The sequence below is a fragment of the Vibrio gallaecicus genome (assembly GCF_024347495.1).
Taxonomy (GTDB): Bacteria; Pseudomonadota; Gammaproteobacteria; order Enterobacterales; family Vibrionaceae; genus Vibrio; species Vibrio gallaecicus.
The window spans coordinates 2,710,559-2,941,244 of sequence record NZ_AP025490.1 but is presented as its reverse complement, the minus strand read 5'-3'; the positions used below and the strand labels follow the sequence as shown (position 1 = coordinate 2,941,244).

General features: G+C 42.1%; 202 protein-coding genes, 20 tRNA genes, 7 rRNA genes, 1 other RNA gene, 1 pseudogene and 1 riboswitch (2 of these 232 cut by a window edge). Of the genes and pseudogenes, 138 read left to right on the top strand and 93 right to left on the bottom strand.

Features of this window, described 5'->3' with window-relative positions:
- The 4 genes in view from rpsK to rplQ are tightly spaced (at most 31 nt apart) and all read left to right on the top strand, a layout consistent with a single transcriptional unit that may run on beyond the window.
- A protein-coding gene (gene rpsK / locus OCU78_RS12825; protein WP_004738778.1) for a 30S ribosomal protein S11 crosses the window boundary here: on the top strand, window positions 1–89 show its final stretch. The gene continues 301 nt to the left of window position 1, outside the view; the window shows 89 of its 390 coding nt (coding positions 302–390); its start codon lies off the left edge, out of view; it ends in the stop codon at window positions 87–89.
- Window positions 90–120: 31 nt separating this feature from the next.
- Window positions 121–741: a 30S ribosomal protein S4 gene (gene rpsD, locus OCU78_RS12820; RefSeq protein WP_137375141.1), complete on the top strand. Its 621-nt coding sequence runs from the start codon at window positions 121–123 to the stop codon at window positions 739–741.
- A 22-nt stretch (window positions 742–763) separates the two neighbouring features.
- Window positions 764–1,756, top strand: coding sequence for a DNA-directed RNA polymerase subunit alpha (locus OCU78_RS12815; RefSeq protein ID WP_004729813.1), 993 nt, complete (start codon window positions 764–766; stop codon window positions 1,754–1,756).
- A 24-nt stretch (window positions 1,757–1,780) separates the two neighbouring features.
- The gene (rplQ, locus tag OCU78_RS12810) at window positions 1,781–2,161 is read left to right on the top strand and encodes a 50S ribosomal protein L17 (protein ID WP_004729812.1); all 381 of its coding nucleotides are present in this window, start codon (window positions 1,781–1,783) and stop codon (window positions 2,159–2,161) included.
- Between the two features lie 227 nt (window positions 2,162–2,388).
- Here the strand turns inward: rplQ and OCU78_RS12805 are convergent, their stop codons facing one another.
- Both OCU78_RS12805 and OCU78_RS12800 read right to left on the bottom strand, forming a co-directional pair.
- Window positions 2,389–2,883 carry a DUF2780 domain-containing protein gene (locus OCU78_RS12805; RefSeq protein ID WP_137375142.1) on the bottom strand — a complete coding sequence of 165 codons (495 nt, stop codon included), beginning with the start codon at window positions 2,881–2,883 and terminating at the stop codon, window positions 2,389–2,391.
- Between the two features lie 115 nt (window positions 2,884–2,998).
- Window positions 2,999–3,619: an FKBP-type peptidyl-prolyl cis-trans isomerase gene (locus OCU78_RS12800; protein ID WP_137375143.1), complete on the bottom strand. Its 621-nt coding sequence runs from the start codon at window positions 3,617–3,619 to the stop codon at window positions 2,999–3,001.
- 211 nt (window positions 3,620–3,830) lie between these two features.
- Here OCU78_RS12800 and OCU78_RS12795 point away from each other — a divergent pair, with 211 nt between their 5' ends.
- Complete coding sequence (locus tag OCU78_RS12795; RefSeq protein ID WP_137375144.1) at window positions 3,831–4,388, top strand: LysM-like peptidoglycan-binding domain-containing protein; 558 nt, start codon at window positions 3,831–3,833, stop codon at window positions 4,386–4,388.
- 44 nt (window positions 4,389–4,432) lie between these two features.
- On the opposite strand, the gene OCU78_RS12790 is transcribed toward OCU78_RS12795, so the two are convergent.
- The 11 genes from OCU78_RS12790 to OCU78_RS12740 form a co-directional block, all read right to left on the bottom strand.
- Window positions 4,433–5,272, bottom strand: a complete 840-nt coding sequence (locus tag OCU78_RS12790) for a DMT family transporter (RefSeq protein WP_137375145.1) — start codon at window positions 5,270–5,272, stop codon at window positions 4,433–4,435.
- A gap of 13 nt (window positions 5,273–5,285) precedes the next feature.
- Window positions 5,286–5,741, bottom strand: a complete 456-nt coding sequence (locus OCU78_RS12785; protein ID WP_137375146.1) for a GNAT family N-acetyltransferase — start codon at window positions 5,739–5,741, stop codon at window positions 5,286–5,288.
- A 130-nt stretch (window positions 5,742–5,871) separates the two neighbouring features.
- Complete coding sequence (locus OCU78_RS12780) at window positions 5,872–6,441, bottom strand: Crp/Fnr family transcriptional regulator (protein ID WP_137375147.1); 570 nt, start codon at window positions 6,439–6,441, stop codon at window positions 5,872–5,874.
- Between the two features lie 112 nt (window positions 6,442–6,553).
- Window positions 6,554–8,308: a lysophospholipid acyltransferase family protein gene (locus OCU78_RS12775; RefSeq protein ID WP_137375148.1), complete on the bottom strand. Its 1,755-nt coding sequence runs from the start codon at window positions 8,306–8,308 to the stop codon at window positions 6,554–6,556.
- A gap of 2 nt (window positions 8,309–8,310) precedes the next feature.
- The gene (locus OCU78_RS12770) at window positions 8,311–8,763 is read right to left on the bottom strand and encodes a hypothetical protein (protein WP_137375149.1); all 453 of its coding nucleotides are present in this window, start codon (window positions 8,761–8,763) and stop codon (window positions 8,311–8,313) included.
- A gap of 10 nt (window positions 8,764–8,773) precedes the next feature.
- On the bottom strand, window positions 8,774–9,211 hold the full coding sequence (locus OCU78_RS12765; RefSeq protein WP_137375150.1) for a YHS domain-containing (seleno)protein: 438 nt from the start codon (window positions 9,209–9,211) through the stop codon (window positions 8,774–8,776).
- 14 nt (window positions 9,212–9,225) lie between these two features.
- Window positions 9,226–10,059 carry an NRDE family protein gene (locus OCU78_RS12760; protein ID WP_137375151.1) on the bottom strand — a complete coding sequence of 278 codons (834 nt, stop codon included), beginning with the start codon at window positions 10,057–10,059 and terminating at the stop codon, window positions 9,226–9,228.
- A gap of 1 nt (window position 10,060) precedes the next feature.
- Window positions 10,061–10,603, bottom strand: a complete 543-nt coding sequence (locus OCU78_RS12755) for a hypothetical protein (protein WP_373367633.1) — start codon at window positions 10,601–10,603, stop codon at window positions 10,061–10,063.
- A 99-nt stretch (window positions 10,604–10,702) separates the two neighbouring features.
- A complete protein-coding gene (locus OCU78_RS12750) occupies window positions 10,703–11,836 on the bottom strand; it encodes an ATP-grasp domain-containing protein (protein ID WP_137375152.1) in 1,134 nt (377 codons plus the stop codon).
- Window positions 11,833–12,420: a DedA family protein gene (locus tag OCU78_RS12745; protein ID WP_137375153.1), complete on the bottom strand. Its 588-nt coding sequence runs from the start codon at window positions 12,418–12,420 to the stop codon at window positions 11,833–11,835. The genes OCU78_RS12750 and OCU78_RS12745 overlap by 4 nt, the downstream gene beginning before the upstream one ends.
- Before the next feature lie 325 nt (window positions 12,421–12,745).
- Window positions 12,746–14,722 (bottom strand): bifunctional 2',3'-cyclic-nucleotide 2'-phosphodiesterase/3'-nucleotidase, encoded by a 1,977-nt coding sequence (locus OCU78_RS12740; protein ID WP_137375154.1) that lies wholly within the window; start codon window positions 14,720–14,722, stop codon window positions 12,746–12,748.
- Window positions 14,723–15,138: 416 nt separating this feature from the next.
- On the opposite strand from OCU78_RS12740, the gene cysD reads away from it, so the two are divergent.
- From cysD to cysC, 4 genes are all read left to right on the top strand, one after another.
- Window positions 15,139–16,083 carry a sulfate adenylyltransferase subunit CysD gene (cysD, locus tag OCU78_RS12735; RefSeq protein ID WP_261856030.1) on the top strand — a complete coding sequence of 315 codons (945 nt, stop codon included), beginning with the start codon at window positions 15,139–15,141 and terminating at the stop codon, window positions 16,081–16,083.
- Between the two features lie 18 nt (window positions 16,084–16,101).
- Entirely contained in the window at window positions 16,102–17,529 is a 1,428-nt protein-coding gene (cysN, locus tag OCU78_RS12730) for a sulfate adenylyltransferase subunit CysN (protein ID WP_137375156.1), read from the top strand.
- A 62-nt stretch (window positions 17,530–17,591) separates the two neighbouring features.
- Complete coding sequence (locus tag OCU78_RS12725) at window positions 17,592–19,316, top strand: SLC13 family permease (RefSeq protein WP_137375157.1); 1,725 nt, start codon at window positions 17,592–17,594, stop codon at window positions 19,314–19,316.
- 24 nt (window positions 19,317–19,340) lie between these two features.
- A complete protein-coding gene (gene cysC / locus OCU78_RS12720) occupies window positions 19,341–19,961 on the top strand; it encodes an adenylyl-sulfate kinase (RefSeq protein WP_137375158.1) in 621 nt (206 codons plus the stop codon).
- Between the two features lie 173 nt (window positions 19,962–20,134).
- On the opposite strand, the gene OCU78_RS12715 is transcribed toward cysC, so the two are convergent.
- The 7 genes from OCU78_RS12715 to OCU78_RS12685 all read right to left on the bottom strand — a co-directional run bounded on the left by OCU78_RS12715 (window position 20,135) and on the right by OCU78_RS12685 (window position 25,869).
- Window positions 20,135–21,055: a TIGR03899 family protein gene (locus OCU78_RS12715; protein WP_137375159.1), complete on the bottom strand. Its 921-nt coding sequence runs from the start codon at window positions 21,053–21,055 to the stop codon at window positions 20,135–20,137.
- A 359-nt stretch (window positions 21,056–21,414) separates the two neighbouring features.
- Entirely contained in the window at window positions 21,415–21,963 is a 549-nt protein-coding gene (locus tag OCU78_RS12710; RefSeq protein ID WP_137375160.1) for a DUF3299 domain-containing protein, read from the bottom strand.
- 14 nt (window positions 21,964–21,977) lie between these two features.
- A complete protein-coding gene (locus tag OCU78_RS12705; protein WP_137375161.1) occupies window positions 21,978–23,237 on the bottom strand; it encodes an ABC transporter permease in 1,260 nt (419 codons plus the stop codon).
- Window positions 23,234–23,941 carry an ABC transporter ATP-binding protein gene (locus tag OCU78_RS12700; RefSeq protein WP_137375162.1) on the bottom strand — a complete coding sequence of 236 codons (708 nt, stop codon included), beginning with the start codon at window positions 23,939–23,941 and terminating at the stop codon, window positions 23,234–23,236. Before OCU78_RS12700 ends, OCU78_RS12705 begins: the two co-directional genes overlap by 4 nt.
- 105 nt (window positions 23,942–24,046) lie before the next feature.
- A complete protein-coding gene (gene zrgA, locus OCU78_RS12695; RefSeq protein ID WP_137375163.1) occupies window positions 24,047–24,898 on the bottom strand; it encodes a zinc uptake protein ZrgA in 852 nt (283 codons plus the stop codon).
- Between the two features lie 38 nt (window positions 24,899–24,936).
- Entirely contained in the window at window positions 24,937–25,227 is a 291-nt protein-coding gene (locus OCU78_RS12690; protein ID WP_137375164.1) for a DUF2607 family protein, read from the bottom strand.
- A 90-nt stretch (window positions 25,228–25,317) separates the two neighbouring features.
- On the bottom strand, window positions 25,318–25,869 hold the full coding sequence (locus OCU78_RS12685; RefSeq protein ID WP_137375165.1) for a YtfJ family protein: 552 nt from the start codon (window positions 25,867–25,869) through the stop codon (window positions 25,318–25,320).
- A 245-nt stretch (window positions 25,870–26,114) separates the two neighbouring features.
- Here OCU78_RS12685 and OCU78_RS12680 point away from each other — a divergent pair, with 245 nt between their 5' ends.
- The gene (locus OCU78_RS12680; protein ID WP_137375166.1) at window positions 26,115–26,315 is read left to right on the top strand and encodes a DUF1107 family protein; all 201 of its coding nucleotides are present in this window, start codon (window positions 26,115–26,117) and stop codon (window positions 26,313–26,315) included.
- Window positions 26,316–26,446: 131 nt separating this feature from the next.
- Here the strand turns inward: OCU78_RS12680 and msrA are convergent, their stop codons facing one another.
- Window positions 26,447–27,082, bottom strand: coding sequence for a peptide-methionine (S)-S-oxide reductase MsrA (gene msrA, locus OCU78_RS12675; RefSeq protein WP_137375225.1), 636 nt, complete (start codon window positions 27,080–27,082; stop codon window positions 26,447–26,449).
- Between the two features lie 326 nt (window positions 27,083–27,408).
- Between msrA and tamA the strand changes: the two genes are divergently transcribed.
- From tamA to OCU78_RS12655, 4 genes are all read left to right on the top strand, one after another.
- Complete coding sequence (gene tamA / locus OCU78_RS12670) at window positions 27,409–29,136, top strand: autotransporter assembly complex protein TamA (protein WP_137375167.1); 1,728 nt, start codon at window positions 27,409–27,411, stop codon at window positions 29,134–29,136.
- Complete coding sequence (gene tamB / locus OCU78_RS12665; protein WP_137375168.1) at window positions 29,133–32,906, top strand: autotransporter assembly complex protein TamB; 3,774 nt, start codon at window positions 29,133–29,135, stop codon at window positions 32,904–32,906. Before tamA ends, tamB begins: the two co-directional genes overlap by 4 nt.
- 54 nt (window positions 32,907–32,960) lie before the next feature.
- A complete protein-coding gene (locus OCU78_RS12660; protein WP_137375169.1) occupies window positions 32,961–33,311 on the top strand; it encodes a gamma-glutamylcyclotransferase family protein in 351 nt (116 codons plus the stop codon).
- A 65-nt stretch (window positions 33,312–33,376) separates the two neighbouring features.
- Window positions 33,377–33,736 carry a DUF2799 domain-containing protein gene (locus OCU78_RS12655; RefSeq protein WP_137375170.1) on the top strand — a complete coding sequence of 120 codons (360 nt, stop codon included), beginning with the start codon at window positions 33,377–33,379 and terminating at the stop codon, window positions 33,734–33,736.
- A 55-nt stretch (window positions 33,737–33,791) separates the two neighbouring features.
- Here the strand turns inward: OCU78_RS12655 and ppa are convergent, their stop codons facing one another.
- Window positions 33,792–34,319, bottom strand: coding sequence for an inorganic diphosphatase (gene ppa / locus OCU78_RS12650; protein ID WP_137375171.1), 528 nt, complete (start codon window positions 34,317–34,319; stop codon window positions 33,792–33,794).
- A gap of 176 nt (window positions 34,320–34,495) precedes the next feature.
- The gene (gene fbp, locus OCU78_RS12645; protein ID WP_137375172.1) at window positions 34,496–35,506 is read right to left on the bottom strand and encodes a class 1 fructose-bisphosphatase; all 1,011 of its coding nucleotides are present in this window, start codon (window positions 35,504–35,506) and stop codon (window positions 34,496–34,498) included.
- Window positions 35,507–35,789: 283 nt separating this feature from the next.
- Here fbp and mpl point away from each other — a divergent pair, with 283 nt between their 5' ends.
- From mpl to thiQ, 5 genes are all read left to right on the top strand, one after another.
- Window positions 35,790–37,202 (top strand): UDP-N-acetylmuramate:L-alanyl-gamma-D-glutamyl-meso-diaminopimelate ligase, encoded by a 1,413-nt coding sequence (gene mpl / locus OCU78_RS12640; protein ID WP_137375173.1) that lies wholly within the window; start codon window positions 35,790–35,792, stop codon window positions 37,200–37,202.
- A gap of 39 nt (window positions 37,203–37,241) precedes the next feature.
- Window positions 37,242–37,865 (top strand): flavin prenyltransferase UbiX, encoded by a 624-nt coding sequence (locus OCU78_RS12635; protein ID WP_137375174.1) that lies wholly within the window; start codon window positions 37,242–37,244, stop codon window positions 37,863–37,865.
- A gap of 43 nt (window positions 37,866–37,908) precedes the next feature.
- Window positions 37,909–38,028, top strand: a riboswitch (TPP riboswitch).
- A gap of 51 nt (window positions 38,029–38,079) precedes the next feature.
- On the top strand, window positions 38,080–39,090 hold the full coding sequence (thiB, locus tag OCU78_RS12630; protein ID WP_137375175.1) for a thiamine ABC transporter substrate binding subunit: 1,011 nt from the start codon (window positions 38,080–38,082) through the stop codon (window positions 39,088–39,090).
- A 44-nt stretch (window positions 39,091–39,134) separates the two neighbouring features.
- The gene (thiP, locus tag OCU78_RS12625; protein WP_137375176.1) at window positions 39,135–40,748 is read left to right on the top strand and encodes a thiamine/thiamine pyrophosphate ABC transporter permease ThiP; all 1,614 of its coding nucleotides are present in this window, start codon (window positions 39,135–39,137) and stop codon (window positions 40,746–40,748) included.
- Entirely contained in the window at window positions 40,748–41,452 is a 705-nt protein-coding gene (gene thiQ, locus OCU78_RS12620; protein ID WP_137375177.1) for a thiamine ABC transporter ATP-binding protein, read from the top strand. The genes thiP and thiQ overlap by 1 nt, the downstream gene beginning before the upstream one ends.
- A 144-nt stretch (window positions 41,453–41,596) precedes the next feature.
- On the opposite strand, the gene yjgA is transcribed toward thiQ, so the two are convergent.
- Window positions 41,597–42,121 carry a ribosome biogenesis factor YjgA gene (yjgA, locus tag OCU78_RS12615; RefSeq protein WP_137375178.1) on the bottom strand — a complete coding sequence of 175 codons (525 nt, stop codon included), beginning with the start codon at window positions 42,119–42,121 and terminating at the stop codon, window positions 41,597–41,599.
- Window positions 42,122–42,238: 117 nt separating this feature from the next.
- On the opposite strand from yjgA, the gene pmbA reads away from it, so the two are divergent.
- On the top strand, window positions 42,239–43,582 hold the full coding sequence (pmbA, locus tag OCU78_RS12610) for a metalloprotease PmbA (protein ID WP_137375179.1): 1,344 nt from the start codon (window positions 42,239–42,241) through the stop codon (window positions 43,580–43,582).
- Between the two features lie 165 nt (window positions 43,583–43,747).
- Here the strand turns inward: pmbA and mgtE are convergent, their stop codons facing one another.
- The 12 genes from mgtE to OCU78_RS12550 form a co-directional block, all read right to left on the bottom strand.
- Window positions 43,748–45,103 carry a magnesium transporter gene (gene mgtE / locus OCU78_RS12605; RefSeq protein ID WP_137375180.1) on the bottom strand — a complete coding sequence of 452 codons (1,356 nt, stop codon included), beginning with the start codon at window positions 45,101–45,103 and terminating at the stop codon, window positions 43,748–43,750.
- 158 nt (window positions 45,104–45,261) lie between these two features.
- Window positions 45,262–45,537, bottom strand: a complete 276-nt coding sequence (locus OCU78_RS12600; protein WP_137375181.1) for an HPr family phosphocarrier protein — start codon at window positions 45,535–45,537, stop codon at window positions 45,262–45,264.
- A gap of 9 nt (window positions 45,538–45,546) precedes the next feature.
- The gene (gene rapZ, locus OCU78_RS12595) at window positions 45,547–46,410 is read right to left on the bottom strand and encodes an RNase adapter RapZ (RefSeq protein WP_137375182.1); all 864 of its coding nucleotides are present in this window, start codon (window positions 46,408–46,410) and stop codon (window positions 45,547–45,549) included.
- Between the two features lie 4 nt (window positions 46,411–46,414).
- Window positions 46,415–46,873, bottom strand: coding sequence for a PTS IIA-like nitrogen regulatory protein PtsN (gene ptsN / locus OCU78_RS12590; protein ID WP_137375183.1), 459 nt, complete (start codon window positions 46,871–46,873; stop codon window positions 46,415–46,417).
- A 1-nt stretch (window position 46,874) separates the two neighbouring features.
- Window positions 46,875–47,162 carry a ribosome hibernation promoting factor gene (hpf, locus tag OCU78_RS12585; protein WP_137375184.1) on the bottom strand — a complete coding sequence of 96 codons (288 nt, stop codon included), beginning with the start codon at window positions 47,160–47,162 and terminating at the stop codon, window positions 46,875–46,877.
- A gap of 48 nt (window positions 47,163–47,210) precedes the next feature.
- Entirely contained in the window at window positions 47,211–48,683 is a 1,473-nt protein-coding gene (locus OCU78_RS12580) for an RNA polymerase factor sigma-54 (protein WP_137375185.1), read from the bottom strand.
- 55 nt (window positions 48,684–48,738) lie between these two features.
- Window positions 48,739–49,464 carry an LPS export ABC transporter ATP-binding protein gene (gene lptB, locus OCU78_RS12575; RefSeq protein ID WP_137375186.1) on the bottom strand — a complete coding sequence of 242 codons (726 nt, stop codon included), beginning with the start codon at window positions 49,462–49,464 and terminating at the stop codon, window positions 48,739–48,741.
- A gap of 21 nt (window positions 49,465–49,485) precedes the next feature.
- Complete coding sequence (lptA, locus tag OCU78_RS12570; RefSeq protein ID WP_137375187.1) at window positions 49,486–49,980, bottom strand: lipopolysaccharide transport periplasmic protein LptA; 495 nt, start codon at window positions 49,978–49,980, stop codon at window positions 49,486–49,488.
- Window positions 49,961–50,524 carry an LPS export ABC transporter periplasmic protein LptC gene (gene lptC, locus OCU78_RS12565; RefSeq protein WP_137375188.1) on the bottom strand — a complete coding sequence of 188 codons (564 nt, stop codon included), beginning with the start codon at window positions 50,522–50,524 and terminating at the stop codon, window positions 49,961–49,963. Before lptC ends, lptA begins: the two co-directional genes overlap by 20 nt.
- Window positions 50,521–51,078, bottom strand: coding sequence for a 3-deoxy-manno-octulosonate-8-phosphatase KdsC (kdsC, locus tag OCU78_RS12560; protein WP_137375189.1), 558 nt, complete (start codon window positions 51,076–51,078; stop codon window positions 50,521–50,523). Before kdsC ends, lptC begins: the two co-directional genes overlap by 4 nt.
- A complete protein-coding gene (gene kdsD / locus OCU78_RS12555; protein WP_137375190.1) occupies window positions 51,078–52,049 on the bottom strand; it encodes an arabinose-5-phosphate isomerase KdsD in 972 nt (323 codons plus the stop codon). Before kdsD ends, kdsC begins: the two co-directional genes overlap by 1 nt.
- 45 nt (window positions 52,050–52,094) lie before the next feature.
- Window positions 52,095–53,060 carry a calcium/sodium antiporter gene (locus tag OCU78_RS12550; protein ID WP_137375191.1) on the bottom strand — a complete coding sequence of 322 codons (966 nt, stop codon included), beginning with the start codon at window positions 53,058–53,060 and terminating at the stop codon, window positions 52,095–52,097.
- A gap of 264 nt (window positions 53,061–53,324) precedes the next feature.
- Here OCU78_RS12550 and mlaF point away from each other — a divergent pair, with 264 nt between their 5' ends.
- The 8 genes from mlaF (at window position 53,325) to OCU78_RS12510 (ending at window position 58,790) form a co-directional block, all read left to right on the top strand.
- Window positions 53,325–54,119, top strand: coding sequence for a phospholipid ABC transporter ATP-binding protein MlaF (mlaF, locus tag OCU78_RS12545; protein ID WP_137375192.1), 795 nt, complete (start codon window positions 53,325–53,327; stop codon window positions 54,117–54,119).
- Between the two features lies 1 nt (window position 54,120).
- Window positions 54,121–54,900, top strand: a complete 780-nt coding sequence (gene mlaE, locus OCU78_RS12540) for a lipid asymmetry maintenance ABC transporter permease subunit MlaE (RefSeq protein ID WP_137375193.1) — start codon at window positions 54,121–54,123, stop codon at window positions 54,898–54,900.
- 2 nt (window positions 54,901–54,902) lie between these two features.
- Window positions 54,903–55,391, top strand: a complete 489-nt coding sequence (mlaD, locus tag OCU78_RS12535) for an outer membrane lipid asymmetry maintenance protein MlaD (protein ID WP_137375194.1) — start codon at window positions 54,903–54,905, stop codon at window positions 55,389–55,391.
- A 4-nt stretch (window positions 55,392–55,395) separates the two neighbouring features.
- Complete coding sequence (locus OCU78_RS12530; protein WP_137375195.1) at window positions 55,396–56,052, top strand: MlaC/ttg2D family ABC transporter substrate-binding protein; 657 nt, start codon at window positions 55,396–55,398, stop codon at window positions 56,050–56,052.
- Window positions 56,052–56,360: an STAS domain-containing protein gene (locus OCU78_RS12525; RefSeq protein ID WP_137375196.1), complete on the top strand. Its 309-nt coding sequence runs from the start codon at window positions 56,052–56,054 to the stop codon at window positions 56,358–56,360. The genes OCU78_RS12530 and OCU78_RS12525 overlap by 1 nt, the downstream gene beginning before the upstream one ends.
- Window positions 56,361–56,373: 13 nt before the next feature.
- Entirely contained in the window at window positions 56,374–56,628 is a 255-nt protein-coding gene (gene ibaG, locus OCU78_RS12520; RefSeq protein ID WP_137375197.1) for a BolA family iron metabolism protein IbaG, read from the top strand.
- A gap of 8 nt (window positions 56,629–56,636) precedes the next feature.
- Complete coding sequence (gene murA / locus OCU78_RS12515) at window positions 56,637–57,902, top strand: UDP-N-acetylglucosamine 1-carboxyvinyltransferase (RefSeq protein ID WP_137375198.1); 1,266 nt, start codon at window positions 56,637–56,639, stop codon at window positions 57,900–57,902.
- A gap of 162 nt (window positions 57,903–58,064) precedes the next feature.
- Window positions 58,065–58,790, top strand: coding sequence for a 1-acylglycerol-3-phosphate O-acyltransferase (locus OCU78_RS12510; protein WP_137375199.1), 726 nt, complete (start codon window positions 58,065–58,067; stop codon window positions 58,788–58,790).
- A gap of 113 nt (window positions 58,791–58,903) precedes the next feature.
- On the opposite strand, the gene OCU78_RS12505 is transcribed toward OCU78_RS12510, so the two are convergent.
- The 5 genes from OCU78_RS12505 to arcA all read right to left on the bottom strand — a co-directional run bounded on the left by OCU78_RS12505 (window position 58,904) and on the right by arcA (window position 63,518).
- Window positions 58,904–59,293 (bottom strand): RidA family protein, encoded by a 390-nt coding sequence (locus OCU78_RS12505; RefSeq protein ID WP_137375200.1) that lies wholly within the window; start codon window positions 59,291–59,293, stop codon window positions 58,904–58,906.
- Between the two features lie 135 nt (window positions 59,294–59,428).
- A complete protein-coding gene (gene pyrI, locus OCU78_RS12500) occupies window positions 59,429–59,890 on the bottom strand; it encodes an aspartate carbamoyltransferase regulatory subunit (protein ID WP_137375201.1) in 462 nt (153 codons plus the stop codon).
- 14 nt (window positions 59,891–59,904) lie between these two features.
- Window positions 59,905–60,834 carry an aspartate carbamoyltransferase gene (gene pyrB, locus OCU78_RS12495; protein ID WP_137375202.1) on the bottom strand — a complete coding sequence of 310 codons (930 nt, stop codon included), beginning with the start codon at window positions 60,832–60,834 and terminating at the stop codon, window positions 59,905–59,907.
- A 279-nt stretch (window positions 60,835–61,113) separates the two neighbouring features.
- Complete coding sequence (locus tag OCU78_RS12490) at window positions 61,114–62,115, bottom strand: ornithine carbamoyltransferase (RefSeq protein WP_137375203.1); 1,002 nt, start codon at window positions 62,113–62,115, stop codon at window positions 61,114–61,116.
- 182 nt (window positions 62,116–62,297) lie between these two features.
- Window positions 62,298–63,518, bottom strand: a complete 1,221-nt coding sequence (gene arcA, locus OCU78_RS12485; protein ID WP_137375204.1) for an arginine deiminase — start codon at window positions 63,516–63,518, stop codon at window positions 62,298–62,300.
- A 575-nt stretch (window positions 63,519–64,093) separates the two neighbouring features.
- Between arcA and rraB the strand changes: the two genes are divergently transcribed.
- Window positions 64,094–64,510 (top strand): ribonuclease E inhibitor RraB, encoded by a 417-nt coding sequence (gene rraB / locus OCU78_RS12480; protein WP_137375205.1) that lies wholly within the window; start codon window positions 64,094–64,096, stop codon window positions 64,508–64,510.
- Between the two features lie 135 nt (window positions 64,511–64,645).
- Window positions 64,646–65,437, top strand: coding sequence for a glycosyl hydrolase 2 galactose-binding domain-containing protein (locus OCU78_RS12475; protein WP_137375206.1), 792 nt, complete (start codon window positions 64,646–64,648; stop codon window positions 65,435–65,437).
- Here OCU78_RS12475 and OCU78_RS12470 read toward each other — a convergent pair.
- A complete protein-coding gene (locus OCU78_RS12470) occupies window positions 65,429–66,337 on the bottom strand; it encodes a bifunctional helix-turn-helix transcriptional regulator/GNAT family N-acetyltransferase (RefSeq protein ID WP_137375207.1) in 909 nt (302 codons plus the stop codon). The two genes, OCU78_RS12475 and OCU78_RS12470, sit on opposite strands and share 9 nt — an antisense overlap.
- A 238-nt stretch (window positions 66,338–66,575) precedes the next feature.
- Between OCU78_RS12470 and OCU78_RS12465 the strand changes: the two genes are divergently transcribed.
- Window positions 66,576–67,748, top strand: coding sequence for a YjgN family protein (locus OCU78_RS12465; RefSeq protein ID WP_137375208.1), 1,173 nt, complete (start codon window positions 66,576–66,578; stop codon window positions 67,746–67,748).
- Window positions 67,749–68,750, top strand: a complete 1,002-nt coding sequence (locus OCU78_RS12460; protein WP_137375209.1) for a M48 family metallopeptidase — start codon at window positions 67,749–67,751, stop codon at window positions 68,748–68,750.
- A gap of 145 nt (window positions 68,751–68,895) precedes the next feature.
- Here the strand turns inward: OCU78_RS12460 and OCU78_RS12455 are convergent, their stop codons facing one another.
- The 3 genes from OCU78_RS12455 to pepA form a co-directional block, all read right to left on the bottom strand.
- Complete coding sequence (locus OCU78_RS12455; protein WP_137375210.1) at window positions 68,896–71,769, bottom strand: valine--tRNA ligase; 2,874 nt, start codon at window positions 71,767–71,769, stop codon at window positions 68,896–68,898.
- Between the two features lie 103 nt (window positions 71,770–71,872).
- Window positions 71,873–72,322: a DNA polymerase III subunit chi gene (locus OCU78_RS12450; RefSeq protein WP_137375211.1), complete on the bottom strand. Its 450-nt coding sequence runs from the start codon at window positions 72,320–72,322 to the stop codon at window positions 71,873–71,875.
- A 182-nt stretch (window positions 72,323–72,504) separates the two neighbouring features.
- Complete coding sequence (pepA, locus tag OCU78_RS12445) at window positions 72,505–74,025, bottom strand: leucyl aminopeptidase (RefSeq protein WP_137375212.1); 1,521 nt, start codon at window positions 74,023–74,025, stop codon at window positions 72,505–72,507.
- 191 nt (window positions 74,026–74,216) lie between these two features.
- On the opposite strand from pepA, the gene lptF reads away from it, so the two are divergent.
- Both lptF and lptG read left to right on the top strand, forming a co-directional pair.
- Window positions 74,217–75,317, top strand: coding sequence for an LPS export ABC transporter permease LptF (lptF, locus tag OCU78_RS12440; RefSeq protein ID WP_137375213.1), 1,101 nt, complete (start codon window positions 74,217–74,219; stop codon window positions 75,315–75,317).
- A gap of 3 nt (window positions 75,318–75,320) precedes the next feature.
- Window positions 75,321–76,391: an LPS export ABC transporter permease LptG gene (gene lptG / locus OCU78_RS12435; protein ID WP_137375214.1), complete on the top strand. Its 1,071-nt coding sequence runs from the start codon at window positions 75,321–75,323 to the stop codon at window positions 76,389–76,391.
- 98 nt (window positions 76,392–76,489) lie between these two features.
- Here the strand turns inward: lptG and OCU78_RS12430 are convergent, their stop codons facing one another.
- Window positions 76,490–76,966 carry an RDD family protein gene (locus OCU78_RS12430; RefSeq protein ID WP_137375215.1) on the bottom strand — a complete coding sequence of 159 codons (477 nt, stop codon included), beginning with the start codon at window positions 76,964–76,966 and terminating at the stop codon, window positions 76,490–76,492.
- A gap of 193 nt (window positions 76,967–77,159) precedes the next feature.
- On the opposite strand from OCU78_RS12430, the gene OCU78_RS12425 reads away from it, so the two are divergent.
- The 4 genes from OCU78_RS12425 to OCU78_RS12410 all read left to right on the top strand — a co-directional run bounded on the left by OCU78_RS12425 (window position 77,160) and on the right by OCU78_RS12410 (window position 81,314).
- Window positions 77,160–77,244 (top strand) — tRNA-Leu (locus tag OCU78_RS12425).
- Between the two features lie 192 nt (window positions 77,245–77,436).
- Window positions 77,437–77,844 carry a VOC family protein gene (locus tag OCU78_RS12420; RefSeq protein ID WP_137375216.1) on the top strand — a complete coding sequence of 136 codons (408 nt, stop codon included), beginning with the start codon at window positions 77,437–77,439 and terminating at the stop codon, window positions 77,842–77,844.
- An 83-nt stretch (window positions 77,845–77,927) separates the two neighbouring features.
- The gene (locus OCU78_RS12415; RefSeq protein WP_137375217.1) at window positions 77,928–79,181 is read left to right on the top strand and encodes an HD-GYP domain-containing protein; all 1,254 of its coding nucleotides are present in this window, start codon (window positions 77,928–77,930) and stop codon (window positions 79,179–79,181) included.
- A 578-nt stretch (window positions 79,182–79,759) separates the two neighbouring features.
- Window positions 79,760–81,314 (top strand): 16S ribosomal RNA (locus OCU78_RS12410).
- A 193-nt stretch (window positions 81,315–81,507) separates the two neighbouring features.
- Here the strand turns inward: OCU78_RS12410 and OCU78_RS12405 are convergent.
- Entirely contained in the window at window positions 81,508–81,642 is a 135-nt protein-coding gene (locus OCU78_RS12405; protein WP_261856019.1) for a hypothetical protein, read from the bottom strand.
- Window positions 81,643–81,667: 25 nt separating this feature from the next.
- Here OCU78_RS12405 and OCU78_RS12400 point away from each other — a divergent pair.
- The 5 genes from OCU78_RS12400 (at window position 81,668) to OCU78_RS12380 (ending at window position 86,995) form a co-directional block, all read left to right on the top strand.
- A 23S ribosomal RNA gene (locus OCU78_RS12400) occupies window positions 81,668–84,561 on the top strand.
- Between the two features lie 126 nt (window positions 84,562–84,687).
- Window positions 84,688–84,803, top strand: a 5S ribosomal RNA gene (gene rrf / locus OCU78_RS12395).
- A 397-nt stretch (window positions 84,804–85,200) separates the two neighbouring features.
- Window positions 85,201–86,755: ribosomal RNA gene (locus OCU78_RS12390) — 16S ribosomal RNA — on the top strand.
- Between the two features lie 67 nt (window positions 86,756–86,822).
- Window positions 86,823–86,899 (top strand) — tRNA-Ile (locus tag OCU78_RS12385).
- 20 nt (window positions 86,900–86,919) lie between these two features.
- A tRNA-Ala gene (locus tag OCU78_RS12380) sits at window positions 86,920–86,995 on the top strand.
- A gap of 140 nt (window positions 86,996–87,135) precedes the next feature.
- On the opposite strand, the gene OCU78_RS12375 is transcribed toward OCU78_RS12380, so the two are convergent.
- On the bottom strand, window positions 87,136–87,270 hold the full coding sequence (locus tag OCU78_RS12375; RefSeq protein WP_261856019.1) for a hypothetical protein: 135 nt from the start codon (window positions 87,268–87,270) through the stop codon (window positions 87,136–87,138).
- A 24-nt stretch (window positions 87,271–87,294) separates the two neighbouring features.
- Between OCU78_RS12375 and OCU78_RS12370 the strand changes: the two genes are divergently transcribed.
- The 5 genes from OCU78_RS12370 to OCU78_RS12350 all read left to right on the top strand — a co-directional run bounded on the left by OCU78_RS12370 (window position 87,295) and on the right by OCU78_RS12350 (window position 90,812).
- Window positions 87,295–90,188, top strand: a 23S ribosomal RNA gene (locus OCU78_RS12370).
- Window positions 90,189–90,315: 127 nt separating this feature from the next.
- A 5S ribosomal RNA gene (gene rrf, locus OCU78_RS12365) occupies window positions 90,316–90,431 on the top strand.
- 39 nt (window positions 90,432–90,470) lie between these two features.
- A tRNA-Thr gene (locus tag OCU78_RS12360) sits at window positions 90,471–90,547 on the top strand.
- A 42-nt stretch (window positions 90,548–90,589) separates the two neighbouring features.
- Window positions 90,590–90,705 (top strand): 5S ribosomal RNA (rrf, locus tag OCU78_RS12355).
- Together the 16S, 23S and 5S rRNA genes with 4 tRNA genes alongside form the textbook arrangement of a ribosomal RNA operon.
- Before the next feature lie 30 nt (window positions 90,706–90,735).
- Window positions 90,736–90,812 (top strand) — tRNA-Asp (locus OCU78_RS12350).
- Window positions 90,813–91,944: 1,132 nt separating this feature from the next.
- On the opposite strand, the gene OCU78_RS12345 is transcribed toward OCU78_RS12350, so the two are convergent.
- The 6 genes and pseudogenes from OCU78_RS12345 to OCU78_RS12320 all read right to left on the bottom strand — a co-directional run bounded on the left by OCU78_RS12345 (window position 91,945) and on the right by OCU78_RS12320 (window position 94,123).
- Window positions 91,945–92,020 (bottom strand) — tRNA-Asn (locus OCU78_RS12345).
- A gap of 29 nt (window positions 92,021–92,049) precedes the next feature.
- Window positions 92,050–92,125, bottom strand: a tRNA-Thr gene (locus tag OCU78_RS12340).
- Window positions 92,126–92,161: 36 nt separating this feature from the next.
- Window positions 92,162–92,237 (bottom strand) — tRNA-Asn (locus OCU78_RS12335).
- Between the two features lie 24 nt (window positions 92,238–92,261).
- A tRNA-Thr gene (locus OCU78_RS12330) sits at window positions 92,262–92,337 on the bottom strand.
- A 56-nt stretch (window positions 92,338–92,393) separates the two neighbouring features.
- Window positions 92,394–92,469 (bottom strand) — tRNA-Phe (locus OCU78_RS12325).
- A 356-nt stretch (window positions 92,470–92,825) separates the two neighbouring features.
- Window positions 92,826–94,123, bottom strand: a pseudogene (locus OCU78_RS12320) (multifunctional CCA addition/repair protein).
- Window positions 94,124–94,159: 36 nt separating this feature from the next.
- Here OCU78_RS12320 and OCU78_RS12315 point away from each other — a divergent pair.
- Together OCU78_RS12315 and OCU78_RS12310 are read left to right on the top strand one after the other, a co-directional pair.
- Window positions 94,160–95,812, top strand: coding sequence for an ExeA family protein (locus tag OCU78_RS12315; protein WP_137375565.1), 1,653 nt, complete (start codon window positions 94,160–94,162; stop codon window positions 95,810–95,812).
- The gene (locus OCU78_RS12310; RefSeq protein ID WP_137375564.1) at window positions 95,812–96,708 is read left to right on the top strand and encodes a general secretion pathway protein GspB; all 897 of its coding nucleotides are present in this window, start codon (window positions 95,812–95,814) and stop codon (window positions 96,706–96,708) included. Before OCU78_RS12315 ends, OCU78_RS12310 begins: the two co-directional genes overlap by 1 nt.
- Window positions 96,709–96,881: 173 nt before the next feature.
- On the opposite strand, the gene OCU78_RS12305 is transcribed toward OCU78_RS12310, so the two are convergent.
- The 3 genes from OCU78_RS12305 to OCU78_RS12295 all read right to left on the bottom strand — a co-directional run bounded on the left by OCU78_RS12305 (window position 96,882) and on the right by OCU78_RS12295 (window position 99,758).
- A complete protein-coding gene (locus OCU78_RS12305) occupies window positions 96,882–97,493 on the bottom strand; it encodes a TIGR04211 family SH3 domain-containing protein (RefSeq protein WP_137375563.1) in 612 nt (203 codons plus the stop codon).
- Window positions 97,494–97,683: 190 nt separating this feature from the next.
- On the bottom strand, window positions 97,684–98,949 hold the full coding sequence (locus OCU78_RS12300; RefSeq protein WP_137375562.1) for an inorganic phosphate transporter: 1,266 nt from the start codon (window positions 98,947–98,949) through the stop codon (window positions 97,684–97,686).
- Between the two features lie 128 nt (window positions 98,950–99,077).
- Window positions 99,078–99,758: a TIGR00153 family protein gene (locus OCU78_RS12295; RefSeq protein ID WP_167494084.1), complete on the bottom strand. Its 681-nt coding sequence runs from the start codon at window positions 99,756–99,758 to the stop codon at window positions 99,078–99,080.
- Window positions 99,759–99,963: 205 nt separating this feature from the next.
- On the opposite strand from OCU78_RS12295, the gene OCU78_RS12290 reads away from it, so the two are divergent.
- Window positions 99,964–101,481 (top strand): CYTH and CHAD domain-containing protein, encoded by a 1,518-nt coding sequence (locus OCU78_RS12290; RefSeq protein ID WP_137375560.1) that lies wholly within the window; start codon window positions 99,964–99,966, stop codon window positions 101,479–101,481.
- Between the two features lie 47 nt (window positions 101,482–101,528).
- Here OCU78_RS12290 and OCU78_RS12285 read toward each other — a convergent pair whose 3' ends face one another.
- Window positions 101,529–102,278 (bottom strand): potassium channel family protein, encoded by a 750-nt coding sequence (locus tag OCU78_RS12285; RefSeq protein WP_137375559.1) that lies wholly within the window; start codon window positions 102,276–102,278, stop codon window positions 101,529–101,531.
- A 103-nt stretch (window positions 102,279–102,381) separates the two neighbouring features.
- Here OCU78_RS12285 and OCU78_RS12280 point away from each other — a divergent pair, with 103 nt between their 5' ends.
- From OCU78_RS12280 to hldE, 3 genes are all read left to right on the top strand, one after another.
- Entirely contained in the window at window positions 102,382–103,638 is a 1,257-nt protein-coding gene (locus OCU78_RS12280; protein ID WP_137375558.1) for a methyl-accepting chemotaxis protein, read from the top strand.
- 232 nt (window positions 103,639–103,870) lie between these two features.
- A complete protein-coding gene (gene glnE, locus OCU78_RS12275) occupies window positions 103,871–106,732 on the top strand; it encodes a bifunctional [glutamate--ammonia ligase]-adenylyl-L-tyrosine phosphorylase/[glutamate--ammonia-ligase] adenylyltransferase (protein WP_137375557.1) in 2,862 nt (953 codons plus the stop codon).
- A gap of 86 nt (window positions 106,733–106,818) precedes the next feature.
- Window positions 106,819–108,249 (top strand): bifunctional D-glycero-beta-D-manno-heptose-7-phosphate kinase/D-glycero-beta-D-manno-heptose 1-phosphate adenylyltransferase HldE, encoded by a 1,431-nt coding sequence (gene hldE / locus OCU78_RS12270; protein ID WP_137375556.1) that lies wholly within the window; start codon window positions 106,819–106,821, stop codon window positions 108,247–108,249.
- 156 nt (window positions 108,250–108,405) lie between these two features.
- On the opposite strand, the gene tolC is transcribed toward hldE, so the two are convergent.
- Window positions 108,406–109,713 (bottom strand): outer membrane channel protein TolC, encoded by a 1,308-nt coding sequence (gene tolC, locus OCU78_RS12265; RefSeq protein ID WP_137375555.1) that lies wholly within the window; start codon window positions 109,711–109,713, stop codon window positions 108,406–108,408.
- Between the two features lie 227 nt (window positions 109,714–109,940).
- On the opposite strand from tolC, the gene nudF reads away from it, so the two are divergent.
- From nudF to parC, 6 genes are all read left to right on the top strand, one after another.
- Window positions 109,941–110,570, top strand: a complete 630-nt coding sequence (nudF, locus tag OCU78_RS12260; protein ID WP_137375554.1) for an ADP-ribose diphosphatase — start codon at window positions 109,941–109,943, stop codon at window positions 110,568–110,570.
- A gap of 4 nt (window positions 110,571–110,574) precedes the next feature.
- Window positions 110,575–111,018 carry a DUF1249 family protein gene (locus tag OCU78_RS12255; RefSeq protein WP_137375553.1) on the top strand — a complete coding sequence of 148 codons (444 nt, stop codon included), beginning with the start codon at window positions 110,575–110,577 and terminating at the stop codon, window positions 111,016–111,018.
- 56 nt (window positions 111,019–111,074) lie between these two features.
- Window positions 111,075–111,899 carry a 3',5'-cyclic-AMP phosphodiesterase gene (cpdA, locus tag OCU78_RS12250; RefSeq protein ID WP_137375552.1) on the top strand — a complete coding sequence of 275 codons (825 nt, stop codon included), beginning with the start codon at window positions 111,075–111,077 and terminating at the stop codon, window positions 111,897–111,899.
- A gap of 2 nt (window positions 111,900–111,901) precedes the next feature.
- Entirely contained in the window at window positions 111,902–112,504 is a 603-nt protein-coding gene (gene yqiA / locus OCU78_RS12245; RefSeq protein WP_137375551.1) for an esterase YqiA, read from the top strand.
- 245 nt (window positions 112,505–112,749) lie between these two features.
- Window positions 112,750–114,630: a DNA topoisomerase IV subunit B gene (gene parE / locus OCU78_RS12240; RefSeq protein WP_137375550.1), complete on the top strand. Its 1,881-nt coding sequence runs from the start codon at window positions 112,750–112,752 to the stop codon at window positions 114,628–114,630.
- A gap of 3 nt (window positions 114,631–114,633) precedes the next feature.
- Window positions 114,634–116,880, top strand: a complete 2,247-nt coding sequence (gene parC / locus OCU78_RS12235) for a DNA topoisomerase IV subunit A (protein ID WP_137375549.1) — start codon at window positions 114,634–114,636, stop codon at window positions 116,878–116,880.
- Window positions 116,881–117,011: 131 nt separating this feature from the next.
- Here the strand turns inward: parC and OCU78_RS12230 are convergent, their stop codons facing one another.
- From OCU78_RS12230 to metK, 4 genes are all read right to left on the bottom strand, one after another.
- Window positions 117,012–117,737 (bottom strand): endonuclease, encoded by a 726-nt coding sequence (locus tag OCU78_RS12230; protein WP_137375548.1) that lies wholly within the window; start codon window positions 117,735–117,737, stop codon window positions 117,012–117,014.
- Between the two features lie 190 nt (window positions 117,738–117,927).
- Window positions 117,928–118,428 carry a SprT family zinc-dependent metalloprotease gene (locus tag OCU78_RS12225; protein ID WP_137375547.1) on the bottom strand — a complete coding sequence of 167 codons (501 nt, stop codon included), beginning with the start codon at window positions 118,426–118,428 and terminating at the stop codon, window positions 117,928–117,930.
- Window positions 118,429–118,505: 77 nt separating this feature from the next.
- A complete protein-coding gene (locus OCU78_RS12220; RefSeq protein ID WP_137375546.1) occupies window positions 118,506–119,306 on the bottom strand; it encodes a DUF2189 domain-containing protein in 801 nt (266 codons plus the stop codon).
- A gap of 475 nt (window positions 119,307–119,781) precedes the next feature.
- Window positions 119,782–120,936, bottom strand: coding sequence for a methionine adenosyltransferase (metK, locus tag OCU78_RS12215; protein ID WP_137375545.1), 1,155 nt, complete (start codon window positions 120,934–120,936; stop codon window positions 119,782–119,784).
- Between the two features lie 378 nt (window positions 120,937–121,314).
- Between metK and tkt the strand changes: the two genes are divergently transcribed.
- Window positions 121,315–123,309: a transketolase gene (gene tkt, locus OCU78_RS12210; protein WP_261856018.1), complete on the top strand. Its 1,995-nt coding sequence runs from the start codon at window positions 121,315–121,317 to the stop codon at window positions 123,307–123,309.
- Between the two features lie 74 nt (window positions 123,310–123,383).
- On the opposite strand, the gene OCU78_RS12205 is transcribed toward tkt, so the two are convergent.
- Window positions 123,384–123,620 (bottom strand): hypothetical protein, encoded by a 237-nt coding sequence (locus OCU78_RS12205; RefSeq protein WP_137373314.1) that lies wholly within the window; start codon window positions 123,618–123,620, stop codon window positions 123,384–123,386.
- Window positions 123,621–123,958: 338 nt separating this feature from the next.
- Here OCU78_RS12205 and OCU78_RS12200 point away from each other — a divergent pair, with 338 nt between their 5' ends.
- The 8 genes from OCU78_RS12200 (at window position 123,959) to mscS (ending at window position 134,038) form a co-directional block, all read left to right on the top strand.
- Window positions 123,959–124,669, top strand: a complete 711-nt coding sequence (locus OCU78_RS12200; RefSeq protein WP_137373315.1) for a response regulator — start codon at window positions 123,959–123,961, stop codon at window positions 124,667–124,669.
- Complete coding sequence (locus OCU78_RS12195; protein WP_137373316.1) at window positions 124,666–126,099, top strand: ATP-binding protein; 1,434 nt, start codon at window positions 124,666–124,668, stop codon at window positions 126,097–126,099. The genes OCU78_RS12200 and OCU78_RS12195 overlap by 4 nt, the downstream gene beginning before the upstream one ends.
- Complete coding sequence (locus OCU78_RS12190) at window positions 126,096–127,337, top strand: ABC transporter substrate-binding protein (protein ID WP_137373317.1); 1,242 nt, start codon at window positions 126,096–126,098, stop codon at window positions 127,335–127,337. Before OCU78_RS12195 ends, OCU78_RS12190 begins: the two co-directional genes overlap by 4 nt.
- Before the next feature lie 187 nt (window positions 127,338–127,524).
- Window positions 127,525–129,048 carry a PTS transporter subunit EIIC gene (locus OCU78_RS12185; RefSeq protein WP_137373318.1) on the top strand — a complete coding sequence of 508 codons (1,524 nt, stop codon included), beginning with the start codon at window positions 127,525–127,527 and terminating at the stop codon, window positions 129,046–129,048.
- A gap of 155 nt (window positions 129,049–129,203) precedes the next feature.
- Window positions 129,204–130,253 carry an erythrose-4-phosphate dehydrogenase gene (gene epd / locus OCU78_RS12180; protein WP_137373319.1) on the top strand — a complete coding sequence of 350 codons (1,050 nt, stop codon included), beginning with the start codon at window positions 129,204–129,206 and terminating at the stop codon, window positions 130,251–130,253.
- Between the two features lie 150 nt (window positions 130,254–130,403).
- Window positions 130,404–131,567, top strand: coding sequence for a phosphoglycerate kinase (locus OCU78_RS12175; RefSeq protein WP_009847672.1), 1,164 nt, complete (start codon window positions 130,404–130,406; stop codon window positions 131,565–131,567).
- Window positions 131,568–131,721: 154 nt separating this feature from the next.
- Window positions 131,722–132,798 carry a class II fructose-bisphosphate aldolase gene (fbaA, locus tag OCU78_RS12170; protein ID WP_137373320.1) on the top strand — a complete coding sequence of 359 codons (1,077 nt, stop codon included), beginning with the start codon at window positions 131,722–131,724 and terminating at the stop codon, window positions 132,796–132,798.
- Between the two features lie 373 nt (window positions 132,799–133,171).
- A complete protein-coding gene (mscS, locus tag OCU78_RS12165; RefSeq protein WP_137373321.1) occupies window positions 133,172–134,038 on the top strand; it encodes a small-conductance mechanosensitive channel MscS in 867 nt (288 codons plus the stop codon).
- Window positions 134,039–134,133: 95 nt separating this feature from the next.
- On the opposite strand, the gene OCU78_RS12160 is transcribed toward mscS, so the two are convergent.
- Window positions 134,134–134,778, bottom strand: a complete 645-nt coding sequence (locus tag OCU78_RS12160) for a LysE/ArgO family amino acid transporter (protein WP_137373322.1) — start codon at window positions 134,776–134,778, stop codon at window positions 134,134–134,136.
- A 140-nt stretch (window positions 134,779–134,918) separates the two neighbouring features.
- Between OCU78_RS12160 and OCU78_RS12155 the strand changes: the two genes are divergently transcribed.
- Both OCU78_RS12155 and OCU78_RS12150 read left to right on the top strand, forming a co-directional pair.
- Entirely contained in the window at window positions 134,919–135,815 is an 897-nt protein-coding gene (locus OCU78_RS12155; protein ID WP_137373323.1) for a LysR family transcriptional regulator ArgP, read from the top strand.
- Window positions 135,816–135,925: 110 nt separating this feature from the next.
- Complete coding sequence (locus OCU78_RS12150; protein WP_137373324.1) at window positions 135,926–136,639, top strand: oxidative stress defense protein; 714 nt, start codon at window positions 135,926–135,928, stop codon at window positions 136,637–136,639.
- Between the two features lie 124 nt (window positions 136,640–136,763).
- On the opposite strand, the gene serA is transcribed toward OCU78_RS12150, so the two are convergent.
- From serA to zapA, 5 genes are all read right to left on the bottom strand, one after another.
- Complete coding sequence (gene serA / locus OCU78_RS12145; RefSeq protein WP_137373325.1) at window positions 136,764–137,993, bottom strand: phosphoglycerate dehydrogenase; 1,230 nt, start codon at window positions 137,991–137,993, stop codon at window positions 136,764–136,766.
- Window positions 137,994–138,256: 263 nt separating this feature from the next.
- The gene (rpiA, locus tag OCU78_RS12140) at window positions 138,257–138,913 is read right to left on the bottom strand and encodes a ribose-5-phosphate isomerase RpiA (RefSeq protein ID WP_137373326.1); all 657 of its coding nucleotides are present in this window, start codon (window positions 138,911–138,913) and stop codon (window positions 138,257–138,259) included.
- Between the two features lie 81 nt (window positions 138,914–138,994).
- On the bottom strand, window positions 138,995–139,594 hold the full coding sequence (locus OCU78_RS12135) for a 5-formyltetrahydrofolate cyclo-ligase (protein WP_137373327.1): 600 nt from the start codon (window positions 139,592–139,594) through the stop codon (window positions 138,995–138,997).
- A 5-nt stretch (window positions 139,595–139,599) separates the two neighbouring features.
- A non-coding RNA gene (ssrS, locus tag OCU78_RS12130) (6S RNA) lies at window positions 139,600–139,784 on the bottom strand.
- Window positions 139,785–139,794: 10 nt separating this feature from the next.
- Window positions 139,795–140,103 carry a cell division protein ZapA gene (zapA, locus tag OCU78_RS12125; protein ID WP_137373611.1) on the bottom strand — a complete coding sequence of 103 codons (309 nt, stop codon included), beginning with the start codon at window positions 140,101–140,103 and terminating at the stop codon, window positions 139,795–139,797.
- A 388-nt stretch (window positions 140,104–140,491) separates the two neighbouring features.
- On the opposite strand from zapA, the gene OCU78_RS12120 reads away from it, so the two are divergent.
- Genes OCU78_RS12120 through OCU78_RS12110 form a run of 3 tightly spaced genes read left to right on the top strand, consistent with a single transcriptional unit; the run spans window position 140,492 to window position 143,505 of the window.
- Window positions 140,492–141,067, top strand: coding sequence for a YecA/YgfB family protein (locus OCU78_RS12120; protein ID WP_137373328.1), 576 nt, complete (start codon window positions 140,492–140,494; stop codon window positions 141,065–141,067).
- Window positions 141,068–141,093: 26 nt separating this feature from the next.
- Window positions 141,094–142,272 carry a 2-octaprenyl-6-methoxyphenyl hydroxylase gene (gene ubiH / locus OCU78_RS12115; RefSeq protein ID WP_137373612.1) on the top strand — a complete coding sequence of 393 codons (1,179 nt, stop codon included), beginning with the start codon at window positions 141,094–141,096 and terminating at the stop codon, window positions 142,270–142,272.
- A 9-nt stretch (window positions 142,273–142,281) separates the two neighbouring features.
- Window positions 142,282–143,505, top strand: a complete 1,224-nt coding sequence (locus OCU78_RS12110; RefSeq protein WP_137373329.1) for an FAD-dependent 2-octaprenylphenol hydroxylase — start codon at window positions 142,282–142,284, stop codon at window positions 143,503–143,505.
- 124 nt (window positions 143,506–143,629) lie between these two features.
- Here the strand turns inward: OCU78_RS12110 and OCU78_RS12105 are convergent, their stop codons facing one another.
- From OCU78_RS12105 to ygfZ, 3 genes are all read right to left on the bottom strand, one after another.
- Window positions 143,630–143,836, bottom strand: coding sequence for a DUF1107 domain-containing protein (locus tag OCU78_RS12105; RefSeq protein ID WP_017108134.1), 207 nt, complete (start codon window positions 143,834–143,836; stop codon window positions 143,630–143,632).
- Between the two features lie 560 nt (window positions 143,837–144,396).
- Window positions 144,397–144,873, bottom strand: coding sequence for an aminoacyl-tRNA deacylase (locus OCU78_RS12100; RefSeq protein WP_137373330.1), 477 nt, complete (start codon window positions 144,871–144,873; stop codon window positions 144,397–144,399).
- 3 nt (window positions 144,874–144,876) lie between these two features.
- Complete coding sequence (gene ygfZ, locus OCU78_RS12095; RefSeq protein ID WP_137373331.1) at window positions 144,877–145,848, bottom strand: tRNA-modifying protein YgfZ; 972 nt, start codon at window positions 145,846–145,848, stop codon at window positions 144,877–144,879.
- A 211-nt stretch (window positions 145,849–146,059) separates the two neighbouring features.
- On the opposite strand from ygfZ, the gene OCU78_RS12090 reads away from it, so the two are divergent.
- Both OCU78_RS12090 and OCU78_RS22980 read left to right on the top strand, forming a co-directional pair.
- Window positions 146,060–146,320 (top strand): FAD assembly factor SdhE, encoded by a 261-nt coding sequence (locus tag OCU78_RS12090; RefSeq protein WP_137373332.1) that lies wholly within the window; start codon window positions 146,060–146,062, stop codon window positions 146,318–146,320.
- On the top strand, window positions 146,289–146,678 hold the full coding sequence (locus OCU78_RS22980) for a protein YgfX (RefSeq protein ID WP_290346872.1): 390 nt from the start codon (window positions 146,289–146,291) through the stop codon (window positions 146,676–146,678). The genes OCU78_RS12090 and OCU78_RS22980 overlap by 32 nt, the downstream gene beginning before the upstream one ends.
- A gap of 123 nt (window positions 146,679–146,801) precedes the next feature.
- On the opposite strand, the gene nadB is transcribed toward OCU78_RS22980, so the two are convergent.
- The gene (gene nadB, locus OCU78_RS12085; RefSeq protein ID WP_137373333.1) at window positions 146,802–148,418 is read right to left on the bottom strand and encodes an L-aspartate oxidase; all 1,617 of its coding nucleotides are present in this window, start codon (window positions 148,416–148,418) and stop codon (window positions 146,802–146,804) included.
- A 407-nt stretch (window positions 148,419–148,825) separates the two neighbouring features.
- On the opposite strand from nadB, the gene rpoE reads away from it, so the two are divergent.
- The 11 genes from rpoE to acpS all read left to right on the top strand — a co-directional run bounded on the left by rpoE (window position 148,826) and on the right by acpS (window position 158,085).
- Window positions 148,826–149,404: an RNA polymerase sigma factor RpoE gene (gene rpoE, locus OCU78_RS12080; RefSeq protein WP_137373334.1), complete on the top strand. Its 579-nt coding sequence runs from the start codon at window positions 148,826–148,828 to the stop codon at window positions 149,402–149,404.
- A 26-nt stretch (window positions 149,405–149,430) separates the two neighbouring features.
- Complete coding sequence (locus OCU78_RS12075; RefSeq protein ID WP_137373335.1) at window positions 149,431–150,060, top strand: sigma-E factor negative regulatory protein; 630 nt, start codon at window positions 149,431–149,433, stop codon at window positions 150,058–150,060.
- Window positions 150,057–151,019 carry a sigma-E factor regulatory protein RseB gene (gene rseB / locus OCU78_RS12070; protein WP_137373336.1) on the top strand — a complete coding sequence of 321 codons (963 nt, stop codon included), beginning with the start codon at window positions 150,057–150,059 and terminating at the stop codon, window positions 151,017–151,019. The genes OCU78_RS12075 and rseB overlap by 4 nt, the downstream gene beginning before the upstream one ends.
- Window positions 151,016–151,486, top strand: coding sequence for a SoxR reducing system RseC family protein (locus OCU78_RS12065; RefSeq protein WP_137373337.1), 471 nt, complete (start codon window positions 151,016–151,018; stop codon window positions 151,484–151,486). Before rseB ends, OCU78_RS12065 begins: the two co-directional genes overlap by 4 nt.
- A gap of 138 nt (window positions 151,487–151,624) precedes the next feature.
- The gene (gene lepA / locus OCU78_RS12060; protein ID WP_137373338.1) at window positions 151,625–153,418 is read left to right on the top strand and encodes a translation elongation factor 4; all 1,794 of its coding nucleotides are present in this window, start codon (window positions 151,625–151,627) and stop codon (window positions 153,416–153,418) included.
- Between the two features lie 96 nt (window positions 153,419–153,514).
- Window positions 153,515–154,411 carry a signal peptidase I gene (gene lepB / locus OCU78_RS12055; RefSeq protein WP_137373339.1) on the top strand — a complete coding sequence of 299 codons (897 nt, stop codon included), beginning with the start codon at window positions 153,515–153,517 and terminating at the stop codon, window positions 154,409–154,411.
- Window positions 154,412–154,437: 26 nt separating this feature from the next.
- On the top strand, window positions 154,438–155,115 hold the full coding sequence (gene rnc / locus OCU78_RS12050) for a ribonuclease III (protein ID WP_137373340.1): 678 nt from the start codon (window positions 154,438–154,440) through the stop codon (window positions 155,113–155,115).
- Window positions 155,108–156,079 (top strand): GTPase Era, encoded by a 972-nt coding sequence (era, locus tag OCU78_RS12045; RefSeq protein ID WP_137373341.1) that lies wholly within the window; start codon window positions 155,108–155,110, stop codon window positions 156,077–156,079. The genes rnc and era overlap by 8 nt, the downstream gene beginning before the upstream one ends.
- Before the next feature lie 100 nt (window positions 156,080–156,179).
- Complete coding sequence (recO, locus tag OCU78_RS12040) at window positions 156,180–156,908, top strand: DNA repair protein RecO (protein WP_137373342.1); 729 nt, start codon at window positions 156,180–156,182, stop codon at window positions 156,906–156,908.
- Window positions 156,905–157,642, top strand: a complete 738-nt coding sequence (gene pdxJ, locus OCU78_RS12035) for a pyridoxine 5'-phosphate synthase (RefSeq protein WP_137373343.1) — start codon at window positions 156,905–156,907, stop codon at window positions 157,640–157,642. The genes recO and pdxJ overlap by 4 nt, the downstream gene beginning before the upstream one ends.
- Before the next feature lie 62 nt (window positions 157,643–157,704).
- On the top strand, window positions 157,705–158,085 hold the full coding sequence (gene acpS, locus OCU78_RS12030; protein ID WP_137373344.1) for a holo-ACP synthase: 381 nt from the start codon (window positions 157,705–157,707) through the stop codon (window positions 158,083–158,085).
- A 160-nt stretch (window positions 158,086–158,245) separates the two neighbouring features.
- On the opposite strand, the gene barA is transcribed toward acpS, so the two are convergent.
- The gene (gene barA / locus OCU78_RS12025; protein WP_137373345.1) at window positions 158,246–161,080 is read right to left on the bottom strand and encodes a two-component sensor histidine kinase BarA; all 2,835 of its coding nucleotides are present in this window, start codon (window positions 161,078–161,080) and stop codon (window positions 158,246–158,248) included.
- Window positions 161,081–161,245: 165 nt separating this feature from the next.
- On the opposite strand from barA, the gene rlmD reads away from it, so the two are divergent.
- The 13 genes from rlmD to rpoS all read left to right on the top strand — a co-directional run bounded on the left by rlmD (window position 161,246) and on the right by rpoS (window position 175,348).
- A complete protein-coding gene (rlmD, locus tag OCU78_RS12020) occupies window positions 161,246–162,565 on the top strand; it encodes a 23S rRNA (uracil(1939)-C(5))-methyltransferase RlmD (protein ID WP_137373346.1) in 1,320 nt (439 codons plus the stop codon).
- A gap of 156 nt (window positions 162,566–162,721) precedes the next feature.
- Complete coding sequence (gene relA, locus OCU78_RS12015) at window positions 162,722–164,944, top strand: GTP diphosphokinase (protein ID WP_137373614.1); 2,223 nt, start codon at window positions 162,722–162,724, stop codon at window positions 164,942–164,944.
- A 245-nt stretch (window positions 164,945–165,189) separates the two neighbouring features.
- Window positions 165,190–165,990, top strand: a complete 801-nt coding sequence (gene mazG, locus OCU78_RS12010; RefSeq protein WP_137373347.1) for a nucleoside triphosphate pyrophosphohydrolase — start codon at window positions 165,190–165,192, stop codon at window positions 165,988–165,990.
- Window positions 165,991–166,137: 147 nt separating this feature from the next.
- The gene (locus OCU78_RS12005; RefSeq protein WP_137373348.1) at window positions 166,138–167,775 is read left to right on the top strand and encodes a CTP synthase; all 1,638 of its coding nucleotides are present in this window, start codon (window positions 166,138–166,140) and stop codon (window positions 167,773–167,775) included.
- Window positions 167,776–167,861: 86 nt separating this feature from the next.
- A complete protein-coding gene (eno, locus tag OCU78_RS12000) occupies window positions 167,862–169,160 on the top strand; it encodes a phosphopyruvate hydratase (protein WP_137373349.1) in 1,299 nt (432 codons plus the stop codon).
- A gap of 191 nt (window positions 169,161–169,351) precedes the next feature.
- The gene (gene ftsB / locus OCU78_RS11995) at window positions 169,352–169,633 is read left to right on the top strand and encodes a cell division protein FtsB (RefSeq protein WP_137373350.1); all 282 of its coding nucleotides are present in this window, start codon (window positions 169,352–169,354) and stop codon (window positions 169,631–169,633) included.
- Window positions 169,633–170,334, top strand: coding sequence for a 2-C-methyl-D-erythritol 4-phosphate cytidylyltransferase (gene ispD, locus OCU78_RS11990; protein WP_137373351.1), 702 nt, complete (start codon window positions 169,633–169,635; stop codon window positions 170,332–170,334). Before ftsB ends, ispD begins: the two co-directional genes overlap by 1 nt.
- A gap of 2 nt (window positions 170,335–170,336) precedes the next feature.
- On the top strand, window positions 170,337–170,816 hold the full coding sequence (ispF, locus tag OCU78_RS11985) for a 2-C-methyl-D-erythritol 2,4-cyclodiphosphate synthase (protein WP_137373615.1): 480 nt from the start codon (window positions 170,337–170,339) through the stop codon (window positions 170,814–170,816).
- A gap of 22 nt (window positions 170,817–170,838) precedes the next feature.
- A complete protein-coding gene (gene truD / locus OCU78_RS11980; protein WP_137373352.1) occupies window positions 170,839–171,885 on the top strand; it encodes a tRNA pseudouridine(13) synthase TruD in 1,047 nt (348 codons plus the stop codon).
- Between the two features lie 38 nt (window positions 171,886–171,923).
- Complete coding sequence (gene surE, locus OCU78_RS11975; RefSeq protein WP_137373353.1) at window positions 171,924–172,667, top strand: 5'/3'-nucleotidase SurE; 744 nt, start codon at window positions 171,924–171,926, stop codon at window positions 172,665–172,667.
- Window positions 172,668–173,294, top strand: coding sequence for a protein-L-isoaspartate(D-aspartate) O-methyltransferase (locus tag OCU78_RS11970; protein ID WP_137373354.1), 627 nt, complete (start codon window positions 172,668–172,670; stop codon window positions 173,292–173,294).
- A 36-nt stretch (window positions 173,295–173,330) separates the two neighbouring features.
- Window positions 173,331–174,269, top strand: a complete 939-nt coding sequence (locus tag OCU78_RS11965) for a peptidoglycan DD-metalloendopeptidase family protein (protein WP_137373355.1) — start codon at window positions 173,331–173,333, stop codon at window positions 174,267–174,269.
- 95 nt (window positions 174,270–174,364) lie between these two features.
- Window positions 174,365–175,348, top strand: a complete 984-nt coding sequence (rpoS, locus tag OCU78_RS11960) for an RNA polymerase sigma factor RpoS (RefSeq protein WP_137373356.1) — start codon at window positions 174,365–174,367, stop codon at window positions 175,346–175,348.
- A 92-nt stretch (window positions 175,349–175,440) separates the two neighbouring features.
- Here the strand turns inward: rpoS and mutS are convergent, their stop codons facing one another.
- Entirely contained in the window at window positions 175,441–178,002 is a 2,562-nt protein-coding gene (mutS, locus tag OCU78_RS11955; protein WP_137373357.1) for a DNA mismatch repair protein MutS, read from the bottom strand.
- Window positions 178,003–178,136: 134 nt separating this feature from the next.
- Between mutS and pncC the strand changes: the two genes are divergently transcribed.
- The 24 genes from pncC (at window position 178,137) to luxS (ending at window position 196,986) form a co-directional block, all read left to right on the top strand.
- Window positions 178,137–178,628 (top strand): nicotinamide-nucleotide amidase, encoded by a 492-nt coding sequence (pncC, locus tag OCU78_RS11950; protein WP_137373358.1) that lies wholly within the window; start codon window positions 178,137–178,139, stop codon window positions 178,626–178,628.
- A 179-nt stretch (window positions 178,629–178,807) separates the two neighbouring features.
- On the top strand, window positions 178,808–179,845 hold the full coding sequence (gene recA / locus OCU78_RS11945; protein WP_137373359.1) for a recombinase RecA: 1,038 nt from the start codon (window positions 178,808–178,810) through the stop codon (window positions 179,843–179,845).
- 177 nt (window positions 179,846–180,022) lie between these two features.
- Window positions 180,023–182,605 (top strand): alanine--tRNA ligase, encoded by a 2,583-nt coding sequence (gene alaS, locus OCU78_RS11940; protein ID WP_065102962.1) that lies wholly within the window; start codon window positions 180,023–180,025, stop codon window positions 182,603–182,605.
- 220 nt (window positions 182,606–182,825) lie between these two features.
- Window positions 182,826–184,007, top strand: a complete 1,182-nt coding sequence (locus tag OCU78_RS11935) for an aspartate kinase (RefSeq protein ID WP_137373360.1) — start codon at window positions 182,826–182,828, stop codon at window positions 184,005–184,007.
- 93 nt (window positions 184,008–184,100) lie between these two features.
- On the top strand, window positions 184,101–184,298 hold the full coding sequence (csrA, locus tag OCU78_RS11930; RefSeq protein WP_009847619.1) for a carbon storage regulator CsrA: 198 nt from the start codon (window positions 184,101–184,103) through the stop codon (window positions 184,296–184,298).
- A 308-nt stretch (window positions 184,299–184,606) separates the two neighbouring features.
- Window positions 184,607–184,699, top strand: a tRNA-Ser gene (locus OCU78_RS11925).
- A gap of 46 nt (window positions 184,700–184,745) precedes the next feature.
- Window positions 184,746–184,822: transfer RNA gene (locus tag OCU78_RS11920), tRNA-Arg, on the top strand.
- A 39-nt stretch (window positions 184,823–184,861) separates the two neighbouring features.
- Window positions 184,862–184,954, top strand: a tRNA-Ser gene (locus OCU78_RS11915).
- 89 nt (window positions 184,955–185,043) lie between these two features.
- Window positions 185,044–185,120, top strand: a tRNA-Arg gene (locus OCU78_RS11910).
- Window positions 185,121–185,217: 97 nt separating this feature from the next.
- A tRNA-Arg gene (locus OCU78_RS11905) sits at window positions 185,218–185,294 on the top strand.
- 79 nt (window positions 185,295–185,373) lie between these two features.
- A tRNA-Arg gene (locus OCU78_RS11900) sits at window positions 185,374–185,450 on the top strand.
- Between the two features lie 97 nt (window positions 185,451–185,547).
- Window positions 185,548–185,624, top strand: a tRNA-Arg gene (locus OCU78_RS11895).
- A gap of 77 nt (window positions 185,625–185,701) precedes the next feature.
- A tRNA-Arg gene (locus OCU78_RS11890) sits at window positions 185,702–185,778 on the top strand.
- Window positions 185,779–185,856: 78 nt separating this feature from the next.
- A tRNA-Arg gene (locus OCU78_RS11885) sits at window positions 185,857–185,933 on the top strand.
- 98 nt (window positions 185,934–186,031) lie between these two features.
- Window positions 186,032–186,108: transfer RNA gene (locus tag OCU78_RS11880), tRNA-Arg, on the top strand.
- 366 nt (window positions 186,109–186,474) lie between these two features.
- Window positions 186,475–186,732, top strand: a complete 258-nt coding sequence (locus tag OCU78_RS11875; protein ID WP_137373361.1) for an oxaloacetate decarboxylase subunit gamma — start codon at window positions 186,475–186,477, stop codon at window positions 186,730–186,732.
- Window positions 186,733–186,764: 32 nt separating this feature from the next.
- Window positions 186,765–188,549 (top strand): sodium-extruding oxaloacetate decarboxylase subunit alpha, encoded by a 1,785-nt coding sequence (gene oadA / locus OCU78_RS11870; RefSeq protein WP_137373362.1) that lies wholly within the window; start codon window positions 186,765–186,767, stop codon window positions 188,547–188,549.
- A gap of 9 nt (window positions 188,550–188,558) precedes the next feature.
- Complete coding sequence (locus OCU78_RS11865) at window positions 188,559–189,689, top strand: sodium ion-translocating decarboxylase subunit beta (protein ID WP_137373363.1); 1,131 nt, start codon at window positions 188,559–188,561, stop codon at window positions 189,687–189,689.
- A 140-nt stretch (window positions 189,690–189,829) separates the two neighbouring features.
- Entirely contained in the window at window positions 189,830–190,783 is a 954-nt protein-coding gene (locus OCU78_RS11860; RefSeq protein ID WP_137373364.1) for an NADP-dependent oxidoreductase, read from the top strand.
- Between the two features lie 6 nt (window positions 190,784–190,789).
- Window positions 190,790–191,251, top strand: coding sequence for a YqaA family protein (locus OCU78_RS11855; RefSeq protein WP_137373365.1), 462 nt, complete (start codon window positions 190,790–190,792; stop codon window positions 191,249–191,251).
- A 9-nt stretch (window positions 191,252–191,260) separates the two neighbouring features.
- Window positions 191,261–194,119, top strand: coding sequence for a M16 family metallopeptidase (locus tag OCU78_RS11850; RefSeq protein WP_137373366.1), 2,859 nt, complete (start codon window positions 191,261–191,263; stop codon window positions 194,117–194,119).
- A 102-nt stretch (window positions 194,120–194,221) separates the two neighbouring features.
- A complete protein-coding gene (gene gshA / locus OCU78_RS11845; protein ID WP_137373616.1) occupies window positions 194,222–195,790 on the top strand; it encodes a glutamate--cysteine ligase in 1,569 nt (522 codons plus the stop codon).
- 28 nt (window positions 195,791–195,818) lie between these two features.
- Window positions 195,819–196,445, top strand: a complete 627-nt coding sequence (locus OCU78_RS11840; RefSeq protein ID WP_137373367.1) for a transglycosylase SLT domain-containing protein — start codon at window positions 195,819–195,821, stop codon at window positions 196,443–196,445.
- Between the two features lie 22 nt (window positions 196,446–196,467).
- Window positions 196,468–196,986 (top strand): S-ribosylhomocysteine lyase, encoded by a 519-nt coding sequence (gene luxS / locus OCU78_RS11835; protein ID WP_137373368.1) that lies wholly within the window; start codon window positions 196,468–196,470, stop codon window positions 196,984–196,986.
- A 151-nt stretch (window positions 196,987–197,137) separates the two neighbouring features.
- On the opposite strand, the gene OCU78_RS11830 is transcribed toward luxS, so the two are convergent.
- Window positions 197,138–198,406 carry an HlyC/CorC family transporter gene (locus tag OCU78_RS11830; RefSeq protein ID WP_137373369.1) on the bottom strand — a complete coding sequence of 423 codons (1,269 nt, stop codon included), beginning with the start codon at window positions 198,404–198,406 and terminating at the stop codon, window positions 197,138–197,140.
- Between the two features lie 126 nt (window positions 198,407–198,532).
- On the bottom strand, window positions 198,533–199,327 hold the full coding sequence (locus tag OCU78_RS11825; protein ID WP_137373370.1) for a cytochrome C assembly family protein: 795 nt from the start codon (window positions 199,325–199,327) through the stop codon (window positions 198,533–198,535).
- A gap of 204 nt (window positions 199,328–199,531) precedes the next feature.
- Here OCU78_RS11825 and ffh point away from each other — a divergent pair, with 204 nt between their 5' ends.
- The 5 genes from ffh to rplS all read left to right on the top strand — a co-directional run bounded on the left by ffh (window position 199,532) and on the right by rplS (window position 203,143).
- Window positions 199,532–200,923, top strand: a complete 1,392-nt coding sequence (ffh, locus tag OCU78_RS11820) for a signal recognition particle protein (RefSeq protein WP_137373371.1) — start codon at window positions 199,532–199,534, stop codon at window positions 200,921–200,923.
- A 211-nt stretch (window positions 200,924–201,134) separates the two neighbouring features.
- Entirely contained in the window at window positions 201,135–201,383 is a 249-nt protein-coding gene (rpsP, locus tag OCU78_RS11815) for a 30S ribosomal protein S16 (protein WP_004410028.1), read from the top strand.
- A 24-nt stretch (window positions 201,384–201,407) separates the two neighbouring features.
- Window positions 201,408–201,962, top strand: coding sequence for a ribosome maturation factor RimM (gene rimM / locus OCU78_RS11810; RefSeq protein WP_137373372.1), 555 nt, complete (start codon window positions 201,408–201,410; stop codon window positions 201,960–201,962).
- 26 nt (window positions 201,963–201,988) lie between these two features.
- Window positions 201,989–202,747: a tRNA (guanosine(37)-N1)-methyltransferase TrmD gene (gene trmD, locus OCU78_RS11805; RefSeq protein WP_137373373.1), complete on the top strand. Its 759-nt coding sequence runs from the start codon at window positions 201,989–201,991 to the stop codon at window positions 202,745–202,747.
- A 42-nt stretch (window positions 202,748–202,789) separates the two neighbouring features.
- On the top strand, window positions 202,790–203,143 hold the full coding sequence (gene rplS, locus OCU78_RS11800; RefSeq protein WP_137373374.1) for a 50S ribosomal protein L19: 354 nt from the start codon (window positions 202,790–202,792) through the stop codon (window positions 203,141–203,143).
- A 163-nt stretch (window positions 203,144–203,306) separates the two neighbouring features.
- On the opposite strand, the gene OCU78_RS11795 is transcribed toward rplS, so the two are convergent.
- The 9 genes from OCU78_RS11795 to nadC form a co-directional block, all read right to left on the bottom strand.
- A complete protein-coding gene (locus tag OCU78_RS11795; RefSeq protein ID WP_137373375.1) occupies window positions 203,307–205,310 on the bottom strand; it encodes a bifunctional metallophosphatase/5'-nucleotidase in 2,004 nt (667 codons plus the stop codon).
- A 263-nt stretch (window positions 205,311–205,573) separates the two neighbouring features.
- The gene (gene yacG, locus OCU78_RS11790; protein ID WP_137373376.1) at window positions 205,574–205,771 is read right to left on the bottom strand and encodes a DNA gyrase inhibitor YacG; all 198 of its coding nucleotides are present in this window, start codon (window positions 205,769–205,771) and stop codon (window positions 205,574–205,576) included.
- Window positions 205,772–205,833: 62 nt separating this feature from the next.
- On the bottom strand, window positions 205,834–206,574 hold the full coding sequence (gene zapD, locus OCU78_RS11785; RefSeq protein ID WP_137373377.1) for a cell division protein ZapD: 741 nt from the start codon (window positions 206,572–206,574) through the stop codon (window positions 205,834–205,836).
- A gap of 26 nt (window positions 206,575–206,600) precedes the next feature.
- Window positions 206,601–207,215, bottom strand: coding sequence for a dephospho-CoA kinase (gene coaE / locus OCU78_RS11780; RefSeq protein WP_137373378.1), 615 nt, complete (start codon window positions 207,213–207,215; stop codon window positions 206,601–206,603).
- A gap of 2 nt (window positions 207,216–207,217) precedes the next feature.
- Entirely contained in the window at window positions 207,218–208,087 is an 870-nt protein-coding gene (locus OCU78_RS11775; RefSeq protein ID WP_137373379.1) for a prepilin peptidase, read from the bottom strand.
- A 68-nt stretch (window positions 208,088–208,155) separates the two neighbouring features.
- On the bottom strand, window positions 208,156–209,382 hold the full coding sequence (locus OCU78_RS11770; protein ID WP_137373380.1) for a type II secretion system F family protein: 1,227 nt from the start codon (window positions 209,380–209,382) through the stop codon (window positions 208,156–208,158).
- 97 nt (window positions 209,383–209,479) lie between these two features.
- The gene (gene pilB, locus OCU78_RS11765; RefSeq protein ID WP_137373381.1) at window positions 209,480–211,165 is read right to left on the bottom strand and encodes a type IV-A pilus assembly ATPase PilB; all 1,686 of its coding nucleotides are present in this window, start codon (window positions 211,163–211,165) and stop codon (window positions 209,480–209,482) included.
- Window position 211,166: 1 nt separating this feature from the next.
- Window positions 211,167–211,622: a pilin gene (locus OCU78_RS11760; protein ID WP_137373382.1), complete on the bottom strand. Its 456-nt coding sequence runs from the start codon at window positions 211,620–211,622 to the stop codon at window positions 211,167–211,169.
- Window positions 211,623–211,872: 250 nt separating this feature from the next.
- Window positions 211,873–212,763, bottom strand: a complete 891-nt coding sequence (nadC, locus tag OCU78_RS11755) for a carboxylating nicotinate-nucleotide diphosphorylase (protein ID WP_137373383.1) — start codon at window positions 212,761–212,763, stop codon at window positions 211,873–211,875.
- A 134-nt stretch (window positions 212,764–212,897) separates the two neighbouring features.
- Here nadC and ampD point away from each other — a divergent pair, with 134 nt between their 5' ends.
- From ampD to lpdA, 5 genes are all read left to right on the top strand, one after another.
- Window positions 212,898–213,455, top strand: a complete 558-nt coding sequence (gene ampD / locus OCU78_RS11750; protein WP_137373384.1) for a 1,6-anhydro-N-acetylmuramyl-L-alanine amidase AmpD — start codon at window positions 212,898–212,900, stop codon at window positions 213,453–213,455.
- 456 nt (window positions 213,456–213,911) lie between these two features.
- A complete protein-coding gene (gene pdhR / locus OCU78_RS11745; protein ID WP_137373617.1) occupies window positions 213,912–214,673 on the top strand; it encodes a pyruvate dehydrogenase complex transcriptional repressor PdhR in 762 nt (253 codons plus the stop codon).
- A gap of 62 nt (window positions 214,674–214,735) precedes the next feature.
- Window positions 214,736–217,399, top strand: coding sequence for a pyruvate dehydrogenase (acetyl-transferring), homodimeric type (gene aceE, locus OCU78_RS11740; RefSeq protein WP_137373386.1), 2,664 nt, complete (start codon window positions 214,736–214,738; stop codon window positions 217,397–217,399).
- A 26-nt stretch (window positions 217,400–217,425) separates the two neighbouring features.
- Entirely contained in the window at window positions 217,426–219,315 is a 1,890-nt protein-coding gene (gene aceF / locus OCU78_RS11735) for a pyruvate dehydrogenase complex dihydrolipoyllysine-residue acetyltransferase (RefSeq protein ID WP_137373387.1), read from the top strand.
- Window positions 219,316–219,556: 241 nt separating this feature from the next.
- Window positions 219,557–220,984, top strand: coding sequence for a dihydrolipoyl dehydrogenase (lpdA, locus tag OCU78_RS11730; protein ID WP_137373388.1), 1,428 nt, complete (start codon window positions 219,557–219,559; stop codon window positions 220,982–220,984).
- Between the two features lie 98 nt (window positions 220,985–221,082).
- Here the strand turns inward: lpdA and OCU78_RS11725 are convergent, their stop codons facing one another.
- Window positions 221,083–221,691, bottom strand: coding sequence for a LuxR/HapR/OpaR family quorum-sensing transcriptional regulator (locus tag OCU78_RS11725; RefSeq protein WP_137373389.1), 609 nt, complete (start codon window positions 221,689–221,691; stop codon window positions 221,083–221,085).
- A 339-nt stretch (window positions 221,692–222,030) separates the two neighbouring features.
- Here OCU78_RS11725 and hpt point away from each other — a divergent pair, with 339 nt between their 5' ends.
- Window positions 222,031–222,561 (top strand): hypoxanthine phosphoribosyltransferase, encoded by a 531-nt coding sequence (gene hpt, locus OCU78_RS11720; protein WP_137373390.1) that lies wholly within the window; start codon window positions 222,031–222,033, stop codon window positions 222,559–222,561.
- A 133-nt stretch (window positions 222,562–222,694) separates the two neighbouring features.
- On the opposite strand, the gene can is transcribed toward hpt, so the two are convergent.
- On the bottom strand, window positions 222,695–223,354 hold the full coding sequence (gene can, locus OCU78_RS11715) for a carbonate dehydratase (RefSeq protein ID WP_137373391.1): 660 nt from the start codon (window positions 223,352–223,354) through the stop codon (window positions 222,695–222,697).
- Window positions 223,355–223,598: 244 nt separating this feature from the next.
- Between can and OCU78_RS11710 the strand changes: the two genes are divergently transcribed.
- From OCU78_RS11710 to OCU78_RS11700, 3 genes are all read left to right on the top strand, one after another.
- Entirely contained in the window at window positions 223,599–225,269 is a 1,671-nt protein-coding gene (locus OCU78_RS11710) for a SulP family inorganic anion transporter (RefSeq protein ID WP_137373392.1), read from the top strand.
- A 298-nt stretch (window positions 225,270–225,567) separates the two neighbouring features.
- Window positions 225,568–226,485: an ABC transporter ATP-binding protein gene (locus OCU78_RS11705; protein WP_137373393.1), complete on the top strand. Its 918-nt coding sequence runs from the start codon at window positions 225,568–225,570 to the stop codon at window positions 226,483–226,485.
- Between the two features lies 1 nt (window position 226,486).
- Window positions 226,487–227,257, top strand: coding sequence for an ABC transporter permease (locus tag OCU78_RS11700; protein ID WP_137373394.1), 771 nt, complete (start codon window positions 226,487–226,489; stop codon window positions 227,255–227,257).
- Window positions 227,258–227,346: 89 nt separating this feature from the next.
- Here OCU78_RS11700 and panC read toward each other — a convergent pair whose 3' ends face one another.
- The 4 genes in view from panC to pcnB are tightly spaced (at most 22 nt apart) and all read right to left on the bottom strand, a layout consistent with a single transcriptional unit that may run on beyond the window.
- Window positions 227,347–228,237: a pantoate--beta-alanine ligase gene (panC, locus tag OCU78_RS11695; protein WP_137373395.1), complete on the bottom strand. Its 891-nt coding sequence runs from the start codon at window positions 228,235–228,237 to the stop codon at window positions 227,347–227,349.
- 8 nt (window positions 228,238–228,245) lie between these two features.
- Window positions 228,246–229,040 (bottom strand): 3-methyl-2-oxobutanoate hydroxymethyltransferase, encoded by a 795-nt coding sequence (panB, locus tag OCU78_RS11690; protein ID WP_137373396.1) that lies wholly within the window; start codon window positions 229,038–229,040, stop codon window positions 228,246–228,248.
- A gap of 22 nt (window positions 229,041–229,062) precedes the next feature.
- The gene (gene folK / locus OCU78_RS11685; RefSeq protein ID WP_137373397.1) at window positions 229,063–229,548 is read right to left on the bottom strand and encodes a 2-amino-4-hydroxy-6-hydroxymethyldihydropteridine diphosphokinase; all 486 of its coding nucleotides are present in this window, start codon (window positions 229,546–229,548) and stop codon (window positions 229,063–229,065) included.
- A protein-coding gene (gene pcnB, locus OCU78_RS11680; protein WP_137373398.1) for a polynucleotide adenylyltransferase PcnB crosses the window boundary here: on the bottom strand, window positions 229,545–230,686 show its 3' portion. Its footprint extends 217 nt past the window's final position; 1,142 of the gene's 1,359 nt are visible here — the last part of the coding sequence; its start codon lies beyond the right edge, outside the window — the gene reads right to left on this strand; it ends in the stop codon at window positions 229,545–229,547. The genes folK and pcnB overlap by 4 nt, the downstream gene beginning before the upstream one ends.

Genomic DNA, 230,686 nt, shown 5'->3' with positions numbered 1-230,686 from the left:
ACGCTGCTGGTTTCCGTATCACTAACATTGTTGATGCGACACCAATCCCTCATAACGGTTGTCGTCCACCTAAGAAACGTCGCGTTTAAGTTTCGTTTCTAGGAATATTGGAGAAAGATCATGGCAAGATATTTGGGCCCTAAGCTTAAGCTTAGCCGTCGCGAAGGTACTGACTTATTTCTTAAGTCTGGTGTCCGTGCGATCGAGACCAAGTGTAAAATTGATAACGCACCAGGTGTACACGGCGCTCGTCGCGGTCGTCTATCTGAGTATGGCGTTCAGCTTCGTGAGAAGCAAAAAGTTCGTCGTATCTACGGCGTTCTAGAAAAGCAATTCCGTAACTACTACAAAGAAGCTGCACGTCTTAAAGGCAACACAGGTGCAAACCTACTTCAGCTTCTTGAAGGTCGTCTTGATAACGTAGTTTACCGTATGGGTTTTGGTGCTACTCGCGCTGAATCTCGTCAACTAGTTAGCCACAAGTCTATCCTAGTTAACGGTAAAGTTGTAAACGTTCCTTCTTTCAAAGTAGCGGCAAATGACGTTGTATCTATTCGCGAGAAAGCTAAACAGCAATCTCGTATTAAAGCTGCTCTAGAAGTTGCTGAACAACGTGAAAAGCCAACTTGGATTGAAGTAGATGCTGGCAAAATGGAAGGTACATTCAAGCGTATGCCTGAACGTTCTGATCTATCAGCTGACATCAATGAACACTTGATCGTCGAACTTTACTCTAAGTAAGGTTAAAAAAAGAGAGGACACAATGCAGGGTTCTGTAACAGAATTTCTTAAGCCGCGTCTTGTTGACATTGAACAGATCAATACGACACACGCGAAAGTAACTCTTGAGCCATTAGAGCGCGGTTTCGGCCACACTCTAGGTAATGCTCTTCGCCGCATTCTTCTATCTTCTATGCCGGGTTGTGCCGTAACAGAAGTTGAAATTGAAGGTGTGCTACACGAATACAGTACTAAAGAAGGCGTTCAGGAAGATATCCTAGAAATCCTTTTAAACCTTAAAGGTTTGGCTGTACGCGTTGCTGAAGGCAAAGATGAAGTGTTTATTACACTGAATAAATCAGGCTCAGGCCCTGTTGTTGCAGGTGACATCACCCACGATGGTGATGTAGAGATCGCTAACCCTGAGCACGTTATTTGTCACCTAACGGATGACAACGCTGAGATCGCTATGCGTATCAAAGTTGAACGTGGTCGTGGTTACGTTCCAGCTTCAGCTCGTATCCATACTGAAGAAGATGAGCGTCCAATCGGTCGTCTACTCGTTGACGCTACTTACAGCCCGGTTGATAAAATCGCCTATGCTGTAGAAGCTGCACGTGTAGAACAGCGTACAGATTTGGATAAGCTTGTTATCGATATGGAAACGAACGGTACTCTTGAACCTGAGGAAGCAATCCGTCGTGCAGCTACAATTTTAGCTGAACAATTGGATGCGTTCGTAGATCTTCGTGATGTACGTGTACCTGAGGAGAAGGAAGAGAAGCCAGAATTCGATCCTATCCTACTGCGTCCTGTAGACGATCTTGAACTAACAGTTCGCTCTGCTAACTGTTTGAAAGCAGAAGCGATTCACTACATCGGTGATCTTGTACAGCGCACTGAGGTTGAGCTACTTAAAACGCCAAACCTTGGTAAGAAATCTCTTACAGAGATTAAAGATGTGCTTGCTTCACGTGGTCTTTCTCTAGGCATGCGTCTAGAAAACTGGCCACCAGCGTCAATCGCTGAAGATTAATCGAAAAGTTAGAAGGATTAGGTCATGCGCCATCGTAAAAGTGGTCGTCAACTCAACCGCAACAGCAGTCATCGCAAAGCGATGTTCAGCAACATGGCTAGCTCTCTTGTTCGTCACGAAGTTATTAAAACTACCGTGCCTAAAGCAAAAGAACTACGTCGCGTAATTGAGCCATTGATTACCCTAGCTAAGACAGACAGTGTTGCTAACCGTCGTCTTGCATTTGCACGCACTCGTGATAACGAAGTTGTTGCAAAACTATTTAATGAACTAGGTCCGCGTTTCGCGGCTCGCCAAGGTGGTTACACTCGCATTCTTAAATGTGGTTTCCGTACTGGTGATAAAGCTCCAATGGCTTACATTGAGCTTGTAGACCGCCCAGCTGCTGAAGAAGCTGCTGAGTAATCTATACTAGATTCTTAATACAAAAAGCCGAGCATTAGCTCGGCTTTTTTGCGTCTGTAATAACTGAGTTTATTATTCGAAAACAGTATTTAGGATACTAATTACCAAGCTTATCTTTTCGTTCTAACTAGCTTATCAATTAACTCTATGAATTCAGGTTAGCTACATATCGCTATAAAAAAGAGCACCTATAGTGCCCTTTGATTTCTTGTTCTTTCTTTAACGACTTATTGCCAGATCGAACCTAAAGAGCTTAATAGTGAGCTACTTGCACCTTGTGTTTGTAAAACTTGAAGGATGATTGGTGCGAAAGTAGTAACAAGAGATGGATCCATACCTAAGCTGCTAAACGCACTTTCAACTGCCCCTTTTGATTGAAGCAAAGATGTTAAACCTGAGCTTTCTAGTGTTGAGGCACCTGGAATCAATGAAGATAACTCTTGAGAATCAGATGTGCTTAGTGAATTTTGAGCTAATGCAAGAAGAGAACCTACACCACCTAGTGCTTGGTCTCCAGTAACTGAAGTTTCTTTTGCTAATGTGTCTGCGAGTGATGAACTTTCATTCTGCTGAGCCCACATGTCCACGGCAGCCATTAATGCGGTTTGGCTTAGTTGAGAATAATCAATACCAGATGTAATTGATGGGGTCGATGAATCAGAAGTGCTTGCACATGAGGTAACTGTTAAGCTGCATAGTGCAGTAATAAGTACTTTCTTCATTATTCGTCCTTAAGTAATAAAGTAATTAAACATCACCACTATAAACGAAAAACGGCGATGTTGTCACATCACCGTGCATTATTTTAACTTTATTACTTGTAGCAGTCTGTTTTAACTACAGAATTGCTAGAAGCTCAACTTCAAATACTAGAGCCGCAAATGGTGGGATTGCAGCACCTGCTCCGCGCTCACCGTATGCTAGGTCTTGTGGAATGTATAGTTTCCACTTAGAACCTACAGGCATTAGTTGTAGAGCTTCAACCCAACCTTGAATTACGCCAGTTACTGGGAATTCTGCTGGTTGACCGCGAGATACTGAACTATCAAAAACAGTACCGTCTGTTAGCTCGCCGTGGTAGTGAACACGTACTTGTTTGTCAGACGTTGGAACTTCACCAGTACCTTCAGTTAGTACTTCGTATTGAAGACCAGACTCAAGAACTGTTACTTCTGAACGTAGAGCGTTATCAGTAAGGAAAGCTTCACCGTCGGCTGCTGCAACTTTAGCTAGTTCTTGACGAGCTGCTTCACCACGAGTGTGAAGTTCTTGTAGTGCATTGTTGATCTCGTCAATCTCAATAGCTGGCATGTCGCCAGTAAGAGCAGTTGCGATACCAGCTGCGATAGCGTCAACGTTTAGGCCTTCAAGACCAGAACCTGCTAGTTGTTGACCCATTTGTAGGCCGATGCCGTAGCTTGCTTTTTGCTCTACAGTTTCAAATTTTACTTCAGACATGAATGTCACTCTTTTATCATTACTAAAAAGGTAAGAATACCAGTATTGAGAGCATGAAGAAACGGTTGGCTTGGTCAATTCCGGTTACGTTTGGCTACCGAATCACATTGACTGTAAATTTATGTACCTGGTTCTTGTTATGGTGGAAAGAACTATACTCAGTGCGAATTGCTTTTTATACTGTAGTTATTCATTTAAAAGGCGGAATAGTATGAATCGTCGTCAGAAAAAAAAGCAGAAAGTTGATCATTTAGCTTCCATTAAAGATAAGCTAAGTGCAGTTGACGTCTCTCAAGTGCGAAATCGAATTGCCGCTTTTTGGGCATTATTGCCGTCATTGCATCGAAAGCTACTCTTAGTTCTTGCTCCCATTGTTATTATTTTGTTCTTCATTCCGGTTCCAGAAGCTTCAAAAGATCCGCAAGAAGCTACCAGTCGAGTTGAATTAGAGATTAGTACTGTAGGTTTGAGTGAACAAGCTGGAGCTAAGCAGCAACCTCCTCAATCCAATGACTGGCGTGAATATTTAGTACAGCAAGGTGATACGCTTGCCCAAGTATTTAGAAATAATAAGTTGTCTCAAGCTGATCTCAACGCTCTCGTCAAAATTGAAGGTCAAGATAAGCCGCTTAGTCAAATCAGAAAAGGTCAGTTGGTTCGATTCAAACTACAGGAATCTGGTCAATTAGATATACTTCAGTTAGAGAAGGGGACATCGTCAGTGATGTTTTTCCGTTTATCTGATGGGGGTTTTGGTCGTAGTAAATAAAATTATTATTGACTGCCGCATTGAATTTAAAGAAGAGCTAATTGTTAGCTCTTTTTTCGTTTTTTAAATGGAATGAGTGGAAGCACAATCAAAAGAATGCCAATCAATGTTATCCAGTCTGGTATTTCATCAAACCAAAGCACCCCGAATAATGCAACAAAGATAAGTCCTGAATATTCCGCTAGGGCAATTTCGCTTGAATGCGCCTTTTTATAAGCTAATACCGCCAGCCCGTTGTAGCCTAAAATCAGTGCTGCACTCAAAGCTACATAGGCAATATTGGTATGACTGATTGGCTGCCAATACCCAGCGGTTAATAAAAACGAGGTAGGTAAGGATAATATGGTTGTCCACCATAAGGTGGTTATTACAGTTTGCTCTTTGGGTAACTTTCTAACCAGTATATTGAAAAGAGCAAGAGTGCATGCTGTCCCCAATGCAAATAGCGCCGCCCAATGAAATTGAGATGGTCGAAGAACAATTAAAACCCCAAAAAAACCGATTATCGTGGCTAAAACTTTCCCTGCAGCTGGCTTCTCATTAAGCAAAACAAAAGAAAGGGGCAGCATTAAGAGAGGAGCAGTATAGAAAACAGCATTGGCGGTCGCTAGTGGTAAATAAGTGATAGCCATTACCATACAGCCGCTCCCAATAAGAATGAGGTGGGCTCTAATTAAAGTAATGCTTTTTTGTTGAAGTTTCTTTTGTGTTCTAGTTTGTTTTAACCACAGAGGAGTGATTAAGACTAAGGAAAACAACTGGCGAATGAACATGTACTGGAAAGGTTGAACATCACCTTGTAGTGCTTTCACTGCCACATCTGATAATGAAGCAAAAAAATTCCCTGCAACCAAAAGTAGGATTCCAATTGTAATATTACTCATGGTTGCCTCTGCTCTACTGCTTTTCTAAACGCATATCAATGTGCGGAATATCATCTTCTAGATACATCTCAGAAATTTTTTTAAATCCATGCTGCTCGTAGTATTTTTCTAAGTGCTCTTGTGCACCGATATCAATGGTTTGACTAGGGAATAATTTTTCAGTTTGGAGTAGAGCTTGAGTTAGTAATTGATGACCTAAACCATAGCCACGTGCAGATAAGCGTGTGGCGACTCTACCAATACTGACATTATCGTATGTGACGCCTTGTGGAAGTAATCGCGCACATGCTACAAGTTTTGCGTCTTTATAACCAAGTAAGTGATGAACGCCGTTTACGGTATCTTTACCGTCAAGCTCTGGATATGGACATGTTTGCTCAACGACGAAAACATCAGTTCTTAATCGTAAGAGTTCGTACAACTGCTGAGTGGTGAGTTGTGAGAAAGGAATACACTGCCACGTAATCATATTTTCATCCTGAATTAAATTATGGCAGTGAATGTATCAATAGCGCTGTGGTTAATCATTAACAATTGTTAATTAATGCAGTTTTCATTTACTAGAGCGATCGGTATTTAGATCGCCTCTTTAAAGACGGTTATGAGTTATCCGCTATTCTCGTTTTAATTCTGCTTAGGCTGATTGCTGTGATCCCTAAATATGCCGCAACTTGGTTGTCATTAAGTCGCATCAAAAGGTCAGGATAATGTTCACAAAATAATTGGTAGCGTTGTTCTGGTGTATAAAGCAGCATGAAGCGCTCTTTGTTCTCTTTATACATTAATTGTGTCTCAAGCAACTTAAGGTAAAGAGGATTATTTTGCTCTCGCCATTCGACAAGCCATTTCATTGGGATTTCTAGCAAAGCAATAGGAGTGAGGGTTTCAAGTAAGTACGGAGAAGGCTGAGGTTTGATTAAGCTTTCGAAGCCTATCACCCAATCATGCTCCCAGTAGAACTCTTTACTATACTGTTTTCCTTCCTCGGTTAGGTAACAAGCATGGCACAACCCTTCAAGTATAAAGTAAATGGAGTCTGCCATTTCTCCTTGGTTCACTAAAATATGTCGTGTAGGAAGCTCTATAGATTTAGCGACAGAGATAAGAGACTCTATCTCTTGATCACTAAAGTTATAGTTTTTTAGTTGTTCAATAAACGCTGAATGCATGTGTATCACCTAAGCCAAATAACTGCAGAAATCATCGCACTTATTTAGGCTTAGGTATAGACACCGTCTAATGATCTTTATGTCTGACTTGTTGGGCTTTAAAGCTCTGAAGTTAGGTTAAGTGATTGTTGATGTAGGCTTCTGCTTTGCCTCTTCCCATATACTTGCCTAAGGTTTTAAGTGGTACTTTGGGGAGGTTCACGACAATTAAACCGTCTAAAGCATCGTTAAATGCGGGGTCGACGTTAAAACAAACCAGCTTTCCATTCATGCCTAAATACTGCCTCAGTAAGACAGGTAAGCCTTTTCCTTGTTCCATACGAGAAAGTACTTTCGATAATAAAGGCACGCTGGCAAGTGATGACAATAAGTGGTTTTGCCAAAAAACTTTCTTGTTAGTACTCAATGGAGAGAGTGGGCTGACTAAATTTGCCTTTTCTTCATCGTAATGATGTATAGATAAAGTAGTCGCAATGAGTAAGCGGGCTGTGTGGCTGTAATCATTACTGATGCTAACAGGACCAAATAAGTGCGTGTATTTCGGGTTACGAGCAACAAATGTCGCAATGCCTTTCCATAGCAATAGTAGTGAGTTGAGGTTCTTCTGATAGGCTTTACTGACAACCGATCTACCTAACTCAATGCTGTGATCTAAAGTATCGATAAACTCTTGATTGTAGTTGAATAAGCTACGCGAGTAGAGGTGGTTTAAACCTTGCTGTGAGATAAGCTCGTCTACTAAACCTAATCGATACGCGCCTACTAGTTCTGATTTTTCGGTATTCCAAACAAAGAGTTGATTGTAATACAGATCATATTCATCCAAATCACAGGCGAGACCGCTGCCTTCTCCCACTTCTCTAAAACTCTCTTCTCTTACTCTGCCAATCTCTTGCATTAGGTTAGGTATGACTTGGCTCGGTGTACAATACACTTCAAAGACGCCTTGCTCTAAAAGCTTCATTTCGCTTGGAATCGATGCGATCTCTTTACTGAGTAGTACAGGGTCGATGGCAGAAATTATTGAAGTATCAAATAATGGGTTTGAGGTGCTTTCTGAAAATTGGTCATCTTCTTGGCTCATTAAATAGGTATTTAAACGAAGGTAATTAACGATATCCATATCTTGTTCGAAAGATTTAATTTCAGAATAAGGAATCGAAGAACCAATAGAGATGGAAATTGTAGAAGCCCGCTTATTCAGTAACTCTCGACCGAGGAGCGCTGTTCTAAGCAAAGGGTGCACACGACCGGCTTGGTAAAATAGTTCGCTATTTTTTCCGTTGATGAAGATTGGCACTGTTGCTGCTTGATGGCGTTTAACAAACTTAGCAACAGACTTACTCCACTTGATATCGGTCAGAGTTCTATCTTCCTTTGAATAACTTGATACCTCACCAGCAGGAAAGACAATAAGCACACCACCATCAGCTAAGTGATGATTGGCATCTCGGATAGCTTTTGCATTGGTTTGCTTAGCTTGCTTGTTATTAAAGACATCAACACCGATAAATAGCTCATCGAGTTCAGGTAAGCGCTTCAATAATTCATTAGCAAGCACCTTAACATCTTGGCGTATTGATCCAACTAGATCGGCGAGGATTACTCCTTCAATTGCCCCTAAAGGATGGTTAGCCACAATAACGACAGGACCTTCTGTTGGGATATTAGTCGTTGATCCCGCTGCAATACTGTAGTCAATATTTAACGCAGACAAAGTATGATGCATGAATTCAAAGCTCGATAGCTCGGCTGGGCGCTGTTGATATATTTGATCAAGCTTAGATAGCCCTGTTGCCCACTCGACAACAGATTCACCTAAACCGAAAGGTGTATAACGAGGTAAACGAAAAGGACTATCAATCATAATTATTCTGCCTTATTAATGAAGTTATAAAGAAAACCATTTTGATTTTTTAGATCTTTTACTGTAAGAAATGCACCGCATAGCCAAACCAGACATGCCATTCCAAATAACAAGCCACCGTCGTATCCGATAATTTCACCTGTCGCATTAAATTCAGGCATTTGGATACCGAGAGGCGTAAATAGGTGGAAGAAAATAGCGCCACTCATGATGCCAACACTCATGAGTGCTCCCATGCCATGAAACCTGCTGAAAAGTAGAAAGGCGGCAATTAGCTCAGCAATTCCAATCACATACCCACCGATTGATCCAAACCAATCAAGCCCAGACCATTCACCTAGAGTTCCAAATATATGGTCAGTCTCATATGAGCCTGTGAACTTAAAAAATAGCGACTGAATAAAAACAAACGCAATAAATGCTGAAGGAATATGTTTAAGTGGAGCGAATGTCATAGTGAATTCCTTAATTGATTAGCTGTGGCCAATTTTTATCGGCTTGCTGAATGTGTGCGTCTCTTTTTGTTTCCCAAAGGTTTTTAATGTCCTGGTCATAATTGAGATACAACTTGTTGTTCACTATGCTCCACTGCAATGGATCTCCTGGTGCAAAGTCATTTTTAGCTGAAACTGCCCATGCACAATAGCCACCATATTGAGGAGCATATTTTTCAGGATTATTAACAAATAAAGTCAAATTGGTTTCAGTAGAAAAATACCAATCTGCGCCTTTGTACTCTGTTGTGAATTGCTTGCTTCCTTTCACTGGCTTGTTTTGTGAAAAATAGGCAACGGTGTCATAGCCATCAAGGGCTTTACTGCTGAAAATACCGGTATAAATTTCATCATCGGCGAAAGATAAAGGGCTGAGCAGTAATAAGAATGCTGTCAGTAGTTTTCTCATAATATTCTCCAGTTCTATGTGTTTAATGCTTCTGAAAGAGCAAATGTGGATCGGTTTTGGCTAATTTCGTTAGCCGTTATTTGATGACTAATTACTTGATGATTCGCTATTTGATACGTCTTGATTGTTTTGGATGCTCTCTGTTCCTGCGATGTTTCTTTTAATGAAGAACATGGTGAGCCAGGGCGGTAGAACATTGAGAAATCACCATTATTTGAATGCAAATGCGTAAAGCTAACAGTGTGTGCGTCTTCTCTATGCATACATGTCGACATGTGGCTGAAATCAGGGTGATGATGAGAATGAAAGGCAAGCAGCGTTTCTTGTGATTTACCAGTTTGAGTCAGCTTTCGGTAAATGGTCTGGCGGTAATGCACGACGTTAGATAAATCAAAGCCAGATGAAAATAAAGGCGAGTCAGTTTCATATATTGAGATTTGCTCACCATTCCATGTGTAAGCCATAACCTTTGGGTTCAATAGGCTTAGATTCGGAGAGAAAACTAATAGCGTAAATGGAGCAAATCGCTCAATTTCAAGTTGCTGAAATTGTTGCGAGACTTGTTCTGTAGTTGAACTGCTAGAAAGTTGCTTTAGCAAAAGACCACGGCTTAAGAGTGAACCAGCAGCAAGCCTCCCTTGATAGTTATTGAGTAAACATAAGGACAAACCGAATTGATTCATGCTAATCCAACTTCCGCCACCCACAGGATCTAAAGGCATCAAAACATCCACACCATCTAAGGTGTATTTTTTAGGTGGTAACGCTAATTCTCGTGATTTTTGTTCGTCACGGTTAAAAAAGACTTGGTAGCCTTTCTTTTCTAGTAGCCAAGATACTGAGCACATTTTATTGCTCCCTCAGGTAGCTAGCGGTTGTTGGGGCGTAACCAAAAGCGTGGCAAGTTTGTATTTCTAAAAAAGTCGCGATCACTTTGATCATTGCGTAGTGGTGATTCGCGTGCAGAGCAGCAAAAGTGATCTCTCGTTCTATGTTTGATGGAATAGAATGAAAAACTTGGTTATTCATAGAGACTTCAGTTTCAATAGTAATCGCAGTACTGAGTAATATTGGATCAACCTGTTTTAGCCAGTTAATGACATATTGGATCTCGGATAGAGCTATCGTGCGCTCATTTTCTACTGCATGCCCTCTTCGGCGAGTGTTGTAATCCACCGTCAGATCTTCTTGAATGATGAGCGCATGAAAAAGATCGAGAGTGTGGCGTGTATGCTCACCAATAGAGCTTGTGATATGTGGCTTAGCACTGCATAGATAATCGCTATCTGAAATTGAGCAAAGAAATTCGTACCCTTGATTTAGAATTTCGATCGCTCCTGTCACACTTGAAGGCATGGTTATCTGCGGCGTTGCCTGTCTTATTTGGTTCATTAAAAATCCTCGAAACTGGTTTGATTTTCTTTATGAGATAAAGGGTTCAATCAATCGTCTTTTACTTTATCTATGCATTATTAGTCTTTGGGAAATGGCTTAATCGGTGCTCGGGTATTGCTGTACAAGCTGTTTTTCATCTTGCCAAGCATTGAATAACTCTTTGAGAGGTGGAGTGCGGTGACCACGTTTTTTTTGCTGTGCACCAATCTCAAATAAAATTCGATATTGCTGGAGTAATGTGGAAAAAATTTCTTTCAGAGGTGTGTTTCGATCCCAGATATGCGCTGCTTCACTACTGGCTCCATTCACTTCTAGAATCGTAAAGTCTTCGCCTTGCATTAATGTTTGGATGTCTTTGAATTTGATATCTAAACGACCGTAATAGAAGCCACCAAAATCATTGAAAATCGCATCCAACTTTTGGGTGAGTGCTTCAGATATGAATTGGTTACCGTTTCTGAAAATAGAGCCACGGCTGTGACTTCCTGCAAAAGCGAGTTGAAATTCTTCTCCGTTTTGAGGAATCCAATCCAATTTATCAACGTGTCTTGGTAGATAAAGGTGGCTTAGTTGACCGGCTCTTGGGTGACTTTTAATCAGTTCTTTAAGGGTGTGTTCACCATCCCCAGTTACGGTTGGTGCATACTTCAAAGTGATCGAAATGATCTGCCCTTGCTTTTGCTCTGGATAGCGAACATAAAAGACACCCGCTTCAGCTTGGTAAGGGGCTTTTTGTTGAAGTAGAAAACGTGCTTGATTCGGAAATGAATCAATATATTGCTCAAGTTGATCATGGTTATTGATCAGTTTCACGCCAGCACCGCGACAGCCTAGATCCGGTTTTGCGACAATCGGAAAATCTAGGCTTGCTTGTAGAAGAGCTGAATAGGCATCCTTTGCTTGCTTTTGGGAGTTAAGATCCGTTTTAGTCAGTGTAATAAAGGGGGAGATCCATGGTTGGCTTTGCTTACCAGCTAAGCTCAAAATGTCGTGCTTGGATTCACCAACCATACCGCTGAGCTTGATACTAGGGTTAGCAATAAGTGGTAACCCTAAGTCTTGATGCTGTAGCCCTTGGAGTAAGCTTTGCACGAAGACAGGGGTATAGAAAAACCAACTCGGCAGGAACTCATAAGGCGACACACTGCGTTTGGTATCTTCTTCTAATGGTGGCATACCCGCATTGATCTTATGAGGTGGAATACACTGGATTGCATTTAGTAAGCTCATGACAGCCCTCTTGAGTAAGTTCTATTAAGCAGACGGTTGGCAGTAATCAATAGTAAGACTGCACAAGGGATTACAGCCCATTGGTACTGGGTGGCTTGCAGCCAAGCTGAAGAACCTAAGTAATAAATGATTGAGAAAACAAGACAGGTCCAAATTGCCGTAGCACTGAGTACTGCGGCAAGAAAGACAGGAATGGATACAGAGAAGAAACCACTAAGAGTAAAACCTACGGTTCTTAGCCCAGGAATGAAGCGAATGATGAATAAATTCATGAAGGCGTTTTTATGTAGCCTTTGATGCAAAGCTCGGAAGTGACGATTAGTGAGCGCTTTATAGCGAACGCCACGGAAGTAACGACCTGAATGTCCTAAGTAATACAAAGCAAGATCACCAGTCGCAATACCAATGAAAATCGCAAGTAAAGCAAGTTCAGGTTGCATTACCTTTTGCACCGCCAGACCAGCAGCCGTGACTATGGCTAAGTCTTCAAGTAAGTAAGACAAAGCAATAATTGCGAGCATGAGCCATCCAACTGACTGTTCGCCAGAATTTAGGAATACTTGAATACTCTCTGTGATGCCCATAAATATCGCCTTTGCTTTTTAATCTCTAACTGGTAAACGGATATTTGGTAATCAATTTGTTACCAATTAATTGTAGTTAAATAGTAGACAGGGACTCATACAAAAAACTTACAGGTTGAAATTGTTTTTTTACTAAGGTGTTTATTTCCTAAGGGTTTAAATTTGCGAACGTAGAGGCTAAAAGGTAAATGAGGAACTCATTAAGGCTGAAGGAGATGTATAGGTTAGGGGGTTAAATAGAGTGATGAAAAGACAGTTAGAAACAAAAAAGGCTGAGTAAAAATACTCAGCCTTTTATCGTTTAAGTGTATCGATTTAGTTTAGCTTATTTCGATAAATCGATTTGGTAAACGGCAAATCCAACATCGTCAGTCGCAACACGTTTCATCGGGTATTGACCTTTATCTTTGATGAACTGCGCGGCTTTCTCACTTGGAGACGTTTCGAAACGGATATCAAGTTTCTTATCGGCAGTAATAGGAGCAAAAGACCAGTTGTTGTCAGCCGTTGGGCTTACTTGACCTTGTTCTTTGCTTACGCGAGAAATGTAGTTCGCAAGAACGGTGCGGTTTTCATCTGGAGCATCAAATGCGATGAAGTCTTCACCCGTTCCCGGGAATTTGTTGCTGTAAGCGCGGTAGTTGTTAGTCGCGATAAGGAAGTCTTGCTTCATATCAATAGGCTTACCTTGGTAAGTAAGACCCACAATACGCTGTGAATCAGGGTTAACCACTTTACAGTTAGCATCGTATTTCGCAGGTTGAGTTACGTCGATTTGGTAATCCACACCATCAATAACGTCGAAGTTGTAAGTGCGGAAATTATCCCACTCAATCAATTGTTGCGGTGCTGTTGAATTCACATCGACTTGATTGAATTGACCTGAAGAACATTCAAGCCATTCTTTTACTTCATGACCTGTAACCTTCATCGCTACTAACGTATTCGGGTAAAGGTACAAATCTGCCGCGTTTCGGAAGGTGAGCTGACCGGACTCGACTTCAGTGAAATTAGCTGGGTCATTCTTACGACCGCCCGCTTTAAATGGTGCAGCGGCTGAAAGTACTGGAATGCCGTCTAAGTCTGGGTCACCTTGAATAAAGCGCTCAACGTAATCTTTCTGTGCAAGGTTAACAATCTGTACTGTCGGATCGTCTTGAACTAGAGATAGGAAGCTGTACATCACATCGTCTGCTTTACCAATTGGTTGGTTAACAAACTCACGAGTACCCGCGTGGTCTTTTTCTAGTGCAGTGACGATACCTTCATCAGCAGCAGCTAAAGATTTCTTCTCAATTTTATCGTAGATAGGGCGAGCTTCAGATTGACCTTTTACCACGCTCCACTTACCGTCTTTTTGTGCAAGTGTTAGATCCATAACACCGACGTGGCTACCCCAACGCCCTGGCATTACAGCAGCAACACCATTCATTGTTCCGGCTTCGTTATCAATACCTTGAATGTCATCAAATCCTTTACCTGGGAAAACCGCATGTGCGTGACCAAAGGCAATGGCATCAATGCCTTCTACTTCAGATAGATAAAACGTCGAGTTTTCTTCGCCTTGTTTGTACGGATCGGTTGAAACACCAGAGTGAGGAATCGCAACAATGACTTCAGCCCCTTCAGCTTTCATTTGAGGTACTAACTCGTTAGCGGTTTCAATGATATCGCGAGCAATGACTTTGCCTTCAAGATTCTTCTTATCCCACGTCATGATTTGCGGTGGAACAAAGCCGATATAACCGACTTTCACTTCGTGTTCCACACCTGCAGTATCAGCAAAGGTGTGTGTTTTGATGATGTAAGGCGTGAAGTAGTGTTCTTTGGTTTCAGCGTCGTAAACGTTCGCGCTGATGTATGGGAAATCAGCGTCGTTGATTGATTCTTCTAGGAACTCTAGACCATAGTTGAACTCGTGGTTCCCTAGGTTCGCAGCATCGTAACTGAGTTGGTTCATTGCTTTGTAAGCTGGATGAACTTCACCGGCTTCGATGCCTTTATCTGCCATGTAGTCACCCATTGGGCTACCTTGCAGCAAGTCACCGTTATCCACTAAGACGCTGTTGGTTACTTCTTTTTGAGCTTCTTTTACGAGAGTTGCAGTACGTGCTAAACCGATTTTTTTAGATGGTTTATCTTTGTAGTAATCGTAGTCCATAAGGTTGGTATGGATGTCTGTGGTTTCTACAACACGTAAATTAATCACTTCATCAGTATCAGGTGTCGTTGTGCAACCTGAAAGTGTCAGGCCTAAACCAGCAAGTACTGCCAGAGATAAAGGTTTCATAGCAACTTTCATAATGTAGCTCCAAAGTGGATATAAAGAAAATACGTTGCGTAATGTAACAAATTTCAATGAAACACAGATTACGGTGAAGGTTAAAACGTGACTTGTCTCTATTACTTGATGCCGTTCTGCAATTTGTTACCTCAATAAGTATACAAGTTCATCACATTTCATCGCTAAATGTTGGCTTTGTTAAATCTCTACAATTCATCAATTTACTCTCCCTTATCAGCTTTTCGAATAAAAAATGAAATTTTAGAATTTCCAGTAATATAAGGAGCTGGTCATAATGCCTATATCAAGGATGCACTCGGCAGATGACTAGCAACGGATCGCTCAACAATAATATCCTCCTAGCTAGTGCCGAAGTCCGACTCACCGTCATTGGTGAATAAGTCAAATCCCATGCTTGGTTAGCCAAGTAATGAATTGCTCGTGAAGCGAGCCTTAAAGGAAGCACTGAAATGGACCAAGAACGTTTAACCCACTTAAAACAGCTAGAAGCGGAAAGTATTCATATTATCCGTGAAGTTGCCGCTGAGTTTGATAATCCGGTAATGATGTACTCAATCGGTAAAGATTCATCTGTGATGCTTCATTTAGCTCGTAAAGCTTTTTACCCAGGAAAAATCCCTTTCCCTCTGCTGCATGTAGATACCGATTGGAAATTCCGTGAAATGATTGAATTCCGTGATCGCACAGCCAAGAAATACGGTTTTGACCTATTGGTACATAAAAACCCTGAAGGCATCGAAATGGGATGTAACCCGTTTGTACACGGTTCTTCAAAGCATACTGACATCATGAAAACTCAAGGGTTGAAGCAGGCGTTAAACAAATACGGTTTTGATGCCGCTTTCGGTGGTGCTCGACGTGATGAAGAAAAGTCACGAGCAAAAGAGCGTGTGTATTCGTTCCGAGATAAAAACCACACGTGGGATCCAAAAAATCAACGTCCAGAGCTATGGCGCACTTATAACGGTCAAGTAAACAAAGGCGAAAGTATTCGTGTATTCCCTTTATCAAATTGGACTGAGCTGGATATCTGGCAGTACATCTATCTAGAAAATATCGAAATTGTTCCACTTTACCTTTCTGAGAAGCGCCCAGTAGTTGAGCGTGATGGCATGCTAATTATGGTTGATGACGACCGTATGAAGCTTGAAGAAGGCGAAGTGATTGAAGAGAAAAGCGTTCGTTTCCGTACTTTAGGCTGCTACCCACTGACGGGTGCTGTGGAGTCTGAAGCGAATACGTTAACAGGCATTATTGAAGAAATGCTGGTGGCGACGTCAAGTGAGCGTCAAGGACGAGCGATCGACCATGACCAATCTGGTTCTATGGAGCTGAAAAAGCGCCAAGGTTATTTCTAAGAGTCTAAGGAAAGAAGAATGAATAGTGCAGTAGAAGCCGAACTAGCCGAGCTAGGAATTGAAGGCTACCTAAGCCAACACCAACATAAATCAATGCTTAGATTTTTGACTTGTGGCTCTGTAGATGATGGAAAAAGTACTCTAATCGGACGCTTGCTCCACGATACAAAACAAATTTATGAAGATCAGCTAGCAGCGGTTCACTCTGACAGCCAACGTGTTGGCACTACTGGTGAGAAACCAGATTTAGCTTTGTTAGTAGATGGTCTACAAGCAGAGCGAGAGCAGGGTATAACCATTGATGTAGCGTACCGTTATTTTTCTACGCAAAAACGTAAGTTCATCATCTCTGATACTCCAGGGCATGAGCAGTACACGCGTAACATGGCAACAGGTGCTTCAACGTGTGATCTCGCCGTGATCTTAATTGATGCTCGTAAGGGCGTATTGGATCAAACGCGTCGTCACTCTTTCATTTCCAACCTATTGGGTCTGAAACACTTCGTTGTTGCGGTAAACAAAATGGATCTTGTGGATTATTCACAAGAACGTTTTGAAGAAATTCGCGATCAATACTTAGAGTTTGCTGAAAACTTGGAAGGTGAAACTAACATCCAAATCATTCCAGTTTCAGCTCTTGAGGGGATTAATGTCGCTTCTGAAAGCGAAGAGCTTGCTTGGTTTGAAGGCCCTTCATTACTTGAAGTGCTTGAGAATGTCGATATTGATCAAAAGCGATCGTCAGGTGAGTTCCGCTTCCCTGTGCAATATGTCAACCGACCTAACCTCGATTTCCGTGGTTTTGCTGGCACGATTGCTTCTGGTCGAGTAAGTGTTGGTGATGAAATCAAAGCTCTTCCTTCTGGTAAGAAATCAAAAGTAGCGCGAATTGTTACCTTTGATGGTGATTTAGAATCGGCGCAAGCTGGGCTAGCCGTAACACTGACTCTAGAAGATGAAATTGATATTAGCCGTGGTGATTTGATTGTGCTGGAAAATGCTCAAGTTGAATCTACAAACCATATTCTTGCAGATGTTGTATGGATGACTGAACAGCCGTTACAAGCTGGTCGTGATTACGATATTAAAATTGCAGGCAAGAAAACGGTTGGACAGGTTAAGTCAGTTAAGCATCAATACGATATCAATAACTTATCAAGCCATGAAGCGAGTGAATTGCCACTGAATGGTATCGGGCTTTGTGAATGGTCTCTTAATGAAACTGTTGCGCTTGATAAGTACCGAGAAAGTGCTGATACAGGTGGTTTTATCATCATCGATCGTCTCACTAATGTAACGGTTGGTGCGGGTTTGATTCGCGACCGTTTAGATTCAGTTGAGCTGCAGGTTGGTAACTTCTCTGCGTTCGAGATTGAGTTTAATGCACTTGTTCGTAAGCATTTCCCACATTGGGATGCGAAAGATTTAAGTCAGTTATTGAAATAATTCAGAACTGAATTAAAGACTAATAGGCGGAGGCATTCGCTTCCGCCATTAAGGATAAGTTTATGTGGGAACAAGGATTTGTATTAGCGATTTTGCTTGGCATCATAACTTGCCTACTGGTCACTCGAATTAAGCCTAGTTACATTTTTGCCAGTGCCGCATTTATTGCGTTTATGGCTGGTTTAATTGATCTTACGAGTTTAGCGACCAACTTTACCAATTCATCTTTACTGACTCTTATTCTTCTTATTCTTGCGTCTAGTGCGTTGGAGAAAACTCGCTTAATTAGCTGGGTTAGCCGTAATATTTCAGAAGGTCGGCTAGGTACAGTTGTAGCAAAGTTGGGTATTTCCACAGCGTTACTTTCTTCTTTTACCAATAATACTGCGGTTGTTGTTTCATTGATCGGAGCGATCAAACGCAATCAGCAGCACGCACCATCAAAATTATTAATCCCTCTATCTTACGCCGCTATTCTAGGTGGTACGCTGACTTTGATCGGAACGTCGACAAACTTGATCATCAACAGCTTTGTGGAAGATGTGGGTTTACCTAGCTTAAACTTTTTCACTCCGACATTGATCGGCTTAGCTGTGCTGGTGGGTGGGGTGCTGATCCTTATCCCATTAAGCTATCTACTGCCTGCCTATGACGATGGATCGCAAGATGATCTTCCTTATTTTCTAGAGGCACGTGTTGAACCTGGTTCTCCTTTGGTCGGGCGTAGCGTGAGTGAAAATAATTTAAGAGCATTAAGAAAACTGTTTCTCGCAGAAGTGATTCGTGATGGGCAAACGACCGCATCTATCGACCCAGATTTTGTTTTACAAGCCAGAGATCGACTTCTGTTCTGTGGTGATGTCGAAAGTGTTGCGACACTGCAAGAAATTCAAGGTCTCACTCTGTTTGGGCAGCACCATTTGAATGGTCAAAACTTTGTGGAAGTCGTAGTCAGTTCATCTGCAAGCTTTTGTAATAAGACCTTAAAAACCAGTCAGTTCAGAGATAAATTCGATGCTGTGGTTGTGGCTATACGCCGTGGACATGAAAGGCTTGAAGGCGGGTTAGGCAATATTACCTTAGCCGCTGGCGATACCTTAATTTTAGTACCTGGCAAGCGTTTTGAAGAGCAACGTCAGCAACACAACAAAGAATTTGTGCTGATGAATGACTTAGATTCTAGTGCCAAGCTTGATGGCGATAAATCTGCTTTTGTACTGTTAGGGTTTGCTGCTGTCATTGGTTTTTCACTTGCTGGCATTGCACCAATTATTAAAGGTTTAGCTGTATTCTTATTACTGCTGGTAGTTTTCGGAGTGGTTCAGCTTAGTGAGTTACGTAGACGTTTTCCTGTTGATATTGTCGTTATTGTTGGCTCTGCGCTGTCTATAGCACAATTGATGATTTCATCAGGCTTATCTGAAAGGATGGGGCTGATGTTTATGGAAGCATTTAACGGCTGGGGCGTCTTTGGTGCTCTGGTTGCGACTTACTTAATGACACTTGTACTGACTGAGTTAGTAACAAACAATGCTGCTGCTGCCCTTTCATTTCCAATTGGCTACAGTATGGCTGTTGGTTATGGCGTCGATCCTATGCCGTTTATTATGGCGGTATTATTTGGTGCGAGTGCCAGTTTTATTTCTCCTTATGGTTATCAAACTAACCTACTTGTATACAGTGTTGGCAATTACCATATAACGGATTACTTGCGTATTGGCATTCCCATTTCGATTGTATATTCGGTATTAGTATTGAGTTTGATCCCTTACTTTTTTCCATTCTAATGTTGTTCACTTAAAGGACTAACCATGACGACTTCTCTTAAGCCAAAAGATGAGAATATTGTTTGGCACCAACACTCGGTTGATAAAGAATTTAGAGCAAATATAAAGTCACAGAAACCAGCTGTACTTTGGTTTACAGGGTTATCTGGTTCAGGGAAATCTACTGTTGCTGGGGCACTTGAAACCCGTTTAGCTCAACTTGGTTACCATACTTACTTGCTTGATGGTGATAATGTTCGCCATGGTTTATGCAGTGATTTAGGTTTTTCAGAACAAGATCGACGTGAAAATATCCGCCGTATTGGTGAGCTTGCTAAATTGATGGCAGATGCTGGGCTAATTGTTCTATCTGCGTTTATTTCCCCTCATCAAGCTGAGCGAAAACTAGTCCGTGATTTATTGCCTGAGGGTGAGTTTCTAGAAGTATTCGTGAATACTCCTTTAGAGATCTGCGAGCAGCGAGACCCTAAAGGGCTGTATAAAAAGGCGAGAGCAGGGGAGATCCCGAATTTTACAGGTATCAGCTCTGTGTATGAAGCTCCTGAAAACCCTGAAATTGACTTACTTGCAGGAGATAAGTCCTTAGATGAGTTGGTCGATCAGTGTGTGGCAAGCCTTAAAGAGCGCGGCGTCTTAGCTTCATAAAATAACGAGAAATGAGTCTTTATCAAGTGAGTAAATAAGAGGCTAAGTAAAATAAAAGACGAAGTTAGTTAATAAAAGGTGAGTTAACTAACTTCTTCAATTTATTGATTTATTTCGTGCTTGCCTAGTTCTACGGTTGGTTTATTAATATCCAAGCAATTCGTTTCGTCAGTTTAAACGGTGTGGTGAACACTGCTTTTCGCTTCAGTTTGTACAGTGAACTTCTGACTTAATAAAGCAATGAGCTGATCATAATATTGAATGTTTGGTTTATTACCGAGTAATTTACATAGCTCATTTCCAGTAGGGCTGAAGCGGTAATAAATCAGTTTCACGCCCTTTGATATAGGCTGTAAACTCATAGTTTTACCTTGATAAACAAGGTTTAAAGCCGGATCAAAATCAATCTCACCCGACTCCAGCTCCGTCCCCAGAATTAACCCTAATTCAATCAAGTGCAGTAAGCTTGAGTATGGCAATTGATGCCCACCAAGATTGATCGTATTGGTTGTATCGCGTTTACCGAAACTAAAAATCCCACCATGAGCTTTAAAGCCAAGTAATAATTTTCGGCTGCTATCACTACCAAAACTGCACGCTAAAGATGCGGCTCTTTGAAGGTTCTGAGCTTCTCGTGGAGTCATGTCTTGCAGAGCTTGTAATGCTTTCATGGACGTTGAACCGGGGTTGGTGACTTCTCGCTTGAGAACTTGAGCCCAGAGTCTTTGCATTGATGTGTTATGGATGTCTTGTGCCATATCGAAGAAGCGGTAAAGCCAATCTTGGTCAGGATCGCCTGCGGTTTCATCTTTGCATGATGAATGCGCGAGCTTAAGAATTTGTTCTAAATTCTTTTGTCGTTGTTCTTTACGTTTCTTTTCCCTTAAGAGCGCTCTTTCAATTAAAGACTTATCGGTACTCTCTGACTTTGCAGAATTGCCTGAATCCTTGAACAGAGCATCTAGCCCAAAACTTTGAGCAATGCTAAGCACTCGGCTTGCACTGTCTTTTATGTAGGTCTTTTTTTCATGATGAGAAGCGTTTTGAGCTGTATTGTCGTGCTCAATGACAACGGGTTGTTTGTTTTCAGACATAAGAATACCGTAAAGGAAAACTATAACTGATTAAAATGTAACTCTTTATTCTCGTAGTTGCTAGATGTTGATGTCACAAGGAAGAGACATTACAAAATTTAGCTTCAGGTGATGATAATAAAATGTTAAATTTGTTGTGTTAATTATGGAGGGAACATGAGTCAAGTGAATGACAATAAGCTGAAGAAGCAGCTCACATTAGGTTTAATCCTGGTCAGTTATGTGGCTTTACTAGCTTATCTATCTAACTATATTGTTTAAAATAGATAAGCTAGCTAGTTACCATTTTGTTATGTGTATGGTTTCTTATGTTTAACTTGCTATATACCGATAAAATGAATAAAGCATTTTATGAAAAATTACATGTCATCGTAAGCTTCAATTTCGATCCCGTCGATCAAATATCCTGTTTCAGCTAAATCATGGCTGATACTTTCTGTTTTAAGTGTTCCCACAACATAAATCACATCCCATAACTCCTGTATTGGAGCGCCTTTAGGGAATTTCACGTAAATAATTTGATTCGGTGGTGGTGGTGGTACATGGATGCATGCTCCGAAATATGGAACCAGTAAGAATTCAGTGATCATGTCAGCATCACCTTCTAATGGAATCACAAACCCAGGAATTTTAACTTTACTGCCGTTAAGCTCTGGTCTAATTGCCCCTAGCTTTGATTGTTGTGGTTTTTCTTGTGAGTGATCAACCGTAGGCATTCCAAATGGGTCTAAAAATGATTGTTCAGAGTCTGGGATCAGGTCGATCCAATCAAGATTAAGTAAAGCATCATTACTGATGGTGCTATCACTTTCTTGTGTCGTCTGGCTGTCAGATGTGCTTCCTGAGTTTGCTACGCTATAAAAAGGGATGAAGACTAACCCTATAAGTAGCAATAATTTATGCTTCATTGTTAAATCCTGTACTAAATTCTAATTGTCATACCATCTGCCAGCGACTGGCGATAGGCACGAAATGCTGGAATGAAACCAATAATAATGCCAGCAAGTTGCACAAGCATAAGTAATTGCCATTCATGTGATGTAATCGCAGATATAGATATGTTGATACCATAATGCTGCTGAATTATTGGTGCTGTCATTGTTATTAAGGCAAATAAAGTCGCGACACCAAGCATGATACCTAGGAATGTGAGCGCGCTTGCTTCACTTATCAATAGGCTGAACACGTGCCTTGGCCTTGCTCCCATAGCTCTTAAGATAGCCATTTCCCTACGACGCTCTTGTAAGCTAGTTAATAAGCTGCTCAACATTCCAAGTAACCCAGCTACGACAACAAAGCCGGAAACAACTAATAGGGCTTGCTCTGCAACTGCCATCATTCCCCATAACTCATAAAGGGCAATACCAGGCATAATGGCACTCAGTGGTTCTTGGCGATATGTGTTGATTTCTCTTTGCAAAGCAAAGGTCTGAATTTTGGAATTTAATCCCAGCATCATTGCTGTGATTTGCTGTGGTTCAAATTTATGTGCCTTGAGTTTTTCTACATCAGGCTTGTAACCTAAGTTTGCCCCTGATTCCCAACCAACATGGATTGCTTCTATTGCTTCTAATGAAACATGAACGGTTTTATCTACAGGAGTGCCTGTAGGAGCAATAATGCCAACAACAGTAAAGGGAAGGTCATCATGACGGCTGAAAGCAACATCACTAAGCCCATGAGCAAGTGTGATTTTATCGCCAATTTTGTAGCCTAATTGTTTAGCGACATCAGCCCCTAGTACTGTTTCAAAAAGGCTATTGAACTCAGAACCTTGTTGCAAGGTTAGTAATTGCTTACTTCCATACCGGTAGTGTTCAAAATAGCTCTGATTGGTGCCCATGACGCGGAAGCCTTTATGAGAGTCACCAAGTGAGATAGGTACTGCCCATTTCACTGCTCTATGTTGGCTAAACTCTTCATAGCTTTTCCAGTCAATATTATTAGTCGCATTACCTATGCGGAATACTGAATACAGCAAAAGGTTAACTTGCCCAGAACGGCCACCTACGATGAGGTCAGTACCTGAAATCGTATTAGCGAAACTGCTTTTTGCTTGAGTTCTAACACGCTCAACACCTAAGAGTAAAATAACTGAAACGGCGACCGTTAAGATTGTAAGAATAGCCGTCGCTTTACGGTTAAGTACGCTTTTAAACGCTAAGTGAGTAATTACTTTCATAGTGTTACCTTCGCTTCATTAACCGTCGTTAAATCAATACTACGCTTGAAAAGCTTTTCTAACGTCGGGTCGTGACTAACAAAAATAAGCGTTGAACCTGCTTGGTTTGCTTGTTCCATGAGTAACTCTATAAAGAGCTCTCGATTGTCGTGATCCAATGCCGAGGTTGGTTCATCAGCAATAATAATTTTGGGCTGACCAATCAAAGCTCGAGCTGCGGCAACTCTTTGTTGTTGTCCGATACTTAACTCTATAACAGGCTTATCCATGAGCCCTTTTGGCAGGTGCAATCTATCGAGTAGTTCTCGTGCTGTTTTTTTTAGGTCACCTGTCACTTGTTGCTTGCGCACTTTCGAAAACTGGCAAGGCAAAGTGACGTTATCTATTACTGATAGATATGGCAATAGGTTGAACTGTTGGAAAATGTAACCGATGTTATCTGCGCGAAACATATCACACTGACGTGGGGATAATTGAGTGAGGTCTTCCCCGAGAATCGTCACTTGTCCTTGTTGAGCTTGGTTTATACCGGTTAATAACCCGAGCAGGGTTGATTTGCCACAGCCACTTGGTCCTTTGATGAACAAGTGTTCTTGGTGCTTGATCTGTAATGATGAGATTTCAAGAGTGGCAGGTAAGTCCGCTTTCCAACGAAATTGTACATCATGGAGTTCAACGACAAGTGGTGAGCTTGTATCTGACATAGTCGCTCCTAAATAACGGTGTAATAAATACAATATAACTAGCCAAGTAAGTGGTTACTTACTTGGCTAGTATTGTACGGTTTCAATGTAGACTATATAGCCAGATTAAAAGCGAAAGCTAACTTGTTTTGGTGTCAGTTTCTGTTGAACTTGTTTTGTATCTGTCAGCAAGTTAACAGTCATTGATTCTGTGTTAGTGAACGTTGAGAACCATTGAGTACTGATCGAATCCAGTTTGTTGATAGCAGAGCAGTCATAGTGGTATTCCACAGTGAATTCACCGTGACCGCCTTCTGAATGGTCGTGACCTTCATGATCGTCATGGTCATGTTTGTCATCGTGGTGGTCGTGACCTTCATGAGCGTCGAGGTCATGTTTGTCATCGTGGTGGTCGTGACCTTCATGATCGTCGTGGTCATGTTTGTCATCGTGGTGGTCGTGACCTTCATGATCGTCGTGGTCATGTTTGTCATCATGGTGGTCGTGACCTTCATGATCGTCGTGGTCATGTTTGTCATCGTGGTGATCGTGACCTTCATGAGCGTCGTGGTCATGTTTGTCATCATGGTGGTCGTGACCTTCATGAGCGTCATGGTCATGTTTATCATCATGGTGATCATGACCTTCATGCTCTTCTTGCTCTAATGAATTTGAAACGGATTTAAATTTAAGCTCACATTGCGCATTGTTAAAAGCGAATAGGCTTTCTGGTTGGTTAAGCATTGCAGTTGCATGTTCAAGTGCTTTTATTTGCTCTGGTGTTTTTGGTGCGTGTTCAAAACCAACAACATCAGAACCAGGAGCCGTGACTTCGATTAATAACTCATTGTTATCTTGTGCAATATTAACTTCCACATGTCCGTGAACATGTGCATCGTGTGAGCGAAAGTGTTCTTCTGCTAAAACCGAGTGAGAAGCAGCAAGACCGATACATAATGAGATTAAAGTACGTTTCATTTGAGTTTTCCTAAAGAATTAAAAGTTAAAGTAATAAGTTAACGGATAATGCTTGGTGGAGAACGAGCCAAATACGCGAAGTAAAGTCTCTTTACCTTTTGTATCGCAAGTGATTGATAATTTTCAAATTTTTGTTTTATTTGAGGCAGTGTAACAGGTGTGTGTGCTAGCCCACATTGGATAGCAGAAAAGAGTTCGCATTGATGGTGTAAATGGTGATGAGGCGTATCATCGATAGCATGAGCAATAGCAGCAAAATTCAGCATGAGTACGAGTACTAATGCTAAATAACTCCCACGCTGTAATGTCACTAGAGGTTTATGCCGCATGTAGAGATGAGTACCATAGATGCAAAAAGGATATTGTTACAATATAACAATATCCTTTAGATAGATCTTCAAAAAGAAGGTAATAAGTTGTTATAGACTGGTTTTAATTAGCGAAATCACGCTGGCAATTTCTGTTTCAGTCAATGATCCCTCTTTCACAAATAATATTTTGCCTTGTTTATCCTGGACAATAATCGCAGAGCTTTCTTCTTGTAGAGCCCAAGAACTTGCTACTTGCCCATCTTCATCCAAAATCATAGATGACCAAGGAAATTCTTCTTTGCTGTCTTCTGCAGAAGATTTCACAAACGATCCTGTACCCCAAATGGAATCATCTTGGTTGATGACTGTCGTCGTTTGGTAATCATTTTCAGAGAATTTAGCTGCGGTAATTGCAGCCATTAAAGGCGCATTCATTTCTTTTGAGCTGCTTCGACCAGCAATCGCTTGAATGACTCGAACTTTTCCTAAGAGAGCATTGGTTGACCAAGTTTGGTAGTCCGTATTGCCTTCTTTAAGGATTATTTCGCCGTAGCTGTTTACCTCAACTGTTGGGACTGAGCCGCCAACAGAAAGGTTATGAGCATTGGCGAATAGAGGAGAGGCTGATAGTAGTAGAGTAAGTAGAGTTTTGTTTTTCATTATATTTTTATTCCGCTAGTTGGTTTGCCTTGGAAGTATAATATGAAATTAGAAAATTGCTTTGTTAACTTTCTTATCGTGCGCTATAGAAAGGTGTTGCAGATATGTTATCTATGAGTATAATGTACGCTATACTGGCTTGGTGCACGATCATGTTGGTGTCGCTAAAGGAATTAGCTGAAAATAAGGTAAATTTGAACACCTAAGTGAATACTGTTTTACCCCAAATGGAATTGAGGTTGTATATGCTCCGTGAATTTTCTACATACCGTCCACGTCAAGTGGCACGTTTCGTTAAAGTTTTGTTTAAAGGTCAGTTTGCTATTGAAGGTATCGGTGAGTTTCGATTCGATCAAGGCAAGGTTCTGCTTCCTGAAATTTCAGACAAACAAAAGCTGACTATTTTTAAAGAAGTGAATGGTACGATTGCAGGCTTACCTGTTTAAGCTCTTACCTATAGGCATTAAATTGTCTGGATACTCAGCTATCTGGTTTTAAAGTTCGGTATGAAGAAATGGCTTCCAGTGAGGAAGCCATTTTTATATCTGATATGAAGTCACCGTTTCTAATTACTTGGTTACGCTAAGCTCGGTGGAAAGCAAACCCCTGTACCACCTAGACCGCAGTAGCCGCCTGGATTTTTAGCTAGATATTGCTGGTGGTAAGTTTCAGCATAAAAATACTGACCGGCGGGTAAGATTTCTGTTGTCACGGCATTACCAAGAGACTGAGAAAGCGCTGCTTGATATTGATCTTTAGATTGTAATGCAATGCTCTGCTGGTCTTCGCTAAATGTATAAATCGCTGAACGATATTGAGTACCGCGGTCATTGCCTTGTTGCATGCCTTGAGTAGGGTCGTGACGTTCCCAAAATGTTTGTAGTAGTTGGCTTAGTGGTAATCTTTGACTATCAAAAATCACTCTTACAACTTCAGTATGACCGGTTTGAGCTGTACATACTTGCTCGTAAGTTGGGTGTTTAGTAAAACCTCCGGCATAACCAACAGATGTAGAAACAACGCCATCTAAGTTCCAAAAAAGTCGTTCAGCTCCCCAAAAACATCCCATGCCTAGTAGCACTTGCTGCTGAGTGCCTTCTGGTGCTTTAGTTAAGTCAGTTTGATTGACAAAATGTGGCTCGGTTACTTCAATTTTTTGCTCATTTCCTGCAAGCGCATCATTGGCAGTTACCATGTCTTGTTTGTTAATCATCATTTATCCTTTTCTACTCTTTGATTCGTTGTTTTGGCATGTATCAGCCAATACAAATTTATTCATCTATAACCTTTGGTCGCACCATTTCAATATGATTTCATGCAAAAGGTGAGATTATAAGTTCATGATTGGTCAATATTTCGCAATCTGATAGGTTATAAGTGAAGAATGGTTTTCCGATATAATTCACTAATTCGTTAAAAGTTTATTCACTCCTCAAATTAGACCGAGATATGACCTTATTTATTACAGACTAAGTGGTCTTTTAACGGTATTATTTCGCTTACTTCTTAACGTATTTATAACTTACTCACCAATTAAGCATGATAAGAAAAACTTTACCAGTTCTGATTAGCGCCATACTGGCAACTTCAGTATTCGCTTCTGCTAATGCGCTTGCCGATGTTTCTTTGGAAATAGAGGGGCTAGATGGTGCTCTCCAAGATAATGTTGATGCTTATTTGAGTGCAATTCCTGAAGAGGAATACTCTTTATCACTCCGTTTTCAGTCGCGTATTGAGTCGATAATTAATGAAGCATTGAATGCTTTGGGCTACTACCACCCAGTTGTAGATTTCACCTCAGCGGATGACGGTTCAGAACTCTTAGTTGTGGTTGATATTGGTGAGCCGATGCTCATTCATACTGCCGATATTGTGATCAGCGGTGAAGCCGAAAATGATCCTGATTTTTTAGCGCTTGTAGCTAGAACAAAGTTAACTCAGGGTAGCGTGCTGAATCATAGCGATTATGATTCATTAAAGTCGGCTATTCGAAACTTGGCTTTAGCGAAAGGCTATTTCGATGGGAGCTACCTAGTTAGTCGCCTTGAGGTGGTACCGGATCTGAATCGCGCTTATGTGCGTCTGCATTATGACAGCGGTATTCGCTATCACTTTGGTAAAACGAACGTCATAGGCAGCCAAATTGAAGAAGATAGAGTGGAATCGTTAAGACCATTTGAAGACAACGAGCCTTATCTTGTGTCAAAAGTTGGCGAATATAACAGTAACCTATCGAATACTGATTGGTTCTCTTCTGTATTTGTTGAGCCGGATCTTGAGTACCTAGGTAAAGGTCGTGAGATACCTATGAAAGTGTCACTTTCACCACAATCAAAAAACCAATTGGAAACCGGTATTGGTTTTTCGACTGATGTTGGTGTGAAAGGAACGTTGAAATGGAAAAAGCCCTGGCTAAACCAATACGGGCATAGTTTTAATAGTAGCCTTTCTATTTCAAAGCCAGAGCAGACCGTGGTTGCTAGTTATAAAATCCCCCTTGAAGATGTTCTCAATGAGTATTATCAAATTCAATATGGGATGAAGAATTTAGATAATCGCGATACTAAAAGTTTGGAGTCTAATTTAGCCCTCGAGAGACACTGGAGATTAGAAAGCGGTTGGCACAGAACTGTTTTTATCCGTTATCTTATTGAAAACTATGAGCAAGGTTTACAAAGTGATGTTGGCCAGTTCTTATTACCTGGTGTCTCTTTTTCACGAACTCGAAGTCGTGGTGGTTCAATGCCTATGTGGGGAGATAAACAGAGTATTACCATGGAAATCGGTGACGATACTCTTTTGTCTGAAACACGAGTCTTTAGAGTTCAAGGGCGTACGACTTGGATCCGAGGCATTGGAGAGAACCATCGAGGTTTAGCTCGTTTAGAGGGGGGGGCGAACGTAGCGGAAGATTTTGATGCTCTTTCTCCTTCCTTAAGATTCTTCGCCGGTGGTGATAACAGCATTCGTGGTTATGGATACGAATCGATTTCTCCTAAAGATTTTAGTGGGGCTTTAACCGGTGCTAAATTTACCGCAAGCAGTACTTTGGAGTATCAATACCGAGTGTATGGTAACTGGTGGGGAGCCATGTTTGTTGATGTAGGTGATGCATTCAACGACACTCCTGAATGGAAAAAAGGTACGGGAGTTGGGGTTCGTTGGGCTTCGCCTGTTGGACCGATTAGTTTAGATTTTGCTTGGGGTCTCGATGCAACGCCTGGTAATGAATTCCAAGTGCATTTCACTTTAGGACCTGAGTTATGATTAAAGTGATGACAAAGTGGGCTAAATGGAGCTCAATTTCACTCATCTCACTGTTGTTAGTAGTTGTTGTCTTCTTGGCGACAATCTTATTTACGAACCCTGGGTTGAATTTAGTTTTATGGGGAGCCGAAAAAGCACTTCCTCAATTAAGAGTTACTGAAACCTCAGGCGCACTTTTTCCTCGATTTACTCTACATAATCTTTCTTTCGAAGATGAAAGCCTTCATGTCGATACCAAACTTGAAACGGTCACTTTGGCAATCAACCCAAGATGTCTGTTAGATCCGGCACTGTGTGTTGATGAAATTGCTATTCAAGGTTTGGATTTCACTTTATCTGACTTACCAGAACCGACTGAAGATCCAGCTCCTGAAACCCCACCAGCTAAATCTATTGCGACACCTTTACCAATAATGGTCAATCGTATTGCGCTGTCTGATATCAATTTGAATATCTTAGGCAATCAAGTGGATTGGGCATTGTTTTCAACTGCTTTTAAAATGAATGGGGATCGCTTGACGATCGCGCCTACAGTTTTGAATGACTTGTCAGTTGAGCTTGCTTCTTCGGAAAGTGCGGATACAAAAGAAAACGCAGATGAAACACAGAGTCAAACGGCGAAATCTGAACCGCAACCGATTGTTTTGCCTGAAGTATGGATCCCAATCAATATAGCTTTGCAGCGGTTTGACCTAAATCGTTTTACTTTAAATCAAGAAGCGCCTGTCATCGTGAATCACTTAGGTGTTGAAGCGACAATTGGTGGCAATGTTGTTGATGTGACCACACTCGAACTCGATGTGCCTCAAGCTAGCGCAAATCTATCGACTCGTGTTGAGCTAGTAGGCGGTTACCCTATTGAGTTATCGCTAGATGCTTTAGTCAAAGAAACGGATATCTCTGGGCAAACCGTGAACATTCAAGCTAACGGAAGTGTTGCCAAACTACACTTTGATTCTAGATTCTCTGACGTTATTCAGGCGGAACTGTCAGGCAATATCCAGCCTTTAGAACCCACATTACCTTTCGATTTAACCTTGAATAATGGTGTCGCTCAGTGGCCGTTGAAAGGTAAAAGCGATATCAGTGTTGATATTGCACAGTTGAAAACAAGTGGTTCTCTTGATGGGTACACGTTACTTCTTGATACCGACATTGCCGGAAAAGATATCCCCGATCTTGCTGTCGACTTAAAAGGTAAAGGAACCTTAGAGCAAATAGATTTAGAAAGTTTAACGCTAGGCACATTAGGTGGAGAAGTTCGCGGTAAAGTGATGGCGAATTGGGCGGCTCCAATTAACTGGACGGCGGACATTGCTCTCAAAGACATTCAGCCAGGTTTACAATGGCCGAATGCAGAAGGGAACATCAGCGGAAAGCTGCAAACATCTGGTGAATTAACTGAAGCTGGTGGATGGGCGGTAGAACTGCCCATGTTAGATATAGACGGTATTTTGCGTGACTATCCATTAAATATTGAAGGTCAACTTAATGCTTCTGATAAAAAAGCTACGGGTGGGCCAAAAATTACCACCCAAGGCTTGGTTCTATCTCATGGACCTAACGCATTACACGCAAAAGGAACATTAGATAAAACATGGAATATGGACGTTGAGGTTAACTTTCCTGAATTGGCCAAAAGTGTTCCTGAGTTAGCTGGGAAACTGTTAGGTGAAATTCACCTAACAGGTCAATTCATGGAACCTGAAGCGGATCTTTCACTTAATTTAGAACAAGTGAACTGGAACGATGAAGCGACATTAGAGAAGCTTGTCTTATCTGGTTCAGTAACGCCACTTCCCCACCCTTCTGCCGATCTAACCCTCTCGGCGACAGGCATGGCTTATCAAGAGAACACCATCGATAACGTGCAATTAAATGTTAAAGGTGGTGAAAAGTCTCATGAGTTAACGTTAGATGTGGTATCCAATATTGTCTCAACCAGCTTGGCAATCTCTGGTGAGTTAACACAAAAGCCAAGTATGATTTGGAATGGTGCACTTGAGAGAATGAAAGTCACCTCTGAGCAAGGTTCATGGTTGCTTGATAAATCTGTATCAATTAAAGCTGATGTGGATAAAGAGTCGGTGATGGTTCAAAACCATTGTTGGACTCAAGCGGGCTCAAGCGTGTGTTTGACTGAGGATGCGACGGTAGGTAAGGCTGGAGAAGCGAAGCTGGCTATTAATCAGTTTAACTTTGACCAAATTAAGCAGTACATCCCTGAAGGCACGAATGTGGAAGGCATGGTGAATGCTACTGCAGATGCCAAATGGGCGGAAGGTGCAGCACCTGAAGTTCTGCTTAAGGTGATATTACCTAAAGGTAAAGCGATACAAAACTTAGGTGAGCCAGTGACTATTGGATGGGAAACCATCGCATTGAATGCCGAAGTGAAAGATAACCAGTTAAGCGCAGACTGGATGCTGGATGTGACAGATAATGGTGATATTTCAGGAAAACTGTTTTTACCCGACGTACTTATTGAGGATAAGACGGTTGATGCTGAATTTAAGCTCACCACATTCAATCTAGATTTCTTAGAGCCAATTTTAGGGCAGTACAGCCTGTTACAGGCTGAACTTCAGTCAGAGATTGCGGTAAAAGGGGCGCTTATGCACCCTCAAGTCTTTGGTCAATTTTCTGTTGATGGTATTCAAGTAAAAGGTGATATCACGCCTATTGATGTCAATAGCGGTAAAGTTCAACTGGATTTTGATGGTTACAACGCCAGTGTAAATGCTGACATTATTACTCCTGACGGGAAGTTGGAAGTTGAAGGTTCTGGTGATTGGCAAGATTTAAAGGATTGGAACTCGAATCTACGAATTTTTGCTGAAGAGCTGAAAGTAAACTTACCGCCTATGGTTAAAATTAAAGTCGTGCCAGACATGACCATCGATATCACTCCTAAGTTAGCCAAAATTACAGGTGATATAAGCCTACCTTGGGGAAGGATTGTGGTAGAAGAATTGCCACCAAGTGCTGTCGGTGTATCTAAAGACCAAGTGGTCTTAAATGAAAATTTAGAAGCTGATGATTCCGCAAACAGCATTCCTTTTGATGTTGAAACGAATATTAATATCTCAATAGGTGATGACTTCCAATTGGCTGCTTTTGGTTTAGAAGGCGGGCTAATCGGTAAGTTGAACGTTGCACAGAAAGATAAAGGTCCGTTTATTACTGGCGAAGTGAATATCGCAGATGGAACATATCAGTCCTTTGGTCAAGACTTGGTCATTAAAGAAGGTAAGATCTTGATGAATGGACCCGTCGATCAACCTTATGTCACGATTAACGCGATTCGAAATCCAGACAATACACAGGATGATGTTACTGCTGGTGTTCGAGTGACCGGTCCTGCAACTGAACCGCAGATCGAAATTTATTCGGATCCTGTAATGGCTCAAGCAAATGCGTTGTCTTATTTACTGCGTGGACAAGACATAGATGGTGAATCTGGTGGCGGATCCATGACAACGACGTTGATTGGCTTGAGCTTGGCTAAGAGCGGAAAAGTAGTCGGCGAGATTGGAGAAGCCTTTGGTGTACAAGACTTACAGCTAGACACTGCTGGATCAGGTGATGATTCTCAAGTAACAGTGAGTGGTTATATTTTACCTGGGCTTCAAGTGAAATATGGCGTAGGTATATTTAACTCCTTAGGTGAGTTCACCGTGCGCTATCGCTTGATGCAAGACCTCTATGTAGAAGCGGTATCTGGTTTAGACAGCGCGGTTGATCTGCTCTACCAATTTGAATTTGATTAATTGAGCTGAATCTAAAGCGGTACAGAAATAGGTTTTCAGAGTAAGGAGAAGTCAATGCAACATCTCGTTTTTGTATATGGCACTTTGAGGAAAGGGCAATCGAACGCGCATTATCTTTCTTCTAGTGAATTACTAGGGAGCTTTGAAACTCTACCTGAATTCGCTTTATATGACCTTGGCGCATACCCTGGCATTATTTCTGGAAAGAAGAGGGTATCTGGAGAAGTCTATATGGTGGATGACGAGGTTTTAAAACAACTTGATGTACTAGAAGATATCCCAGTTGAGTATCGCCGAGAAACCATTCAGACTGATTTTGGTCCTGCTTGGGTATATATCTATCAGTTAAGTACTTCGCAGAACGGAAGTGAAATCATCTCTGGGGATTGGTGCCAAAGGGTCTAGATAGTAACTATACTCAGTATGATTTAAGTATTCGAATTCAGTCATCATTACTTAATGGAGGGATTATGAAGTTTTTATTATTAGCGGTCTCCTTGATGCTTGTAGGTTGCTCTCAAGTGTCACTTCCAGCTTTATCCAGTTTGAGTGATTGGAAGGATTTTGGAGAAGAAACCGCACTGAGTGGAAAAGTGAAGCAAAGTGAAAAACAGCTAGTAAGAGCGAGTTCTTTGTCAGCTTTGGATAGCGATGCATACACGGCGTATGAACAAGGTTATGAGCTGGGTCTCGAACAGTATTGCTCTCAAAATGCCCATATATTAGGTGTTAAGGGTGAACCATATTTAGGTATCTGTGACAAAATCAATTTCTGGTTTCAAAGTGATTATAATGAAGGGCGACACTCAATGTTTGGTTCTTCAATATAATTAAAAAGAGAGTAGTAAACTTCATTGGTTAGTGTTTTTACTACTCTCAAAGCTCTTATTGCTGCGCTCTTTTGTGCGACGTTAGGATTTCTTCGCGAGCGGCTTCAATGTCAGCCCAGCCATCAACCTTTACCCATTTACCTACTTCCAATTCTTTATAACGTTCAAAAAACTGAGTGATTTGAGCTTTCAATAATTCCGGAATATCCCCAACATCCTGGATGTGGTCATACTCTTTTGATAGCTTTGAGTGTGGAACTGCAAATACTTTCGCATCTTCTCCTGACTCATCTGTCATTTTTAACACCCCAACTGGTCGGCAGCGAATGACAGAACCCGGTATAAGAGGGTAGGGAGTAGGGACTAATACATCTACAGGGTCCCCATCTAAAGACAAAGTGTCATTCACGTAACCGTAATTACAGGGATAAAACATAGGAGCAGACATGAAGCGATCAACAAATACTGCACCTGAGTCTTTATCAACTTCATATTTGATAGGGTCAGCATTGGCTGGAATTTCGATGACAACATAGAGATCATCAGGAAGGGATAGACCCGCAGGAACTAAGTTTAGACTCATTACGATTTCCTTTCGTTAAAATAAAAATAACCATATTAAGTTGGTTAACTATCATTCAACTTTAGCTGTAAATCGGCGAAGCGGTAAACTTTGCGGGGTTAAAATACCTTCTCATTATTATCTTCCTCGCAAAAAAAAACGCCTACCGAAGTAAGCGTTTCAATTTGGAAGTTAGGTTAGTCTTGGTTTAATTCCAAGAACTCTTCAACCTTTTTCACCATACTTGGTGAGCCAACAAAGAATGGGACACGCTGGTGCAATTCAGTTGGTTTTAAATCCATAATACGGGTTACTCCGTCAGACGCAGTACCACCCGCTTGCTCCATAATAAATGCCATTGGGTTGCATTCGTAAAGTAGACGTAACTTACCTTGAGGATGGCTTTCAGTACTCGGGTATAAGTAGATACCGCCTTTAAGAAGGTTACGGTGAAAGTCAGATACCAATGAACCAATATAACGTGAAGTATATGGACGTCCTTCACTTGGCGCACTTTCTTGGCAGTATTTGATGTATTTCTTAACACCCGTTGGGAAACGAATGTAGTTACCTTCATTGATTGAGTAGATTCGACCTTCATCTGGAATCAGCATGTTTTCATGAGATAGACAGAAAGTACCTAGTGAAGGGTCGTAAGTGAAACCATTTACCCCTTTACCTGTAGTATAAACCAGCATGGTTGATGAACCATAAACCACATAGCCAGCAGCGACTTGTTTGTTACCAGGCTGCAAGAAATCTTCTTGAGTTGGAGGTGTACCGATTGGGGATACTCGGCGGTAGATAGAGAAAATAGTACCAACTGAAACATTCACATCAATGTTTGATGAACCATCCAAAGGATCCATAAGTACAACGTACTTAGCGTTTTTGTTCAGTTCCTTGTTAAAAGCAACAGCTTCGTCTTCTTCTTCACTCGCAACACCACAAACTTGATCGCGAGCTTCTAGAGCGGCTTTAAATTTGTCATTAGCGTATAGATCAAGCTTTTGCTGCTCTTCACCTTGAACATTATCTGTACCAACTGCACCAGTAATATCAACTAGACCTGCTTTATTGATTTCACGGTTTACGATTTTTGCAGCAAGACGAATTGATGATAGAAGGGATGAAAGATCACCGCTTGCGTGAGGGAAGTCATTTTGTTTTGCAACAATAAACTCGCCAAGGGTGCGCATCTCAGACATGTTAATTCCTTAAGCTTCTCTAAATATAGTGGGGGATTTTAGTGCTACTGAACCTGACCTCTAGTGGGCTTTATTCACCTAGACACTTAAGTTAAATTCTACGGGGTAGATCTTTTTAATGGTAATGAACTAAGCGACAGAGATCTCAGTTACAATGTCGACTAAATTTGTTTTGCATTGCTGCTCGCTTTTACAAGCCGATTCGTGATAAGTAATGCAAATAGTTTTATTGAGAAATTGTTCATTTCACTAGCACTTTTCGACAAGTATTTGGAAGTAACTTATGCATATTCACATCTTAGGGATTTGTGGCACTTTTATGGGTGGTGCCGCTGTTTTAGCTCGTCAATTGGGTCATAAAGTGACAGGAAGCGATGCTAATGTTTATCCACCTATGAGCACGCTTTTAGAATCCCAAGGCATTGAGATTATTGAAGGGTTTGATCCTCAGCAGTTAGAGCCAAGACCGGATTTAGTGGTGATTGGAAATGCGATGAGCCGCGGTAACCCATGTGTCGAATATGTACTTAACAACAATCTAAAATACACGTCTGGCCCCCAGTGGCTACAAGAGTTCTTACTGCATGACCGTTGGGTTCTTGCTGTGTCTGGGACACACGGAAAAACGACCACATCGAGCATGTTAGCTTGGATTTTAGAAGACTGTGGCTATGCCCCAGGCTTTTTGGTGGGAGGGGTGCTTGGCAATTTCGGCATCTCAGCTCGCTTAGGTGAGAGTATGTTTTTCGTAGTCGAAGCCGATGAGTATGACAGTGCTTTTTTCGATAAACGTTCTAAGTTTGTTCACTACCATCCAAGAACCTTAGTCATGAATAATTTAGAGTTCGATCATGCGGATATTTTTGATGATTTAGAGGCAATTAAGCGTCAATTTCATCATTTGGTACGCACTGTTCCAAGCAATGGTCGAATTTTCTCCCCAAGACAAGATACTGCCATTGAAGATGTACTGGAACGTGGTTGTTGGAGTGAAACTGAATACAGCAGTGAAGCTTCATTGAATCAAGAAACTGATATTTTAGTGAATCAGCCTAGTGAAGAAAGTTTGAATGATTGGCGTGCTGAAAAGTTAGTTAAAGATGGTTCTCAATTTAATGTCTACTTCCAAAATGAAAAAGTCGGAACGGTGGATTGGGATCTTGTTGGCGACCACAATGTAAATAATGCATTGATGGCAATTGCAGCGGCTCGTCATGTGGGCGTTACTCCCGACCTAGGCTGTGAATCTCTTGCTAAGTTTATTAATACGAAGCGTCGTTTAGAATTAAAAGGCGAAGTTGCGAAGGTGAAGGTGTATGACGATTTTGCTCATCACCCTACAGCAATTGAACTTACTTTAGGTGGGTTACGTAATAAGGTGGGTGAGCAGAAAATTATCGCGGTTCTGGAACCTCGCTCTGCCACGATGAAGCGAGGTGTTCATAAAGAGACATTAGCTGACTCTTTAAAGCAAGCTGATTCCACGTACTTGTTCCAGCCTGATAATATTGATTGGTCAGTTCAAGATATTGCTGACGCATGTCATCAACCCGCTTATGTGAGTGATGATATGGATGCTTTCGTATCAAGAATCGTTGCTGAAGCACAACCACAAGACCAAATACTTGTGATGAGTAATGGCGGCTTTGGCGGTATCCATCAAAAGTTACTGGATGCACTTGCAAGCAAGAATTAACACTCACCATAGAATTATTAATAAGAAGTAATTGAGATCATGACGACAAAGAATAAAGCCATCACATTAGCTTTTACTGGCGCTTCTGGCGCCCCTTATGGCTTACGTTTATTAGAGTGTTTACTTGCTGCTGATTATCAAGTGTATCTACTCATTTCTTCTGCGGCTCGCGTAGTCATGGCAACGGAACATGATCTTAAATTGCCAGCGGGTCCAGACGCAGCAAAAGCGGTGCTGGTTAAGCACTTAAATTGCGATCCTGAAAAGCTGATTGTATGCGGCAAGGATGATTGGTTTTCGCCTGTGGCATCTGGTTCTGCTGCTCCTAAGCAGATGGTGGTTTGCCCATGTTCAGCAGGAAGTGTTGCGTCTATCGCTCATGGAATGTCAGATAATTTGATTGAACGCGCCGCTGATGTGGTGATGAAAGAGCGTGGACAATTATTGTTGGTGGTAAGAGAAACTCCATTTTCTACACTGCATTTAGAGAACATGCATAAGTTATCCACTATGGGTGTGACTATTATGCCCGCTGCTCCGGGTTTTTATCATCAACCTAAGACCATTGAAGATCTGGTGGATTTTATGGTGGCGAGAATTTTGGATCACCTTGGTGTTGAGCAAGGTTTAGTGCCACGTTGGGGATATGATCAACGCAAGTAACGGGATCGTTATAGCTTATTGAGTCAATTCCAATTACAATCCAAATCACTCATCGGGGAGCGAAGCATTCGATTTATGAATGTTAGCTGAGATCAAGTTTAACCTTGGGACCCGTAAACCTGAACCAGATAATGCTGGCGTAGGAATTGAGTTAGGATCCTACCTATTTATCCTCCCTCAAACCTGTGCCGCTCATGACCATGGAGAGCGTCCAGTGAAATTTGCATTAACTACTCTTGCTTTAGCAACAGTGACTTCATTTTCAGCTTTAGCTGCTGATAGTACACTAGCGGCTAATAGTACATTAACGGTGTATACCTACGATTCTTTTGCTGCTGATTGGGGACCTAGACCAGCAGTAGAAAAAGCATTTGAAGCGCAGTGTGGCTGTGATGTTAACTTTGTTGCTTTAGAGGATGGTGTGTCTATTTTAAATCGACTGCGTCTTGAAGGTGGCAATAGTAAGGCTGACATCATTTTAGGTTTAGATAACAACCTGATGGCTGAAGCGAAAAAAACAGGTTTATTGGCTGAGCATAAAGTAGATACTTCTGCTGTTACTCTGCCTAATGGTTGGAGCGATAATACGTTTGTACCGTTCGACTTTGGTTACTTTGCTTTTGTTTACAATAAAGAAAAGCTAGAAAACCCGCCAAAAAGCTTAAAAGAATTAGTTGAGCAACGTGATGACCTTAAAGTGATTTATCAAGATCCTCGCACCTCAACACCTGGTCAAGGTTTAATGCTTTGGATGAAGTCTGTGTATGGTGACGACACGACTCAAGCATGGAAACAGCTAGCGAAAAAGACAGTAACCGTGACGAAAGGTTGGTCTGAAGCTTACTCTATGTTTTTAGAGGGTGAATCTGATTTAGTGCTTTCTTACACGACGTCACCTGCTTATCACATTATTGCAGAAAGCGACTCAAAATACGCAGCCGCAAATTTTGCTGAAGGTCATTACACCCAAGTTGAAGTTGCCGCAAAAGTGAAAGGCAGCAAAAATGAAAAGCTTGCTGATGAATTCATGCAGTTCATTTTAAGCGATGGCTTCCAATCTGCCATGCCAACCGGAAATTGGATGTACCCTGTGACTGGCGTTAAATTACCTGAAGGCTTTGAAGCGTTGACAGTGCCAAGTAATGCACTGAGCTTTTCTTCAGATGAAGTAGCAGAAAATCGTAAGACTTGGATCCGTGAATGGCAAAGTGCTTTAACATTTTAATCGTTCTTTTTGGTTCTCAAGTGAAACATTTTTAACGGAGCGACATGTTAAATTCGATTCCAAAGATTGGCTTATGGGTTGCGTTACTCATTGCCGCTTTTGTTATCTCATCAGTAGGGGCATTGCTTAGCAATGCCCCTACTCTTGATATAAGCCAAGTATGGTCAGACCCTTACTATTGGCATGTAACAAAGTTCAGTTTCTATCAAGCTACACTTTCGATGGTATTAAGTGTGCTTTTTGCTATTCCTGTTGCTCATGCTTTATCTCGCCGTCAGTTCCCTGGGCGAAGTATTTTATTGCGGCTTTTTGCCTCTACCTTAGTTCTTCCTGTTCTCGTTGGTGTGTTTGGGATTCTAGCTATTTATGGCAACAGTGGTTGGTTGGCTAAAGGGCTCGCTCAATTTGATATTAAACTCCCATTTTCAATCTACGGTCTAAATGGCATTTTGCTTGCGCATGTCTTTTTCAATTTGCCTTACGCTAGCCGGCTTTTATTACAAGCGATTGAGACGGTGCCTGCAGAACAGCACAAGCTGTGTGCTCATTTAGGAATGACGCATTGGGATAAGTTTAAATGGGTAGAATGGCCTAGGTTACGCCAGCAGCTTCCTCATGTATGTGGCTTAGTGTTTATGCTGTGCTTTACTAGTTTTGCAACTGTCATGGCATTAGGTGGCGGTCCGAAATCGACCACTATAGAACTCGCCATTTATCAAGCGATTAAGTTTGATTTTGATTTACAGGCGGGGGCGATACTGGCGATTTGGCAAATGCTATTGTGCGGTGTCCTCGCGATCAGTATTCAACGCCTCTCTAAACCGATCTCTGTTACTCCTAGCCAACAGTCTGATGATAAGTATTTAGTGAAAGATACTTATTGGTCAAAAGGGTGGGATAGCTTTTGGATCATAGCTGTTTCACTGCTTGTGCTACCACCTTTGGTCATGGTCATCATTAGTGGTATTAATGCGCAAGGTTTTAATGTCTTAACCAGTGCGCCTTTTTGGAACGCTCTTGGAACATCATTAAAAGTGGCCGTGCTTGCCAGTATTATTGCGATGATCATTGGTATCGCGATTCTTATAACTAGCCGAGCTTGGCGTCTGCATGGCAAAAACTTCAAAGCCGATAAAATTGAATTAGTGGGCACCATTATTTTGGTGACACCAGGGCTAGTGATCAGTACTGGTTTATTCTTGTTACTTCGATCATTTACCGATGTTTTTAGCTTAGCCTTTTTCGTTGTGGTTGCGGTAAACAGTTTAATGGCATTGCCTTATGTGATTAAAACCCTTGCGCAACCTATGTTGCACCTAGCTCAGCAATATCAATATTTATGTCCAAGTTTGGGTATGACGGGACTGACTCGATTCAGGTTAGTGGAATGGCGAGCGTTACGAAAGCCGATGGCACAAGCGTTTGCGATTAGTTTTATGTTAGCTATAGGTGACTTAAGCGCAATTGCTTTATTTGGCAGTCATGATTTTAGAACGTTACCTTTGTATTTATTCCAATTGCTAGGCAGTTATCAAATGGAGGCGGCTGCGGTGGTTTCTGTGAGTTTATTGCTACTGAGTGTGGGCAGTTTTAGTCTGATTGAATTTTTATTTACTCGAAACTCAAATTCTAACGCGAAAGAATTAAGGAACCGATAATGTTAGTGATGAAAGAGGTGGACTACCACTATCACCGAGAGTTGTTTCGCTTTGACTTTCAAGCTGAGCAGGGCGACATTGTCGCGTTGATGGGACCGAGCGGTGCCGGAAAGTCCACACTATTGGCGCTGGTTGCTGGGTTTATCGAGCCTACATCGGGTGAGATCTCTGTGGCAGGGCAATCGCTTATTGGTAAGGAAGCGCATCAACGTCCATTGGCTATGCTGTTTCAAGAACACAACCTGTTTGCCCACCTCACGGTACGTGAAAATATTGGCTTAGGGTTGCATCCGGGTTTAAAGCTTACAGTAACCCAAAAGCTCGAAGTTGAGCAGGCTGCAGCACAAGTTGGAGTGGCGGAATATTTAGATAGATTGCCGGAGCATTTATCTGGCGGTCAGCGTCAGCGTGTCGCGCTTGCCCGCTGTTTTGTTCAGCCTCATGATATCTGGTTACTTGATGAACCTTTCTCAGCACTTGACCCTTTGCTTCGTGAGGAAATGCTTAACCTAGTGAAGCGATTAGCGGCAGAGCGAAATATTACGGTCTTGATGGTGACTCACCATTTAGGTGATGCACGCAGTATCGCGAATAAGTTTGTTTTTGTGGCACTCGGTAAGGTGCTGGTTGAAGACTCGATAGAGGTACTGACGGCTGATCATTCCCAGCAAGAATTGAGCTCATTTGTTAAAGCGGGTGAGTGACGACTGAACTTTGATAGTCAATACATATTGAGGCTAAGTACATCTTAATACTTCAGTACATATCGATATTAAGCACTTCTAAAACCAAAAGACCTAGCATGTGCTAGGTCTTTTATTATCTTTCTGAGTAAAGAGGGGCGAAGGTTAGTCGCCTAGCTTTAACTCTTTTAAGATTTGGAAAATCTCACGAGAAGACTTGGCTGGCTTATTCGCTGATTTCTCTTTGTTAGCTTGGCGAGCGAGCTGGCGAAGACGCTGACGGTCTGCTTCAGGGTACATGTCCATCACTTCTGAAATAGCTTTATCGCCTTCAGCAACAACGCGGTCACGCAGTTGTTCTAGTTTGTGCAGTTCAACTGTTGCTTGAGAGTGTTTGTTGCGAATCTTATCTAAAGCAGCTTGAATTGGCTCAGGATCTACATTGCGCATTACTTTACCAATGTATTGAAGTTGACGTCGCTTTGCTTCGTTCTTAAAGCGCTGTGCATCTTTAATCGCTAAAGCCAGATCTTCAGACAAAGGAAACTTATCAAGAATCGAAGGCTTTAATTCAACAAGCTCTTCTCCCAGCTTTTGCAGGGCGTCCATGTCCGTTTTCATTTCTGTCTTACTTACCCAGATGATTTCTTCTTCTGGTTCCCATGGGGCTTTTTGGTTTTTGCGAGCCATCTTTTCTGCCTATATCACTATCTCAAACGAATATACGCCTATTTTAGCAAGAATCTTGGGGAGAATGCGAAATTCTTGTTATCCTAACGAATATTGATACTTAAAATTAGATTAGATATGGATGTGAAACAGCAAGTCGCTCAGCAACGTGTTGAGTTAGAAGCCGCAGTAGCGAAAGCATTAGACATGGCATCAGTCAGCTCAGACGCAGCTGAAGTCGCAATAACTAAATCAACGGGATTAAGTGTTTCTACTCGCATGTGTGAAGTGGAAAACGTTGAATTTAATAGTGATGGTGCGCTTGGTATTACTGTTTATCGCGGTCAGAAGAAAGGCAGCGCATCAACATCTGATCTTAGTGAAAAAGCTATCGCTCAGACTGTTGCTGCTGCATTAGATATTGCTCAGTACACTTCTGAAGACCCATATGCAGGTCCTGCACCGAAAGAATTAATGGTTCAAGAGATTCCAGATCTTGATTTATTCCACCCTGATGAACCTAATCCTGATGTTGCCGCTGAAATTGCGATTGCAGCTGAAAGACAAGCTTTAGCTTATAGTGACAAAATTAAGCAAAGTGATGGTGCAAGCTACGATAGCCATTATGGCGTGAAGGTTTATGGTAATAGCCATGGATTATTAGCAAGCTATGCTTCAAGTCGTCACAGCACGAGCTGTTGTGTGATTGGTGAAGGTGCAAATGGCGAAATGGAACGAGACTACAGCTATACGCTTGCTCGTCACCGTGATGATTTGTGGACGCCTGAGCGTGTTGGTCAAGAAGCGGCAGAAAAAACCGTTAGCCGTTTAGATGCAAGAAAGCTCGCTACAGGTAAATACCCGATAATGTTTGCTCCTGATGTTGCAACAGGTCTAGTTGGTCATTTAGTGATGGCTATCAGTGGTGGCAATCTATATCGCAAGTCTTCATTCTTATTGGATCACCTAGGCAAACAAATTTTACCAGAGTGGTTTAACATTTCTGAAAAGCCACATGTATTACGCGGCTTAGCTTCTAGCCCCTTCGATAGTGAAGGCGTCTTCACTCAAGACCGTGAGATTATTACTGACGGTGTGTTAGCGACTTATCTACTGACAAGCTACGCTGCGCGTAAAATGGATATGACTTCAACAGGTCACGCTGGTGGTATTCATAACTGGTTTGTTAAATCGACAGGTCAGAACTTTGAGCAAATGCTTAAAGAACTGGGTACTGGCTTCCTTGTTACAGAAGTAATGGGGCAGGGCGTGAATACAGTGACAGGCGATTATTCTCGTGGCGCTGCTGGTTTCTGGGTAGAAAACGGTGAGATTCAATATCCAGTATCAGAAGTAACGATTGCGGGTAATTTAAAAGACATGTTCACCCAAATAGTCGCTGTGGGTAATGACGTGGAAACGCGTTCACAAATACAAACAGGTTCTATTTTATTGGAATCAATGAAGGTTGCTGGCGAGTAAGTTAGAAACTTTAAATAAAGAAAAGGGAGCGATTATGCTCCCTTTTTTGTGTTTGGTATTAAGTGCTTGTTTATTAATATTTAAAACTTAGTATTGCCTTAAGTGCATTCTCTAAATGAACGAGTTAAATGGCTCAGCTAGATAGATGAGCCAAGTACGATAAATTTAGATAAGAATCGTTGCTAACCCTAGGAATACCGATAAGCCAATCACATCAGTCACTGTTGTAAGCGCCATACCACCTGCGAGTGCGGGGTCGATATTCATTTTCTTTAGCATGACAGGAATTGTTACCCCTGCTATGCCTGCAACAATTAAATTGGTCATCATTGCCGCGGAGATGATCCCGCCCAGTATCCAGTTACCTTTCCAAGCAACCACAATACCACCAATGATCACAGCCCAAAGTACACCGTTTAGAAAACCAATTGCCGCTTCTTTTAGCAGTAGTTCACGTTTGTTACTGTCACCGATGTGACCCAGAGCTAAACCACGGATCACTAGCGCGACCGTTTGGTTACCCGCAACGCCACCCATAGAAGGTACAATCGTCATCAATACGGCAATGGCAGCCATCTGATCTAAAGTGGCTTCAAACATATTGGAAACAGAAGCAGCAGCAAGGGCAGCAAGTACGTTTGCACCTAACCAGACGCTTCGACGACGTGCTGATTTTACTACTGGTGCAAAGGTATCTTCGTCATCATCCATACCCGCCATACTCATCATGGAGTGCTCGGCATCTTCACGAATTACGTCGACAACGTCATCGATCGTAATACGACCGACTAGGTGCTGATTTTCATCTACAACTGGAGCTGAAACCCAATTTCGACGTTCAAAAAGGCTGGCGATATCAGACGCGCTAGTTTCAACGGCAATGGCTTCGTCGGCATTCTCCATGACTTCAGAAACTTGAACATCAGGCTGAGTGGTAATCAGTGCCGTAATAGATAAATTACCGATTAGTCGATTGTCTTCATCGATGACATAAAGAGCATCTGTTGCATCAGGCAATTCACCGCGCATTCGCATATAACGAAGTACAACATCGATATCGACATCACCACGGATGGTGACAACATCGGTGTTCATCAATGCGCCTGCAGAATCTTCCGGGTAAGACAGTGCGGTTTCGACAAGAGCTCGATCAACCGAGTCCATTTGAGATAGGACTTCACGAGATACATCATCAGGTAAGCTTCGAAGTACGTAGGCAACATCGTCGGTCTCCATACCTTCAGTTGCTTCTGCGAGCGTTTCGGGTGCCATTTTTGACACCAACGCATCTTTTACGTCTTCGTTAAGTTCATCAAGAATTTCACCGTAGTCTTCAGGGTCTGTGAGTTGCCAAAGTACTTCACGACTTTTTCGCGGAGATGCTTCTAAAAGGTGTGCGATATCTTCAGGTTCCATATCCTGAAGTTGTCGACGTACATGGACAAAACGACCGTTTTCTAAGGCTTCGCTGACTTCTTGTAGGGTTTGGTGAGCTTGGTCAAATTCTAGTTGTTCGGCCATTCTGCCCCCTAAGTCGTTATTATTACAGTGTTTCGAATAGTAACTTAATTCTAGCCCTTATTTAATAAGAACTTATTACGTTAGGGAATTAAATTGAGAATAATTGAAGTGCGAATATGAAGGAGCTGACGGGATGTAAATGCATAGAAAAAATGGGGCTACTCACCCTCATCAAATTTATCTTCAATTAAATGACAAACTGCATCCAACGCTTCTTGAGCATCGACTCCTGATGCCTGAATTGTGATGTTCTGCCCTTGAGCTGATTCTAGCATTAAGAGTCCCATCACGCTGTCTGCTGTAGCCGTCTTGTCTTCTTCGCTATGGACGGTAATGGTCGCAGTATAGCTCTGTGCCAATTCGACAAGCTTTACTGCGGCTCTCGCATGTAAACCAAGTCGATTTTGTATTAATACGGTTCGCGTGAGTTCCATGCTTAGTCTCTATTTGTTTTTTTCTAAAGAGGCGTGTCTGATCTGTACTTGATGACCGAGTTCAGAGAAGTACTCACCAATTTTTTGAGTTAGGTAGACCGAACGGTGTTTACCACCAGTGCAACCTATCGCGACGGTTAAGTAGCTGCGGTTGTTTTTCTCTAACATAGGCAACCACTGCTCAACAAAGCCTTGGATCTGCTGTTTGAGTTCAATCACTTCTTTGTGTTTTTCGAGAAATGAATGGATGGGAGCATCGAGACCTGTCATTGGACGTAAAGCCGGTTCCCAATGTGGATTTGGTAAGAATCGAACATCGAAGACATAATCAGCGTCGCTTGGAAGACCATATTTAAATCCAAACGATTGAAATACTATGATGAGATCTTGTTTTTCTTTGCCTTCAATTTTGAAACGAACGGTTTCGCTTAACTCATAGAGGGTTTGATTACTGCTATCTAAAACGAGGTTAGCTTGCTCAATGAGTGGAGATAGAAGTGTTTTTTCAAGTTCAATAGCTTGATCAAGAGAAAGCTTTTCAGAGCTGAGTGATAACGGGTGAATACGGCGTGTTTCGCTGTAGCGTTTGAGTAAGGTTGTTTTGTCTGCATCTAAAAATAGAACATCGACATCTATGTCGTTCGATGCCTTTATCTGGTCGAGAGCGTCAGAAACTAATGTCGGCTCTTTAGGCAAGTTACGGATATCAATACTGACCGCTACGTTTTGGTTACTGTCTTTGATGGAAGAAACAAAGGCACTAAGCAGAGCAACAGGCAAGTTATCAACGCAGTAATAGCCTAAGTCTTCTAAAACACGAAGCGCCACACTTTTTCCTGCACCAGACTGACCGCTAACAACGATTAATCTCATCTTATCACTCGCAGGTTTGCACATTAGTCATGATCTCATAAAGCTCTTGATCGCTCTGGGCGTTGCGGAGCTGTTTCAAGGTTTGTTTATCATTGAGCCTTTCTGCCATGCAAGAAAGCGTTTTGAGGTGCTCCTTACATTGTTCACTGGGAACTAGCAGTGCAAATAAAAGATCTACAGGTCGGTTATCGATAGCATCAAACTCGATAGGATCTTGGCATTGTAATAAAACAGCGATGGCTTTATCGCTAGCATTCATACGCGCATGTGGAATGGCGATACCATTACCAATGCCTGTACTACCCATTTTTTCACGGCTGAGCATGCATTCAAAAAGTTCAGTAGAATCTTGCCCACTGTTTTCTGCTGCTATTTGGCTGATTAGCTCTAGGGCTCTTTTTTTACTGGTGCATTGAACTGCACTTTTGGTGCAGTTCAATGAAAGTACTTCGCTTAATTGCATGTTAGTGACTACTTAACTTTTCTTTGTGCTTATTGAGTTGGCGAACGAGTTTGTCGACTAAAGCATCTATAGCTGCATACATGCTTTCATCGGTCGCAGTAGCATGGATGTCATGTTGATTGACATGCAATGTTGCTTCTGCAATTTGGTTTACTTTCTCAACTCGTAATACAACTTGAATGCTATTGATATGATCAAAGAAACGTTCAAGTTTTTCGAATTTAGAGTGAACATAGTCTTGCATTGAATCGGTAAGATCAACGTGGTGGCCTTGGATATTGATTTGCATAGACTTTCCTTTTCATTTGGGTGCCTGGTTTTAACTAATTAAGCTAGCTTATAACAGGCGTTTACGCTGACTCGAGGGGGAAATGCCCAGGGATTCACGGTATTTTGCTATCGTCCGTCTAGCTACCTGAATTCCTTGGTCAGCCAGTAAGGCAGCAATTTTGCTATCGCTAAGAGGCTTGGCTGTATTTTCAGCCGCCACCAACTTTTTGATTAAAGCGCGAATTGCTGTAGATGAACACTCTCCGCCATTATCTGTACTGACATGGCTAGAGAAGAAATATTTTAGTTCGAAGATGCCGCGTGGGGTATGCATGAACTTTTGAGTGGTGACTCGAGAGATCGTAGATTCATGCATGTCGACATCTAAAGCCACATCATTTAGTACCATTGGTTTCATGGCTTCTTCACCATATTCAAAGAAACCATGTTGATGTTCAACAATACACCTTGATACTTTGAGTAAAGTTTCATTTCGGCTTTCTAGGCTTTTAATTAGCCACTTTGCTTCTTGTAAATTTGAGCGTATGTATTGACTGTCGGCACTGTTGCCTTTACCCAATTGAGCATATTGCTGATTTACTTTTAATTTAGGAATGCTGTCTGGATTGATGGTTACTAGCCATTTGCCATGATCTTTAAATACAGATACATCTGGCACAACGTATTCAGTTTCATCGGGTGTGATTTTGCTGCCAGGTCTTGGATCGAGTTGTTGAATCAGCTGCAGAACTTCACGTAGTTCTGTTTCTTTTAGCTTAGTTTCTTTAATAACTAGCTTATAGTCTCGGTTACCAAGTTGGTCGATATGATTGGATAAAACCAATTTAGCTTCATTCAACCAAGGCGTTTCTTCGGGGAAGGTCGCCAGTTGAAGTAATAAACAGTCTTGTAAATTTATGGATGCAACACCGAGAGGATCAAATTGTTGAACACGTTTACGAACGGCTTCGATCTCATCAAGTTCAACTTCTTCACTATTGAAACTTTCTAAAATATCTTCAAGTGAAACCGTTAAGTAGCCGTGGTCATCAACGGCATCAATTAGCGCTAGAGCAATCGTTCGGTCGGTTTCACTAAAAGGGGTTAGGTCGAGTTGCCATAATAAATAGTCGTGAAGGCTTTCGGTTGTTTCACCTTGATAAACTGGCATGTCGTCATCAATAGCAATACCGGTATTACCTGTATTGGAGGTGTAAACATCTTCCCAGGTAGTATCTATTTCTAGTTCATTACCAATTTCAGATTTTTCGATAAGGTCTGAGCTATCAGGTAAGTCGGGCTCAGATGTTGCTTCTGGAGTGTCTGCTGAGTTTTCCTTTGCTTCACTTGTGGCTTTGTCATCAGTTGAAGGCGTATCTTCACCACCTTCTTCCACATCAAGTAATGGGTTTGACTCTAACGCTTCTTGAATTTCTTGCTGTAAATCCAGAGTCGACAATTGTAACAAGCGAATGGCTTGCTGCAATTGAGGCGTCATAGCTAACTGTTGGCCAAGCTTAAGTTGTAATGAGGGTTTCATTCAGTAGTACTTACCTAATTATTATTTTTAGACTTTCTTGATGCTCTCTATCTAATCATAGACGGAATTGTTCACCTAGATAAACTTGTTTTACTTGTTCGTTATTGAGAACGTCTTCAGGTGTTCCTTCAGCAATAAGATGGCCTTGGCTCACGATGTATGCTTTTTCACATACGTCTAATGTTTCGCGTACGTTATGGTCAGTAATGAGAACGCCTAAGCCTCTATCTCGCAAATGCTCAATGATTTTTTTGATATCAATGACGGAGATTGGGTCAACACCAGCGAAAGGTTCATCAAGTAAAATGAACTGCGGGTTTGCTGCAAGTGCTCTTGCGATTTCAACCCGGCGTCGTTCTCCACCTGATAGCGCCATACCTGCACTGGTTCTGATGTGTTGGATATGGAATTCTTCAAGAAGATCTTCAAGCTTATCTTGTCGCTGTTCATGAGTCAGTTCATCACGAGTCTGAAGAACCGACATAATATTATGTTCAACTGAAAGCTTGCGGAATATGGATGCTTCTTGCGGTAAATAACCAATACCTAAACGCGAACGGCTATGCATAGGCAAAATACTGATGTCATTATCATCAATGCTGATAGTGCCTTCATCACGAGCAACCAGACCTACAATCATATAGAAAGAGGTAGTTTTACCCGCACCATTAGGTCCGAGTAAGCCGACAATTTGCCCTGACTCGACTTGCAAGCTTACATCAGTGACAACTTTCCGTTTACTGTATGTTTTCGCGAGATTTTGTGCTTTTAATATTGCCATAATTATTGGTCACTTGCGCCGTTATTTGTTCACTTGAGTTGGCTGTAATACCGTTGTTACTCGCTCATCTTTATCACTATCAGCAACGAGCTTTTGTGACGAAATTTGATAAGTAATACTTGAACCGCTAATGGTATTTCCATCTTGGGACAGTTGCGCATTCTTAGTCATGATTAACTTATCGGTTTGTAGCTGGTAGTTTAGATTATTGGCTTGCCCATCCAGTGTTTTCCCATCGTCTGTGAGCTGAGAAAATGTCGCTGGTATGCCAAACGCATTAATAGCAGCGATCTCACCAGTAGTGGCATCTCGAGTTACAACTATTTTATCGGCATTGATATTAATGCTGCCTTGCTTCAGCTTTACATCGCCTTGAAAAGTGACTTTATTACTTTTCATATCAAGCTGCTGACTGTCTGAATCAATATAAACAGGCTGCTCAGTATCTGAAGTTAACGCTAAAGCGTTAGGTGAAGCAAAAGCAAAGGCAAGTAGGCTAAGGTGTAAGAGTTTCATATCTACCTTGGACAGTATTTAAGAGGGTTGCAGTATTGCTATCGAAATTACCTTCCATAGCTTGTCCCTCTGTTTCAAATAATGGACCGATCATGTGAACTGCCGTTTCTGATCTAAAATCTCGATTTGTTAACTCAATTGCAAGCTTGTTAGTTGTCATTGTATCAAAGCTTGCTTCTGGTAATAGGTTCTTAATGGCAACATTATCATAGAGTGTTAGTTCTTGCTCTTCACTCATAACAGCACGCCTTGCGGTTACTTGCCATTCAATCGTATGACCATCTCGAAAGACCGATAAAACCGGGTTTTCAAAAATAGTATCGCCACTTTTTGAAAAGTACTCTAAATGGCTCGATTCAATTTCGTAACTGCGTATGCCTTGTTGGTTATAGGTAATGTTGTCTAGATTTTTTCCGCTAAAAATAGGCAATTCTAAATTTGGAGCGACCTGTATTGTATGACCCTGAGATTTATCATACAAATAATATGTTGACCAAGAACACACAAAGACTAGTATTAAATAGATAATACGAGGCAAAGTCATATGCTTAAGCCTTTATGCAGATCAAGTTCATTTCTTGCTTGTAAGATCAGGTCGCAGACTTCGCGAACCGCGCCATGACCGCCGTTAATACTGGTAACGTAGTTAGCGCGTTGTGCTAATAAAGGGTGACCATCGGCAACACAGACCTTTAAACCAACCTGCTCCATGACAGGCCAGTCGATCAAGTCATCCCCAATGTAACCAGTGTGTTCCGGTGCAACCGATAACTTGGTGCAAATGTCTTGGTAAGCTTTTACTTTGTCATCTTGACCTTGGTAAATGAGCTTAATACCAAGCGCGTTCATTCTGTTTTCGACAATTTGTGATTTTCGACCTGTAATGATGGCGATTTCAATTCCAGCATTCATTAAAGATTTAACACCATAGCCATCACGGGTATGGAAGGTTTTTAATTCCTCACCATTATTTCCCATATAGATACGACCGTCAGAAAAAACACCATCTACGTCGCAGATCAGTAGCTTAATGTCTTTTGCGATATTGAATACGTTAGCGTCAACTTCGCCATATAATGTTTGAACAGATTGAGTCATTACATTACTCCTGCTTTTAATAGGTCATGCATATTTAGCGCACCGACAAGCTTTCCTTCATGACACAACATGAGACCATTGATGCTTTTATCTTGCATAAGGTTTAAACCTTCAACCGCTAGCATGTTTGGCTCAGCTACGGTTGGCTTCGATGTCATTACTTCACCGATGGCGGTGGTGTGAATATCTATACGCTTATCGAGGATGCGTCTTAAATCTCCATCCGTAAATATTCCGACCATATTACCTGTGTTATCAACAATCGCAGTCATCCCCAGGCCTTTTTGGGAAATTTCTAATAAGGCATCACGAACTAATGCTTCAGGAGCTACAACTGGCAGGGCTTCACCCGTATGCATGATGTCTTCTAATTTTAACAGTAACTTTCTGCCTAGCGCACCACCTGGGTGTGATAGGGCGAAGTCTTCAGCAGTGAAGCCTCTTGCTTGAAGCAAAGCAACTGCAAGAGCATCTCCCATAACCAGTGTGGCTGTTGTGCTTGTTGTTGGGGCTAAACCAAGTGGGCAAGCTTCTGCTGGAACCGTTATTTGTAAATGAATATCTGCGAGTTTTGCCATGTTTGAGTTTGGCTTGCCCGTCATGCTCAATATTTGGATATCTAACCGCTTAAGAACAGGGAAAAGGCTCAAGATCTCTCCTGACTCTCCGGAGTTAGAGATGGCAAGTACAATATCACCGGGCTCAATCATTCCAAGGTCACCATGAGCGGCTTCCCCTGGGTGAACAAAAAATGCTGAAGTACCGGTGCTGGCAAGTGTTGCCGCTATCTTTTTGCCTATGTGTCCAGATTTCCCCATCCCCATAACAACTACTTTGCCTTTGTTATTAAGGATAAGCTCACAAGCTTGGCAAAACTGGTCATTAAAATACTGTTCCAGTTGAGTTAGACCTGCAATCTCGGTCTCTAATACTTGTTTAGCGACACTGCGATAATCGAAAGACTTAGGCATCAAATACTCCAGAAAATTAGGTTTTGTTCGTTGTATAAGGCGTGATTAAGCCGTCATATTCATTAGCAAGTAACCTTGGTATGCAAGGAACAGTATGACTAGAATGCCACCTTCTATACGATTAACGCTACGAGATTTACCAAGCGCCATAAGTACAAGTAATAAAGAAACGCCTAGCATGACCCAAAAATCACGACCCATTGCAAATTCACTGAGAATGGATGGGTTTAATATACCTGGGATGCCCATTACCGCTAGGATGTTGAATACATTAGAACCAATGATATTACCTACGGCCATGTCGTCTTCACCCTTCATAACACCCGCTAGAGAAGCGGCTAATTCAGGTAAACTTGTGCCAATAGCAATGATCGTTAGACCGATAACTAGATCACTCATACCAAAGTATTTTGCGATAACCACAGCGTTATCGACAAGCATGTCGGCAGCTAGCGGAAGAATAATCAAACCAATCACTACCCACATAATGGCTTTTGGATTACTTACGCCTTCAGGGACTTCTGATTCTTGCTCATCAACAAAAGCATCGCCATTGACTTTTTCTTTACGGCTAATCTGTAACATAGCAATTAAGAATGCGGCAAAAAGCACAAACAAAAGAACGCCTTCATAGAAACCAAGGTGATTATCCCATAATAGAGCACCGGCTAATAAGGTGACACCAATCATAAGGGGAAGTTCTCTGCGAATAACACCAGAGCTGATTGAAAGCGGTTTAATGAGAGCGGTAATACCTAATATAAGGGCGATATTTGCAATATTAGAACCAAGAACGTTACCAACCGCAGTATCCGTTTTTCCATCTAAAGCCGCGGTAGCTGAAACCATCATTTCAGGAGCTGAAGAACCCATAGCTAAAATTGTCATACCAATAACAAGAGGTGAAATACCTACGTTACGAGCAAGAGCAGCAGCACCATATACAAGCTTATCTGCACTCCAAACTAAAAAAACAAGACCGACAATTAGAAACGCGATGGCTTCAAGCATGATGATTCCTACAAATGAGTTAAATGGGGGTAATTAACCGCTAATTTTGACTTGTTGCTAAGTAAAAGGGAAGTCACTGTTTCAATTAATTGTTGGTTTGCTGTAAACAAACTTAATCGCTTTTAAAAATAATCATGAATTTTATTATTTAGAAGAGGTTGGATGAGCACTAGAATAAATCGAACAGTGCTTTTAATTATTATACATAGTGCTTATCATGAACCGAATTAACGATGCTTTTTAGATCAAGGATAGAGCCATACTATGAGAAATAATGAACTCGTTAGAGTAGAGAACTTAACTTTCTCTCGCGGCGAACGAACTATTTTTGATGACATTAGCCTACTCGTACCCAAAGGCAAGATCACTGCGATCATGGGGCCATCCGGTATAGGTAAAACAACTTTGCTGCGTATTATTGGCGGTCAATTACCTCCTGATACGGGGAAGGTGTGGTTTGATGGAGATAATATCCCATCACTGTCACGCCGAAATCTATATCAAGCCCGTAAAAAAATGAGCATGCTGTTTCAATCTGGTGCGCTTTTTACGGATCTAACGGTATTTGATAATGTCGCATTTCCACTACGTGAACATACGGATTTAAGTGAGAAGTTCATTGACTCGATTGTTAAGCTTAAACTTGAGGCGGTAGGGCTTCGTGGCGCTGCGCAACTAATGCCAAGTGAGCTTTCTGGTGGTATGGCAAGGCGTGCGGCTCTAGCTCGTGCTATTGCGCTAGATCCTACACTTATTATGTACGATGAACCTTTTGTTGGGCAGGACCCTATTACGATGGGAGTCTTAGTTAAGCTTATCCGCAGCTTGAACCAAGCACTTGATTTGACATCTATCGTGGTTTCACATGATGTTCCTGAAGTGATGAGTATTGCCGACCTTGTCTATTTACTCGCCGATGGAAAAGTCATCGCGAGTGGCTCCCCGGAGGAACTACGTCAAAGTAACGATCCAAGGGTGCTGCAATTCTTACAAGGTGACGCGGATGGCCCAGTGCCTTTCCGTTTCCCCGCTCAGAGTATTGAAAAGGACTTGTTCTAAAATGATCTCCAATTATATCGCGAGCGTTGGACAAAGAGCATTAGCCATTTGTGAAGCTTTTGGGCGTGCAAGTCTAATGTTATTCGGAGCCCTAGTTGGCGTTCCTCGTTTCAAAAACTGCCCTCTATTAGTTAAGCAGCTTTACAGCGTAGGCGTGCAGTCTCTCGCGATTATTATCGTATCTGGACTTTTTATCGGAATGGTTTTGAGTTTACAAGGCTACGTGATTCTTATCGATTATGGTGCTGAAGGTAGCCTTGGACAAATGGTGGCACTATCGCTATTACGTGAACTAGGACCGGTTGTGACGGCTCTGCTTTTTGCCGGCCGTGCTGGTTCAGCTTTAACTGCCGAAATTGGTTTGATGAAAGCGACCGAGCAATTGTCTAGCTTAGAAATGATGGCAGTGGATCCCTTAAAGCGTGTAATTGCACCTCGTTTATGGGCTGGATTAATTTCAATGCCACTACTTGCTATGATCTTTATGGCCGTGGGGGTTTGGGGCGGTCAACTTGTCGGTGTTGATTGGAAAGGAATTGATCATGGTAGTTTTTGGTCTGCGATGCAGTCTTCTGTTGAGTTAGGTAGAGACATAGGCAACAGCTTAATTAAGTGTATGTTCTTTGCTATTACAGTGACTTGGATTGCTCTATTTAATGGTTACGATGCAATACCTACTTCTGAAGGTATTAGCCGCGCAACCACACGCACTGTTGTGCACTCTTCTCTAGCTGTATTGGGGCTAGATTTTGTTCTTACAGCATTGATGTTCGGGAATTAATCATGCAACAAACACGAAAATTAGAATTATGGGTCGGTACTTTTGTTATCGCCGGAATTTGCGCAATCTTAATCATGATTTTTCAAGTCGCTGACGTAAAAGGTCTTGGTTCAAACCATACTTACTCTTTAAAGGCGACATTCGACAATATTGGTAGCTTAAAAGTACGTTCACCTGTCAAAGTTGGCGGTGTGGTTGTAGGTCGTGTTACGAGTATCGAATTAGATAGCGAGAGTTACTTACCAGTTGTAAATCTTTCTATTGAATCGAAATATTCGCAATTCCCAGAAACTTCAAGTGCGAAGATTCTGACTTCAGGGTTGATCGGTGAGCAGTACATTAGCTTAGTGCCAGGTTTTGTCTTTGAAGATGAAGAAATGCTAGTCGATGGTGACTTTATTGAAGACACTAAATCCGCTTTAGTACTTGAAGACCTTATAGGTCAGGTTTTGTACAGTGTTGGCGGCTCAGAAGAAACGACAAAGGAATAATGACATGCTGAAGAAATTATTTATTACCCTGACGGCTCTGCTCTTTTCTGTGAATGTTTTTGCAGAGTCGACTGATAAAAAAGAAACGATAGATAAAACTCAGCCTTATCACATGATGAAGCAAGTCGCTGACCAAGCTTTTTCTCGATTGAAAGATGAGCAAGTTAATATTCAGAACGATCCTGAATTATTGAAAGTCATCGTTGAAGAAGAGTTGATGCCATACGTCAATTCTCAATATGCGGCGTTAAAGCTATTAGGACCCAATTTAAAAGGTGCGGATAAAAAAGACGTACGTATTTTTATTGATGCTTTTTATGGCTATCTAGTGACATCGTATGCGCAAGTTTTGACTCAGTACACTGACCAAAAAATTGAATTTGGACCAGAAACTAAGTTAAAAGAAAGCAGCCGTATTACTAGCGTAAAAGTCGATATCATTGCGACTCCACGTCCTAATATCAAACTTGAATTTAAATTACGTAAAGATAAAAAATCTGGTGAGTGGAAAGCTTTTGATATGATTGCGGAAGGCATTAGCTTACTTTCTAGCAAGCAATCTGAATGGAACAGTAAAATACGCCAGCAGGGTATTGTTTCAGTTGCACAAGATCTAGATCGTTTGGCGCAACAGCCAATTCGTTTTGAAGGGGCTAAGTAATGTCACATCCTCAATGGAAATCAATCAGCATTGATACGTTTCAGCTCTCGGGGGATTTAGACAGAGAGTCAGTTCCATTGCTATGGTTAACATTGGAGAGTTGGAAAACGGCTGAATCTGAAGTTCAAGTCGACTTAAATCAAGTAAATCGCATTGATTCGGCTGGAATGGTGATGCTAATTCACTTAATAGAGCATGCAAAAAATCAAAACTGTCATATAATGCTCAGTTTCGTGCCAGAACAATTACGAACGTTGTTCCAATTGAGCAATATCCAGCCATTGATGGCAAAACACTTAAAAGATTAGGCAGGAGCTATTTGTGGACAGCACAAAAGTACAAGAATTATTAACAGAGGCGTTAGGCCTACAAGAACTTATCGTAAAGGGTGAAGGTAGCCACTATGAAGTGGTTGCAATAGATGCTTGTTTTGACGGTATGAACCGAGTGAAAAAACAGCAACTTATTTATGGTCCTTTAATGGAATACATTCAACGCAATGATATCCACGCTCTTTCTATTAAGGCTTACACGCCAGAAGAGTGGGAACGCGATAAGAAACTGATGTCTCTGTAAGGTTTATGATGGAAAAGTTTCGAGTTATTGGATCGGATAAGCCACTTAATGGCGAAGTAACGATCTCAGGCGCAAAAAATGCTGCGCTCCCTATTTTATTTGCTTCTATTCTTGCAGAAGAGCCTGTAGAAGTAAGTAATGTACCTCACCTTCGTGATATTGATACCACGATGGAATTGCTTAAGCGATTAGGTGCAAAAGTATCACGTAACGGTAGTGTTCATGTTGATGGTCGTGAGATCAATGAACTATGTGCTCCTTATGACTTAGTTAAAACGATGCGTGCTTCTATTTGGGCTTTAGGTCCATTGGTAGCTCGTTTTGGTCAAGGTCAAGTGTCACTTCCTGGTGGTTGTGCAATTGGTGCTCGCCCTGTGGATCTTCATATCCACGGTCTTGAGCAACTAGGTGCAACAATTACATTAGAAGACGGTTACGTTAAAGCAAGTGTTGATGGTCGCCTTAAAGGCGCACATATCGTGATGGATAAAGTGAGCGTAGGTGCCACTATTACTATAATGTGTGCAGCAACACTAGCTGAAGGTAAAACAGTACTTGATAATTCTGCTCGTGAGCCAGAGATTGTTGATACTGCTGATTTCCTTAATAAGTTAGGCGCTAAGATTTCAGGAGCAGGTACAGACACTATTACGATTGAAGGCGTAGAACGTCTTGGTGGTGGTAAACATGCTGTTGTTGCCGACCGTATTGAAACGGGGACATTCTTAGTTGCTGCTGCTGTTTCTGGCGGTAAAGTGATTTGTCGTAACACGAGTGCTCATCTTCTTGAAGCGGCATTAGCGAAGCTTGAAGAAGCTGGTGCGAAAGTTGAAACTGGTGAAGATTGGATCAGCCTGGATATGACGGGCCGTGAACTGAAAGCGGTGAAAATCGTAACAGCGCCTCACCCTGGTTTTCCTACAGATATGCAAGCGCAATTTACTTTGCTGAATATGATGGCGAAAGGTAGTGGTGTTATCACTGAAACTATTTTTGAAAACCGCTTTATGCATATTCCTGAGCTTCAGCGCATGGGTGCCAAAGCTGAAATTGAAGGCAACACTGCAATTTGTGGTGATACGCCCCAGTTAAGTGGTGCACAAGTGATGGCGACCGATCTACGTGCTTCTGCAAGCCTAGTTATCGCGGGCTGCATTGCTCAAGGCGAAACTATTGTAGACCGTATTTATCACATCGATCGTGGCTACGATAAGATTGAAGATAAACTGTCTGCTCTAGGCGCAAATATCGAACGTTTTCGTGATTCAAACTAGCCCATACGCTAGTGAATAATGAGTTAAACGATAAAAATAGAAAGTCGAAACCTTGGTTTCGGCTTTTTTATAGATGTATTTATTTATAGTTATACCTCGCTGTTTTTAGCGTCGTGAGCCTCATTCTAATGGGGGACCAGCAAGGTGTTTCTGGAGAACAAAATGATAGCAATATTACGTATTTTTGCCCTCGCTATTTTTGCGATTCTTATGTTTGTATTTGGCTGCGGTTACTGCTTATTAAGCCCACGCAATCCAAAGCATGTTTTTACTTTTGGTCGTTACTTCGGTTACATGTCCAAAATATTTGGCATGAAATTAGAATTACGTATTCCTGAAGACGCGTATTCTCGTGGTCAGCATGTCTATGTTGCCAACCACCAAAATAGTTGGGATTTATTCACCGTTTCATCAGCTGTAACACCTAAAGTCGTGACTGTAGGTAAGAAAAGCCTAGTGTGGATGCCTTTATTTGGTCAGCTTTACTGGCTAACGGGTAATATCTTGATTGACCGTGCAAATAGAAGCAAAGCGGTTGGCACTATCGATCAAGTTGTGAATAATTTAAAAGAAAGTGATGTGTCTGTTTGGATGTTCCCTGAAGGTACGCGTTCACGCGGGCGTGGGTTACTACCATTTAAGACGGGTGCATTTCATGCTGCTATTGGTGCCGGCTTACCGATTATTCCAATCGTTTGTAGCTCGACGGGTGATGTTAAATTAAACCGTTGGAATAACGGTCATGTTATCGTTGAAATGTTGCCGCCAGTGAGTGTTGAAGGTTATGACAAATCAAACGTACGCGAATTGGCAAATCAATGCCGAGAGCAAATGAAAGATAAGCTGGAAGCGCTAGATAAAGAAGTTATTGAGCTGAATAGTAAATAATTTAGTCATACGATAGATAATAAAAAGGTTGCCCACAGGGCAACCTTTTTTGTTTCTAATGAATGTACAAGTCAGCCAGAACTGGTTTGCACGTACATTCGATAATTTGAAACTTATTTACGCACCGCGATAGCTTCGATTTCAATACCAACATCTTTTGGTAGACGAGCTACTTCAACACAAGAGCGAGCAGGGTAGTTTGCTACGCCATGTTCGTCGAAGAACTTACCGTAAACTTCATTTACTGTTCCAAAATCATTTAGGTCTTTTACGAATACCGTTAGTTTCACAATATCTTTTACCGTTAGACCAGACGCTTCAACAACAGCTTGAACATTGTCTAGAGACTGACGAGCTTGTACTGCGATGTCTTCCGACACTTCACCCGTTGCTGGGTTTACTGGAATCTGACCTGAAGTCAGTACCATGTTGCCAAGATCAACACCTTGAACATATGGGCCGATTGCTGCTGGAGCAGATTCTGTATGAAGTACTTTAGTCATGGGTTATTCCATCAGTTATGAGATAAAAATCGAAATTCAGTGTGCCTCCAAATTTTCGATTGGTAAAGAGCAAAATACCCCGCATAGGCGAGGTATTTCATAGTTTTGACATTCGCAACGACGAATAAACTGGCTTTATCTCTCCGTCACGATTTCGCGTGCGAAAACTTTCTCACAGTATTTGCACTTCAAGCGAATATCTTCTTTCTTCTCAAAGACCTTGAAGCTACTTTCAACGGGTTCATTATGCGTAATACAGTTGGTATTTGGGCATTCAAAAATATCATTGATTTGCTCAGGAAGTTCTAAAGCAAGTTTCTTAACGACTTCGTAATCTTCTATTTGGTTAACAGTGGCATGCGGTGCATACAGAGCTAACTTATTTGCTTGCTCTTCTGTAACGAATACGTTTTCAATTTTTAATAAATCTTTTCCACCTAGAGCTGAAGACGGAAGGTTTAGACCTATCGTGATACGTTGATTTGAATTATGCATATCAAAAAGTTTTAGAACTTTGATGCCGATATTCGCAGGAATATGGTCAATCACGGTGCCATTCTTGATTGCTTCAACTTGCAATTGAGTTTCTTTAGTCATGTTATATCTCCCGATTACAAGGTTTCGTTTAGAACTAGAGCCAGTAAAGCTTCACGTGCGTAAACGCCATTTTCAGCTTGCTCGAAGTAATAGGCGTAAGGTGTTTTATCAACATCCGTAGTAATTTCATCTACACGTGGTAGTGGATGAAGTACTTTAAGGTTGTCACGAGCACCTTCAAGAAGCCCAGCATTTAAAATATAAGCCGATTTAATATGAGCATATTCTGATTCGTCAAAACGCTCTTTTTGAACTCGTGTCATGTACAAAATATCGAGCTCAGGAATTACGCTATCCATATCTAATAGCTGTTTATATTGAATGCCTGCTTCATCTAGTTCTTCACAGATGTAGTCTGGCATAGCCAAAGCTTCAGGTGCGATAAAGTAGAAACAAACGTTGTTGAACTTAGCCAATGCTTGAGTCAGCGAGTGTACGGTTCTGCCATATTTCAGGTCACCGACGAACGCGACATTCAAGTTATCTAAACGCCCTTGTGTTTCTGCAATTGAGAATAGGTCAAGCAGAGTTTGAGTGGGGTGTTGGTTCGCACCATCTCCAGCATTGATAACTGGAACACCATTAGAGAATTCAGAAGCGAGACGCGCAGCGCCTTCTTGTGGGTGGCGCATAACATAAGCATCTACATAAGAAGAAATCACCTGCACCGAATCTGCTAGTGTCTCGCCTTTTTTAGCTAAAGAAGTATTACCACCACTATCAAACCCAATCACATCTCCGCCAATACGTTGAATTGCGGTTTCAAAAGACAGACGTGTACGAGTTGAAGGCTCAAAGAAGCAGCTCGCAATGACTTTATTTTTAATAAGATTAGGGTTGGGTTCTGCTTTGAGTTGACCTGCCGTTTGAACAATCAATTCTAGCTCTTCACGAGAAAGCTCTGGAATTGAGATAATGTGCTTTTGAAAAAGCGAATTCGTCATGATCTTCTTCCCTACTATTTTGTATTAGCCATAAAAAAGCCCCCCAATAAGGGAGGCTTTAAAAACGTGCTGAAAAGCAGAATAGACAACCAGACAAGCAAGATAGCTTGCGTGCAATATTGGGCATTTTCACAACATTGATAGGTGTCATTTTCACTACTCTCAGACAAATTGCCGAGAATTATACGCTTTCAATTTGTGATCGCAAGCGATTACATCAAGCTTTTTTACTGTTATGAAACTCTATGATTCACGCTCGAATCATAAATTTTAAGATGACTACCCTAATGTGGCAACCATGACTGCTTTGATGGTGTGCATACGGTTTTCAGCTTCATCAAATACAATTGAATATTCAGATTCAAAGACTTCATCTGTAACTTCTAAGCCGTTCATGCCGTATTTATCTGCGACTTGCTGCCCAATTACGGTTTCATTGTTATGAAAAGCCGGAAGACAATGCATGAACTTAACTTGTGGGTTACCCGTTTGTTTGATGACATCCATATTTACTTGATAAGGCGTCATTACAGCTACTCGTTCATCCCAAGCTTCTGGCGCTTCACCCATTGATACCCAAACATCGGTGTAAAGGAAATCACAGCCTTGAACGCCTTCATTTACATCTTCTGTAAGAGTAATTTTAGCCCCAGTTGATTGAGCGATTGATTGACACTGTTTGACAAGAGATTCTTCAGGCCAAAATGATTTAGGAGCAACGAGGCGAATATCCATTCCCATTTTTGCTGCGCCAACTAAAAGTGAATTACCCATATTGTTACGAGCATCACCAAGGTAAGCAAAACTAATTTGATGCAGTTGTTTACCTTTGCCGTGTTCAAGCATCGTTAGAAAATCAGCAAGAATTTGTGTTGGGTGGAATTCATCTGTCAGTCCATTCCAGACTGGAACGCCAGCATAAGCCCCTAAATCTTCTACTATGCTTTGCCCAAACCCTCGATACTCGATGCCGTCATACATTCGCCCTAATACACGAGCTGTGTCTTTCATTGATTCCTTTTGACCGATCTGAGAACCAGAAGGACCGAGATAAGAAACTTGAGCACCTTGATCAAAAGCGGCAACTTCAAATGCACAGCGAGTTCGGGTTGAGGCTTTTTCAAAGATCAGCGCGATATTTTTACCGGCTAATTTTTTCTGCTCCGTACCTGCATATTTAGCTTTTTTTAAGTCAGCAGAGAGATCCAGTAAAAACTGAATTTCCTTTGGAGAGAAATCGAGAAGTTTTAGAAAGTTACGGTTGCGAAGATTAAAAGCCATATCTCGCTCCTTGAGCATAAAGAATCAATGAAGTAGATAGTTATACATATAAATGCTTTTATTGTGAATAATTATTTTATATTTTATATTTTAATAAAAAAAGCTGATGAGTAATCATCAGCTTTTATGGTGTTATAAATGGTAGAGTTTTAGGTGACTTCTACCAACGATATTTATCGTTTTTAAATATCATCACGTTCAATTGGGCAGCTCATGCAGCGAGCACCACCTCGTCCGCGTCCAAGCTCGTTACCAGGAATAGTCAGGACTTCTATTCCAGCTTTATCGTATTTTTCATTCGTGTAAACATTGCGCTCGTAGCCAATGACGGTGCCAGGCTTAACAGTCAACACGTTGTTAGCATCATTCCACTGTTCACGTTCAGCTTCATAATTATCACCACCAGTCGTAATGATCTTTAGTTGATCTAACCCTAATGCACCTTCGATAGCAGACAAGTAGTTATCGGCCTTCTCTACACGCATTTCACCATTTCCTTTTGGTGTTAAGCGCCAAGTATCAAGATCTTTGCGTACGATCTCTGGATATACTGAGAAAGTATCAATATCCATATGAGTCATGACAGTATCTAAATGCATGCATGAGCGATGTTTTGGCAGATCAATGGCGATCACTTCTTTAGCCTGACCTGATTTAAATAGGCTTGCTGCTAAATTTTCAACACCTTGAGGTTTGGTACGCTCAGAGATACCGATTAGCACAGCACCTTTACCAATAACGAGTACATCACCACCTTCAATATTTGCATTGTCGTAATGCAAATCTTCATCGCCAAAGTATTTAATGAAGTCCTGCCCTGCAAAAACAGGATGCCAGCGGTAGATCGCTCGCAAGTGGTTCGTTTCTCGTTGACGAGCTGGCATCATCATTGGGTTAAGAGATACACCGCCATATACCCAACATGAAGTATCACGCGTAAATAAGTGATTAGGTAATGGTTCAATGACAAAGTCGAGCGGTCTATGCATTTTAGGCAGCATAGAAGAAGACTTGATTGGCAGTTCTGAATAAGCCAAGCCACCTAATAAAATGGTTGCTAGGTGTTCATTGTCCATTTGAGCAAGATAGTTACGTAAGTCTCGAGCAAAAGTAGGACCGTAACGGAAATCAGAGATTTGAGTATTCAGTAGCCATTCCCTAGCTTCTGTAACATTGAGAGTTTCAACGAGTAGATCGTGTAACAGTAATACTTCCACGCCTTGGTTACGTAGGGTTGAGGCGAAAGCATCATGTTCTTCACCTGCCGCTTCAACAGCCAAAACATCATCAAATAATAGTTCATGACAGTTCGAAGGGGTGAGGTGGGTGAGTGCTCGTTCAGGTCGGTTTAATAGAACTCGTCTTAACTGACCAACTTCGGAGCCAACGTACAGCTTACTCATTTTGCATCCTTACTTTTAATCCAGCCTCTAGTTATGACAAGCTTAAAAGAAAGATGCAAGCTCTAACAATAGTGTCTTTGTTTGGTTTATTTAATTAACTTGGTTGTAAAAACTACAAAATATGGAAATTTAATTTTTTTATATCAATTTAATGAAAGGTAAATAGAGGCTTCCTCCTGAGTTTATATGCTGTTTTTTGACGAGACGATTCGATTACTCAAGTGGGATTAAGTGAATAAAAATTCAGCATTATTCAACTTGTGAGGCTTTTACGAGGTTTTATTCATTTTGATATGATCCCTTCTATGCATTTATCATGCTTAATCACGCAATTTAAGCACATTTCATGCAAAATAGTGAATGCAGACGATATGCTAAAATAGAAAATGGTTAATAATATGTTGAAAATTTGTTTCTGTGATTGCCGTTTTATTTTTCAATTAATATTACGCTACTAATCTGTTTAGAAAGATCATCTTCAACCTTTAATCTAGGTGGCTTTTCTGGTCGATCCATGACATATTTCGTGGCAATCAAATTTGATCTTTTCATAGTCAACACTCTGGAGCAGACACATGTCTCACGAAGATGAATATCTATCAGTAGCGGAATTAATTGAATTTCAAAAGGAAGAGACTCGCGACATCATTGAAGCCTTAATTGAAGATGGTAGCGATCCTGATGCTTTATACGATATTGAGCATCACCTATTTGCTGAAGATTTCGAAGTACTTGAGAAAGCCGTTGTTGAAGCATTCAAAATGGGCTTTGAAGTTCTTGAAGCTGAAGAGACAGAAGACGAAGATGGCAATAAGTTACTTTGTTGTGATGCAACGATGCAGTCTGTTCTAAACCCAGAAACGATTGATGAGCAAGTTGAGAAGCTTGTTAATCTAGCTGAGAAATTTGACATCATTTACGATGGCTGGGGCACTTACTATGAAGGTGAAGATGCTATTCACCCAGAAGAAGATGATGAAGACGAAGAATAATTTATCGTGATTTAATGAATGCCAGCATCTTTGCTGGCATTTTTGTATCTGTTCGAAAACCCTACAAAAATACATGTCATTAAGTGTGTACATTCACTATAATGCGCTCAAACTTGATCTAGCTCAATTTATCCTATGCAGTTATCACTGGCTGGCCTTTGGCAAATATCCCCGTTAACCGATCTTTCTATTCCTCAAGATGATATTACTTTTCCAGCACCTTTAAGCTCTGTACTTCCTGAATCTTTAAGTGAAGATGCGATTACTGAGCAAGAGTGGCATTTAATGCATGATATTGAAGTAGATGAAGCCATGATGGCGGTTCCTTTCGTGGAATTGGTGATGGCTGGCATTGATTATTATGCTGAAGTGAGATTAAACGGTGTAGGGGTCTTTGATTGTGATGGAAGTGAGGTTGAATATCGGAAAGATATTTCTCCGTACCTTCAATTAGGTCGTAACCGTTTTGAAATTCTTTTTTTAGAAGAAGAGGAAGGGTTGCTGCTTGAAGAAGATATGCCTGAGGTTTTGGTTCATGATAGGCAAATATCTGATTCGAGAATAGGAGTATGGAAAGCTCCATATTTACAGTTCGTCCGGAATGTGAAGTTAGAACAAGTAGTGACTGAGCAAATTTGGCATCACGGTGGTGGCTGCGAGTTTAAAGTAGACGTTATCTATCAGACACTCAAACCAGGTCTTATTTCTGCCTCGGTTAAGTTTAATGGAATGAAACTGGTACTGCCAATTGATGTAAGAGCTGAGCATACAGGCGTTATTTTCCAGGTTGAGGCGCCAATCATCTCTGATATTAATCACCCCAACCCTAAAGATTTATACAATTTAGAAGTAGAAATTGATGGACAGGTTGAGGTGTCAAAGATATCTCTGAACCCCGCTTCATGCGTCAGCAACTTTTTACGTTAACTGCTTAGCCATGACGACTTCACAGGCATCATGGCCAGTTTCGCCCCAAGCCGATTCTAAATGCTCAAACCCAAGCTTTTCATAGAGCTTCACTGCCGCATTTAGACATTCTGTTGTTTCTAAATACATCTGTTTATAGCCTAACGTTTTGGCATGACTAATCGACATATTAACCAATTTCTTTGCCAAACCCTTTCCGCGTGTTTCCGGTAGAAAATACATTTTCTGCAATTCACACACTTCCGGCATTCCTGCTAGGGGGGCAAAACCACCGCCACCTACCACTTTTCCCGCGAGTTCTATTACCCAGTATTGAGCGCGTTCATTGTTATAAACGCTGAACATATCTTCTAGAGTAGGGTCGGCTACTCCATAACCCTTATCTTCAGTTAATCCATTTTCGTAAGAGACTTGTCGAATGACATTGGCAACATCAGGGTTGTCTTGTTTTGTTAATGTGCGTACCACAAACGATTCAGAAGAGTGAGTTTGTTCGAGGGCTTTGAGGTAAAGTTCAATGGCTTCAGATACGGTGTCTTTTTCGTTTGAAGTAAGCCGTGTTAGTACTGAATCATAAAATTTATTTTGCTGTTGGTGTAATTGGGAGACTGTTTCATGACCGAGTGGCGTTAAAGCGGCGACGACACTTCTTTTATCTTCTGGATGTTTAAAGGTTTCGATTAACCCTTTTTTTTGAAGATTACTGATAGCACGGCTGGCGTTAGATTTATCAATATTGAGCTTATTTGCAAGTTGATTGACATTGGATGCCTGCATTTCTAACTCGATCAATGTGTGAGCCTGAATGGGTTGCAAATCAAATGCACCGCATTCTTTGTTTAACATTCCAAGCTGTCTCACCAATTGACGAGATACTTCTCTTAGCTGCTGTGCTTTCATATTCACCCCATTTGGTTGCGCTGTACAACTATAAATTAATTGCGAATCACAACAATGTCAACAAGCTTACTTGATGAATTAGTTAATAACTTATAGATCATAGGGTTAATACTGATAAGTTGATCTCTTTTTTATATCAATTATAAATTGATCAGAATGATGTGTTTCTATAATTTCACACTGTTGATGTGCACGCAGATGTACATGATTGTTTTTAATACGTCAGATGGAATAGAAAATGGAAACGAAACAGTTAGAAACTAGGGTTAGTTTTAAGGGAAAGGGTAAGGAGTACTTTGGAATTTGGATTGTGAATATCCTTTTATCCGTCATAACGCTGGGTATTTACTCAGCGTGGGCCAAAGTACGTAATAAACGTTATTTCTATGGGAATACATTTATTGGTGGTGATAGTTTTCAATATCATGGGCAGCCAATACAAATCCTAAAGGGGCGAATCATTGCATTGATTTGTGTGGTGGTTTGGGGTGTTACGAATCAATTAGCTCCTCAGATCGCACTTATTTTAATGATGGCTTTCGTGGCTTTATTACCGCTGTTGTCTCGTAGTAATGCGCGCTTTGATTCAGCAATGACAAGCTTTAGAAATGTTCATTTCTCTTTCCATGGTACTATTTCTGGTGCTTATTGGTCGATCCTTGGACGCGGTCTTATTGTCGGCCTAGGGTTAGTCTTAGCGATTTTTGCCATCACCTTTATTATGAAAGCGAACATGATTGCTGGTGGTATTGCTATTTTAGTATCCATCCCTGCATATGTTTATCTGCAATCTTGGTCATTAACTGGTATTGCTAATTATTTCTCGAATGGTTATCGCTATGGTGATCGCCAGTTTAAAGCGGATTATCAAAGCCGTTATTATTTTAAAGTATATCTAGTCTGCATGATTGCTTGGGTTTTAGTGAGTGCTGCAGCTGCTTTAGGCTTCTTTAGCATTGCAGGGTTCAGTGTAATCAGTAACCCGGAATCAATCTCTGAAATGGCTAATAGCGGAAGTTTCACTTCGTTGATGGTAGCTTTTTATTTTGGCTTTATCGCGATGAGTTTAGCTATTGCTGCTTACGTTAAAGTTAAAGTGAGAAATTATACATTCTCTGAGTTAACACTTGAGGGCAAAGAAAGTGAATCCAATTCAGAATTCAGCTTTGCTTCGACATTAACAGTAAAAGGTTACATGACCTTAGTTATCACTAACTTCTTACTTCAAGTGGTTACCCTTGGTTTAGCAAGACCCTGGGTAATGGTTAGAACGATGAATTACTTATCGAATAATACGTATGTTAAAGGTAATTTAGATTTACTCATTGCAAATGACCAAGCTTCAGATGTGAAATCAGCTGTTTCAGATGAGATCTCTCAAGCATTTAATGTCGACCTTGGTATTGGCTAGATGATATCAGGTGTTGCGCACCCGCCTCGTAGCTCTGAACGTTGCGAGGCAATTTTAGATACCTCTCAGTCTGATAAATTGATCTTGAATGTGGATGGCTCTATTGTCTCGGCATATTTTGAGCGTGTTGAAATTATGCGGGGCGTTGGTTCCGCTCCAACAAAGCTAAAGTTTCCAGATGGGTGGCAATTTATCACGGATGCAAGTGATGAGCTGGATACCTATTTACAGAGTAGAGGTAAACATAATTTCATAGGGAAATTAGAGAAAAACATCACGACTATTTTAGTCAGCAGTGTTGTTCTTATCTTACTGACTATCTCTATGTTTACTCATGGGATCCCGTGGTTAACTCATCAAATAGTCACTTATTTACCTGATTCGGTACCTAAACTGGTTGAAAATCAGGTCTTAGAGTCTTTAGATGACCAATTCTTTGAGAGTTCTACTCTTTCTGAGGAACAACAGCATCATATTCGACAGCGCTTTGAAAATCAGTTACGAAAACTGAATATCGAGGGCGATGTGCAGTTGGTCTTTCGTTCTTCAGAACTTGGCGCCAATGCTTTTGCGCTGAGTGCTGGAACAATCATTGTATTAGATGACTTAGTTCGGTTGACTGAAACTGATGAACAATTAGACAGTATCCTGTTGCATGAATTAGGGCATGTTCAACACCAGCATGTAATGAAGATATTGGTTCGATCTAGTCTTCTTTCAGTATCAGTTGCTGTGCTGACAGGTGAGAGCTCTGGGATCATTGATAACCTCACAGGTCTTGGTGTGTTTATTGCGAACAATGGTCAATCTCAAGATGCAGAGCGAGAAGCGGATGCCTTTGCTTCTGATTCAATGATTGAGCTGCATGGTTCTAATCAGGCTATGATTGAGATGTTTGAATTACTAGGAAAGGGTTCTGAAGGATATGCTGAACTGCCTACATGGCTCAGTACTCACCCTGAATTAGATGAGCGAGTTGAGTTATTAAGAGCTGCGCACTAATGCTGAATTGAGATGATTAATATCCGAGTTTGGGTATTCGTTCTCTACCCATAAATTATGGCTTGGCCAAGAATACAAACTACCAGAAAATAAAAAAGGGCAGAATATCATCTGCCCTTTTTCTTATTTAAAACTATCGCTTCAATTATAAAGCAACGATGGTCGCTTTTTGCTCTTCAAGTTTGACAAGAGTCTCTTGGTAACCTTCAAGCTTTTCACGCTCTTTCGCGATAACCGCTTCTGGTGCTTTAGCAACAAAACCTTCGTTACCTAGCTTACCTTCGATACGCTTAATCTCACCGTGAGTCTTCGCTACTTCTTTATCTAGACGAGCAAGCTCAGCATCTTTGTCGATAAGACCCGCCATTGGGATCATCAGCTCAGATTTGCCAACAAGCTTAGTTGCACAAGCTGGAGTCGCTTCGCCGTCTGCTAGAACTTTAATATCGTCTAGCTTAGCTAGAGAAGTAAGAACGATCTTATTTGCTTCGATACGAGCTGCATCTTTCTCATCAGCGACTTTGATCATTACTTCTAAGCCTTGGCTTGGTGCAATGTCGTATTCCGCACGTAGGTTACGGATAGCTGTGATGAAAGTCTTAACCCATTCGATGTCTTCTACGATCTCTGCATTGAAGTTATCTTCATTAAACTGAGGAAGCGCTTGAGTCATGATTGTCTCGCCTTCAACGCCGTCTACTAGCGGCTTAACGCTCTGCCAGATAGATTCAGTGATGTAAGGAAGAACCGGGTGAGCAAGACGCAGAGTCTTCTCTAGAACCGTGATAAGCGTGTAACGAGTCGCCTGTTGTTGAGCTTCAGTGCCTTTCCAAAGAACAGGCTTAGTTAGCTCTAGGTACCAGTCACAGAATTGGTTCCAGATGAATTCGTAAAGCGTGTTTGCAGCCATGTCTAGACGGTAGTTGTCTAGGTGAGCATTAAACTCTTTCGCTGCAACTTCAAATTGAGATTCAATCCACTTGTCTGCTAGAGAGAATTCCATATTTGCACGGTCTAGAGCAGACAGTGACATGCCACAATCGTGCTCTTCTGTATTCATCAGTACGTAACGGCTCGCGTTCCATAGCTTGTTACAGAAGTTACGGTAACCTTCAAGACGTTTCATGTCCCAGTTGATGTCACGACCAGTTGAAGCCATAGCAGCAAGAGTGAAACGCAGTGCATCAGTACCGTATGGTTCGATACCATCTTCGAAAGTTTTACGCGTAGCTTTTTCGATCTTAGCAGCCAGTTTTGGTTGCATCATGTTGCCACAACGTTTTTCTACTAGTTCTTCAAGACCAATGCCGTCAATCATATCGATAGGGTCAAGTACGTTACCCTTAGACTTAGACATCTTGTCGCCGTTTTCATCACGGATAAGACCCGTCATGTAAACCGTTTTGAAAGGTACTTGAGCCTTGCCATCTTCGTCTTTCACGAAGTGCATGGTCATCATGATCATACGAGCAACCCAGAAGAAAATAATATCAAAACCAGATACTAGTACTTCTGATGGGTGGAATGTTTTCAATGCATCTGTATCTTCAGGCCAGCCTTGTGTGCCGAACGTCCAAAGTGCAGAAGAGAACCATGTATCTAATACATCGTCATCTTGCTTAAGAACAATAACCGGAGAAAGGTTGTTCTTTTCACGAACTTCTTCTTCAGTACGACCAACGTAAACTTTACCATCGTTGTCGTACCATGCTGGGATGCGGTGGCCCCACCAAAGTTGACGAGAGATACACCAATCTTGTACGTCACGCATCCACGCGAAGTACATGTTTTCGTATTGCTTAGGTACGAACTGAATTTGACCATCTTCAACCGCTTTAACTGCAGGTTCTGCAAGCGGTGCTGTACGTACGTACCATTGGTCAGTCAGCATTGGTTCGATAACCACGCCACCACGGTCACCGTAAGGAACGGTTAGGTCGTGATCTTTGATTTCTTCAAGTAGACCTAGCTCTTCAAATTCAGCAACCGTTGCACGACGAGCTGCAAAGCGCTCCATGCCTTGGTATTTAGCTGGAAGATCTGTTGAGTACACATCGCTTTCTTCACCGTTCGTTGTGAAGATTTCAGCCGCATCACGGATATCACCGTTGAACGTTAGGATGTTGATCATTGGTAGGCTATGGCGCTTGCCTACTTCGTAATCGTTAAAGTCATGAGCTGGAGTGATTTTCACACAACCCGTACCTTTATCCATGTCTGCGTGCTCATCGCCTACGATAGGGATAAGACGATTAACGATAGGAAGTAGGATTTCTTTACCGATAAGATCTTTGTAACGTGGATCTTCTGGGTTAACAGCAACGCCTGTATCACCAAGCATGGTTTCTGGACGAGTAGTTGCAACTACGATGTAGTCTTTACCATCAGCCGTTTTAACACCATTAGCTAGCGGGTAGCGGAAGTGCCACATGAAACCTTTTTTGTCTTTGTTTTCAACTTCAAGATCAGAAATTGCAGTGTGCAGTTTAGGATCCCAGTTTACTAGGCGTTTGCCACGGTAGATTAGGTCTTCTTCGTATAGACGAACAAACACTTCTTGAGTTGCGGCTGATAAGCCGTCATCCATAGTGAATCGCTCACGATCCCAATCTACAGATGCACCAAGACGACGAAGTTGCTGAGTGATCGTGCCACCAGATTCGCCTTTCCATTCCCAGATCTTGTCAATGAAAGCTTCACGGCCGTAGTCGTGTTTTGTTTTGCCTTCTTCAGCTGCGATCTTACGCTCTACAACCATCTGAGTTGCGATACCTGCGTGGTCAGTACCCACTTGCCAAAGTGTGTTTTTGCCTTTCATACGTTGAGCACGGATAAGCGTGTCCATGATCGTATCTTGGAACGCGTGACCCATGTGTAGGCTACCAGTGACGTTCGGTGGCGGGATCATGATGCTGTAAGCTTCTTTTGATGTGTCACCGTGTGGCTTAAAGTAGCCTTTCTCTTCCCAAGTCTGATATAGAGCTTGTTCGATTGATGTTGGGTTATATGTCTTTTCCATAGTGCTCTTAAACGGATACTGTGAATGGTTAATCGTGGTCAAACTTCATAAGTGAAGCTTCTTGAATCTAAATATCAAAGATAGCTTTAACTATGACGTTTGACTATGGATGTTGAATCTCGATAGTTTGTAGCTGATATCCAGCCTGACGGTAAATTTTATACCTTTCTCGAGCTTGTTGCTTAGCTTTTTCTTCGCAAGGAACGAAGTCTACCACCTGAGTAAAGGCGTTCGCAAAGGTTGTGTGATTATCCGCCAAATTTATCACCAATTGACGGTTCCAATTTGGTTTTACTCCATCGTGCCCAATTTCAACGCTAGTTGAGTACTTAGGACCCTCACCAACAAGGTTGTGAGCAATGAAGTGTTCAGGCTCAACTTGCCAAAAGTATTCAGCAATTGCTTCTGCATGTGCTTTGTCATTGCAGTTAAGATAAACCTTAGCGCCTTGCTTAGCGAAATACCCCGTTAGAAAAATGATGTATTCGGCAAAGCCTTTATTATGAGCTTGCGGTGATTCAGGACTTACAATGTAAAACGTTGCATTGGACATATGATTACCTTTGAAAATCTCAAATATATAGTGGCACTAAGTAATCATGCGACTAATAAAAATGGCTAAAAATAAGCTAGGCATTAAATGTTCAGAGAACATAGTAAACCTCATTAGAGTTACTGAGGCTTTTATTGAGATATTAAAAAAGGGCCCGGAGGCCCTCTTTAGCTATTTGATAGCTACTTTGAAGATTGCTCTTCTGTTTCTTGGCCGCTTCTATTTAGTAAGAATTGGACAAGAAGTGATACTGGACGTCCGGTAGAGCCTTTCGCTTTACCTGATTTCCATGCTGTACCCGCACTATCAATATGTGCCCAGTGGTATTTCTTAGCAAATTTAGATAAGAAACAACCAGCGGTGATAGTACCGCCTGGACGACCACCGATGTTAGCCATGTCTGCAAATGGACTAGCAAGCTGCTCATGGTACTCGTCAGTCATTGGTAGGCGCCATGCACGGTCGCTTGCTTGCTCAGATGCGTTCACTAGCTCATGAGAAAGTGGGTTATGGTTCGATAGAACAGCACTGATGTGGTGACCAAGTGCCATTACACATGCACCTGTTAGTGTTGCTACATCAACAACACATTCTGGTTCAAAACGCTCTACATAAGTCAGTGCATCACACAATACTAAACGACCTTCAGCATCGGTGTTTAATACTTCAACAGTCTGACCTGACATTGTCGTTAGAATATCACCTGGACGGTAAGCATTGCTGCCTGGCATGTTTTCACAACCAGCAAGAATACCCACGACGTTAATCGGTAGGTTCAGTTTTGCTAATGCTTTCATTGTGCCGAATACAGACGCTGCACCACACATGTCATATTTCATTTCATCCATGGCTTCGCCTGGTTTTAGTGAAATACCGCCTGAATCAAAAGTAAGACCTTTACCTATCAGTACAATTGGTTTTGCACTTGGGTCTGCAGCACCTTTGTATTCCATGATAGACATTAGTGATTCGTTCTTAGAACCACGACCTACAGCTAGGTATGAAGTCATACCCAGTTTTTCCATCTCTTCTTCACCAACAATTTTAGTTGTAACAGTTTCGAAGTCATCCGCTAGGCGACGAGCTTGAGAAGCTAGGTATGCTGGGTTTGCAATGTTCGGTGGCATGTTACCAAGATCTTTCGATGCTTTAACACCAGAAGAAATAGCTAAGCCGTGTGCAATAGCTTTTTCACCAAGGCTCAATTCACGACGAGTTGGTACGTTGAATACCAATTTACGAAGTGGACGACGAGTTTCAGGCTTGTTGCTCTTGAATTGGTCGAATGTGTATAGACCATCTTTAGTCGCTTCTACTGCTTGGCGTACTTTCCAGTACGTGTCACGGCCTTTAACATGCAATTCTGTTAGGAAACAAACTGCTTCCATAGATCCGGTTTCATTCAGAGTGCTGATGGTTTTTTGAATGATTTCTTTGTATTGGCGCTCGCCAAGTTCACGTTCTTTACCACAACCAACAAGTAAAACTCGTTCTGATAGAACACCAGGTACTTGATGCAGTAGTAGCATCTGGCCAGGTTTTCCTTCTAGATCACCACGGCGAAGTAGTGAACTAATGTAGCCATCGCTAATTTTATCTAGCTGCTCAGCTACTGGAGAAAGGCGGCGTGGTTCAAATACTCCAACTACGATACATGCGCTACGTTGTTTCTCTGGGCTGCCACTTTTTACACTGAACTCCATGCGTACTCCTACATCCTGAAGACAAATAGAACTAAATGTTAGATAATGCGCTCTTACTTGTTGGATCCTACAATGGAACTAACCTTTAAATAAGAACGTTAACACTTAGTAAAAATTTAAAAAATAAAAGGTTCAACGGGAAATTATAGTGATTCAATTAAAAAAACAAGTTTTGTATAGGTAATTTGAGCGTGATTATTGTTAGATATTTGATCCGCGAGACACTCAAGAGCCAATTTGCGATATTTTTCGTTCTTTTTCTCGTATTTTTAAGCCAAAAGTTTATCAGCGTTTTAGCTGACGCTTCTGATGGTGATATACCCGCAAGTCTAATTTTATCCATTGTTGGTTTGAACATGCCTGCAATGGGGTTACTCATGCTTCCATTGAGTATTTACATCGGAATATTGCTTACTTTTGGTCGTCTTTACGCTGAAAGTGAAATTGTCGTGATGAATGCAACGGGAATTGGAAACAAGTTTCTGATTCAAGCGGCGTTGTATCTTGCGATTATTACCGCGAGCGTAGCTGCATTTAACTCACTCTGGTTATCACCTTGGGCTCAAGATCGCGAAGCGCAACTAATTGAGCAACTGGCAGCTGAAAATAATGTAGACCTACTGAAGACTGGCAGTTTCGAGCAAACACCAGACGGCTCTTCAGTTGTATTTATTGATTCGATAAAAGACAGCAAGCTTTCAAATGTGTTCATTGCACAAATTCTTCCTCGAGATTCAATATTGCCGAGCGTAATGCTTTCCAAATCTGGTGATGTAAAAGAGCTGAATGATGGGCGCCAAGTGATCACCATGTATGAAGGTACTCGATATGAGGGTGTGCCGACTCGTGTAGATTATATGGTGACGCACTTTGAAGAGTACGAAGGATTAATTGGTCAAAGAGATGTAGAAAGGAAAGGACGAGATTGGGAAGCAATTCCAACCTTAGATCTGCTTACTCACCCAGACAACAAAGCAAAAGCTGAGCTTCAATGGCGAATCTCCTTAGTGCTGTGTATCCCATTATTAACGATGCTTGTTGTACCTCTTTCGGCTGTTAACCCTCGTCAAGGGCGTTTTGCGAAAATGGGACCTGCAATTCTTATTTATCTCACTTACTTCTTGGCGATCAGTGCAACAAAATCTTCAATTGAAGACGGGAGTATTCCTGCAGTTATAGGTATGTGGCCGATTAATGCATTACTTCTTGTTGTTGCAGTAGCGGCAAACTTTATGGATAGCGTGCCAGTAAGGCGAGTTAAAGAAAAACTTAGAAAGAAGAGGCTTGCTTAAATCGTGTTTAAGATTCTTGATTTATATATAGGTCGAACCATCATTGCGACAACGTCTTTGGTATTAGTGACGTTTGTTGGTTTGTCTGGAATCATCAAATATGTGGAGCAGCTACGTAAGGTAGGGCGGGGTACATACGATTTACTCCAAGCGCTTTATTTTGTGCTTTTGAGTATTCCACGTGATATTGAAATGTTCTTCCCTATGGCGGCTTTGTTAGGTGCTCTTATTGGATTAGGGATGTTAGCGGCAAGCTCTGAACTTGTTGTTATGCAGGCGGCTGGTTTTTCTAAGCTGGATATTGGTATGTCAGTATTGAAAACAGCCGTACCACTGATGGTTATTGTTATGCTGTTAGGGCAGTGGGGTGCGCCACAAGCTCAAAAAATGGCTCGTGATTTAAGAGCTATGTCCATTTCTGGAGGTAGCATTGTTTCTACACGAAGTGGTGTGTGGGCAAGAGATGCGAATGACTTTATTTTTATCGCTGAAATAGATGGTGAACAGCTACATGGGGTAAATATGTGGCGGTTTGATAAAGATAAAAATTTAAAAACGAGCCTTTTTGCCGAGTCTGCTGAATACAACGGTGATAACACTTGGCTGATGTCTGGTGTGCAGTCAACTTCTTTTGAAAGTGAAGTTGAAATCTCGAAAATTGTTTCACCAGATTATTTATGGAAAACATCGCTGGCACCGGACAAATTGGCGGTTGTTACTGTGAAGCCAGAAGAGCTATCGCTTAGTGGGCTTTATGATTACGTAAAATATTTGAAAGCTTCAGAACAAGATTCATCTCGTTATGAGTTGGCTTTCTGGCGTAAAGTTACACAGCCAATCTCTATTGCTGTAATGATGCTGATGGCGTTATCTTTTATCTTTGGTCCCTTAAGAAGTGTTACTATGGGGGCAAGGATATTATCTGGGGTAATTGCGGGCTTCACTTTTTATATCTCAAGTGAGTTTTTCGGCCCAGTAAGTTTGGTTTATCAGATACCCCCTGCATTTGGTGCATTAGCACCTAGCTTTGTATTTTTCTTCGTAGCTGTGATGTTGCTGAGGCGAAAACTTTAAGTTAGGCGTCAATCTAAGTTAGAAATAAAAAAGGGAAAGCTCAGTGCTTTCCCTTTTTGTTATGGTTTTTATAGATTAAAGATGACAACCAACTCTATCTAGTTAGCCTTTGGAAGAACAACGACTTCTGTCTTTGCCCATATATCGTGAAAGGCACGTTTCTTTGGATCAAATGGCACGGCTAGGTTCGATAATCCAAACCCTGATGTTGCTAGCCTAATTAATGCCTGTGTTACGGAAATGGCTGTCCCATCTGTATTTTGCAGGCGTAACTTCCAAGCTCTCATTCCTAATGTTTGACCAGCTCGAGTCCAGAAGAATACGAAGAAATAAACCCAAACAGCGGCTAGATAAAAGGTATAGACATAGCTCCAGGTTGGGTGGTTAGAAAGCATATCACTTGCATCTGCATATGGAGCGTAAGAGATTAACCCGCCTGCTAATAAAGCTTCTAATACCGCAATCACAATACCTGCAGCCATCATCTCTACAGCAAGAATGATTAATGCATCGTAAAAGAGTGCACTAAACCTTCTCATCATGCCGGCTGGTGGTAATTTGTTTGGTGATGTCATAATGATTTACTTACCCTAAAAATTTTCGTCAGAATATAGTTTTACTTGCTTCCTGAAAAGAGAGCTAACGCACAGCTTACTTGTTAATGGCGAAATTATCGTCAAACACACTGCTTTTCAATCTTTTATACTTGCAGGATCACTTCGCATACGTATAATGCCAAGCATCGAAAGGGTAACGCCCCAAGATAATGCCGGTATGGTGAAATTGGTATACACGACGGATTCAAAATCCGTTGCCTTCGGGCGTGGCGGTTCAAGTCCGCCTACCGGTACCATATTTAAATGATAAAGCCTCGACTCATGTCGGGGCTTTGTTGTTTCTAGGCTTAAATGCTTTTAGCTACTCACACTTTTCCCCACGTTATTCTTTAGTCGTAAATTGTTGGTAAAACTTAACAAAGTCACACTCTTATCTTTCAATCCTAATGTCATCGTCTATGGTTAAAGTATCAACCAAGGAGATGCCTATGCTAAAACTAACCCCTTATTTATTTTTTAGTGGTCGCTGTGAAGAAGCTTTAGAGTATTATCGAAAGTGCTTTAATGGTGTTGTGCTAACCAAGCAATACTTTAGAGATGCGCCACAACTTATTGAAGGGGGCAATCCAGATTGGATCATGCACGCCGAACTAGAGGCGTTTGGTCTCAAAATTATGATGTCTGATGGCGTGAACGCTAAAGAGCTACAAGGGAATAATATAGCTCTTTCACTAGTGGTTGAGGATTCACATACTCAAAATCAACTGTTTGAATATTTTTGCGATGGTGGACGCGTCATGATGCCTTTAAATGACACGTTTTGGGGAGCAAGATTTGGCAAAGTTGAAGATAAATTTGGCATTCGCTGGATGCTACATTGTGAAGAACTTAGCTAACCGCACTGAAATACATAATGAATTCAACTGATAAATTAATTAATATTATAAATTATCTCCATAGATTGTGTTGTATATAGAAAGTGGCCAGTATCAAAATTACAGTGGATCGTATTCAGCCGGGTTTACATATCCGACTTCCAGTCAAGTGGAATGAGCATCCATTTCTGTTTAACAGTTTTAAGATAAAAGATAATGAACAGATCCAAATGATCAAACATTTGGGGATTAAATATGTTTATATCAATCTAAATCAAAGTGACACTCAACCTCTTCCTGCTAACCAAGAATCAACAAGTACTGACGATGTGTCGAGTGAAATGGATCTTGAAGCTGAAAGAATGTGGCAAGAGAAGCAAAAGCGCATTGAAAACTTAAGTTCATACAGAAGGCGAGTTATCAATTGTGAAAAAGAGTTCGAACGTTCGTTAGCTAGAATGCGATCTGTAATGACGAAGATTCGGAATCGCCCGGCAGATGCTGTTGGAGAAGCGAAAGTTTTAATCGATGATATCGTCGAAAAGCTACTAAGTGATGATAATGTCACTTTGCATTTGATGAATGGGAAAAGTGAGTTTGAAGATATTTACTTCCATTCTTTAAATGTTGCTGTTATTGCCATGATGGTGGGAAAGGCAAAAAACTATAATGCTCAACAATTAAAAGAGCTTTCATTTGCTGCTCTATTTCACGATATTGGTAAAATAAAAATACCTTCAGCTATTTTAAGAAAGCAAACTCCTTTAACTGGACCAGAAAGTAACTACCTTAAGCTACATACTAAGTATGGTTTAGATATTGCGGAGGCGATTGAAGACTTTCCAATTAGTGCCAAGAATGTGATTGCCCAGCACCATGAACTTAATGATGGTTCAGGGTACCCAGAAGGACTAAAAGAAGATCAAATTGATGAACTAGCAAAAGTGATATCAGTAGCGAATGCTTTCGATAATCTATGCCATCACAATGTGCCATCCCAACAAAAAATCCCTTATATTGCACTCTCTCATCTATACAAAAACTGCAAGCATCTATATAGCAACGACAACCTAAATATTTTGATCAAGTTTATGGGTGTTTTTCCCCCGGGTACGGTTGTACAGCTTTCAAATGACATGATTGGTCTTGTCATTTCTGTGAATAGTAAAAACATCCTATTTCCTAATGTTCTAATTTACGACCCTAACGTTCCTCGAACGCAGGCTCCTATCATTGATTTAGGAGATAAAGAAATAAAGATAGTTAATGCCGTTCATCCTAACAAGCTTCCAGAGAAGGTAAGAGAATATCTAAATCCAAGATCTAGACTATCTTACTTTTTCGATAGTGATGACTAAGTTATCCACAGGATTTTGTGAGGAAACTGTAAGTAACTTGAGGCTAAATTGGTATAAATAATCATTTGGTTGTTCTCTAAACAGTTGAGTGTTTTTTTTAAAGAAAATCGCTTTTTAGGCTTGCCAATATAGAGAACCTCTCTATAATGCCGCCTCACTGACACGGCAGACGCCATAAGGCTTCAGCGAAAATCAGTAAGACGAAAATTCTAAAAAATTAAATTTAAAAAGTGTTTGACACTTTAAGTTAAATCGCTAGAATTCACGTCCGCTTTGAGAGGTTTCCTATTAAAAGGAAAGCTTCAAAAAAGCAAAGCTCTTTAACAATTTAAACCTATCAATCTGTGTGGGCACTCGTTGATGAATATCAAAATTTGTTTTGCATTAGCAAAGCAAGATTTCCTCGGAAATCAATTTGGTTTCAATGAACTGAGTGACCAATACAAAATTAAGTTTACTTAATTTTGGCACAGTCAATTCATTACCATTCTGTTGGAATGGTAATAGCTTTAGAATTACATGTTTACTTCGGTAAATATTAGTTTTGAAGTCAGTATTCATTGAGCCGACAAAATCTTAAATTGAAGAGTTTGATCATGGCTCAGATTGAACGCTGGCGGCAGGCCTAACACATGCAAGTCGAGCGGAAACGACAACATTGACTCTTCGGATGATTTGTTGGGCGTCGAGCGGCGGACGGGTGAGTAATGCCTAGGAAGTTGCCCGGTAGAGGGGGATAACCATTGGAAACGATGGCTAATACCGCATAATCTCTACGGAGCAAAGCAGGGGACCTTCGGGCCTTGTGCTACCGGATACGCCTAGGTGGGATTAGCTAGTTGGTGAGGTAATGGCTCACCAAGGCGACGATCCCTAGCTGGTCTGAGAGGATGATCAGCCACACTGGAACTGAGACACGGTCCAGACTCCTACGGGAGGCAGCAGTGGGGAATATTGCACAATGGGCGAAAGCCTGATGCAGCCATGCCGCGTGTATGAAGAAGGCCTTCGGGTTGTAAAGTACTTTCAGTTGTGAGGAAGGGGGTAAGCTTAATACGCTTATCTCTTGACGTTAGCAACAGAAGAAGCACCGGCTAACTCCGTGCCAGCAGCCGCGGTAATACGGAGGGTGCGAGCGTTAATCGGAATTACTGGGCGTAAAGCGCATGCAGGTGGTTCATTAAGTCAGATGTGAAAGCCCGGGGCTCAACCTCGGAACTGCATTTGAAACTGGTGAACTAGAGTACTGTAGAGGGGGGTAGAATTTCAGGTGTAGCGGTGAAATGCGTAGAGATCTGAAGGAATACCAGTGGCGAAGGCGGCCCCCTGGACAGATACTGACACTCAGATGCGAAAGCGTGGGGAGCAAACAGGATTAGATACCCTGGTAGTCCACGCCGTAAACGATGTCTACTTGGAGGTTGTGGCCTTGAGCCGTGGCTTTCGGAGCTAACGCGTTAAGTAGACCGCCTGGGGAGTACGGTCGCAAGATTAAAACTCAAATGAATTGACGGGGGCCCGCACAAGCGGTGGAGCATGTGGTTTAATTCGATGCAACGCGAAGAACCTTACCTACTCTTGACATCCAGAGAAGCCAGCGGAGACGCAGGTGTGCCTTCGGGAGCTCTGAGACAGGTGCTGCATGGCTGTCGTCAGCTCGTGTTGTGAAATGTTGGGTTAAGTCCCGCAACGAGCGCAACCCTTATCCTTGTTTGCCAGCGAGTAATGTCGGGAACTCCAGGGAGACTGCCGGTGATAAACCGGAGGAAGGTGGGGACGACGTCAAGTCATCATGGCCCTTACGAGTAGGGCTACACACGTGCTACAATGGCGCATACAGAGGGCAGCAAGCTAGCGATAGTGAGCGAATCCCAAAAAGTGCGTCGTAGTCCGGATTGGAGTCTGCAACTCGACTCCATGAAGTCGGAATCGCTAGTAATCGTGAATCAGAATGTCACGGTGAATACGTTCCCGGGCCTTGTACACACCGCCCGTCACACCATGGGAGTGGGCTGCAAAAGAAGTGGGTAGTTTAACCTTTCGGGGAGGACGCTCACCACTTTGTGGTTCATGACTGGGGTGAAGTCGTAACAAGGTAGCCCTAGGGGAACCTGGGGCTGGATCACCTCCTTATACGAAGATATCGTTGATGAGTACCCACACAGATTGATGGTTTAGATTTAGTTAAAGCCAGAGCTTTAATTAATAACGCGAGTTATTGATTAAAGCTTTTTGCTTTATGCTCTTTAACAATTTGGAAAGCTGACTGATTGATTACTTACGAGTAATTCAATCAAATTTAAAAGTTCTCAATGTTTATCTTTCATTAGATAAACACAACAAACACATTCAAGTGTCTTGTATTCGAATCAAACCTAGTTTGATTCACAATTGAGTCCGGCAAACAGTTATCAAGAATTAACCCTTCTTGATGACAACCAAAACCTTGGTTAGTTGCCATACACTAAGACCCTTTCGGGTTGTATGGTTAAGTGACTAAGCGTACACGGTGGATGCCTTGGCAGTCAGAGGCGATGAAAGGCGTAATAACTTGCGATAAGCCCAGATTAGGTAGTAATAACCTTTTGAGTCTGGGATTCCTGAATGGGGAAACCCACTTACATAAGTAAGTATCCTGTTGTGAATACATAGCAACAGGAGGCAAACCGGGGGAACTGAAACATCTAAGTACCCCGAGGAAGAGAAATCAACCGAGATTCCGAAAGTAGCGGCGAGCGAAATTGGATTAGCCCTTAAGCTTTTAATGATGCAGGTGAAGACTCTGGAAAGTGTCGCAACAAAGGGTGATAGCCCCGTAACCGACGCATCATAATCAGTGAAATCGAGTAGGGCGGGACACGTGATATCCTGTCTGAATATGGGGGGACCATCCTCCAAGGCTAAATACTACTGACTGACCGATAGTGAACCAGTACCGTGAGGGAAAGGCGAAAAGAACCCCTGTGAGGGGAGTGAAATAGAACCTGAAACCGTGTACGTACAAGCAGTAGGAGCACCTTCGTGGTGTGACTGCGTACCTTTTGTATAATGGGTCAGCGACTTAATTTTAGTAGCAAGGTTAACCGTTTAGGGGAGCCGTAGGGAAACCGAGTCTTAACTGGGCGTACAGTTGCTAGGATTAGACCCGAAACCAGGTGATCTAGCCATGGGCAGGTTGAAGGTTGAGTAACATCAACTGGAGGACCGAACCGACTAATGTTGAAAAATTAGCGGATGACTTGTGGCTAGGGGTGAAAGGCCAATCAAACCTGGAGATAGCTGGTTCTCCCCGAAAGCTATTTAGGTAGCGCCTCGGACGAATACTACTGGGGGTAGAGCACTGTTAAGGCTAGGGGGTCATCCCGACTTACCAACCCTTTGCAAACTCCGAATACCAGTAAGTACTATCCGGGAGACACACGGCGGGTGCTAACGTCCGTCGTGGAGAGGGAAACAACCCAGACCGCCAGCTAAGGTCCCAAAGTATAGCTAAGTGGGAAACGATGTGGGAAGGCTCAGACAGCCAGGATGTTGGCTTAGAAGCAGCCATCATTTAAAGAAAGCGTAATAGCTCACTGGTCGAGTCGGCCTGCGCGGAAGATGTAACGGGGCTAAGCTATACACCGAAGCTGCGGCTACGTACCTTAGGGTATGTGGGGTAGGGGAGCGTTCTGTAAGCCGTTGAAGGTGGTCTGTAAGGGCTGCTGGAGGTATCAGAAGTGCGAATGCTGACATGAGTAACGATAAAGGGAGTGAAAAACTCCCTCGCCGGAAGACCAAGGGTTCCTGTCCAACGTTAATCGGGGCAGGGTAAGTCGACTCCTAAGGCGAGGCCGAAAGGCGTAGTCGATGGGAAACAGGTTAATATTCCTGTACTTCTTATAATTGCGATGGGGGGACGGAGAAGGCTAGGTGAGCCTGGCGACGGTTGTCCAGGTCCAAGTACGTAGGCGGAAAGTTTAGGTAAATCCGGACTTTCATTAACGCTGAGATACGATGTCGAGCTACTACGGTAGTGAAGTCATTGATGCCATACTTCCAGGAAAAGCCTCTAAGCTTCAGATTATAAGAAATCGTACCCCAAACCGACACAGGTGGTCGGGTAGAGAATACCAAGGCGCTTGAGAGAACTCGGGTGAAGGAACTAGGCAAAATGGTACCGTAACTTCGGGAGAAGGTACGCTCTTATCAGTGAAGTCCCTTGCGGATGGAGCAGACGAGAGTCGCAGATACCAGGTGGCTGCAACTGTTTATTAAAAACACAGCACTGTGCAAAATCGTAAGATGACGTATACGGTGTGACGCCTGCCCGGTGCCGGAAGGTTAATTGATGGGGTTAGACTTCGGTCGAAGCTCTTGATCGAAGCCCCGGTAAACGGCGGCCGTAACTATAACGGTCCTAAGGTAGCGAAATTCCTTGTCGGGTAAGTTCCGACCTGCACGAATGGCGTAATGATGGCCACGCTGTCTCCACCCGAGACTCAGTGAAATTGAAATCGCTGTGAAGATGCAGTGTACCCGCGGCTAGACGGAAAGACCCCGTGAACCTTTACTACAGCTTGGCACTGAACATTGACCCTACATGTGTAGGATAGGTGGGAGACTATGAAATTGCGTCGCTAGATGTGATGGAGTCGTCCTTGAAATACCACCCTTGTATGCTTGATGTTCTAACGTCGGTCCCTGAATCGGGATTACGGACAGTGCCTGGTGGGTAGTTTGACTGGGGCGGTCTCCTCCCAAAGAGTAACGGAGGAGCACGAAGGTGGGCTAAACACGGTTGGACATCGTGTGGTTAGTGCAATGGCATAAGCCCGCTTGACTGCGAGAATGACAATTCGAGCAGGTGCGAAAGCAGGTCATAGTGATCCGGTGGTTCTGAATGGAAGGGCCATCGCTCAACGGATAAAAGGTACTCCGGGGATAACAGGCTGATACCGCCCAAGAGTTCATATCGACGGCGGTGTTTGGCACCTCGATGTCGGCTCATCACATCCTGGGGCTGAAGTCGGTCCCAAGGGTATGGCTGTTCGCCATTTAAAGTGGTACGCGAGCTGGGTTTAGAACGTCGTGAGACAGTTCGGTCCCTATCTGCCGTGGGCGTTGGAAAATTGAAAGGGGCTGCTCCTAGTACGAGAGGACCGGAGTGGACGAACCTCTGGTGTTCGGGTTGTCATGCCAATGGCATTGCCCGGTAGCTAAGTTCGGAATCGATAAGCGCTGAAAGCATCTAAGCGCGAAGCGAGCCTTGAGATGAGTTTTCCCTGACGCTTTAAGCGTCCTTAAGGGTTGTCGTAGACTACGACGTTGATAGGCAGGGTGTGTAAGTGCTGCGAGGCATTGAGCTAACCTGTACTAATTGCCCGTGAGGCTTAACCATACAACACCCAAGGGGTTTTGTGGACTCATAGAAATACCAGACCTTGAATGAGTTTGAAGAGAACAAAAACAGCTTTCCAGATTATTTTGCCTTCAGTTTTTAAACTGAAAGTAAAAGCAAAATTTGCTTGGCGACCATAGCATTGTGGACCCACCTGACTCCATGCCGAACTCAGAAGTGAAACACAATAGCGCCGATGGTAGTGTGGGGCTTCCCCATGTGAGAGTAGGACATCGCCAGGCTTTAATTTCGACTTTGTCTAGTTTCTAGACAAGTCACCATAGAGTTCTAAGTTTTCTTAGTATTTTATGTTGACTTTCAAAGTAGAAAGCGTATTATACGCGTCCTGCTTAAGTGCTAAGGCACTGAAAGCAAAGCTCTTTAACAATTTAAACCTATCAATCTGTGTGGGCACTCGTTGATGAATATCAAAATTTGTTTTGCAATAGCAAAGCAAGATTTCTTCGGAAATCAATTTGGTTTCAATGAACTGAGTGACCAATACAAAATTAAGTTTACTTAATTTTGGCACAGTCAATTCATTACCATTCTGTTGGAATGGTAATAGCTTTAGAATTACATGTTTACTTCGGTAAATATTAGTTTTGAAGTCAGTATTCATTGAGCCGACAAAATCTTAAATTGAAGAGTTTGATCATGGCTCAGATTGAACGCTGGCGGCAGGCCTAACACATGCAAGTCGAGCGGAAACGACAACATTGACTCTTCGGATGATTTGTTGGGCGTCGAGCGGCGGACGGGTGAGTAATGCCTAGGAAGTTGCCCGGTAGAGGGGGATAACCATTGGAAACGATGGCTAATACCGCATAATCTCTACGGAGCAAAGCAGGGGACCTTCGGGCCTTGTGCTACCGGATACGCCTAGGTGGGATTAGCTAGTTGGTGAGGTAATGGCTCACCAAGGCGACGATCCCTAGCTGGTCTGAGAGGATGATCAGCCACACTGGAACTGAGACACGGTCCAGACTCCTACGGGAGGCAGCAGTGGGGAATATTGCACAATGGGCGAAAGCCTGATGCAGCCATGCCGCGTGTATGAAGAAGGCCTTCGGGTTGTAAAGTACTTTCAGTTGTGAGGAAGGGGGTAAGCTTAATACGCTTATCTCTTGACGTTAGCAACAGAAGAAGCACCGGCTAACTCCGTGCCAGCAGCCGCGGTAATACGGAGGGTGCGAGCGTTAATCGGAATTACTGGGCGTAAAGCGCATGCAGGTGGTTCATTAAGTCAGATGTGAAAGCCCGGGGCTCAACCTCGGAACTGCATTTGAAACTGGTGAACTAGAGTACTGTAGAGGGGGGTAGAATTTCAGGTGTAGCGGTGAAATGCGTAGAGATCTGAAGGAATACCAGTGGCGAAGGCGGCCCCCTGGACAGATACTGACACTCAGATGCGAAAGCGTGGGGAGCAAACAGGATTAGATACCCTGGTAGTCCACGCCGTAAACGATGTCTACTTGGAGGTTGTGGCCTTGAGCCGTGGCTTTCGGAGCTAACGCGTTAAGTAGACCGCCTGGGGAGTACGGTCGCAAGATTAAAACTCAAATGAATTGACGGGGGCCCGCACAAGCGGTGGAGCATGTGGTTTAATTCGATGCAACGCGAAGAACCTTACCTACTCTTGACATCCAGAGAAGCCAGCGGAGACGCAGGTGTGCCTTCGGGAGCTCTGAGACAGGTGCTGCATGGCTGTCGTCAGCTCGTGTTGTGAAATGTTGGGTTAAGTCCCGCAACGAGCGCAACCCTTATCCTTGTTTGCCAGCGAGTAATGTCGGGAACTCCAGGGAGACTGCCGGTGATAAACCGGAGGAAGGTGGGGACGACGTCAAGTCATCATGGCCCTTACGAGTAGGGCTACACACGTGCTACAATGGCGCATACAGAGGGCAGCAAGCTAGCGATAGTGAGCGAATCCCAAAAAGTGCGTCGTAGTCCGGATTGGAGTCTGCAACTCGACTCCATGAAGTCGGAATCGCTAGTAATCGTGAATCAGAATGTCACGGTGAATACGTTCCCGGGCCTTGTACACACCGCCCGTCACACCATGGGAGTGGGCTGCAAAAGAAGTGGGTAGTTTAACCTTTCGGGGAGGACGCTCACCACTTTGTGGTTCATGACTGGGGTGAAGTCGTAACAAGGTAGCCCTAGGGGAACCTGGGGCTGGATCACCTCCTTATACGAAGATATCGTTGATGAGTACCCACACAGATTGATTAGGTTTAAAAAGTAAAAGAGACGATATTGGGTCTGTAGCTCAGCTGGTTAGAGCGCTCGCCTGATAAGCGGGAGGTCGGTGGTTCAAGTCCACTCAGACCCACCAATATCGATTGCAACACAGATGGGGCTATAGCTCAGCTGGGAGAGCGCCTGCCTTGCACGCAGGAGGTCTGCGGTTCGATCCCGCATAGCTCCACCATCTTTAAGCACATTTACTTAAGTGTTTTTAAAAATGGTTCAATTTATTGAATCAAGCTCTTTAACAATTTGGAAAGCTGACTGATTGATTACTTACGAGTAATTCAATCAAATTTAAAAGTTCTCAATGTTTATCTTTAACTAGATAAACACAACAAACACATTCAAGTGTCTTGTATTCGAATCAAACCTAGTTTGATTCACAATTGAGTCCGGCAAACAGTTATCAAGAATTAACCCTTCTTGATGACAACCAAAACCTTGGTTAGTTGCCATACACAAGACCCTTTCGGGTTGTATGGTTAAGTGACTAAGCGTACACGGTGGATGCCTTGGCAGTCAGAGGCGATGAAAGGCGTAATAACTTGCGATAAGCCCAGATTAGGTAGTAATAACCTTTTGAGTCTGGGATTCCTGAATGGGGAAACCCACTTACATAAGTAAGTATCCTGTTGTGAATACATAGCAACAGGAGGCAAACCGGGGGAACTGAAACATCTAAGTACCCCGAGGAAGAGAAATCAACCGAGATTCCGAAAGTAGCGGCGAGCGAAATTGGATTAGCCCTTAAGCTTTTAATGATGCAGGTGAAGACTCTGGAAAGTGTCGCAACAAAGGGTGATAGCCCCGTAACCGACGCATCATAATCAGTGAAATCGAGTAGGGCGGGACACGTGATATCCTGTCTGAATATGGGGGGACCATCCTCCAAGGCTAAATACTACTGACTGACCGATAGTGAACCAGTACCGTGAGGGAAAGGCGAAAAGAACCCCTGTGAGGGGAGTGAAATAGAACCTGAAACCGTGTACGTACAAGCAGTAGGAGCACCTTCGTGGTGTGACTGCGTACCTTTTGTATAATGGGTCAGCGACTTAATTTTAGTAGCAAGGTTAACCGTTTAGGGGAGCCGTAGGGAAACCGAGTCTTAACTGGGCGTACAGTTGCTAGGATTAGACCCGAAACCAGGTGATCTAGCCATGGGCAGGTTGAAGGTTGAGTAACATCAACTGGAGGACCGAACCGACTAATGTTGAAAAATTAGCGGATGACTTGTGGCTAGGGGTGAAAGGCCAATCAAACCTGGAGATAGCTGGTTCTCCCCGAAAGCTATTTAGGTAGCGCCTCGGACGAATACTACTGGGGGTAGAGCACTGTTAAGGCTAGGGGGTCATCCCGACTTACCAACCCTTTGCAAACTCCGAATACCAGTAAGTACTATCCGGGAGACACACGGCGGGTGCTAACGTCCGTCGTGGAGAGGGAAACAACCCAGACCGCCAGCTAAGGTCCCAAAGTATAGCTAAGTGGGAAACGATGTGGGAAGGCTCAGACAGCCAGGATGTTGGCTTAGAAGCAGCCATCATTTAAAGAAAGCGTAATAGCTCACTGGTCGAGTCGGCCTGCGCGGAAGATGTAACGGGGCTAAGCTATACACCGAAGCTGCGGCTACGTACCTTAGGGTATGTGGGGTAGGGGAGCGTTCTGTAAGCCGTTGAAGGTGGTCTGTAAGGGCTGCTGGAGGTATCAGAAGTGCGAATGCTGACATGAGTAACGATAAAGGGAGTGAAAAACTCCCTCGCCGGAAGACCAAGGGTTCCTGTCCAACGTTAATCGGGGCAGGGTAAGTCGACTCCTAAGGCGAGGCCGAAAGGCGTAGTCGATGGGAAACAGGTTAATATTCCTGTACTTCTTATAATTGCGATGGGGGGACGGAGAAGGCTAGGTGAGCCTGGCGACGGTTGTCCAGGTCCAAGTACGTAGGCGGAAAGTTTAGGTAAATCCGGACTTTCATTAACGCTGAGATACGATGTCGAGCTACTACGGTAGTGAAGTCATTGATGCCATACTTCCAGGAAAAGCCTCTAAGCTTCAGATTATAAGAAATCGTACCCCAAACCGACACAGGTGGTCGGGTAGAGAATACCAAGGCGCTTGAGAGAACTCGGGTGAAGGAACTAGGCAAAATGGTACCGTAACTTCGGGAGAAGGTACGCTCTTATCAGTGAAGTCCCTTGCGGATGGAGCAGACGAGAGTCGCAGATACCAGGTGGCTGCAACTGTTTATTAAAAACACAGCACTGTGCAAAATCGTAAGATGACGTATACGGTGTGACGCCTGCCCGGTGCCGGAAGGTTAATTGATGGGGTTAGACTTCGGTCGAAGCTCTTGATCGAAGCCCCGGTAAACGGCGGCCGTAACTATAACGGTCCTAAGGTAGCGAAATTCCTTGTCGGGTAAGTTCCGACCTGCACGAATGGCGTAATGATGGCCACGCTGTCTCCACCCGAGACTCAGTGAAATTGAAATCGCTGTGAAGATGCAGTGTACCCGCGGCTAGACGGAAAGACCCCGTGAACCTTTACTACAGCTTGGCACTGAACATTGACCCTACATGTGTAGGATAGGTGGGAGACTATGAAATTGCGTCGCTAGATGTGATGGAGTCGTCCTTGAAATACCACCCTTGTATGCTTGATGTTCTAACGTCGGTCCCTGAATCGGGATTACGGACAGTGCCTGGTGGGTAGTTTGACTGGGGCGGTCTCCTCCCAAAGAGTAACGGAGGAGCACGAAGGTGGGCTAAACACGGTTGGACATCGTGTGGTTAGTGCAATGGCATAAGCCCGCTTGACTGCGAGAATGACAATTCGAGCAGGTGCGAAAGCAGGTCATAGTGATCCGGTGGTTCTGAATGGAAGGGCCATCGCTCAACGGATAAAAGGTACTCCGGGGATAACAGGCTGATACCGCCCAAGAGTTCATATCGACGGCGGTGTTTGGCACCTCGATGTCGGCTCATCACATCCTGGGGCTGAAGTCGGTCCCAAGGGTATGGCTGTTCGCCATTTAAAGTGGTACGCGAGCTGGGTTTAGAACGTCGTGAGACAGTTCGGTCCCTATCTGCCGTGGGCGTTGGAAAATTGAAAGGGGCTGCTCCTAGTACGAGAGGACCGGAGTGGACGAACCTCTGGTGTTCGGGTTGTCATGCCAATGGCATTGCCCGGTAGCTAAGTTCGGAATCGATAAGCGCTGAAAGCATCTAAGCGCGAAGCGAGCCTTGAGATGAGTTTTCCCTGACGCTTTAAGCGTCCTTAAGGGTTGTCGTAGACTACGACGTTGATAGGCAGGGTGTGTAAGTGCTGCGAGGCATTGAGCTAACCTGTACTAATTGCCCGTGAGGCTTAACCATACAACACCCAAGGGGTTTTGTGGACTCATAGAAATACCAGACCTTGAATGAGTTTGAAGAGAACAAAAACAGCTTTCCAGATTATTTTGCCTTCAGTTTTTAAAACTGGAAGTAAAAGCAAAATTTGCTTGGCGACCATAGCATTGTGGACCCACCTGACTCCATGCCGAACTCAGAAGTGAAACACAATAGCGCCGATGGTAGTGTGGGGCTTCCCCATGTGAGAGTAGGACATCGCCAGGCTTTAAATTTTAAGAATCGTTTTAAACGGTTCTTTGATTTGCTGATATAGCTCAGCCCGGTAGAGCGCACCCTTGGTAAGGGTGAGGTCCCCAGTTCGAGTCTGGGTATCAGCACCACAATTTAGTTGATTTTATTATTAAAATTAACAACAGAATTTGTTTGACGACCATAGCATTGTGGACCCACCTGATTCCATGCCGAACTCAGAAGTGAAACACAATAGCGCCGATGGTAGTGTGGGGCTTCCCCATGTGAGAGTAGGACATCGTCAGGCTCAAATTGCTTTAAGCTGAATAGACACTGCGGAGTGGTAGTTCAGTTGGTTAGAATACCGGCCTGTCACGCCGGGGGTCGCGGGTTCGAGTCCCGTCCACTCCGCCACTTATTAAAAGCCCTGCTAGAAATAGCAGGGCTTTTTTTATGTCTAGGTTATCTCTCTATAGGTTCTCATTGCTTTAGTACTCGCTTGGGAGCCATTTTCGGTAGTGCTTTACCTTCATTTCTAGTTATAAACTTCTTGATTAATCGTTTCTTAAAGGCTTAAGCTTGCTTGTACTTTTAAACAGGTTAAACCAAGTCTAGGCATCAAAGCATGTTTTCTTCATTTAATTCTCGATCCTGTACCAGTTAATAAGCTCAACTTCTTGAAGGTTAGAAGTACTGCAGAATCTTATGGTTTGACTGTATAAGCTTTTTTGATGTATCACACCACTTCACTCTACGATGCTCCTTAAGTACTTCTAATTACGCTTTTACAATAGTGTAGAGCCTACCACGTGTAGTGCTTGGTGAGTGGTTAAGTGAGAATGTGCTTTTAGGTGGAAGTAGCTTTGATTTGATAGTATGAAATGTGAATGATTTTACCTATATGAAAAAGAAGGCTGTAAGTTTCGCTAGTGCTTCAATCTGAAACTTTGAGAGATCTTATTCATCCCAGGAATAGATATAACAGCCTTTAATCTAAAATAAATTAGCGGCTTGCTCACTTGATAGAGCAGGGCTTGGGTGATTTTATTCCAAATAAGTTGTGAGCAATTTGATTATTCATCAAACATAACTAGTCGAATAGGTTAGTACTACCACTCCTGTTCTTATTGGATCTTTTCATCAATTTCATCACTACCTATTTTTAGTTAACCGTATATATCGAGCTACTGTAGCTCTTGAGTCATAACTGTTATTTTTTAATGTCATGATATTTTTTGTTTTGTGAGTAGTCAGCTGAAGAGTCAATATAGATCACTACTATAAAAATAGACAACGTATAGCCTTCTGAGGCTCCTATTGAAAGATTCTATTACCTAATCCTTCGTAAATTAATCGATCGTTATTAGAGGTATTAATGGCGTCTTGTTATGTCTAGAGTATGAATAAGTTTTGTTTGTTAGCTCTGATTGCTGTAAAGAATAGATATGTACTTATCTCTAAATTTGTTGGGGTGCGGAGATATGGATATATAAATTTGGGTTTCGAAATGCAAAAAGGCCGCATCAATGATGCGGCCTTTTTTAATTGGCTCCCCTTGCAAGACTTGAACTTGCGACATACGGATTAACAGTCCGCCGTTCTACCAACTGAACTAAAGGGGAATTGATGGTTTAATCTCTAATCAAGAGAATGGTGCCGACTACCGGAATCGAACTGGTGACCTACTGATTACAAGTCAGTTGCTCTACCTACTGAGCTAAGTCGGCATCATATATCAAAAAGCTAATGCTTAATGATGAACTTGGCTCCCCTTGCAAGACTTGAACTTGCGACATACGGATTAACAGTCCGCCGTTCTACCAACTGAACTAAAGGGGAATTATTCTTAAAGCTTTAAAGAAGTGGTGCCGACTACCGGAGTCGAACTGGTGACCTACTGATTACAAGTCAGTTGCTCTACCTACTGAGCTAAGTCGGCACATAATATCTCTTTGTGCTTTACTGTTGTTGTCTAAGACACCAACAAATAAATTGTGGTGCCCGGAGGCGGAATCGAACCACCGACACGAGGATTTTCAATCCTCTGCTCTACCGACTGAGCTATCCGGGCGACGAGGTGTATTAAACGCGTTTTCGGCTTTCTGGTCAACTTTAAATTGCAAAAAAAGTATCGTTTGATGTTTTTCTATACTTAATGGGGTGTTTTTATTCATTTTGTATAGAAAAGCGTTAGTCAGCATGACCCAAATAATTCAATACTTGCGATTAACTTAGTGAAAATGTCTGGAGATATAATAAAGCACCTATGAAAATGTATTACTTTTATTTTAAAGAGTAGTGGCATCTTTAAGATCTAGCTTAGTTCTTAATTATGCCTGATTCTCTCTATTTTCAAATGAACTGTAATGTTAGGTTTCATTACCCAAACATTGAACGGGGTAGTGCCTACTGCAGTTTATGACCTTTTTATAAAGTTAATTGGATCGCTTCAATACGGCGCCTTTCTTGCTCTGTTCGGATATCTTTACCTTTAAAGCCGTCATCTATGATGTTCTTCACTTGAACGGTTAAAGCGGCTTGGTAAGCAGTTTCAAAACGTTTTTTTTGAGGGTAAGGTTCTTTCTCTAACCCCTTTCTTCCAGCATGATCTGCTTGGCAGCATAGTAGGATGTCGTTCAGCCTTTCTGGTTTTCTCCAGACATCGAATTTATTGAGTACTTTAAGAAAAGTTGATGCTTTTAACTCGCTCGCTCGGTGGATATTTGAGTGCTGCTCGCAAACAAGCAAAGCAAGCTCTTTGAATTCGTTTGGTATACGAATTCGTTCGCAAAGTTGTTTAATGATTTTTAGCCCAGTGTGGCAGTGCATTTTGTGGCTAGGCCATTCTGATTCAGGAGTGATACCTTTACCTAGATCGTGAACCTGGGCTGCAAACCTTACCGGCAATGCTGAACTTAGTACTGCGGCTTGCTGAGCTACCATTAATGTATGAATGCCAGTATCAATTTCTGGGTGCCATTTTTCTGGTTGAGGAACCCCAAATAATGCATCTAACTCAGGTAAGACAATTTTAAGAGCGCCGCACTCTCTTAAAATGGATATAAAAATTTCTGGGTGATGAGAGCTTAGTGATTTGTGCCATTCTTGCCATACACGCTCAGGCGTTAAATAAGCAAGCTCACCTGACTCAGCAATCGCTCTCATGAGTAATAGGGTGTCTTCAGCAACACTAAAGCCTAGGTGATGTAACTTAGCGGCAAATCGAGCGACGCGTAATACTCGTAGAGGGTCTTCTGTAAATGCGTGAGATACGTGCCTTAGAATTTTATCTTTTAGGTCTTGTTGTCCATTATAAGGGTCATAGATGGTTTCATTTTCATCTTGAGCCATTGCATTGATCGTTAAGTCTCTGCGCATGAGATCTTCTTCTAAACTAACGTCAGGGGCAAAGTGGCATTCAAACCCTGTGTAACCAGTGCCAGATTTTCGCTCAGTCCGAGCAAGTGCATGTTCTTGCTTGGTCGTTGGGTGCAAAAATACTGGAAAGTCTTTTCCAACGGCAATGAACCCTAAGGATTTCATTTCTTTTGGTGTGCTGCCTACTACAACCCAATCTTGATCTTCGCACTTAATACTCAGAAGTTTATCGCGAACCGCACCACCTACTAGATATCTCTGTAATGGCTTATTTTTTTGCAGGTTGTCTGTAATTTGCAAGCTAACACCTCGAAATTTTTATCACTACTGGACTTTATCGTGCGCAGTGGTACTTTGCCATAATCGTAATAATAGGGCTGCACATGTATAAGGAATATTTTGGCTTCGTAGAGATGCCATTTTCGATTGTACCAAATTCTCGCTATCTGTTTCTTAGTCAACGCCATCAAGAGGCGATGCAGAACTTACAGGCAGGTTTAGGAGAAGGTGGGGGCTTTGCAATGCTTACTGGAGAAGTAGGTACCGGTAAGACGACCGTAGCAAAAGCAATGCTAACAGGGCTAGATGAAGATACTTGTGCAGGGCTTATTTTAAACCCGACTTTTTCTAACACTGATTTATTAGAAGCTATTTGTGATGAATTTGAAGTGTCGTACCCAGAGCAAGCATCACTGAAACAGCTGAGTCAGGCTATACACCATTTTTTGTTAGATAATCATGCTCAAGATATTCAGACCCTCCTTGTTATTGATGAAGCTCAGCACCTTGCTGCTGATGTGCTAGAACAGTTACGCCTGCTGACCAATCTAGAAACGGATCATCGAAAACTGTTAAAGGTTCTGCTGGTTGGTCAGCCTGAGCTGCAACAGCATTTACAAACCACTCAGCTGCGCCAATTAGCCCAACGAATTACTGGTCGTTATCATTTACTACCTCTCAATGTGGAAGAGACCGGGAAATATATCGCTTTTCGTCTCGAAATGGCGGGGGGCAGCGACATGCTTTTCATGAATGCATCAATTAAGTCAATCGCTCAGCATACTCATGGTATCCCGCGCTTGATTAATTTAGTTTGTGATAAAGCATTACAGCTGAGCTTTCATGCGGGTGAAGCTTCACCGGGTCGAAGTCGATCTATTCCTAGTAATACGGTTCAACGAGCTTGCCAGCAGGTCATGTCATTTCAAGCGGAAGTTTATCACTCTCCACAAGTAAATCGCACATACCAACGTCCTAAGTGGATGAAATACATAGCTGCAACGTTATGTGGTTTAGGAATGGCTTATGGAGCCTATATTTACAGCCCCCAGTACTTTGAAAGGCTTACTTTTAGTCAGCTAGAAATGGCAAATGAGCCTGAAATTGCTGTTAAATCTGTAATAGCGGTAAAAGAAGAAAGTGACATACCTAATGATATTAAAGAAGCATTAGAAGCTGGCAAGCAGCGTTCTATAGCGATACAGAGCCTATATGGACTATGGGGATATAAATCTTCAGTACGAGATGGGCTTTGTTTGAGTGAGCCACAGAGTGAGTTTATTTGTCGCCAGCAAAAAGCAACGTTAAGTGAGCTAATCAATGAGAATGTTCCTGTTGTACTAAACCTTGAGTTGAACCAAGTACCATTATTTGGTGTGCTTTATAGTGTCTCATCAGACTCAGTTGAGTTACTCATTCGAGAACAACTGATACAACTTCCAATAGATGCTCTAAATGAGTTGTGGAGTGGGGATTATGTCGCTATTTGGAAACAGCCTTTAAGGCAAACCTTAAAATATGGCTATCAAGGTGAAGCTGTTACCATGCTGGACTTATTGCTTTCTGAGGCTCTTGGAGAAGAGGTGTCGGGTAGTGATGTGTTTGATGAGGAATTAAAATCTAAAGTCGCAGCTTTTCAGAATTGGCAAGGTATGACAGTTGATGGAATTGCAGGTAGTCGCACTTTAGCTCGGTTACAAAAATTGACTCAATTAGATGCCCCTGCGCTTCTCATTAACTCTGGAGAACAAAAATAATGTCTCAGATTATGGATGCGTTAAAGCAATCAGAATTAAGAAAGCCAGGGCTTCAGCAATCTACTTTCCATTCGGCCGGAGAACCTGTGGATCAATTTCAGGCTTCGCCAACCCACCTCAATAAAACTAAAAGTACTTCAAAGCTTTTGCTGTGTTCACTATTGGTCGTGCCCTCTGTATTGGTTATTGGTGCTCTGTATTATCAATGGCAAGAAGATAAAGCTCCAGTTATGGAGATGGAGAGTCGTGAGCTTCAACAAGTTAGGGTTGAACCTGAAGGGGATTCTTTATTCTCTGTTCGTCCTGCAATGTTAGCTCAGGATTTGAAGCCATTGATTCGTCAAATCGAATACTCAGAAACGCGTATTGTTTCTCGAGTTGCTTCTAAAGAAGATGAAACAGGTTTACAGGAAAGCTCTCATTTAATCGCACAAGCAGAGCCTTTAGGTGCATCAGAAATCGATCAGAAGTCAGAGTTTGAACGGTCTAATCCAAGACTGATTGAGCCAAATGAACCTGAGCTGGATTTAGGTGATATCGATTTAACTGAGTTCTCCCCAGAACTAGCTCTGACTATTGAATCTATATTACAAGACTCAACGAATAATCGTGATTCAGGTAGTAGTGATGATCGCGGGAATGCAGAAAGTGGTGCAATTGACTTTGAATCAAATACTCACCTTTTTTCTGGTTCTTTACCTAAATTAAACCTGCAAACGCATATGTACTCTAGTGACCAGACAAAACGCTGGGTGAAGGTAAATGGTAAAGACCGGTATGTGGGTGATTGGATTGCCAATGGCGTGCAATTAATCGAAATCAAGCCTCAATCGATAATTATAAAATATCAGCAAGAGCTTATTGAAGTTCCAGCCTTATATGAGTGGCAGGGGTAAACTTCAGTTTAAGGAGGCAGCTAAAGGCTATAGCTTATGTCGATTATTGGTCGGTTATAATTATAAAAGGGGCACATATCAATGTGCCCCTTTTTGGTGTCTGTTACTTGATTAACTCATCAGAAATTTAGCTACTCACGCATACTCTAAGTAGCTAAAGAAGGAGTAAGCGTTTAAGACCAACCGTTTGGTGACTTCTTACGGCGTGGGATAATATGCGGTAGCAACAAACCAAATAGAAGACCAATACCTGCAACGCCACCGCCATACATGAAGTATTTAAGTAGTAAGTCGTCTTTTTGAGTATCAATTTTCGCACGTAATTCGCGATTCTCAGTTTGAGATGAAGTTAGCTGCTGGCTAATCTCACTATAGTTCTGTTCAAGCTCTGAAATTTGTTTGTTACGCGAATCAAGAGAGCTAGCTAAGCCAGCTTTTTCGCTATCAGCACTTTGACGTGCATTAGCTAGTTTTGCTTTTACGTCCGCGAGTTCTTTTTCAACTTTTGGTAAGCGTAATGCCATGCTTTCTTGACGGCTAACAAATTTACTTTCAACCCAACCTTTACGACCGCGGTTATCAAGAACCTCGCTGTATCCAGTTTGTTTGTTCGCTTGCAGTAGTTTAATTTTCTCACCAGCATCAACACTACCGATAATTCGATAAGTATTGTTTGGACCAGAGTGCATGTAAGTAAAAAGTTTGTCAGCGATATAACGATCTTGAGCGAATGCTGCAGGAGCAGCAAGCATTGTAAATAAAACCATGCAAATCAGTTTTTTCACAGTAATTCCCTTAACAATTCTAATTTGGGGTAGGCGAGAGTCAGCCTTAATTATCAAATAGTATTTAGTTTTTTTGGCTCGTGCAACAAAGAAGGGAGGCTAAGCCTCCCTTTCTGTGCGTTTGAGTCAATAATGACATTGTATTTACATACGAATATCTTGACTCACATGTCTCTGACTTAATTCTAAATTACAAGCTCATGAATAAAGCTTGAATCATGTAGAAGAATACAACCGCTAGTAGAGCACCAGCAGGTAGCGTCACAATCCATGAAGCAACAATATTACGAACTACGCCTAAGTTCAGAGCTGCAATGCCTCGAGCAAAGCCTACACCAAGAACAGCACCAACTAGTGTCTGTGTCGTTGAGATTGGAAGACCAGTACCAGAAGCTAATACTACAGTACAAGCTGTTGCTAGTTGAGCTGCAAAGCCGCGGCTTGGTGTTAGTTCTGTAATACCAGTACCAACAGTTGCCATAACTTTATGACCCATAGTCGCAAGACCAACAACGATACCAATACCGCCAAGAGGAAGAATCCACCAAGCTATTGAGGTTTTACCTGAAATTTCACCCATGTGCTCAACAGTTGATACAACCGCTGAAAGTGGACCAATCGCATTTGCTACATCATTTGAACCGTGAGCAAAAGCCATCGCACAAGCTGTGATAACCATAAGTACAGAGAAGATGCCTTCTACGCCAGCAAAGCCATGATCTTCTTCGCGGTTAGCAAACTTTTTCTGGATGTATAGGTAACCACCTAACATAACTAGACCAGAGAAACCTGCAGACCATAACCAAGCTTCGGTATTGCTTAGGTGAAGACCAACGTGCTTAAGACCTTTCTTGATCGTTACAAGTGCAATTACCATCGTGGTAATGAACATGTATACAGGAACAAAACGCTTAGCATTAAACAGAGGGTTCTCTGTATCGAAAATTAATCGTTGGGCACTGACAAATATCACATAGGCGAAGAAGCCGGAGATAAGCGGTGTAACAATCCAACTACCTACAATACCTTGAACACTATTCCAATCTACCGCTTCAGTACCAACAGATACACAAGCGAAACCGATGATTGCACCGATAATAGAGTGTGTCGTAGATACTGGCCAGCCCATGTAAGACGCAAGAAGTAGCCATGTACCTGCCGCTAATAGCGCAGACATCATGCCATATACAAGCACATCAGGTTGGTGAGCAAATAGAGATGTTTCGATAACACCTTTACGGATCGTGTCAGTTACTTCGCCACCCGCAAGGTATGCACCTGCGAATTCAAAGATCATTGCGATAATGATCGCTTGTTTAACGGTTAAAGCTTTAGAGCCTACTGAGGTGCCCATTGCGTTCGCAACGTCATTTGCACCAATACCAATAGCCATCAAGAAACCGAAAGCTGCTGCAACAATAATCAGGACAGTGCCGTAATTAGCAAGGATATCCATCGTAATACCTAGTTGTTTGATAACAAGCGGAACAAATTTAGACGCAAAAAACCGCTCAGCGAGAGAAATACTCAGCGCATAAGTGGTTTGGTTAAAAAGTGCTCTTCGTTATATAGTTAACGTATGATTTAAGATCGAGAAAGCATTACTTCAAGACGAGCGCCAACACGCTGTGCTTGATCTGCAATACCACCAATCCATTCAAGAATTTTGTATAAGAACATGATGTCGACAGGATTTAGATCGCCTTCAATCGCCATTAATTGTTGGCGTAACTCGATCTGCATTGCATCGGTATCATCTTCGATTACATCTAATTGATGAATCATTTCAGCAACGAGTGTCACTTCACGACCTTTAAAGCCCGTTTCAAGTAACTCGTCTAGTTCATTGATTACGTTTTGTGCTTGGTTCGCTGCATCTAGGCAACGTTTAACGTAAGCAATAAAGTTTTCTTGCATTGGAGCAGGAATGACAAGTTGACGACCATATACACGGCCAGCAATGTCTTTCGCTAGGTTTGCAAGTTTGTCTTGCTGAGTTAAAAGCTCCAACATATCGGTGCGATCAACTGGCATAAACAAACCGCGAGGAAGTTTAAGGCGAATTTCACGTTTTAGTACGTCTGCTTCTTTCTCTAAATGAGAAATTTGAGCTCGAATTTCAGATGCTTTTTCCCAGTCACCCTTTGAAGAAACTTCAAAGAAATTGACTAAATGTGAACAACATTCATTCACGCAAACCACGTGACGCTGCAAAGGCTTAATTGGGGACTTTGCAAATAACCCCATAATTGTATTTACTGGCATGGTCATCCAACCTAATAAATAATAACCTAAAAAACATACACCATTTTCGTGGTGAAATGTTAAGCGATGGCTACAAAGTCGCGCATGTTAACCCAATCAATCTCTCATTAAAACTGTTTTAGATCATCATTATCGCGATATTTCTTTCTTGCCCGGATTCTAAATAGGCAATATCCTATTCTTATCTTTATAGAAAGGCATAACTATGGAAACCGAGATAGAGCTTAAGTTTTTTGTTTCTCCTGATTTTTCAGAGACTTTGCGCAATAAAATTGCTGAAACTAAAGTCCTTCAGCACAGTTGTCGTGAATTAGGTAACATCTACTTCGACACCCCTGATAACTGGCTACGTAAGCATGATACTGGCTTACGAATTCGACGTTTTGATGACGTATTTGTACAAACCGTAAAAACGGCGGGTCGAGTTGTCGCTGGTCTACATCAAAGACCTGAATATAATGCCGAGCATAACAGTAATGAACCCGACTTATCTTTACATCCTGCCGACATTTGGCCAGAAGGAAAAGATATTGAAACGGTCCAATCCGAATTATTCCCCCTTTTCTCGACTAACTTTACTCGTGAGCAGTGGTTAGTGGGGATGCCTGATGGAAGTCAAATCGAAGTTGCTTTTGATCAGGGCTTTGTAGTTTCAGGTGATAAACAAGATCCTATTTGCGAAGTCGAGCTTGAACTTAAATCCGGCCAAGCCGATGCTTTATTTACTCTGTCTCGCCAGTTTTGTGAAAATGGCGGCATGCGCTTAGGTAATCTTAGCAAAGCTGCGAAAGGTTATCGCCTTGCTCAAGGCTATGCTGGGGATGAAGTGAAAGAACTGACATTGGTGAATACCGATAAACATGACACAGTCGAATCGTGTTTTATTCAGTCTTTAGAGCATGCCTTATCTCACTGGCATACTCATGAACAGATTTTTACTGAGCGTCAGTCGATTGAAGCTTTGCATGAAATCAGTCATTCAATCAGCTTTATTCGCCAAACTTTTACTATTTACGGTGGCATCGTTCCACGTCGAGCCAGTGCTATTTTACGTCAAGAATTAAAATGGCTAGAGCAGGAACTAAACTGGCTAAAAACGTACGATTACCTTGAAGACCTGCTTGAAGATAAAGGGCACGTACTACGTAAGCTTGATGCACGTAAGTTTTTGGTTTCAGAATTGAAGGAGATGCAACAACAGCTGCCTGAACGTGAAGAGTTACTGACACTGTTAAGTTCTGCGCGTTACACCGGCTTATTGTTGGATTTGAGTCGCTGGATCTTATCAAGAGGATGGCAACCATTCTTAGATGAAAAAGCTCGTGAGCAAATGGCTCGAGGTATTGAGTGGTTCTCTGTGAAGCAATTAGATAGAACTTGGGCTGAGCTCATGGAAGCTTTCCCACCAGAAAGAGTAATGTCTAGCCAAGCGTACATAGAGCAGCAATATCGATTAATGAGGAATTTATACTCAGGTGTCGGGTTTGCCAGCCTTTATGATGATGAAGAACGTAATAGCTTCAGGCTACCTTGGGCTGACATGATCCAGGGTATTGATGATTTATTAATGTTAAAGACGCTTTCACCACTTATCGAGAAGTTAGAAGGCGATGAGAAAGATCAGCTAGAGCGCTGGTTAGCTCGGCAAGAAGTATCAATCTTGCATGCAATGGAACAAACTCGTCAGATTAGCGTTGAAGTTGAGCCGTACTGGCAAGACTAATTTATCGAGAAAATCAGTGTTCAAGATAGAAGAATAGGGCGAAAGCCCTATTTTTTTATCTGTTTTTCGAGCTGATCCAGACGTTCTAAAATCGCTTGTTGCTGCTTGATGATCAGTTCTATATTTTTATCATTATTCTCAGCCTGCAGGTTTTCTTGTCTGTTGGGGGAGGTGATGAGTGAAGTGATCAGCCCTGAGATCATACCGAATACACCCACACCACAAATAATTACAATTGATGCGATCAATTTTCCCGAACTTGTGACGGGATAATGATCCCCATAACCCACGGTTGATATAGTAACAAATGCCCACCATAAGGCATCTTGCCCTGTGGTGATGTTCGCACTTGGGTCTTTGTGCTCAAGTAATAGAATGCTTCCAGCACCGATGGTAAGCAATATCACGAGCAGTAAAAGAATAGAAGCTAGTGTTGTTTCTTTCTTATTATTCAGCAGGTTTCTAAATACTCGTTTTCCTGATCTTAATATCAGGATCACTCTTAAGATCTGGAAGATTCGAGCGAAACGCAGAGGTTCAATGAGCGGCAAGCTGGCTATGAAATCGATCCAGTGGACTTTTAGGTACTGGACTTTGTCATCTGCCCGAAAGAGATCAATGGTGAGCTGTAGGATAAAAATACTACAGATAATAAAGTCGAGGCCGATAAGTATTTGTCGAGTCTCATGATCGATTGGGGCAAACAACAAGCTAGAGATCACAAATAACGCTATGAAAGAGAGTATAAGTGACAATAAGCTCATCGGCTTTGCTGTGTCTTTGGTAGTATTTAACATTCTTATGAAGCTCGAAATAAATAGCGCATGACTATAATTTTGTACAGTGTGCTTGCGACTAACGCAAAGACTTTAATATATAAGACTTAGTGGAGAAGTGACAATGACAAAACTGGCCTTTAAGCCTTGGGAAAGGATTATCTCGGATACCCGTCTCGTTCCGAAAATGATCGTATTGATGGTGTTTAGTACGGTTTTGATCATTGCTAAGCAATTGTGGGATGCAAGTACATTCTACGATGCGCTTCTTGCTGCCACAAATAGCGCTCAAGTTGCTCAAGAACATTATGAAACCTACCTGGTTCAGGTGGCATGGCAAACTGCAATTATGATTGCTGTATTTATCGTGCTGCTGATGGGGGCCGCTAACGTGATGTTGCGTCAAACTCAGTACTTAAGCGCTGCAATTAAAGTTATGGCAAGCAAAGACCTTTCAGTTCCTATTGGTATGGACTGTAAAGATGAGTATGGTGATGTTGCTCGTGAGTTAGAAAAAACTCGCGTTCAACTTCATGACATGATTAAAACTCAGCTTAGCTCTTCAGATGAATTATCAGCGCTGACGGAAGTAATGACTATCAGTATGTCTGAAACGAAAGACTCGGCACAAGAAGAATTCAATGAAATTGATCAGCTTGCGACTGCAATGAGTGAAATGACTTCTACTGTACAAACAGTAGCAGACCATGCTCAGAATGCTTCAGCACTAACCGAGCAAGCATCAGCACAAGCCGTAACGGGGCAGAAGTTTGTACAAGGTACTGTGACGAAGATGAGCGAGCTATCTACAGATATTTCAGCGTCAGCAGGTGCCGTGAACCAAGTAGAAGAGCGCGTAGAATCTATTGGAAGCGTTGTTGGTACTATTCAAGGCATCTCAGAACAAACTAATTTACTTGCATTGAATGCTGCTATTGAAGCTGCGCGTGCGGGTGAAGCTGGTCGTGGTTTCGCGGTTGTAGCCGATGAAGTTCGTAACCTAGCTCAACGTACGCAACAAGCAACTGTTGAAATTCAAGAGATGATCACTCATTTGCAAAATAGTGCGAATTCAGCTGTTGAACTAATGGAGAAAAGTGTAGTTGAAGCTGCAGATGGTGTAGAGCTGGTAACCAATGCCGGTTCTGAACTTGATGGCATTGTTGAGCAAGTTAATCAAATAAATGACATGAACTTCCAAATTGCAACGGCCGCAGGTCAACAAAGCAGTGTGGCTGAAGAAATGAGCGTTAACCTTACTAACGTAAGAGAGCTAGTAGAAGCGTCTGTAACCGTAGTCGGTGAGCTACTAGAAACCTCTGAAATCATGCAAACAAATGCTGAAGAATTGGATGGTAAAATCAAGCAATTCAAAGTGTAATGGAATGCCACAGCCTTCTTAGGTGTCGATATTTAGAATAGATAAATTAAAACGCCCGCATTGTTGATGTGGGCGTTTTTTATTGGCTGAAGTTTGATACAAACAAAGATGAGTTTGATACAAATCTCAAAGAGTTTGATATAAATAAAACTCGCTCGGAAGAAAAACACAGTAATCCTAAATAGACAAAGTTTAGGTCAAGTCAGTCATCGGTTTAATACAAGGAAGACTCATGCAATTACCTTCTCAACTCGTACCTTATGCTCAGTCCGCATTAGAGAGCTTATATGATCATCAAAAAGAACATATTGAACAATGGTCACCAGAGCGACTTGATGAGCTGACTTATGTTTTAGGCTTGAGTTCATTTATTGGTGATTGTTTACAGCGAGATGAAGAACTTTGTCAGCAGTTGCCAGCGATGTTGGATGCCTCAACTAGTGGGAATGAAAGATCAGCTCAGTACCGAGCAAAACTAGCGGGCTTACTGTCTGAATGCCGCGATGAAATGAGTGGGCAACGAGTTTTACGTCAATTCCGAAACCGAGAGATGACTTATATTGCATGGCAAGATTTTACAGCGTCATGGAAGTTAGAAGAGAGCTTATCTCATCTGTCGATGCTTGCTGAAGCGATGATCTTTGAAACCTATCAATGGCAATATGACATCTGCTGTCAAGAGTGGGGCACTCCATGTAATAGTGAAGGTGAGCCGCAACCCATGCTTATTATTGGTATGGGAAAACTTGGTGGTGGTGAACTGAATTTCTCATCGGATATTGATTTGATATTTACCTACCCTGAAAATGGGGAAACGCAGGGTGCGAGGCGCAGTATTGCAAATGCACAGTTCTTTACTCGATTAGGGCAAAGACTCATTAAGGCGCTTGATCAGCACACCTTTGATGGCTTTTGTTATCGTGTAGATATGCGCTTAAGACCGTTCGGTGAGAGTGGACCACTCGTGATGAGCTATGCCGCGCTTGAAGATTACTACCAAGAACAAGGACGTGACTGGGAACGCTACGCGATGGTTAAAGCCAGAGTGATGGGCAGTGAAATGTACCCTGAATATCAAGAGCTTCGCCAAATGCTGCGCCCGTTCGTATTCCGCCGTTATATTGATTTTAGTGCCATTCAATCTTTGCGCCGTATGAAATCAATGATCAGCAGCGAAGTCCGTCGCCGTGGTTTATCGAACAATATTAAACTTGGTCCTGGTGGAATCCGAGAAATTGAATTTATTGCCCAAGTATTTCAACTTATTCGCGGTGGGCGAGAACCTAGCTTGCGAGGTCGTGGTTTACTCGAAACACTATCTGCCATCGAAACGCTTGGCTTATTAGAATCAAAAGAAGTTGAGCATTTGAGCTCGGCATATTTATTTCTAAGACGTCTTGAAAACCTATTGCAAGCGATGGGTGATAAGCAAACTCAAACTTTACCTGATGGTGAGCAAGAGCAGCTTCAATTAGCCGTTGCAATGAAATTTTCAGATTGGGATGGTTTAATCGAAGAAACGCGAAACCACATGGCTAAAGTGCATATTGTTTTTGAAGATCTCATTGGTGTTGAAGAAGAAGATGCAAACCCCATTGCGAGTCATTTTTCGGAACTCTGGGACATGGCACATAAGCCAGATGTAATAGAACATGTACTAGAAAATGACATTGCAATCGCTAATCCACCAGAAGCCGCGAAAACAATCATTCAATTCAAAGCCGATCTTGCCAAGAAAACCTTAGGTCCACGCGGAAGGGAAGTTCTAAATCGATTAATGCCAAAAGTCTTCCAAGCTTTGTATACCGCCAAGGATGCCGAGTTTGGTCTATCAAGAGTTCTGCATTTATTGCATCGTATTGTTACGCGTACAACATATTTAGAATTGCTAGATGAGCACCCTGCTGCACTGACTCAGCTGGTTCGGTTATGTACTGCAAGCCCAATGATTTCAGAGCAACTTGGGCGTTACCCGATTTTGCTCGATGAGTTGATCGATCCTCAGCAACTGTATAACCCAGTTCCTTTAGAGTCTTACAAAACAGAATTGCGTGATTACCTTGCTCGTATTCCAGAAGACGATATGGAACAGCAAATGGAAGGGCTACGTCAATTCAAGCAAACCTGTATTTTGCGTATTGCTGCGGCTGACATTGCAGGGGTTCTACCAGTAATGAAAGTGAGTGATCACTTAACTTATTTAGCTGAAGCCATTGTAGAAGCAGGGATCAATCAAGCTTGGCTACAAGTTGCCGCTAAATTCGGAGAGCCTACCCATATTAAAGATCGAGAGGGTCGAGGTTTTGCTGTAGTCGGTTACGGAAAAGTAGGCGGTTGGGAATTAGGGTACAACTCTGATCTTGATATTGTGTTCATGCACGATTGCCCTGTGAATGTATACACTGACGGTAAAAAAGAGATTGATGGTCGTCAATTTTACTTGAGACTTGCACAGCGAATTATTCACATATTCTCCACTCGAACCGCTTCAGGGATCTTATACGAGATCGATACACGTCTACGCCCTTCTGGTGTTTCGGGTTTACTGGTTAGTCCTACGGATGCTTTTGATGAATATCAGCATAATGATGCATGGACCTGGGAGCACCAAGCCCTGACTCGCGCTCGAATGATTTATGGTGATGGGCAGCTTGCTGAGGCGTTTAACAAAACTCGCCATGAAGTGTTGTGCCTTGATCGAGATGAAGAGAAGCTCAAGAAAGATGTCGTAGATATGCGTGAAAAAATGCGTGGGCATTTAGGTGGAAAGAAATCAGACCGATTTATGCTTAAGCAAGATGCTGGTGGTATTACGGATATTGAGTTCTTAGCCCAATATTTAGTGCTGCGTTATAGCCATGAAAAACCGAAATTAACTCGTTGGTGTGACAATGTCCGAGTTTTTGAAAGCATGTTATCGCAAGGCATTATGGAAGAAGCACAAGGCTTAGCATTAACGAATGCGTACACTACTTTACGAGATGAAATCCACCATCGTAATTTACTTAACTTAGATGCCGATGTCGCGATAGATAAATTCCCACAAGAAAGGGAAGCGGTGAAGCAAGCATGGCAAGAATGGATGGTTGATTAACCACACTTTTATCAAATTTTTCTATGGTTTAGCCGCTGTAATCAGTGTGCTAAACTCTATCCAGATATGATTTTTGGAGATCCACAATGAAACCAATTCTACCTGACTACAGCCAATCAGGCGTTCTAATTGTCGGTGATGTAATGCTAGACCGCTATTGGTATGGTCCAACAGGGCGCATTTCACCTGAAGCGCCAGTACCTGTTGTAAAAGTAGAAAATAACGAAGAGCGTCCTGGCGGTGCTGCCAATGTGGCAATGAATATTGCTTCGCTAGGTGGCTATGCGCATATCGTTGGTTTAACGGGTGTTGATGAACCTGCACAAGTTTTAAAAGACACATTAAGTTCGTTGAAAGTGAAATGTGACTTTGTTGAATTAAAAGATTACCCAACGATCACGAAATTACGCGTGATGAGCCGTGGTCAGCAATTAATTCGTCTAGATTTTGAAGATAAGTTCGAGAATACAGACCCAGAACTAGTGCTTTCTCGTATGGAGCAGGCATTACCTAATGTTCGTTCTGTGATCTTATCGGATTACGCAAAAGGTGCTTTAGAGCATGTTCAGCAATTTATCCAAAAAGCGCGCGCGGCTAATGTTCCTGTTTTCATCGACCCTAAAGGTGCCGATTTTGAGCGCTACCGTGGCGCAACTCTATTAACGCCAAATATGGCTGAATTTGAGCTTGTTGCAGGTAAAGTAAAATCAGAAGAAGAACTTATCGAAAAAGGCTTAGCTTTAATTGAAGAGTTTGATTTTGAAGCGCTACTCGTCACTCGCAGTGAGCATGGCATGACTTTGCTACGTAAAGGACAAGAACCTTTCCATCTGCCAACATTAGCAAAAGAAGTGTATGACGTAACTGGCGCGGGTGATACCGTTATTTCAGTACTTGCAGCTTCGGTTGCTGCGGGTAAAGCATTAGATGAAGCATGTGCATTAGCGAATGCGGCCGCAGGTGTTGTGGTTGGTAAGCTAGGTACATCAACGTTATCAATCATTGAATTAGCAGAAGCTATTCACGGAAGCCAAGATACTGATTTCGGTGTGATTTCTGAGTCTGCGCTTGTTGAAGCGGTAAAACGCGCTCGAGCGAAAGGCGAAAAAGTCGTCATGACAAATGGTTGCTTTGATATCTTACACGCGGGCCATGTTTCTTACATGAACCATGCTGCTGAACTAGGTGACCGATTAATTGTCGCTGTGAACACTGATGATTCAGTTAAACGTTTGAAAGGTCCAACTCGTCCAATTAATCCAACTGATCGCCGTATGGCGGTATTAGCGGGTTTAGGTGCCGTTGATTGGGTGGTTCCATTCTCTGAAGATACCCCTCAACGTTTGATCTCAAAAGTACTGCCAAGCATTTTAGTAAAAGGTGGTGATTACAAACCGGAAGAGATTGCTGGTGGTGAAGAAGTGATTGCTGCTGGTGGCGAAGTGAAGGTTCTAAACTTTGAAGACGGTTGTTCAACAACTGAAATCATAGAAGCGATCAAAGGTGGTAGAGGCTAAATCGTCAATTGCGATAAGGCGTTACCCCTGATAAATCACTCACTCGATATAAAATATTTTTCTTCTGGTGATTAATCAAAAGCAATAAAAATGCCGCTTATTGAGCGGCATTTTTGTTTTTAGGTTTTACCGAGAAATGACTCCCGATAAGCTAATTTAGCTTGCAGCTTTAAGACCTGCGTTTACATCTACAATGTCTTGTTCGCTTAATGTACCAACTGCTTGACGAAGTTGAAGTACGCTTAAGATGTAGTTGTAACGAGCATCAGAAAGGTTTTTGTTTGCATCGTAAAGACGACGAGTCGAATCTAATACGTCAACAATAGTACGAGTACCTACATCAAAACCAGCTTCAGTCGCTTCAAGAGCCGATTGAGCTGAAACTACAGACTGCTCATAAGCGCGTAGTGCGCCAATTGATGCGCTGATGTTGTTATTAAATGCACGAACATCTTTTACTACAGAGCGGTAAGTCGCTTCTAAGTCTTCACTTGCTGCAACATAGTTGTATTCAGCTTGTTTAGATAGAGATGTTGTATTACCACCCGTGTATAGAGGCACTACCAAGTTTAAACCTAGGTTTAAGTTGTCTTGATCATAGTCATTTGGACTGCTTGATTGATCAGCAAGTGAGTAGCTACCATCTAAAGTTAGGCTTGGCAGGTGACCAGAGTCAGCTAATGCAATGTTGTCTTTCGCAATGTCTTGAGAAATACGAGAAGCCAACAAGCTTAAGTTCTTCTCTTGAGCTTGTTCTACTAACGCTGTAGCAGACTCAGCAGTTTTACTTGCTGAGAAGCGGTCAGTATCTAAAATGTTCAGGTTAGAGTGCTCTTGACCTGTAATTTCACGAAGACCTTCATAGTTATTGACTAGCGTATTTTCAGCAAGAACTTCATCGGCAAGTACACCATCAAACTGAGCTTGTGCATCATGCACATCAGTAATAGCAGATAGACCAACTTCAAAACGTTGCTTAGTTTGCTCTAACTGTCGAGCTACCGCTGCTTTTTCTGCACGAACAAACTCTAAGTTATCTTGAGAACGTAATACTTCAAAGTATGCCGTTGCTACTCGAAGGATTAAAGCCTGCTGTGTTGCCGCGTAAGATGAATCGGCTTGACGAGCTGTTTTCTCTGCTGAATCTAGAGTGATCCATGAAGAACGTTGGTAAAGTTCTTGTGTGAAGCCAATTGCTGCACCCCAAACATTACTATCGTTATCAAGACTATTACGCTCACCACGATTGATATCGTAGTTAGCCGTTAAATTGATTTGTGGAAGCAAAGTACTGCGGCTTGAAGTTACAGCTTCAAAGGCAGCGTCACGTTGAGCCGCTGAACGTAGAAGTTGCGGATCATTCTGCTTTGCTAGGTCATAAACTTCAGCTAGTGAATCAGCAAACGCTGATGTACTAAGGCTACCAATTGCTGCACTGATAAGTAGTGGAAGCAGTTTCTTCATTTTCCTATTCCTGCCTTTATAAATAAGGTTTCTTCTCAAGAGTTTAACTCAACTTGGTGGTAATTTACTCGAAAATTTGCACTTTTTTACCTTTAATTATCCACTTGTGCAATATATTTTTTGGGAATTTAACTATTGTTATAACTTTTGTATAAAAAGTTGAGCCATATCCTTGGTAGTTATCGATGACAATGAGTAAACTATAAAACCACTGAGTGAGGTATCAAATGCAAAGCAATGACAATCCAGCAAATGAATTTACTCCACAAGATGTCGAAATAATCTCAAAAAAGACATTGTTCCGTGGTTTTTTCAAAATGGTAAAATACACCTTCAAGCATCGATTGTTTGAAGGCGGTTGGAGTCAGCCCATCGAACGTGAAATGTTCGAGCGTGGTCATGCGGCTGCATTGGTTCCATATGATCCTATTCGTGATGAAGTTGTGATTATAGAACAAATTCGAGTAGGTGCTTTAGAACATGAAAATCCATGGCAGCTTGAAATCGTAGCGGGAATTATTGATACCGATGAAACTGCTGAAAATGTTGCAAGAAGAGAAGCTTTAGAAGAAGCGGGTTTAGAGGTGAAGAAGGTGTTACCAATTACTTCGTATTACCCATCTTCAGGAGGTTGCTCTGAAAAGCTAGACGTTTTTGTTGGGCAAGTGGATTCTTCATTAGCGAAAGGCGTTCATGGGTTAGACTATGAAGGTGAAGACATTCGAGTTCAGGTAATGAAACGAGAGCAAGCTTACCAATATGTGAAAGACGGTAAATTTGCGAATGGTGCCACAATCATTGCGATGCAATGGCTGCAGCTAAACTACTTAGATCTACAATCACAGTGGAAAGAGTAAAGTAATGACAAATATAGCAGCGAAGAAACCTTACCACGTTGATCTTGCAGAATTGATGCGTGTGTATGAAACAAATTATGCCAAGTTGAACGCCTTGTTACCGGTGGGACACAAGGTGGGAGATGTTCGCTGTTATCAAGCTGTTAATATGGTGTATCAACTGACAGTGAATGAGGTCACAAAATACACCACATTAATAGATATATGTCAGAGTGATGAGACGCCAGTATTCCCTTTGCCTAAAATGTCTGTCAGGCTATATCACGATGCTAGGGTTGCAGAAGTGTGTTCTAGTGGGCACTTTTCAAGAGTAAAAGCGCGCTATGACTATCCCAACGCAAAACTCATGCAAAAAGATGAAAAGTATCAGCTTAATAAGTTCCTTGGTGATTGGTTAACGTTCTGTTTAAAAACGGGTATTAGTCGCATACCACTCTCATTTTCATAACGCTATTTTAAGAGCAATTGTAAAGTTTACACAGTAATGTATCTGGATTTGTTATTTTGAATTTATCACGCACTTCAAAATTTGATGGCAACAGTATTAAGCTTGTTCAGCTAACTGATACTCACTTATTTGCGCCCAGTAATGGCAGTTTGTTGAGTATTAATACACAAGACAGCTTTCATGCTGTGGTGTCTGCGATCTTAGAGCAAAGTTTTGACTTTGAAGCGATTCTTGCAACCGGTGATATTTCTCAAGATCACAGTGAAGAATCGTACCAAAAGTTTGAATCAGGAATCAAACCACTAAGTAAGCCTTGTTACTGGTTGCCTGGTAATCATGACTTTAAACCTAATATGAGTAGTGTATTACCTTCTCCTCAAATCCAATGTGTTGACCATGTATTACTTGGTGAGCATTGGCAAATGGTGATGCTTGACTCACAAGTCGTAGGCGTTCCGCATGGTCGTTTAAGCGATCAACAACTTGAGTTATTAGATACCAAGCTTTCAGAACACTCTGCTCGTCATACTCTCGTGCTTTTGCATCATCACCCACTTTTAGTGGGTAGTGCTTGGCTTGATCAACACTCATTAAAAGACTCTGAGCAATTTTGGGATGTAGTAAACAAGCATTCTAATGTTCGCGCAATTCTCTGTGGTCATGTTCATCAAGACATGAACCGTGAGCATTTTGGTGTGCAAGTCATGGCAACGCCATCAACCTGCGTTCAGTTTAAGCCTAATTCTGATGATTTTGCGTTAGATACTCTAACCCCTGGTTGGAGGGAGCTGACTTTGAAAGAAGACGGAGATGTTGAAACTCAGGTTAAGCGTTTACCTAATGGGAGCTTCTCCCCTGATTTCAATGCAGAAGGTTATTAGACATGCCAGTACCGTCAGCTGATAAAAAACCATCACTTCTTTTGTATATCCATGGTTTTAATAGCTCATCTTTGTCGCATAAAGCGAACGTAATGAGAGATTATTGTGCAACGCACCGCACTGACGTGAAAGTATTAACGCCTCAACTTCCTAGTTTTCCCCAGCAAGCCGCACTTCACCTGCAAGGGGTAGTTGAGCAATACAAAAATGATTATCAAATAGCATTAGTAGGCAGCTCTTTAGGTGGTTACCTTTCCACTTGGCTTAATGCCCAGTATGGCTTTAAAGCTGTTGTAGTAAACCCAGCAGTTAAGCCTTATGAGCTTTTGGCTGATTATTTGGGTGAACAAGAAAACCCGTATACTCATGAAAAATACCTGTTAGAGCCAAAACATATTGATGAGCTGAAAGCATTAGAAGTTAAAACGTTGAACGATGTGAATGACTTTTGGCTGTTACAACAAGTTGAAGACGAAGTGCTTGATTACCGACAAGCCGTAGATAAGTATCAAGGTTCAAAACAAACAGTAGAGCAAGGTGGCGATCATAGCTTTGTTAACTTTGAACGTTACCCAGAGCAAATCCTCGCTTTCTTAAATATTTAATTAATGTCATCAATCATGACGTGATGTAATAAAGTCTGACGGTTATTTCACCTATCAGTGGGGAAATATCATAGTTTGACGCCATACTTTTTGAACTAGCTTGACAACAATCCTCAGCTTCCAGACTATATTCCCCAATACTTTCGCTCGTTCGCTTTGTTATGAAGGTTCATAACAAATAATTCATCTTTTGTTGTTTTTGCTACAAGCGAACCGATGTAAATTTTTTGAGTACACTCCGTATTATGACTGAACAATATAATGCAAAAGACCTCGAGGTTCTTGAAGGTCTCGACCCTGTGCGACATCGCCCAGGAATGTATACAGAGACAGAAAGACCCAACCACCTTGCACAAGAAGTTATCGATAACTCTGTGGATGAAGCTCTAGCGGGTCACGCTAAAAAGATCAAAGTTATCCTGCACGCCGATCAATCTCTTGAAGTCATTGATGATGGTCGTGGTATGCCTGTTGATATTCACCCTGAAAAGGGCATCTCAGGCGTAGAGCTGATCATGACTAAGCTTCACTCGGGTGGTAAGTTCTCCAACAATAACTACCAATTCTCTGGTGGTTTACACGGTGTTGGTATTTCAGTTGTAAATGCGCTGTCTAAACGTGTTGAAGTGACGGTTCGTCGTGATGGACAAGTCAATGAAATCGCTTTTGAAGGCGGAGTGACTGTTACCGATTTAACCGTAACAGGGACATGTGGTCACCGAAATACCGGGACATCTGTGCATTTTTGGCCAGATGCCAAGTATTTCGATAGTGCTAAGTTTTCTGTCATACGCCTTATCAACAATTTACGAGCAAAAGCGGTACTTTGCCCTGGCTTGGAAATTACCTTCTCAGACAAGGTTAATGGTGATGAACACCAATGGTTCTATGAAGATGGTCTAAAAGATTATCTAGCAGAAGGCGTAAAAGGCTACACCTTACTGCCTGAAGAACCTTATGTTGGGGAATTCATCGCAGAAAAGGAAATGGCAAACTGGGCGATTATTTGGCAGCCAGAAGGCGGCGAAATGATCACTGAGAGTTACGTGAACTTGGTACCAACTAAGCAAGGTGGTACTCATGTTAACGGTCTGCGCCAAGGCTTGCTTGATGCTATGCGTGAGTTCTGTGAATTCCGTAACCTTTTACCACGCGGCGTTAAGCTAACGGGTGATGATATTTTTGACCGCTGTTCTTACGTATTGTCGGTTAAAATGCAAGATCCTCAATTTGCTGGTCAAACAAAAGAACGCTTATCTTCTCGCCAAACGGCAGCGTTTGTTTCTGGCGTAGTAAAAGATGCTTTCAGCCTTTGGTTGAACGAAAAGCCACAACTAGCTGAGTTACTGGCTGAAGCTTGTATTGCCAATGCTCATCGCCGAATGCGTGCCAGCAAAAAAGTGGTTCGTAAGAAAATAGCTTCAGGCCCTGCATTACCAGGCAAACTTACCGATTGTTCAGTTCAAGATTTAAGCCGTACTGAAATCTTCTTCGTGGAAGGGGACTCGGCAGGTGGTTCTGCTAAGCAAGCTCGCGATCGTGAGTTCCAAGCGGTAATGCCACTTCGCGGTAAGATATTAAATACTTGGGAAGTATCAGCAGACCAAGTTCTTGCTTCTCAAGAAGTTCATGATATTTCTGTTGCGTTAGGTATCGACCCTGATAATGATGATTTATCAGGTTTACGTTACGGAAAAATTTGTATTCTTGCCGATGCGGACTCGGATGGTCTTCATATCGCCACATTATTATGTGCTCTGTTTACTCGTCATTTCCGCGCACTTGTTGAAGCGGGACATATCTATGTCGCAATGCCTCCTTTGTATCGTATTGATTGCGGTAAAGAAGTGTTTTATGCATTAGATGATGATGAAAAAGATGGCGTGCTTGAGCGACTTTCCCAGAAGAAAGCCAAGATTAACGTACAGCGATTCAAAGGTCTGGGTGAAATGAACCCACTTCAGCTTCGTGAAACGACAATGGATCCAAATACTCGTCGTCTTGTTCAATTAACAATTGATGATAGCGAAGCGACAATTGAAATGATGGACATGCTGCTCGGTAAGAAACGTGCAGATGATCGCCGTGCATGGCTACAAAATAACGGTGATATGGCCGAGGTATAATGGATGTCTAACGAAATTACATATGACGGCGTTGAACAGTTGCCAATGCGCAAGTTCACCGAAGATGCCTACTTAAATTATTCAATGTACGTGATTATGGATCGTGCATTGCCATATATTGGCGATGGCTTGAAGCCAGTACAGCGTCGTATTATCTATGCAATGTCTGAGCTTGGTCTTTCTGCCGCATCGAAATATAAAAAATCAGCTCGTACTGTTGGTGACGTTTTAGGTAAATATCACCCGCACGGTGATTCTGCTTGTTACGAAGCTATGGTTCTTATGGCACAACCTTTCTCTTACCGCTATCCGCTGGTGGATGGTCAGGGTAACTGGGGTGCTCCGGATGATCCGAAATCATTCGCGGCGATGCGTTATACCGAAGCTAAACTTTCCAAGTTTGCTGAAGTGCTGCTTGGTGAGTTAGGTCAAGGGACGGTAGATTGGCAGCCAAACTTTGATGGCACGATGAAAGAGCCTCAAATGTTGCCGGCGCGTTTACCTCATATCCTATTGAATGGCATCACGGGTATTGCTGTTGGTATGGCGACAGATATTCCGCCTCATAACGTCCGAGAAGTGGCAAATGCAGCCATCCACCTGATTGATACGCCTAAATCTGAACTCCCCGATATAATGGCGTTCATTCAAGGACCTGATTACCCTACAGAAGCTGAGATTATCTCACCTAAGTCGGATATCGAGAAAATCTACCGTACTGGTAAAGGCAGCATTAAAATGCGTGCTGTGTGGCATAAAGAAGGTTCTGATATTGTTATCACAGCTCTTCCACACCAAGTATCCGGTGCGAAATTGCTAGAGCAAATTGCCAACCAAATGCGCGCTAAAAAGCTGCCAATGGTTGAAGATTTGCGTGATGAATCTGATCACGAGAACCCAACTCGTATCGTTGTTGTACCGCGCTCAAACCGTATCGATTGCGATCAGTTGATGAGCCACCTATTTGCTTCAACAGACCTAGAGAAAAACTTCCGAGTTAACTTGAACATGATTGGTTTAGACAATCGTCCTCAAGTAAAAGGTCTAGTTCAGATATTAAAAGAATGGATTGAGTTCCGTCGTTCAACGGTTCGCCGCCGCTTGCAATACCGTTTAGATAAGGTGTTGGCTCGTTTACATATTTTGGAAGGCTTACTGGCTGCTTACCTGAATATTGATGAAGTAATTGAAATCATTAGAACTGAAGACGAACCTTGTCCAGTTCTGATGAGCCGCTTCAATATTTCTGAGATTCAAGCAAACGCTATTCTTGATATCAAGCTACGTAACTTAGCAAAACTTGAAGAGTTTAAGATTCGAGCTGAGCAAGAAGAGCTTGAAGCTGAACGTGACAAATTAGAGAAACTGCTAGGTTCAGAGCGTCGTCTAAACACTTTGATCAAGAAAGAAATTCAAGCTGATGCTGATAAGTACGGAGATGACCGCCGTTCACCACTAATAGTTCGTGCTGAAGCTAAGGCTCTGACTGAGCGTGATTTGGTACCTAGTGAACCAATTACCGTTGTATTGTCAGAAAAAGGCTGGATTCGTCATGCGAAAGGTCATGATGTTGATGCTGAAACTTTGAACTACAAATCAGGTGATAAGTACTTAGCCCACACCCGTGGTAAGAGTAACCAACCTGCTGTGTTCCTTGGCAGTGATGGCCGAAGTTATTCATTAGAATCTCACTCTTTACCTTCGGCAAGAAGCCAAGGTGAGCCGATTACAGGGCGCCTAAACATTAGCCCTGGTAGTTCTATTCGCCAGGTCGTGATGGGCGAGAGTGAACAATTATGGTTAGTTGGTTCTGATGCTGGTTATGGCTTTGTTTGTAAAGGCAGTGACTTATTGTCTAAGAACAAGAGCGGTAAAGCTCTGGTGAATTTACCTCAAGCCGCTGAAGTATTATTGCCAAGCTCTGTTGATGATTTGGAAACGAATGAAATATTAGCGATCACCAATCAAGGTCGAATGCTTTTATTCCCAATCAAAGATTTACCTCAGTTAAGTAAAGGTAAAGGTAATAAGATCATCAATATTCCATCTGCGAAAGCGAAGGAACGTGAAGAGTTTGTTTCCCACTTGATGGCTATCCCGCAAGGGGCGACCTTAACCATTTATGCTGGTAAGCGTAAACTAGGTTTGAAACCTGCTGATTTAGATAACTTCCGCGGTGAGCGTGGTCGTCGTGGTGGGCTTCTACCGAGAGGTTTACAGCGCGTCACTCATATCGATATTGAATCGTAAAGGTTCAAGCAAGAGTGGAGTGATTTGTAGGTTAATCCTGTAAATTTACTGCCACTCTTTATTGGAATATAAATTAAAAAGCACCGAACATGAATTTGTTCGGTGCTTTTTTGTTAGATAGGAAACGTTGGTTACTGACAATGCTTATAGACAAATGGGTTGTGGTTCTTTTGAATGCTATGAATCCGTTCGTCTCTAGTGCACTCCCATTCAGTCACAGGATATTGTTTATCCCAAGCCATCATCAAGTTGGTTTGCTGCTTCGATAGCTTGAACCCATATTCTTGGCTCATGTACAGGTATGTACGCGCAATTGCGCCTTTAGAGCGATCAGTTGGCATTACTTTACGTTGTTTAAAGTTAACCTGAACTTCACACTGTCCGTAACTTACACCATCAACCCCATTCCACTGGCTGAAATTGTAGTTAGATCGATCGCCATTTACCTCGCCAATGGCAGGAACTAAGTTATGCAGGTCTGCTTCCATCGATTTAAATACTTTATCGTTTCTAGTACAGTTCTTACGCCCTCCTGACTGCCAACATTGTCTTTGGTGACCAAACTGCCATGCTGGCACTACATGTTCCCATTCAATGCGAGAAGCGCGTTTTAGCTGCTTTCGAACTTCGTAGCCGCATGAGTCAAGGTCGGGGATGCCTTTCTTTTTATCTTTCCAAGTGATGTCGCAACCACAGTAAAATGAAGTCGGGTGATCAAGATAAATTTTCACCGCTTCTTTCTTGGCTTTTGAAAAAGAACTAGGAGGAGCGGCAAAGGCGCTTTGGGATAGGCTAAAACCTAGAAGTAAGCAAAAGGACACCGATAGGCTAAGTGCTTTCAAGTTTATGAGTTTCATAAAATAAAGACTGATAAAAGTATGATAAATATCAGTCTAGCACTCAATTTATGAAATTCTCTATCGTATTTTCACATAGGCACCGTTTGTTTAGCTGAATACCTTGTGACCAAGAGGATGGTTAGGTGTGGGAACAAAGGGATAACAGGCAATATGCGAGGATAAAATGAGTGCAACTAGATAGGATCTTTTAACTGAGTTGTATTCCCGTAAACGTTAATAGTTGACTACATTGTTGGCATCGGTAAGTCGATTGCCTACGTAAAACCTTATTATGGCGGCGAATAGATAAAGGGTATGTAGTGCAACTACACTGATACTCAAAGGTTTTTCCTTGAACTGATTTAATTTCAAAGTTATGTGTAGTTTTGGCTGGAACTTGAAATATCCCTTCCATGACAGATTGCCATTCTTTACCGTGCGGTCTAACTCGCCCATACACTTGATAGGTAATCAGGTGTGCGATCTCATGTGGGATCACCTCATTTAAAAAAGCTTCTACATTCTCTTCAAATAAAACACGGTTAATTTTTATTTCGTTAAGCTGCAAATAGGCTTTGCCTGCTGCCTTGCCTCTTAACTTAAAAGAAACTTTAGGCACTGGGAATTGACGTAAGAAGTGTTGATTGGCTTGAGTGATGCATTCTACGATCTTTTTATTCACGCGGTGTTGTAAAGAGCAGTATGGCAAGTTGATGAACTCCAAAAAATGGCCTTAGGGTGAGCTAAGGCCAAATAATATCATCACAATGACTACAGGTAGGAGACCTACGGATGATGTTTTTTCTTTATAGTGTCGTGATAGGCGTGCCATGTGCCGTAACCAAGCAATGGCATTGTGACTATCATTCCTAATCCATAAGTTGCAAATCCAACTAATACGCCGATACCTATCAAAGCTGCCCACACAATCATTGCCGGGATATTCGACTTAACGGCATTGAAACTTGTAAATATAGCACTCATTACATCCACTCTTCTTTCCATCATTAACGGAATAGAGAAGGCAGAAATACTAAAAATGAGACTCGCAATAACAAGACCAATGACTGAACCTGTTATTAAAAATGGAGCAAACTCAGTGAGTGGTGCCCCCTGAACAGAAGGGTAAAGGGCATGTAATAATGCTGCAATTCTCATCCAAAAAATCATAGCAACCATCAACACAATGGCAAAAGCCCACTGTGAAGAAGAGTTCCTTGAAATGGCTTTAATTGAATGGAATAGGCTTGCATCATGACCTTTCTCTCTTTCCCAGCTTGCATCATAAAGCCCTAAAGCTAAGAAGGGACCAATAAGCATGTAAACAATTAAACTTGGCATAACAACAAGGTGTGTACCTTGCCATTGCACTAATTGAACGATAGCAACTGCGGCTGCCATAAAACAAAGCCCGTAAAAGGCGCTGATGAAAGGCATTCGAATGAAGTCATGTAGAGCAAGAGAAAGCCAATGGAAAGGTGCTGATACGCTGACTTGATTGCAAGGAATCGTTCGTGCGTATTCGCTATCGCTGACCTTATGCTTTTTCTTATTATTAAAATCTGCTGGTTGTGCTGTACGAGACATAGATCCCCCCAGTTAATAACATCCTAGTTAAAATTCATTGAATGTAGCTGATTTACTGCACTTCAAACTGTGCATTATCACGACCATTTCAACGCTAGAGTTCTAGGTTGTACTGCAGTACCAGTGCTCAAATTTCAATAAAAGAGGTTTGTTATACCTAAACTAGCAAAAGGTGTGGTTGCTAATGGTATAGCTAGACTCTTAAGCATTTTGCTAGCGAGAGGGAGTCGATAAACTCTGAATCTGAAACTAACATTTTTGCATTTAATGTAAGCACATTATTGCCTAGGAACAGTATTAACTATTGGCAGTAGTATCAAAAAATACAACTTACACAGAGGCTTTTTGAATGATTATTTTTGAGGGGGGATGTTTAGAAGGAAAGCTGGGAAGGTGGCTAAGTTGAATAACTTCATAAAAATAAAGCCCTTACTAGAAAGTAAGGGCTTTAAAAGTCTGATTTGCGTTATCTAAATTATTTTAGACCTGCAAAGTCCGCAAGGATAGCGGCTTTGTCAGTTGCTTCCCAAGGGAATTCTTCACGACCAAAGTGACCGTATGCAGCTGTCTGCTTGTAGATCGGTTGAAGAAGGTTAAGCATTTCTTGTAAGCCGTATGGACGAAGATCGAAGTTTTGGCGAACCGCTTCAATGATGATTTCGTGTGCTACTTTCTCAGTACCAAACGTTTCAACCATGATAGAGGTTGGATCAGCAACACCGATAGCGTAAGACAGTTGAATCTCACAACGGTCAGCCATACCAGCAGCAACGATGTTTTTAGCAACGTAACGTGCTGCGTAAGCTGCTGAACGGTCAACTTTTGATGGATCTTTACCAGAGAATGCACCACCACCGTGACGAGCTGCGCCACCGTAAGTATCAACGATGATCTTACGACCTGTAAGACCACAGTCACCCATAGGACCACCGATTACGAAACGGCCTGTTGGGTTGATGAAGAAGTTAGTGTCTTTGTTGATCCACTCTGCAGGAAGTACTGGCTTGATGATCTCTTCCATTACTGCTTCACGTAGATCCGGTGTGGTTACTGAATCACAGTGTTGAGTAGAAAGTACGACTGCATCGATACCAACGATCTGACCTTGGTCGTATTGGAAAGTTACCTGAGATTTAGCATCTGGACGAAGGAAATCTAATTTTCCGCTCTTACGTACTTCAGCTTGCTTTTTAACAAGAAGGTGAGAGTAAGTAATTGGAGCTGGCATTAGGATTGGAGTTTCGTTAGTTGCGTAACCAAACATGATACCTTGGTCGCCCGCACCTTGCTCTTTAGGGTCAGCTTTATCAACACCTTGGTTGATATCTGGAGACTGCTTACCAATTGTGTTTAGTACTGCACAAGAGTCAGCGTCAAAGCCCATGTCAGAATGAACGTAACCAATTTCACGAACGGTTTCACGAGTGATTTCTTCGATATCAACCCATGCAGACGTTGTTACTTCACCGCCAACCATTACCATGCCGGTTTTTACGTAAGTCTCACAAGCAACACGTGCTTTTGGATCTTGTTCCAAGATGGCATCAAGAACAGCATCAGAGATTTGGTCTGCAATTTTATCTGGATGACCTTCTGAAACAGATTCAGAAGTGAAAAGGTGCTTAGCCATGAGAGCTCCACTTTTAGTTTTGAACGTAATACGTTGAGGCGTAAATAGTTAAAAAGCGCCGATAAATTTATAAGTCGTCGCTAATAATTACATTATATTATGTAGGTGTTTCTACATCTAGACGTCTATTTTAGTTTTCATAGGTTGAATTACAAGCTCTTTTTTCGGATATGTCATAACTAAACGTTTGCGTATGAATAAGGATAACCAACGGTTTAGAGGGATAAATGTCATAAAAATGCAGAAAATGCCGCTTATAAGCCCTGTAAAACGTTTGCAGTCACTATAGTCGTTTGAGAGAATACTGGCGGCTAAATAACAAGAAAAGTTTAGCCTTATCCTCTTTTTCTTAAATCGCTTACGCATCCAGGAGCAGACATGCCTTCTCGTAAAGATCTAGCCAATGCAATCCGCGCACTTAGCATGGACGGTGTTCAACAAGCAAATTCAGGTCACCCAGGCGCCCCTATGGGTATGGCTGACATCGCTGAAGTACTTTGGCGTGGTCATTTGAACCACAATCCTTCAAACCCTGAGTGGGCAGATCGCGACCGTTTTATTCTTTCAAATGGTCACGGTTCAATGTTGATTTACTCTCTGCTTCACCTAGCAGGTTACGAGCTTTCAATTGAAGATCTTAAGAACTTCCGTCAGCTACACTCTAAGACTCCAGGTCACCCTGAGTACGGTTACGCACCAGGTATCGAGACGACGACAGGTCCTCTAGGTCAAGGCATCACTAACGCTGTTGGTATGGCAATGGCTGAGAAAGCTCTTGCTGCACAGTTCAACAAAGAAGGTCACGACATCGTCGATCACTTCACTTATGCATTCATGGGTGATGGTTGTCTGATGGAAGGTATCTCTCACGAAGCATGCTCTCTAGCGGGTACGTTAGGTCTTGGTAAGCTGGTTGCTTTCTGGGATGACAACGGCATCTCAATCGATGGCGAAGTGGAAGGCTGGTTCTCTGACGATACACCTAAGCGTTTTGAAGCATACGGCTGGCATGTAATCCCAGCGGTTGACGGTCACGATGCTGACGCGATCAACGCGGCTATTGAAGCGGCTAAAGCGGATCCTCGTCCAACACTTATTTGTACTAAAACTATCATTGGTTTTGGTTCTCCAAACAAAGCGGGTACGCACGACTGTCACGGTGCTCCACTCGGTGCTGATGAAATTACAGCAACTAAAGCAGCGCTTGGTTGGGAACACGGTCCTTTCGAAATCCCAGCTGACATCGCAGCTGAATGGGATGCGAAAGAAGCGGGCGCAGCAAAAGAAGCGGCGTGGAACGTGAAGTTTGATGCCTACGCAGCGGCTCACCCTGAGCTAGCAGCTGAATTCAAACGTCGTACTAACGGCGATCTTCCAGCTGAATGGGAAGAGAAAGCAAACGCAATCATTGCTGATCTTCAAGCTAACCCAGCTAACATCGCATCACGTAAAGCATCTCAAAATGCTCTAGAAGCGTTTGGTGCTATGCTACCTGAATTCATGGGCGGGTCTGCTGACCTTGCGCCTTCTAACTTGACTATGTGGTCTGGTTCTAAGTCTCTTGAAGCAAATGACTTCTCTGGTAACTACATCCACTACGGTGTACGTGAGTTCGGTATGACGGCTATCATGAACGGTATCGCTCTGCACGGTGGTTTCGTACCATACGGCGCAACGTTCCTAATGTTCATGGAATACGCTCGTAACGCGATGCGTATGGCTGCTCTGATGAAAGTTCAGAACATTCAAGTTTACACGCATGACTCTATCGGTCTTGGCGAAGATGGTCCTACTCACCAACCGGTTGAGCAGATCGCATCTCTACGTCTGACTCCAAACATGAGCACATGGCGCCCATGTGACCAAGTTGAGTCTGCTGTTGCTTGGAAACTAGCAATCGAACGCAAAGATGGTCCTTCTGCACTTATCTTCTCTCGTCAAAACCTTGCACAACAAGACCGTGACGCTGAGCAAGTAGCAAACATTGCTAAGGGTGGTTACATCCTGAAAGATTGTGCTGGTAAGCCAGAGCTAATCATCATCGCTACAGGTTCTGAAGTTGAGCTAGCGGTTAGCGCTGCTGCTGAACTTACAGCTGAAGGTAAAGCGGTACGCGTAGTATCTATGCCTGCAACTGACGCGTTCGATAAGCAAGACGCTGAGTACCGTGAGTCTGTACTGCCATCTGACGTTACAGCTCGTATCGCTGTAGAAGCTGGCATCGCTGATTTCTGGTACAAGTACGTTGGCTTCGGTGGCAAGATCATCGGTATGACAACGTTTGGCGAATCTGCACCAGCAGGTGAGCTATTCAAGATGTTCGGTTTCACTACTGAAAACGTAGTGAGCACTGCAAAAGAGCTTCTAGCTTAATAAACAGCGGTAATATGAACAGAAAAAAACCGAGCCATAGGCTCGGTTTTTTATTTGGTGTTTAGAAACATTAGTTATTCGAATTCCTTTCCCCAATTATCGATCTCTCTAGTTCCACAGACCTTACATTCAACGTAACGATCCATATTGTAGTAGTGACCACCATTGATAATGGAGTTAGCAAACAGCTTAATTCTGCCTAACAAAGTTTTGTCGGTATCATAGCTGCTTGTTTGGCGAACAAGAACTTCACTATGTGGTGTTTCTTCATTACACTTTTTACAACAATGAGTTGCTGGGAATCCAGACATAACCTTTCCTTGGGTTGAGAAAACTAGGTTAGAAACAGCCGTAGGATTAGGTAAACTCATTCTCAATATAATTGCACAATAGCCATGTTACTCGCTAGATTTATAAATCTTGTTTGTCGAGCTGTATCACTTTATTTATTTTGATAATAAATCTTATGTTTTAGATGGAGGTTTGCTTATGCCTTTCTGGTCTCGCCGATAATTTGCATCTCTATCGAATCATTTGTAACGAGTAACTTACATTGAGGAGTTTGAGCGCATTTCATCACTAACACCCTTGAAAGATATAATGAAGTAAGAGAATGTTGATGCACTTTTTTCATATAAAAGGCTTGGCAATGACAAATAAGATTATCCTGGTCGTTGATGATAGTCAGGACATTCTCGACGCTCTTAGTGAATATCTAGAGCGGTCTAGCTTTACGGTTATCACAGCGCTTGAAGGCAATGAAATGTGGAAGAAGCTCGAAACCGTCACTCCAGATCTTATTATTCTAGATATTATGCTGCCCGGAGATGATGGGTTAACTTTATGTCAAAAACTACGTCTTCAATCTCAAGTTCCAATCATTATGCTAACCGCAGTAACCGACGATGCTGATCGAATCGCTGGGTTAGAAATTGGAGCTGATGATTATATTACCAAGTCATTTAACCCTCGGGAGCTACTAGCCAGAATTAAAGCTTTATTGAGGCGTTCCACGTTTAGCCATAGCCAAGGTGAACGGACATTAAAGTTCATGGATTGGACGTTTGACACTCTTAAACGACAATTGAAACATGAAGATGGTGAGGTGGTATCTCTTTCTAGTGCCGACTATAACTTGCTTACGCTAATGCTGGATTCTCCCAACCAACTATTAAGTCGAAATGATATTGCGCATGCCCTTTGGGGAAGGGATGCTGAGCCACTAGAGAGAGGCATTGATGTGCAAATTAGCAGGCTGAGAAAGCAACTGAGGGACGAAGATAGAAATACGATTATGACAGTAAGGCATCGTGGCTATATGTTAGTGATCGATTCGCATATTAGTCGTATTCAATTTTGAAAAAAAATATATTTCAGTCAATGGTTGCACGAATCACTTTGTCTACATTCTTGGTGATTCTCTTAGCCGAAATATTGGCAGGTGCGGTATGGTTTACTGCTACATCTGCATCAAAAAGAGAATCGGCTAGCCACGCTATGACCGCTATATCATCAGCTGCAGCAGACACCATTAACTACTTTTCTGGTCTGCCGATTAATTATCGCCACTTGGTGTTAGAGCAGTTACGAAACATTGGAGGAACAAGGTTTTTTATATCGATGAATAATCATCAACTTCCGATCCCTTCTTTACTTAATCACTCTTTAGTCCCTCACATGGAAACACAAGCAACTGAACTCTTAGAGCAGCAACTTAAAGGTTCGCATAAAGTGCATGTCAATTTAGCCAAACGTGAAGACTTGCTGGTATTTAATTCTGGAATCAAACTCCATGAATTACCTGCTTTGTGGAAAGACTACAGCTTAGTGTTAGGCAAGCTGGATCTCCCCATCGCTGTTATTCAGGTGGAGTTTTCAGAGAATGAGTGGCTCTATTTAGCGACGGTTATTCCGTTGTCTTTTGATAGTTTGAGCGATAACTTTATTGATAGCCGGCAAATAATTTTTCTCCTCATCGTGACCTTTATGCTTATGGGCGTTTCTTATGTCGTCTTACAGAAAGAAATTCGTCCTTTTCGTTCTTTAGCAAGATCTGCCACGCTGATGGGCTCACAAATGCAGATTGAAGAAATAAAAGAAGAAGGAAGCTCAGAAACCAGAGCCGCTATTCATGCTTTTAATAAAATGAATCGCCGTATTAAAGCGTACTTGCGTGATAGAGATATGTTTTTTAACGCGATTTCTCACGATATAAAAACTCCTTTAGCTTGTTTAAAATTACGGACTGAAATGTTGAGCGATGAACCAACAAAATTAAGATTTGAAAAGCTGTTGAATGAAGTCGAGATGATGCTAAATGGAGCATTACAATGCATGCGAGATAATGATATTCACGAAGAATTAGAGTGGGTTGATATCAATGACATTCTTGAGCAATGTGCGGCTGTTCATAATAAAGATGGGGTGTCTGTTCATCTTGTCGACCTGCCAAGGATCGAGCTTTATGGTAAGCCATTGGCAATAAAGCGCTGCTTGTTTAACTTAGTAGATAATGGCGTTAAATATGGTGATGCAGTAAATATCACTATGTTTTCTCATTCTGATTCTATTCAAATCGTGTTGCGTGATTCTGGGGAGGGAATAAGAGAGGATATGTTAGAAAAGGTCTTTGAGCCTTACTTCAGAGAAAATAATACAGGGGTAGAAGGATCTGGTTTGGGGTTAGCGATTTCACGTAGTATCGCCAGAGCTCATGGGGGAGATATTCAATTATCTAATTCGCCTGAAGGTGGTCTTGAAGTGGATGTTATTTTGGTCAGTGCCTTATGAAAAACTGGCTACTGTTAAGTGTGTTGTTGTATGTGAAACCTGCGTTTTCTTCCCCATCAGTTGAAATGTTGCATTGGTGGACCGCTGACGGAGAGGAGTCGGCTTTGGCGGTAGTTGCAGAGCAGTTTGACTCTCTGCCGTTTACTTTAAAAAGTGAACCAATTACTGGTGGCGGTGGGGGACCTGCTAAAGCGATTCTTCAAGCTAGGGCCATTGCAGGGTACTCACCTGATATTGCTTTAATGGAAGGTCCGGCAATTCAGTCATGGGCTGCACTTGGTTTTTTAAATAATGTTAATGAGGTCGCTGCATCTCATGGGTGGGATCAGTCGCTGTACCCTGATATTAAAGCGATTCATCAATATGATGGTAATTATGTTGCCATACCTTTGAACATTCACCGATTGAATTGGATGTGGATCAATCGAAAGGTCCTTAATCAGCATCAACTTTCATCTCCTCAGACGTGGGAGTCTTTATTGCTGGCACTAACAACTTTGAAAGCTAATGGTGTGAGCCCTTTAGCTTTAGGGGAAGACCCTTGGCAAATTGTTCAAATTTTTGAAAATATTGCATTTGGTGTTGGAGGGGCGAATTATTATCGACAGGCTTTTGTCGATTTAGATCCTGACGCATTGAATAGCAGTGAAACTCTAGAGGCGCTAAACCGCTTTCGGGCTCTTGCTAATATTGTAGGAAATGATTTACCGAATATTAGTTGGAACCAAGGAACCAAAGCCTTGCTTGATGGGGAGTATGCCTTTCAATTCACAGGTGATTGGGCTTTGGGAGAGATGTTCAGTTTTGAGGGTGAAATTCCAGATCACATTGAGTGCAGTGCATTTCCTTCTACGGAAAAAGGCTTTATTTACAACGTGGATAGCTTGGCATTTTTTACAAAAATAACGGGGGAAGATCGTAATATGATACCGATTATGGCTTCCTTATCCTCACCTCAATTTCTTTTGAAATTCAGTCAAAAGAAAGGCTCAATACCAGCTCAAACCAATATATCAGTGAATGAATTATCTCGGTGCCAACAGAAATCTTATCAAGATTATACTTACGCGAGTACTAAGGGAGCATCCATGCCAAGTTTGACTGATTCAATGGCTGTTAATCCGGTACTGCAGAATGCTGTGTCTAATGAGTTATACCGTTATTTTATGGACTCTTCGATTAGTGCTGAAACGCTTATTGGTCATCTACATGCCATTAATAATGAAGTATTTCGCTAGTTTTTTACTCGTATTCTCGCATCTTTTATTTTCTTTTGAGTACTAAATTGTCTCTTGCTTACTTGATGTTTTCCAATCTCATTCTATTGTAAAAAACGGGTTACAAACTGCTTGCTATTTGTAACCTTGAGCCGTGTTGTTATTGGTAAAGTTTGTTGGTATTACATCGATATTAAAGGACTTTATTATGCTCGATAGTTTAAAAGGTGGCTTATCTAAGCTTTCCTTAATTGGTAAAGCACTGATGCTGCCAATCTCTATTTTACCTGCTGCTGGCTTATTACTTGCCTTTGGTGCCAAACTCGACCTTCCACTAATGATGAGAGCTGGTGGCGTTATATTTGATAACCTTGCTCTCTTGTTTGCCGTTGGAGCTGCGGTTGGTTTAACCAAAGAATCAGGCATTGCAGCTTTAGCAGCCATTGTCGCTATGTTGGTCATGAATGCGACAATGGGAGTAGCGCTAAACATAACACCAGAGATGGCAATGGGAGGTGGTCGTTATGCCATGGTCATGGGGATCCCATCTTTACAAACCGGAGTATTTGGGGGGCTTATTGCCGGTATTCTAGCCGCCGTCATGTATCAACGTTTCTATAATACGAAATTACCTGACTTTCTAGGCTTCTTTGCTGGGAAACGCTTTGTCCCAATTGTTACTGCCTTTTCAGCGTTTCTCATCGGTTTAGTTTTACCTCATATTTGGTCATACATTCAATCTGGTATTGATGCGCTTTCACATATGGCGAATGGCGGCAACATGTATATCTCGACCTTTATCTACGGATTTATGGAGCGAGCTTTAATTCCAGTCGGTCTTCATCATATTTTTTATAGCCCTTATTGGTTCTCCTTTGGAGAGTACACGACTGCTGCCGGTACGATTGTAAATGGTGACCATACTATTTGGTTCAAAATGCTTGAGGACGGGGTAAAAACATTCTCAACCGATGAGTACCAAGAAGCAGGTAAATTCTTGTCGGGTAACTTCGCTATTTACATGTTTGCTTTCCCTGCTGCATGTTGGGCTATGTACCATGAAGCGAACAGTAAAAATAAAAAAATTGCAGCCGGTATTTTAGGGTCTGCAGCTTTGACTTCCTTTGTTACTGGTATTACAGAGCCAGTTGAGTTTGCATTTATTTTTGTTGCCCCATTACTTTATTTATTCTCAGCGATAATGGCAGGTGTATCTTATGCGGTGACTTATGCGTTAGATGTGCATATCGGTAAAACCTTCTCCGCTGGTATCATTGATTTTGTGTCGTTTGGTGTGTTGCCTGCAATGGATGGGTTCAAAACTAATTGGGTCAATGTCATTTTGTGGGGACTAACGATGGCGGCGATTTATTACACGGTGTTCCGCTTTGCTATCCGAAAGTTCAATTTGAAAACGGTCGGTCGAGAAGATACTCAAAGCAAGGCGATTACTTTAGATAATGAAACACTAGCAAGTGAAATTACGACCTTGATTGGCGGTGAAGCAAACATTACCTCAATTGGATCTTGCATTACGAGGCTACGTTTACAAATTAAAGATCAAACATTAGTGAATGAGCTTGCCATTAAAGATCTCGGTGCGATGGGGGTAATTAAAGTGGGCTCAAATGGTTTGCAGATCATCCTTGGATCAAAAGCGCAATTTGTTGCCGATATTATGAGTGAGAATACAAGTGGCACGCCAGATTCGTTATCTACTAATCTAAGTTAAAGTAACCATATTGATAAAACTGTCGACTTAATATCGGCAGTTTTATCTCCTCGAAACGACTATTTTCAACGACACCTTTTGTATTCAATTAATGCGCTTTGCGTGCGATTCGGTTACTATCTGTTGCACGAAATTTTGGTTAGATGTATGGAACTATGCTAAAGGTCGCAATCAACGGATTTGGAAGAATAGGGCGCAATGTACTCAGAGCGCTATATGAAAGTGGCAAAAGCCAACAGATCAAAGTCGTCGCTGTTAATGAGCTTGCTCAGCCAGACGCTATGGCTCACCTACTGCAATACGACACCAGTCATGGTCGTTTTGGTAAAAAAATATCTAACGATCAAGAGCACATCTATGTTCATCAGGGTATTGGTGCTGAAGATAAAGGTGAGTTTGATACGATTCGAATCCTTCATTTAGCTGACATCGAACTATTACCTTGGCGAGATCTTGAAGTAGATATCGTACTTGATTGTACTGGTGTTTATGGTTGCCGAGCTGATGGCTTAGCCCATATAGATGCCGGTGCCAAGAAAGTACTGTTTTCTCATCCTGGTGCAAATGATTTAGATAACACGATCATCTATGGTGTTAACCACGACACGATTACATCTGATGATAGAATCGTATCGAACGGTTCGTGTACGACAAACTGTATTGTGCCTATTATCAAAGTTCTTGATGACGCGTTTGGTATTGAGTCTGGCACTATTACTACCATTCACTCTTCGATGAATGATCAACAAGTCATTGACGCTTACCATACAGATTTACGCCGTACTCGAGCGGCAAGCCAATCCATTATTCCTGTTGATACCAAACTCCATAAAGGTATTGAAAGAATCTTCCCGAAATTTTCTAACAAATTTGAAGCTATATCTGTGCGAGTACCGACGGTAAATGTCACGGCTATGGATTTAAGTGTCACAATTAATACAAATGTGAAAGTTAATGACGTAAATCAAACCATTGTTAATGCATCCCAGTGTACATTACACAATATAGTTGATTATACTGAAGCGCCGCTCGTTTCTATCGACTTCAATCATGATCCCCATAGCGCGATTGTTGATGGTTCTCAAACTCGAGTGAGTAACGGGCATTTAGTGAAAATGCTGGTTTGGTGTGATAACGAATGGGGCTTTGCGAACCGAATGCTGGATACGGTACTTGCAATGAAAGCTTCTGAAGGTAAGAAGTAATACCTTGAAGCAAATATGAGGATTATTTATTTTTCGGCTTGAAATAAATGAGCTGTGTCCACATATTATTACCAGTTGAAGAATTTATAGGCTTAGCAGGGTTGCTGAGTTTCCAAAACTTTATATTTATTAAATTTGAGAGGACAAATCATGTCTGTGATCAAGATGACTGACCTGGAACTTGCAGGTAAACGCGTATTCATCCGTGCTGACCTAAACGTACCAGTAAAAGACGGTAAAGTAACTTCAGATGCACGTATCCTTGCATCTCTACCAACTATCAAACTTTGCCTAGAAGCTGGCGCAAAAGTTATGGTTACTTCTCACCTTGGTCGTCCTACTGAAGGCGAGTACAACGAAGAGTTCTCTCTAGCTCCTGTAGTTAACTACCTAAACGACGCACTAGACTGCGACGTCAAACTAGCGAAAGATTACGTAAATGGTCTTGAGCTAAACGCTGGTGAACTAACTGTTCTTGAAAATGTTCGCTTTAACAAAGGCGAGAAGAAGAACGAAGAAGCTCTTTCTAAGCAATACGCTGCACTATGTGACATCTTCGTAATGGATGCATTCGGTACAGCTCACCGTGCTCAAGCTTCTACACACGGCGTTGGTACTTACGCTCCTGTAGCATGTGCTGGTCCTCTTCTTGCTGCTGAGCTTGAAGCTCTTGGTAAAGCAATGGACAACCCAGCTCGCCCACTAGTGGCTATCGTTGGTGGTTCTAAAGTTTCTACTAAGTTAACTGTTCTAGAATCTCTTTCTAAAATTGCTGACCAACTTGTTGTTGGTGGTGGTATCGCGAACACATTCATCGCTGCTGAAGGTCACAACGTAGGTAAGTCTTTATACGAAGCTGACCTAGTTGAAACCGCTCAAAAACTAATGAAAGAGTGTGCTATTCCAGTAGCGACAGACGTTGCATGTGCTAAAGCATTCGACGAAAACGCAGAAGCTGAAATCAAGCACGTTTCTGAAGTTCAAGACGACGACATGATCTTCGACCTTGGTCCTGATTCAACTGCAGCTCTTGCTGAAATCATCGGTAATGCAAAAACTATCCTTTGGAACGGTCCTGTAGGCGTATTCGAATTCAAGAACTTCGAAGCGGGTACTGCTGGTATTTCTAAAGCAATCGCTGACTCTGAAGGTTTCTCAGTAGCAGGCGGTGGTGATACGCTAGCAGCTATCGATAAGTTCGGTATCAAAGCTGACGTTTCTTACATTTCTACTGGTGGTGGCGCTTTCCTTGAGTTTGTTGAAGGTAAAGTACTTCCTGCAGTAGCAATGCTTGAAGAGCGTGCAAAAGCATAATTGATTTAGAAAGGCGAGATGTGAATCTCGCCTTTTAACGTTTGCTGCACATCACAGTTTTTTGCTAGAATGGCATAAGTTGTGAGCAAACGATTGCAAATTTTTAAACTTAAGTTTTTTATCTTAAAACGAATAGAATAATAGGACTATTTCCATGTCTAAGATCTTCGATTTTGTAAAACCTGGTGTGATTTCTGGCGATGACGTACAGAAAGTATTTGAAGTAGCAAAAGCAAACAAATTTGCTCTTCCTGCAGTAAACGTTGTTGGTACTGATTCTGTAAACGCAGTACTAGAAGCGGCAGCTAAAGTTAAATCCCCAGTTGTTGTTCAGTTCTCTAACGGCGGCGCAGCTTTCTTCGCTGGTAAAGGCGTTAAACTTGAAGGTCAAGGTCCACAAATCCTTGGCGCTGTAGCTGGTGCAAAATACGTTCACGCTGTAGCTGAATCTTACGGTGTTCCAGTTATTCTTCATACTGACCACGCTGCTAAGAAGCTTCTTCCATGGATCGACGGTCTACTAGACGCTGGTGAAGAGTTCTTCGCACAAACTGGTAAGCCTTTATTCTCTTCTCACATGCTAGACCTTTCTGAAGAGTCTCTAGAAGAGAACATCGAAACATGTGCTACTTACCTAGCTCGCATGGCTAAAATGGACATGACAATCGAGATCGAACTTGGTTGTACTGGTGGTGAAGAAGATGGCGTTGATAACTCTGATATGGACGCATCTGAGCTTTACACTTCTCCAGAAGACGTAGCATACGCATACGAGAAACTAATGGCTGTTAGCCCACGTTTCACTATCGCTGCATCTTTCGGTAACGTACACGGTGTTTACCAAGCTGGTAACGTTGTACTTACTCCAACTATTCTACGTGACTCTCAAGCATACTGTGCAGAGAAGTTCGGTATTGCACCTAACGCTCTAAACTTCGTATTCCACGGTGGTTCTGGTTCTTCTGAAGCAGAAATCCAAGAGTCTATCGGTTACGGTGTTATCAAAATGAACATCGATACTGATACACAGTGGGCAACTTGGGATGGTATCCGTCAGTACTCTGCTGAAAACTTCGATTTCCTACAAGGTCAAATCGGTAACCCAACTGGCGAAGCTGCGCCAAACAAGAAGTACTACGATCCACGTGTATGGCTACGTGCTGCTCAGTCTTCAATGGTTACTCGTCTTGAGAAAGCATTTGCTGACCTTAACGCTGTAGACGTACTATAATTCGTTTAAATTAGTACACTTCTAAGCTTTGAAAACCCGCTCATTGAGCGGGTTTTTTTATGCGTGATAAAAAGTTGTGCTATTTATGTGAAAACCCTAGCCTCAAGTGAATAAATTGCGTAGTCTTTTATTCATCGATATGAGGCTTTCTATGTAAGTGATTGTTATCCAATAACTTACATAAATATGACTTTGAAATCTGACAAAGATAGGATATCGTGCCGAAAAATTGAACGTGGTTCAGTTTATAAAAAGGACTTGGTTTAGATTTTTTTAACGTGATGATTTGTTAGAAAATACTCTAGCAAATTAGTTAAAAAGAATTCTAGCTTAAGGCAGTTTAGCTCATAGCATATTATAGAGGATGCACATTATGGCTGATAGTTCTACAGCAATTGAGACACCAATTGTGGATGGTTTGTCTCATGCAGAACAGTGGTTAACAAATAATTCAGATCTGTTTATTCAATACGGTGTAAACATCATCTCAGCGCTCGTTATTCTATTTATTGGTAACTTAATTGTTAAAGCAGTAGCGAATAGCGTGTCTAAGGTTCTTCAGAAGAAGAAAATGGACCGAGCTGTCGTTGAGTTTATTCACGGTCTAGTTCGCTATTTACTATTTGTTATTGTTTTAATTGCAGCTCTTGGTCGTCTTGGCGTTCAAACCGCTTCAGTGGTTGCTGTTATTGGTGCAGCTGGTTTAGCTGTTGGTCTTGCTCTGCAAGGTTCACTATCTAACTTTGCAGCTGGTGTACTTATTGTTGCGTTCCGTCCATTCAAGTCTGGTGACTATGTGGAAATCGGTGGTGTTGCAGGTTCAGTTGATTCAATTCAAATCTTCCAAACGGTTCTAACAACGCCTGACAACAAAATGGTTGTAGTGCCAAACGGTAGCGTTATTGGTAGCCCAATTACGAACTACTCTCGTCATGCTACTCGTCGTATTGATTTAATGATTGGTGTTTCTTACAACGCTGATTTACAAAAGACTAAAGCGCTTCTGACTCAAATTTGTGAATCTGATGAGCGTGTACTTAAAACTCCTGGTGTTCAAGTCGGTGTTCATACACTCGCTGATTCTTCAGTAAACTTCGTGGTTCGCCCATGGGTTGAAACTGCTGAGTACTGGAATGTGTATTTCGACCTGATGCAAGCAATCAAAGAAGGCTTGGATAAAGAAGGTATTGAAATCCCATTCCCACAAATGGATGTGCACATGAATAAAGTAGAAGCTTAATTATCTAAATAAACTTGGACATACATTAGCTTTGAAAAATTAAAGGCGGATAACTTAGGTTATCCGCCTTCTTCATTTTCGTACAGTTTACTCACTTATTCGAAAGTGAAAATTACATATTGTTCAATTAAACCATTCGCTAGCACCAAGGCAATAGAGAACATCATAACGGCGACAGCAATATCAATTCCTTTCTTCACATTAGGGCGTGATAGGACTGGTCCTAGCTTAGCAGCGCCAATAGATAGAGAATAAAACCAAGTAAATGAAGCCAAGATCGTTCCAATAGCAAAAGCTATACGGTCATTCCCTTCAAATTGTCCACCAATAGATCCTAAAATCACTACTGTGTCTAAATACAAGTGAGGGTTGAGGACCGTTACTGCTAATGCTCCTAAAATGACAGTTCGTTTTCCTCGCGCAGTAATTTGCCCTTTGGATTCTTCACTTTCTTTCGATCTGAATGCGCTTTTTAGAGAAAGCACCCCGTATATGGTTAAGAAAGCGATTCCTCCAAGAGTGACTGACGTGAGAAGAAATTCATTTTGTGAAAGAATTGCCCCTCCACCAAAAATACCTAGTGAAATGAATAGGGTATCTAATAGGCTACATATGGTTGCAGTCGTTAAATGGTGATTTTGCTTAATGCCTTGATTAAGGACGTAGGCGTTCTGAGCACCTATTGGAATGATCATACTTGCCCCTAAACCAAACCCTTGTAGAAGAATCCAAAAATTCATATCAATCTCACTTATTCCATCGTTGTATTTCGTAATGAAAGCAAAGTAACGTTAATTAATTGATAAGTATAATTAATGATTTTAATGTTTAATTAGAATTGCTAATGTGTATTTTAGATAAAGGGAGAGGGGGTAATTTGATGCGTGGTTTAGATTATAAATGGATTGAAGCACTAGATGCGGTAGTCAATAAAAGGAGCTTTGATCGCGCGGCTGAACATCTTTATATCTCTCAGTCAGCAGTGTCTCAAAGGATCAAACAACTTGAAAAATGGCTCGCTCAGCCAGTATTAATTCGAGAAACACCACCCAAGCCGACTCAGGTTGGTCAGAAGTTATTGGCTTTTTATCAAAGAGTTCGACTGCTCGAGAATGATGTATTACCTGAAATAATGAATGAAGAGACAGTGCGTCCTCTTTCTCTTTCCTTTGCTACCAATGCGGATAGTTTAGCTACTTGGCTATTACCGGCTTTATCTAATGTTATGAAGGCGCGATCTGTAGAGCTTAACCTTGCGATCCATGGTGAATCTCGGACGATTGAAAAACTGAAAAGTGGTGAAGTTGCAGGAGCTATCAGTTTAGAACCCCAATCCATACCGGGTTGCGGGGCTGATTATCTCGGTCTTATGGAGTACGTCTGCGTTTCTAGCCCCGACTTTTATAAGCGATATTTTTCTGAAGGCGTGAACGATGTTAGTTTAAAAGATGCACCTGCCGTCTCTTATGATCAATACGATGATCTCCATAAAAAGTTTCTGCATGATCATTTCGATATGCCTCGCGACAGTATCATTAACCATACAGTGGGAAGCTCCGAAGCTTTTGTTCGGTTAGCTTTGTCAGGTGTCGCATATTGTTTAATTCCTAGGTTACAGATTATCGAAGAGCTAAATTCGGGCTTACTTATCGATATTACTCCTGGTTTTCTTTTGTCATATCCTATTTATTGGCACCACTGGCAACTTGAGAGTGGAATATTAAAAGAAGTATCAGAGGAAATATTACAATATGCGCGAAACAACCTTCCCCAATAGTGACATTATTTACATAGTCAAAGTTATGTAAGAACTTCACTTATAGGATTGGTTGCAGATAAAAATCGCCTATTATGTAAGGGTATTATTAACCAATAAAGGTTGTTTAAATGAAGTTTGTTCCAAGTGTGATTGTTAAAGCGTGTGCATTAACCGCGGCTCTGAGTGCAGTGAGCTTCTCTTCTTTTGCTGATTCTCCGAACTTTCCGCATATTTCAACTACCGGTTATGGTGAAGTGGTAGCAAAGCCTGATATGGCAACATTTTCTGTGAAAGTGGTGGAATCAACCATGACGGCAGAACAAGCTAAAGCGACAGTTGATAAAGTGGTTAGCTCTTTTCTTACTAAGTTACAAAGTGCTGGTGTAGAAGACGCGAGTATTAATAGCTCTAATATTTATCTGGCGCCTCAATATCACTACCCTAAAACAGGTAAGCCTGAACTGGTTGGATACCGAGCATCTCGAAATGTAACCGTTCAGGTAACTGATTTAACTAACCTAAATAAGTATTTAGATATTGCATTGGGTGAAGGCATCAACCAAATTGATAATATTCAATTACAAGTTCGAGACCAAGCTAGGTATCAAGAGAAAGCGCGTTTAGAAGCTATTAAAGATGCTTCTTACAAAGCGAAGTCTTTAGCTTCAGGTTTTGAAAAAGAGTTGGGTGATGTATGGAAAATTGATTATAACGCCCAATCTGTTCAGCCTGTCCTCATGCGCTCAATGGCCATGGATGCAAGAACTGAGTCTAGCACTTACCAAGATTCGACCATCACTATTCGTGATCGAGTAGATGTGGTTTATCAGTTAGAAGACTAATGAGATCATAATGATCTTTTAACTACGATAGACCAAAAGCTGAAAATCTATAACCTTGGCTAAATACAACTAAAAAGGCTCTCACAATGAGAGCCTTTTTTATGCTTGATATAATCAGGGCTGATTAGTGCAGCAGACGAGCACGAATAGTACCGGCGATCTCTTTAAGCTTTAGTAATGCTTCTTCAGAGCGGTCCGCTTCAACATCAATAACTACATAACCCATGTTTGCCGAGGTTTGTAGGTACTGACCTGCAATGTTAATTCCTTCTTCAGCAAAGATGGTATTAATTTGAGTCAAGATACCTGGGCGGTTTTCATGGATGTGCAGTAATCGTGAAGTACCAGTGTGCAGTGGTAGCGATACCTCTGGGAAGTTAACACTTGATAGAGTTGAACCATTATCAGAGTATTTCGCTAGTTTACCGGCAACTTCCACACCAATGTTTTCTTGTGCTTCTTGAGTAGAGCCACCAACGTGAGGTGTTAAGATCACGTTATCAAACTTCATGAGTGGAGATTCAAATGGGTCTGCATTGGTTTTTGGTTCCGTAGGGAATACATCAATAGCAGCGCCAGAGAGGTGACCTGATTCTAGGGCATTACATAAAGCTGGGATATCAACAACAGTACCACGAGCAGCATTAATAAAGATTGAACCTGGCTTCATGCGGTCAAACTCTTCTTTACCCATCATGTCTTTCGTTTCATTTGTTTCTGGAACATGAAGAGAGATGACATCACACTTATTCAATAGCTCAGTCATTGTGTGCACTTGAGTCGCGTTACCAAGAGATAGCTTGTTTTCAATGTCGTAGAAATAGACGCGCATACCAAGGTTTTCAGCAATAATACCTAGCTGAGTACCAATGTGACCGTAGCCAATAATACCTAGACGTTTACCACGAGCTTCATTTGAGTTGTCTGCACTTTTTTTCCAAATACCACGGTGAGCCAGGGCATTTTTTTCTGGAATTCCACGTAGAAGCAACAGCACTTGACCAAGTACCAGCTCCGCTACGCTTCGAGTGTTCGAGAATGGTGCGTTGAATACTGGAATACCGCGCTCAGCGGCCGCGTTTAGGTTAACTTGGTTAGTACCAATACAGAAACAACCGATAGCAACAAGTTTTTCAGCGGCATCAATGACTTCTTGGGAAAGGTTAGTTCGAGAGCGAATACCAATGAAGTGTGCATCTTTTACTGCTTCTAGTAATTCGTCTTCCGCTAAAGAGCCTTTGTGGTACTCAATGTTTGAGTAGCCCGCTGCTTGTAATACTTCAACAGAAGATGGGTGAAGACCTTCAAGAAGTAGAATTTTTATTTTTTCTTTTTCCAGTGAAACTTTAGCCATTATTCTCGTCCTTTAAAATGGGAAAGGTGGGCAAATGCGGCGCACGTGCTACAAAATGGCTAAAGGGGAATAAACTGACCATTTTGTTAGGAGACAAACGATTTCCCTGTGCGTCTTCTGACCAATAAAGTAACAAAAAAAAATTGTTTTGGGTAAGAAAATTACGGAATAAGCCATAATTTTAACGATGCAAAGTAAAAAAAACGGCGCCCTTAGGCACCGCTTGTAATGAAGTAACAGAAAGTAGCTTTCACTTTATGTTATTACTCTTCAATTTTTGCCCCTTCAGGGGTACCAGTAATAACAACATCTGCACCGCGATGTGCAAATAAACCAACGGTTACAACACCGGCTAGGGCATTGATTGTATCTTCAAGTTTCTTAGGTTCTTTAATAGCCATGCCGTAAACATCCAAGATAACATTGCCATTGTCTGTAATTACGCCTTCACGGTAAACCGGGTCACCACCTAGTTTAACTAATTCACGAGCAACGTAAGAGCGAGCCATTGGAATAACTTCTACAGGAAGCGGAAATTTACCTAGTACGTCTACCGCTTTAGTGCCATCAACGATACAAACAAATTTATCTGAAATAGCAGCGACAATTTTTTCACGAGTCAATGCAGCGCCGCCGCCTTTAATCATGTCACGTTCTGCGTTAATTTCATCAGCACCATCAACGTATACATCAAGTTTGAATACGTCATTACACTCAAAAACTTTGATTTCTAAAGCTTCTAGTCTTTCCGTTGAAGCAACTGAGCTTGAAACTGCACCTTTGATTTTTTCTTTCATTGTGCCAAGAGCGTCGATGAAGTGATTCACTGTAGAGCCAGTACCTACACCTACAATGCTGCCTTCTTCAACATACTTAAGTGCTGCCCAACCTGCTGCTTTCTTCATTTCATCTTGAGTCATGCCAATCTCCTGAATACGATAGTGCGTTTGAATTAATAGAACGAGCGTTAGAGTTAACGTTTGCGGGCGGATTATAGCGCTTTAACGATGAATTTCCCATTGCCAAGTCTTACTTGGTGTCACGATTTTCGGCAGCGGAATATCCCAACTTTCGGTAGGAAGGCGCTCAACTTGTTGGCAATCATGAGCAAGCCCTAGCGGTTTTGCTCCCTTTCCAGTTTCGAACCATTTGGATAGAGTACGATCGTAATACCCCCCTCCCATACCAAGCCTTTGCCCTTGAGTATCAAAAGCGACCAATGGAGTAAAAATGAGATCAAGCTGAGAAACGGGTTTGACTAATGTTTGGTTGAGTTTTGGCTCGATAATGCCGTATTTATTGTAAGTCAGCGGTGTTGTCGAATTGTAATGCAGAAAGAGTAGATGCCCCGGGGAGAAAGGGTGAAGCACTGGTAAATAGGTTTGTTTATCTTGAGTCCAAAGCCATTCAATCAAAGGTTGAGTATCAAGCTCCCCGTCAGCAGAAATATAGAGCGCGATATGTTGAGATTTGATGAGTTCTGGCTGCGTGGAAACTTGAGTAATTAAATCAATACTGGCTTGATGCTGAACATCACTTGGAAGTGCATTTCGAGTATGGCGAATTTGTTTGCGAAATTCGCTACGAGATAGTGAATTCATAGAAGTAATACCCCAAAGTGCCGTTGAGAATAGATGGCCCTTGAACCAGCGAGTTCAAGGCGGATCAGCAATGATTACCGTAGGCTTCTCGGTACAAGCCGAGTATGCTCAATAGCACTCAAGTACTAACCCTTAGGGATTGCTTATCGGCTCGGGGACGTGAATCCTCTGACAAACACTCCAGGGTAAATTTGTGTACGCTATTGCTGTCCCAGCTTGACCTTACTTAATGCATCTTCAAGAGATGTTGTGAGCAGTTCCATTCGCTCGGTCAGTGCGTTTTGTTTTTGGCTGTTATCATTTTGCTTAGTTTGTAATTCATAGCAAATATTTAGAGCAGCAATCGTGAGGAGTTTTACCTCATTGGTTACCTTAGTACGTTCAGCCATCTCTTTCAAACGATTATCGAGATCTGCAGCCGCTTCAATTAATGACTCTTCTTGACCTGCTGGGCAATTGACTCGAGTCAGTTTTCCTAAAATTTCAACGTCTACCGCTTGATTACTCATGATGGATGAACTCTTTAACGCGCTGTCTAAGGTTGTCGCTCTTTGCCATTCCTGAAAAATATTACTCATAAGGAAGTGCAATAATTGAGGTTCTTTCGCGATCTAATTGAAAGATTTGGCTCTCAACTTGAAAGGCAAAGTATTACCCTCTGGGAGAAGAACTATAGGTAAAGCGCTATTAAGATTCAAGCTTTTCAGACCTCGTGTTTGCAAATGAGAGCTTGAGCACACAGTAAATCAACAAATTGAACAATTGCTATCCACTATCTTGTTATTTGGTCGATTTCGACGCTTACGTGAATAATGGTGAAATGGTACGATTACCATTATTAAGAACGATCGGTATGAATATTGAGATCGTATCAAAGACTAATAAGCGAGCTATCTGATGAGTGAGAAAACTTTACCTGATTATCTAACCGTTGCCACTGAACTTCAATCAGCAAGCCTAGCGGTAAACCCAGCAGAAATGCACGGTTTATTGACCGGTATGCTAAGTGGTGGTTTAAGCCTTGAAGATAAAAGTTGGCAGCCACTTATCTTTGATTACACAAATGAAGGAATGGGATGGCCAGATCGTGTTCTTACGTTAGCGGAAGCGGCATTAAAAGTGACGACTGGTGAAGTCACTGGTTCTGGCATGGAGCTATCTCTTTTATTGCCAGATGAAGAGGCGAGCGCAAGTGTTTTTGATTTAGCTGATGGTGTATCAGATTGGATCAATCATTTTATATCAGGACTGGGTCTTGTAGATGCCAAGTTAAACAAAGCATCCACAGAAGCAAAAGAAGCATTAGCTGATCTAGAAGAGATGGCAAAACTAGGTATCGATGAAGAAGATGATCTAGAAGAGCAAGCTCAGTTGTTAGAGCATGTTATCGAGCACGTAAAAGTATGTGCTTTGACTATTCATGCAGAGTTTGGTGCTCGTCCGACTGAAGAATCGACACCAACTATTCACTAATTTCTTCATTATCCTCCGAGGTCATGATGGCTCAATTTGATGTTGTTATTGCTGGTGGTGCAATGGCAGGTGCTACGTTAGCACTTGCTCTTACTCGCTTAAGTAAAGGCGCATTGTCTATTGCCGTGGTAGAACCTTACCAGGTTGATCACCTTTCACACCCTGGTTTTGATTCTCGTTCAATAGCATTGTCTTATGGAACCGTTCAAATATTAGATTCTTTGAATCTATGGCAATCAATCGAGCCGGTTACGACACCTATTAAACATATTCATGTGTCTGATAAAAATCACGCAGGAATGACAGACATTCGCAGTGATAATTACTCTGTCGATGCATTAGGTTATGTCGTTGAGCTGGCTGATGTTGGTCGAATTTACCAACAGAAACTAGAAGCTGATTCAAATATCACTTTATTGTGCCCTGACTCAGTGACGGGGATTGAACGTCATAATCAATCGGTAGGTATTGAATTACAAAGTGGTAAAAAGCTGACGTCAAAGCTTCTTGTTGCTGCTGATGGGGCAATTTCTGCATGCTGTCAGCAGTTACAAATCCAGCTTGATGAACATGATTTCGAACAAGTTGCCGTGATAGCAAATATCATTGCAGAACAAGAGCATAAAGGGCGAGCTTTTGAGCGTTTTACTGCTAACGGCCCGGTTGCTTTATTGCCGATGAGTGACAACCGTCTTTCTTTGGTATGGTGCTTGTCACCAAGTGAAGCTGAACGTGTTATGTCTCTAAACGAACATGAATTCATTGAGCAACTTCAAAACGAATTTGGTTGGCGACTTGGCAAGTTACAGAAAACGGGTCAGCGAGCCTGTTACCCATTAATTTTACGTCATAGACCGTATAATATTTCCCATCGTTTCGCCGTTGTTGGTAATGCCGCGCAAACCCTCCATCCTATTGCTGGTCAGGGTTTTAACTTGGGTATTCGCGATGTTGCTTCTTTAGCTGAAGAGTTATCTAAGCAACTTGATGACGTTGGGGCTTATGCTGGCTTGGTTCGTTTTAGAAAACGCCGTGAGTATGATAGAGAATCCACTATTAATCTAACTTCGAATTTAGTCCATTTATTTTCTAATGACTGGCCGGCGGCAAGAATAGGGCGAAACCTAGGGCTCGCAGCAATTGATAATGTCCCTCCACTAAAAGGTCCACTTTTGCGTCATACGCTTGGCCTAATAGAAAGATAAGGTAGAAAAATGATGCAAAGTGTTGATATTGTCATTGTAGGCGGTGGTATGGTCGGATTAGCGTTGGCTGCAGCGCTAAAAGACAGCGATTTAAGAATTGCAGTGATTGAAGGTAAAGAGCCAATTGAAGGGCTGAATGACTTACCTGATGTACGTGTTTCTGCTTTGAGCCGTTCAAGTGAAGTGGTACTACGTAACCTTGGAGTATGGCAAGGGATTGAGCAAAGGCGAGCTGCGCCATACCAAGCAATGGAAGTATGGGAGCAAGACAGCTTTGCTCGTATCGAGTTTGATTCTACTCGTTTAGCGCAGCCTAACTTAGGACATATTGTTGAAAATAGAGTGATTCAGCTGGCACTTCTGGATCAAGTTAAAAAGCAGGATAACGTGCAGCTGTTTATGCCTTCAACATGCCAATCACTTGCTATTGGTGAAAGCGAGGCTTGGTTAACGTTAGATAATGGGCAAGCACTGACAGCTAAATTGGTGGTTGGAGCCGATGGGGCAAATTCTTGGGTTCGAAAACAACAAGATATTCCTCTAACTCATTGGGATTACGGTCATAGCGCGATTGTAGCGAATATCAAAACCGCTGAGTCTCATCAGTCAGTGGCTCGACAGATCTTTACTCCACAAGGACCTTTAGCGTTCTTGCCAATGCAAGACAGCCACATGAGCTCAATTGTTTGGTCTACTGAGCCTAATAGAGCCGATAAATTAGTTTCCATGTCTGAACATGAATTCAATAAAGCACTGACCTTCGAATTTGATTCTAAATTAGGTCTATGTGAAGTAGTTGGCGATCGTTTTGCTTTTCCTTTGCGTATGCGCTATGCACGAGACTTCGTGGTGGAACGTGTAGCTCTGGTTGGAGATGCAGCGCATACTATCCACCCATTAGCTGGGCAAGGTGTGAACCTCGGTCTATTGGATGCTGCAAGCCTAGCTCAGGAGCTTTTAAGTTTATGGAGAGCAGGGGAAGACCTTGGTTTGAAGCGCAACTTACGCGGCTATGAACGATGGCGTAAAGCAGAAGCAGCCAAAATGATTGCCTCAATGCAAGGTTTTAAAGACTTGTTCGAAGGGGATAACCCAGCGAAGAAACTAATACGTGGTATTGGAATGAAACTCGCTGGTCAGTTACCAGGAGCCAAAGATGAGATCATGAAGCGAGCTCTGGGTTTATCTGGTCACCTACCGGAGCTAGCAAAGCGACCGGTTACCCCAAATTAATGTGAATTATATATGATAAAGGGTTGGCAATGAGCCAACCCTTTTTTAATTCTCTGTATTTTTGAGCTATTCAATTTTTAGAATATTAGAACTGAAATTAATACATTAGTTTGAAGGATGAATTCTATGCATAAGCACAGCGTAATTTCATTATCTCACTGTTAATTTCTTTCACTGTTTGGAAGTGGCGCTTTTCTGCTCTTTCCGGCAAAACTAACTTTCCGTTGTCGAATTCAAATTTGCCAACGCCGTAAATGTAGATTCGTCCTTTAAAAAGTCGACTCACATGTTTAGCAATCATACCTGGTGTATAGCGCTTAAACAGTCTCATTCTATTATCCTTATATTTACCTAGCACTGCATATTATAAGAAAACTCCGAAGGGAGAATTGTGATTAAACTGGAGTAAAATGCAGTTGAACTGAACATAATTAGATATTTGTGCTGCTCTGTGCAGTTATGACCGCAAATATCTACTTTAACGTGAGGTTCTTCTCAAAAGAATACGCGCCAGTGAACCATCCTGATTTCTACTCGCCGTATTAAGCATTATTAATGTTACGCTTTTAAGAATAGTTGTAATTTTTTTGTTTGTGTAAGATAAAGGTAAATTTTTGGCATAAAAAAAGCCCGTCTTAGAAAAACGGGCGAATAGTCACAGATGCATTACACAAAAGTGGATACTGATATTACTCAGTGGATTCACTTGCACTAGTCAGTTCTTTTTCTTAAAGGCTAACCAGTAAATTTAGATTACCGCATAAAACCAAAAGTGACTACTTATGTTGTAAAAATGATTAATTATTTTATGTTAATGTTATTTACTTGTGATGTGTTTCACGTTCATATGCAACATATTAATACTTTAGATTTAATTCTGTGAGCTAATGACTAGTCCTGAACCCGACAAAGAGGAACGATCGCTGGTGAACATAATTTAATAAGCGCCTCACAGTTTATCGCAATGCCAATCATGTTATGACCGGAACTGATCGTGACGATCTTTTGCTGTAATAAAGAGGGATCAAAAAGGATTGGTAATGGTGATTTTAATTTAAGTGGCGCAACTGTTCCGATTTTAAAACCTGTAATGGATTCGACTTCGTTTAGAGAAACACATGTCATGCGTCTACATTTCAAAGCTGATCGAACTTTTTTAGGATCAACAGAACGATCACCAGGCGCACAGGCAAGCGCTAATTGTCCGCCCATATCTCGAAGAAGAATACACTTCACCATTTGGGCTGGGTCTATCCCTCTTTCTTGGGCTGTGTCTTCAATGGTAGTCGTGGGCTTGCTCTGAACGAGCAAGTGATATTCTACTTGCTGTTCATCAAGATATTGAGTTATTAGGGTTTCGTGCAACACTAATTATTCATCATTTAGGCTGTATGGGAGCGGTAAGATTTTCCATTCGGTAGTTGGTTGATCGACCAAACGTAATTTCACGTCATCATCCAGGTTATTCGGCAAAACAATTAGCCCAATTGCTTGGTTATTTGAGAACTGGTACACGTTAAGTAGTTGACCTGCATTACGCCAATTATCACCTACACTTCTTTCTAGCGTGATTGAATCACTGAGGTTGAGCTGCTCTGTGGTACTTCCAGAAACAATACACATTTCACGCTTGTTCATTCCTCGGTACTTAGCACGAGCAACAGTTTCTTGACCGGTATAACAACCTTTAGTAAAGCTGATCCCGCCGATTGCTTGTAGGTTTAATGCTTGGGGAATATGTTCATTTTGATTAGTGCTGGATAGGCGAGGTTGAGCATCAATAATCTCAAAATATTGCCACAAATCTTGGCATACTTTTTCTGCATTAGATGATGCAACCAGCCCCTCTACTTGTGCGCTACTGACTAGTAAAGCCCAACGCTCATCAGAGACTTTTACTGCTGTACCACCTTCAATCACACGTACGTCACCTGTATCGTTTGAAAGGGTATCAATAAATGCGTTAGCAGATGCTCCCATAACTCCGATAACTTGATCGTCTGTTTCTGTGATGTCTACTTTTGAAAATACAGCGTATTTCTTGATTTCTGGTAGTTCGACTTCAATGGCAGATTTAGGCTGAAGTAATGCATAGCCACCATTGTGATGAAATAAACGGAAAATACTCCAAACTTTACCTTTTGCATCACAATGCGCACCAAGTGTCGACATATTGCTAGGAAGAGTCACCACATCGCAGGTTACCTGACCTTGTAAGTATGATTTTTTATCATCACCTACCATGGTAATCGCACTCCAATCAGAGACGTGTGTCACCATAAGGTCGGGAAGCGTTTCATTGGGTGCGTAAGCTAGTGGCTGAAATTCATTTTGCCAATCCATTTTCTTTTCCTAAACAATTCATTTACCTCTATGTTAATCCTGTTCGATTTCTTTGTCAGCTTAGGTTTTTAATAGATTAATTTTTTATGGCATGACTTTTCGAATATTTAAGTTTTTTGCAAGCTTAGGTGGGGACTGTGACTCACATAGTAGTTGCTGAAGGTTAGTCTTGTTACACTCCACCCAAATAGATATTAGGTGAGGATAACCAATGTACACTGCAGAGCAGAAAGCACGAATTAAATGGGGCTGCCGTCGTGGTATGCTCGAACTAGACGTTGTCATTATGCCATTTTTTGAAGAGTGTTTTGACTCACTGCAAGATCAAGAGCAGCGTGACTTTGTGTCGCTACTGGAGTCTGATGATCCTGATTTGTTCACTTGGATTATGGGTCACGGCCGTAGTGAGAATCTAGGGCTTGCTTCAATGGTAGATAAGATTGTTGCACATAACCTCAGCAAGGTGCGTTAAGCTCCGGCTTCATCGTTCAAACTATGCATTACTAGCAAAAGGCACTGTTTTATGGTGCCTTTTGTGCTTAGTCTTTTTTTCTAGCATTCCAATATCAATATCTCTTTACTGTCTTTATCTCATTCTTATTCACTCAACACGCTCAGATTTTTTCCATTCTCCATTAGTGGGCTCAGTTGACTGGTTTGACAGTGGCAAACTGATCATAAATTCCAATTCGCATGACATTATTCGATCTGATCTTATTTGGTCTAACTTTTTCATTGCGTTTAAGTTAAGTAATCAAAAGCATGTTTTGTTATGGAGAGACAGTTGTGATGAAAAATGCTATCGGAAGATATTGGCAAAATTAAGATAAAAAAGGGAGCCAAGGCTCCCTTATTATTTGGTGATAGGACTCATTACACTTATCGTTAATGCAGCTTAGTTCTAATAACCCAAATTCTTAACTAGTTTTAGAATGGGTGAAATTACAATTAGATCAGTTACTTTGCTTAGTTGGCTTAAGAATTGTTGGTCCACTATCTTTTGCTAACTCTGGGTAATCAAGCGTGTAATGTAAGCCGCGGCTTTCTTTACGCTGCATTGCACATTTCACCATTAGCTCAGCGACTTGTAACAAGTTTCTAAGTTCAAGTAAATTATTGGAAACTTTGAAGTTACTGTAATATTCATGGGTTTCTTGCTGCAACATTTGAATACGGCGTAATGCTCGCTCTAATCGCTTATCGGTACGAACTATCCCCATGTAATCCCACATGAATAAACGCAATTCATGCCAGTTATGTTGAATGATAACTTCTTCATCACTGTTGGTTACTTGGCTTTCATCCCATGCGGGCAATTCTGCACACAGCTGAGATTGGTCAATATTTTCAACAATATGCTTAGCAGCAGACCAAGCGTAAACCACACATTCAAGTAAAGAGTTTGAAGCCATACGGTTAGCACCGTGTAAGCCTGTGTAACTGACTTCACCAATCGCATAGAGGTTAGTTAAATCTGTTTGACCTTGCTGATCGACCATAACACCACCACACGTGTAATGAGCGGCTGGTACGATTGGAATTGGTTCTTTGGTCATATCAATGCCCAAATCCATTAAGCGAGTGTGAATCATCGGAAAGTGTGCAGTAATGAATTCTTCAGGCTTATGGCTGATATCTACATACATGCAATCAGCACCAAGGCGTTTCATTTCGAAATCAATGGCACGAGCAACGACATCACGAGGAGCAAGTTCACCACGCTCATCGAAATCCTTCATAAATCGTGAACCATCGGGGCGACGTAAATAAGCACCTTCACCGCGCAATGCTTCTGTTAGCAGGAAGTTTCTTGCTTCAGGGTGGAATAAACAGGTTGGGTGAAATTGGTTAAACTCTAAGTTCGCCACGCGGCAGCCTGCACGCCATGCAATGGCAATACCATCACCAGAAGATACATCTGGGTTTGAAGTATATTGATAAACTTTAGAGGCGCCACCAGTCGCCAGTACCACGAACTTAGCGCGTACCGTTTCCACTTGTTCTTGATTACGATTCCAAATATAAGCGCCGATAACTTTGTTTTTATCACCACCAACTTTATCTTCAGTAATTAAATCTAATGCGTTATGACGCTCGAAGATTTCAATGTTTGGGTGGTTATTGACGTTATCTTGCAATGAGGTTTGCATCGCCATGCCAGTTGCATCTGCGGCATGCAAAATTCGGCGATGGCTATGACCACCCTCACGGGTTAGGTGATATTTAGGGTCACCTTCAGTGCTGCTTTCGTCTCTATCAAAAGGAACACCACCATCAATTAACCACTGAACGCATTCTTTTGCATTCTCAGCAATAAATTGAACCGTGTCTTCTTCACATAGCCCTGCACCTGCAATTTGCGTATCTTCAACGTGTGACTCAATACTGTCAGATTCGTCGAAAACAGCGGCAATGCCACCTTGTGCGTAGTAGGTCGAGCCCTCGCTACGTGGTCCTTTACTTAATACAATTACTTTTGCATGTTCAGCAACGCGTAAGGCTAACGACAAGCCTGCAGCACCACTGCCTACCACTAATACATCACACTGATGCTCACGGTTTGCGTTCATAAAACTTTTAAAATCCCGGGCTATAGTAGAGTTGTCCACTCTCGTTTTGATTCTGTCCTTTACGTGACATAAATACTGAAACCGTAATTATAGTATCGTCACAATCACGTCCAATATGCCCTAAACGTTGTGCAAATGCGCAACAAAGACAGCAACCTAAAAATAATTATTTTGGTCAAAACCATTGCTTTTAGTTAAGCATCCCCAATTTTAAGGGATAGACCAATTTTTTATTACATCACATTGTGAAACAATAATGGCAAATAATTTGTAGAAAATTGGAACTTTCCAAATTTCGTTGAGTCACAATAGTGCTCTTGTAGCCGGTGGTGTCAATACTACATTTCGCATAATTAGTGCCCATATCTGAGAAGGTGAGGGTTATAACAATAGGAGTACCCGCTCGAATGAACGAGCAGCTAACCGATCAAGTGTTGATTGAGCGAGTTCAGAGTGGAGATAAACAAGCTTTCAATTTATTGGTAGTCAAATACCAAAATAAAGTGTGCAACCTTATCTCTCGATACGTGAATAATTCCGGTGATGTACCTGATGTAGCACAAGAAGCCTTTATTAAAGCTTACCGCGCTATTCCTAACTTTCGTGGTGAAAGTGCGTTTTATACTTGGTTATATCGAATTGCCGTGAATACCGCTAAAAATCATATTGTTGCGCAGAGCCGAAGGCCACCAGCAAGTGATGTTGATGCTGAAGATGCAGAATATTATGAAACTGGCAGTGCTTTAAAAGAAATATCGAACCCTGAGAACTTAGCGCTGTCAAAAGAATTGAAGCAAGTTGTTTTTGGGGCGATAGAAGCGCTACCTGAAGATTTAAAGACTGCAATGACATTGCGAGAGCTTGATGGCTTGAGCTATGAAGAAATTGCAGAAGTAATGGATTGCCCTGTAGGAACTGTACGCTCGCGTATTTTCCGTGCTCGTGAGGCGGTGGAAAAGAAAATTAAACCTCTTTTACAGCGCTAAAACTTGTAATTATTATGGTGAAAATAATGGCAGATAAAGAAAAGCTTTCGGCACTCATGGATGGTGAAATGATCGATGAAGCTCTAATTGCAGAGTTAGAATCCGATCAAGAAAGCATGACAGCTTGGCAAGATTACCATTTAATTGGTGATGTAATGCGAGGTGATGCGCCAGAGAATGTTGATTGGAATATTGCAAATAATGTAGCTGCAGCCTTAGAGCTAGAGCCTGCACACACTCAAATGCCTAAGGTCCAGGAAGTACATACGGATCCCAAGGTAACCCCAATTGAAGAACAGCCTAAACCGAAGGTCGCTAAACGACAACTTCCAGCTTGGTTACAACAATTTGGGCAAGTAGCGGTTGCGGCATGTGTCTCTTTTGCTGTAATTATTGGCGTGCAACAATATGGAGGTACGGATCCATCTTTACCTCAAAATGAGCAGCTGCCAGTGTTACAGACCATCCCGTTTCCTGGTTCTGCAGAGCCGGTAAGCCTGACTCGTGAGTCAGTTCAGAAATCAGCATCTGAAGCTAATCTTCAAGAGCAACGTCAACGTGTTCACGCCTTACTGCAAGATTACGAATTACAGTTAAGATTGAACGGTGATTCGTCGCAGGTGACTGATGAGCATTTAGAATCGGTAGTTGAATGAAAAAAATTCTGATCAGTGCTCTGACACTGTTCAGTTTGATGACTCCTCCAGCCTTTGCAGAAGAACCAACTGCAAAGGCTCTGTTGCATCAAATGAACGAAGCCAGCCAGCATTTAAATTACGAACTCTCGTATATCCTAATTAAAAAGAGCAGTATTGAACCTCTCTTATATCGACACGCTGTTAGTGATAACCAGCAACTCGCGCATTTGGTGTATTTAAGTGGACCAGTAAGAGAAGTGATTCGTCGAGGTAGCGAAGTTAGCTACATAGAACCTGGGGTTGAGCCTTTTACCATAGCTTCGGGAAATATGGTCGCGCCTGTCATTCCGATGCTTAATAGTAATGTCGATAATCTCAGTAAATATTATGACTATATAAAAGTCGGCCGGGATCGAGAAGCTGGAAATATCACTCAAGTTTTACGAATCGTCCCTAAAGATGGGTTACGTTATTCTTATGTTTTATGGGTAGATGAAAAAAACCACTTACCATTAAGAGCAGACCTTCTTGATCGTGATGGAGAGGTATTAGAGCAATACAGAACCATCTCATACATAGTTAATGATCAAATTGCAGATGCGATGGGCGCGCTTAAAACAGCGAAATTACCAACAGTCTTATCTCTACCTGAAGGTTTGGTGAGTGAAAGTGATTGGACGGTGAGTTGGATACCTGACGGCTTTAACTCTAAAGAGTTAAGTAGATACCAAATGGCAACAACGAATAAAATGGTTGAAAGCCAATTATTCAGCGATGGTCTATTCAGCTTTTCGGTTTATATTTCTGATAGAGATGAATTCTCACCAAAAGGGCAGTTGGTTCGCCAAGGTAGACGAACGTTGCACAGTTTTATCAGTGGCAGTAAAGAAATCTCTGTTGTTGGGGATATTCCGCCAGCAACGGCTAAGCGTATTGCCCAATCAGTAAAGTTTAAAGCCAAGGTATCTAACGAATGATGACTGCGCTTGCAACGGTTAGCTCTGTAGAAACTAAAGGTTCTCAATTTTTGGTTCACCTTAGCTGCGAGCAGCAAACCAGTTGTAGTGGCTGCTCGTCTCAAAAGAGTTGCGGTACAGGTATTGTTACTAAAGCTGTCGGGAATAAATCCCTATTTTGGCAACTAACCACTAAAAGCTTAGTAAAAGCAGGGCAAGTTGTTGAAATCGGTTTTCCTGAAAAAAGTTTGCTGCAATCGGCTGCTTTAGTTTATCTCGTCCCTTTATTTATGATGATGTTAGGCGCAGCCATTGGGCAATTAGTATTGCAACCTCTTTTTACTGGTGGGGAAGGTATCGTCATACTAATGGCTGCTATCTTTACTATTATTGGTATACAGATAGCTAAGCATTTCGCCAAGCCAATAGAAGATAAATCACAGCAACAAGTGGTCCTTGTTAGAGTCCTCGGTGAGCCCCTTATCTAATTTATGATGCGTCTTGCAGTTAAATTGGGTAGAATCTGCCAACTTGATTGAAATGCCGTCACTAGTGACTTGTGTAAATGAGTACTACTGCGGCACTTCTTATTATCCCTATTCAAAGAGTTTAGTCACACCAAGCCTATGAAGCACATTCGTAATTTTTCGATTATCGCCCATATCGACCACGGTAAGTCGACCCTTTCTGACCGCTTAATCCAAGTATGTGGTGGTTTAAGTGAACGCGAAATGGACGTTCAAGTCCTCGATTCTATGGATATAGAACGTGAGCGCGGTATTACAATCAAAGCGCAAAGTGTGACTTTAGATTACAAAGCCAAAGATGGTGAAACGTACCAGTTGAACTTCATCGATACTCCAGGACACGTTGACTTCTCATACGAAGTTTCACGTTCTTTAGCAGCATGTGAAGGTGCGCTATTGGTAGTTGATGCAGGTCAAGGCGTAGAAGCTCAGACTCTAGCGAACTGTTACACAGCTATCGAGATGGACTTAGAAGTTGTGCCAATCTTGAATAAGATTGACTTGCCAGCTGCTGAGCCTGAACGAGTTTCTGAAGAGATTGAAGAAATCGTTGGCATCGATGCTATGGAAGCAACACGTTGTTCAGCTAAAACAGGTCTAGGTGTTGAAGATGTTCTTGAAAACATCGTAACGGCTATTCCACCTCCGGAAGGTGATCCTGACGCGCCACTTCAAGCTCTAATTATTGACTCTTGGTTTGATAACTACCTAGGTGTAGTTTCTCTTGTACGTATTAAAAACGGCAAGCTGAAGAAGAATGAAAAAATCAAAGTGATGTCTACAGGCCAAGTTTGGGGTGTCGATCGTCTAGGTATTTTCACTCCGAAACAAATTGATACAACTGAATTGAACACGGGTGAAGTTGGCTGGGTTGTTTGCGGTATTAAAGACATCCTAGGCGCACCTGTTGGTGATACGCTGACCTTAGCTAAAGGTGGCAGTGAAGAACGTCTACCTGGTTTCCAAAAAGTGAAACCACAAGTTTATGCTGGTTTATTCCCGGTATCATCTGACGACTATGAAAACTTCCGTGATGCATTAGGCAAGTTAAGCCTGAACGATGCTTCGTTATTCTACGAGCCAGAGAGTTCTGCAGCTCTTGGTTTTGGTTTCCGCTGTGGCTTCTTAGGTATGCTACACATGGAAATCATCCAAGAACGTCTAGAGCGTGAATACGATCTCGACCTGATTACAACTGCGCCTACAGTAGTATACGAAGTTGTAAAAACAGATGGTGAAATCCTTTACGTTGATAGTCCTGCTAAATTACCAGCAGTAAACGACTTAGAAGAGATTCGTGAGCCAATCGCTCGTTGTAATATCTTAGTTCCTTCTGATTACCTTGGTAACGTGATCACCTTGTGTGTTGAAAAACGTGGTGTTCAAGTGGATATGGTTTATCACGGCAACCAAGTTGCAGTGACATATGATCTACCAATGGCTGAAGTGGTTCTAGATTTCTTTGACCGTTTGAAATCCACATCTCGTGGTTACGCGTCACTGGATTATAACTTCCAACGCTACGAGGCATCGAGCATGGTACGTGTAGACGTACTGCTAAATGGTGAAACGGTTGATGCACTTGCGATCATTACGCATAAAGATATTGCACAGTCTCGTGGTCGTCTATTGGTTGAGAAAATGAAAGAATTCATCCCTCGCCAAATGTTCGACATCGCGATTCAAGCTGCGATTGGTAATCACATCATTGCTCGTTCTACCGTGAAACAACTGCGTAAGAACGTAATCGCAAAATGTTATGGTGGTGATATCAGCCGTAAGAAGAAACTTCTTAAGAAACAAAAAGAAGGTAAAAAACGTATGAAGCAGATCGGTAACGTTGAACTGCCTCAAGAAGCGTTCTTAGCGATTCTTCATGTTGGTAAAGATTAAATATAACCAGCTGTAAATGAATACCCAAAAGTGAAAGAGTACTCGCTACTCTTTCACTTTCGTTATTTTTAAAGAAATGAAATTTAAGGGATATAAATGGCTAATACATTTTCGCTTATTTTAGTGATCGTAACTTTAGTGACCGGCATCGTTTGGGCATTAGAAAAGCTTGTGTGGGCGAAGAAACGTCAGCAAAAGTTGTCTAATATTGAGCCTCAAACTAATGGTCTGGACTCAGATACGAGTGCGAAGATTACGGCTCAACCTTGGTGGGTTGAAAATAGTGTATCCATATTCCCAGTTATCGCGTTTGTTTTGGTATTGCGTTCATTTATTTATGAACCATTTCAAATACCTTCAGGCTCAATGATGCCAACCTTGTTAGTTGGTGATTTCATTTTGGTAGAAAAATACGCTTACGGTCTTAAAGACCCAGTTTGGCGAACTCAGTTAGTTGAAACTGGTAAACCTGAACGTGGGGATTCTATTGTTTTTAAATACCCACCTCAGCCAAATATTGATTACATCAAGCGTGTGATTGGTATGCCAGGCGATACCATTCGTTACAACAGCAATAAAGAGTTGTGCATCCAAACTAAAGGTCAATCGAGCTGTGCTCCTGTAAAGCTTAGCAACGTTGAAGAAAGTCAATTTATTCAAGATGGTGTGCCACTTATCCAGCTCAATGAGCAGCTAGATGGTGTCGAGCATCAAATCTTGGTTAACCCATTACGTCGTGATCGCGTCAACGCATATCAACCTCGTAGTGGTGTTAATGAATGGATCGTTCCAGAAGGGCAATACTTTGTGATGGGTGATAACCGTGACAATAGTGCAGATAGCCGTTACTGGGGGTTCGTTCCTGAAGCAAACCTAGTGGGTAAAGCGGTTGCGATTTGGATTAGTTTTGAATTCGAACGCGATGCGAACAGTGCTTTACCTTCTTGGATTCCTACTGGTGTGCGTTTCAATCGCATCGGTGGGATTCATTAATCGATCACATAACACATCGAGAGAGCATGAATTCTCCAATAGATAAACTAGAGAGAAAGATTGGTTATCAGTTTAATGATGCCGATCTTATCCATTTGGCGCTGACACATCGCAGCGCCGCTGGTAAACACAATGAACGTCTTGAGTTTCTGGGCGATTCAATTTTAAGTTTTGTCATTGCTGATGATCTGTACCATCGTTTTCCTAAGGTAAATGAAGGTGACATGAGCCGTATGCGTGCCACTTTAGTACGCGGACATACATTGGCTGAACTAGGTCGTGAATTCGAACTAGGAGATTACTTAAAATTAGGTCCAGGTGAGTTGAAGAGTGGCGGTTTCCGTCGTGATTCTATTCTGGCTGATGCTGTAGAAGCGATCATCGGTGCTGTCTATTTAGATAGTGATACTGAAGTCGTTCGTCGCATTATTTTAAGCTGGTACCAATCTCGCCTAGAGTCTATTCAGCCTGGTATTTCTCAAAAAGATCCTAAAACTCGCCTACAAGAGTTTTTACAAGGTCGAAGAAATCCACTACCTGTCTACACAGTGACTAATATTAAAGGTGAAGCACACAACCAAGAGTTTACGGTTGAGTGTGAAGTGGCAGGTACGGATAAACCTGTTATCGGTAAAGGCACTAGCCGCCGCAAGGCAGAACAAGCGGCTGCTGAAACAGCATTAGAGCGACTAAGCAATGTCTGATAACAAGCAAGAATTCGATATTGATGCATTTTTTGCATCAGAAAACAAAGTAGAGAGCCTACCTGAAAACCAACACTGTGGCTTCATTGCTATTGTTGGTCGCCCAAATGTAGGTAAATCAACACTTCTTAACCATATTTTAGGTCAGAAGATTTCAATCACTTCGCGTAAGCCTCAAACCACTCGTCACCGTATTATGGGTGTTGAGACTGAAGGTGACTACCAAGCGATTTATGTCGATACTCCTGGTCTGCATATTGAAGAAAAGCGCGCGATTAACCGTTTAATGAACCGTGCTGCAAACAGTTCATTAAGTGATGTAAACCTAGTGTTTTTCCTAGTTGATGGCACGCACTGGACTGACGACGATGAAATGGTGCTGAACAAGCTGAGAAAAACAGATTTCCCAGTTGTACTTTGTATAAATAAAGTTGATAACGTTCAGGATCGCACGGATGTTATGCAGCATATGATGGATGTCTCTCAGAAGATGGACTTCCTGGATGTTGTACCAATTTCAGCGAAACAAGGTAAAAATATCGATGTATTGCGTAAGCATGTTCGAGAAGTTTTACCTAAAGCGACTCACCATTTTCCTGAAGAATACGTAACGGATCGTTCACAACGTTTCATGGCGTCTGAGATCATTCGTGAAAAGCTGATGCGTTTTACTGGTGAAGAGCTGCCATATTCTGTAACGGTTGAAATTGAGCGTTTTGATTACAATCCAGATAATGATGGTTTCCACATCAATGCCTTAATTCTTGTTGAGCGTACAGGTCAGAAGAAGATGGTGATTGGTAAAGCGGGCGAGAAAATCAAGACTATCGGTCGCGAAGCTCGTATCGATATGGAAGAACTGTTTGGCCGTAAAGTTTATTTAGAAACTTGGGTGAAGGTTAAATCTGGTTGGGCTGATGATGAACGTGCACTTCGTTCACTAGGCTATATCGACGATCTATAATTGATAGCCAATCTCTTTTTAAAATAAAGAGCTAGCTAATGAGTAAATAGAAGAGAGAGTGCGAACTCTCTCTTTTTGTATCTGTAAGAAGGGTTAATCATTGAGTGAAGGGTTACAGCGATGTTTTGTGTTGCACCGCAGACCATACAGTGAGTCGAGTTTAATACTGGATGTGTTTAGTGAAGAGTTCGGTCGTGTAACGTTAATGTCGAAAGGTGCACGCAGTAAGCGTTCCAATCTAAAAGGAGCGTTGCAACCTTTCACGCCTCTACTATTGAAGTGGTCAGGCAATAGCTCAATGAAAACGTTGCGCCAAGCAGAGCCGATTAGTTTAGGTTTACCTCTTACGGGGATTAACCTTTATTCTGCAATGTATGTCAATGAACTGGTCGGAAGGGTGTTGATGGCTGAGGTTGCCATGCCAGCGCTGTTTCATGATTATCTTCATGCTTTAACTGAGCTTGCTCATAATAATAACCCTGAACCCGCTCTACGTCGTTTTGAGTTAGCTTTACTCTCATCGATGGGATATGGCGTCGATTTTTTACACTGTGCCGGTACTGGTGAGCCTGTTGATCCTAATATGACTTACCGTTACCGTGAACAAAAAGGCTTCATTGCTTCAGTGCGAAGAGATAATCTCTCTTTTACTGGAGATGAATTAATAGCGATAAGTGAACGAAGGTTTATCACTAAAGAGCAGCTAAAAGCGGCAAAACGCTTTACACGCATAGCCTTAAAGCCGTATCTTGGCGGCAAACCATTGAAAAGTAGAGAGCTGTTTCTACCAAGGACAGGTCTCCCCAGAGCACGGAGTATTGGTAAATGAGCTCAATCCTTTTAGGCGTTAATATCGACCACATTGCAACATTGCGTAATGCACGCGGAACTAAGTATCCAGATCCTGTACACGCTGCTGAAATTGCAGAACGAGCAGGTGCTGATGGTATTACGATTCACTTACGTGAAGATCGCCGCCATATTGTTGATCGTGATGTTCGCATCCTTGCTGAAACCATTCAAACTCGAATGAATTTAGAAATGGCAGTAACCGATGAAATGGTAGGTATTGCGTTAGAGACGAAACCTGAATTTGTTTGTCTTGTTCCCGAGAAACGTGAAGAGCTGACAACTGAAGGTGGTCTTGATGTTGTTGGGCAGCTTGAAAAAGTGAAAGCCGCAACTGAAAAGCTGGCTGCAGCAGGTATTAAGGTGTCACTATTCATCGATGCAGACCGTGAGCAAATTGATGCAGCGAAAGCATGTAAGGCTCCGTTTATTGAGCTTCATACTGGTCAATATGCAGAAGCTAAGACTGAAGAAGATCAGCAAGATGAGCTGAAGAAGATCGCAGCTGGTGCAAGCTATGCGAATGATCTTGGGATTACTGTTAATGCCGGTCATGGTCTGACTTATCATAACGTTGCTCCAATTGCAGCTTTACCTGAGATCTACGAATTGAACATCGGTCACTCGATCATGGGACGTGCTGTGTTTGATGGTTTAGACAAAGCTGTTGCAGACATGAAAGCTATCATGGAAACCGCGCGTAACAACGCATAATCAGAGTAAGTTGATTCTGTTGAATCAGCCAAAGTAGTAATCAGAAGAAGTAAAAGGTGTGTATGGCTGTTGTTGGGCTAGGTACCGATATCGCAGAAATCGCTCGGGTGGAAAAGGCTCTTGATCGTAGTGGTGAGGCATTTGCAAAGCGTATTCTTGCAGAATCTGAGTTTGTTGCGTTTCAAAAAATTAAGCAGCAAGGTCGATATTTGGCAAAACGGTTTGCTGCGAAAGAAGCCGCTTCAAAAGCTCTGGGTACTGGGATTGCGATGGGAGTGACTTTTCATGATTTCGTTGTATCTAATGATGAACATGGGAAGCCGTTACTTACCCTACGCAATAAAGCATTGCAGATTGCTCAAGCGTCTAAAGTGAACTCAATTCACATTACTATTTCAGATGAAAGACATTACGCGGTAGCAACCGTGCTGCTTGAATCGTAACTGATGTGGTTATTACTCTAAACACACAGCTGTTATTTTTTGGTCAATAGAGCCGAGCTATGATTAATAAAAACCGAACTATCATTTTTAAGTGATAGTTCGGTTTTTTATTTTCATGCTCTGATTTTTGTTGCGTTAAGTTTTAGAAATTATCGATGCTTTATGAACCAGCATCTAATGAATCAGAATGTTGCGGTGGTAAGTAATGTACTGCTGCTGCCTGAACCTTATCTAGTTCATCCTGTAGCTCAAAGAGCTCCGGCTCAACATCTTCAATCGAATCTCCAGATCGAAGTGCCTTTTCTAACGTAGCACAAATTGATTTGAGTCGAGGTACACCGCTATATGAGCTGCTGCCGTGCATCTTATGTATGAAGTAGAGTAAGTCGTCCACAGGGTAACTGCTGTCTTCAATCGCTTTTTCCGTAGTGTCATAAACCTCAGGGATAAAATCGACTAGCATTTGCAGCATATCTTTCGCTAGGTCTTCTTTATTAGCAGCCTGCTTCATTGCGGCTTGCCAATCAATAATGATGTCTTTGTGCTCTTTGGTTTCCGGCTCAATATGACTATCTTGGATAACTTCAGCTGTCATGACTGGATGTTCAGGATCTATCTTCTCTATCTGAATTTCGCCTGCGTTTGGGTTCCAGTGTAGTAACACTTGCTGCAGCACATGTTCTTCAATTGGTTTCGTTAAATAGTCATCCATGCCAGCTTCAAGCAGCCTGTCTCTTTCACCACTCATGGCATGAGCGGTCACTGCAATAACAGGTGTATCTGTATTGTTGGCGAGCTCTTTGATACTTTGGCAGGCGGTCACGCCATCCATGTGTGGCATCTGGATATCCATGAAGATAATGTCAAATTTAGTGAGCGTGGCCTTATCAATGGCTTTCTGACCGTTTGTACAACTAACGACAGTTTCCACTCTTTCTTGTAACAAAGCGGTGATCAATTTTAGGTTGGCTGGATTGTCATCTACAGCAAGCACTGTAAGTGGTAACTTTTCTTCAGTTGTAACTTCTACAACTGGAGCATTTAAGATCGGCGTTTGGTTAGATACTAAAGTTTGCAGTAACTTCTTACGAGACAAAGGTTTTGTCATACAGTGGACATCAAGCTGATTCATCAGTTGGTCACCGAGTGCAAGCTCTGTACTTGGAGTGCCGATAATAACATTTTGGGATATTTCACGAGCATGCTCAGCCCAAGATTTCACCGTCTCAAGTTCATATTCTTGATTAGCTGCTAAGTTAAGCAGCACGTAATCGTATGGTGTTGTTTCTTCTGGCATAGCTGAACGATAAGTGACAACCAGCCCTTCCTGGGTGAGAACTTGCTGGGTAATTGAGGCTGCTTGCATGTTTGGTTCAATAAGCAAAAGTTGTTTGTCTTGAAGAGTTTGAGTATCTACGACATCCGTCATTGGCATATCGGTAGCAGACAGTCTCAATGTAAACCAGAAGGTAGAACCTTGGTGTAAACGACTGGTCAAGCTGATCTCACCATCCATTTGGCTAACCAGCTTCTGAGTGATGACTAGGCCGAGCCCTGTACCACCGTATCGACGAGAAATACTGGCGTCGGCTTGACTAAAGGCTTGGAATAATTGCGCTTGTTGCCGTTCTGAAATCCCGATACCTGTATCTCGAACCATAAATTGCAGCTCAATACTGTCTGCTGTTTGAGACCTCATTTCGACACTGATATCGATATTGCCACGTTCAGTGAATTTGATTGAGTTACCAACGAGGTTAGTTAGAACTTGTTGAATACGAAGTGGATCGCCAACAAGACCTGCTGGCACTTTAGGGTCGATCTTCAGAGTAAGCTCTAATCCTTTTTCATGGGCGCTGGTGGCTTGGAGGTTAACTACCTCTTCCAAACTGCTTTGGAACTCAAATGGGATGTTTTCTAATGCTAACTTACCGGCTTCAAGTTTAGAGAAGTCGAGAATATCGTTGATAATATTTAATAAGTTGTTTGCCGATCGTTCAATAGTTTGTAAGTAATCGGTTTGACTATTAGAGAGCTGGGTTTTCAACATTTGGCGTGTAAAACCAATAACCCCATTTAATGGCGTTCTTAGCTCGTGTGACATATTGGCTAAGAATTCAGATTTAACACGGGCAGCTTCTTGAGCTCTTTTCTTTGCAATATCCAATTCAACGTTTTGAATTTCTAACTGCTCTAATGTTTCTCGTAAATCAGAAGTCGCTTGGTCAATACTGTGCTGCATCTCCACATGGTATTCCGACAGTGAAACTGCCATTGCGTTAATACCATTTTTTAGTGAATCGAGTTCGCCATGCATCTTTCCTTCAATACGCACATCTAAGTGACCGCGACGAATTCTATCAACCATGTTTTTCATGTGGGTAATAGGTTGAGTTACATCGTGCATTAGCCGGAAAGCGAAGACCGCGGAAAGACCAAGCCCTAAAATTAGTACTAGAAAGGCGGAAAAGACTTCTTGGTATTGCTGTAAGCGAAGTGAAGATAAATCGAGTTCAATGGCAATGTAGCCAATAGCTTGATTAGACTGAGACTGCCCATTAGCAGAGTTGAGGAATTGCCCTTCCGCTACAATAGGCGTTCTTAGAATCAATGTATTATCGAGTAAAATCGAAGATCCTAAGTGAGGAATAGGTTTGTCTTTGGGGTAAGTGAGGCTTTCAAAGTCGGGATGAAAATTCGAGGTCACAAATAGTTCGTGTCTTTCATCGAATACAGCAATACTTCGAACAAGCTTCGAATTTTTTCGGTGAGCATAGCTAATCAGTTGGCGAACTGATTCTCTGCTCTCTAATTTCATACCTGACTCACTTGCAATAGCAAGAGGCTCTATAATGCTTGTTCCGGTATTGATCACTTGACCTTCTAGGTCTTGATAGCGATTAAATGAGAAAAAAGCGCTCAATAACAACCCAATAATTAGGGTTGGAGCTAGAGTTAGGGTAATTACACGGGCTCTCAAGCCATATCTGGTCATGTTCTTTAATTACATCGAGGTCTGGATATGGGAAAATAACGCGCACTACGGCGGTTAAGTGAACGGTTAGCTTAATCAAAGCCGCTACGTTCGACAATGATTCCAAGGCAGAATAGTGAGTTTTGGATAGAAAATAATAATTTGATAGATATTTAGGCACAAGCAATGGCACGTTTTTTTCAACCAAAAAAGAAAACTCAATTTGAGACCAAGCATCAACAGATGTTGGTTGAACGAATGGATCACAATGGAGCAGGTATTGCTCACCAAAATAAAAAACCTGTTTTTATTGATGGCGCATTACCTGGCGAGCAGGTCGTAGTCCAACTTACAGAGAGTAAGAGCAAGTTTGCGCGCGCTAAATTGATCAAAATATTGAAACCAAGTGAGCTGCGATTAGAACCGTTTTGTCAGCACTTCAATCAGTGCGGTGGCTGTCACTTACAGCATTTAGATTATGCCTCTCAGCTAGAGCATAAATCTCAATCTCTAAGTCATTTGATGAATACCTATAAAACGAAGCAAACAGATGTAGTAACGCCTGTCACCGGAAGTGATAAAGGTTATCGTCGCCGTGCTCGAATCAGCTTGTTTGTTGATAAAAAATCTCAAAAACTTCAATTTGGTTTTCGTCAGAAACAGAGTAAACAGATTGAAAATATCACAGATTGTGCAGTACTAGAGCCAGCTTTGAATGCCTTACTGCCAAAACTTAAGTCACTCTTATCGACGTTCTCCCACAAAGCTTCATTAGGGCACGTAGAGTTAGTTCTTTCTAAGTCTGGTCCTGTGATCGTTTTACGCCATTTAAAGCCTCTTGTAGATAAAGATCGACAAGCTTTAATTACACTCGCTGAAGAGACGAACTCAACGTTATATTCGATGCCTGAATCCGATACGTTAGAACGATTAGTAGGTGAAGTGCCTAGCTATGATGAAGTGGGCGCGATACTGCCTTTTGAACCTAATCATTTTATTCAAGTCAACCAAGCTGTGAACCAGAAAATGGTTTCTCAAGCGATTGACTGGCTAGACCCTCAAAACCACGAGCGTGTTTTGGATTTGTTCTGTGGATTGGGGAACTTTAGCTTACCGATTGCTCAGAAAGCAGAATATGTTGTTGGGGTGGAAGGCGTTGATGAGATGGTTCAACAAGCGACATCAAACGGCAAAGTGAACAAGCTCAGCAATGTAGCGTTTTACCAAGCTAACCTTGAAGAAGAGTTGTCTTCACAAGAGTGGGCTAAAGAACGTTTTGATAAAGTACTATTAGACCCGGCAAGAGCAGGAGCGAGTGGGATCGTTGATCAACTTTCAGGCTTAGGGGCTAAGAGTGTGGTTTATGTTTCATGCAATCCTGCTACTCTAGCAAGAGACAGCGAAAGCTTGGTAAAGCAAGGTTATCACTTAAGAAAACTAGGTATGTTGGACATGTTTCCGCATACCAGTCACCTTGAATCCATGGCATTGTTTGTTAAGAAGTAGTATTGGTAAAATGCTATGATTTTAAGGCAAATAAATCATTTAATAATTTTTTAAGATGCAAAGTCAGTTTGCATTGTTATTGGTATGGATAGAACTAACTTGGAATCAGTTAGTCATACCAATTTGGGTATAAAACATAATAACTAGGAAGAAATGATGGTTGCGGTACGAAGCGCACATTTAAACCCAAGCGAACAGTTTGAGCTAGAAAACTGGATTAAATCACTTAACCAAGATGCCAAAACATCGAATAAACTCACGAAGGTTTATCGGCATTGTGAAGAGTTATTAAAAGACCACGAGCAAGCATCGCTCTTGTTATGGCGTGGGCGTGAGATGATCGAAATCTTGGTCACGCTGTCGATGGATCGTGCGACTTTAGTGGCTGCACAGCTATTCCCAGTTGTATCCAGCGGGGTATTTGCACGCGATCTGTTTGAAGAAAGCTACGGTCGAGAAACCGTTAAATTGATCGATGGCGTTGAAGAAATGGCCGCTCTTGGTCAATTAAATGTCACCTTAGAAGGCAGCGCGGCATCCGGGCAAGTTGATAATGTTCGTCGTATGTTACTGGCTATGGTGGATGATTTCCGCTGCGTGGTTATCAAACTTGCAGAACGTATTTGTAACCTAATTGAAGTAAAAAAAGCGCCAGATGAAGTGCGTCGAGCAGCAGCAAAAGAGTGTGCCAACATTTATGCGCCACTTGCTAACCGTTTAGGTATCGGTCAGCTTAAGTGGGAAATTGAAGATTATGCTTTTCGATACCAGCAGTCAGATACCTATAAGCAGATAGCAAAACAACTTTCTGAGCGCCGAATTGTTCGTGAACAATACATCACAGATTTTGTTGATGACCTAACTTCAGAGATGGGTCGCTCAAATATTAATGCTGAAGTGAGTGGTCGCCCTAAGCACATTTACAGTATTTGGCGAAAAATGCAGAAGAAAAGCTTAGATTTTGATGAGCTTTTTGATGTGCGAGCTGTCCGTATTATTGCCGATCAATTGCAAGATTGTTATGCCGCTCTTGGTGTTGTTCATACGAAATATAAACACTTACCAAGTGAATTTGATGACTACGTAGCCAACCCTAAACCTAATGGCTATCAGTCTATCCATACCGTGGTTTTAGGTCCTGAAGGTAAAACTATTGAAATTCAGATTCGAACCAAGCAAATGCATGAAGATTCTGAATTGGGTGTAGCTGCGCACTGGAAATACAAAGAAGGCGCAACAGCTGCTCGCAGTGGATACGATGAGAAGATCACTTGGCTACGTAAGCTGATTGACTGGCAAGAAGAAATGTCTGACTCGGGTGAGATGTTGGATGAAGTCCGAAGCCAAGTCTTTGATGACAGGGTCTATGCGTTTACACCGCGAGGTGATGTTGTCGACTTACCAATGGGCGCAACGCCATTAGATTTTGCTTACCATATTCACTCAATGGTTGGTCACCGTTGTATCGGTGCCAAAGTGGCGGGGCGAATCGTACCATTCACCCATAAGCTCACCATGGGCGATCAAGTCGAAATTATTACTCAGAAAGAGCCGAATCCTTCCAGAGACTGGTTAAATCCAACAACTGGATTTGTCCACTCAAGCAGAGCTCGTGCAAAAATTAACGCGTGGTTCCGTGCTCAAAGTCGAGAGAAAAATTTAGAAGCGGGTCGTGATATTCTCGATGTGGAATTAGCGAAAGTCGGTGCAACATTAAAAGATGCCGAACAATACGCTCTAAAGCGTTTTAACGTAAATACCCCTGATGAGCTTTATGCTGGCGTAGGTAGTGGCGATCTTCGTGTAAACCAAGTTGTGAATCATATTAACGCATTAGTTAATAAGCCGACCGCTGAAGAAGAAGACCAAAAAGCGCTAGAGAAGCTCAGAGAGTCAGAGGCAAAACCCGCGCAGCAAAGCCGACCTCGTAAAGATGCGGTTGTGGTGGAAGGGGTCGACAACCTTATGAATCACTTAGCACGTTGCTGTCAGCCGATCCCTGGCGATGATATCAAAGGTTATATTACTCAAGGTCGTGGTATCTCAGTACACCGCAGTGATTGTGAACAGCTAAGTGAGCTGAGTTTACATGCGCCAGAGCGAATCATTGATACGGTATGGGGAAGCGGTTTTGTTGGTTCGTATATTCTGACTTTGCGTGTAGAAGCCCTAGAACGTAATGGTTTATTGAAAGACATCACATCATTGTTCGCGAATGAAAAAGTCAGCGTAACGACGATGAAGAGCCGTATTGACTATAAACGTCAGCTGTCGGTCATGGATTTTGATTTAGAAGTAACGAATATTGAAATTCTGAGTCGAGTGACGAGTCGAGTTGAACAAATTAAAGATGTAATGAGCGTCAAACGCCTCGGCTAACTTTCACGTTGCATTAGTCACTTTTACTGCGTTAACTGCGCTTTCTTGTTCCATCACATAGGCAAGCTATGCTCAGGAATCGTGAAAGCTTGTTGCCTTGTTAAAGTAACAACTGCTTAGTGAAAGATACGTAATTAGAGATTAGATAGTATCAACAAAGGTGAGTGGTTTTGGCTGCTCACCTTTTTTAGTTTTAATCGATGTTTTAAATTATTAAAAACAAAGACAGTAATAGGAAGGAAACGATGAATCACCCGATTGAACAACTTGAACAGATCATGACTAAGCTGCGCGATCCAAAAGGTGGCTGTCCTTGGGATTTAAAACAAAATTTTGAAACCATTGTTCCACATACTATCGAAGAAACCTATGAGGTGGTGGACGCAATTCATAATAAGGACTGGCCTAATCTTCAAGAAGAACTGGGTGATTTATTGTTTCAGGTGATCTTTTATAGCCAACTAGCTAAAGAGCAAGGTTTGTTTGAGTTTTCGGATGTGGTTGATGGAGTGAATGAAAAGCTAACTCGTCGTCATCCTCATGTTTTCTCCGATGCCAAATTTGAGAATGACGAAGAAATAAATGCAAATTGGGAGGCAGAGAAAGCTAAAGAAAAATCTCAAATAGGAAAAACTCAGGAAAGTATTCTAGACTCAATACCAAAATCTTTACCTGCACTTTCCAAGGCTCATAAAATACAAAAGCAAGTTGCGAAATATGGTTTTGATTGGGACACGATAGGTCCTGTTGTAGGGAAGGTTCTTGAGGAAGTCGATGAAGTGCTTGAAGAGGCTATGCAAGTGACTCCAAATGAAGACTTAGTGGAAGAAGAACTGGGTGATTTACTCTTTGCGACGGTTAATTTAGTGCGTCACTTAGGGAAAAATCCAGAATCAGCCCTTAATAAAGCCAATTTGAAATTTGAAAGAAGATTTCAAGGTGTAGAAAAAAAAGTAATAAATAAAGGTAAGGAATTAACGGATTTTTCTCTTCAAGAGCTTGATTCTATGTGGGATGAAGTCAAGGTTGAAGAGAAAATGAGATAAAGCCTTTAGCGATGAATTGATTTGAAGCAAAAAATAAAAAATAGCAGTGTGATAGATTTCACGTTGTGGCGATAAGGGGCTTCTGGTATATTTTCATCCCGTCCAGAAGTAGTCCATTTCCCTCATTCAACCAATTTCAGGTTAAACATGACGACAAATTACATTTTTGTTACTGGCGGGGTTGTATCCTCTCTAGGTAAAGGCATTGCTGCAGCATCTCTTGCAGCTATTTTAGAAGCTCGTGGTCTTAAAGTGACTATGATGAAGCTTGACCCTTACATCAACGTTGACCCAGGCACTATGAGCCCAACTCAACACGGTGAAGTGTTCGTCACGGAAGATGGCGCTGAAACTGACCTTGACCTTGGTCACTACGAGCGATTCATTCGCACCAAGATGACCAAGCGTAACAACTTCACTGCAGGTCGTGTTTACTCAGACGTTCTAGCAAGAGAACGCCGTGGTGATTACCTAGGTGCAACTATTCAGGTTATTCCACACATCACTAACTCTATCAAAGAGCGTGTTATTTCTGGCGCTGAAGGCCATGATATTGCGTTGGTTGAAGTTGGTGGTACTGTTGGTGATATCGAGTCTCTGCCATTTATGGAAGCGATCCGTCAACTAGCTGTTGAGCTTGGTCGTGAGCGTGCTATGTTTATGCACTTGACTCTTGTTCCTTATCTTGCAGCTGCTGGAGAAGTTAAAACTAAGCCAACGCAGCACTCTGTTAAAGAGCTACTGTCTATTGGTATTCAGCCTGACATTCTAGTATGTCGTTCAGACCGCAACATACCTACGAACGAACGTAAGAAAATTGCCTTGTTCTGTAATGTGCAAGAAAATGCAGTTATTTCTATGCGTGATGTTGACTCTATCTACAAGATCCCTCAGCTTATTAAAGCTCAGGGTACAGATGAACTTGTATGTAAGCGTTTCGGCATTACTGCTCCTGAAGCTGACTTGTCTGAATGGGAACAAGTTATTTACGAAGAAGCTAACCCAACGGGTGAAGTGACGATTGGTATGGTAGGTAAGTACATTGAACTGCCTGATGCATACAAATCAGTAAATGAAGCGCTAAAGCACGCGGGCTTGAAAAATCGCCTAAGCGTTAATATTAAATACGTAGATTCACAAGATGTTGAATCTCGTGGCGTAGAAGTTTTAGAAGGTCTAGATGCAATCCTTGTTCCTGGTGGTTTTGGTGACCGTGGTGTTGAAGGTAAGATTCTTGCTGCACAATACGCTCGTGAGAACAAAGTACCTTACTTGGGCATCTGTCTAGGCATGCAAGTAGCGCTTATCGAGTACGCTCGTAACGTTGCGAAAATGGAAGGGGCTCACTCTTCTGAATTTAGTTCTGAAACTAAATACCCAGTTGTTGGTCTGATTACAGAATGGATCGATGGCGAAGGTAAAGTGGAAGAGCGCACAGAATCTTCGGATCTAGGTGGCACAATGCGCCTGGGTTCACAGCTTTGTCACTTAGCTAAAGGGACTAAAGCATACGAATTATACGGTAGCGCGACGATCCATGAACGTCATCGTCACCGTTACGAAGTGAACAATAATCTTCGTCCGCAAATCGAAAAAGCAGGTCTAAAAGTATCAGGCCTATCTGCGGACAAGAAACTGGTTGAAGTTATTGAGAATCCGAACCACCCGTGGTTTGTTGCAGCTCAGTTCCACCCAGAGTTCACTTCAACACCTCGCGACGGTCACCCACTGTTTGCAGGTTTCGTTAAAGCCGCTGGTGAGTTCCAGCGCGGCGAACTTAAATAAGTAAAAGAATACAAGCAGCAGTATAAGTTGTACTGCTGCTATTTAATTTTGACATTTATATATATTCAACGAGAAGGAAACATTCAATGTCTAAGATCGTTAAAGTTCTAGGTCGTGAAATCATCGATTCACGTGGTAACCCAACAGTAGAAGCTGAAGTACACCTAGAAGGCGGTTTCGTAGGTATGGCTGCTGCTCCATCTGGCGCATCTACTGGTTCTCGCGAAGCTCTTGAGCTACGTGACGGCGACAAATCACGTTTCCTAGGTAAAGGTGTTCTTAAAGCAATTGAAGCTGTAAACGGCCCAATCGCTGAAGCTCTAGTTGGTACTGATGCTAAAGCACAAGCTGACGTTGACCAAATCATGCTTGACCTAGACGGTACTGATAACAAGTCTAAGTTTGGCGCGAACGCTATCCTAGCTGTTTCTCTAGCTAACGCAAAAGCTGCTGCTGCTGCGAAAGGCATGCCTCTATACGAGCACATTGCTGAGCTAAACGGTACTGCTGGCGTATTCTCTATGCCTCTACCAATGATGAACATCATCAACGGTGGTGAGCACGCAGATAACAACGTTGACATCCAAGAGTTCATGATCCAACCAGTTGGTGCTAAAACTCTTAAAGAAGCTCTACGTGTAGGTGCTGAAGTATTCCACAACCTAGCTAAAGTTCTTAAGTCTAAAGGCTACAGCACTGCAGTTGGTGATGAAGGTGGTTTCGCTCCTAACCTTAAGTCTAACGCAGAAGCTCTAGAAGTTATCGCAGAAGCTGTTGCAGCTGCTGGTTACGAACTAGGTAAAGACGTTACTCTTGCTATGGACTGTGCAGCATCTGAGTTCTTCGACAAAGAAGCTGGTATCTACAACATGAAGGGCGAAGGTAAAACTTTCACTTCTGTAGAGTTCAACCACTACCTAGCTGAGCTAGCGAACAACTTCCCAATCGTTTCTATCGAAGACGGTCTTGACGAGTCTGATTGGGATGGCTTCAAGCACCAAACAGAACTTCTAGGTGACAAGCTTCAAATCGTTGGTGACGATCTGTTCGTTACAAACACTAAGATTCTTGCTGAAGGTATCGAGAAAGGCGTAGCTAACTCTATCCTTATCAAGTTCAACCAAATCGGTTCTCTAACAGAGACTCTAGCTGCTATCAAGATGGCTAAAGACGCTGGCTACACTGCAGTAATCTCTCACCGTTCTGGCGAAACTGAAGATGCAACTATCGCTGATCTAGCGGTAGGTACAGCTGCAGGTCAAATCAAAACTGGTTCTATGAGCCGTTCTGACCGTGTTGCTAAGTACAACCAACTAATCCGTATCGAAGAAGCTCTAGGTTCTAAAGCTCCTTACAACGGTCTTAAAGAAGTTAAAGGTCAATAATTCATACCTTTGAATTATTAGCTTAAAGCTTTGAATGCCCTGCTAATGCGGGGCATTTTTTTGTCTATAGAAAAGTGAATGGCAGAAACTCTAGGCTTCTCTTACATCACACTTCTCGCACCATTTTGCTCATTATGGTATATATGTGCCTTAATAAATGTTCCCTTCTTTTTCAATCAGCGAAAGGTGTTATGCGAATTTTTGCTTTAGTACTCATAGTGTTATTGGGCTGGCTGCAATACACATTATGGCTAGGAAAAAATGGTATTTCGGACTATTACAGTGTTAACAATGAAATTCAGATACAGCGCCAAGTGAATGAAAAGCTTCATAACCGTAATGCTGAAATGTTTGCTGAAATTGATGATTTAAGCCAAGGCTTGGATGCGATTGAAGAACGAGCAAGACATGAACTTGGAATGGTTAAAGATGGCGAAACCTTTTATCGTATTATCGGCGAGGGAACTAACTGATGTCTATTAAAGTTGACCAGGTTGTAGCCATTGTACCAGCTGCTGGTGTGGGGAGCCGAATGAAGGCTGACCGCCCCAAGCAATACTTAATGATTCATGGTAAAACAATTTTAGAACATACCGTTGCTAAATTACTTTCTCACCCTCAGGTTGAATGTGTTGTGATTGCAGTTGATGACAGTGACCCGTACTTTTCGGATTTATCAATCAGTCAAAACTCGCGAGTGATTAGGGTTTCTGGCGGGAAAGAACGTGCTGACTCGGTGCTTTCTGCCTTGGATTTTCTTAATGAGCAGCAAAAAAGTGGTTGGGTTATGGTTCATGACGCAGCAAGACCTTGCTTATCTTCGGCTGATATTGATAAGTTGATTGATTCAGCTCGTTCTCATCCTGTTGGAGCTATTCTTGCAGCGCCAGTTCGAGATACAATGAAGCGCGGTATGAACGGTATGATCAAACAGACTGTTGAACGTGCTGACTTATGGCATGCTCTGACCCCTCAAATGTTTCGCTCCGATGACTTATATACAGCTCTAAGTGAAGCGCTTGAGCAAGAAGTAGAGATCACCGATGAAGCTTCTGCTTTAGAATGGAAAGGATTATCGCCAGCTTTAGTGATTGGGCGCAGTGATAATTTTAAAATTACTCAACCTGAAGATCTTGCTCTGGCTGAGTTTTATCTAAGTAAAAATAAGGAATAATGATGATTCGTATTGGTCATGGCTTTGACGTGCATAAATTTGGTGGAGAAGGTCCAGTTATCATTGGTGGTATCAGTATCCCTTATGAACAAGGATTAATTGCTCACTCTGATGGCGACGTAGCTCTTCATGCTTTATGTGATGCACTACTTGGTGCTATTGCTGCTGGTGATATTGGTCGTCATTTTCCTGATACTGATGATGAGTGGAAGGGCGCGGATAGCCGAGAATTATTGAAAGACGTATACCGTCGAGTAAAAGAGCAAGGATATGTGATCGGTAATGCCGATGTGACTATTATGGCTCAAGCTCCTAAAATGGCGCCACATATTGAATCTATGTGCCAAGCTATTGCAGAAGATTTAGAAACCAGTATTACAAATGTAAATGTTAAAGCGACAACAACAGAGCGCTTAGGTTTTACTGGTCGAAAAGAAGGCATCGCGTGTGAAGCGGTTGTCTTAATTACTAAAAGTGCATAAGCACATCAACGAAAAGAACAGCATGTCAGATATTCTATCTTCATTGGCTTACTTAAATGGCAAGCCAACAGCTAAAGCAAAATTAAAAGCAAAAGCCGAACACTTTGTTGTAATCGAAGATTTAGGTTTTGAGTTTACCGGTAACGGTGAACATTTAATGGTTCGAATTCGCAAGACTGGTGAAAACACGAGTTTCGTAGCAAATGAGCTTGCAAAGGCCTGTGGTGTTAAATCGAAAGATGTTAGCTGGGCTGGATTAAAAGACCGACATGCGGTGACAGAGCAATGGTTAAGTGTTCACTTGCCTACAGGTGAGACACCTGATTTCTCTGCATTTTTAGCGCAATACCCAAGTATTGAAATATTAGCGACGGCTCGACACAATAAAAAATTACGTCCTGGTGATTTAATTGGTAACCAATTTGAATTGACCTTGTCTGAAGTAACAGATACTGATGATGTTCTTCATCGCTTGGAAAAAGTGGCTAAGATTGGTGTCCCTAACTACTTTGGTGCTCAGCGCTTTGGAAATGAAGGTAATAACTTATCTGAAGCTCGTCGCTGGGGGCGTGACAATGTGCGTACCCGAAATCAGAACAAGCGAAGCCTATATTTATCGGCTGCTCGCTCATGGATTTATAATCTAATTTTGTCTGATCGAATTCAGCAAAGTGTATTTGATAAGGCAGTGGTAGGCGATATTGTTTTTTCTGCTAATAATCATCTAAAAGTCACTACAGAAAACCAAGACGCAGTTAACCAAGATCTTGAGCAAGGTGTTTCTGAGTTAACGGTTGCTTTAGCTGGTGATAACGCACTACCAACAGAAGGTAAAGCATTAGAGATCGAACAAGTACACTTAGATTCTGAACCTGATCTTATGGCATTGATTCGTGGTAATCGTATGCGTCATGATCGCCGTGAAGTCTCGCTTAAACCTACTGGTCTTACTTGGGAAGTGAATGAGGATAATGTGGTATTGAAGTTCTCATTAGATGCCGGTTGCTTTGCTACAGCGATTGTTCGCGAGTTAGTTGAAGAAATTCATGTAGAACGTCACTTCGATTAAAGAAGTGACGTATAGCTGAAGTTGAGAAAGGAAACTAAATGAAGATCTTACTCAGTAATGATGATGGTGTGCATGCTCAAGGTATCCATGAGCTTGCTAAAGAGTTACGTGATCTTGCTGAAATAGTAATTGTAGCGCCTGACCGAAATCGGTCTGGCGCATCGAATTCATTAACGCTTGAGCAACCATTACGAGTTCAAGCTATTGCTGAAGATACATATTCAGTACAGGGTACACCAACAGACTGCGTTCATTTTGCGTTAAATGAATTGTTGAAAGATGATATGCCTGATTTAGTCCTCACTGGGATAAATCATGGAGCGAATCTTGGGGATGATGTGCTTTATTCAGGCACCGTCGCTGCAGCAATGGAAGGGCATTTTTTAGGGGTTCAGTCGGTTGCTTTTTCTCTTGTAGGTAAACACCATTTTACAACCGCTTCCACTATTGCTAGGCAAATTGTAGAGCAACACATACAAAATCCGATTCCTACTAATCGTTTGTTAAATGTGAATGTTCCAGATCTCCCTTTGGAGAGTCTTATGGGAACTCAAGTGACTCGCTTAGGTGCTCGTCACCATTCTGAAGATATGATTAAGCAAAAAGATCCAAGAGGTCATGATATTTACTGGCTTGGTCCTCCTGGGCAGCAACAAGACGCTGGTAAAGGCACTGATTTTTACGCTGTGGATAATGGCTTCGTATCTATCACACCGTTGCAAGTTGATTTAACAGCGCACGAATCACTGAGAGTGATGGCTGATTGGTTAGGAGGTAAGTAAGTGAGTAATCCCCAAGCAGAACGCTTAATTACTTTTCTGATGGATAATGGTATTCGAGATCAAAGAGTATTGGATGCTATTTATCGTCTGCCTAGAGAAAGCTTTTTATCCCAAGCTATGTACCACCAAGCTTACGATAATAATGCACTTCCTATTGGTCAGGGACAAACTATCTCTCAGCCATATATAGTTGCAAGAATGACTGAATTGCTGGAGTTACAGCAAAGTAGCCGAGTGTTAGAAATTGGCACCGGATCAGGCTACCAAACTGCTGTACTGGCTCAACTCGTCGACCACGTGTATTCCGTAGAGCGAATTAAATCTTTGCAGTGGGATGCAAAGCGTAGGCTGAAGCAACTTGATTTCTATAACATATCAACAAAGCATGCTGATGGTTGGAAGGGTTGGCCTCACAAAGGTCCTTTTGATGCGATTATTGTGACAGCTGCTGCTGAATCCATTCCTCAAGCTTTACTAGAGCAGTTAACCGATGGTGGACGTTTGCTCATTCCTGTTGGTGATGAAGAGCAACAGCTTCTAAAGATTGTGCGACAAGGTGATGAATACTTATCAACGGTAATTGAAATGGTTCGCTTTGTTCCATTGGTTGCTGGTGAGCTCGCATAGTACTGAATTTGATATTAAAGGTTGGATGATAAGTTAATGAGTTTAGGTTTTCGAAAAGGACTTCTGATTGGGTTAAGCTGCATACTTGTTGGGTGTGCGGCTCAGTCACCAGCTCCCGTATCCGGACTCAATAAGGATTATTCTTCTATTCCAAGAGGCAGTTATCGAGGTAGCTACTATGAGGTGGAGAAGGGCGATACCTTATACTTTATTGCGTACGTCACAAATAAGAATGTAAACGATCTAATTAGTTTCAATAATCTTAAATCCCCTTATGTTATCCACCCTGGTCAAAAGCTTAAGTTGTGGCGACCAGCTTATGTTGCTCCAAGCCATGGAAAAGCAGCCCCGGTTGTTGTTGCTCCTGTTGTAGTACCTAGTGCTAGTACCCCAGTGGTAACAGCCAAAACGTCTTCTAAATCAACAGAAAAAACGGCTACTAAACCATCATCACCAAGTAAGCAAGCAGTTAAAGAACCTGTGAAACCTCCGGTGAGTGTGGTTAAAAAAGATTCACCTAAGAAGGTTGAACAATCTAAACCAAAGGAGTATGTTGGTTCTAAAGGTAAACAAAATGTTACAACTGCCAACAAGCCAAAAAACGAAAAAGTATCGAAATGGCTTTGGCCAACCAAAGGGAGAGTGATTAAAAACTTCTCTGTAGGAGAACAAGGGAATAAAGGAATTGATATCGCAGGACAGCGTGGTCAAGCCATTATTTCAACAGCAGGAGGCACTGTTGTTTATTCGGGGAATGCACTCCGAGGTTATGGAAACTTAGTAATAGTTAAACATAACGATAATTATTTAAGTGCATACGCGCATAACGACAAGCTACTCGTGTCAGAAGGACAAAATGTTAAATCTGGGCAGAAAATTGCCACAATGGGAAGCTCAGGTTCTAGTAGCGTTAGGCTACATTTTGAAATTCGCTATCAAGGTAAATCGGTTAATCCGAAACGATATTTACCTTAAATACTATACGTTGCAATGACGTATTGTATTCTTTAATAGTCATTTAGCGGCATATTAAGTTGTAATGTCATGCTATATCGCCAGGGGGAGGCGTTATGAGTATAAGCAGTGCAGTAGTTAAAGAAGAATTCACACTTGATCAAGCAGCCATGGAATCGGAGTGCAATGAACAAGCCAATCAACCCAAAAGTAAAAAAACTGAAGCTAAAGAAAAAGAAGTTGAAGTTAGCGCTAAAAATTTAGACGCCACACAGCTTTATTTAGGCGAAATCGGTTTCTCACCACTCTTAACTGCGGAAGAAGAAGTGCTTTATGCACGACGAGCTCTACGCGGAGATGAAGCAGCACGTAAACGTATGATTGAAAGTAATCTGCGACTTGTTGTAAAAATCTCTCGCCGTTATAGCAACCGTGGTCTTGCACTACTAGATCTTATTGAAGAAGGCAATCTAGGCTTAATTCGTGCCGTCGAGAAGTTTGATCCCGAACGAGGTTTCCGTTTTTCTACTTACGCCACATGGTGGATCCGTCAAACCATTGAACGAGCCCTAATGAATCAGACTCGTACAATTCGCTTGCCTATTCATGTCGTCAAAGAGCTGAATATTTATTTACGAACAGCTCGAGAGCTAGCTCAAAAGCTTGATCATGAACCAACCGCTGAGGATATTGCTTCTAAACTGGATAAGCCAGTTGATGATGTTAGCAAGATGCTTCGTCTAAATGAGCGAGTAAGCTCAGTAGACACACCTATTGGTGGCGATGGTGAAAAAGCTCTACTTGATATTATCCCTGATATTAATAATTCAGATCCTGAAGTTTCGACACAAGATAACGACATTAAAAACTCACTGATTCACTGGTTAGATGAGCTGAACCCAAAACAAAAAGAAGTCCTCGCAAGGCGTTTTGGTTTACTTGGCTACGAGCCATCGACTCTAGAAGAAGTAGGTCGTGAGATCAGTTTGACACGTGAACGTGTTCGCCAGATCCAAGTTGAAGGGCTGCGTCGTTTAAGAGAGATTTTGATTAAACAAGGTCTTAGTATGGAAAATCTATTCAATGTTGAGAATGATTAACCTGCTAACGGATCATCTTATTAAGAGATAAAATAAAAGCACTAACTCAAGTTAGTGCTTTTTTTGTAATACATAGATGATCGCTAATTACGCTAAAGTAGTTTCTTCAAGCGATATAATTCCTCTAATGCTTGGCGAGGCGTAAGATCATCAGGATCAACGTTTGCTAAAGCTTGCTCTACTTCGCTTGGTTCGGGTATTAAGCTCAGTTGATTAGCAATATCAACGTTTGTTGACTTACTTGTTAGGTTGTCAGTGCCTAATGCCTCAAGCTGCGTTAGCTTATTACGAGCATTCATTATTACAGCTTTAGGCACACCTGCAAGCCCAGCAACCGCGAGACCGTAAGATTTGCTTGCTGCACCTTCTTGAACTGCATGCATAAAGGCAATGCTATCGCCGTGCTCTACGGCATCTAGATGAACATTGGCTAATTTTTGGTGTTGATTTGGCAGCTCCGTTAGCTCGAAATAATGCGTAGCAAACAGAGTCATGGCATCAATTTGATTGGCTAACCACTCCGCACTTGCCCACGCCAAAGATAAGCCGTCATAAGTACTGGTACCACGACCGATTTCATCCATTAAGACTAAGCTGTTTGGTGTCGCATTATGAAGAATATTCGCGGTTTCTGTCATCTCCACCATAAAGGTTGAGCGACCTGAAGCAAGATCATCAGAAGCGCCGATTCGGGTGAATATACGATCAATCGAGCCAATCGTTGCTGACTCTGCAGGTACGTAACAGCCAATATGTGCCATTAATGCAATAAGAGCGGTTTGACGCATATAGGTTGACTTACCACCCATGTTTGGACCTGTAATGATCAGCATTTTACGTTTATCATTCAGTTCTATAGGGTTAGCTATGAATGGTTCATCCATAACTTGTTCTACCACTGGGTGGCGACCACCTTGTATTTGGACGCTCGGCGCTTTTTTCAATATTGGGCGGCAGTAATCCAATGTATCTGCACGCTCTGCCATATTTTGAAGAACATCAAGCTGTGAAATCGCAGAAGCAATATTCTGTAAGCGCTCTAAATGTGGCAGAAGAAGGTCAAATAATTCTTCCCATAACTGTTTCTCAATGGCTAATGCTTTAGATTTTGAACTCAGAACTTTATCTTCGTGCTCTTTGAGCTCTGGAATGATGTATCGTTCTGCATTTTTTAAGGTTTGACGGCGAACGTAATGAGGTGGGACTAGGTGACTTTGCCCACGACTCACTTGAATGAAGAAACCATGAACATTGTTGAAACCTACTTTTAGAGTATCAATGCCGTGGCGTTCGCGTTCTTCCTGCTCTAATTTATCTAAGAACTCGGTAGCACCAGCCGCTAGGCTGCGCCATTCATCTAATTCTGCGTTGTAGCCTTCTGCGATCACACCGCCGTCACGGATAACTACTGGCGGGTTTTGCTTGATTGCTCTTTCTAGAAGTTCAGACACTTCATGCAACGGAGCTGCATATTCTGTGAGTTGAGTTAAGTAAGAGTGTTGAAGCGGTTGTAATGTATCGGCAAGTTCAGGCAAATATTCCATAGCTTGACGCAGTCGAGCCATATCTCGTGGTCGAGCAGAGCGTAAGGCAAGGCGAGCAAGAATACGCTCAATATCACCGATTTGTTTGAGCGTTGGTTGTAAGTCTAAAAATAAAGAAAGATCTTTCAATTCAGTGATGGCATCAAGTCGCTGATTTAACGCTTCAAGATTGCGCATTGGTTGATGTAACCAGCGCTTGAGCATGCGGCTGCCCATAGGAGTTGCTGTATGGTCAAGTACTTCAGCAAGGGTGTTGTCAAAACCGCCCGATAAATTCTGTGTAATTTCAAGGTTACGACGAGTTGCAGCATCTAGAATGACAGAGTGATCTTGGCGATCAAACGTTAGAGAGCGAATGTGCGGAAGCGCAGTACGTTGTGTATCTTTAACGTATTGAATGAGACAACCTGCAGCGCAAAGACCAAGGTGAGCTTTCTCGACACCAAAGCCAACAAGATCGCGAGTTCCAAACTGTTGATTCAGTTGTTGCTTCGCGGTATCTAACTCAAACTCCCATACTGGGCGACGGCGATTACCATTTCGACTTGCCATTAGATCTACAGGTTCGAAATCTTCGGGGAATAATAATTCTCGAGGGGAAGTTCTTTGCAGTTCAGCAGCCATTGCTTCAGAAGTTTCAGGTTCTGAAAGTTGGAATCGACCAGAAGTAATATCAAGGGTTGCGTAGCCAAACTTACCTTTATGATGGTAAATAGCGGCAATCAAGTTATCTACACGTTCAGAAAGAAGTGCTTCATCAGTTACCGTTCCTGGTGTAACGATACGGACAACAGCGCGTTCAACAGGACCTTTTGATGTAGCAGGGTTGCCGATTTGTTCGCATATTGCTACTGATTCACCGAGTTGCACGAGTTTTGCTAGGTAGCCTTCTACGGCATGGTATGGAACACCAGCCATAGGAATAGGTTCACCATTTGAAGAGCCTCGCTTAGTTAACGATATGTCTAACAGTTGGGAGGCTTTCTTTGCGTCATCATAGAAAAGCTCGTAGAAATCTCCCATGCGATAGAAGAGCAAAATCTCTGGGTTTTCTGCTTTCAACTTTAAATATTGCTGCATCATGGGAGTGTGTTTTTGATCGGCTTTCACAGTTAACTTCTTTCGTTTGTTTCTATTGCGGCTTAGGATACGTGAAAGCTATTGATGCGAAAAGACGCTCTGGCGAAAAGTTCTAAATCGAGCTGAAACAATCGAGTTGTATACAAGAAAGTAGGAAGGTAAGTATGTCAGTAAATCAAACGCTTAGTGAACAGTTAGGTCATCAGTTATTTGAACAAAAGCATGTACTTGTTACGGCTGAGTCTTGCACTGGTGGAGCTATCGCTGCAGCTATTACAGATATAGCTGGGAGTTCGGCTTGGTTTGATCGAGCTTTTATTACTTATAGCAATGAAGCAAAACAAGAAATGATCGGGGTGAAGTTGTCGACATTAGAGGCGAATGGAGCGGTAAGTGAAGCGGTTGTTGAAGAGATGGTTGAAGGCGCTCTACATAACTCTAATGCGACATTGGGAGTTTCAGTAAGTGGTATTGCTGGTCCTGGCGGGGGAAGCAAAGAAAAACCAGTAGGCACCGTATGCTTTGCTTGGGCAGATTCTATTGAGTGGAAGAAAGTTGAAACGCGCCATTTTACTGGAGACAGATCACAAGTGCGTGAACAGGCGACTCAATATGCACTTCAAGTTATTTATGATTACCTATCAGAAACTCGTTAGTAACTCATTGCTGTGCTTAGCTTTGTACTAATTTGATAACGAATTAAACAAAAAGTTTTCACACAGGTATGGACACTGTATGAATCAACAGTATAATAACTACCAATTAGCCGCCCTTATATAGGGTTGAAACAGATTCTAGATCGCTTGACGAACAAGCGGATCACGTGGAGATAGTAATGGACGAGAATAAACAAAAAGCGTTAGCCGCAGCTCTTGGACAAATTGAAAAGCAATTTGGTAAAGGTTCGATCATGCGTCTAGGTGATAACCGCACAATGGATGTAGAAACAATCTCTACTGGTTCACTATCTCTTGATGTTGCTCTAGGTGCTGGTGGTTTACCTATGGGTCGTATTGTTGAAGTTTACGGACCTGAATCATCAGGTAAAACAACGTTGACTCTTGAGCTTATCGCCGCTGCACAGAAAGTCGGTAAGACATGTGCATTCGTTGATGCTGAGCACGCTCTAGACCCAATCTACGCTCAAAAACTTGGTGTAGATATTGATGCTTTACTTGTATCTCAACCTGATACTGGCGAACAAGCTCTAGAAATCTGTGATGCACTTGCTCGTTCTGGCGCTATTGACGTTTTAGTTATTGACTCAGTTGCTGCATTGACTCCAAAAGCTGAAATTGAAGGCGAAATGGGTGATAGCCACATGGGTCTTCAAGCTCGTATGCTGTCTCAAGCAATGCGTAAGCTAACAGGTAACCTAAAGCAATCTAACTGTATGGCTATTTTCATTAACCAAATCCGTATGAAAATTGGTGTAATGTTTGGTAATCCAGAAACCACAACGGGTGGTAACGCACTTAAATTCTACGCATCTGTTCGTCTTGATATTCGCCGCACAGGCTCTATCAAAGAAGGCGATGAAATTGTTGGTAATGAAACTCGTATCAAAGTCGTTAAAAACAAGATTGCAGCGCCATTTAAGCAAGCTGAAACTCAAATTTTATATGGTCAAGGCTTTAACCGTGAAGGTGAGTTGATTGACTTAGGTGTTAAAAACAAGCTTGTAGATAAAGCGGGTGCTTGGTACAGCTACAATGGCGATAAGATTGGTCAAGGTAAGTCTAACTCTTGTAAGTACCTTCGTGAAAACCCAACAATTGCTTTAGAAATTGATACTAAATTACGTGAGCTACTGCTTACACCTGCTGTTCTTGAAGAAGCAGGTTCTGAAGAAGAGCCTCAAGAAGAGCTATAAGCACTAGACTAAGCTTTTCTGAAAGATCAAATTAAAAGCCTCGCATTGCGGGGCTTTGTTGTATTTGCAGTATTTATGTGGGATTTCGGGGAATTTACACAAGAAAACTAGTCGAAGCCTTAACCATGATCTACAATACGGCAAAATTCTAACTCGACTATTTTCAGGAAGAGCTGCATGTACATGAGCACTGATGAGGTTCGCAACGCGTTCCTTAAGTTCTTTGAGAGCAAAGAACACCAAATCGTAGACAGTTCATCGTTAGTTCCACATAACGATCCAACCCTGCTATTTACTAATGCAGGTATGAACCAATTCAAAGATTGCTTCTTAGGCGCCGAAAAACGTGCCTACACTCGAGCAACTACGGCTCAGCGTTGTGTACGTGCGGGTGGTAAACACAATGACCTTGAAAACGTAGGTTTCACGGCTCGTCACCATACATTCTTCGAAATGCTAGGTAACTTCAGCTTTGGTGATTACTTCAAAGAAGAAGCGATTGGGTTTGCTTGGGAATTCCTGACTGAAACACTCGGTCTGCCAAAAGATCGCCTGTTAGTAACGGTTTACGAGACAGATGACGAAGCATTCGAAATCTGGAACAAGAAAGTAGGCATCCCAGCTGACAAGATTGTTCGCATCGGTGACAAAGAAGGCGGCAAGAAGTTTGAATCTGATAACTTCTGGACAATGGGTGACACAGGTCCTTGTGGTCCATGTACTGAAATCTTCTACGATCACGGTGAGCACATCTGGGGCGGTCGTCCTGGTACACCTGAAGAAGATGGTGACCGTTTCATCGAGATTTGGAACAACGTATTCATGCAGTTCAACCGTCACGCTGACGGCACTATGGAACCGCTACCTAAGCCAGCTGTAGATACTGGTATGGGTATTGAGCGTATCTCTGCAATCATGCAGGGCGTTCACTCTAACTACGAAATTGATGTATTCCAAAAGCTAATCAAAGCGACAGCAGAAGTGGTGGGTCACGACGACCTATCTAACCAATCGCTGCGCGTTATTGCTGACCACATCCGTTCTTGTTCATTCCTAATCGCTGATGGCGTAATGCCTTCAAACGAAGGTCGTGGCTACGTTCTACGTCGTATTATTCGTCGTGCAGTTCGTCACGGTAACAAGATTGGTGCACAAGGCGTGTTCTTCCACAAACTTGTGGGTGTACTGGCTGAAGTGATGGGTTCTGCGGCTGAAGAGCTTAAGAAACAGCAAGAGCTTGTTGAAAAAGTACTTCGCATCGAAGAAGAGAACTTTGGTCGCACGCTAGAGCGTGGCATGGTTATCCTTAACGACGCATTAGACGCACTTGAAGGCAAAGAGCTTGACGGTGAAACAGTCTTCAAACTTTACGATACATACGGCTTCCCAGCTGACCTTACTAATGATGTAGCTCGTGAACGCGACTTTACTATCGATGAAGAAGGTTTTGAGAAGGCGATGGAAGCACAGCGTAAGCGTGCACGTGAAGCGGGTCAGTTCGGTACTGATTACAACGCAACGATCAAAGTAGACACTAACACTGAATTCTGTGGTTACACAGGTACTGAAGGTGCGGGTGAAATTTCTGCGTTATTCGTTGACGGCGAAGAAGTATCTTCACTATCGGCTGGCGACAAAGCAATCATCATCCTTGAAGAGACACCATTCTACGCTGAATCAGGCGGTCAATGTGGTGACGCTGGTACGCTAAGCACTGCGTCGGGTCTATTCAAAGTACAAGACACTCAGAAGCTAGGTAATGCATTTGCACACCACGGCGAGCTAGTTGAAGGCGTATTTGCTCAAGGCGATAAAGTAGAAGCGCGCGTTGATGCTGAGCGTCGTGCTGCTATCTCACTGAATCACTCTGCAACTCACTTACTTCACTCTGCATTGCGCGAAGTGCTAGGTGAGCACGTTGCTCAGAAAGGTTCTTTAGTTAAGCCAGACAACCTACGTTTTGACTTCTCTAACCTTGAAGCGGTAACACCTGCACAGATTAAAGAAGTAGAGCGTTTAGTTAACGCACAAGTTCGTAAGAATCATGTGATTGAAACGAACATAATGGACATCGAGTCAGCGAAAGAAAAAGGTGCGATGGCACTGTTTGGCGAGAAGTACGATGATGAAGTTCGCGTTCTGTCTATGGGTGATTTCTCTACTGAGCTTTGTGGTGGTATCCACGCGAGCAACACAGGTGATATCGGTCTATTCAAGATCACTTCTGAAGGTGGTATCGCTGCGGGTATTCGTCGTATTGAAGCGGTAACGGGTGAAGCTGCTCTAGATGCAGTTGATGCTCAGAATAACGCTTACGAAGAGAAATTGGCTGAGTCAGCTAAGAAAGCGAAGTCGCTAGAGAAAGAAATCCAACTGCTTAAAGAAAAGATGGCTGCAGCTGAAGGCGCAAACATCATGGGTAAAGTGGAAGACATCTCAGGAACTAAAGTTCTGGTTGCTGCAATTGAAGGCGCAGACAACAAGAACCTACGTACTATGGTTGATAATGCTAAAAACCAAGTGGGTAGCGGCATCATCCTGATTGCCAACGTAGCAGACGGTAAAGTTGGCTTAATTGCTGGCGTAACCAAAGACCTTATCGGCAAAGTAAAAGCCGGTGACCTCGTTAAGATGGTTGCTGAGCAAGTTGGCGGTAAAGGCGGCGGTCGTCCAGATATGGCTCAAGCGGGTGGTACAGACGTTGAAGCACTACCTGAAGCGCTTAAATCAGTACGTATTTGGCTAGAAGAGCGTCTTTAAGCTTAAGTAATTGATACAAAGATGCCCAATCAACTGATTGGGCATCTTTTATTTTGCCTAATGGAAGAACGTGTGAAAAAGGTTTGATTGAGATTAACCAAGAAGTCTAATGGTAACGTTAGACTCCTTGGTTAATTTTTTATTGCTTCGCCATGACGCGGAGTATGTGTTTTTTTGTCATATATAGACATTGGTCTTGGGAAGGTGAGGAAGGGTGAAAATGCCTCTTATCGTGCAGAAATTTGGTGGAACGTCGGTGGGTTCAATAGAACGAATCCATCATGTAGCAGAAAAAATCATTGAAGCGAAAAATGAAGGGAACCAGATCCTGGTTGTCGTTTCTGCTATGTCAGGTGAAACAAATCGGTTAGTTAACTTAGCTTCACAAGTTGATAGCGTCCCAAATGCTAGAGAGTTGGATGTGCTGTTAACGGCTGGAGAACAAGTTTCCATGGCTTTGTTAGCGATGACGTTGCACAAGTTGGGTTATGAAGCGACATCGATGACTGGCTATCAAGCCAAGATACACACCGATTCTAATCATAATAATGCGACGATTGAGCGTATTGATACTGCTCCTATTAAAGCGCTGTTAGATGATGACCAGATTGTCATTGTTGCAGGTTTTCAAGGCGTTAACGCGAAAGGTGATATCACAACCTTAGGGCGAGGTGGTTCAGATACCACGGCTGTTGCATTAGCGGGCGCGCTTCAAGCGAAAGAGTGTCAGATATATACCGATGTTGATGGTGTATATTCCTGCGACCCTAGAGTCGTTAAGCAATCTAAGAAATTAGATACCTTAGACTTTCCTTCTATGGAAGAAATGGCTCGCAGAGGCGCTAAGGTTTTGCATCTTCCATGTGTTCAGCATGCGTGGCGACACAATGTACCATTGAGAGTGCTTTCGAGCTTTGAAGAAGGCGAGGGAACTCTTATCGCGGGTAATGACTGTTTGAATGAGATCACGGGAATCGCCATTCAAAATGGCATGTTGGAATTGGAATGCTTGCCCACAGATCTTGATACACTGCTAAGACAGTGCCAATTACTTGGTATTGAAGTTTGGAGTGTGATCGAGGAAACAGAAAGAGTAGCGATTCTCATTAAACAAGACGCAGGTCTAAAATTAAAGCTAGTTTTTGATGAGAAAATCCGTAATAGTGAACAGGTTAGCTTGTTGACTGTAGTAGGTAATCGAGCGCAAGGAATTGTGGTCAGCTCTCAGGAGTTGTTGTCTAAGAATGATATTGATATACGTCATTACTCTCTCGCACAACAATCTTTAATGTTGGTGCTATCGCCAACTCAAGTTGATACAGCGGCTAACATACTACATGATGCATACATTACAGCATGCGGAGAGAGCAGTCATATTCAAAAAGAAGTGCATTTTGGTTAAATAAACTAAATAGATAGTTTACGAAAATATAACTTTTGTTGGATAATGCCCGCGTAGCTAGATAAATTTAGAGAATTACTCAAGGAGCAAAGAATGCTAATTTTGACTCGCCGTGTTGGCGAAACACTAATGATTGGTGATGAAGTGACAGTTACTGTACTGGGCGTTAAAGGCAACCAAGTACGTATCGGTGTAAATGCACCTAAAGAAGTATCTGTTCACCGTGAAGAGATCTATATGCGCATTCAAGCTGAAAAAGGTAATGGTAACGTTGCACCTGGCAACTACTAATACTTTCTGCGTGAAAGAAGAGGCTAGCATTTTGCTAGCCTTTTTTGATGATTTCGATTGTTAAGAACAGCTTAACTCTGATATAACAGTACCCGGAAGAACTGAGAGAGGTAAATGTCAGAATTTTTTAAATTTTGATAGCGTGTTCTTCCCATTCATTTTTAAGAAAAAAACGTTTTTATAGTGATTAAAGTTTATTTTACAATCGCTTTGATTGATTTTGCAACACTCAGTCGGTTTTAGGCAGTTTTTTGAAATAAAATGTTTGACATATTTTCGGTAAAACGTAATATGTGCCTCCGCAAGACGGTGAGGTGGCCGAGAGGCCGAAGGCGCTCCCCTGCTAAGGGAGTATGTGGTTTGTAGCCGCATCGAGGGTTCGAATCCCTCCCTCACCGCCATTTCTTGCACGTTTGAATTTGCACACAAACACAGAAGTAACAATGTGCGCTCTTAGCTCAGCTGGATAGAGTACCTGGCTACGAACCAGGCGGTCGGAGGTTCGAATCCTCCAGAGCGCGCCATTCTCTTTTTACTTTAAGTAGCTTGAGAATAATGAATTAGGTGAGGTGGCCGAGTGGCCGAAGGCGCTCCCCTGCTAAGGGAGTATGTGGTTTGTAGCCGCATCGAGGGTTCGAATCCCTCCCTCACCGCCATTCATTACAGGCCGATGGCCTTTTTTTTTCTTCATAGCAAGAAGAATGTGATATGTTTCACAACTTCATTCTCAATGAATGAACACCGTGCGTCCTTAGCTCAGCTGGATAGAGTACCTGGCTACGAACCAGGCGGTCGGAGGTTCGAATCCTCCAGGACGCGCCACTATTTAAGGGTTTATTTCTTATAAGAATGAAAATCCTTGTATTGAATTGCTGTTTACAACAAATTGCTGTTAACAACGAAGTGATACTAAAACCGTGCGCTCTTAGCTCAGCTGGATAGAGTACCTGGCTACGAACCAGGCGGTCGGAGGTTCGAATCCTCCAGAGCGCGCCACTATTTAGGGTTTATTTCTTGTGTGAATTTAAATCCTGATATTGATAATTTGTTTAACTGTTATTAATATCGAAACCGTGCGTCCTTAGCTCAGCTGGATAGAGTACCTGGCTACGAACCAGGCGGTCGGAGGTTCGAATCCTCCAGGACGCGCCACTATTTAAGGGTTTTTTCTTGTAAGAGTAGAAATCCTTGTATTGAATTGTTGTTTACAACGAATTGCTGTTTACAATGAAATGATACTAAAACCCGTGCGCTCTTAGCTCAGCTGGATAGAGTACCTGGCTACGAACCAGGCGGTCGGAGGTTCGAATCCTCCAGAGCGCGCCACTTTTAGGGTTTATTTCTTATATGAATTAAAATCCAGATATTAATAATTCGTTAACGACTATTGATATCGAAACCGTGCGCTCTTAGCTCAGCTGGATAGAGTACCTGGCTACGAACCAGGCGGTCGGAGGTTCGAATCCTCCAGAGCGCGCCACTATTTAAGGTTTTTTCTCATGAGAATGAAAATCCTTGTATTGAATTGTTGTTTACAGCAAGTTGATACTAAAACCGTGCGTCCTTAGCTCAGCTGGATAGAGTACCTGGCTACGAACCAGGCGGTCGGAGGTTCGAATCCTCCAGGACGCGCCACCATTTAAGGGTTTATTTCTTATAAGAATGGAAATCCTTGTATTGAATTGTTGTTTACAACGAATTGCTGTTTACAACAAAGTGATACTAAAACCCGTGCGCTCTTAGCTCAGCTGGATAGAGTACCTGGCTACGAACCAGGCGGTCGGAGGTTCGAATCCTCCAGAGCGCGCCACATTTATAAAAAAGCCTCGATTATTCGAGGTTTTTTTATGTCCAAAATAAAATGTTGCAAAAATGTTAATTTGAATTGATTAACTTATTGTATTTTCAGCATTTCTAACGATTCCTGTGTTTTTTTTTGATCTTCATTAAATTTTCTTTGTTATTGCATATTTACTCACAGTTTAAATAACTAAAAACCACCCATTTACTAGATTTATGTGACATCAGTGGCGAATTATTGACCTTATATGTGCGTTATCTATAAGAGAGCATTAAACAAAATTGACAAACTTTTACCAATCGAGATAATCCATGGGTCGGGATTAAATACGCTGAGTCCTGTACGTATGTCAGGATGACGAAGAAAGGAAGCAACATGACAAATATTGGAAGCCTGCTAGGAGATGCAGCAACCCTAATGCTAACGGGGATGTCTGTAGTCTTTATATTCCTAACTATTCTAGTTTATCTCGTTCGGTTGATGTCTAAACTGGTGCCAGAAGAAGTACCAGAGCCGATCGCAGCACCTAAAACAATTCAAAAAAAACAATCAAACCCTTCTGCTGTTAGTCCACAGGTTGTGGCAGCAATTTCGGCCGCGGTGCGTCAATACCGTGTGTCTACTGCTAAGTAGCATTTAAAAGGATTAAAAAGGAGTTTATGAGCATGTCTAAACCACTAGCTATCACAGATGTGGTACTTCGTGATGCACACCAGTCACTATTCGCTACTCGTATGCGCATCGAAGATATGCTGCCAATTGCGGCAGAACTGGATAAAGTCGGTTACTGGTCTCTTGAAACTTGGGGCGGGGCGACATTTGATTCATGCATCCGTTTCTTAGGAGAAGATCCATGGGAGCGTTTGCGTGAGCTGAAAAAAGCAATGCCAAACACCCCAATGCAAATGCTACTTCGTGGTCAAAACCTTTTGGGTTACCGCCACTATGCAGATGATGTTGTAGAAAAATTTGTAGAACGTGCGCACAAAAATGGTATGGATGTCTTCCGTATTTTTGATGCGATGAATGATGTTCGTAACTTTGAGACAGCAGTGAAAGCTACTATTGATGTTGGCGGTCACGCTCAAGGTACACTTTCTTACACGACGAGCCCTGTACATAACTCAGATACATGGGTTGACCTTGCCAAGCGCCTAGAAGACTTAGGCTGCCATTCTTTGTGCATCAAAGATATGTCAGGTCTGTTAAAGCCTTATGAAGCGGAAGAGTTGATTACACGCATTAAAGCATCGTGTGATGTTCCTTTAGCGCTGCATAGCCACGCGACAACGGGTCTATCGACAGCGACAGCGGTTAAAGCCGTTGAAGCGGGTATCGATATTCTAGATACTGCGATCTCTTCAATGAGCTGCACTTACGGTCATACACCAACTGAAACGGTTGTTGCTATGTTAGAAGGTACAGAGCGCGATACGAACCTTAAGCTTGATCAGATTGAACCGATCGCGGCTTACTTCCGTGATGTACGTAAAAAGTATGCGAAGTGGGAAGGGCAGTTAAAAGGTGTAGATTCTCGTATCTTGATTGCTCAAGTCCCTGGCGGCATGTTAACGAATATGGAAGGCCAGCTTAAAGAGCAAGGTGCAGCCGATCGTATGGATGAGGTTCTAGAAGAGATCCCACGCGTACGTAAGGAGCTTGGCTACATTCCTCTAGTAACACCAACTTCTCAAATCGTAGGTACTCAAGCAGTTATCAATGTTCTCACGGGTGAGCGCTACAAGAGCATCACTAAAGAGACAGCTGGTCTTCTTAAAGGTGAATACGGTCAAGCTCCTGCAGAGGTTGATGCTGAACTACAAGCGAAAGTGTTAGATGGTGCTGAGCCAATTACGTGCCGTCCTGCTGATTTACTTAAATCAGAAATGGATACACTCACAACCGATCTTTTAGAGAAAGCGAAATCAGAAGGTATCTCTCTGGCAGAAGATACCGTTGATGATGTGCTGACTTACGCACTTTTCCCACAAGTCGGCCTTAAGTTCCTTAAGAACCGTCGTAACCCTGAAGCGTTTGAACCTGCACCAACGGCAGAAGCAGCAGCTCCTGTTGCTGCGGCACCACAACCTGCTTCTGGCGGAGTTGAAAGCTACAGCGTAAAAGTTGATGGTCAAGTTTATGATGTTGAAGTTGGTCCTCAAGGTCAACTTACATCTGTATCGCCATCAGCTAAACCAGTCCAAGCGGTTCAAGCAGCACCTGCTGCGGCTTCTGACGCTGAAGCGGTTCCTGCGCCATTAGCTGGCAACATCTTTAAAGTTATCGTTCAGCCGGGTTCAGAAGTGGCTGAAGGCGATGTTCTGCTTATCTTGGAAGCGATGAAGATGGAAACGGAAGTTCGTGCTGCTCGTGGTGGTATCGTTCAAGAATTGAATGTAAAAGAAGGCGATGCAGTTACTGTAGGCGCTCCACTACTAAGCTTAGCGTAAGGGAGCACCATGGAAGGATTGATGACCTTATGGTCTGAAACAGGCATTGCTAACTTTGAGTTTGGCCAAATCTGTATGATGTTGGTCGGTTGCTTATTGTTGTTTTTGGCAATTCGTAAAGGATTTGAACCGTTACTTCTACTACCTATTGGTTTTGGTGCTGTATTAGCAAATATCCCAAATGCTGGGTTTACAGATCCTGGCGGTTTGCTTTACTACGTTTACTACATTGGTATTGAAACGGGTATTTTCCCGCTACTTATCTTTATGGGCGTAGGTGCAATGACTGATTTTGGTGCGCTAATTGCGAACCCAAAAACGTTATGGCTAGGGGCTGCTGCGCAATTTGGTATTTTTGCCACGTTATTTGGAGCGATTTTACTAAATTACGTTCCTGGTATGGAATTTAGCATGGCGGATGCTTCATCCATTGCCATTATTGGCGGTGCTGATGGTCCAACGGCTATCTTCTTAGCGAGTAAATTATCTCCTGATCTATTAGGTGCCATTGCGGTAGCTGCATACAGCTATATGGCGTTAGTTCCTATTATTCAGCCACCAATCATGAAAGCGTTAACATCTCCTGAAGAGCGCCAAATTAAGATGGCTCAACTTCGTCATGTAAGCAAGGCTGAAAAGATCCTTTTCCCGCTTGCTGTATTACTGATGACGATTTTGTTCTTACCTTCAGCAACCCCTCTCGTAGGTATGTTCTGTTTGGGTAACTTAATGCGTGAAGCTGGAGTGGTTGATCGCCTTTCTAAAACGGCTCAAAACGAACTGATTAACGTTGTGACTATTTTCCTTGGTCTAGGGGTAGGCTCTAAGCTTCAAGCGGATACATTCTTGAATTTAGAGACGCTGGGTATTTTAGGGTTAGGTGCAGTGGCATTCAGTATTGGTACGGCTGGTGGTGTATTAATGGCGAAGGTTCTGAACCGCTTCTCTAAAGAAGATATCAACCCACTTATTGGTGCTGCTGGTGTATCAGCAGTTCCGATGGCGGCTCGTGTTGTTAATAAAGTTGGGCTTGAGGCTAACCCTCAAAACTTCTTGTTAATGCACGCAATGGGACCAAACGTTGCAGGTGTACTGGGTAGTGCGGTTGCAGCTGGTATCTTGTTGGCGCTCGTTGGGTAAGTCAATTGACGGTTAATTTGAGATCCATCAGTTAACTTAGTCAAACAAAATGGTTTATAGTCAAAGGGATGCTTTCGCATCCCTTTCTTTTTAACTAGAGTTCTATTCGTTCAGGCTTTATCAATCAAGGAAATGTTGAAATGGAAAATAAGCAAATTGCGATTACAGAGTTTGGTGGAGTTAATACATTAGCGATACAAACAAATTCAGTACCCACGCCAAAATCAGGAGAAGTTGTCGTTAAAGTTGCATTTTCTGGGATCAACCCTATTGATGTTAAAACTAGAGCCGGCCTTGGTTGGGCGGCTGCTCAAAATAAAGATAACCTGCCTTGGGTGCCTGGGTATGATATTTCAGGACAAGTTTTCAGTTGTGGAGACGGTGTTAGTCGCTTTTCGAACGGCGATAATGTTGCGGGTTTTATTGGCTTTCCATTAGTTGGTGGTGGGTATAGTCAATATGTATGTGTCCCAGAAAAAGATTTGTGTGCAGTGCCTGATGCTGTGACATTAGAAGCGGCGGCGGCTCTTCCTCTTGCAGGACAAACGGCTGCACAAGCCATTAATAAAGCACAAGTTAAAGAAGGCGATAGAGTTCTTATTTTAGCGGGCGCTGGTGGTGTTGGTCACTTAGCTGTACAAATCGCGGTTGCGGCAAAAGCTGAAGTGTTTACTACTTGTAGCGAAAGTAACTTGGATTACATGGCGACTCTTGGCGCTCATGCGATTAATTACCACTTTGCACCAGCATCTGAACGAGTGTCTGAAGTAGATGTGTTAATTGACTTGGTTGGTGGTGATACCGCTCTTGATGCATTGAAATGTTTAAACGACGAAGCTCGTGTAGTGACGGTGCCAACACTCAGCGCCGAACTTATTTGTGAGAAAGCCAAATTGTTAGGTTTTCAAGCGACAGGAATGCTGGTTGAGCCAGCTCCAGAACAGCTTGAAACCATGCTTTATATGGTCAGTGTTGGAATTTTAAAAACAGAAATTCAAACCACTTTCCCTATGAAAGAGGTTCAAGCTGCGCACTTACAAGTAGAAACTGGTCATACGCGAGGCAAGGTACTACTTAAAATGCAAGAAGGTTGATATGCAGTGCTAGAGTTTTTTAATACATTATTTGAAACCGTTGCGCTTTGGTTTTCTGATTCAGCTTTGTGGGTTTTATTTTTTAGCGGTTTTTTGAGTGCCACTTTGTTACCAGGTGGTTCTGAAGCTGGGCTTATCGCGACTTTAAGTCTCAATCAATTTTCAACAGCCTTAATTATTGTTATTGCTACCTTGGGTAACACCTTAGGTGGTTTAACCAATTATTGGCTGGGTTTATGGTTACCTAATCGAACTCAATCTGAGAAACATGGTCATAAGGCTATGTCCTGGTTAAGTAAATATGGCTATTGGACGTTATTATTTAGTTGGTTGCCGATTATTGGTGACCCTTTATGCTTAGCTGCTGGCTGGTTAAGAATGAAATTTTTACCAAGTTTGGTGTTGATCACTATTGGTAAAGGTTTACGTTACAGCTTATTAGCGGCAATTTATTTTGGTTTTTTCTAAGGAGAACCTATGAAAAAGGTTTTACTTGGTACATTTTCTCTTATTGCCGTTGCTGGCTGCTCTCACAATGTACCTGTGTCTATCCCTTTCTTTTCGTCTTTACCTGAAGGCGTAACCTTGGTTGAAGAAGTGGAAGCTTCATCAAATAAGGTTGTTATTCCCTATAATAAGTACCAGCTTGCAAATGGTCTTACCGTTATTTTATCCCCAGATGATTCCGATCCTTTAGTGCATGTAGATGTGACTTACCATGTAGGCTCTGCCCGTGAAGATATTGGTAAGTCTGGCTTTGCCCATTTCTTTGAGCATATGATGTTTCAAGGTTCTGAAAATGTTGGCGATCAGCAGCACTTTAAGATTATCACCGAAGCAGGCGGTACTCTGAATGGAACAACGAATCGAGATCGTACTAATTATTTTGAAACGGTCCCAGCTAATCAGTTAGAGAAAATGCTGTGGTTGGAATCAGATCGCATGGGCTTTTTGATTGACGCAGTTTCTCAACGTAAATTTGAAGTTCAGAGAGATACGGTTAAAAACGAACGAGCTCAGAGTTATGAGAACCGACCGTATGGATTAATGTGGGAGCGAATGAGTGAAGCGCTTTACCCTGAAGGACATCCATATTCATGGCAACCTATAGGCTATGTAGAAGATCTCGACCGAGTTGATGTCAATGACCTTAAAGCATTTTTCTTACGTTGGTATGGCCCCAATAATGCGGTTTTAACTATTGGTGGTGATCTCGATGTAGATGACACTTTAGAATGGGTGAATAAATACTTCGGTACCATTCCAAGAGGTCCAGAAGTTGAGCAAGCAGAGAAACAACCTGCTCAATTGACCCAAGATAAGTTTATTACGTTAGAAGATAATATTCGTCAGCCGATGGTTTTGGTCGGTTGGCCGACGACATATCGTGGTGAAGACAACCAAGCATCATTAAATGCTCTGTCTAATGTACTAGGTGGAGGAACGAATAGTTACCTTTACCAAAACTTAGTGAAAACACAAAAAGCAGTGAGCGCCGGTTCATTCCAAGATTGTGCCGAACTTGCCTGTACCATGTATGTTTATGCGATGGGAGATTCTGGAGATAAGGGTGACTTAACAAATCTTTATAAAGAGTTGATGCAAACATTGGGTAAATTTGAAAAAGAAGGAGTAACTCAAGAGAGGCTCGATCAAATTACAGGGATGGCAGAAGCCGATGCTGTTTTCGCATTACAAAGTGTGAAAGGAAAAGTGTCACAGTTAGCTTCAAATGAAACTTTTTATGGGCAGCCTGATCGTATTGAAACTCAGTTAGAACAGATTCGCTCAGTTACACCTGAAAGTGTCGTGACGGCTTACGATTCGTTCATTAAAGATCAATCAAAGGTAACGCTGAGCGTGGTTCCTAGAGGGAAGCTATCGTTAGCAGTACAAGATGCCACATTTGTTACACCTGACCGCACACTCCCTGAGTATGCGAAAACATCAGAAGAGCAGCTTGACGTCAGAAAAGCGATCGATAATTTTGACAGGACTGTCATGCCTGAAGTGACCTTTGGTGTAAAAGCAAATATGCCAGAGTTATATCGTGTTCATTATGATAATGGTGCTGAGCTAATTGGTTCCGAGACGAGTGAAACCCCAACGGTACAGTTACAAATTCAACTACCGGCTGGCGAGCGCTATGTTAAAAAGGGGCAAGAAGGATTAGCCAGCTTAACATCATCAATGTTGGAAGAAGGGTCAACTACTCGAACGGTTGAAGAGCTTCAAGCCGCATTAGATATGCTAGGCAGTAATGTTAGTATTAGTGCTAGCAGCTACACCACATCCATTTCCATATCGAGCTTAGAAAAACATCTCCCAGCCACTCTTGAGATCGCAGAAGAAATTTTATTTACACCTAAATTCTCACCTGAAGATTTCGCTAGAGTTAAGAACCAAATGTTAGAAGGCATTGTTTATCAGCACCAACAACCAAGTTGGATGGCGTCCCAGGCGACTAGAGAAGTGGTATTTGGTGATAGTATTTTCGGTCGAGCAAGTGACGGTACAAAACAATCAATAGAAAAGTTAACGCTTGCAGATGTGAAGCGATTCTACAAAGAGCATTACACGCCTGAAGGCGCGCATATTATTGTCGTCGGTGACATTTCAAAGAGAGCAATTAAAAAACAATTAGCATTCTTTGAAAATTGGAAGGGGGAAGCAGCGCCTATTGTTCGCCCTGAAGCCGTTCACACTCTCGATAAGCAAAGCTTGTATTTAGTGGATAAGCCTGGAGCACCACAAAGTATCGTGCGTTTAGTACGTCGAGGGCTACCTTTTGATGCTACCGGTGAACTTTATCAAAGCCAATTAGCGAACTTTAATTTAGCGGGCAACTTCAATAGTCGCATTAACCAGAATTTGCGTGAAGATAAAGGCTATACCTATGGTGCAAGAGGGTACTTTGCAAGCACCCGTGAAGATGGTGCTGTGGTTTTTACTGCTCAAGTGAGAGCGAATGCAACAGTACCAGCCATTGAGGAATTTATTTCTGAGTTAGATGAGTTTAGTAAAAATGGTTTAACAGATGATGAAATGGTCTTCATGCGTTTAGCTGTTGGTCAAAAAGATGCGCTTAAGTATGAAACACCAAGTCAAAAAGCTGGGCTGCTAAGTAATATCGCAACTTTAGGTTTAGATGACGACTACTTAAAGCAGAGAAATGAAATTGTAGAATACATAGATAAAGAGACGCTTGATGCCCTTGCTCTTAAGTGGTTTAACCCACAGGATTATCAAATAATTGTTGTTGGTGACGCTAATTCACTTCGCCCACGACTAGAAAAACTAGATATTCCAATAGAAGAGCTTGAAATCATCCGTTAGAGTACACATTAAAGGGGGAAGAAAGGCGAAAAGTAGCCTTCTTCCATAACCTAATTTATGATGAGTTCTAATCAGAACGATATAAGATAAGTGAACGACATTTTGACTGATTTTGCTGCGCGACTAAAGCAAGTTGCATCTAACCCTAAGACCTTCTCTGAATTTGGTCGAGGTGTTGAAAGGGAAACATTACGCTACAAGGAAGATGGTCGTCTAGCCTTAGGTCTGCACCCAAAATCTTTAGGATCGGCATTGACGAATGAATGGGTAACGACAGACTTTTCTGAGTCATTACTAGAGTTCATTACTCCGGTTTCGAATGAAGTCCCAACACTTCTAAACCAATTAGCGGATATTCACCACTTTACTCAGACGAAGCTTGAAAGTGAAAAGCTATGGCCGCTTTCGATGCCTTGTTATGTTGGCAGTGAAGATGATATTCAGTTGGCGCAATACGGCTCATCTAATAACGGTAAAATGAAAACATTATACCGAGAAGGTTTGAAGCGACGTTACGGCAGCTTAATGCAGATTATCTCAGGCGTGCATTTCAATTTCTCTTTCCCAGAAAGCTTTTGGGATACGTTGTTGGGTGAACAAACTGAAGACGAACGAAAAGACGCCAAGTCAAAAGCGTATTTTGGGCTTATCCGTAATTACTATCGTTTCGGTTGGTTAATCCCTTACTTCTTTGGTGCATCTCCGGCGCTGTGTTCATCTTTTATCAAAGGGCGCGAAACAAATCTACCGTTTGAGAAAATTGGCGAAACGCTTTATTTGCCTAAAGCAACGGCTTTACGTTTAAGTGACCTTGGCTATACCAATAGTGCGCAAAGTGTATTGAAAATTGGCTTCAACAGTCTTGACCAATATTTAGATGGCTTAAATCAAGCGATTCGTACACCTTCAGAAGAGTTTGCTGAAATTGGCGTGAAAGTTGATGGTCAATACCGTCAACTAAACAGCAATGTGCTACAGATCGAAAATGAACTTTATGCCCCTATCCGCCCTAAGAGAGTCGCTAAAAATGGTGAGAAACCATCAGAAGCTCTGGCTCGTGGTGGTGTTGAGTATATTGAAGTACGCTCACTCGATGTTAACCCGTTTAGCTCTATTGGTATTACAGAGCAACAAGTGCGCTTCCTAGATTTGTTCCTAACGTGGAGCGTGTTGTCTGACTCAGCTGAAATGGATAACTGCGAATTAGAATGCTGGCGCGACAACTGGAATAAAGTGATTCTAGAGGGGCGTCAGCCAGGTTTAGAGTTACAAATCGGTTGTGAAGGTGAAAGACTATCACTTCAAGATTGGGCTAAACGAGTATTCAAAGATCTACGAGCGATCGCTGAAGTGATGGACGCTGAACAAGGCGGTCATGCATATCAAGAGACATGCGATACGTTAGAGCAATGGATTGATAATCCTGAACTTACTATTTCAGGTCAACTTCTTGCTGAAACAAAGAAGTTAGGCGGTTTGGGTAAAGTTGGCTGTAGCTATGGAAAAGCTTATGCTCAGCAACACAAAGACCATCAATATAAAGTTTATTCGGCAAGTTTGATGGAGGCTGAAGTTGAACGTTCACTGGCAGCACAAAATCAAGCTGAGTCTGCCGATACTCAAGACTTTGATAGCTTTTTGAGTGATTATTTCTCGTACCTAAAAGCTTAAATTTAGCGAGATTAGACGTTTGAATAAAATGCGTTCATCAAATGTATTTTTCCGATACCGACAGCTTCTTGCTGTTGGTTTTTGTGCTGTTTTTTTAAGTGGGTGTGCAACCCCCCCACCAAAACAGCAAAGCAACATATGCAGCATTTTCCGAGAGCACTCGTCTTGGTACGATGATGCCCTAGATATGGAAGAAGAGTGGGGCACCCCCATAAATGTAGCGATGGCATTTGTTAAGCAAGAAAGCAGCTTTAGGCATGATGCTCGACCGCCCAAAGATTACTTACTTGGCTTTATTCCATGGGGACATGTGAGCAGTGCTTATGGCTATGCTCAGGCTCAAGATCCTGCGTGGGAAGACTTTCAAAAAGCGACAGGGCATGGTGGTTCAAGAACAAATTTTGATGATGCACTCATGTTTATTGGTTGGTATACCCATGAGACTCGTCGTCAGCTAGGGGTATCCCTTTGGGACCCATATAATCAATATCTGGCTTATCACGAAGGGCGTGGTGGCTATAAGCGTAAATCATATAATAGCAAGCCATCTTTAATTAAGGTCGCTCGCAAAGTCGAACAACAAGCAAAAGATTACGGGTGGCAGTTAAAGCAATGTCGCCAAGAATTGGAAGATAATCGAAGTTGGTTTTTTTAGCCAACTGTCATGGAGAAGAACAATGCCTTTATTAGATAGTTTTACTGTTGATCACACGCGAATGAATGCACCAGCGGTTCGTGTCGCTAAAACAATGCAAACCCCTAAAGGGGATACCATCACAGTATTTGATTTACGTTTTACTGCTCCGAATAAAGATATCTTATCTGAAAAAGGTATCCATACTTTAGAGCACTTATATGCTGGTTTTATGCGAGCGCACTTAAACGGTGCAAATGTAGAAATTATTGATATCTCACCAATGGGGTGTCGTACCGGTTTCTATATGAGCTTGATTGGAACTCCAACCGAGCAACTGGTAGCTGACTCTTGGTTAGCGGCAATGGAAGATGTTCTGAAAGTTGAAAGCCAAAACAAGATCCCAGAGCTGAATGAATATCAGTGTGGTACCGCAGCGATGCATTCTTTAGATGAAGCAAAAGATATAGCTAAAGCAATTATTTCTTCAGGTATTGCAGTGAATAAAAATGATGAACTGGCTTTGCCTGAATCAATGCTGCAAGAGTTAAAAATCGACTAGTTTCGATGTGTTCACCTGCTGCCTTTTATGTTGATTTACAAAGTAGGGTGAAGAGATTAAAAAAAGAGCCTCATTTAATGAATGAGGCTCTTTTTATATGTGTTCGACAATCGACTTATTTTTGAATAGATGATGCTTTGTTTATTGAAATCTATTGAACTAGTTGAGGAAAGACTTTAACCAACTTTATGCGGTTTTCTTCTAACTCAACAATTTCCATTGGGTGGCTCGCCACTTGTACACTAAGATGACTTTCAGGAATGTCTTCTAAATGCTCAAGAATTAAACCATTAAGAGTTCGTGGTCCATCTGTTGGTAAAGCCCACTGAAGCCCCTTGTTAATGTCTCGAATATTGGCACTGCCTTCTATTAAAAAGCTGCCGTCACTTTGAGGGGTGATCTCTTCAGATAAACTTGGAGCAATTGATGTCGTAAATTCACCAACAATTTCTTCTAGAATATCTTCTAGTGTGACTAGACCATTTATATCGCCGTACTCATCAACGATAAGACCAATGCGCTGTTTATTTCTTTGGAATTTCAGCAGTTGGACATTGAGAGGGGTTGATTCGGGAATAAAGTAAATCTCGTCAGCTGCACGCAACAAGGTTTCTTTATTGAATTCATTTTTCTCAAGCATTAAACGATAAGCTTCGCGTAATCTCAGCATGCCTACTACTTCATCAATCTGATCTCGGTACAAAACGACACGACCATGAGGAGAGTGAGTGAGCTGGCGAACGATAGATTTCCAGTCATCATTAATATCGATTCCAGTGATTTCGTTACGTGGAACCATGATGTCATTTACTGTCACATGCTCTAAATCGAGAATGGATACCAGCATATCTTGGTGGCGTTGAGGTATCAGCGTTCCTGCTTCATTTACTACAGTTCTTAGCTCATCTGAACTTAGATGGTCAGGTGCATTATGATCAACTTTTACTCCCAGTATTTTAATGAATCCATTTGTTATGAAGTTCACAAGAATAACGAGAGGGGAAAGAAGCTTCATTAAAATAGTCAGCAATATGCTGCTGGCATAGGAAACTCGTTCGGGAAATAAAGAGGCAATAGTTTTTGGTGTGACTTCTGCAAAAACAAGAATGACGAGGGTAAGAGCACCAGTGGCAATGGCGACACCAATGTCACCGTAGATCCGCATACCTAGAATAGTAGCAATGGCAGAAGCTAGAATATTAACGAGGTTGTTACCAATAAGAATTAAGCCTATCAACCTGTCAGGGCGACTTAGCAGTTTCTCGACTCGCTTGGCACCCTTATGTCCCGTATTCGCAAGATGCTTTAAACGGTAGCGGTTCAAAGACATCATGCCAGTTTCGGAACCAGAAAAATAACCAGAGATTATGATGAGACACGCGAGTAGCGCAAATAAGATACCCGTTGATATGTCGTTCAAACTATTTTTTTCCTATTTTATTTCTGATTAATTTATGACCGGTGTGGCCTTGGTGTTAATTGAATATAGCGTATTCAATATTTTTAAGGCAAGGGCACTGATGCCCTTACCTTATTGATAAAGCCATTAAGTGAGTATGACTTCTTGTACGAATCGGCTACCAAAGTATGCCAATGTTAGAATGCTAGCACCTGCAACTGCAAACCAAGTAACTTTCTGACCTCTCCAACCTTTTTGGTAGTGACCCCAGAGCAGAGTGGTATAGATGATCCAAGCAATAAAGGATAAAACCGCTTTATGCGCTTTACCTTGTGCAAACATATCTTCAACAAAAACGAAGCCTGTTAGCAAAGTACCAGTCAGCAATAAATTACCGATCAGAATGATTTTAAACAGTTGCCTTTCAACCATCATCAAAGGAGGCAAGTTAGGGTTGATGGCAAGTGCTTTCTTCTTTTTGAGCTTATGATCTAGCCACGCGAGTTGTAGAGCGTATAAAGCTCCAATTGTAAGAGTCGCGTAAGAGAATAAAGCTAAGGATATGTGCATGAGCAGCTTAGGGTCTTGCTCTAAATGTTTTATGAAAGTACTAGGTAAGAAAGAAGCCGCAACTAAGTTGATTGCCGCGAAGCTATAAACAACGGGTAGCAAAAACCATAGGCGGTTTTTGAGCATTGCAGCACTCATCACAAAAGAAATGATGAAACTAATGAGAGAAGCGACATTTAGAATACTTAGATTTTGACCACTAGCATTGAAAATTAGATCGCTGAGCAGCCAAGCATGAAAAACCAAAGCAAGTAACGCACTGATGAATACGGTTTTCGTGCGAATGCCGGTCTGATGAGCAAGACCGGGAACAATTGTGGATATAGCCATTACGTAGAGAAAGGCTGCTGCTATTGCAATGAGACTGTCCATGGTTTCCATAAAAAATGATTGTCGTAATCAGAGAATTATACCTTGCATCGCGCGCTTGGGCTATGGTCGAACCATATTCAATTTAAATCGAACAATGGTATAGGTCACACCTGCGAATTATTAACGGCTTACAACGGGTGTGACTCTAATCCGCGCTAATGTATACTGACAGTAATAATCGCAGGATTGAGCGAAGAGAAAACTATGTTTGATAATTTAACGGATCGTCTATCCAAAACGCTGAAAAATATCAGCGGTAAAGGTCGTTTGACCGAAGACAATATTAAAGAAACGCTACGTGAAGTTCGTATGGCGCTTCTTGAAGCCGATGTTGCACTACCTGTTGTACGTGATTTCGTAAAGCGTGTAAAAGAGGGTGCTGTAGGAGTCGAGGTTTCTAAATCTCTAACTCCTGGTCAAGAATTCATTAAGATCGTTCAAGCCGAACTTGAAGCGGTAATGGGAGAGTCGAACGAGGCTCTTGATTTAGCCGCTCAACCACCTGCTGTTATTCTTATGGCTGGTTTGCAAGGTGCAGGTAAAACAACCAGCGTCGCTAAGCTTTCTAAGCTATTAACAGAGCGTGATAAAAAGAAAGTTTTGGTTGTTTCTGCCGACGTTTACCGTCCAGCCGCAATTAAACAGCTTGAAACATTAGCATCTGAAGTCGGTGTGGATTTCTTCCCATCGTCTGCTGATCAAAAACCAATTGATATTGCTAATGGCGCGATTGATCACGCGAAGAAAAAATTCTACGACGTACTTCTTGTCGATACAGCTGGTCGTTTAGCGATTGACGAAGACATGATGACGGAAATTAAAGAGCTTCACACTGCTATTACGCCAGTTGAAACTCTGTTCGTTGTTGATGCAATGACAGGTCAAGATGCGGCAAATACAGCAAAAGCTTTTGGCGATACATTGCCTTTAACGGGGGTTATCTTAACGAAAGTGGATGGTGATGCTCGTGGTGGTGCTGCGCTATCTGTTCGTCACATTACTGGTAAACCAATTAAGTTCTTGGGTGTTGGTGAAAAAACTGACGCATTAGAACCTTTCCATCCTGATCGTGTTGCTTCTCGTATCCTTGGTATGGGTGACGTACTTTCTCTTATTGAAGATTTACAGAAAAACGTTGATACCGAAAAAGCAGAGAAGCTCGCTAAGAAGTTCAAAGAGAAAAAAGGCTTTGACCTTGAAGACTTCCGTGAGCAGCTTGGTCAAATGCACAACATGGGTGGCATGATGGGCATGATGGATAAGCTTCCTGGAATGTCTCAGCTTCCTGATAATGTGAAAGACAAAGTTGACGATAAAATGTTCAAGCAAATGGAAGCTATTATTAATTCCATGACAATGAAAGAGCGTCAGCGTCCGGAGTTGATTAAAGGTTCTCGTAAGAAACGTATCGCTGCGGGTTCTGGAACTCAAGTACAAGATGTAAACCGTATGCTTAAACAGTTCACCCAAATGCAAAAAATGATGAAGAAAATGCAGAAAGGTGGAATGAAGGGCATGATGCGCAACATGCAAGGCATGATGGGCGGCGGTGGTATGGGCGGAATGGGTGGTGGTTTTAACCCGTTTGGTCGATAATCTACAAATGTAACCTTTAGCTACGTTACTTTTCATAGTGTTATCCGTGTCACAGAAAGTATACGGAGCTATGTTGGTGAAAAAATAGCTAAATCCCTTGCATTGCCCCTGAATAAGAGTAAAATTCCGGGGCTTTAATTTGGCACGAGACCCCAAGCTATTTACTTATACTTGGGGTTAATTATTTTATTAAGAAAGCAAAGAGGACGACATGGTAACCATTCGTTTGGCACGTCACGGTGCAAAGAAGCGCCCATTCTATCAAATCGTAGTTGCGGATAGCCGCAACGCTGCAACTGGCCGTTTCATCGAGAAAGTAGGTTTCTTTAACCCTACAGCTCAAGGTCAAGAAGAAGGTCTACGTCTAGACCTAGATCGCGTTAACCATTGGGTTGGTCAAGGCGCATCTCTTTCTGACCGCGTAGCTAAGCTAGTTAAAGACGCTCAAAAAGCGGCTTAATTCTTTTTTAAAGAGAAATAGCTTATGTCGATGAAGGGTAAAGAAACTATGAGCAAGCAAAACGATAGAATTGTTATGGGTAAACTTGGGTCTACCTATGGTATTCGTGGCTGGCTTAAAGTTTTCTCCTACACAGACAATGCTGAAAGCATATTTGATTACAGTCCTTGGTATTTAAACCTAAAGGGCAAGTGGGTTGAGTATAAAGTTGAGAGCTGGAAACGTCATGGTCAAGGCTATGTATGTAAACTAGCGGGATTAGATGTTCGTGAAGACGCGCAACTGATGACTAACTTTGAAATTGCTATCGACCCTGCTTCATTACCTGAATTGTCAGAAGATGAATTCTACTGGCGTGAATTGTTTGGTATGCAAGTTTTTACCACTAAAGGTTACGACCTTGGTGAGGTTACTGACCTATTAGAAACTGGCTCGAACGATGTTCTAGTAATTAAAGCAAATCTAAAAGATGCTTTTGGCCAAAAGGAACGGTTAATTCCGTACCTTGAAGAGCAAGTGATCAAGAAAGTTGATCGCGAAGCTCGCCGGATCGAAGTTGACTGGGATCCTGGATTCTAACTCCAAATTACAGAGCGAGAGAACACATGTGGGTTGGCGTAATTAGCCTTTTTCCTGAAATGTTCCGTTCTGTTACTGATTTTGGAGTAACAGGTCAAGCGGTTAAAAAAGGTCTTTTATCTATTGAGACATGGAATCCTCGAGATTTCACTCATGATAAACATCGCACTGTTGATGACAGACCTTACGGTGGTGGTCCTGGCATGTTGATGATGGTTCAGCCTTTGCGCGACGCTATCCAAACTGCCAAGCAAGCATCACCAGGAAAGACGAAAGTTATCTACCTTTCACCGCAAGGTCGCAAGCTCGACCAGCAAGGTGTTGAAGAGTTGGCTACTAATGAGAACATTGTTCTTATTTGTGGACGCTACGAGGGGGTAGATGAGCGTATTATTCAATCTGAAGTTGACGAAGAATGGTCAATTGGAGATTTTGTAATGACGGGTGGTGAGCTACCTGCCATGACTTTGATTGATTCGGTGTCTCGGTTTATACCAGGGGTACTTGGAGATTTCGCGTCAGCAGAAGAAGATTCTTTTGCAAATGGCTTGCTAGATTGTCCTCATTATACGCGTCCTGAAGTGTTAGATGGAAAAGAGGTGCCTTCGGTACTGAAATCTGGAAACCATAAGGATATTCGTCTCTGGCGATTAAAACAGTCGCTGGGCCGAACTTGGCTAAGAAGACCAGAACTCCTGGGAAACCTAGCTCTGACTGACGAACAGGAACAATTACTGGCTGAATTCATCAAAGAGCATCGCTCCAAGAAGAAAAGCAAGCAGTAACCTATTAAATTTAGTATCAGTTTATTCTAGGAATTTATACAAATGAGCAACATCATCAACGCTCTAGAGCAAGAGCAAATGAAATCAGACCTTCCTAAATTTGCACCAGGTGACACTGTTGTAGTTCAGGTTAAGGTAAAAGAAGGTGACCGTGAGCGTCTACAGGCTTTCGAAGGCGTAGTAATCGCTATTCGTAACCGTGGTCTTCACTCAGCATTCACAGTTCGTAAAATCTCGAACGGTGAAGGTGTTGAGCGTGCGTTCCAAACTCACTCTCCAATGGTTGATAGCATTGAAGTTAAACGCCGTGGTGCAGTACGTCGTGCCAAGTTGTACTACCTACGTGAGCGTTCTGGTAAGTCAGCTCGTATTAAAGAGAAGCTTGCTAAGAAGTAATTCTTTTTGCATTCTATCGATAAAAGCGGAGCCATTTGGCTCCGCTTTTTTGTTTCTAGCTATTCGTATTTTAAAGTGTAGCTAATTCATTATGGGTTCTTTAAGGGAGGCACATATACAAATGTTTAGTTTGTAATATTAATCCTTATACTCATTATAATAGCTAGTCTAAACGTATAATACGAGTATCCGCTAAGCCGCCATCCACACTATCTTTTGTTAAGTACGGTGTATTTTCATCGGCATGAAATGCTTGAAGGTATTCAGCTAAGGCATCTTGTTCAGTACCAGTTGCCGCAAAGTTACTCTGTTGAGGATCCACTGTCATGACTCCATCATCTTCTAGCATAACTTGATTTGAACATCCGCCATTACCATTATCGGTACATGGGTATGGTTCAGATAGAGACAAATAACTAAGAGTGACTGCTTTGTAGTTATTGTTCGCTACGACAACCCCATCACTAACAACCAACTCATCACTAGGTCCACAAGTATTGTCTCCGTTTGTATCGACAATAACTTTTCGGATTCGTTGTCCTGGAGTTGTGACATCGCCGGTGATAGGGTCAGCTACTCGTGCTGTTCTTGAACCGTCGTATTCAATGCACATACCACCGATATGCGTAAAACCACCAGATATATTCTCAACACCAGCAACGCCATATTCAAGAATGTCCCATAGTTCATCCGCGGTAAGATCGACAATTGCCAAACTGTTATTAAATGCGAGGGCAGATTGGACATCATATTGAGAAATATCACCTTCACCTTTACCTGCAAGAGGGTAAGAGGCTGGTGGGTAGTATTGAAGCTCATTTGGATCAATAGAACCTGCAGGGTATTCAGAGTAGCCGATATCAGCACGAATACCGCCTCCGTTTTTAAGAGATATTTGGACTTGAGCATCGTGCAATTGTGCGTACCACAAATTAGCATCAGCTGTCAGACTTCCAAGATTTGTCTCTTCTGTTCGAACATATCCTCTGGTGCCATTTAGATAAACATCCGTATGACCAATGATGTTTTGTTCACTGGCAATAATTACGCTATTAACAGCATCAACGATAGCTTCCACTTCAGTATTAGCTGTAGATCCATCAATACTTGCAACCATTTGATCATCGGTAATAAAGCTACCACTTGCATTCGGATCAATACTTGAAGCAATGAGATCACCATTGGTATCAAAACTTACGACTAAACGCCCCAAGTATTTATAATCAGCATCGACATTAACGATAGCGACATCTTTTCCATCGGCGTCATTTAGCATTATTGGGTAGTTTTCTGCTTTAATATCACCATCCCAAAGTCGGTTACTATCATTTGCTAACAATGTATTTGAACCACCTGCGACGATGATATCGACACCCTTTAATAAACCTGCTAATTGTTTTTCAAAGCGAATAGATTGCATGTGCGCAAGCGCAATAACTTTATCTATACCAGAGTGAGTTAATCTGTCGACTTGGGCTTGAACAATGACAGCCAGGTCTTCTATCGAGTCATTTTCTGGATAAACGGCAATATTATCTGTACTGGTAATATCATCATTAGTTGGTGTTGTGATACCAACGATGCCTATCTTATGTCCATTGACTTCGATAACTGTTGTTTGAGTTAGGCTGTTAGGTATTGTATCCGCGACTTGACCACTAGGAACAACAAGGTCAACAGTATTGGTATCCGTACTGAAATCCATATTGGAACTTAAGTAAGGGAACAGTGCTCCGGGGTAATCACCATCTTTATTTATGATGCTTGCAAACTCCGCACTTCCACCATCTAAATCATGATTACCTACCGCGGAAGCTTGCAGGCCCATAGCACTTAACATAGCGATATCAGCTCTTGCGACGCCAGGAACTTTGATACCGTTGACTAAGCTCATTGAGTTATCTTTGGCTGCTTCGTAGCGAGATCCCGGAATGTAGTTGTCGCCAGAGCTTAAAAATAATGTATTTTCTGGATATTGACTGGTAAATCCAGAAACTAACGAAGCGAAATTACCGGCATTAGATAGGGCTGTTGCATTAGAGCCATCCATATCAGCTACATGTAAAAGCTGAAGAGTGAATGTTGAACCATCATCTAATTCATCATTACTTGAATTACATCCGGCTAAGGCGGCAATAATAGCAATTGTCATTAAGCTACGTTTCATCTTTAATCATCCTTTGTATAAGCATATAAATTGAATCACTCCGGATTACCTAAACGGTTGATTGTGGTTGGAATGATAGGTGAAAGAAGTGACGCTTTCAGTTCCGGAATAATTTAGAGGCTATGACTATAGGCAAGAAGTAAGACAAATTGAGTGGATTAAGGTGACGGCTTTATGTCATTTATCTAAGTGATAAGTGATAAGTGATAGAGGGAAAAAAGGCTGATTATTACATCAGCCTTAAAAGGTGTCGGAGTGATTATTTAGTATTGGTCTTCCGACCAACCATCACTATCTGACATATCTGGAGCGCCAGCAATGGAGTTCTCTTCATCTGCCCATTCTCCAAAATCAATCATTTGACATTGTTTACTGCAAAATGGGCGGTGAGGACTTTGTTCTCCCCATTCAACATCAGCGCTGCATTGTGGACATTTAACGATTGTGGTTTTTTTTTGCATAGTCATTCTTTGGATAATAGTGAGTAGTGCTTGTTTTTATAAGCTGATGTTTTTGAATTTAATTAGGTGCAAATCGCTAACTCAAACTCTATATCTTGAGTACATGCCTGCCCTGTATCAAAACTCATGAATTTAACAGCAAAACGGTTTTTATGACCGGAAATCATAGGGTAAGCGCCGTATTGCATTGGAATAGAAAGGCGCAAAATATTGGCATCTTCGGCATCACTTTGGAAGAACCCTGCTCGTGCAATTTGGTTCTTGAAATGCCCTGTCTCTCGGGTGAGTTTTAACCATAAATTTAACGCATCAGATAGGGATTGTAAGCTGCCAGTCCAAGCATTTGCATCTCTTATCTTTTTATCGAGCGGTAAGTGCAACCAGTAATGTAAGGCTGGTAAGTCAAAGCAGCATGAACCACCTGGAAGGTTGAAACGTTGTCGGATAGCCGCTAGAAACCTGTCTTCCTTTAAAGACTGACCAAATCTTTCCGCTTTCATTAAAGACTGGTGGGTATTATCAATATCAAAGAGTAGAGTTTGAAGCATTTGGTGGTCGACACCATCAACATTTAACCAACTTTTATAGGTTAATCGTTGTTTTTCGATGTCTTTAGCAAGTTCGCTCTTTAGCTGCATTTGCTCAAAAATCTCTAGAAGATCAAAAAGCGAGCGAAAGAATAGTTGATACTGTTGAGCATCTGAAAATGTAGAAGACAAATGAAGTTGCCTTAAGAGTGATTCGACTCTTAAGTAAATACGTGTTTTCTCATTGAGAGGATGTTCAAATTTATGGGTGATCATCGAACTTGCCTTAATTCTACTTAGTGCTATTTTGACCGATTTTCTAGTTCAATAGCCAGATACTTTTGATGCAATTCTGTGATTTGAGGCAAAAGTTCCTGGTTTTTTGTGTGATTTTCAATCACATCATCAGCTTGTGATAATCGAAGCTCTCGAGATACTTGAGATTTTAGAATAGCTTCAACCTGCTCTGAAGTAACATTATCACGAATGACAGTACGATTAACTTGTTCTTCTGAAGAAACATCCACAACAAGTATCCTATCGATCATTTCTTGCATATTATTTTCGATTAGTAGGGGAGCGACAAGAAAACCGTAAGGGGATGAAATAGAAGCAAGATCTTGTTGTATTTTATTCCTAATCAGTGGGTGTAATAAATTGTTCAACCACTGTTTTTCTTCAGGGTTAGAAAATATGATCTCGCGTAATTTTGCTCGATTCAAACTCCCGTCTTCTGAAAGAATGTCATCACCGAAATGAAGGGCAATCGAATTTAAACCTTCACTTCCTATTTCAACAACTTCTCTTGCAACAATATCAGCGTCAACAATATCTATCCCAAAATGCTCATGGAACAAGTTGGCGACAGTTGTTTTACCACTGGCGATGCCACCAGTCAGCCCAATAATTAATGGCATTGTTAAATTCCTAGTACAGAAGTGAAATACCAATTCATAATATCATTACCCCAAATGAGACTCACCCAGCCAGCAATAGCAAGATAAGGACCAAATGGAAAGGCTTTGTCGATACCTTGTTGTTTTAATCGCAATTGTATTAGACCAAATACTAGCCCTACAAGTGATGAAAGTAAGATTATTAGAGGTAAATGTTGCCAACCTAACCAGGCTCCGAGCGCCGCGAGTAATTTAAAATCACCGAAGCCCATACCATCTTTACCGGTCAATAGCTTAAATGCCCAATAGACACTCCAAAGGCACAAGTAACCAGCCATTGCACCGATGACAGAGTCTTGTAAAGAAACAGGGCTTATACCGAATAGAGCAAGAGCGATACCAGACCACATCAGAGGTAATGTCAGTTGATCAGGAAGTAGCATTGTATCTAGGTCGATAAACGTGGCGACAATAAGGACAAAAGTAAAAAATAACAGTGCAACGGCGTAGTAGCTGAAACTAAAATGGCTTGCAACGACTAAACACGACGTTGCGGTGAGCAATTCAACTAAAGGGTAACGAACACTTATGGGATTGGAGCAGCTATGACACTTTCCTCTTAATAATAACCAGCTAAGGACTGGGATATTATCAATGAGCCTAAGTTGTGTTGAACATTTTGGGCATGTTGACCGAGGAACACTTAAATTAAAGGTGCCTTCCGGCAATGGGATATTGTGTTCAGGAAAACATTCTGAACATTCTTGCTTCCACTCCCTCTCCATCATTATAGGTAAACGATGGATCACGACATTTAGGAAGCTGCCAATGAGCAGGCTAAAAATAAAAGCTAATACAGGAAATAGCCAAGGATAGTAATCAAATACTTCCATAGTATGCGGTACCAATGTAATGATGAGTGGTACAAAGCCAACTCATTAATGTCTGAATAATCTGGCGTTTATCCTAACACACTCATAAGATTAAATATTGGTAAGTACATGGCAACTACAAGCCCCCCAACTACCGTACCAAGGAAAACGATGATTAAAGGTTCTAGAATTTTACCTAAATTATCTACGGTATTATCCACTTCAAATTCATAGATAGTAGCGACTTTATTGAGCATGTCGTCTAGGTTTCCAGACTCCTCTCCGATCATCACCATTTGCAACACCATTTCAGGGAAAACATCGGTATTACGCATTGCAATATACATTGGCATACCAGCTGCTGTTTCTCGATGAACCTCGCCAATTGCGACTTCATAATGTAGGTTACCTGCCGTTTTTGCGGTGGTTTTCAAGCTGGTTAAAATTGGAATACCAGAGCTGAAGCTGGTGGAAAGAGTTCGGCTAAATTTTGCTATGGAGGCTTTTGATATAACACCGCCCAAGATTGGAAATTTCAAACCAAGTCTGCTGGTCGCCAAGCGAATTGAGTAGGATCGTTTTCGGACAAGTTTAAAGCTGATAATAGAGACGATGATACCGACCGCAGCGTAAAAACTATAGGCTTGCATCCAGTGAGACAAATGTAGAACTTGTTGAGTGAACCAGGGCAACTCAGCCCCAAATCCTGCAAACATTGACTCGAATTCAGGAATAACCATAGTGAGCATTAAGTAAGAAACTGCTAATGCTACTAGCACGACCATCGCTGGGTAGATTAGCGCTTTAATGACTTTAGCTCTCAATTGCTCGCTTTTTTCACGATAAGTAGCTAGCCGCTCAAAGACTTCAGCCAATGTCCCTGATAACTCACCGGTAGCGACTAAATCTGTGTATAGGTCATCAAAATGGCGGCTTGCGGTTCGCATGGATTTAGATATTGGGGTGCCCGCTTCCACTCCTTTACTTATATGTGAAAGAATCGATTTCATTTCAGCTTTACGATGATTGTCTGAAACCAACTTAATTGCCTGAACAATTGGTACACCTGTTGTAAGCATGGTGGCTAGCTGCCTAGTTAATACGGTAATGTCTTTTGGTGTCACTCGGTTGGTTATTCTAGTTAAAGCGGAAACACTGCTTTTTTTTATTTTCTTAATTTGTATATGCTGTTCTTTAAGCTTTTCTCTTACTTCTAACTCTGTAAGCGCTAAAGTTTGTCCTGACACTTTTTTACCGGAGCTATTGATTCCTTTCCAACGATAATTTTTTAATTGTGGCTGGCTTGTTTTATTCATTACGGCTCCGTTAACTTATCGTCTTAATCTTTTATTTTGGTTATTGAATTACCAGCACAGCGGTGATTCTTACTATTAATTTAGATATACAAATAACTTATAAATACAAAACACGCTGTAGTTCTTGGTAGCTAGTTGTGCCTTCAATAAGCTTTTGAATACCGGATTCTTGTAAAGTTTTCATGCCGTTTTTTTTCGCTATTTGTTCTATTTCTAGTGCGTTTGGCTTTGTGATTAAGCTTTCTTTTAAGTCATCACTAAAAGGCATGACCTCATAGATACCGACACGACCTGAGTAGCCCTTGGTGCATTCATTACAGCCAGGTTTATTGGCTTGATAAATGGTGTGCTCATTAGCTATTCCATGTTTTAAAAATATATGAGGTGAGGTATCTGGAGTTTTACAATGTTTGCACAATCGTCGAGCAAGTCTTTGTGCAATGATGAGACTTAAAGAAGAAGCAAGATTAAAAGGTTCTATACCCATATTGGAAAGTCGGGCTACCGTTTCAGCTGCTGAGTTAGTATGCAAAGTAGATAAAACTAAGTGACCTGTCTGAGAGGCTTTAATTGCGATTTCCGCGGTTTCTAGATCTCGTATTTCACCAACCATTACGATGTCTGGATCTTGCCTTAAAAAAGATCGTAAGGCTTCTGCAAAGCCAAAGCCAATCTTAGGGGTAACTTGAACTTGGTTGATACCGGATAAGTTGATCTCTACAGGATCTTCGGCTGTAGATATATTTCTTTCTGGCGTATTGAGAAGTCTAAGCCCTGTATAAAGTGAGACGGTTTTTCCGCTACCCGTTGGACCTGTCATCAAAATCATACCTTGTGGGCGTTGCAATGCATTTAAGTAGAGCTGCTTTTGTTCATCGCTGTAGCCTAATTTATCAATATCGAGATTGGCCGCACTGCTATCTAACAAGCGAAGGACGATCTTCTCACCCCATAGCGTTGGCAGCGTTGATACGCGCATATCAATGGCTATTTCTTCATTCAGGCGTAATTTAATACGACCATCTTGCGGGAGTCTTCGTTCCGATATATCCAGCTTAGAAAGGATTTTTAAGCGAGCTGATAGGCGACGGCTAAGCTGAGAGGCTGGCTGCTGAGTTTCGACAAGAATACCGTCGCAACGCAACCTAACGCGGTAAGACTCTTCGTAAGGTTCAAAATGAATATCTGATGCGCCTTTTCTCACGGCATCGACTAATATTTGGTTAATAAATCGGCTAACGGGAGAGTCATCTTTACTTAAATCTTCTATCGATGTGACTTCGTCATCTGAGACTTCAACGAGGTTTGCTAGTTCATCTTGACTGATTTCTTTGAGTTTTGAATTAGAGCCGGAAATACTCCGCCCGTATAAACGGCGTACAGCACCAATGAGCTCATCTGAATTAGCCAGTACCATTTCAACTTGCAAGCCTGTTGCAAACCTAAAGTCGTCTTCGGCTTGTAAGTTTGTTGGGTCAGAAACAGCTAGGGTTAGCGTTGATGATGAGCACCTGAGAGGAATTGCATTGTACTTGGTAATCAGTTCACGTAAACCAAGCTGTTCACATAGAGGCTGGTAGTCTATACCTGACAGCTGAACGACAGGTAGACCAAATATCTCGTTTAAATGCGCAGTGAGATCTTTATCGTTAAAACAACCAAGAGAAATTAAAGCTTCTGGCGCAGAAGCGCCAGAAGCTTGTATATGTTCCACCACAGCTTGCTCCTGCGTCAGGCTAAGTAAATTAGCCTGAAGTAGCAGTGTTGGAAGGTTATTGGACACGTTAAGGCGTTGCCGACAATTTACAGCCTTTCAGGGTATCTGAAAGTAATGTAGCAGGGATGTCATGTGTACACTTCCAACCTGAGTTACTTCTCGTATAAGTTACTTTTTTCCCTGTTAGTGATGCTGAACTCGCAAATGTGAAATCAGCTGTTCCATTAGTGGCTGTAGTTCCGTCTTTTGTAAATTTCAGAGTCCCCATAGCACTCATGTCGGTTGCTGCTCCAAAATCGCTTGCTTGAGCGTCTTCAGGGAATGCTCCATTTTCTTGTATATACATATCTATATTACTTAATAGGGTTTTAGGTATGCTAACTCCAGTATTTGCTTCGGTTTTGATTACATAGCTCTTATATGCTGGTACTGCAATTGCACTTAATATGCCGATAATTCCGACCACAATCATCAATTCAATTAAGGTAAAACCATTTTGCTTTTTAGCATTTCTATTTTTCATGTTGTATTCCATATAGATTAATTGATCACTAACCTGTGATGGAATGATGATAGGTGTCTGCTTTGATAATAAAAATACCGTATGGGGTGGTGCTCGAGTGGCTTAGTGTTTATTGATGTTCAATTTCATTCGAGCTGCAAAATTATGTGACGAGGTTAGATTTACGTTCTCATTATTGATAAAAACCCAAATAAAAAAGGCTCTGATTTTCGTCAGAACCTTTAATGTTATTAATTACTTAATGTCTTTCTTATGCTTGAAATCTCATGGATAGATCAAGTGCTTTTAAATGTTTGGTCAGTGCACCAACGGAGATGTAATCCACGCCGGTTTCAGCATATTCAGCGATAGTGTCGAGTGTCACATTTCCTGAATTTTCAAGAGCAGCACGTCCGGCATTCAATTTTACGGCTTCACGCATCATGTCTGTTGTGAAGTTATCCAGCATAATGATGTCAGCACCTGCATTGATGGCTTGCTCTAGCTCTTCTAAGCTTTCCGTTTCAACTTCCACAGGTTTTCCTGGGTTTAGCTCTTTTGCTGTTGAAATCGCTTTCTCGATACCACCACATGCAATGATGTGGTTCTCTTTAATAAGATAAGCGTCAAAAACACCAATGCGGTGATTGAAACCGCCACCACAAGCAACCGCGTATTTCAGTGCGCTGCGCAGACCTGGGATCGTTTTTCGAGTGTCTAACAGGCGGCATTCAGTGTGCTTGACCTTTTCTGCGTAGGTAGCAGTGATAGAAGCGCAACCTGAAAGGGTTTGTATAAAGTTCATTGCATTACGTTCGCCGGTCAATAATGCTCGCGCTGGTCCGCTTAACGTACACAGTGTTTGGTTTGGTTCAACCTTATCACCGTCTTGTACGTTCCACTCGATAGTGACTTCACCGCCTAATTGCTTAAACACTTCATCAGCCCATGCTTGACCACAAAAAACACCATGTTCACGGGTAATGATGGTTGCAGTGTTGACCGCATCAGCAGGAATTAGACTTGCAGTAATATCAGCCATAGGATCAAGCGTACCGCCTAAATCTTCTCTAATAGTCTCAGCTACAGCTCGAGTAATCTCTAATGGCAATTGCTCTTTTAAGTAGTCAAGGCGTTGTTGGCTGTTATGTGTATTTTTCATCGCAAATCTAATCTTGAATGGGAGTGGGGTAGGAATGATACTCTTGCTTAGCTGCAAATTAAAGAGTTGAACCGATAAGCACAAAGGTCTGAGTTGAATCAGGTTTCTTTATTGATAAATTAAGTAGGTTAATAATGACAATAAGTACCGTTGGTTGGTATGAAAATGCTAGGCGCGTTCCTTCTCCTTTTTACGATTCTCGCCCTAAGCTGAATGATGTATCACTATTAGTTGTACACAATATTAGCCTGCCACCGGGTGAATTTGGTGGTCCGTATATCGAGCAATTTTTTACTGGTAATTTAAATCCAGCAGAGCACCCGTTCTTCGAAGTTATTCATCAAATGGGGGTTTCTGCGCATTGCTTGATTCGTCGAGATGGAGAAGTTGTACAATTTGTCCCTTTTCACGATCGGGCGTGGCATGCGGGGCAGTCGAGCTTTGCTGGAAGAGATAGGTGCAATGATTACTCGATTGGCATTGAATTAGAAGGCAGTGATTTTGTTTCTTATACGAAAGAGCAGTACTTGTCTTTATCAACACTTACTGAAACTCTGATGAAGCACTTCCCCAAAATAACCATCCCGCGTATTACGGGTCATCAATATATATCTCCGTTGCGTAAAACGGATCCTGGTCTAGTATTTGATTGGGTTAAATTTAAAGATGGATTGAGCCTTCCCCCTTTATAAAGACAGATTTATTGTCGTGAATGTTTTTGGTTTTAGAGCCTAGATTGATTGATTTGGTTATCAATTTGTAATCAGATTGGTTGGCGGAAAGCGATGAATGCTAGAGAGTGTGATGGGGCTATCAAATACAAATATATTAAAACTTATGAACAAAATTTTTCCTTTTAGTGTGCGGTTGGTTTGATTTTTGAACGGGGTAGGTAAATCAATCTGAAACAATTCATTTTTATCCTGAAACTTTCTAGCACGAATCCTCCCCAAAAGTATTACCCCTGTAAATGGTAAGACCAATTTAGTTGCTGTTTTAAATTTCATTTGTTAAATCATGGTTAATTCACGCCTTGTTCTATGATTCAGGTCAATTTTAGGCTGGACAGTGGCGTTTTAATTATGTTAATTTCTGCGCAAATTAAAAATTGGTATTACCAATTACCTGCAAAAGAAGAACAACAAATTATGGCTTATCAAAGGATTCGTCAGCCAAAACTCTCTGATGTTATTGAGCAGGAGTTAGAAAGGTTGATAGTGGAAGGAACACTGGCTCCTGGGCAGCAATTGCCGCCTGAGCGTGAACTGGCTAAACAGTTCGATGTGTCTCGTCCGTCAATCCGAGAAGCGATACAACGTTTAGAAGCAAAGCGCTTACTGACTCGCCGTCAAGGTGGGGGAACGTTTGTGAGTGAGAATATTTGGAAAAGTTTTTCAGATCCTCTTCTTAATTTGTTATCGAGTCATTCTGAAACCCAACTAGACTTGTTGGAGTCGCGTCATGCGATGGAAGGAATCTCAGCTTACTTTGCAGCATTGCGTGGAACCGATGAAGATTTTGCTCGAATTCAAGCATGCCAAGATAATATTCATGGTGCGCAGGAAAAGAACGATATCGACGCTGAATCCGCTGCAGTTATGGCTTTTCTTATTGCTCTAACTGAAGCCGCACATAATGTGGTGTTACTTCACATAGTGCGAAGCCTCGCTCCGTTACTAGAGCAGAATATTTTAGAGAATTTAAAACTATTACACCGTCGTCAAGATGTTGTAGAGAAAGTAAGCATACATCGAGCTAATATAGTGGATGCGATTGTTTCAGGGCAGCCAGAACAGGCGCGTGAAATGTCACATTCTCATTTAGCTTATATCGAAGAAACATTGATGGATTTGACTAAAGAAGAATCGCGACGCGAACGTTCTTTACGTCGAATCCAACAGGGTAAATAGCCGTAATACTTCGGCTATTTACGTGTTTAGTAGAATCCAACTAACAAAAAGGATAGATCGCCATGTCTGACATGAAGCATGACGTTGATGCTCTGGAAACTCAAGATTGGTTAGAAGCTCTTGAGTCAGTAGTACGTGAAGAAGGTGTAGAACGTGCACAGTTTTTACTAGAACAAGTTCTAGATAAAGCGCGTTTAGATGGTGTTGATATGGCTACAGGCATCAACACGAACTACATCAACACAATTCCAGCAGCACAAGAGCCAGCTTACCCTGGTGACGTAACTCTTGAGCGTCGTATTCGTTCGATTATTCGCTGGAACGCAATCATGATCGTATTGCGTGCTTCTAAGAAAGACCTAGACCTTGGTGGTCACATGGCTTCTTACCAGTCAGCTGCAGCGTTCTACGAAGTATGTTTCAACCACTTCTTCCGTGCTCCAAATGAGACAGACGGTGGCGATCTAGTTTATTACCAAGGTCACATCTCTCCAGGTATCTACTCTCGTGCATTCGTTGAAGGTCGTCTAACTGAAGAACAGCTAGATAACTTCCGTCAAGAAGTTGATGGTAAAGGTATCCCTTCTTACCCGCACCCTAAACTGATGCCTGAGTTCTGGCAGTTCCCTACTGTATCTATGGGTCTTGGCCCTATCTCTGCTATCTACCAAGCGCGCTTCCTTAAGTACCTTGACGGTCGTGGCCTGAAAGAAACTTCAGCGCAACGCGTATACGCGTTCCTAGGTGACGGTGAGATGGATGAGCCGGAATCACGTGGTGCTATTTCTTTCGCTGCGCGTGAGAAGCTAGACAACCTATGTTTCCTAATCAACTGTAACCTACAGCGTCTAGATGGCCCTGTAATGGGCAACGGTAGCATCATTCAAGAACTTGAAGGTCTATTCAAAGGCGCAGGTTGGAACGTTGTTAAAGTTATCTGGGGTAGCAACTGGGATTCTCTACTAGCTAAAGACACGACTGGTAAGCTTCTTCAACTAATGAATGAAACTATCGACGGTGACTACCAGACATTCAAATCTAAAGATGGCGCGTACGTACGTGAGCACTTCTTTGGTAAGTACCCAGAAACAGCTGCACTAGTTGCAGACATGACTGATGACGAAATCTTCGCGCTTAAGCGTGGTGGTCACGATTCTTCTAAACTGTTTGCTGCATTCAACAATGCAAAAGAGACAAACGGTAAGCCGACTGTAATCCTAGCTAAGACTGTTAAAGGTTACGGCATGGGTGATGCAGCTGAAGGTAAGAACATTGCGCACGGTGTTAAGAAAATGGACATGACTCATGTTCAACACCTACGTGATCGCCTAGGTCTAGAAGATATTCTTTCTGATGAGAAAATCGCTGAACTTCCATATCTAAAACTGGAAGAAGGTTCTGCTGAATACGAATACATGCACGCTCGTCGTAACGCTCTACATGGTTACACACCTCAGCGTCTGCCTAAGTTCACTCAAGAATTTAAAGTGCCTGAGCTAGAAGCTTTCTCTCCACTACTGGGTGAGCAGAAGCGTGATATCTCTACAACTATGGCTTATGTACGTACACTAAACATCCTTCTTAAAGATAAGAACATTGGTAAGAACATCGTTCCTATCATTTGTGATGAAGCTCGTACATTCGGTATGGAAGGTCTATTCCGTCAGGTTGGTATTTACAACCCACACGGTCAAGATTACACACCTGAAGATAAAGGCATCGTTTCTTACTACAAAGAAGCAACGTCTGGTCAAGTTCTTCAAGAAGGTATCAATGAGCTAGGTTCTATGGCTTCATGGGTTGCTGCTGCAACTTCATACAGCACGAACGATCTACCGATGATTCCGTTCTACATCTATTACTCAATGTTCGGTTTCCAACGTATTGGTGACATGGCTTGGTTAGCAGGTGACCAACAAGCTCGTGGTTTCCTACTTGGTGCAACTGCAGGCCGTACAACGCTAAACGGCGAAGGTCTACAGCACGAAGATGGCCACTCGCACATCATGGCGAACACAGTACCTAACTGTATCTCTTACGACCCAACGTTTGCTTACGAGCTAGCGGTAATCATGCAAGACGGTATCCGTCGCATGTACGGTGAGAACCAAGAGAACGTTTACTACTATCTAACAGTAATGAACGAGAACTACGCAATGCCAGCAATGCCAGAAGGCGCTGAAGAAGGCATCCGTAAAGGTATCTACAAGCTTGAGTCTTACGCTGGTTCTAAGTCTAAAGTTCAACTAATGAGCTCTGGTACTATCATGAACGAAGCGCGTAAAGCAGCTAAGATCCTGAGCGAAGAGTATGGCGTAGCATCTGACGTATTCTCTGTAACGTCTTTCAACGAACTGACTCGTGACGGTCAAGCGGTTGAGCGTGACAACATGCTTCACCCAGAAGCTGAAGAGAAAGTACCGTACATCACAACTGTTCTTGGTAACGAGCCTGCAATCGCAGTAACGGATTACATGAAGAACTACGCTGAACAAGTACGTGCATTCATGCCTTCAGAATCATACAAAGTACTTGGTACTGATGGTTTTGGCCGTTCAGACAGCCGTGAAAACCTACGTCGTCACTTCGAAGTAAATGCAGGCTACGTTGTTGTTGCTGCACTAACTGAACTGGCTAAACGTGGTGATGTTGAAAAATCAGTAGTTGTAGAAGCTATTGCTAAATTCGGCATCGACGCAGACAAAATTAACCCGCAATACGCATAAGACTGGCATTAAGGTAGGTAAATGCAATGACAATCGAAATTAATGTACCAGACATCGGTGCTGACGAGGTTGAAGTAACTGAGATTCTTGTAAACGTTGGCGACAAGGTTGAAGAAGAGCAGTCACTGATCACTGTTGAAGGCGACAAAGCTTCAATGGAAGTTCCAGCGTCTCAAGCGGGTATCGTTAAAGAAATCAAGATTTCAGAAGGTGATTCTGTTTCTACTGGTTCTCTTATCATGATCTTCGAAGCGGAAGGTGCTGCAGCAGCACCGGCTGCGCCAGCAGTTGAAGCGGCGGCACCAGTTGCAGCTGCTCCTGCAGCGGCAGCTGAGCTTAAAGAAGTTCACGTTCCTGATATCGGCGGTGATGAAGTTGAAGTAACTGAAATCATGGTTGCTATCGGTGACGCAGTAGAAGAAGAGCAATCTCTTCTTACTGTTGAAGGTGACAAGGCTTCAATGGAAGTTCCTGCACCATTCGCTGGTATCGTTAAAGAAATCAAGATCGCTTCTGGTGATTCAGTATCTACTGGTTCTCTAGTGATGGTATTTGAAGTGGCAGGTTCTGGCGCTCCAGTTGCAGCAGCTCCTGCTCCAGCGGCGGCACCAGTTGCAGCGGCTCCAGCAGCATCTGCTGAGAAAGAAGTGAACGTTCCTGATATCGGTGGTGACGAAGTTGAAGTTACTGAAATCATGGTAGCGGTTGGCGATACAGTAGAAGAAGAGCAATCTCTAATTACTGTTGAAGGCGACAAAGCTTCAATGGAAGTTCCTGCACCATTCGCTGGTACAGTAAAAGAAATCAAGATTGCAGCTGGTGACAAAGTGTCAACAGGCTCTTCAATCATGACTTTCGTTGTTGAAGGCGCAGCTCCAGTAGCAGCGGCTCCAGCACAAGCGGCAGCTCCTGTAGCGGCTCCAGTACCTGCTCCAGCGGCAAAAGCAGAAGCTCCAGCAGCTAACGACTTCCAAGAGAACGGCGAGTACGCTCACGCATCTCCAGTTGTTCGTCGTCTAGCTCGTGAATTCGGTGTAAACCTAGCGAAAGTTAAAGGTACTGGCCGTAAGAGTCGCGTACTTAAAGAAGACGTTCAGTCTTACGTTAAAGATGCACTTAAGCGTCTTGAATCTGGTGCAGCAGCATCAGGCAAAGGCGGCGACGGTTCTGCTCTTGGTCTACTACCATGGCCAAAAGTTGACTTCAGCAAGTTCGGCGAAACGGAAGTTCAGAAGCTTTCTAAGATCAAGAAGATCTCTGGCGCTAACCTACACCGTAACTGGGTAATGATCCCTCACGTTACACAGTGGGACAACGCTGATATCACAGAGCTAGAAGCATTCCGTAAAGAACAGAACGCAATCGAAGCGAAGAAAGACACAGGCATGAAGATCACTCCACTTGTGTTCATCATGAAAGCTGTTGCTAAAGCGCTAGAAGCATTCCCAGCGTTTAACTCTTCTCTTTCTGAAGATGGCGAAAGCATCATTCTTAAGAAGTACGTAAACGTGGGTATCGCTGTTGATACACCAAACGGTCTAGTTGTTCCTGTATTCAAAGACGTGAACAAGAAAGGCATTTACGAGCTATCTGAAGAGCTAATGGCTGTTTCTAAGAAAGCACGTTCAGGTAAGCTAACAGCGGCAGACATGCAAGGCGGTTGTTTCACAATCTCTAGCCTTGGTGGTATTGGCGGTACTGCATTTACTCCAATCGTAAATGCTCCAGAAGTAGGCATCTTAGGTGTATCTAAGTCTGAAATTAAGCCAGTTTGGAATGGTAAAGAATTCCAACCACGTCTACAGCTTCCACTGTCTCTATCATACGACCACCGTGTGATCGATGGTGCAGAAGGTGCACGCTTCATTACTTTCCTAAACAGCGCACTATCTGACATTCGTCGTCTAGTACTGTAAGTTAGAAAGTAATTATTAAGGTGACTTTCGGGTCACCTTAATTCTTTATATAAAGACTATTTTTAGAGAACAGTTACCTGCATGTTTCATAAACTAGAAGGGAATTGTTGTCTAGCTCACAGGCTAACTTAAAGCTACTTTCACACTGTTAACATCTCTGTAAAATGTTTCTTGTTTGAAAGTCCAATAATTTAAGAACACCTACTTAGCCTGTTAGGGATAATGACTACAAGAGGTCACAATGAGCAAAGAAATTAAAGCCCAAGTTGTTGTACTTGGTTCAGGTCCTGCTGGTTACTCAGCAGCATTCCGTTGTGCAGACTTAGGTCTTGAAACTGTACTTGTAGAGCGCTACAGCTCTCTTGGCGGCGTATGTCTAAACGTTGGTTGTATTCCATCAAAAGCACTTCTTCACGTTTCAAAAGTAATTGAAGAAGCAAAAGCAATGGCTGAGCACGGCGTTGTGTTTGGTGAACCACAAACGGACATCAACAAAATCCGTATCTGGAAAGATAAGGTTGTTGATCAACTGACTGGCGGTCTTGGCGGTATGGCTAAGATGCGTAAAGTAACGGTTGTTAATGGCTTTGGTAAATTCACTAGCCCTAACAGCATTGAAGTTGTTGGCGAAGAAACGACAACAGTTAACTTCGATAACGCAATCATCGCTGCGGGTTCTCGCCCAATTAAACTTCCGTTCATTCCTCATGAAGACCCACGTATTTGGGATTCTACGGATGCACTAGAGCTGAAAGAAGTACCAGAAAAACTACTTATCATGGGTGGTGGTATCATCGGTCTTGAGATGGGTACGGTTTACCACTCTCTAGGTTCTAAAGTTGATGTTGTTGAGATGTTCGATCAAGTTATCCCTGCTGCGGATAAAGACATCGTTAAAGTCTTCACTAAACGCATCAAAGATAAGTTCAAGCTTATGCTTGAGACCAAAGTGACAGCTGTTGAAGCGAAAGAAGATGGTATCTACGTTTCAATGGAAGGCAAAAAAGCACCAGCTGAAGCTGAGCGCTACGATGCTGTTCTTGTTGCTATCGGTCGTGTTCCAAACGGTGCACTTATCGATGCTGAAAAAGCAGGTATCGAAGTTGATGAGCGCGGTTTCATCAATGTTGATAAGCAAATGCGTACTAACGTTGCTCACATCCACGCGATCGGTGACGTAGTTGGTCAACCAATGCTTGCTCACAAAGGTGTGCATGAAGGTCACGTAGCTGCTGAAGTTATCTCTGGTAAGAAGCACTACTTCGATCCTAAAGTAATCCCATCAATTGCGTACACTGAGCCAGAAGTTGCTTGGGTAGGTAAGACTGAGAAAGAAGCGAAAGCTGAAGGCTTGAACTACGAAGTTGCTACTTTCCCTTGGGCTGCTTCTGGTCGTGCAATCGCTTCTGACTGTGCTGACGGTATGACTAAGATGATCTTCGATAAAGAGACTCATCGCGTAATCGGTGGTGCTGTTGTTGGTACTAACGGTGGTGAACTTCTTGGTGAAATCGGCCTAGCAATCGAAATGGGTTGTGATGCAGAAGATATCGCACTGACTATCCACGCTCACCCAACTCTACACGAGTCTGTTGGTCTAGCTGCGGAAGTATTCGAAGGTTCAATCACTGACCTTCCAAACAAAAAAGCAGTGAAAAAGAAGAAGTAATTCTTTTTTAATTTGTTTTTAAGTTAATAAAAAACCGCTGATAATTCAGCGGTTTTTTTATTTAAGCCTAGGTAAAACGAATAACTATTACTTAGTTTTTACGACTTGTAGATACAAAGCATATTTAGGTAGCTATCAGTCAGCGTATCTAGTTCTTCTTGTGATTGAGCACGATTTGCCTGAATGAACAGTGAGTAACAAATACCATGGAACAAATTCACTAAGTGAGAAGGGCTGTGTTTATCACACACTTCTTCACGCTCGATAGCTTTAGTAAACATATTCTTCAGTAATGCTTGGTTCGTACGGTTTGTTGTTACAAACAGCGGCCAAACTTCATCGCGAGTCGATGCACTCCATTCAAACCATACTTTAAGCCATTGGCAATCATCAGCGACTAATGTCACCATCTGATTAGCAATGTTTTGCAGGTTATCTTTTGCATGCAGGTCTAAGTCAATGTTATCTGTTAAGAAATTAGAAAATTGACGTACAACATGGTTCAAAACTTCATCAACAAGATCTTCACGAGTTGGGAAGTAATTAAAGACAGTTGCAACAGACACTTGAGCAATTTCAGCAATATCTGCGTGTCCACCACGACCAATACCACGGCGAGCAAATACTTCAAGTGCGATCTCCATTAACTGGAGTTTTCTTTTTAAAGGGGAAAGCCTAGTTCTAGGTCTCTTAGCTATTGAGTCCATATCAGTTCCTTGCCAACGAATTATTATATTAATGATTATTTTGTTATTTACGCACAATGAGTGTAATGGTGCATATGCAAATGGTCAAACAGTTATGATGTTTTTATAGACAGTTATATCAATTTTGATACGGTTTTTGTTTTTTAAATAACACGGCGCACTGCAAGTTAATTTATGAGAGGGCTGAGGAGCTCCTTTAACCACATAAACTCTAGTAAAGTGAAGACTCAAGGTGGTGTGACTATTTGAGCAGTGCTAGACTTAGCCCCGAAATGGAACGGCAGAGATTCATGTTAGAGTCTAAACTTGTCGCAATTACCCAATAGAATTGAGAGCAGTATGAAGCATACAGTTGAAGTCATGATCTCTGAGCAAGAAGTTCAAGATCGAGTAAATGAACTAGGTAAGCAGATCACGGAACATTACCAAGGTAGTGAAGATTTAGTACTAGTGGGCTTGTTACGTGGATCTTTTGTTTTTATGGCAGATCTTGCTCGTGCGATTAACCTAACTCATCAAGTCGATTTTATGACGGCTTCTAGTTACGGTAATACGATGGAAAGCTCACGTGATGTACGTATCTTGAAAGATCTTGATGATGATATCCAAGGTAAAGATGTACTGCTTGTTGAAGATATTATTGATACGGGTAACACGTTAACTAAGGTCAAAGAAATCTTAAGCTTACGTGGTCCTAAGTCTATCGAGATCTGTACTTTATTGGATAAGCCTTCTCGTCGTGAAGTTCATGTAGATACTAAGTGGATTGGCTTTGAAATCCCGGATGAATTCGTCGTGGGTGTTGGCATTGATTATGCTCAAAAATACCGTCACTTACCTTATATCGGTAAAGTCGTTCCTCAAGAATAAGCTTTATTTAGATTCAATATAAAAGTAAACGCCCGCTTATCATAGCGGGCGTTTTTCTTGTACTAAAACTAAGCTATCAAATCTCGTAACTGTTATTTATTCGATATTGTTTATTTGATACTGAGCTTTGAAATTATTTGAGGATATCTGAATTTAAAATTTTAGACATAGCAGCCTGGTAGTTAACTTCTAATGATTCTCGGCTTGAGCAACGCACACCAATATCTTGCAATTTTCCGTCACCAATTCCGTAGACAACACCATGAACTTCAACATCTTGTCCACGCTCCCAAGCATTTTGCAATACGGTTGAATTACCTAAGTTATACACTTGTTCAGCTACGTTAATTTCACACAGCTTATCTGCCCATTTTTCTTTAGGCATTTCGCCAAGCCAGTTACGGTGCTTGAGGTATAAATCTCGGATATGTAATAACCAGTTATTAATTAACCCTAAATTAGGGTTTTCTATTGCTGCATTTACACCGCCACAACCGTAGTGACCGCATACAATAATATGCTTAACTTCAAGTACATCAACCGCGTATTGCACGACCGATAAACAGTTTAAATCGGTATGGATTACTTGGTTTGCAACGTTCCTGTGAACAAAAAGCTCACCAGAATATAGACCGGTTAGACGTTCGGCAGGTACTCGGCTATCAGAGCAGCCGATCCAAAGAAACCCAGGATTTTGTCCTTCTTCAAGTGCAGTAAAGTATTCCGGACGTTCAGAGCGAATTGATTCTGACCACTTCGAATTATTTTCAAAAAGCTGTTTAATTTCTGGCATCTTACGTCTTATATCCCTTAAATAAGTTTCGTAACTATACACAATGTTACAAATTCAATCCCTATAAAACTTCATTGAACGGTACTCATCTGACGTGTACTAGCACCAAAAATCATCAACTTACTGATAATGATACGATCTAGTTATATGTCATGATGAATGTGATTGAATTAACACTTTCTGAAAAGTTGTCACATTTGGTAAAGTGATACGGTTTGAGTTTTTATTCGCAGGGAGCTGCATAGTGTTTGGAAGTCGTTTTGAAGATATGAACCTAAAAGGGGATATGTTTGGTGGTGTAACAACGGCCATTATATCTTTGCCTTTAGCTCTTGCTTTTGGTGTTGCCTCTGGTGCTGGTGCGGAAGCAGGGCTGTGGGGTGCCATTATGGTTGGCTTATTTGCGGCATTGTTTGGTGGTTCAAGTAGTTTGATCTCAGAACCCACTGGACCAATGACCGTTATTATGACCGCTGTTATGACAAGCATGATGGCAAAGTACCCTGAATCTGGCATGGCGATGACCTTTACGGTCGTGATGATGGCTGGTGCATTCCAAGTGTTACTAGGGACGTTAAAGTTAGGTAAGTATGTCACTTTGATGCCGTACAGTGTGATTTCCGGCTTTATGTCAGGCATTGGAGTCATACTCATAATCTTACAGCTTTCTCCACTACTTGGTCATGCAGCACCTTCTGGTGGAGTTATGGGGACTTTGGCGGCACTGCCTGATACTGTAGCGAATATGAAGTTCAGTGAACTGTTCTTAGGATTACTGACACTTGCGATTCTTTTCTTATTCCCTTCTAAATATCGTAAATACGTTCCTGCTCAGTTGGTTGCCTTAGTCGCCGTCACGTTATTATCTGTCATCATTTTTGATACAGAAACTATTCGCCGTATCGGTGAGATTCCAGCTGGTCTTCCTTCGTTAGTTATCCCAACCATTAATGCTGAAGTTTTTACCACTATGGTCATCGATGCTTTAGTACTGGGTACATTGGGCTGTATTGATACTCTGCTGACGGCGGTCATTGGTGACTCGTTAACTCGTAAAGAACATGACTCTGATAAAGAGCTTCGTGGTCAGGGTATTGCGAATATTCTTTCAGGTTTATTTGGAGCATTGCCTGGTGCCGGTGCAACGATGGGAACCGTGACGAATATCCAAGTCGGCGCCCGATCCCCGCTTTCTGGTGTGATCAGGGCATTGGTATTAGCGCTTGTTGTGCTAGTTGCTGGTGGGCTGACTGAACCAATTCCAATGGCTGTTCTTGCCGGTATTGCCGTTTATGTTGGTTTTAACATTCTTGATTGGAGTTTTATTCAGCGAGCTCATAAGGTGAGCTTTGCTGGTATGGCGATCATGTATGGTGTAATGCTATTAACAGTGTTTGTTGACCTGATTGTTGCGGTTGGGCTTGGTGTTTTTATTTCAAATATTTTAATTATTGAGCGTTTGAGCCGTGAGCAAGCAAGGCAGGTTAAAGCAATCAGTGATGCCGATGAGGATGATTTGCCATTGACGGATAGTGAACGTCAGTTACTCGATAGTGCTAATGGTAAAGTTCTGTTTTTCTATTTATCAGGTCCAATGATCTTCAGTGTATCAAAAGCAATATCTCGCCAACACTCAAGTATTGCGGACTATGAAGTTATGATTCTCGATCTAACGGATGTCCCAATGATCGATGTGACGGTCGGGTTGGCATTAGAAAATGCTATCAAAGATGCGCTGGATGCAAAGTGTGAAGTTTACTTATTGTGCCCTAATGAAAGCACACGTCAGCAGCTTGAAAAGTTCCATGTGATTGACCTTGTTCCTGAATCTAATACTTATCGCTTTAGATATGAAGCTTTAAACGCTGCTAAAACTTATGTCGACAGAGATGAACATCAATTTGATGCAGTTTAACGTTCAGAGCGAAATTTAATTTCACTGAACTTAATCTTGCTACACTTAAGACCGTATAGATGACGCCGTTGAGTTTCCCACTTAACGGCGTTTTTATTTGTTTGGGATGAGTTTACTTATTTTCGGAAGGTCTAAAATGTGAAAATCCCAATGCTTATTTGTATTCATCGTCAATGAACGATAGACTTGCTGGCAAAACGATCGTCATGCAATATTTAAGAGCTATGAAATCTCACTGCTTGATCATTGTGGATCGAAAAATATACGACTAATAATCATAAAATGGCAATGTATCTTTATGTATGCTCTGGAAATTGAACAGTTAAGAAAAATGTATGCTGGTGGCTTTGAAGCCTTAAAAGGCGTGAGTTTAAGTGTTGAAAAAGGCGACTTTTACGCGCTGCTTGGTCCAAATGGAGCGGGAAAATCTACTACCATTGGTATTATCTCCTCTTTGGTTAACAAGACTTCAGGTCAGGTTAAAGTCTTTGGTTATGATATTGATACCGACCTTGAGCTAGCAAAGCAAAACTTAGGCTTGGTTCCTCAAGAATTTAATTTCAACCCTTTTGAAACCGTTGAACAAATTGTACTTCAGCAAGCTGGTTACTACGGTGTGCCAAGACCGCTAGCAAAAGAGCGTGCTGAAAAATACCTGACTCAGTTGGACTTGTGGGAAAAGCGCAACGAGCGAGCTCGTAACTTATCTGGTGGTATGAAGCGTCGTTTGATGATTGCTCGCGCATTGATGCACGAACCGCAATTGCTGATCTTAGATGAACCGACTGCTGGGGTAGATATTGAACTGCGACGTTCAATGTGGGAGTTCCTTAAAGAGATAAACGAAAAGCAGGGCATTACTATTATCTTAACCACGCACTACTTAGAAGAAGCTGAAATGTTGTGTCGTAATATCGGAATCATTAATCGCGGTGAACTGATTGAGAATACGACTATGAAGGCGTTACTTGGTAAGTTGAGTGCTGAGACTTTTATTCTCGATTTAGAAGAGGGCGTATCTGAGCCTCAGTTAGAAGGTGTAAATAGCCAAGTGATGGTGAATGGCTCATTAGAAATCGAAATCGATAAGAACTTAGGTTTGAATACGATCTTTGCTCAATTGAGTGAGCAAAATGTGAAAGTTCTTTCTATGCGTAATAAGGCAAACCGTTTAGAAGAGCTATTTGTGAGTATTGTCCGTGAAGGGAGTAAGTAATATGTACAGCCTATACTGGACCGCTTTCCGCAGTTTATTGAGCAAAGAAATCAATCGTTTTACGCGTATCTGGGTGCAAACACTAGTGCCACCAGCCATTACGATGACTCTGTATTTCATCATATTCGGTAACTTGATTGGTTCTCGAATTGGTGAAATGAACGGCTTTAGCTACATGGAATATATTGTCCCTGGTTTGATCATGATGTCGGTTATTACTAACTCTTATTCCAATGTCGCTTCTTCGTTCTTTAGCGCTAAATTTCAAAAGAATATTGAAGAATTACTCGTCGCGCCAGTTCCGAACTATGTGATTATTGCCGGTTTCGTGATGGGCGGCGTGGTACGTGGCTTATTGGTGGGTACGATAGTGACGTTTGTTTCACTGTTCTTTGTTGACCTGCAGGTTGACCATTGGGGAGTGATTATTGCGACCGTATTTCTGACTTCGGTTGTGTTCTCCCTAGGAGGGCTAATCAACGCGGTATTTGCACGTACGTTTGACGATATCTCTATCATTCCGACGTTTATTCTTACGCCGCTGACTTACCTCGGTGGTGTGTTCTATTCAATCAGTCTGTTGCCTGAGGTATGGCAGAGTGTGTCTAAATTGAACCCTATCGTGTATATGGTGAACGCGTTTCGATATGGCTTCCTAGGTGTATCTGATGTCGGTATTGTAACTTCGTTTGGTGTGCTAGGTGCATTCATCGTAGTGTTATATGGCATTGCGCATTATTTAGTGACTAAAGGTATCGGCTTGCGCAGTTAGTACGTTTTAAATCAGCACTAAATGTTAGATAAGAAAAAGGTCGATATGATATCGACCTTTTTTATGCTTTGTATTTAGGAGGAAGATGGCTATTCAGCGGTTTCTTCTTTTACTTCATCTTTTGTTTCCGTAACTAAGTCTAGAACTTGGTTATCGATAAGACGAGTTTTACCTAAGAAAGCAGACATTAAAATAACAGCTTGTGTGGAATCACTCGTAATCGCTTGCATAGTGCGAGCATCACAGATGAAAAGTTCATCGGGCTGTAAGTCTGCTGCACGCAACTGATCGGTTGCATCTTCAATAACAGATGCATAATCATCACGACCACCACGGATAGCACTGCTTATCCAACGCATTGTGCGAGCTAGAACAGGCGCTCTTTGGCGTTCATCTATAGTTAGATTACTATTACGAGAACTCATGGCTAAGCCATCCATTTCACGAACTGTCGGCACGCCAATAATTTCAATATCGAGTGCTAAATCTAATGTCATTTGGCGAATCACAGCCAGTTGCTGAAAATCCTTTTCACCAAAGCATGCAAAGTTAGGCTGAACAATGTTAAATAACTTAGTCACGATGGTAGATACACCGCGGAAATGACCAGGGCGAGATGCACCTTCTAGCATATGAGATATGCCAGGTACTTCAACGAAGGTCTGTTTATCCAAACCCTCTGTGTACATATTCTCTGGGGTTGGTGTAAAGACCAGTTCCACACCTTCACCTGTTAACTTGTTCAAGTCAGCTTCTAAGGTACGAGGGTAGTTATTTAAATCGTCTGTGCGATCAAACTGCATTGGGTTTACAAAAATGCTAACCACAACAATGTCAGCATGTTCACGAGCTTTCCTAACTAAAGTTAGGTGTCCTTCATGAAGGTTACCCATTGTTGGTACAAACGCAATGGTACGGTCATCTCGTTTGTATTGTTTGATTTGCTCACGAAGAGCCGCGATATCAGCAAAAGTTTGCATTAGTACTCCTAAGCGATTGTGTGAGCGTCATCAGGGAAGATTGCATTTTCTACATCTTCTTTGTATTTCGCTACTGCTTTACGCATATCGCCAGTTTCAACTAGGAAATTCTTAGAGAACTTCGGCATGTAGTTTGCTGAGATACCAAACATATCATGCATCACTAAGATTTGACCGTCAGTTACGCTACCTGCGCCAATACCAATTACTGGTACGTCACAAGCTTCTGTAATTCGTTTCGCTAAAGATGCGGGTACGCATTCTAATAGAACAATTTGAGCACCTGCATTTTGAAGAGCAAGGGCATCAGCAACCATTTTATCGGCTTGTTCATCATTGCGACCTTGAACCTTATAGCCGCCAAAAATATTGACCGATTGTGGTGTTAGTCCAAGGTGAGCACAAACTGGTACTGCACGTTCTGTTAGCATTTTAACGGTATCAACCAACCAACTTCCGCCTTCGATTTTTACCATGTTAGCGCCTTCGCGCATCAGCGTTGCCGCGTTTTCGCAAGCTTGCTCTGGTGTTGCATAGCTCATGAAAGGCATGTCAGCCATTAACAAACAGTTTGGGCTACCAGCACGCACTGAACGAGTATGATAAGCAATATCTTGAATCGTTACAGGCAGTGTGTCTGTTTTCCCTTGAAGAACCATACCTAAAGAGTCACCCACTAATAAAACTGGGATGTCTTGGCTTTCAAATAATTGGGCAAAACTAGCATCATAAGCTGTAGACGTTGCAAATTTACGACCTTCTTGTTTGCACTTGATTAAGTCGTTAATGGTTACTTTTTTCATAATGATTCCTTACTGTGTTTGACTATCTCTGCCAAACATCGAGCCCATTCTTATCTACTATTTTTAGTAGGTTAGTTAGCTCTGTCCCATCTGGGAGTTGTAAACTTGGAGCGATTTCAGCAAGCGGATAGAGCACAAACTCTCGCTCTTTCATTCCATAGTGTGGAACAGTTAAACGCTCTGAATCGATCACCTCATTGCCGAATAGGATGATATCGAGGTCCAAAGTCCTTGGACCCCAGCGCTCATCCTTACGGACACGCCCTTGCTCTAACTCAATTTTTTGTGTGCAATCAAGTAGTTCAAGAGGCGTTAATTCAGTTTGAATAGCTACCACCGCGTTTATGTAATCGGGTTGATTTTGCGGCCCCATTGGAGTGCTACTATATAGCTTAGAAGTCGCAATAAACGTTGAACGCGGTAGGTTTTTTAGTGTTTCGATGGCCAGATTTGCTTGGCTCACCGGGTCGGCTAGATTACTGCCGACCGCGATATATGCCGTGATCATTCTGCTGGCTTACTTTTCTTTTTACGGTAGGTTTTACGGCGGCGGTTACCTGAAGGTTTTCCTGGATTCGCAACATCATTTGCCATTGCCTGACGCATATTTCTACCTGCGTTTTGGAAGGTCTCCCACCATTTAGCAAGGTCGAGAGTTTCACCTTGTTCGATTTCGCCGCGCATTTCTAAGAAGTCAAAACCTGCTCGGAATTTATTTAACTCCATAAGGCGGAAAGCACGTTTGCCATTACGACGAGGTAAGCGAAGCTGAAGCTGCCATATTTCACGAATGGTTGCCGTGTGGCGACGTGGGATAGCAAGAGACTTAACTTGCTGATCTAAAATCAGGTTGCTTGCTTCCATAATTGCATCGTAGTGAGCAACGCCTAGCTCAGCGACTAATTTGTCTGCTAGCTTATTCATTGGATACCAAAGAATAGCCGCGAACATAAACGCTGGGTTAACTCGTTTGCCGTCTTCAATACGAAGGTCGGTTGAATCTAAGACTAGATCCAACATTTGCTCGGTTTCAGAGGAATAATCTTCAGTAAAGTGCTCAGCAACCGTAGGGAAAATTTGTTGGAATAAATTGTACTCACGCATTAAGTGGTACGTTTCTAAACCATGACCTGATTGCAGTAATTTCAGTGACTCTTCATACAGACGTGCGGCAGGAATATCTTTTAGAAGGTGTGCAAGGTGCTCAATTGGATCGGCTGTATCTTCTTCGATATCAAAGTCGAGTTTTGCTGCAAATCTCATTGCACGAAGCATACGTACAGGATCTTCGCGGTAACGAACTTCCGGTTCACCAATTAGACGAATTAACTTATCTTCAAGATCTTCCACGCCACCAGCATAATCGTGAATGCTGTAGTCACTGATGTTGTAGTACATCGCGTTAATCGTGAAGTCACGTCTTTCTGCATCTTCATCGACACTTCCGTAAACATTGTCACGAAGAAGCATACCTTCTTTTGATTGAGCAGAAACGTTTTTCGATGGTTCTTGATGGTGTCCACGGAAAGTGGCGACCTCAATAATATCTCGACCGAACATGATATGTGCAAGGCGAAAGCGGCGACCAATTAGGCGGCAGTTTCTAAATAGATTTTTAATTTGTTCTGGTGTTGCGTTTGTCGCAA

What these genes read in the sequence shown, in the direction of transcription:
- rpsD (WP_137375141.1), top strand. Translation starts at nt 121, where the DNA reads ATGGCAAGATATTTGGGCCCTAAGCTTAAGCTTAGCCGTCGCGAAGGT.
- OCU78_RS12815 (WP_004729813.1), top strand. Translation starts at nt 764, where the DNA reads ATGCAGGGTTCTGTAACAGAATTTCTTAAGCCGCGTCTTGTTGACATT.
- rplQ (WP_004729812.1), top strand. Translation starts at nt 1,781, where the DNA reads ATGCGCCATCGTAAAAGTGGTCGTCAACTCAACCGCAACAGCAGTCAT.
- OCU78_RS12805 (WP_137375142.1), bottom strand. Translation starts at nt 2,883, where the DNA reads ATGAAGAAAGTACTTATTACTGCACTATGCAGCTTAACAGTTACCTCA.
- OCU78_RS12800 (WP_137375143.1), bottom strand. Translation starts at nt 3,619, where the DNA reads ATGTCTGAAGTAAAATTTGAAACTGTAGAGCAAAAAGCAAGCTACGGC.
- OCU78_RS12795 (WP_137375144.1), top strand. Translation starts at nt 3,831, where the DNA reads ATGAATCGTCGTCAGAAAAAAAAGCAGAAAGTTGATCATTTAGCTTCC.
- OCU78_RS12790 (WP_137375145.1), bottom strand. Translation starts at nt 5,272, where the DNA reads ATGAGTAATATTACAATTGGAATCCTACTTTTGGTTGCAGGGAATTTT.
- OCU78_RS12785 (WP_137375146.1), bottom strand. Translation starts at nt 5,741, where the DNA reads ATGATTACGTGGCAGTGTATTCCTTTCTCACAACTCACCACTCAGCAG.
- OCU78_RS12780 (WP_137375147.1), bottom strand. Translation starts at nt 6,441, where the DNA reads ATGCATTCAGCGTTTATTGAACAACTAAAAAACTATAACTTTAGTGAT.
- OCU78_RS12775 (WP_137375148.1), bottom strand. Translation starts at nt 8,308, where the DNA reads ATGATTGATAGTCCTTTTCGTTTACCTCGTTATACACCTTTCGGTTTA.
- OCU78_RS12770 (WP_137375149.1), bottom strand. Translation starts at nt 8,763, where the DNA reads ATGACATTCGCTCCACTTAAACATATTCCTTCAGCATTTATTGCGTTT.
- OCU78_RS12765 (WP_137375150.1), bottom strand. Translation starts at nt 9,211, where the DNA reads ATGAGAAAACTACTGACAGCATTCTTATTACTGCTCAGCCCTTTATCT.
- OCU78_RS12760 (WP_137375151.1), bottom strand. Translation starts at nt 10,059, where the DNA reads ATGTGCTCAGTATCTTGGCTACTAGAAAAGAAAGGCTACCAAGTCTTT.
- OCU78_RS12755 (WP_373367633.1), bottom strand. Translation starts at nt 10,603, where the DNA reads ATGAACCAAATAAGACAGGCAACGCCGCAGATAACCATGCCTTCAAGT.
- OCU78_RS12750 (WP_137375152.1), bottom strand. Translation starts at nt 11,836, where the DNA reads ATGAGCTTACTAAATGCAATCCAGTGTATTCCACCTCATAAGATCAAT.
- OCU78_RS12745 (WP_137375153.1), bottom strand. Translation starts at nt 12,420, where the DNA reads ATGGGCATCACAGAGAGTATTCAAGTATTCCTAAATTCTGGCGAACAG.
- OCU78_RS12740 (WP_137375154.1), bottom strand. Translation starts at nt 14,722, where the DNA reads ATGAAAGTTGCTATGAAACCTTTATCTCTGGCAGTACTTGCTGGTTTA.
- cysN (WP_137375156.1), top strand. Translation starts at nt 16,102, where the DNA reads ATGAATAGTGCAGTAGAAGCCGAACTAGCCGAGCTAGGAATTGAAGGC.
- OCU78_RS12725 (WP_137375157.1), top strand. Translation starts at nt 17,592, where the DNA reads ATGTGGGAACAAGGATTTGTATTAGCGATTTTGCTTGGCATCATAACT.
- cysC (WP_137375158.1), top strand. Translation starts at nt 19,341, where the DNA reads ATGACGACTTCTCTTAAGCCAAAAGATGAGAATATTGTTTGGCACCAA.
- OCU78_RS12715 (WP_137375159.1), bottom strand. Translation starts at nt 21,055, where the DNA reads ATGTCTGAAAACAAACAACCCGTTGTCATTGAGCACGACAATACAGCT.
- OCU78_RS12710 (WP_137375160.1), bottom strand. Translation starts at nt 21,963, where the DNA reads ATGAAGCATAAATTATTGCTACTTATAGGGTTAGTCTTCATCCCTTTT.
- OCU78_RS12705 (WP_137375161.1), bottom strand. Translation starts at nt 23,237, where the DNA reads ATGAAAGTAATTACTCACTTAGCGTTTAAAAGCGTACTTAACCGTAAA.
- OCU78_RS12700 (WP_137375162.1), bottom strand. Translation starts at nt 23,941, where the DNA reads ATGTCAGATACAAGCTCACCACTTGTCGTTGAACTCCATGATGTACAA.
- zrgA (WP_137375163.1), bottom strand. Translation starts at nt 24,898, where the DNA reads ATGAAACGTACTTTAATCTCATTATGTATCGGTCTTGCTGCTTCTCAC.
- OCU78_RS12690 (WP_137375164.1), bottom strand. Translation starts at nt 25,227, where the DNA reads ATGCGGCATAAACCTCTAGTGACATTACAGCGTGGGAGTTATTTAGCA.
- OCU78_RS12685 (WP_137375165.1), bottom strand. Translation starts at nt 25,869, where the DNA reads ATGAAAAACAAAACTCTACTTACTCTACTACTATCAGCCTCTCCTCTA.
- OCU78_RS12680 (WP_137375166.1), top strand. Translation starts at nt 26,115, where the DNA reads ATGCTCCGTGAATTTTCTACATACCGTCCACGTCAAGTGGCACGTTTC.
- msrA (WP_137375225.1), bottom strand. Translation starts at nt 27,082, where the DNA reads ATGATTAACAAACAAGACATGGTAACTGCCAATGATGCGCTTGCAGGA.
- tamA (WP_137375167.1), top strand. Translation starts at nt 27,409, where the DNA reads ATGATAAGAAAAACTTTACCAGTTCTGATTAGCGCCATACTGGCAACT.
- tamB (WP_137375168.1), top strand. Translation starts at nt 29,133, where the DNA reads ATGATTAAAGTGATGACAAAGTGGGCTAAATGGAGCTCAATTTCACTC.
- OCU78_RS12660 (WP_137375169.1), top strand. Translation starts at nt 32,961, where the DNA reads ATGCAACATCTCGTTTTTGTATATGGCACTTTGAGGAAAGGGCAATCG.
- OCU78_RS12655 (WP_137375170.1), top strand. Translation starts at nt 33,377, where the DNA reads ATGAAGTTTTTATTATTAGCGGTCTCCTTGATGCTTGTAGGTTGCTCT.
- ppa (WP_137375171.1), bottom strand. Translation starts at nt 34,319, where the DNA reads ATGAGTCTAAACTTAGTTCCTGCGGGTCTATCCCTTCCTGATGATCTC.
- fbp (WP_137375172.1), bottom strand. Translation starts at nt 35,506, where the DNA reads ATGTCTGAGATGCGCACCCTTGGCGAGTTTATTGTTGCAAAACAAAAT.
- mpl (WP_137375173.1), top strand. Translation starts at nt 35,790, where the DNA reads ATGCATATTCACATCTTAGGGATTTGTGGCACTTTTATGGGTGGTGCC.
- OCU78_RS12635 (WP_137375174.1), top strand. Translation starts at nt 37,242, where the DNA reads ATGACGACAAAGAATAAAGCCATCACATTAGCTTTTACTGGCGCTTCT.
- thiP (WP_137375176.1), top strand. Translation starts at nt 39,135, where the DNA reads ATGTTAAATTCGATTCCAAAGATTGGCTTATGGGTTGCGTTACTCATT.
- thiQ (WP_137375177.1), top strand. Translation starts at nt 40,748, where the DNA reads ATGTTAGTGATGAAAGAGGTGGACTACCACTATCACCGAGAGTTGTTT.
- yjgA (WP_137375178.1), bottom strand. Translation starts at nt 42,121, where the DNA reads ATGGCTCGCAAAAACCAAAAAGCCCCATGGGAACCAGAAGAAGAAATC.
- pmbA (WP_137375179.1), top strand. Translation starts at nt 42,239, where the DNA reads ATGGATGTGAAACAGCAAGTCGCTCAGCAACGTGTTGAGTTAGAAGCC.
- mgtE (WP_137375180.1), bottom strand. Translation starts at nt 45,103, where the DNA reads ATGGCCGAACAACTAGAATTTGACCAAGCTCACCAAACCCTACAAGAA.
- OCU78_RS12600 (WP_137375181.1), bottom strand. Translation starts at nt 45,537, where the DNA reads ATGGAACTCACGCGAACCGTATTAATACAAAATCGACTTGGTTTACAT.
- rapZ (WP_137375182.1), bottom strand. Translation starts at nt 46,410, where the DNA reads ATGAGATTAATCGTTGTTAGCGGTCAGTCTGGTGCAGGAAAAAGTGTG.
- ptsN (WP_137375183.1), bottom strand. Translation starts at nt 46,873, where the DNA reads ATGCAATTAAGCGAAGTACTTTCATTGAACTGCACCAAAAGTGCAGTT.
- hpf (WP_137375184.1), bottom strand. Translation starts at nt 47,162, where the DNA reads ATGCAAATCAATATCCAAGGCCACCACGTTGATCTTACCGATTCAATG.
- OCU78_RS12580 (WP_137375185.1), bottom strand. Translation starts at nt 48,683, where the DNA reads ATGAAACCCTCATTACAACTTAAGCTTGGCCAACAGTTAGCTATGACG.
- lptB (WP_137375186.1), bottom strand. Translation starts at nt 49,464, where the DNA reads ATGGCAATATTAAAAGCACAAAATCTCGCGAAAACATACAGTAAACGG.
- lptA (WP_137375187.1), bottom strand. Translation starts at nt 49,980, where the DNA reads ATGAAACTCTTACACCTTAGCCTACTTGCCTTTGCTTTTGCTTCACCT.
- lptC (WP_137375188.1), bottom strand. Translation starts at nt 50,524, where the DNA reads ATGACTTTGCCTCGTATTATCTATTTAATACTAGTCTTTGTGTGTTCT.
- kdsC (WP_137375189.1), bottom strand. Translation starts at nt 51,078, where the DNA reads ATGACTCAATCTGTTCAAACATTATATGGCGAAGTTGACGCTAACGTA.
- kdsD (WP_137375190.1), bottom strand. Translation starts at nt 52,049, where the DNA reads ATGCCTAAGTCTTTCGATTATCGCAGTGTCGCTAAACAAGTATTAGAG.
- OCU78_RS12550 (WP_137375191.1), bottom strand. Translation starts at nt 53,060, where the DNA reads ATGCTTGAAGCCATCGCGTTTCTAATTGTCGGTCTTGTTTTTTTAGTT.
- mlaF (WP_137375192.1), top strand. Translation starts at nt 53,325, where the DNA reads ATGAGAAATAATGAACTCGTTAGAGTAGAGAACTTAACTTTCTCTCGC.
- mlaE (WP_137375193.1), top strand. Translation starts at nt 54,121, where the DNA reads ATGATCTCCAATTATATCGCGAGCGTTGGACAAAGAGCATTAGCCATT.
- mlaD (WP_137375194.1), top strand. Translation starts at nt 54,903, where the DNA reads ATGCAACAAACACGAAAATTAGAATTATGGGTCGGTACTTTTGTTATC.
- OCU78_RS12530 (WP_137375195.1), top strand. Translation starts at nt 55,396, where the DNA reads ATGCTGAAGAAATTATTTATTACCCTGACGGCTCTGCTCTTTTCTGTG.
- OCU78_RS12525 (WP_137375196.1), top strand. Translation starts at nt 56,052, where the DNA reads ATGTCACATCCTCAATGGAAATCAATCAGCATTGATACGTTTCAGCTC.
- murA (WP_137375198.1), top strand. Translation starts at nt 56,637, where the DNA reads ATGGAAAAGTTTCGAGTTATTGGATCGGATAAGCCACTTAATGGCGAA.
- OCU78_RS12510 (WP_137375199.1), top strand. Translation starts at nt 58,065, where the DNA reads ATGATAGCAATATTACGTATTTTTGCCCTCGCTATTTTTGCGATTCTT.
- OCU78_RS12505 (WP_137375200.1), bottom strand. Translation starts at nt 59,293, where the DNA reads ATGACTAAAGTACTTCATACAGAATCTGCTCCAGCAGCAATCGGCCCA.
- pyrI (WP_137375201.1), bottom strand. Translation starts at nt 59,890, where the DNA reads ATGACTAAAGAAACTCAATTGCAAGTTGAAGCAATCAAGAATGGCACC.
- pyrB (WP_137375202.1), bottom strand. Translation starts at nt 60,834, where the DNA reads ATGACGAATTCGCTTTTTCAAAAGCACATTATCTCAATTCCAGAGCTT.
- OCU78_RS12490 (WP_137375203.1), bottom strand. Translation starts at nt 62,115, where the DNA reads ATGGCTTTTAATCTTCGCAACCGTAACTTTCTAAAACTTCTCGATTTC.
- arcA (WP_137375204.1), bottom strand. Translation starts at nt 63,518, where the DNA reads ATGAGTAAGCTGTACGTTGGCTCCGAAGTTGGTCAGTTAAGACGAGTT.
- rraB (WP_137375205.1), top strand. Translation starts at nt 64,094, where the DNA reads ATGTCTCACGAAGATGAATATCTATCAGTAGCGGAATTAATTGAATTT.
- OCU78_RS12475 (WP_137375206.1), top strand. Translation starts at nt 64,646, where the DNA reads ATGCAGTTATCACTGGCTGGCCTTTGGCAAATATCCCCGTTAACCGAT.
- OCU78_RS12470 (WP_137375207.1), bottom strand. Translation starts at nt 66,337, where the DNA reads ATGAAAGCACAGCAGCTAAGAGAAGTATCTCGTCAATTGGTGAGACAG.
- OCU78_RS12465 (WP_137375208.1), top strand. Translation starts at nt 66,576, where the DNA reads ATGGAAACGAAACAGTTAGAAACTAGGGTTAGTTTTAAGGGAAAGGGT.
- OCU78_RS12460 (WP_137375209.1), top strand. Translation starts at nt 67,749, where the DNA reads ATGATATCAGGTGTTGCGCACCCGCCTCGTAGCTCTGAACGTTGCGAG.
- OCU78_RS12455 (WP_137375210.1), bottom strand. Translation starts at nt 71,769, where the DNA reads ATGGAAAAGACATATAACCCAACATCAATCGAACAAGCTCTATATCAG.
- OCU78_RS12450 (WP_137375211.1), bottom strand. Translation starts at nt 72,322, where the DNA reads ATGTCCAATGCAACGTTTTACATTGTAAGTCCTGAATCACCGCAAGCT.
- pepA (WP_137375212.1), bottom strand. Translation starts at nt 74,025, where the DNA reads ATGGAGTTCAGTGTAAAAAGTGGCAGCCCAGAGAAACAACGTAGCGCA.
- OCU78_RS12430 (WP_137375215.1), bottom strand. Translation starts at nt 76,966, where the DNA reads ATGACATCACCAAACAAATTACCACCAGCCGGCATGATGAGAAGGTTT.
- OCU78_RS12420 (WP_137375216.1), top strand. Translation starts at nt 77,437, where the DNA reads ATGCTAAAACTAACCCCTTATTTATTTTTTAGTGGTCGCTGTGAAGAA.
- OCU78_RS12405 (WP_261856019.1), bottom strand. Translation starts at nt 81,642, where the DNA reads ATGGCAACTAACCAAGGTTTTGGTTGTCATCAAGAAGGGTTAATTCTT.
- OCU78_RS12375 (WP_261856019.1), bottom strand. Translation starts at nt 87,270, where the DNA reads ATGGCAACTAACCAAGGTTTTGGTTGTCATCAAGAAGGGTTAATTCTT.
- OCU78_RS12315 (WP_137375565.1), top strand. Translation starts at nt 94,160, where the DNA reads ATGTATAAGGAATATTTTGGCTTCGTAGAGATGCCATTTTCGATTGTA.
- OCU78_RS12310 (WP_137375564.1), top strand. Translation starts at nt 95,812, where the DNA reads ATGTCTCAGATTATGGATGCGTTAAAGCAATCAGAATTAAGAAAGCCA.
- OCU78_RS12300 (WP_137375562.1), bottom strand. Translation starts at nt 98,949, where the DNA reads ATGGATATCCTTGCTAATTACGGCACTGTCCTGATTATTGTTGCAGCA.
- OCU78_RS12295 (WP_167494084.1), bottom strand. Translation starts at nt 99,758, where the DNA reads ATGCCAGTAAATACAATTATGGGGTTATTTGCAAAGTCCCCAATTAAG.
- OCU78_RS12290 (WP_137375560.1), top strand. Translation starts at nt 99,964, where the DNA reads ATGGAAACCGAGATAGAGCTTAAGTTTTTTGTTTCTCCTGATTTTTCA.
- OCU78_RS12285 (WP_137375559.1), bottom strand. Translation starts at nt 102,278, where the DNA reads ATGTTAAATACTACCAAAGACACAGCAAAGCCGATGAGCTTATTGTCA.
- OCU78_RS12280 (WP_137375558.1), top strand. Translation starts at nt 102,382, where the DNA reads ATGACAAAACTGGCCTTTAAGCCTTGGGAAAGGATTATCTCGGATACC.
- glnE (WP_137375557.1), top strand. Translation starts at nt 103,871, where the DNA reads ATGCAATTACCTTCTCAACTCGTACCTTATGCTCAGTCCGCATTAGAG.
- hldE (WP_137375556.1), top strand. Translation starts at nt 106,819, where the DNA reads ATGAAACCAATTCTACCTGACTACAGCCAATCAGGCGTTCTAATTGTC.
- tolC (WP_137375555.1), bottom strand. Translation starts at nt 109,713, where the DNA reads ATGAAGAAACTGCTTCCACTACTTATCAGTGCAGCAATTGGTAGCCTT.
- nudF (WP_137375554.1), top strand. Translation starts at nt 109,941, where the DNA reads ATGCAAAGCAATGACAATCCAGCAAATGAATTTACTCCACAAGATGTC.
- OCU78_RS12255 (WP_137375553.1), top strand. Translation starts at nt 110,575, where the DNA reads ATGACAAATATAGCAGCGAAGAAACCTTACCACGTTGATCTTGCAGAA.
- yqiA (WP_137375551.1), top strand. Translation starts at nt 111,902, where the DNA reads ATGCCAGTACCGTCAGCTGATAAAAAACCATCACTTCTTTTGTATATC.
- parE (WP_137375550.1), top strand. Translation starts at nt 112,750, where the DNA reads ATGACTGAACAATATAATGCAAAAGACCTCGAGGTTCTTGAAGGTCTC.
- parC (WP_137375549.1), top strand. Translation starts at nt 114,634, where the DNA reads ATGTCTAACGAAATTACATATGACGGCGTTGAACAGTTGCCAATGCGC.
- OCU78_RS12230 (WP_137375548.1), bottom strand. Translation starts at nt 117,737, where the DNA reads ATGAAACTCATAAACTTGAAAGCACTTAGCCTATCGGTGTCCTTTTGC.
- OCU78_RS12220 (WP_137375546.1), bottom strand. Translation starts at nt 119,306, where the DNA reads ATGTCTCGTACAGCACAACCAGCAGATTTTAATAATAAGAAAAAGCAT.
- metK (WP_137375545.1), bottom strand. Translation starts at nt 120,936, where the DNA reads ATGGCTAAGCACCTTTTCACTTCTGAATCTGTTTCAGAAGGTCATCCA.
- tkt (WP_261856018.1), top strand. Translation starts at nt 121,315, where the DNA reads ATGCCTTCTCGTAAAGATCTAGCCAATGCAATCCGCGCACTTAGCATG.
- OCU78_RS12205 (WP_137373314.1), bottom strand. Translation starts at nt 123,620, where the DNA reads ATGTCTGGATTCCCAGCAACTCATTGTTGTAAAAAGTGTAATGAAGAA.
- OCU78_RS12200 (WP_137373315.1), top strand. Translation starts at nt 123,959, where the DNA reads ATGACAAATAAGATTATCCTGGTCGTTGATGATAGTCAGGACATTCTC.
- OCU78_RS12190 (WP_137373317.1), top strand. Translation starts at nt 126,096, where the DNA reads ATGAAAAACTGGCTACTGTTAAGTGTGTTGTTGTATGTGAAACCTGCG.
- OCU78_RS12185 (WP_137373318.1), top strand. Translation starts at nt 127,525, where the DNA reads ATGCTCGATAGTTTAAAAGGTGGCTTATCTAAGCTTTCCTTAATTGGT.
- epd (WP_137373319.1), top strand. Translation starts at nt 129,204, where the DNA reads ATGCTAAAGGTCGCAATCAACGGATTTGGAAGAATAGGGCGCAATGTA.
- OCU78_RS12175 (WP_009847672.1), top strand. Translation starts at nt 130,404, where the DNA reads ATGTCTGTGATCAAGATGACTGACCTGGAACTTGCAGGTAAACGCGTA.
- fbaA (WP_137373320.1), top strand. Translation starts at nt 131,722, where the DNA reads ATGTCTAAGATCTTCGATTTTGTAAAACCTGGTGTGATTTCTGGCGAT.
- mscS (WP_137373321.1), top strand. Translation starts at nt 133,172, where the DNA reads ATGGCTGATAGTTCTACAGCAATTGAGACACCAATTGTGGATGGTTTG.
- OCU78_RS12160 (WP_137373322.1), bottom strand. Translation starts at nt 134,778, where the DNA reads ATGAATTTTTGGATTCTTCTACAAGGGTTTGGTTTAGGGGCAAGTATG.
- OCU78_RS12155 (WP_137373323.1), top strand. Translation starts at nt 134,919, where the DNA reads ATGCGTGGTTTAGATTATAAATGGATTGAAGCACTAGATGCGGTAGTC.
- OCU78_RS12150 (WP_137373324.1), top strand. Translation starts at nt 135,926, where the DNA reads ATGAAGTTTGTTCCAAGTGTGATTGTTAAAGCGTGTGCATTAACCGCG.
- serA (WP_137373325.1), bottom strand. Translation starts at nt 137,993, where the DNA reads ATGGCTAAAGTTTCACTGGAAAAAGAAAAAATAAAAATTCTACTTCTT.
- rpiA (WP_137373326.1), bottom strand. Translation starts at nt 138,913, where the DNA reads ATGACTCAAGATGAAATGAAGAAAGCAGCAGGTTGGGCAGCACTTAAG.
- OCU78_RS12135 (WP_137373327.1), bottom strand. Translation starts at nt 139,594, where the DNA reads ATGAATTCACTATCTCGTAGCGAATTTCGCAAACAAATTCGCCATACT.
- zapA (WP_137373611.1), bottom strand. Translation starts at nt 140,103, where the DNA reads ATGAGTAATCAAGCGGTAGACGTTGAAATTTTAGGAAAACTGACTCGA.
- OCU78_RS12120 (WP_137373328.1), top strand. Translation starts at nt 140,492, where the DNA reads ATGAGTGAGAAAACTTTACCTGATTATCTAACCGTTGCCACTGAACTT.
- ubiH (WP_137373612.1), top strand. Translation starts at nt 141,094, where the DNA reads ATGGCTCAATTTGATGTTGTTATTGCTGGTGGTGCAATGGCAGGTGCT.
- OCU78_RS12110 (WP_137373329.1), top strand. Translation starts at nt 142,282, where the DNA reads ATGATGCAAAGTGTTGATATTGTCATTGTAGGCGGTGGTATGGTCGGA.
- OCU78_RS12105 (WP_017108134.1), bottom strand. Translation starts at nt 143,836, where the DNA reads ATGAGACTGTTTAAGCGCTATACACCAGGTATGATTGCTAAACATGTG.
- ygfZ (WP_137373331.1), bottom strand. Translation starts at nt 145,848, where the DNA reads ATGGATTGGCAAAATGAATTTCAGCCACTAGCTTACGCACCCAATGAA.
- OCU78_RS12090 (WP_137373332.1), top strand. Translation starts at nt 146,060, where the DNA reads ATGTACACTGCAGAGCAGAAAGCACGAATTAAATGGGGCTGCCGTCGT.
- nadB (WP_137373333.1), bottom strand. Translation starts at nt 148,418, where the DNA reads ATGAACGCAAACCGTGAGCATCAGTGTGATGTATTAGTGGTAGGCAGT.
- rpoE (WP_137373334.1), top strand. Translation starts at nt 148,826, where the DNA reads ATGAACGAGCAGCTAACCGATCAAGTGTTGATTGAGCGAGTTCAGAGT.
- OCU78_RS12075 (WP_137373335.1), top strand. Translation starts at nt 149,431, where the DNA reads ATGGCAGATAAAGAAAAGCTTTCGGCACTCATGGATGGTGAAATGATC.
- rseB (WP_137373336.1), top strand. Translation starts at nt 150,057, where the DNA reads ATGAAAAAAATTCTGATCAGTGCTCTGACACTGTTCAGTTTGATGACT.
- OCU78_RS12065 (WP_137373337.1), top strand. Translation starts at nt 151,016, where the DNA reads ATGATGACTGCGCTTGCAACGGTTAGCTCTGTAGAAACTAAAGGTTCT.
- lepA (WP_137373338.1), top strand. Translation starts at nt 151,625, where the DNA reads ATGAAGCACATTCGTAATTTTTCGATTATCGCCCATATCGACCACGGT.
- lepB (WP_137373339.1), top strand. Translation starts at nt 153,515, where the DNA reads ATGGCTAATACATTTTCGCTTATTTTAGTGATCGTAACTTTAGTGACC.
- rnc (WP_137373340.1), top strand. Translation starts at nt 154,438, where the DNA reads ATGAATTCTCCAATAGATAAACTAGAGAGAAAGATTGGTTATCAGTTT.
- era (WP_137373341.1), top strand. Translation starts at nt 155,108, where the DNA reads ATGTCTGATAACAAGCAAGAATTCGATATTGATGCATTTTTTGCATCA.
- pdxJ (WP_137373343.1), top strand. Translation starts at nt 156,905, where the DNA reads ATGAGCTCAATCCTTTTAGGCGTTAATATCGACCACATTGCAACATTG.
- acpS (WP_137373344.1), top strand. Translation starts at nt 157,705, where the DNA reads ATGGCTGTTGTTGGGCTAGGTACCGATATCGCAGAAATCGCTCGGGTG.
- barA (WP_137373345.1), bottom strand. Translation starts at nt 161,080, where the DNA reads ATGACCAGATATGGCTTGAGAGCCCGTGTAATTACCCTAACTCTAGCT.
- rlmD (WP_137373346.1), top strand. Translation starts at nt 161,246, where the DNA reads ATGGCACGTTTTTTTCAACCAAAAAAGAAAACTCAATTTGAGACCAAG.
- relA (WP_137373614.1), top strand. Translation starts at nt 162,722, where the DNA reads ATGGTTGCGGTACGAAGCGCACATTTAAACCCAAGCGAACAGTTTGAG.
- mazG (WP_137373347.1), top strand. Translation starts at nt 165,190, where the DNA reads ATGAATCACCCGATTGAACAACTTGAACAGATCATGACTAAGCTGCGC.
- OCU78_RS12005 (WP_137373348.1), top strand. Translation starts at nt 166,138, where the DNA reads ATGACGACAAATTACATTTTTGTTACTGGCGGGGTTGTATCCTCTCTA.
- eno (WP_137373349.1), top strand. Translation starts at nt 167,862, where the DNA reads ATGTCTAAGATCGTTAAAGTTCTAGGTCGTGAAATCATCGATTCACGT.
- ftsB (WP_137373350.1), top strand. Translation starts at nt 169,352, where the DNA reads ATGCGAATTTTTGCTTTAGTACTCATAGTGTTATTGGGCTGGCTGCAA.
- ispD (WP_137373351.1), top strand. Translation starts at nt 169,633, where the DNA reads ATGTCTATTAAAGTTGACCAGGTTGTAGCCATTGTACCAGCTGCTGGT.
- ispF (WP_137373615.1), top strand. Translation starts at nt 170,337, where the DNA reads ATGATTCGTATTGGTCATGGCTTTGACGTGCATAAATTTGGTGGAGAA.
- truD (WP_137373352.1), top strand. Translation starts at nt 170,839, where the DNA reads ATGTCAGATATTCTATCTTCATTGGCTTACTTAAATGGCAAGCCAACA.
- surE (WP_137373353.1), top strand. Translation starts at nt 171,924, where the DNA reads ATGAAGATCTTACTCAGTAATGATGATGGTGTGCATGCTCAAGGTATC.
- OCU78_RS11965 (WP_137373355.1), top strand. Translation starts at nt 173,331, where the DNA reads ATGAGTTTAGGTTTTCGAAAAGGACTTCTGATTGGGTTAAGCTGCATA.
- rpoS (WP_137373356.1), top strand. Translation starts at nt 174,365, where the DNA reads ATGAGTATAAGCAGTGCAGTAGTTAAAGAAGAATTCACACTTGATCAA.
- pncC (WP_137373358.1), top strand. Translation starts at nt 178,137, where the DNA reads ATGTCAGTAAATCAAACGCTTAGTGAACAGTTAGGTCATCAGTTATTT.
- recA (WP_137373359.1), top strand. Translation starts at nt 178,808, where the DNA reads ATGGACGAGAATAAACAAAAAGCGTTAGCCGCAGCTCTTGGACAAATT.
- alaS (WP_065102962.1), top strand. Translation starts at nt 180,023, where the DNA reads ATGTACATGAGCACTGATGAGGTTCGCAACGCGTTCCTTAAGTTCTTT.
- OCU78_RS11935 (WP_137373360.1), top strand. Translation starts at nt 182,826, where the DNA reads ATGCCTCTTATCGTGCAGAAATTTGGTGGAACGTCGGTGGGTTCAATA.
- csrA (WP_009847619.1), top strand. Translation starts at nt 184,101, where the DNA reads ATGCTAATTTTGACTCGCCGTGTTGGCGAAACACTAATGATTGGTGAT.
- OCU78_RS11875 (WP_137373361.1), top strand. Translation starts at nt 186,475, where the DNA reads ATGACAAATATTGGAAGCCTGCTAGGAGATGCAGCAACCCTAATGCTA.
- oadA (WP_137373362.1), top strand. Translation starts at nt 186,765, where the DNA reads ATGTCTAAACCACTAGCTATCACAGATGTGGTACTTCGTGATGCACAC.
- OCU78_RS11865 (WP_137373363.1), top strand. Translation starts at nt 188,559, where the DNA reads ATGGAAGGATTGATGACCTTATGGTCTGAAACAGGCATTGCTAACTTT.
- OCU78_RS11860 (WP_137373364.1), top strand. Translation starts at nt 189,830, where the DNA reads ATGGAAAATAAGCAAATTGCGATTACAGAGTTTGGTGGAGTTAATACA.
- OCU78_RS11850 (WP_137373366.1), top strand. Translation starts at nt 191,261, where the DNA reads ATGAAAAAGGTTTTACTTGGTACATTTTCTCTTATTGCCGTTGCTGGC.
- OCU78_RS11840 (WP_137373367.1), top strand. Translation starts at nt 195,819, where the DNA reads ATGCGTTCATCAAATGTATTTTTCCGATACCGACAGCTTCTTGCTGTT.
- luxS (WP_137373368.1), top strand. Translation starts at nt 196,468, where the DNA reads ATGCCTTTATTAGATAGTTTTACTGTTGATCACACGCGAATGAATGCA.
- OCU78_RS11825 (WP_137373370.1), bottom strand. Translation starts at nt 199,327, where the DNA reads ATGGACAGTCTCATTGCAATAGCAGCAGCCTTTCTCTACGTAATGGCT.
- ffh (WP_137373371.1), top strand. Translation starts at nt 199,532, where the DNA reads ATGTTTGATAATTTAACGGATCGTCTATCCAAAACGCTGAAAAATATC.
- rpsP (WP_004410028.1), top strand. Translation starts at nt 201,135, where the DNA reads ATGGTAACCATTCGTTTGGCACGTCACGGTGCAAAGAAGCGCCCATTC.
- rimM (WP_137373372.1), top strand. Translation starts at nt 201,408, where the DNA reads ATGTCGATGAAGGGTAAAGAAACTATGAGCAAGCAAAACGATAGAATT.
- trmD (WP_137373373.1), top strand. Translation starts at nt 201,989, where the DNA reads ATGTGGGTTGGCGTAATTAGCCTTTTTCCTGAAATGTTCCGTTCTGTT.
- rplS (WP_137373374.1), top strand. Translation starts at nt 202,790, where the DNA reads ATGAGCAACATCATCAACGCTCTAGAGCAAGAGCAAATGAAATCAGAC.
- OCU78_RS11795 (WP_137373375.1), bottom strand. Translation starts at nt 205,310, where the DNA reads ATGAAACGTAGCTTAATGACAATTGCTATTATTGCCGCCTTAGCCGGA.
- yacG (WP_137373376.1), bottom strand. Translation starts at nt 205,771, where the DNA reads ATGCAAAAAAAAACCACAATCGTTAAATGTCCACAATGCAGCGCTGAT.
- zapD (WP_137373377.1), bottom strand. Translation starts at nt 206,574, where the DNA reads ATGATCACCCATAAATTTGAACATCCTCTCAATGAGAAAACACGTATT.
- coaE (WP_137373378.1), bottom strand. Translation starts at nt 207,215, where the DNA reads ATGCCATTAATTATTGGGCTGACTGGTGGCATCGCCAGTGGTAAAACA.
- OCU78_RS11775 (WP_137373379.1), bottom strand. Translation starts at nt 208,087, where the DNA reads ATGGAAGTATTTGATTACTATCCTTGGCTATTTCCTGTATTAGCTTTT.
- OCU78_RS11770 (WP_137373380.1), bottom strand. Translation starts at nt 209,382, where the DNA reads ATGAATAAAACAAGCCAGCCACAATTAAAAAATTATCGTTGGAAAGGA.
- OCU78_RS11760 (WP_137373382.1), bottom strand. Translation starts at nt 211,622, where the DNA reads ATGAAAAATAGAAATGCTAAAAAGCAAAATGGTTTTACCTTAATTGAA.
- nadC (WP_137373383.1), bottom strand. Translation starts at nt 212,763, where the DNA reads ATGAAAAATACACATAACAGCCAACAACGCCTTGACTACTTAAAAGAG.
- ampD (WP_137373384.1), top strand. Translation starts at nt 212,898, where the DNA reads ATGACAATAAGTACCGTTGGTTGGTATGAAAATGCTAGGCGCGTTCCT.
- pdhR (WP_137373617.1), top strand. Translation starts at nt 213,912, where the DNA reads ATGGCTTATCAAAGGATTCGTCAGCCAAAACTCTCTGATGTTATTGAG.
- aceE (WP_137373386.1), top strand. Translation starts at nt 214,736, where the DNA reads ATGTCTGACATGAAGCATGACGTTGATGCTCTGGAAACTCAAGATTGG.
- aceF (WP_137373387.1), top strand. Translation starts at nt 217,426, where the DNA reads ATGACAATCGAAATTAATGTACCAGACATCGGTGCTGACGAGGTTGAA.
- lpdA (WP_137373388.1), top strand. Translation starts at nt 219,557, where the DNA reads ATGAGCAAAGAAATTAAAGCCCAAGTTGTTGTACTTGGTTCAGGTCCT.
- OCU78_RS11725 (WP_137373389.1), bottom strand. Translation starts at nt 221,691, where the DNA reads ATGGACTCAATAGCTAAGAGACCTAGAACTAGGCTTTCCCCTTTAAAA.
- hpt (WP_137373390.1), top strand. Translation starts at nt 222,031, where the DNA reads ATGAAGCATACAGTTGAAGTCATGATCTCTGAGCAAGAAGTTCAAGAT.
- can (WP_137373391.1), bottom strand. Translation starts at nt 223,354, where the DNA reads ATGCCAGAAATTAAACAGCTTTTTGAAAATAATTCGAAGTGGTCAGAA.
- OCU78_RS11705 (WP_137373393.1), top strand. Translation starts at nt 225,568, where the DNA reads ATGTATGCTCTGGAAATTGAACAGTTAAGAAAAATGTATGCTGGTGGC.
- OCU78_RS11700 (WP_137373394.1), top strand. Translation starts at nt 226,487, where the DNA reads ATGTACAGCCTATACTGGACCGCTTTCCGCAGTTTATTGAGCAAAGAA.
- panC (WP_137373395.1), bottom strand. Translation starts at nt 228,237, where the DNA reads ATGCAAACTTTTGCTGATATCGCGGCTCTTCGTGAGCAAATCAAACAA.
- panB (WP_137373396.1), bottom strand. Translation starts at nt 229,040, where the DNA reads ATGAAAAAAGTAACCATTAACGACTTAATCAAGTGCAAACAAGAAGGT.
- folK (WP_137373397.1), bottom strand. Translation starts at nt 229,548, where the DNA reads ATGATCACGGCATATATCGCGGTCGGCAGTAATCTAGCCGACCCGGTG.